This window comes from Nocardia sp. NPDC055002 (genome assembly GCF_053608825.1).
Genome location: NZ_JBSGWE010000002.1, coordinates 746,338 through 976,224, shown reverse-complemented (window position 1 = coordinate 976,224; position 229,887 = coordinate 746,338). Strand labels below are relative to the sequence as shown.

At 66.3% G+C, this 229,887-nt stretch carries 220 protein-coding genes, 1 tRNA gene and 2 pseudogenes (2 of these 223 cut by a window edge); 127 read left to right on the top strand and 96 right to left on the bottom strand.

Features of this window, described 5'->3' with window-relative positions; translation table 11 throughout:
- Positions 1–342 carry the end of a DUF4185 domain-containing protein gene (locus tag ACWF99_RS11775; protein ID WP_452535829.1) on the top strand. Its footprint begins 3,009 nt before the window's first position, so only the last 342 of its 3,351 coding nucleotides appear in the window; its start codon lies beyond the left edge, outside the window; its stop codon occupies positions 340–342.
- Positions 343–394: 52 nt separating this feature from the next.
- On the opposite strand, the gene ACWF99_RS11770 is transcribed toward ACWF99_RS11775, so the two are convergent.
- The 3 genes from ACWF99_RS11770 to ACWF99_RS11760 form a co-directional block, all read right to left on the bottom strand.
- Positions 395–1,543 carry a peptidoglycan-binding protein gene (locus tag ACWF99_RS11770; protein ID WP_452535828.1) on the bottom strand — a complete coding sequence of 383 codons (1,149 nt, stop codon included), beginning with the start codon at positions 1,541–1,543 and terminating at the stop codon, positions 395–397.
- Positions 1,544–2,273: 730 nt separating this feature from the next.
- Complete coding sequence (gene proS / locus ACWF99_RS11765; RefSeq protein ID WP_378628363.1) at positions 2,274–3,713, bottom strand: proline--tRNA ligase; 1,440 nt, start codon at positions 3,711–3,713, stop codon at positions 2,274–2,276.
- Between the two features lie 359 nt (positions 3,714–4,072).
- Positions 4,073–4,687, bottom strand: coding sequence for a TetR/AcrR family transcriptional regulator (locus ACWF99_RS11760; protein ID WP_452535827.1), 615 nt, complete (start codon positions 4,685–4,687; stop codon positions 4,073–4,075).
- 169 nt (positions 4,688–4,856) lie between these two features.
- On the opposite strand from ACWF99_RS11760, the gene ACWF99_RS11755 reads away from it, so the two are divergent.
- The 3 genes from ACWF99_RS11755 to ACWF99_RS11745 all read left to right on the top strand — a co-directional run bounded on the left by ACWF99_RS11755 (position 4,857) and on the right by ACWF99_RS11745 (position 8,148).
- Positions 4,857–6,638: an acyl-CoA dehydrogenase gene (locus ACWF99_RS11755; RefSeq protein ID WP_378627991.1), complete on the top strand. Its 1,782-nt coding sequence runs from the start codon at positions 4,857–4,859 to the stop codon at positions 6,636–6,638.
- 44 nt (positions 6,639–6,682) lie between these two features.
- Positions 6,683–7,444: an SDR family NAD(P)-dependent oxidoreductase gene (locus ACWF99_RS11750; protein ID WP_378627990.1), complete on the top strand. Its 762-nt coding sequence runs from the start codon at positions 6,683–6,685 to the stop codon at positions 7,442–7,444.
- 293 nt (positions 7,445–7,737) lie between these two features.
- Positions 7,738–8,148 (top strand): DUF4189 domain-containing protein, encoded by a 411-nt coding sequence (locus ACWF99_RS11745; RefSeq protein ID WP_452535826.1) that lies wholly within the window; start codon positions 7,738–7,740, stop codon positions 8,146–8,148.
- A gap of 885 nt (positions 8,149–9,033) precedes the next feature.
- On the opposite strand, the gene ACWF99_RS11740 is transcribed toward ACWF99_RS11745, so the two are convergent.
- Positions 9,034–9,699, bottom strand: a complete 666-nt coding sequence (locus tag ACWF99_RS11740) for a TetR/AcrR family transcriptional regulator (protein ID WP_452535825.1) — start codon at positions 9,697–9,699, stop codon at positions 9,034–9,036.
- A gap of 150 nt (positions 9,700–9,849) precedes the next feature.
- On the opposite strand from ACWF99_RS11740, the gene ACWF99_RS11735 reads away from it, so the two are divergent.
- Genes ACWF99_RS11735 through ACWF99_RS11715 form a run of 5 tightly spaced genes read left to right on the top strand, consistent with a single transcriptional unit; the run spans position 9,850 to position 15,489 of the window.
- Positions 9,850–10,986 carry a VOC family protein gene (locus tag ACWF99_RS11735; RefSeq protein ID WP_452535824.1) on the top strand — a complete coding sequence of 379 codons (1,137 nt, stop codon included), beginning with the start codon at positions 9,850–9,852 and terminating at the stop codon, positions 10,984–10,986.
- Entirely contained in the window at positions 10,983–11,921 is a 939-nt protein-coding gene (locus ACWF99_RS11730) for a fumarylacetoacetate hydrolase family protein (RefSeq protein WP_452535823.1), read from the top strand. Before ACWF99_RS11735 ends, ACWF99_RS11730 begins: the two co-directional genes overlap by 4 nt.
- Positions 11,911–13,479 carry a bifunctional 3-(3-hydroxy-phenyl)propionate/3-hydroxycinnamic acid hydroxylase MhpA gene (gene mhpA / locus ACWF99_RS11725; RefSeq protein ID WP_452535822.1) on the top strand — a complete coding sequence of 523 codons (1,569 nt, stop codon included), beginning with the start codon at positions 11,911–11,913 and terminating at the stop codon, positions 13,477–13,479. Before ACWF99_RS11730 ends, mhpA (ACWF99_RS11725) begins: the two co-directional genes overlap by 11 nt.
- Entirely contained in the window at positions 13,469–14,671 is a 1,203-nt protein-coding gene (locus tag ACWF99_RS11720) for a cytochrome P450 (protein WP_452535821.1), read from the top strand. The genes mhpA (ACWF99_RS11725) and ACWF99_RS11720 overlap by 11 nt, the downstream gene beginning before the upstream one ends.
- Positions 14,668–15,489: an SDR family oxidoreductase gene (locus ACWF99_RS11715; protein WP_378654239.1), complete on the top strand. Its 822-nt coding sequence runs from the start codon at positions 14,668–14,670 to the stop codon at positions 15,487–15,489. The genes ACWF99_RS11720 and ACWF99_RS11715 overlap by 4 nt, the downstream gene beginning before the upstream one ends.
- A 72-nt stretch (positions 15,490–15,561) precedes the next feature.
- Here the strand turns inward: ACWF99_RS11715 and ACWF99_RS11710 are convergent, their stop codons facing one another.
- The 3 genes from ACWF99_RS11710 to ACWF99_RS11700 are packed head-to-tail and all read right to left on the bottom strand — an operon-like array spanning position 15,562 to position 18,972.
- Positions 15,562–17,391: an FAD-dependent monooxygenase gene (locus ACWF99_RS11710; protein WP_452535820.1), complete on the bottom strand. Its 1,830-nt coding sequence runs from the start codon at positions 17,389–17,391 to the stop codon at positions 15,562–15,564.
- Positions 17,388–18,311: a fumarylacetoacetate hydrolase family protein gene (locus ACWF99_RS11705; protein ID WP_452535819.1), complete on the bottom strand. Its 924-nt coding sequence runs from the start codon at positions 18,309–18,311 to the stop codon at positions 17,388–17,390. Before ACWF99_RS11705 ends, ACWF99_RS11710 begins: the two co-directional genes overlap by 4 nt.
- A 22-nt stretch (positions 18,312–18,333) precedes the next feature.
- Entirely contained in the window at positions 18,334–18,972 is a 639-nt protein-coding gene (locus ACWF99_RS11700) for a VOC family protein (RefSeq protein ID WP_452535818.1), read from the bottom strand.
- A gap of 128 nt (positions 18,973–19,100) precedes the next feature.
- Here ACWF99_RS11700 and ACWF99_RS11695 point away from each other — a divergent pair, with 128 nt between their 5' ends.
- Both ACWF99_RS11695 and ACWF99_RS11690 read left to right on the top strand, forming a co-directional pair.
- Entirely contained in the window at positions 19,101–19,727 is a 627-nt protein-coding gene (locus ACWF99_RS11695) for a TetR/AcrR family transcriptional regulator (protein WP_452535817.1), read from the top strand.
- Between the two features lie 205 nt (positions 19,728–19,932).
- Positions 19,933–21,027 carry an MCE family protein gene (locus tag ACWF99_RS11690; RefSeq protein ID WP_452535816.1) on the top strand — a complete coding sequence of 365 codons (1,095 nt, stop codon included), beginning with the start codon at positions 19,933–19,935 and terminating at the stop codon, positions 21,025–21,027.
- Between the two features lie 332 nt (positions 21,028–21,359).
- On the opposite strand, the gene ACWF99_RS11685 is transcribed toward ACWF99_RS11690, so the two are convergent.
- From ACWF99_RS11685 to ACWF99_RS11665, 5 genes are all read right to left on the bottom strand, one after another.
- Positions 21,360–22,841: an amidase gene (locus ACWF99_RS11685; protein ID WP_452535815.1), complete on the bottom strand. Its 1,482-nt coding sequence runs from the start codon at positions 22,839–22,841 to the stop codon at positions 21,360–21,362.
- 89 nt (positions 22,842–22,930) lie between these two features.
- Entirely contained in the window at positions 22,931–23,533 is a 603-nt protein-coding gene (locus ACWF99_RS11680; RefSeq protein ID WP_452535814.1) for a TetR/AcrR family transcriptional regulator, read from the bottom strand.
- Between the two features lie 189 nt (positions 23,534–23,722).
- Positions 23,723–24,916: a condensation domain-containing protein gene (locus tag ACWF99_RS11675; protein WP_452535972.1), complete on the bottom strand. Its 1,194-nt coding sequence runs from the start codon at positions 24,914–24,916 to the stop codon at positions 23,723–23,725.
- 109 nt (positions 24,917–25,025) lie between these two features.
- Entirely contained in the window at positions 25,026–26,480 is a 1,455-nt protein-coding gene (locus ACWF99_RS11670; protein ID WP_452535813.1) for a condensation domain-containing protein, read from the bottom strand.
- A gap of 7 nt (positions 26,481–26,487) precedes the next feature.
- A complete protein-coding gene (locus tag ACWF99_RS11665; protein ID WP_452535812.1) occupies positions 26,488–27,933 on the bottom strand; it encodes a condensation domain-containing protein in 1,446 nt (481 codons plus the stop codon).
- Between the two features lie 428 nt (positions 27,934–28,361).
- On the opposite strand from ACWF99_RS11665, the gene ACWF99_RS11660 reads away from it, so the two are divergent.
- A complete protein-coding gene (locus ACWF99_RS11660; protein ID WP_452535811.1) occupies positions 28,362–29,327 on the top strand; it encodes an ATP-binding cassette domain-containing protein in 966 nt (321 codons plus the stop codon).
- The gene (locus ACWF99_RS11655; protein WP_452535810.1) at positions 29,324–30,127 is read left to right on the top strand and encodes an ABC transporter permease; all 804 of its coding nucleotides are present in this window, start codon (positions 29,324–29,326) and stop codon (positions 30,125–30,127) included. The genes ACWF99_RS11660 and ACWF99_RS11655 overlap by 4 nt, the downstream gene beginning before the upstream one ends.
- Positions 30,128–30,133: 6 nt before the next feature.
- Here the strand turns inward: ACWF99_RS11655 and ACWF99_RS11650 are convergent, their stop codons facing one another.
- Together ACWF99_RS11650 and ACWF99_RS11645 are read right to left on the bottom strand one after the other, a co-directional pair.
- Positions 30,134–30,994: a glycosyltransferase gene (locus ACWF99_RS11650; RefSeq protein WP_452535809.1), complete on the bottom strand. Its 861-nt coding sequence runs from the start codon at positions 30,992–30,994 to the stop codon at positions 30,134–30,136.
- A complete protein-coding gene (locus ACWF99_RS11645) occupies positions 30,991–32,289 on the bottom strand; it encodes a glycosyltransferase (RefSeq protein WP_452535808.1) in 1,299 nt (432 codons plus the stop codon). Before ACWF99_RS11645 ends, ACWF99_RS11650 begins: the two co-directional genes overlap by 4 nt.
- A 153-nt stretch (positions 32,290–32,442) precedes the next feature.
- On the opposite strand from ACWF99_RS11645, the gene ACWF99_RS11640 reads away from it, so the two are divergent.
- Genes ACWF99_RS11640 through ACWF99_RS11630 form a run of 3 tightly spaced genes read left to right on the top strand, consistent with a single transcriptional unit; the run spans position 32,443 to position 36,571 of the window.
- Positions 32,443–33,720, top strand: coding sequence for a glycosyltransferase (locus tag ACWF99_RS11640; RefSeq protein WP_452535807.1), 1,278 nt, complete (start codon positions 32,443–32,445; stop codon positions 33,718–33,720).
- Positions 33,720–35,189, top strand: coding sequence for a hypothetical protein (locus ACWF99_RS11635; protein WP_452535806.1), 1,470 nt, complete (start codon positions 33,720–33,722; stop codon positions 35,187–35,189). Before ACWF99_RS11640 ends, ACWF99_RS11635 begins: the two co-directional genes overlap by 1 nt.
- 59 nt (positions 35,190–35,248) lie before the next feature.
- Positions 35,249–36,571, top strand: coding sequence for a hypothetical protein (locus ACWF99_RS11630; RefSeq protein WP_452535805.1), 1,323 nt, complete (start codon positions 35,249–35,251; stop codon positions 36,569–36,571).
- Positions 36,572–36,748: 177 nt separating this feature from the next.
- Here ACWF99_RS11630 and ACWF99_RS11625 read toward each other — a convergent pair whose 3' ends face one another.
- A complete protein-coding gene (locus tag ACWF99_RS11625) occupies positions 36,749–37,417 on the bottom strand; it encodes a hypothetical protein (protein WP_452535804.1) in 669 nt (222 codons plus the stop codon).
- A 356-nt stretch (positions 37,418–37,773) separates the two neighbouring features.
- On the opposite strand from ACWF99_RS11625, the gene ACWF99_RS11620 reads away from it, so the two are divergent.
- Both ACWF99_RS11620 and ACWF99_RS11615 read left to right on the top strand, forming a co-directional pair.
- The gene (locus ACWF99_RS11620) at positions 37,774–39,699 is read left to right on the top strand and encodes an N-acetylmuramoyl-L-alanine amidase (RefSeq protein WP_452535803.1); all 1,926 of its coding nucleotides are present in this window, start codon (positions 37,774–37,776) and stop codon (positions 39,697–39,699) included.
- A gap of 142 nt (positions 39,700–39,841) precedes the next feature.
- On the top strand, positions 39,842–40,132 hold the full coding sequence (locus tag ACWF99_RS11615; RefSeq protein ID WP_452535802.1) for a hypothetical protein: 291 nt from the start codon (positions 39,842–39,844) through the stop codon (positions 40,130–40,132).
- A gap of 231 nt (positions 40,133–40,363) precedes the next feature.
- Here the strand turns inward: ACWF99_RS11615 and ACWF99_RS11610 are convergent, their stop codons facing one another.
- From ACWF99_RS11610 to ACWF99_RS11600, 3 genes are all read right to left on the bottom strand, one after another.
- A complete protein-coding gene (locus tag ACWF99_RS11610) occupies positions 40,364–40,645 on the bottom strand; it encodes a hypothetical protein (protein ID WP_452535801.1) in 282 nt (93 codons plus the stop codon).
- Positions 40,645–41,178: an AMP-binding protein gene (locus ACWF99_RS11605; RefSeq protein WP_452535800.1), complete on the bottom strand. Its 534-nt coding sequence runs from the start codon at positions 41,176–41,178 to the stop codon at positions 40,645–40,647. Before ACWF99_RS11605 ends, ACWF99_RS11610 begins: the two co-directional genes overlap by 1 nt.
- Positions 41,179–41,729: 551 nt before the next feature.
- Positions 41,730–42,479 carry a metal-dependent hydrolase gene (locus ACWF99_RS11600; protein ID WP_452535799.1) on the bottom strand — a complete coding sequence of 250 codons (750 nt, stop codon included), beginning with the start codon at positions 42,477–42,479 and terminating at the stop codon, positions 41,730–41,732.
- Positions 42,480–42,707: 228 nt separating this feature from the next.
- Between ACWF99_RS11600 and ACWF99_RS11595 the strand changes: the two genes are divergently transcribed.
- Positions 42,708–43,313 (top strand): TetR/AcrR family transcriptional regulator, encoded by a 606-nt coding sequence (locus tag ACWF99_RS11595; RefSeq protein WP_452535971.1) that lies wholly within the window; start codon positions 42,708–42,710, stop codon positions 43,311–43,313.
- 1,465 nt (positions 43,314–44,778) lie between these two features.
- Here ACWF99_RS11595 and ACWF99_RS11590 read toward each other — a convergent pair.
- Positions 44,779–45,276 carry an alpha/beta hydrolase-fold protein gene (locus ACWF99_RS11590; protein WP_452535798.1) on the bottom strand — a complete coding sequence of 166 codons (498 nt, stop codon included), beginning with the start codon at positions 45,274–45,276 and terminating at the stop codon, positions 44,779–44,781.
- 11 nt (positions 45,277–45,287) lie between these two features.
- On the opposite strand from ACWF99_RS11590, the gene ACWF99_RS11585 reads away from it, so the two are divergent.
- The gene (locus ACWF99_RS11585) at positions 45,288–45,626 is read left to right on the top strand and encodes a hypothetical protein (RefSeq protein WP_452535797.1); all 339 of its coding nucleotides are present in this window, start codon (positions 45,288–45,290) and stop codon (positions 45,624–45,626) included.
- A 304-nt stretch (positions 45,627–45,930) separates the two neighbouring features.
- On the opposite strand, the gene ACWF99_RS11580 is transcribed toward ACWF99_RS11585, so the two are convergent.
- The 4 genes from ACWF99_RS11580 to ACWF99_RS11565 all read right to left on the bottom strand — a co-directional run bounded on the left by ACWF99_RS11580 (position 45,931) and on the right by ACWF99_RS11565 (position 50,301).
- A complete protein-coding gene (locus tag ACWF99_RS11580) occupies positions 45,931–47,256 on the bottom strand; it encodes a PucR family transcriptional regulator (protein WP_452535796.1) in 1,326 nt (441 codons plus the stop codon).
- A 163-nt stretch (positions 47,257–47,419) separates the two neighbouring features.
- Complete coding sequence (locus tag ACWF99_RS11575) at positions 47,420–47,872, bottom strand: MarR family winged helix-turn-helix transcriptional regulator (protein WP_452535795.1); 453 nt, start codon at positions 47,870–47,872, stop codon at positions 47,420–47,422.
- 186 nt (positions 47,873–48,058) lie between these two features.
- Positions 48,059–48,550: a hypothetical protein gene (locus ACWF99_RS11570; protein ID WP_452535794.1), complete on the bottom strand. Its 492-nt coding sequence runs from the start codon at positions 48,548–48,550 to the stop codon at positions 48,059–48,061.
- Positions 48,550–50,301 (bottom strand): GMC oxidoreductase, encoded by a 1,752-nt coding sequence (locus tag ACWF99_RS11565; protein ID WP_452535793.1) that lies wholly within the window; start codon positions 50,299–50,301, stop codon positions 48,550–48,552. The genes ACWF99_RS11570 and ACWF99_RS11565 overlap by 1 nt, the downstream gene beginning before the upstream one ends.
- Before the next feature lie 124 nt (positions 50,302–50,425).
- Between ACWF99_RS11565 and ACWF99_RS11560 the strand changes: the two genes are divergently transcribed.
- Positions 50,426–51,466: an AraC family transcriptional regulator gene (locus ACWF99_RS11560; RefSeq protein WP_452535792.1), complete on the top strand. Its 1,041-nt coding sequence runs from the start codon at positions 50,426–50,428 to the stop codon at positions 51,464–51,466.
- 1,517 nt (positions 51,467–52,983) lie between these two features.
- Positions 52,984–53,352, top strand: coding sequence for a nuclear transport factor 2 family protein (locus ACWF99_RS11555; protein WP_378654278.1), 369 nt, complete (start codon positions 52,984–52,986; stop codon positions 53,350–53,352).
- A gap of 21 nt (positions 53,353–53,373) precedes the next feature.
- On the opposite strand, the gene ACWF99_RS11550 is transcribed toward ACWF99_RS11555, so the two are convergent.
- Both ACWF99_RS11550 and ACWF99_RS11545 read right to left on the bottom strand, forming a co-directional pair.
- Positions 53,374–53,652: a hypothetical protein gene (locus tag ACWF99_RS11550; RefSeq protein WP_452535791.1), complete on the bottom strand. Its 279-nt coding sequence runs from the start codon at positions 53,650–53,652 to the stop codon at positions 53,374–53,376.
- A 659-nt stretch (positions 53,653–54,311) separates the two neighbouring features.
- A complete protein-coding gene (locus ACWF99_RS11545; protein ID WP_452535790.1) occupies positions 54,312–55,277 on the bottom strand; it encodes a ferritin-like domain-containing protein in 966 nt (321 codons plus the stop codon).
- 505 nt (positions 55,278–55,782) lie between these two features.
- On the opposite strand from ACWF99_RS11545, the gene ACWF99_RS11540 reads away from it, so the two are divergent.
- A complete protein-coding gene (locus ACWF99_RS11540; RefSeq protein ID WP_452535789.1) occupies positions 55,783–56,895 on the top strand; it encodes a hypothetical protein in 1,113 nt (370 codons plus the stop codon).
- 48 nt (positions 56,896–56,943) lie between these two features.
- Positions 56,944–57,927, top strand: a complete 984-nt coding sequence (locus tag ACWF99_RS11535) for a TauD/TfdA family dioxygenase (RefSeq protein ID WP_452535788.1) — start codon at positions 56,944–56,946, stop codon at positions 57,925–57,927.
- An 82-nt stretch (positions 57,928–58,009) separates the two neighbouring features.
- On the opposite strand, the gene ACWF99_RS11530 is transcribed toward ACWF99_RS11535, so the two are convergent.
- From ACWF99_RS11530 to ACWF99_RS11520, 3 genes are all read right to left on the bottom strand, one after another.
- A complete protein-coding gene (locus ACWF99_RS11530) occupies positions 58,010–58,372 on the bottom strand; it encodes a VOC family protein (protein ID WP_452535787.1) in 363 nt (120 codons plus the stop codon).
- Positions 58,373–58,750: 378 nt separating this feature from the next.
- Positions 58,751–59,191, bottom strand: a complete 441-nt coding sequence (locus tag ACWF99_RS11525; protein ID WP_378654301.1) for a hypothetical protein — start codon at positions 59,189–59,191, stop codon at positions 58,751–58,753.
- A gap of 9 nt (positions 59,192–59,200) precedes the next feature.
- The gene (locus ACWF99_RS11520; protein ID WP_452535786.1) at positions 59,201–59,512 is read right to left on the bottom strand and encodes a hypothetical protein; all 312 of its coding nucleotides are present in this window, start codon (positions 59,510–59,512) and stop codon (positions 59,201–59,203) included.
- 365 nt (positions 59,513–59,877) lie between these two features.
- Here ACWF99_RS11520 and ACWF99_RS11515 point away from each other — a divergent pair, with 365 nt between their 5' ends.
- From ACWF99_RS11515 to ACWF99_RS11460, 12 genes are all read left to right on the top strand, one after another.
- A complete protein-coding gene (locus tag ACWF99_RS11515) occupies positions 59,878–60,735 on the top strand; it encodes an MlaE family ABC transporter permease (RefSeq protein ID WP_452535785.1) in 858 nt (285 codons plus the stop codon).
- Between the two features lies 1 nt (position 60,736).
- Positions 60,737–61,597 carry an ABC transporter permease gene (locus ACWF99_RS11510; protein ID WP_452535784.1) on the top strand — a complete coding sequence of 287 codons (861 nt, stop codon included), beginning with the start codon at positions 60,737–60,739 and terminating at the stop codon, positions 61,595–61,597.
- A gap of 10 nt (positions 61,598–61,607) precedes the next feature.
- The gene (locus ACWF99_RS11505) at positions 61,608–63,026 is read left to right on the top strand and encodes an MCE family protein (RefSeq protein WP_452535783.1); all 1,419 of its coding nucleotides are present in this window, start codon (positions 61,608–61,610) and stop codon (positions 63,024–63,026) included.
- Position 63,027: 1 nt separating this feature from the next.
- Positions 63,028–64,050: an MlaD family protein gene (locus tag ACWF99_RS11500; RefSeq protein WP_452535782.1), complete on the top strand. Its 1,023-nt coding sequence runs from the start codon at positions 63,028–63,030 to the stop codon at positions 64,048–64,050.
- Positions 64,047–65,078, top strand: a complete 1,032-nt coding sequence (locus ACWF99_RS11495) for an MlaD family protein (RefSeq protein ID WP_378627927.1) — start codon at positions 64,047–64,049, stop codon at positions 65,076–65,078. The genes ACWF99_RS11500 and ACWF99_RS11495 overlap by 4 nt, the downstream gene beginning before the upstream one ends.
- Positions 65,078–66,151: an MCE family protein gene (locus ACWF99_RS11490; protein WP_452535781.1), complete on the top strand. Its 1,074-nt coding sequence runs from the start codon at positions 65,078–65,080 to the stop codon at positions 66,149–66,151. Before ACWF99_RS11495 ends, ACWF99_RS11490 begins: the two co-directional genes overlap by 1 nt.
- Positions 66,148–67,227, top strand: coding sequence for an MCE family protein (locus ACWF99_RS11485; protein ID WP_452535780.1), 1,080 nt, complete (start codon positions 66,148–66,150; stop codon positions 67,225–67,227). The genes ACWF99_RS11490 and ACWF99_RS11485 overlap by 4 nt, the downstream gene beginning before the upstream one ends.
- Positions 67,224–68,420, top strand: coding sequence for an MCE family protein (locus ACWF99_RS11480; RefSeq protein WP_452535779.1), 1,197 nt, complete (start codon positions 67,224–67,226; stop codon positions 68,418–68,420). Before ACWF99_RS11485 ends, ACWF99_RS11480 begins: the two co-directional genes overlap by 4 nt.
- Positions 68,421–68,444: 24 nt before the next feature.
- Positions 68,445–69,023 (top strand): hypothetical protein, encoded by a 579-nt coding sequence (locus ACWF99_RS11475; protein WP_452535778.1) that lies wholly within the window; start codon positions 68,445–68,447, stop codon positions 69,021–69,023.
- 15 nt (positions 69,024–69,038) lie between these two features.
- Positions 69,039–69,389 carry a hypothetical protein gene (locus ACWF99_RS11470; protein WP_452535777.1) on the top strand — a complete coding sequence of 117 codons (351 nt, stop codon included), beginning with the start codon at positions 69,039–69,041 and terminating at the stop codon, positions 69,387–69,389.
- A gap of 194 nt (positions 69,390–69,583) precedes the next feature.
- A complete protein-coding gene (locus tag ACWF99_RS11465; protein WP_452535776.1) occupies positions 69,584–70,657 on the top strand; it encodes an oxygenase MpaB family protein in 1,074 nt (357 codons plus the stop codon).
- A gap of 33 nt (positions 70,658–70,690) precedes the next feature.
- A complete protein-coding gene (locus ACWF99_RS11460) occupies positions 70,691–70,891 on the top strand; it encodes a hypothetical protein (RefSeq protein WP_378627919.1) in 201 nt (66 codons plus the stop codon).
- A 47-nt stretch (positions 70,892–70,938) separates the two neighbouring features.
- On the opposite strand, the gene ACWF99_RS11455 is transcribed toward ACWF99_RS11460, so the two are convergent.
- Positions 70,939–71,688, bottom strand: a complete 750-nt coding sequence (locus ACWF99_RS11455; protein WP_452535775.1) for a TetR/AcrR family transcriptional regulator — start codon at positions 71,686–71,688, stop codon at positions 70,939–70,941.
- 418 nt (positions 71,689–72,106) lie between these two features.
- Between ACWF99_RS11455 and ACWF99_RS11450 the strand changes: the two genes are divergently transcribed.
- Positions 72,107–73,387, top strand: coding sequence for a cytochrome P450 (locus ACWF99_RS11450; RefSeq protein ID WP_378627918.1), 1,281 nt, complete (start codon positions 72,107–72,109; stop codon positions 73,385–73,387).
- 15 nt (positions 73,388–73,402) lie between these two features.
- Here the strand turns inward: ACWF99_RS11450 and ACWF99_RS11445 are convergent, their stop codons facing one another.
- From ACWF99_RS11445 to ACWF99_RS11420, 6 genes are all read right to left on the bottom strand, one after another.
- Positions 73,403–73,795, bottom strand: coding sequence for a nuclear transport factor 2 family protein (locus ACWF99_RS11445; protein WP_452535774.1), 393 nt, complete (start codon positions 73,793–73,795; stop codon positions 73,403–73,405).
- 107 nt (positions 73,796–73,902) lie between these two features.
- A tRNA-OTHER gene (locus tag ACWF99_RS11440) sits at positions 73,903–73,975 on the bottom strand.
- Positions 73,976–74,044: 69 nt separating this feature from the next.
- Positions 74,045–75,748 (bottom strand): CocE/NonD family hydrolase, encoded by a 1,704-nt coding sequence (locus ACWF99_RS11435; RefSeq protein ID WP_452535773.1) that lies wholly within the window; start codon positions 75,746–75,748, stop codon positions 74,045–74,047.
- A gap of 101 nt (positions 75,749–75,849) precedes the next feature.
- Positions 75,850–76,473, bottom strand: coding sequence for a TetR/AcrR family transcriptional regulator (locus ACWF99_RS11430; protein ID WP_452535772.1), 624 nt, complete (start codon positions 76,471–76,473; stop codon positions 75,850–75,852).
- 284 nt (positions 76,474–76,757) lie between these two features.
- Positions 76,758–78,545, bottom strand: coding sequence for an AMP-dependent synthetase/ligase (locus ACWF99_RS11425; protein ID WP_452535771.1), 1,788 nt, complete (start codon positions 78,543–78,545; stop codon positions 76,758–76,760).
- Between the two features lie 111 nt (positions 78,546–78,656).
- Positions 78,657–80,105, bottom strand: coding sequence for a lipase family protein (locus ACWF99_RS11420; protein WP_452535770.1), 1,449 nt, complete (start codon positions 80,103–80,105; stop codon positions 78,657–78,659).
- A gap of 330 nt (positions 80,106–80,435) precedes the next feature.
- Between ACWF99_RS11420 and ACWF99_RS11415 the strand changes: the two genes are divergently transcribed.
- Together ACWF99_RS11415 and ACWF99_RS11410 are read left to right on the top strand one after the other, a co-directional pair.
- Positions 80,436–81,827 carry a lipase family protein gene (locus ACWF99_RS11415; protein ID WP_452535769.1) on the top strand — a complete coding sequence of 464 codons (1,392 nt, stop codon included), beginning with the start codon at positions 80,436–80,438 and terminating at the stop codon, positions 81,825–81,827.
- Positions 81,828–82,021: 194 nt separating this feature from the next.
- Positions 82,022–82,645 carry a TetR/AcrR family transcriptional regulator gene (locus ACWF99_RS11410; RefSeq protein WP_452535768.1) on the top strand — a complete coding sequence of 208 codons (624 nt, stop codon included), beginning with the start codon at positions 82,022–82,024 and terminating at the stop codon, positions 82,643–82,645.
- A gap of 201 nt (positions 82,646–82,846) precedes the next feature.
- On the opposite strand, the gene ACWF99_RS11405 is transcribed toward ACWF99_RS11410, so the two are convergent.
- A complete protein-coding gene (locus ACWF99_RS11405; RefSeq protein ID WP_378627907.1) occupies positions 82,847–84,487 on the bottom strand; it encodes a CocE/NonD family hydrolase in 1,641 nt (546 codons plus the stop codon).
- Positions 84,488–84,915: 428 nt separating this feature from the next.
- On the opposite strand from ACWF99_RS11405, the gene ACWF99_RS11400 reads away from it, so the two are divergent.
- The 4 genes and pseudogenes from ACWF99_RS11400 to ACWF99_RS11385 all read left to right on the top strand — a co-directional run bounded on the left by ACWF99_RS11400 (position 84,916) and on the right by ACWF99_RS11385 (position 88,821).
- The gene (locus ACWF99_RS11400; protein WP_452535767.1) at positions 84,916–85,413 is read left to right on the top strand and encodes a MarR family winged helix-turn-helix transcriptional regulator; all 498 of its coding nucleotides are present in this window, start codon (positions 84,916–84,918) and stop codon (positions 85,411–85,413) included.
- Positions 85,414–85,450: 37 nt separating this feature from the next.
- A pseudogene (locus ACWF99_RS11395) lies at positions 85,451–86,962 on the top strand (MDR family MFS transporter); the annotation flags it as partial.
- Between the two features lie 48 nt (positions 86,963–87,010).
- Positions 87,011–88,000, top strand: coding sequence for an MSCRAMM family protein (locus ACWF99_RS11390; protein WP_452535970.1), 990 nt, complete (start codon positions 87,011–87,013; stop codon positions 87,998–88,000).
- A complete protein-coding gene (locus ACWF99_RS11385; RefSeq protein WP_452535766.1) occupies positions 88,000–88,821 on the top strand; it encodes a YceI family protein in 822 nt (273 codons plus the stop codon). Before ACWF99_RS11390 ends, ACWF99_RS11385 begins: the two co-directional genes overlap by 1 nt.
- 58 nt (positions 88,822–88,879) lie before the next feature.
- On the opposite strand, the gene ACWF99_RS11380 is transcribed toward ACWF99_RS11385, so the two are convergent.
- From ACWF99_RS11380 to ACWF99_RS11340, 9 genes are all read right to left on the bottom strand, one after another.
- Entirely contained in the window at positions 88,880–89,980 is a 1,101-nt protein-coding gene (locus tag ACWF99_RS11380; RefSeq protein WP_452535765.1) for a methyltransferase, read from the bottom strand.
- 83 nt (positions 89,981–90,063) lie between these two features.
- On the bottom strand, positions 90,064–90,771 hold the full coding sequence (locus ACWF99_RS11375) for a class II aldolase/adducin family protein (protein WP_452535764.1): 708 nt from the start codon (positions 90,769–90,771) through the stop codon (positions 90,064–90,066).
- Between the two features lie 17 nt (positions 90,772–90,788).
- Positions 90,789–91,439: an MBL fold metallo-hydrolase gene (locus tag ACWF99_RS11370; RefSeq protein ID WP_452535763.1), complete on the bottom strand. Its 651-nt coding sequence runs from the start codon at positions 91,437–91,439 to the stop codon at positions 90,789–90,791.
- A gap of 20 nt (positions 91,440–91,459) precedes the next feature.
- Positions 91,460–92,560, bottom strand: a complete 1,101-nt coding sequence (locus ACWF99_RS11365; RefSeq protein WP_452535762.1) for an alcohol dehydrogenase catalytic domain-containing protein — start codon at positions 92,558–92,560, stop codon at positions 91,460–91,462.
- Positions 92,557–93,543, bottom strand: coding sequence for a cupin domain-containing protein (locus tag ACWF99_RS11360; RefSeq protein WP_378627892.1), 987 nt, complete (start codon positions 93,541–93,543; stop codon positions 92,557–92,559). Before ACWF99_RS11360 ends, ACWF99_RS11365 begins: the two co-directional genes overlap by 4 nt.
- A 37-nt stretch (positions 93,544–93,580) precedes the next feature.
- Positions 93,581–94,543, bottom strand: coding sequence for a TAXI family TRAP transporter solute-binding subunit (locus ACWF99_RS11355; RefSeq protein WP_452535761.1), 963 nt, complete (start codon positions 94,541–94,543; stop codon positions 93,581–93,583).
- Positions 94,540–95,391 (bottom strand): fumarylacetoacetate hydrolase family protein, encoded by an 852-nt coding sequence (locus ACWF99_RS11350; RefSeq protein ID WP_378627887.1) that lies wholly within the window; start codon positions 95,389–95,391, stop codon positions 94,540–94,542. Before ACWF99_RS11350 ends, ACWF99_RS11355 begins: the two co-directional genes overlap by 4 nt.
- Before the next feature lie 3 nt (positions 95,392–95,394).
- Positions 95,395–96,324: a VOC family protein gene (locus ACWF99_RS11345; RefSeq protein WP_452535760.1), complete on the bottom strand. Its 930-nt coding sequence runs from the start codon at positions 96,322–96,324 to the stop codon at positions 95,395–95,397.
- Positions 96,317–97,945, bottom strand: a complete 1,629-nt coding sequence (locus tag ACWF99_RS11340) for an FAD-dependent monooxygenase (RefSeq protein WP_452535759.1) — start codon at positions 97,943–97,945, stop codon at positions 96,317–96,319. Before ACWF99_RS11340 ends, ACWF99_RS11345 begins: the two co-directional genes overlap by 8 nt.
- A 113-nt stretch (positions 97,946–98,058) precedes the next feature.
- Between ACWF99_RS11340 and ACWF99_RS11335 the strand changes: the two genes are divergently transcribed.
- The 7 genes from ACWF99_RS11335 (at position 98,059) to ACWF99_RS11305 (ending at position 105,913) form a co-directional block, all read left to right on the top strand.
- A complete protein-coding gene (locus ACWF99_RS11335) occupies positions 98,059–98,847 on the top strand; it encodes an IclR family transcriptional regulator (protein ID WP_378627880.1) in 789 nt (262 codons plus the stop codon).
- A gap of 128 nt (positions 98,848–98,975) precedes the next feature.
- Positions 98,976–100,547, top strand: a complete 1,572-nt coding sequence (mhpA, locus tag ACWF99_RS11330) for a bifunctional 3-(3-hydroxy-phenyl)propionate/3-hydroxycinnamic acid hydroxylase MhpA (RefSeq protein WP_378627878.1) — start codon at positions 98,976–98,978, stop codon at positions 100,545–100,547.
- A 31-nt stretch (positions 100,548–100,578) separates the two neighbouring features.
- Positions 100,579–101,451, top strand: a complete 873-nt coding sequence (locus ACWF99_RS11325) for a fumarylacetoacetate hydrolase family protein (RefSeq protein WP_452535758.1) — start codon at positions 100,579–100,581, stop codon at positions 101,449–101,451.
- A gap of 8 nt (positions 101,452–101,459) precedes the next feature.
- Positions 101,460–102,386 carry a VOC family protein gene (locus ACWF99_RS11320; RefSeq protein ID WP_452535757.1) on the top strand — a complete coding sequence of 309 codons (927 nt, stop codon included), beginning with the start codon at positions 101,460–101,462 and terminating at the stop codon, positions 102,384–102,386.
- Between the two features lie 78 nt (positions 102,387–102,464).
- Positions 102,465–103,163, top strand: coding sequence for a hypothetical protein (locus ACWF99_RS11315; protein WP_378627872.1), 699 nt, complete (start codon positions 102,465–102,467; stop codon positions 103,161–103,163).
- Positions 103,160–104,677 carry an FAD-dependent monooxygenase gene (locus ACWF99_RS11310; protein ID WP_378627870.1) on the top strand — a complete coding sequence of 506 codons (1,518 nt, stop codon included), beginning with the start codon at positions 103,160–103,162 and terminating at the stop codon, positions 104,675–104,677. The genes ACWF99_RS11315 and ACWF99_RS11310 overlap by 4 nt, the downstream gene beginning before the upstream one ends.
- A 12-nt stretch (positions 104,678–104,689) precedes the next feature.
- Entirely contained in the window at positions 104,690–105,913 is a 1,224-nt protein-coding gene (locus ACWF99_RS11305) for an MFS transporter (RefSeq protein WP_378627869.1), read from the top strand.
- A 293-nt stretch (positions 105,914–106,206) separates the two neighbouring features.
- Here ACWF99_RS11305 and ACWF99_RS11300 read toward each other — a convergent pair whose 3' ends face one another.
- Complete coding sequence (locus ACWF99_RS11300; protein ID WP_378627866.1) at positions 106,207–106,977, bottom strand: SDR family oxidoreductase; 771 nt, start codon at positions 106,975–106,977, stop codon at positions 106,207–106,209.
- 411 nt (positions 106,978–107,388) lie between these two features.
- Here ACWF99_RS11300 and ACWF99_RS11295 point away from each other — a divergent pair, with 411 nt between their 5' ends.
- On the top strand, positions 107,389–107,901 hold the full coding sequence (locus ACWF99_RS11295; RefSeq protein WP_452535756.1) for a helix-turn-helix domain-containing protein: 513 nt from the start codon (positions 107,389–107,391) through the stop codon (positions 107,899–107,901).
- A 1-nt stretch (position 107,902) separates the two neighbouring features.
- Here the strand turns inward: ACWF99_RS11295 and ACWF99_RS11290 are convergent, their stop codons facing one another.
- The 3 genes from ACWF99_RS11290 to ACWF99_RS11280 form a co-directional block, all read right to left on the bottom strand.
- Positions 107,903–108,280: a phosphatase PAP2 family protein gene (locus tag ACWF99_RS11290; protein WP_452535755.1), complete on the bottom strand. Its 378-nt coding sequence runs from the start codon at positions 108,278–108,280 to the stop codon at positions 107,903–107,905.
- Between the two features lie 206 nt (positions 108,281–108,486).
- Positions 108,487–109,566, bottom strand: coding sequence for a hypothetical protein (locus ACWF99_RS11285; RefSeq protein WP_452535754.1), 1,080 nt, complete (start codon positions 109,564–109,566; stop codon positions 108,487–108,489).
- Entirely contained in the window at positions 109,563–110,402 is an 840-nt protein-coding gene (locus ACWF99_RS11280; RefSeq protein WP_452535753.1) for a hypothetical protein, read from the bottom strand. Before ACWF99_RS11280 ends, ACWF99_RS11285 begins: the two co-directional genes overlap by 4 nt.
- 353 nt (positions 110,403–110,755) lie before the next feature.
- Between ACWF99_RS11280 and ACWF99_RS11275 the strand changes: the two genes are divergently transcribed.
- Both ACWF99_RS11275 and ACWF99_RS11270 read left to right on the top strand, forming a co-directional pair.
- Positions 110,756–110,974, top strand: coding sequence for a hypothetical protein (locus ACWF99_RS11275; RefSeq protein WP_452535752.1), 219 nt, complete (start codon positions 110,756–110,758; stop codon positions 110,972–110,974).
- 28 nt (positions 110,975–111,002) lie between these two features.
- Complete coding sequence (locus ACWF99_RS11270; RefSeq protein ID WP_452535751.1) at positions 111,003–111,800, top strand: SigB/SigF/SigG family RNA polymerase sigma factor; 798 nt, start codon at positions 111,003–111,005, stop codon at positions 111,798–111,800.
- 449 nt (positions 111,801–112,249) lie between these two features.
- Here the strand turns inward: ACWF99_RS11270 and ACWF99_RS11265 are convergent, their stop codons facing one another.
- Complete coding sequence (locus ACWF99_RS11265) at positions 112,250–113,089, bottom strand: glucose 1-dehydrogenase (protein WP_452535750.1); 840 nt, start codon at positions 113,087–113,089, stop codon at positions 112,250–112,252.
- Between the two features lie 205 nt (positions 113,090–113,294).
- Here ACWF99_RS11265 and ACWF99_RS11260 point away from each other — a divergent pair, with 205 nt between their 5' ends.
- The 4 genes from ACWF99_RS11260 to ACWF99_RS11245 all read left to right on the top strand — a co-directional run bounded on the left by ACWF99_RS11260 (position 113,295) and on the right by ACWF99_RS11245 (position 116,509).
- Positions 113,295–113,570 (top strand): GlsB/YeaQ/YmgE family stress response membrane protein, encoded by a 276-nt coding sequence (locus ACWF99_RS11260; RefSeq protein WP_378627834.1) that lies wholly within the window; start codon positions 113,295–113,297, stop codon positions 113,568–113,570.
- Positions 113,571–113,975: 405 nt separating this feature from the next.
- Positions 113,976–114,206, top strand: coding sequence for a hypothetical protein (locus ACWF99_RS11255; protein ID WP_452535749.1), 231 nt, complete (start codon positions 113,976–113,978; stop codon positions 114,204–114,206).
- 120 nt (positions 114,207–114,326) lie between these two features.
- Positions 114,327–116,123, top strand: coding sequence for a thiamine pyrophosphate-requiring protein (locus ACWF99_RS11250; protein ID WP_452535748.1), 1,797 nt, complete (start codon positions 114,327–114,329; stop codon positions 116,121–116,123).
- 53 nt (positions 116,124–116,176) lie between these two features.
- The gene (locus tag ACWF99_RS11245) at positions 116,177–116,509 is read left to right on the top strand and encodes a hypothetical protein (protein WP_452535747.1); all 333 of its coding nucleotides are present in this window, start codon (positions 116,177–116,179) and stop codon (positions 116,507–116,509) included.
- 177 nt (positions 116,510–116,686) lie between these two features.
- Here the strand turns inward: ACWF99_RS11245 and ACWF99_RS11240 are convergent, their stop codons facing one another.
- The 5 genes from ACWF99_RS11240 to ACWF99_RS11220 form a co-directional block, all read right to left on the bottom strand.
- Entirely contained in the window at positions 116,687–117,295 is a 609-nt protein-coding gene (locus ACWF99_RS11240) for a class I SAM-dependent DNA methyltransferase (protein WP_452535746.1), read from the bottom strand.
- Positions 117,296–117,306: 11 nt separating this feature from the next.
- On the bottom strand, positions 117,307–118,059 hold the full coding sequence (locus ACWF99_RS11235; protein ID WP_452535745.1) for a PIG-L deacetylase family protein: 753 nt from the start codon (positions 118,057–118,059) through the stop codon (positions 117,307–117,309).
- Positions 118,041–119,048: an acyl-CoA dehydrogenase gene (locus ACWF99_RS11230; RefSeq protein ID WP_452535969.1), complete on the bottom strand. Its 1,008-nt coding sequence runs from the start codon at positions 119,046–119,048 to the stop codon at positions 118,041–118,043. The genes ACWF99_RS11235 and ACWF99_RS11230 overlap by 19 nt, the downstream gene beginning before the upstream one ends.
- Positions 119,049–119,110: 62 nt before the next feature.
- Positions 119,111–119,806, bottom strand: coding sequence for a glycosyltransferase (locus tag ACWF99_RS11225; protein WP_378627821.1), 696 nt, complete (start codon positions 119,804–119,806; stop codon positions 119,111–119,113).
- A 289-nt stretch (positions 119,807–120,095) separates the two neighbouring features.
- Complete coding sequence (locus tag ACWF99_RS11220; protein WP_378627819.1) at positions 120,096–120,557, bottom strand: MarR family winged helix-turn-helix transcriptional regulator; 462 nt, start codon at positions 120,555–120,557, stop codon at positions 120,096–120,098.
- Between the two features lie 90 nt (positions 120,558–120,647).
- On the opposite strand from ACWF99_RS11220, the gene ACWF99_RS11215 reads away from it, so the two are divergent.
- Complete coding sequence (locus ACWF99_RS11215; protein ID WP_452535744.1) at positions 120,648–121,103, top strand: SgcJ/EcaC family oxidoreductase; 456 nt, start codon at positions 120,648–120,650, stop codon at positions 121,101–121,103.
- Positions 121,104–121,411: 308 nt separating this feature from the next.
- Here ACWF99_RS11215 and ACWF99_RS11210 read toward each other — a convergent pair whose 3' ends face one another.
- The 4 genes from ACWF99_RS11210 to ACWF99_RS11195 form a co-directional block, all read right to left on the bottom strand.
- A complete protein-coding gene (locus ACWF99_RS11210) occupies positions 121,412–122,620 on the bottom strand; it encodes an alkane 1-monooxygenase (protein ID WP_452535743.1) in 1,209 nt (402 codons plus the stop codon).
- Positions 122,621–122,645: 25 nt separating this feature from the next.
- Positions 122,646–123,911 carry a lipase family protein gene (locus ACWF99_RS11205; protein WP_452535742.1) on the bottom strand — a complete coding sequence of 422 codons (1,266 nt, stop codon included), beginning with the start codon at positions 123,909–123,911 and terminating at the stop codon, positions 122,646–122,648.
- 370 nt (positions 123,912–124,281) lie between these two features.
- The gene (locus ACWF99_RS11200; RefSeq protein ID WP_452535741.1) at positions 124,282–125,049 is read right to left on the bottom strand and encodes a MerR family transcriptional regulator; all 768 of its coding nucleotides are present in this window, start codon (positions 125,047–125,049) and stop codon (positions 124,282–124,284) included.
- Between the two features lie 29 nt (positions 125,050–125,078).
- A complete protein-coding gene (locus ACWF99_RS11195) occupies positions 125,079–125,990 on the bottom strand; it encodes a DUF2268 domain-containing protein (protein ID WP_452535740.1) in 912 nt (303 codons plus the stop codon).
- Positions 125,991–126,191: 201 nt separating this feature from the next.
- Between ACWF99_RS11195 and ACWF99_RS11190 the strand changes: the two genes are divergently transcribed.
- Together ACWF99_RS11190 and ACWF99_RS11185 are read left to right on the top strand one after the other, a co-directional pair.
- On the top strand, positions 126,192–128,075 hold the full coding sequence (locus tag ACWF99_RS11190; protein ID WP_452535968.1) for a potassium transporter Kup: 1,884 nt from the start codon (positions 126,192–126,194) through the stop codon (positions 128,073–128,075).
- 94 nt (positions 128,076–128,169) lie between these two features.
- Complete coding sequence (locus ACWF99_RS11185) at positions 128,170–128,541, top strand: hypothetical protein (RefSeq protein WP_452535739.1); 372 nt, start codon at positions 128,170–128,172, stop codon at positions 128,539–128,541.
- A 27-nt stretch (positions 128,542–128,568) separates the two neighbouring features.
- Here ACWF99_RS11185 and ACWF99_RS11180 read toward each other — a convergent pair whose 3' ends face one another.
- From ACWF99_RS11180 to ACWF99_RS11170, 3 genes are all read right to left on the bottom strand, one after another.
- On the bottom strand, positions 128,569–128,892 hold the full coding sequence (locus ACWF99_RS11180; protein ID WP_452535738.1) for a hypothetical protein: 324 nt from the start codon (positions 128,890–128,892) through the stop codon (positions 128,569–128,571).
- Entirely contained in the window at positions 128,874–129,338 is a 465-nt protein-coding gene (locus ACWF99_RS11175; protein WP_452535737.1) for a DUF998 domain-containing protein, read from the bottom strand. Before ACWF99_RS11175 ends, ACWF99_RS11180 begins: the two co-directional genes overlap by 19 nt.
- Before the next feature lie 126 nt (positions 129,339–129,464).
- Positions 129,465–129,638, bottom strand: coding sequence for a CsbD family protein (locus ACWF99_RS11170; RefSeq protein WP_378627806.1), 174 nt, complete (start codon positions 129,636–129,638; stop codon positions 129,465–129,467).
- 405 nt (positions 129,639–130,043) lie between these two features.
- Between ACWF99_RS11170 and ACWF99_RS11165 the strand changes: the two are divergent.
- From ACWF99_RS11165 to ACWF99_RS11130, 8 genes and pseudogenes are all read left to right on the top strand, one after another.
- Positions 130,044–130,277, top strand: a pseudogene (locus tag ACWF99_RS11165) (MmyB family transcriptional regulator); the annotation flags it as partial.
- Positions 130,278–130,354: 77 nt separating this feature from the next.
- Positions 130,355–130,747 carry a DUF3224 domain-containing protein gene (locus ACWF99_RS11160; RefSeq protein WP_378627804.1) on the top strand — a complete coding sequence of 131 codons (393 nt, stop codon included), beginning with the start codon at positions 130,355–130,357 and terminating at the stop codon, positions 130,745–130,747.
- Between the two features lie 585 nt (positions 130,748–131,332).
- A complete protein-coding gene (locus tag ACWF99_RS11155) occupies positions 131,333–131,467 on the top strand; it encodes a hypothetical protein (protein WP_452535736.1) in 135 nt (44 codons plus the stop codon).
- A 7-nt stretch (positions 131,468–131,474) separates the two neighbouring features.
- Complete coding sequence (locus ACWF99_RS11150) at positions 131,475–132,593, top strand: PucR family transcriptional regulator (protein WP_452535735.1); 1,119 nt, start codon at positions 131,475–131,477, stop codon at positions 132,591–132,593.
- Between the two features lie 903 nt (positions 132,594–133,496).
- A complete protein-coding gene (locus tag ACWF99_RS11145) occupies positions 133,497–134,450 on the top strand; it encodes a hypothetical protein (RefSeq protein WP_378627799.1) in 954 nt (317 codons plus the stop codon).
- A 135-nt stretch (positions 134,451–134,585) separates the two neighbouring features.
- A complete protein-coding gene (locus ACWF99_RS11140) occupies positions 134,586–135,050 on the top strand; it encodes a pyridoxamine 5'-phosphate oxidase family protein (protein WP_378654473.1) in 465 nt (154 codons plus the stop codon).
- Between the two features lie 180 nt (positions 135,051–135,230).
- Positions 135,231–135,662, top strand: coding sequence for a hypothetical protein (locus ACWF99_RS11135; protein ID WP_452535734.1), 432 nt, complete (start codon positions 135,231–135,233; stop codon positions 135,660–135,662).
- Positions 135,663–135,734: 72 nt separating this feature from the next.
- The gene (locus ACWF99_RS11130) at positions 135,735–136,196 is read left to right on the top strand and encodes an NUDIX hydrolase (protein ID WP_452535733.1); all 462 of its coding nucleotides are present in this window, start codon (positions 135,735–135,737) and stop codon (positions 136,194–136,196) included.
- Positions 136,197–136,439: 243 nt separating this feature from the next.
- On the opposite strand, the gene ACWF99_RS11125 is transcribed toward ACWF99_RS11130, so the two are convergent.
- Positions 136,440–137,747: a DUF1254 domain-containing protein gene (locus ACWF99_RS11125; RefSeq protein ID WP_452535732.1), complete on the bottom strand. Its 1,308-nt coding sequence runs from the start codon at positions 137,745–137,747 to the stop codon at positions 136,440–136,442.
- A gap of 358 nt (positions 137,748–138,105) precedes the next feature.
- On the opposite strand from ACWF99_RS11125, the gene ACWF99_RS11120 reads away from it, so the two are divergent.
- Both ACWF99_RS11120 and ACWF99_RS11115 read left to right on the top strand, forming a co-directional pair.
- Positions 138,106–138,852, top strand: coding sequence for an MspA family porin (locus ACWF99_RS11120; protein WP_452535731.1), 747 nt, complete (start codon positions 138,106–138,108; stop codon positions 138,850–138,852).
- A 272-nt stretch (positions 138,853–139,124) separates the two neighbouring features.
- A complete protein-coding gene (locus tag ACWF99_RS11115; RefSeq protein ID WP_378627791.1) occupies positions 139,125–139,586 on the top strand; it encodes a cupin domain-containing protein in 462 nt (153 codons plus the stop codon).
- Between the two features lie 78 nt (positions 139,587–139,664).
- Here the strand turns inward: ACWF99_RS11115 and ACWF99_RS11110 are convergent, their stop codons facing one another.
- Complete coding sequence (locus tag ACWF99_RS11110; protein WP_452535730.1) at positions 139,665–140,615, bottom strand: TIGR03560 family F420-dependent LLM class oxidoreductase; 951 nt, start codon at positions 140,613–140,615, stop codon at positions 139,665–139,667.
- Positions 140,616–140,664: 49 nt separating this feature from the next.
- Between ACWF99_RS11110 and ACWF99_RS11105 the strand changes: the two genes are divergently transcribed.
- Positions 140,665–141,192, top strand: a complete 528-nt coding sequence (locus ACWF99_RS11105) for a DoxX family protein (RefSeq protein ID WP_452535729.1) — start codon at positions 140,665–140,667, stop codon at positions 141,190–141,192.
- 84 nt (positions 141,193–141,276) lie between these two features.
- Positions 141,277–142,356 carry an alkaline phosphatase family protein gene (locus ACWF99_RS11100; protein WP_452535728.1) on the top strand — a complete coding sequence of 360 codons (1,080 nt, stop codon included), beginning with the start codon at positions 141,277–141,279 and terminating at the stop codon, positions 142,354–142,356.
- Positions 142,357–142,366: 10 nt separating this feature from the next.
- Here ACWF99_RS11100 and ACWF99_RS11095 read toward each other — a convergent pair whose 3' ends face one another.
- Complete coding sequence (locus ACWF99_RS11095) at positions 142,367–143,788, bottom strand: hypothetical protein (protein ID WP_452535967.1); 1,422 nt, start codon at positions 143,786–143,788, stop codon at positions 142,367–142,369.
- 566 nt (positions 143,789–144,354) lie between these two features.
- On the opposite strand from ACWF99_RS11095, the gene ACWF99_RS11090 reads away from it, so the two are divergent.
- The 3 genes from ACWF99_RS11090 to ACWF99_RS11080 all read left to right on the top strand — a co-directional run bounded on the left by ACWF99_RS11090 (position 144,355) and on the right by ACWF99_RS11080 (position 147,650).
- Positions 144,355–144,783: a cupin domain-containing protein gene (locus ACWF99_RS11090; RefSeq protein WP_452535966.1), complete on the top strand. Its 429-nt coding sequence runs from the start codon at positions 144,355–144,357 to the stop codon at positions 144,781–144,783.
- A gap of 172 nt (positions 144,784–144,955) precedes the next feature.
- Positions 144,956–146,245: a serine hydrolase domain-containing protein gene (locus tag ACWF99_RS11085; protein ID WP_452535727.1), complete on the top strand. Its 1,290-nt coding sequence runs from the start codon at positions 144,956–144,958 to the stop codon at positions 146,243–146,245.
- A gap of 133 nt (positions 146,246–146,378) precedes the next feature.
- Positions 146,379–147,650, top strand: coding sequence for a diguanylate cyclase domain-containing protein (locus ACWF99_RS11080; protein ID WP_452535726.1), 1,272 nt, complete (start codon positions 146,379–146,381; stop codon positions 147,648–147,650).
- A 30-nt stretch (positions 147,651–147,680) separates the two neighbouring features.
- Here ACWF99_RS11080 and ACWF99_RS11075 read toward each other — a convergent pair whose 3' ends face one another.
- Positions 147,681–148,301, bottom strand: coding sequence for a TetR/AcrR family transcriptional regulator (locus ACWF99_RS11075; RefSeq protein WP_378627775.1), 621 nt, complete (start codon positions 148,299–148,301; stop codon positions 147,681–147,683).
- Between the two features lie 152 nt (positions 148,302–148,453).
- On the opposite strand from ACWF99_RS11075, the gene ACWF99_RS11070 reads away from it, so the two are divergent.
- The 12 genes from ACWF99_RS11070 (at position 148,454) to ACWF99_RS11015 (ending at position 161,673) form a co-directional block, all read left to right on the top strand.
- Entirely contained in the window at positions 148,454–149,920 is a 1,467-nt protein-coding gene (locus ACWF99_RS11070) for a flavin-containing monooxygenase (RefSeq protein ID WP_452535725.1), read from the top strand.
- Positions 149,917–151,401, top strand: coding sequence for a flavin-containing monooxygenase (locus ACWF99_RS11065; protein WP_378627771.1), 1,485 nt, complete (start codon positions 149,917–149,919; stop codon positions 151,399–151,401). The genes ACWF99_RS11070 and ACWF99_RS11065 overlap by 4 nt, the downstream gene beginning before the upstream one ends.
- A gap of 97 nt (positions 151,402–151,498) precedes the next feature.
- Positions 151,499–152,536 carry a lipase family protein gene (locus tag ACWF99_RS11060; RefSeq protein WP_452535724.1) on the top strand — a complete coding sequence of 346 codons (1,038 nt, stop codon included), beginning with the start codon at positions 151,499–151,501 and terminating at the stop codon, positions 152,534–152,536.
- A 134-nt stretch (positions 152,537–152,670) separates the two neighbouring features.
- Positions 152,671–153,129 (top strand): DUF1905 domain-containing protein, encoded by a 459-nt coding sequence (locus tag ACWF99_RS11055; protein ID WP_452535723.1) that lies wholly within the window; start codon positions 152,671–152,673, stop codon positions 153,127–153,129.
- 360 nt (positions 153,130–153,489) lie between these two features.
- Entirely contained in the window at positions 153,490–154,860 is a 1,371-nt protein-coding gene (locus ACWF99_RS11050) for an MFS transporter (RefSeq protein WP_452535722.1), read from the top strand.
- 46 nt (positions 154,861–154,906) lie between these two features.
- A complete protein-coding gene (locus ACWF99_RS11045) occupies positions 154,907–155,566 on the top strand; it encodes a response regulator transcription factor (RefSeq protein ID WP_452535721.1) in 660 nt (219 codons plus the stop codon).
- Positions 155,567–155,582: 16 nt separating this feature from the next.
- The gene (locus ACWF99_RS11040) at positions 155,583–157,031 is read left to right on the top strand and encodes a sensor histidine kinase (RefSeq protein WP_452535720.1); all 1,449 of its coding nucleotides are present in this window, start codon (positions 155,583–155,585) and stop codon (positions 157,029–157,031) included.
- Positions 157,028–157,954 (top strand): TAXI family TRAP transporter solute-binding subunit, encoded by a 927-nt coding sequence (locus ACWF99_RS11035; protein WP_452535719.1) that lies wholly within the window; start codon positions 157,028–157,030, stop codon positions 157,952–157,954. Before ACWF99_RS11040 ends, ACWF99_RS11035 begins: the two co-directional genes overlap by 4 nt.
- Before the next feature lie 81 nt (positions 157,955–158,035).
- Positions 158,036–159,052 (top strand): ABC transporter substrate-binding protein, encoded by a 1,017-nt coding sequence (locus ACWF99_RS11030; RefSeq protein ID WP_452535718.1) that lies wholly within the window; start codon positions 158,036–158,038, stop codon positions 159,050–159,052.
- Positions 159,053–159,171: 119 nt separating this feature from the next.
- A complete protein-coding gene (locus tag ACWF99_RS11025; RefSeq protein ID WP_378627756.1) occupies positions 159,172–159,672 on the top strand; it encodes a DinB family protein in 501 nt (166 codons plus the stop codon).
- A 22-nt stretch (positions 159,673–159,694) separates the two neighbouring features.
- A complete protein-coding gene (locus ACWF99_RS11020) occupies positions 159,695–160,711 on the top strand; it encodes an alpha/beta fold hydrolase (RefSeq protein ID WP_452535717.1) in 1,017 nt (338 codons plus the stop codon).
- A 77-nt stretch (positions 160,712–160,788) separates the two neighbouring features.
- Positions 160,789–161,673 carry an alpha/beta fold hydrolase gene (locus tag ACWF99_RS11015; RefSeq protein WP_452535716.1) on the top strand — a complete coding sequence of 295 codons (885 nt, stop codon included), beginning with the start codon at positions 160,789–160,791 and terminating at the stop codon, positions 161,671–161,673.
- A 55-nt stretch (positions 161,674–161,728) separates the two neighbouring features.
- On the opposite strand, the gene ACWF99_RS11010 is transcribed toward ACWF99_RS11015, so the two are convergent.
- Together ACWF99_RS11010 and ACWF99_RS11005 are read right to left on the bottom strand one after the other, a co-directional pair.
- Positions 161,729–163,108 (bottom strand): WS/DGAT/MGAT family O-acyltransferase, encoded by a 1,380-nt coding sequence (locus ACWF99_RS11010; protein ID WP_452535715.1) that lies wholly within the window; start codon positions 163,106–163,108, stop codon positions 161,729–161,731.
- A 142-nt stretch (positions 163,109–163,250) separates the two neighbouring features.
- A complete protein-coding gene (locus ACWF99_RS11005; RefSeq protein WP_378654536.1) occupies positions 163,251–164,012 on the bottom strand; it encodes a 3-hydroxyacyl-CoA dehydrogenase in 762 nt (253 codons plus the stop codon).
- Between the two features lie 71 nt (positions 164,013–164,083).
- On the opposite strand from ACWF99_RS11005, the gene ACWF99_RS11000 reads away from it, so the two are divergent.
- Positions 164,084–164,710, top strand: coding sequence for a TetR/AcrR family transcriptional regulator (locus tag ACWF99_RS11000; protein WP_452535714.1), 627 nt, complete (start codon positions 164,084–164,086; stop codon positions 164,708–164,710).
- Here ACWF99_RS11000 and ACWF99_RS10995 read toward each other — a convergent pair.
- A complete protein-coding gene (locus ACWF99_RS10995; protein WP_452535713.1) occupies positions 164,707–165,669 on the bottom strand; it encodes an oxygenase MpaB family protein in 963 nt (320 codons plus the stop codon). The two genes, ACWF99_RS11000 and ACWF99_RS10995, sit on opposite strands and share 4 nt — an antisense overlap.
- A 142-nt stretch (positions 165,670–165,811) precedes the next feature.
- On the opposite strand from ACWF99_RS10995, the gene ACWF99_RS10990 reads away from it, so the two are divergent.
- Complete coding sequence (locus tag ACWF99_RS10990; RefSeq protein ID WP_452535712.1) at positions 165,812–166,471, top strand: TetR/AcrR family transcriptional regulator; 660 nt, start codon at positions 165,812–165,814, stop codon at positions 166,469–166,471.
- A gap of 110 nt (positions 166,472–166,581) precedes the next feature.
- Positions 166,582–167,115, top strand: a complete 534-nt coding sequence (locus ACWF99_RS10985; protein ID WP_378627741.1) for a VOC family protein — start codon at positions 166,582–166,584, stop codon at positions 167,113–167,115.
- Between the two features lie 23 nt (positions 167,116–167,138).
- Here the strand turns inward: ACWF99_RS10985 and ACWF99_RS10980 are convergent, their stop codons facing one another.
- Together ACWF99_RS10980 and ACWF99_RS10975 are read right to left on the bottom strand one after the other, a co-directional pair.
- The gene (locus ACWF99_RS10980) at positions 167,139–167,996 is read right to left on the bottom strand and encodes a DNA/RNA non-specific endonuclease (protein WP_378627739.1); all 858 of its coding nucleotides are present in this window, start codon (positions 167,994–167,996) and stop codon (positions 167,139–167,141) included.
- Between the two features lie 137 nt (positions 167,997–168,133).
- Positions 168,134–168,739, bottom strand: a complete 606-nt coding sequence (locus tag ACWF99_RS10975; RefSeq protein WP_378627738.1) for a hotdog family protein — start codon at positions 168,737–168,739, stop codon at positions 168,134–168,136.
- Positions 168,740–168,942: 203 nt separating this feature from the next.
- Here ACWF99_RS10975 and ACWF99_RS10970 point away from each other — a divergent pair, with 203 nt between their 5' ends.
- The 4 genes from ACWF99_RS10970 (at position 168,943) to ACWF99_RS10955 (ending at position 173,294) form a co-directional block, all read left to right on the top strand.
- A complete protein-coding gene (locus tag ACWF99_RS10970; protein WP_378627736.1) occupies positions 168,943–170,118 on the top strand; it encodes a Rieske 2Fe-2S domain-containing protein in 1,176 nt (391 codons plus the stop codon).
- Between the two features lie 37 nt (positions 170,119–170,155).
- Entirely contained in the window at positions 170,156–171,334 is a 1,179-nt protein-coding gene (locus ACWF99_RS10965) for an acyl-CoA dehydrogenase family protein (protein ID WP_056809617.1), read from the top strand.
- A gap of 26 nt (positions 171,335–171,360) precedes the next feature.
- Positions 171,361–172,266, top strand: a complete 906-nt coding sequence (bphC, locus tag ACWF99_RS10960; RefSeq protein ID WP_452535711.1) for a biphenyl-2,3-diol 1,2-dioxygenase — start codon at positions 171,361–171,363, stop codon at positions 172,264–172,266.
- A 179-nt stretch (positions 172,267–172,445) separates the two neighbouring features.
- On the top strand, positions 172,446–173,294 hold the full coding sequence (locus tag ACWF99_RS10955) for an IclR family transcriptional regulator (protein ID WP_378627732.1): 849 nt from the start codon (positions 172,446–172,448) through the stop codon (positions 173,292–173,294).
- A 113-nt stretch (positions 173,295–173,407) separates the two neighbouring features.
- Here ACWF99_RS10955 and ACWF99_RS10950 read toward each other — a convergent pair whose 3' ends face one another.
- Together ACWF99_RS10950 and ACWF99_RS10945 are read right to left on the bottom strand one after the other, a co-directional pair.
- Positions 173,408–174,040 carry a Dabb family protein gene (locus tag ACWF99_RS10950; protein WP_378627730.1) on the bottom strand — a complete coding sequence of 211 codons (633 nt, stop codon included), beginning with the start codon at positions 174,038–174,040 and terminating at the stop codon, positions 173,408–173,410.
- Entirely contained in the window at positions 174,033–174,380 is a 348-nt protein-coding gene (locus ACWF99_RS10945; protein ID WP_452535710.1) for a hypothetical protein, read from the bottom strand. Before ACWF99_RS10945 ends, ACWF99_RS10950 begins: the two co-directional genes overlap by 8 nt.
- A gap of 139 nt (positions 174,381–174,519) precedes the next feature.
- On the opposite strand from ACWF99_RS10945, the gene ACWF99_RS10940 reads away from it, so the two are divergent.
- A complete protein-coding gene (locus ACWF99_RS10940) occupies positions 174,520–175,494 on the top strand; it encodes an alpha/beta hydrolase (RefSeq protein WP_452535709.1) in 975 nt (324 codons plus the stop codon).
- Between the two features lie 63 nt (positions 175,495–175,557).
- Here ACWF99_RS10940 and ACWF99_RS10935 read toward each other — a convergent pair whose 3' ends face one another.
- Together ACWF99_RS10935 and ACWF99_RS10930 are read right to left on the bottom strand one after the other, a co-directional pair.
- Positions 175,558–175,845: a putative quinol monooxygenase gene (locus ACWF99_RS10935; protein WP_378627723.1), complete on the bottom strand. Its 288-nt coding sequence runs from the start codon at positions 175,843–175,845 to the stop codon at positions 175,558–175,560.
- A 59-nt stretch (positions 175,846–175,904) separates the two neighbouring features.
- Positions 175,905–176,603: a PadR family transcriptional regulator gene (locus tag ACWF99_RS10930; protein WP_378627720.1), complete on the bottom strand. Its 699-nt coding sequence runs from the start codon at positions 176,601–176,603 to the stop codon at positions 175,905–175,907.
- A gap of 129 nt (positions 176,604–176,732) precedes the next feature.
- On the opposite strand from ACWF99_RS10930, the gene ACWF99_RS10925 reads away from it, so the two are divergent.
- On the top strand, positions 176,733–177,239 hold the full coding sequence (locus ACWF99_RS10925) for a flavin reductase family protein (protein ID WP_378654568.1): 507 nt from the start codon (positions 176,733–176,735) through the stop codon (positions 177,237–177,239).
- Between the two features lie 45 nt (positions 177,240–177,284).
- Here ACWF99_RS10925 and ACWF99_RS10920 read toward each other — a convergent pair whose 3' ends face one another.
- The gene (locus ACWF99_RS10920; protein ID WP_452535708.1) at positions 177,285–178,916 is read right to left on the bottom strand and encodes a flavin-containing monooxygenase; all 1,632 of its coding nucleotides are present in this window, start codon (positions 178,914–178,916) and stop codon (positions 177,285–177,287) included.
- Between the two features lie 196 nt (positions 178,917–179,112).
- Here ACWF99_RS10920 and ACWF99_RS10915 point away from each other — a divergent pair, with 196 nt between their 5' ends.
- From ACWF99_RS10915 to ACWF99_RS10885, 7 genes are all read left to right on the top strand, one after another.
- Complete coding sequence (locus tag ACWF99_RS10915) at positions 179,113–180,648, top strand: FAD-binding protein (protein WP_452535707.1); 1,536 nt, start codon at positions 179,113–179,115, stop codon at positions 180,646–180,648.
- Between the two features lie 106 nt (positions 180,649–180,754).
- Complete coding sequence (locus ACWF99_RS10910) at positions 180,755–181,126, top strand: nuclear transport factor 2 family protein (RefSeq protein ID WP_378627711.1); 372 nt, start codon at positions 180,755–180,757, stop codon at positions 181,124–181,126.
- Positions 181,127–181,137: 11 nt separating this feature from the next.
- Positions 181,138–182,799 carry an FAD-binding protein gene (locus tag ACWF99_RS10905; protein WP_378627709.1) on the top strand — a complete coding sequence of 554 codons (1,662 nt, stop codon included), beginning with the start codon at positions 181,138–181,140 and terminating at the stop codon, positions 182,797–182,799.
- Positions 182,800–182,809: 10 nt separating this feature from the next.
- A complete protein-coding gene (locus tag ACWF99_RS10900) occupies positions 182,810–183,067 on the top strand; it encodes a hypothetical protein (RefSeq protein WP_378627708.1) in 258 nt (85 codons plus the stop codon).
- Between the two features lie 24 nt (positions 183,068–183,091).
- On the top strand, positions 183,092–183,883 hold the full coding sequence (locus ACWF99_RS10895; RefSeq protein WP_378627705.1) for an SDR family NAD(P)-dependent oxidoreductase: 792 nt from the start codon (positions 183,092–183,094) through the stop codon (positions 183,881–183,883).
- Positions 183,880–184,749: an alpha/beta fold hydrolase gene (locus tag ACWF99_RS10890; RefSeq protein WP_378627704.1), complete on the top strand. Its 870-nt coding sequence runs from the start codon at positions 183,880–183,882 to the stop codon at positions 184,747–184,749. Before ACWF99_RS10895 ends, ACWF99_RS10890 begins: the two co-directional genes overlap by 4 nt.
- Positions 184,750–184,833: 84 nt before the next feature.
- Positions 184,834–185,862: a hypothetical protein gene (locus ACWF99_RS10885; protein ID WP_452535706.1), complete on the top strand. Its 1,029-nt coding sequence runs from the start codon at positions 184,834–184,836 to the stop codon at positions 185,860–185,862.
- Between the two features lie 4 nt (positions 185,863–185,866).
- Here the strand turns inward: ACWF99_RS10885 and ACWF99_RS10880 are convergent, their stop codons facing one another.
- Positions 185,867–186,694: a mycofactocin-coupled SDR family oxidoreductase gene (locus ACWF99_RS10880; RefSeq protein ID WP_452535705.1), complete on the bottom strand. Its 828-nt coding sequence runs from the start codon at positions 186,692–186,694 to the stop codon at positions 185,867–185,869.
- A gap of 1 nt (position 186,695) precedes the next feature.
- On the bottom strand, positions 186,696–187,493 hold the full coding sequence (locus ACWF99_RS10875) for a mycofactocin-coupled SDR family oxidoreductase (RefSeq protein WP_452535704.1): 798 nt from the start codon (positions 187,491–187,493) through the stop codon (positions 186,696–186,698).
- Positions 187,494–187,686: 193 nt separating this feature from the next.
- Between ACWF99_RS10875 and ACWF99_RS10870 the strand changes: the two genes are divergently transcribed.
- The 6 genes from ACWF99_RS10870 (at position 187,687) to ACWF99_RS10845 (ending at position 193,805) form a co-directional block, all read left to right on the top strand.
- Complete coding sequence (locus ACWF99_RS10870) at positions 187,687–188,742, top strand: 2Fe-2S iron-sulfur cluster-binding protein (RefSeq protein ID WP_452535703.1); 1,056 nt, start codon at positions 187,687–187,689, stop codon at positions 188,740–188,742.
- A gap of 14 nt (positions 188,743–188,756) precedes the next feature.
- Entirely contained in the window at positions 188,757–190,259 is a 1,503-nt protein-coding gene (locus tag ACWF99_RS10865) for an MDR family MFS transporter (RefSeq protein WP_452535702.1), read from the top strand.
- Complete coding sequence (locus ACWF99_RS10860; protein WP_378627695.1) at positions 190,253–191,038, top strand: 2-keto-4-pentenoate hydratase; 786 nt, start codon at positions 190,253–190,255, stop codon at positions 191,036–191,038. Before ACWF99_RS10865 ends, ACWF99_RS10860 begins: the two co-directional genes overlap by 7 nt.
- A 52-nt stretch (positions 191,039–191,090) precedes the next feature.
- Positions 191,091–191,999: an acetaldehyde dehydrogenase (acetylating) gene (locus tag ACWF99_RS10855; protein WP_452535701.1), complete on the top strand. Its 909-nt coding sequence runs from the start codon at positions 191,091–191,093 to the stop codon at positions 191,997–191,999.
- A 15-nt stretch (positions 192,000–192,014) separates the two neighbouring features.
- Positions 192,015–193,049 (top strand): 4-hydroxy-2-oxovalerate aldolase, encoded by a 1,035-nt coding sequence (gene dmpG, locus ACWF99_RS10850; RefSeq protein WP_378627691.1) that lies wholly within the window; start codon positions 192,015–192,017, stop codon positions 193,047–193,049.
- A gap of 210 nt (positions 193,050–193,259) precedes the next feature.
- The gene (locus tag ACWF99_RS10845; protein ID WP_452535700.1) at positions 193,260–193,805 is read left to right on the top strand and encodes an SRPBCC family protein; all 546 of its coding nucleotides are present in this window, start codon (positions 193,260–193,262) and stop codon (positions 193,803–193,805) included.
- A 21-nt stretch (positions 193,806–193,826) separates the two neighbouring features.
- On the opposite strand, the gene ACWF99_RS10840 is transcribed toward ACWF99_RS10845, so the two are convergent.
- Positions 193,827–195,098 carry a glycosyltransferase 87 family protein gene (locus ACWF99_RS10840; RefSeq protein ID WP_378627686.1) on the bottom strand — a complete coding sequence of 424 codons (1,272 nt, stop codon included), beginning with the start codon at positions 195,096–195,098 and terminating at the stop codon, positions 193,827–193,829.
- A gap of 119 nt (positions 195,099–195,217) precedes the next feature.
- The gene (locus ACWF99_RS10835; protein ID WP_378627684.1) at positions 195,218–195,649 is read right to left on the bottom strand and encodes a MarR family winged helix-turn-helix transcriptional regulator; all 432 of its coding nucleotides are present in this window, start codon (positions 195,647–195,649) and stop codon (positions 195,218–195,220) included.
- Positions 195,650–195,707: 58 nt separating this feature from the next.
- Here ACWF99_RS10835 and ACWF99_RS10830 point away from each other — a divergent pair, with 58 nt between their 5' ends.
- Positions 195,708–196,727 carry an ABC-2 transporter permease gene (locus ACWF99_RS10830; protein ID WP_378654604.1) on the top strand — a complete coding sequence of 340 codons (1,020 nt, stop codon included), beginning with the start codon at positions 195,708–195,710 and terminating at the stop codon, positions 196,725–196,727.
- 237 nt (positions 196,728–196,964) lie between these two features.
- Positions 196,965–197,888: a hypothetical protein gene (locus tag ACWF99_RS10825; RefSeq protein ID WP_452535699.1), complete on the top strand. Its 924-nt coding sequence runs from the start codon at positions 196,965–196,967 to the stop codon at positions 197,886–197,888.
- Between the two features lie 58 nt (positions 197,889–197,946).
- Here the strand turns inward: ACWF99_RS10825 and thpD are convergent, their stop codons facing one another.
- The 5 genes from thpD to ACWF99_RS10800 all read right to left on the bottom strand — a co-directional run bounded on the left by thpD (position 197,947) and on the right by ACWF99_RS10800 (position 201,859).
- The gene (gene thpD / locus ACWF99_RS10820) at positions 197,947–198,873 is read right to left on the bottom strand and encodes an ectoine hydroxylase (protein ID WP_378627678.1); all 927 of its coding nucleotides are present in this window, start codon (positions 198,871–198,873) and stop codon (positions 197,947–197,949) included.
- Positions 198,857–199,261, bottom strand: a complete 405-nt coding sequence (locus ACWF99_RS10815; RefSeq protein WP_378627675.1) for an ectoine synthase — start codon at positions 199,259–199,261, stop codon at positions 198,857–198,859. Before ACWF99_RS10815 ends, thpD begins: the two co-directional genes overlap by 17 nt.
- Complete coding sequence (gene ectB, locus ACWF99_RS10810; protein ID WP_449966211.1) at positions 199,258–200,526, bottom strand: diaminobutyrate--2-oxoglutarate transaminase; 1,269 nt, start codon at positions 200,524–200,526, stop codon at positions 199,258–199,260. Before ectB ends, ACWF99_RS10815 begins: the two co-directional genes overlap by 4 nt.
- Positions 200,526–201,077, bottom strand: coding sequence for a diaminobutyrate acetyltransferase (ectA, locus tag ACWF99_RS10805; RefSeq protein ID WP_378627670.1), 552 nt, complete (start codon positions 201,075–201,077; stop codon positions 200,526–200,528). Before ectA ends, ectB begins: the two co-directional genes overlap by 1 nt.
- A 71-nt stretch (positions 201,078–201,148) precedes the next feature.
- The gene (locus ACWF99_RS10800; RefSeq protein ID WP_357369059.1) at positions 201,149–201,859 is read right to left on the bottom strand and encodes a response regulator transcription factor; all 711 of its coding nucleotides are present in this window, start codon (positions 201,857–201,859) and stop codon (positions 201,149–201,151) included.
- Positions 201,860–202,063: 204 nt separating this feature from the next.
- Between ACWF99_RS10800 and ACWF99_RS10795 the strand changes: the two genes are divergently transcribed.
- Positions 202,064–203,008, top strand: a complete 945-nt coding sequence (locus ACWF99_RS10795) for a threonine/serine dehydratase (RefSeq protein ID WP_452535698.1) — start codon at positions 202,064–202,066, stop codon at positions 203,006–203,008.
- Here the strand turns inward: ACWF99_RS10795 and ACWF99_RS10790 are convergent.
- Genes ACWF99_RS10790 through ACWF99_RS10755 form a run of 8 tightly spaced genes read right to left on the bottom strand, consistent with a single transcriptional unit; the run spans position 203,005 to position 212,795 of the window.
- A complete protein-coding gene (locus ACWF99_RS10790) occupies positions 203,005–203,859 on the bottom strand; it encodes an SDR family oxidoreductase (RefSeq protein ID WP_452535697.1) in 855 nt (284 codons plus the stop codon). The genes ACWF99_RS10795 and ACWF99_RS10790 overlap by 4 nt on opposite strands.
- 33 nt (positions 203,860–203,892) lie before the next feature.
- Positions 203,893–204,666, bottom strand: a complete 774-nt coding sequence (locus ACWF99_RS10785; RefSeq protein WP_452535696.1) for an FHA domain-containing protein — start codon at positions 204,664–204,666, stop codon at positions 203,893–203,895.
- Between the two features lies 1 nt (position 204,667).
- On the bottom strand, positions 204,668–205,957 hold the full coding sequence (locus ACWF99_RS10780) for a VWA domain-containing protein (protein WP_378627661.1): 1,290 nt from the start codon (positions 205,955–205,957) through the stop codon (positions 204,668–204,670).
- Complete coding sequence (locus tag ACWF99_RS10775; RefSeq protein ID WP_452535695.1) at positions 205,954–206,964, bottom strand: PP2C family protein-serine/threonine phosphatase; 1,011 nt, start codon at positions 206,962–206,964, stop codon at positions 205,954–205,956. The genes ACWF99_RS10780 and ACWF99_RS10775 overlap by 4 nt, the downstream gene beginning before the upstream one ends.
- The gene (locus ACWF99_RS10770; RefSeq protein ID WP_452535694.1) at positions 206,961–209,396 is read right to left on the bottom strand and encodes a tetratricopeptide repeat protein; all 2,436 of its coding nucleotides are present in this window, start codon (positions 209,394–209,396) and stop codon (positions 206,961–206,963) included. Before ACWF99_RS10770 ends, ACWF99_RS10775 begins: the two co-directional genes overlap by 4 nt.
- A complete protein-coding gene (locus tag ACWF99_RS10765; RefSeq protein ID WP_452535693.1) occupies positions 209,393–210,565 on the bottom strand; it encodes a hypothetical protein in 1,173 nt (390 codons plus the stop codon). Before ACWF99_RS10765 ends, ACWF99_RS10770 begins: the two co-directional genes overlap by 4 nt.
- Positions 210,562–211,527, bottom strand: a complete 966-nt coding sequence (locus ACWF99_RS10760) for a glutamate ABC transporter substrate-binding protein (RefSeq protein WP_452535692.1) — start codon at positions 211,525–211,527, stop codon at positions 210,562–210,564. Before ACWF99_RS10760 ends, ACWF99_RS10765 begins: the two co-directional genes overlap by 4 nt.
- A complete protein-coding gene (locus ACWF99_RS10755) occupies positions 211,524–212,795 on the bottom strand; it encodes a hypothetical protein (RefSeq protein WP_378627647.1) in 1,272 nt (423 codons plus the stop codon). Before ACWF99_RS10755 ends, ACWF99_RS10760 begins: the two co-directional genes overlap by 4 nt.
- A gap of 276 nt (positions 212,796–213,071) precedes the next feature.
- On the opposite strand from ACWF99_RS10755, the gene ACWF99_RS10750 reads away from it, so the two are divergent.
- A complete protein-coding gene (locus ACWF99_RS10750) occupies positions 213,072–213,581 on the top strand; it encodes a hypothetical protein (protein ID WP_452535691.1) in 510 nt (169 codons plus the stop codon).
- 5 nt (positions 213,582–213,586) lie between these two features.
- Here the strand turns inward: ACWF99_RS10750 and ACWF99_RS10745 are convergent, their stop codons facing one another.
- The gene (locus ACWF99_RS10745) at positions 213,587–215,086 is read right to left on the bottom strand and encodes a flavin-containing monooxygenase (RefSeq protein ID WP_452535690.1); all 1,500 of its coding nucleotides are present in this window, start codon (positions 215,084–215,086) and stop codon (positions 213,587–213,589) included.
- Between the two features lie 179 nt (positions 215,087–215,265).
- Between ACWF99_RS10745 and ACWF99_RS10740 the strand changes: the two genes are divergently transcribed.
- From ACWF99_RS10740 to ACWF99_RS10715, 6 genes are all read left to right on the top strand, one after another.
- Positions 215,266–216,420 carry an LLM class flavin-dependent oxidoreductase gene (locus tag ACWF99_RS10740; protein ID WP_452535689.1) on the top strand — a complete coding sequence of 385 codons (1,155 nt, stop codon included), beginning with the start codon at positions 215,266–215,268 and terminating at the stop codon, positions 216,418–216,420.
- Between the two features lie 323 nt (positions 216,421–216,743).
- Positions 216,744–217,355, top strand: a complete 612-nt coding sequence (locus ACWF99_RS10735) for an HAD family hydrolase (protein ID WP_378627635.1) — start codon at positions 216,744–216,746, stop codon at positions 217,353–217,355.
- A gap of 67 nt (positions 217,356–217,422) precedes the next feature.
- Positions 217,423–218,004: a class I SAM-dependent methyltransferase gene (locus ACWF99_RS10730; protein ID WP_378627633.1), complete on the top strand. Its 582-nt coding sequence runs from the start codon at positions 217,423–217,425 to the stop codon at positions 218,002–218,004.
- Positions 218,005–218,183: 179 nt separating this feature from the next.
- The gene (locus ACWF99_RS10725; RefSeq protein ID WP_452535688.1) at positions 218,184–218,621 is read left to right on the top strand and encodes a DUF4247 domain-containing protein; all 438 of its coding nucleotides are present in this window, start codon (positions 218,184–218,186) and stop codon (positions 218,619–218,621) included.
- Between the two features lie 42 nt (positions 218,622–218,663).
- Positions 218,664–219,089 (top strand): DUF350 domain-containing protein, encoded by a 426-nt coding sequence (locus ACWF99_RS10720; protein ID WP_378654643.1) that lies wholly within the window; start codon positions 218,664–218,666, stop codon positions 219,087–219,089.
- Positions 219,089–220,618, top strand: a complete 1,530-nt coding sequence (locus ACWF99_RS10715) for a polyamine aminopropyltransferase (protein WP_378654646.1) — start codon at positions 219,089–219,091, stop codon at positions 220,616–220,618. The genes ACWF99_RS10720 and ACWF99_RS10715 overlap by 1 nt, the downstream gene beginning before the upstream one ends.
- 2 nt (positions 220,619–220,620) lie before the next feature.
- Here the strand turns inward: ACWF99_RS10715 and ACWF99_RS10710 are convergent, their stop codons facing one another.
- Together ACWF99_RS10710 and ACWF99_RS10705 are read right to left on the bottom strand one after the other, a co-directional pair.
- On the bottom strand, positions 220,621–220,863 hold the full coding sequence (locus ACWF99_RS10710) for a hypothetical protein (protein ID WP_452535687.1): 243 nt from the start codon (positions 220,861–220,863) through the stop codon (positions 220,621–220,623).
- A gap of 16 nt (positions 220,864–220,879) precedes the next feature.
- Positions 220,880–221,947 (bottom strand): NAD-dependent epimerase/dehydratase family protein, encoded by a 1,068-nt coding sequence (locus tag ACWF99_RS10705; RefSeq protein ID WP_452535686.1) that lies wholly within the window; start codon positions 221,945–221,947, stop codon positions 220,880–220,882.
- A 123-nt stretch (positions 221,948–222,070) separates the two neighbouring features.
- Here ACWF99_RS10705 and ACWF99_RS10700 point away from each other — a divergent pair, with 123 nt between their 5' ends.
- From ACWF99_RS10700 to ACWF99_RS10665, 8 genes are all read left to right on the top strand, one after another.
- Positions 222,071–222,694, top strand: coding sequence for a TetR/AcrR family transcriptional regulator (locus ACWF99_RS10700; protein ID WP_378627623.1), 624 nt, complete (start codon positions 222,071–222,073; stop codon positions 222,692–222,694).
- Between the two features lie 96 nt (positions 222,695–222,790).
- On the top strand, positions 222,791–223,111 hold the full coding sequence (locus tag ACWF99_RS10695; RefSeq protein WP_301900910.1) for a nuclear transport factor 2 family protein: 321 nt from the start codon (positions 222,791–222,793) through the stop codon (positions 223,109–223,111).
- A complete protein-coding gene (locus tag ACWF99_RS10690; RefSeq protein ID WP_452535685.1) occupies positions 223,108–224,256 on the top strand; it encodes an alkaline phosphatase family protein in 1,149 nt (382 codons plus the stop codon). Before ACWF99_RS10695 ends, ACWF99_RS10690 begins: the two co-directional genes overlap by 4 nt.
- 63 nt (positions 224,257–224,319) lie before the next feature.
- The gene (locus ACWF99_RS10685; protein ID WP_378627619.1) at positions 224,320–224,640 is read left to right on the top strand and encodes a hypothetical protein; all 321 of its coding nucleotides are present in this window, start codon (positions 224,320–224,322) and stop codon (positions 224,638–224,640) included.
- Between the two features lie 154 nt (positions 224,641–224,794).
- Positions 224,795–226,066: a transcriptional regulator gene (locus ACWF99_RS10680; RefSeq protein ID WP_378627617.1), complete on the top strand. Its 1,272-nt coding sequence runs from the start codon at positions 224,795–224,797 to the stop codon at positions 226,064–226,066.
- A gap of 87 nt (positions 226,067–226,153) precedes the next feature.
- Positions 226,154–227,671 (top strand): acetaldehyde dehydrogenase ExaC, encoded by a 1,518-nt coding sequence (gene exaC, locus ACWF99_RS10675; protein WP_378627615.1) that lies wholly within the window; start codon positions 226,154–226,156, stop codon positions 227,669–227,671.
- Entirely contained in the window at positions 227,671–228,078 is a 408-nt protein-coding gene (locus tag ACWF99_RS10670) for a DUF779 domain-containing protein (RefSeq protein ID WP_378627614.1), read from the top strand. The genes exaC and ACWF99_RS10670 overlap by 1 nt, the downstream gene beginning before the upstream one ends.
- Before the next feature lie 219 nt (positions 228,079–228,297).
- Positions 228,298–229,887, top strand: the 5' portion of a protein-coding gene (locus ACWF99_RS10665; protein ID WP_378627612.1) for a sensor histidine kinase. Its footprint extends 756 nt past the window's final position; the window shows 1,590 of its 2,346 coding nt (coding positions 1–1,590); it begins with the start codon at positions 228,298–228,300; its stop codon lies off the right edge, out of view.

The window sequence follows — 229,887 nt, the reverse complement described above, 5'->3', positions numbered from 1 at the left end:
GAAAGCCAGCCCTCCGCGGAAAAGTTCGGCGAGATGTGCCTGCGCAAAATTCAGAACAAATGGGCTCTGGTCAACTTCGACGCCTCCACCACCGGTGGCTACGATATCGACCTGCGTCTGCTCGACACTCCCACCGACAACCTCTACCTGGTGCCGAAGACGACACCCATTCGCGGGTCGGCATGGGGAGAAGAGGGCAATGACAGGGTCGCGCAACTCTACGGCCCGTGCATCATCCCCGGATCCACCCTCGACGCCGGCCTACACCTGTTGGTGTCGCAGTGGAAGACCACCGAAGGATGGCCTTACCGCGCAATGCACTTCAAGATTCCCGTCCGATAGCTGGCGGGATCGGCGAGTATTTCCACCAGGTTATGAGCAGGTCCGACTTCAGCTAGTCGGGCGACGTGATGTCGCGGAGGACTTGCTTGGCGCGCTCGATTCCGGTGTGGCCGTCGAAGTCCGGCCAATCGTGATAGTGAACATGCGGATTACGGATCAGGAACTCGGAGACGACCTGCATGGTTCGGACGGCCTTGACGAAGTCGACGCCACCGAGTCCCGTCGGCACGGTCATTCGGCCGACATTGCCGAGCGGGCCACCGAGACCACCACCGAGGATGTTCGATTGCAGGAACTGCAACACCGCAACCGCAAACGGCACCGTCAGCTCCGCGTGGACGAGTAGGTCGTAGAACTGCTCGAGCAGCGTGTCGTTAGTCGTCGTCGCATACATGTCACCGTCGAGCACGAAATCGAAGGTGCGGTCGCGGAATTCCTGGGGCGTGTAGTCGCCGGAGATTCCGGCCCCCGGCGGGTTGTTACCCAGCAGCGTGCGTCCCGGCGGACGGCACGGCGACCCGAAGGTGATCACGCGCCGCAGATCGTCCGCTCGGTGCGCGAGCGGCCCGCCGTCCGTCATGAGCATCATCAGCCGCACCACAACTTCCGCGCCTTGGCTGTATCCCGCGAGGATGAAAGGGCCGGGATTCAGCAGGATCAGCCTGATCCCCTCCCCGACGCCGAGCGCGACCGACTCCCGGTAGCTGGTGTGCGGGTCCGGATTGAGAAATCCACTGGCGGGGTACGCGACCGGTTGATTGCGGACCCGGCGCTCGCCTTCGAGCGCCGAGCCGACGTCGAACGGTGGTCCCTGACTCCAATGGCCCCACGTGCCGGCGAAACTGTAGTACAACGGCAGGGTCCCGGCTGGTGGAAGCCGGTCGAAGTTCAGTCCGAGCTTGCGCAATGTCGTTGTGTCGGCCGTGCCGGGTTCGGCCACATCGAGTCCCGCCCGGCGCTGAAACTCCGCGACGACCGTGGCCGTGGCTGGGCCGTATTCCCCGTCTACGACCAATCTGGAGTAGAGGGGGTAGTCACGGTTCAGCGTCGCCTGGAGCACCCCGACGAGGTCTCCACGATCTCCGGGCCTGAGTACCACGGTCATCGGACCAGCCCGCCGACTCTCAATGGCAACACCCCGCCGTTGTTGCGCTCGAGACCTGTCACCCTGATCTCCTTCATCATGGCGCACGCCCCACACAGCCGGATCAGATCGTGCAGATCTCCGGAGAACTTGTCGACGCAGCACATTTCCTGTGTGCGCAGCGGTCCGGTCACGACCTTTCGCCATCGCTTGATCGCCACGATCGGAGACCTTTCCAACCTGATGTCGCAATGAGGCCGACTCGGGAACCTGATCGGCTCACGCGCAGAACTCACGAAATCGAACGAAGGAATGTGACCGGCACGCCCTCTGTAAGGGCAGTCCGCACCTAAGGGGAGGGACCAGAAAAGTTGGGCGGAGATCGAGAGCTAGCCTCTCGGCCATCATCCACCCAAGTTCGACTGATGGATAGAGGTCGAGACCGATTTGTTGCTATGAACTAACTTGCCTGCGGCACAGTGTGATCAACGTTGCCGCTGACATGTGAACTCGCGACACTCACGCCTAGGACCAGTGGATCTTCTCCGATCAGCCCAGCGGACGCTCCGATCATCGGGTCGGAGGCACCGGATGGGACTTCGACACAGGCCTAGGGTGCCGAGCAGGCGGCAGCATCCAAGGCGCGGGAGCCTGCGTGGTAGCGGTCGTCCATCAGGGCTTGGTTGAGGGCGATGGCGATGCCGCGGCCTGTCGTGGGGACTACGCCGTCGCAGGTCACTGTGCCCGAGGTGATTCGTGCCAGGCCGAGGCCGTATGCCCATGTATATCGAACCGCTCTCGTCACACGCGCTGGCCGTGTAAGGCGGGGGTGGCCGCCCTAGTGGGTTCAGTAGGCCCGGGAGAAGATCACCCGTTTGCCGTAGGACGCCGGTGCGTCACAACGAACGCACTGGCCGCTTTCGGCGTCTCCGGCCAGCGGCACACACCGCGGCGTCGCCGCCGTGAGGGCCTTGATGTCAATCTCACACTGTGGTTTACCGCAGTGCAGGGCCAACGCCCAACCCGTCGCGACGGCCGCCTCGAACGCCGCCCAATCGTCGACAGCGATGGTGTTTTCCTCGCGGAACGCGGTCGCGCGAGCGAGTAGATACGCCTGGAAATCGTCGAGGATCCCAGGCATGAGGTCAGGCAGGGTCACCAAGTCGACCGACTGCTTTCCCTCCTCCCCCAAGCGCCGAACCATCACCGCTGTCCCGGCAGCGAGATCGCGCGGGCCGAGCTCGACGCGCACAGGGACACCGCGCATCTCCCACTCGTTGAACTTCCAGCCCGGCGTCTGGTCCCGATCATCGACGTACACGCGGACCCCAGCGGACCGAAGCTTGCCTGCCAGTTCATCGGCGGCCGCGACGACAGCGGCCGCGGTATCACCGCGCATGATCGGCACGATGACGACCTGGTGCGGCGCCAGGCGCGGCGGCAGCACCAGGCCGCGGTCATCGCCGTGGGTCATCACGACGCCGCCGAGCATCCGGGTGCTCATTCCCCAGGATGTCGTGTGGCAGAATGTGTCTCGCCCATCGGAGGCGGCGTACCGGATTCCGAATGCTTGCGCGAAGTTGGTGCCCATGTAGTGCGAGGTCCCGGCCTGCAACGCCTTGCCGTCCCGCATCATCGACTCGATCGTGATCGTCTCGACAGCGCCCGCGAAGCGTTCACCGGGGGTCTTCTCACCCGGCACGACCGGCATCGCCGCCAGCTCCCGGGCAACGGTCTCGTAGATCCCGAGCGCCAACTCCATCTCGACACGAGCCTGCGCCTCGTCAGCGTGCGCGGTATGGCCTTCCTGCCACAGGAATTCCGTCGTGCGCAGAAACATTCGCGGGCGCATCTCCCATCGAACAACATTGGCCCACTGATTGAGCAACAACGGCAGATCGCGATGGGAGCTGATCCACTTCGCCATCATCTCGCCGATGATCGTCTCGCTAGTAGGTCGCACGACAAGTGGTTCTTCGAGCTCCTTGCCGCCCGCGTGCGTGACCACCGCGAGTTCAGGCGAGAATCCCTCGACGTGGTCGGCTTCACGTTCGAGGTAGGACTGGGGAATCAAGAGCGGAAAGTAGGCGTTCTCGTGACCGGTCTGTTTGATACGCCGATCGAGCTCGGCCTGTAGCAGTTCCCAGATCCTGTACCCGTACGGTCGAATGACCATGGTGCCTTTGGCCGGTCCGCGGTCGACAAGGGCAGCCTTCAAGACAACGTCGTTGTACCAGATGGAGAAATCTTCGCTCTGGGCGGTAACTCCGCGCTCATCCCGTGCCATACCGACAAGGCTAACGCCCCCCACCAGCGAATTTACTGGTCCCGGTTCACCAGCGGACCTGCGGATTTCGCGCCAAGCGAGTACGGCCGCGCGAGGGATAGAAGGGGTCGCGACGATCGAGCGTCTGCTCGACGCCGGAGCCGACATCGACGCGGTGACCGAGAAAGGGATGCCAGCGACCTACTGGGCAGCTACGGCCACCAGCGGCGACCCAGTAGGGGCGATTCGCCTGCTACGCGCGCGAGGTGCTGACCCGCGGCGCGAGACGATCCAAACCTACTTCAACGAGTGCCCTGGCATCCGGCATCTCCCGGACCGCTACCGGGATGGACCCGCTCGGGCAAACGCCTGGAGCGGAGTCAAGACCTCCGCGCTCCGACCATGCGGAGGGCGAGTTCGACATATCCCGCAGCGATGACATCCGCGTCGGAGTAGGTCTTGGAAGGAAACCATCGGCTGACATCGACTCCGAGTGAGGTGATTGCCAGCGTTGCAACCCCAACATCGACGGGATCGAACTCACCTGCCGCAGCGCCGGTTTCGATGATCTCGGAGAATACGCGAGACGTCGACCGGCGGATTTCAGCGATGACGGCGAAGTGCTCGGGCGACAGCGAGCGTAGTTCGTATTGTGCAACGCGCGCGCCGGTGTGGTTGTCGGCGTGCCACATGACGTAAGCGTTCACCGTCGATATCAGCCGCTCAGTTGCCGAAGCCCCGGCGTGTGCGGCGGCGGTGACCACGTCCAGAACAGAACTGTGCCCTTCCAGACTGATGGCGTAGAGAAGCGCTTCTTTGGTCTTGTAGTGCGGGTACACCGCTCCGGGACTCAAGCCGATACTGGCGGCGATCTCGCGCGTACCGGCCGCACCGTATCCCTTGGCAGCGAAGACCTCGATGGCCGCGGCGCGTATCCGCGCGGACGCCTTGGAGGTACCTAGTTCATCGCGCACCGCTGATCGTGATACGTCCACAGGACTCCGCCTCTCGGTCCATGGGGTTGACATGTCGCCCTCCTCCACGCAGGATATGCGATCGTATAGAAACTATGCAATCGCATAGCCATTCGTTTGCTTCATCGCACAGCACCGCGACCAAGTGACCTCACCCTGTCCCGTCCGGCACACACCCTGAGGAAATGTCATGTCCACACCGATGTCCCGCCGCGATCTGGAGTTCCTGCTCTACGAGTGGCTCGAGGTCGACTCACTGACTACTCGCGAACGCTTCGCCGACCACTCACGTGAGACGTTCGACGCGGTACTGGATTTGAGCGCGAACATCGCCCAGAAGTGCTTCGCGCCGGTCAACAAAAAGGGCGACAGGAACGCGCCGTACATCGGTGCAGCGGGCCAGGTGGTACTGCCGAGCGAGATCAGCGACGGCCTCGACCAGTTCCGCAGCGCAGGGCTCATTGCCGGGTCGTTCGACGAAGCTTTGGGGGGCATGCAGTTGCCGACTGTCGTCAACCGCGCGTCGATGACCTGGTTCCAAGCCGCCAACGCGGCGATGTCCTCCTACTATTTCCTCACTGCCGCCAATGCAAGTCTGTTGGCGGAGTACGGCACCGCCGAGCAAATCGATACCTGGGTCCGGCCGATGCTCGACGGTCGTTTCACCGGCACGATGTGCCTGTCCGAGCCCCAGGCCGGGTCGTCACTGGCCGACATCACCACCAAAGCCGTCGCGGTGCCGGACGGCACCTACCGGATCACCGGCACCAAGATGTGGATCTCCGGGGGTGACCACGAGCTGACCGACAACATCGTTCACCTGGTGCTGGCCAAAGTTCCCGGTGGCGGAACAGGGGTGAAGGGCATTTCGCTGTTCATCGTGCCCAAGTATCTCGCCGACGGAACGCGCAACGACGTCGCACTGGTCGGCCTCAACCACAAGATGGGCAACCGCGCCACCACGAACGCACTGCTCAACTTCGGAGACGGAACCTTCGACCCCACTCCGGAATCCGGCGCGGTCGGCTACCTCGTCGGCACCGAGCACCGCGGGTTGTCCTACATGTTCCACATGATGAACGAAGCCCGCATCGGTGTGGGCCTACTGGCCACCGCGCTGGGGTACGCCGGCTACCTCGCCTCCCTGGAGTACGCGCGCACTCGCGTCCAGGGCCGAGCGATCGATGACGCTGCCTCGGCCGCGGACAGCAAGCCCGTCGCCATCATCGAACACGCCGACGTCAAACGGATGCTCTTGGCCCAGAAGTCCTACGTCGAAGGCGCGCTGGCTCTCGGGCTCTACTGCAGCAAACTCGTCGACGAAGCCGCTACAACGACCGGGCCCGAGCGCGATCGAGCGAACCTTCTCCTCGATGTCCTCACTCCCATCGCGAAGAGCTGGCCGTCACAGTGGTGTCTGGAAGCGAACAGTCTCGCGATCCAGGTCCACGGCGGTTATGGCTACACCACAGAGTTCGATGTCGAGCAGTACTACCGCGACAACCGGCTGAATCCCATTCACGAAGGGACGCACGGTATCCAGGGCTTGGATCTGCTGGGCCGCAAGGTCACGATGCACGACGGTGCGGGCCTGGCCCTGCTCGCCGACACCATCAGCGACACCATCGACCGCGCCTCCACCGCGCCGGCGCTGTCCACCTATGCCGATGATCTGGGCAAGGCGCTGAATCAATTGGTCGCGGTCACCGCACGGATCTGGTCTGTCGACGACCGTGCCGCCTCGCTGGCCAACGCGAGCATCTACCTCGAAGCCGCCGGGCACATCGTGATCGCCTGGATATGGCTCGACCAGCTGCTCGCTGTCGGCGACCTGGACGGGGCCTTCTACGACGGCAAACGCGTCGCGACGCAGTACTTCTTCCGGTATGAACTGCCCAAGGTCGCCGCGCAGCTGACACTGCTGGCGCAGCTCGACCGAACCACCCTCGATACCGACCCGACCTGGCTGTGAGCCTCGTTCACCGCACCACCTCGACTACGTCCCAGGAGAATTCGATGTCCCTACTCGAAATGTTCGACATGACCGGCAAGGTCGTCATCGTCACGGGCGCATCGTCCGGACTCGGAGTGTCATTCGCTCAGGGGTTCGCCGAGGCAGGCGCCGACCTCGTTCTCGCGGCCCGCCGTGCCGACAAGCTCACCGAGACAGCGGAATCCGTGCGTGCAGCCGGTCGACGAGCTGTCGTCGTTCCCGCCGACGTCTCGGCACCCGAACAGTGCCAGGCTGTCGTCGACGCGGCCATCTCGGAGTTCGGTCGCGTCGATGTCCTGATCAACAACGCCGGCGTCGCCTCCGCCCACCCGGCGACCCGGGAGACCCCCGACCAGTTCCGCGCGGTCATCGACGTCAACCTCCACGGCTCCTACTGGATGGCGCAAGCCTGCGGCCGCGTCATGCCGGCCGGCGGCTCGATCATCAATATCTCGAGCATTCTCGGACTCACCACCGCGGGCTTGCCACAGGCCGCCTACAGCGCCAGCAAGGCCGCCATCATCGGACTGACACGGGATCTGGCCCAGCAATGGGGATCCCGCAAGGGAATTCGCGTCAATGCGCTGGCCCCCGGGTTCTTCCGTAGCGAGATGACCGACACCTACGACGAGGGCTACGCCGCGTCCCTGATGCCCCGGGTCGTTCTCGGGCGGTACGGCCACGGCGAGGAAATCGCGGCAACCGCGGTATGGCTCGCCTCTGCCGCCGGCGGCTACGTGACGGGGCAGACCATCGCTGTCGACGGCGGCGTCACCATCACCTGAGCTCGCCGACCCCGAGCATCGCACTCTCTCCCCTGGCAGATCGCTGCGCGGCGGCAGGCAACAACCCATCCTCTCCACTTCCTGCCATTGGCAGGTCGACCCGGCAGAAGGGCCATGCTCCCCGAGGAACAAGGACTGATCGATCGGTTTCGGCAGATCCGTCACGAACGGCGTAGTTCGTGACGGTCTTTGCCGTGACCCCAAGACTTTTGGGGCGACCTCGCGTCCATGCGCTGCGGTATCTTCCATGCGATCGCCGCACCTGGTCGGCGCGCAGAGGAAGCACACACCACATGTTCAACAAGTCCATTGCGGTCGCCGCGCTCTCGGTGAGCGCCGCTGCCGTCCTCGCGGCACCGCCCGCCGTCGCCGACCCGGTCACCTGGGGCGCCGTTTCCCTCAGCGTGTGGGGCAATGTCTACGCGTTTTCGGTCAACCACCCGACGGAAGCCGACGCCATTCAAGCCGCCGACCGAGCGTGCAAGGGTCAAGGCATCATCGACTGCCGGATGATAGTGACATTCGCGAACGGCTGCGGTGCAGTCGTGACGAGTCCGCTCGCGATCGTCGCAGGGTTCCCGATCGTAGGCTTCGGTAAAGGGGCGACCCCAGGGGAGGCATACGCAGACGCCACCCGCAACCTCCCCACCGGCACCGGAAGCGCCGGCTCGTTCAATCGCGACCACGCCTGCACCCGGCCTTGATCTAGTTCCCGCACGGTCCTCGACAAAATGTCGGGCTGACACCCCCTTAGCTCAGAGGTAGCGCACTCGCCTTGTGGCGAAAGGTCCAGATCGTCATCGAACAGATCGGCGTAGATGACCCGCCCAAGGCGCCACCACAGACTTCCTCATCTGGTGGACGGACGAGCGGCCCCAAATACGCCTGCTCGCATAGTCGGCTTGTCCCGCTACCACCCGGAGCATCGTGGTCGTGCTGAGCAGAACGTGATCGTCACGCGGCGGAACTCAGGCCGGCGGCGCTACTGACCTGTCCGGCCGTCGATCGGTGACCTAGTCGCTCACGAAACCTCGAGACGTGCTGGATCGAGCAGGTTGCTCGGCGACCGGACCGGCCGGCTCGCCAACGACCTACTGGGTGTGGACAACCGAAACCACTGCTTTCCGCTTATACGCGAGCGCGGCTGCTGCGGGTCGAAGCCATCGCGGAACTGATCAGCGAGGGCGTAGAGCCGTCCGTGGAACTGTCCTCCATCCTCAACGAACTCTTAGTCGCACAAGCCCGCCACCGGGCAGCGGCGACACAGCAAGCGCAGTGCCCCGACCAGGTCCAGATCGCAGCAGCACATCCGCCGGACCGGTCGCATCAAAGCCACCGATACCGGTCGACTCCACGCCAGCCCACCTGCGGCGTCTGACCGTCATTCGGCCTGCGCGGTCGACGGTATTTCGCCCGCAACCCCAATATCATGTTCACAACGAGGATGCCCGCGCCGCTGCTGTTGACCTCGGGTCACCTCCGCCTGTCCCGGTCCTGAAGCAGGAATCTGTGCGAGGCCACCGCGTTCTAGCCTGACCCCGCCGAGGCCCTGTCAGCGGTCACCCGTCGGCCGCGCCCGGCATTCGATGTCATTGCCGTGTCGCAGTATCAGCTCGGAACGTCGGCCCGGTCTCGCCATCCAATGACACTGGTCTACTGCATAATTCTTGGGCATCGTCGCGCGAGAGACCAAGTGCGACAAGTATTCCGACGGTCATCTCGTCCACGGTCACAGCACAATCGCGGTCGGGTTGCTGCAGCAGCAGGCGTCCGAGGCCGAGCAGCGATCCGGCCACCAGCGCCATCGCCAGATCGGTGTCTTCGACGGTGAAGCGTCCCGCGCGTGTCGCGGCGGCGATGTCTCGTGCGGCGCGAGGCGCGAGGCCGTGCTCGGATTCGATCAGCGAGGCGCCGGAGTTGACCAGGACCCGGCTGAGATCAGGCTGTAGCCGAAACAGTCGGCCGACGATCCGGAAGGACGTGGCGAAGATCTCCGCGGGATCGGCGAGGTCGGTCGTGAGTGAGTCGAGGTAGTCGCCCAGCGACTCCAACGCGCTGTCGACCGCCGCGACGAACAGTTCTTCCTTGCTGTCGAAGTGGTTGTAGAACGAGCCCATTCCCACGTCCGCGGCCTGCGTTATCTCGAGGATGGGCGCGTTGAGCCTGCCCTCGGCGATGAAGCGTTGCCCAGCGGCGATCAGAGCCGAGCGGGTGCGAGCTTTGCGGCGTTCGAGCCTGTTCGCTATGGCGGACATTTTCGTTAGTCACCTTCTGGCAGTGGTTTCAGCTGCCGCGATCTTAATCGCCTTCAAATCTGACGACTCCCTCAGAACCCTTGACTGACCATATGGTCATAGGTGACGATATCGTCAGAAAGTCGCCGCGCACGAAAAAGGAGTCGAGAGATGTCGGAGGTCCGCAGCGACGCACATCGCGACCTGCACGTCGATCAGGGTGCCCTGCCGGGCGAACACCCCGGCCGTTTCAGCAACCCGATCATCAAGGTCGCCGACCTCGCCTGGCTCGAGTTCCGCAAGCCCGATCTGTTGAAGGCCGAGGCTTTCGCGCTGGCCTTCGGGTTCTCTGTCGCCTACCGCACCTCGGAGGAGATCCACCTGCGTGGCACACAGACGGGCACGGCGTGCGTGATCATCCGCAAGGGAGATCGCACCCGGTTCGTCGGCGCCGCCTTCCTGGCCGCCGACGAGTCCGACGTATTCAGGCTCGCCGAGGTGACGGGTCATCGCGTGGAGCGCCTGCCCGAAAGTATCGGCGGCATCGGCGTCACCTTGCACGATCCGGGCAGCAAGACCGTGCGCGTGGTGGCCGGCGCGCGCCCGCTGCCGCAGCTGCCGGGCCAGCGCGCGCATCCGTTCAACATCGGCGAGTCCGCCGCCCGGATCAATGCGACGCGGCGGCCACCGCGCGTGCCTGCCGGGGTGCAGCGGCTCGGCCATGTGGTGCTCTCTCGTACCCGCTACCTGGAGAACCTGAACTGGTATCTCGAGCATCTCGGACTCATCGTCAGCGACTTCCTGTATTACGACGGGCAGCGCGAACGCGGGCCGGTGATGGCCTTCATCCGCTGCGATCGCGGAAACACACCCACCGACCATCACACCCTCGCTATGACACTCGGCCCCTCGGACCAGTACGTGCACTCGGCGTATCAGGTGTGCGACCTGGACGCGCTCGCAGCCGGCGGCGAGTTCCTGGCCGAACGCGGCTATCGCCGGTCCTGGGGCATCGGACGACACATCCAGGGCAGTCAGATCTTCGACTACTGGCGCGATCCCGACGGTTTCCTCGTCGAGCACTTCAGCGACGGCGACCTGTTCGACAGCTCCCTGGAACCGGGCTGGGCGCCGATGACGGCCTCGGGCCTGGCGCAGTGGGGCCCACCGGCGACCAAGGACTTCCTCGGCACAGCACCGGGCCGCCGATCGCTGCGGGAACTCGGGTCCATCTTCTCTTCACTGCACCGAGACAACGAATTCGACGCCCAGCGCTTGCGGGGCCTGCTGAAAGTAGCCAACTCATGAGCATTTCCGTGCTGCGTACCGCCGACGCGTGGTGGGTCCTGACCCCGGACGGCGCTGTCCGAATCGACACCGCCGCCACGACCACGGGCGAACTCCTGGCCGACCGAGCCGCGATCGACGCGGCGCGCGGCGGCAGCGACACTACGCCCGTGGAGACCTTGGCGCTCGTCTCCCCGGTGACAGCGCCGTGTCGGGTTGTCGCGCAGATGACCAATTATGTGTCGCACGTGCAGGATTCGGGGATGAACCCGGCGACTGTGCCGCTGACGTTTTTTCGCAAGTCTTCCGGGTCCATCAGCGGTCCCGAGGACGACATCGTCAAACCGGCGCACGTGCGATTGCTGGACTACGAGATCGAGATCGGGCTCGTCTTCGGTGCGACGCTGCCCGTTGGCACCGAACTCGACGAGTCGAACATCGGCGACTTCATCGCCGGACTGACCATCACCGACGATGTGTCCGCCCGCGACATCCAACTGCCCAAAACCCAGTTCTACGAGGGCAAGTCGTATCCGACATTTACACCGGTCGGCCCGTTGTTGCTGCTGCTGGAGACGGGCGAGCTCGACAGATTCCGCGACCTCTGCCTGACACTGCGTGTCAACGGCGAAGTGCGCCAGAACAGCACGGTGGCGGACATGATCTACGGCCCACTCGAAACCCTGCGCGCTCTCACCGGATTCCAGCGCATGGACGCGGGCGACCTACTACTGACGGGCACTCCTGGCGGAACGGCCTTGAAGGCTCCCGCCAAACCCATCGAGATCCTCGGGTCGCTGATACCGCCCGCGCTCAAGTGGAAGATCTTCTTCAACAAGCAGGCGTCGAACCCGCGCTATCTACAAGACGGCGATGTGGTGGAGCTGACCGCCTCGACACCCGACGGCGCACTCGACCTCGGCATTCAGCGCACGACGGTGCGGTATGGGCGCTGAGAGAGGCCGGGTCGAGCACTACCCGGTCGTGATCGTCGGGGCGGGCCCGACCGGTATGACCGCGGCGTTGCTGTTGGCACGGTACGACATCGAGTGCCTGATCGTCGATCGCTGGGACGAGGTGTACCCGCAGCCGCGAGCGGTGCATCTCGACGACGAGGTGTACCGCATTCTGGCCGATCTCGGACTCAGCGACGAGTTCGCGGGAATCTCCCGGCCAGGCCGCGGCCTTCGGCTGGTCGACTCCGCGATCGCCACGCTCGCGGAGTTCGACCGCGACCCCGACCGGATGCCGCACGGGTTCCCGCTGGCCAACATGTTCGACCAGCCGGATCTCGAGCGGGTGCTGCGGTCCAGGCTGGCGTCGGCGCAGGGCGTGCGGATACGCGGTGGGTGCGAAGTGCTCGATGTGGCGAACCTGCGTGATCGCGCTCGCGTGACCTACCGATATGCCGTTACAGGTGAACGACGCGCTGTCACAGCGGATTTCGTCCTCGGCTGCGATGGCGCCAACAGTGTCGTGCGCGCGTCGATCGGTTCGCGAATGCGCGACCGGGGTTTCGAACAGCGGTGGCTGGTGGTCGACATCGCCACCGACGCCGATCTCGGGCAGTGGGAGGGCGTGCACCAGGTATGCGATGCCGAACGCGCCGCGACGTACATGCGCATCGGCGCATCACGCTACCGCTGGGAGTTCCGCCTCCGCGACGACGAAGCCGCGGACCAGTTCGCCACGCTCGACACCATCGAGCCGCTCCTGTCCCCCTGGCTGCGCGAGGTAAGAAGTCCCGAACTGACGCTGATCCGGTCCACCGCGTACACCTTTCGCGCCCAGGTAGTCGACCGATGGCGGGACCGCAGGATCTTTTTACTCGGTGACGCCGCGCACCTCACCCCGCCGTTCATCGGGCAGGGCATGGGCGCCGGTCTTCGTGACGCCCAGAACCTGATCTGGAAACTGGTCGCCGTCATGAGCGCGGAACTGCCGGACGACGCACTCGACACCTATCAATCCGAACGTAAACCGCACGTCGCATCGATGATCGGCCTGGCCGTCGCTGTCGGATGGGCGATGACGAGTGCCGCGGCGGCGGGCGAGGTGATCCGTAAGCGGGTGTGGCCACTCCTCGGCCACGTTCCGGTCGTCAGATCCAAGGTGACCGACAGCGCCACACCGCGCCTTTCCCAGTCGATGTTCGTTGCGCGACAGACTTTTCGGCCGCTCGACCTAGCCGGCTCGCTGTGTCCGAACTGCGTTGTCGAAGACGGCACGCGAGTCGACGAGATCGCCAACGGGCGCTTTCTCTTCCTCGCGGCCACCCCGCTCACCCGCGAACAGCGGACCGAACTCGACCGGCGCGGCGCCGCGATCCTGGCGGTACCGGCATCCTCCGAACTCGGCGAATGGCTGCGCCGCGGACGCGCGACGGCTGCGATCGTGCGACCGGACAAAACCGTGCTGGCGACCTCCCGATCAGTCCCCTCCCTACACACCCGTGTACCGAGCTGCCCCGCTCTGACCACCGATTCCACGCACAGGAGATCCCATGGCGGTTGACATTTCCATCCCGCGATATCGCGAGAACCTCTTCGATACCGAGGCGATCCTCGATCCCTACCCGCACTATGCGGCATTACGCGCGGCCGGCCCAGTGGTGTGGCTACCGCGCCAACGCGTCTTCGCGATCTCCCGATACGCCGAGTGCAAGGCCGTGCTCCGCGACGACGCGACTTTTGTCTCGGGTAACGGGGTGTCGCTGAACCGCGTTGCCAACCGCCTCGGCCGGGGTACCACGCTCAACAGCGACGCAGAAGAGCACGCCACCAAACGGTCCGTTCTCGCGCACCGACTGACGCCGAGGGCGCTTCGGGAAATGACAGATACCGTCGAGCGCTTCGCCGACAGCGTCGTGGACACGGCGTTGACGAACAACCGCATCGACGGGGTCGACGATCTCGCGACCGCACTGCCACTTTCGGTGGTCCCGGACCTCATCGGCTGGCCACACGACGGGCGCGCGGACCTGCTGCGCTGGGCCAGTGCGACGTTCGACTCGATGGGGCCGATCAACCGGCACTCCGTCCGTGCGGCGAAGGCTGCCGCCGAAATGCTGGCCTTCGCCCGCCGTGTCGCGCGCGATCGATCGGTTCTCGACGACAGCATGGGTAGTGACGTCTTCCACGCCGCCGACGAGGGCAGGATCGACAAGAAGTCGTGCCCGGCGCTCATGATCGACTACCTGGCCCCGTCGCTGGACACCACCATCGGCGCGATCTCGAGTGCGCTCTACCTGTTTTCACAGCACCCCAGGCAGTGGCAGGCCTTGCGGTCGAATCCGGAACTGATACCCCATGCCGTCAACGAGGTCGTGCGGATCGAATCGCCGTTGCGCGCGTTCTCCCGCACGGCCGCACGCGATGCCGACATCGGTGGGGTGAAGATCCCGGGTGGAAGCCGCGTACTGGTGCTCTTCGCTTCCGCCAACCGGGACCCGGCCGAATGGGATCACCCCGAGTCCTTCGACATCACCCGCGACGCGAGCCGCCAGCTCGGCTTCGGCTGGGGTGTGCACGGTTGCGCGGGCCGGACGTTGGCACGGCTCGAAACCGTTTCGATTCTGCGGGCACTGGCCGATCGTGTCGAACGTATCGAGCTGGTCGGCACACCGAAGTGGGCCGTCAACAACATCATTCGCAGACTGGAACAGCTTCCTCTCGAGCTCGTCCCAGCAGACAGGAAGTCGGCATGAAGACAGCGATCGTCACCGGGGCGTCCTCCGGAATAGGACGGGCTGTCGCCACCGCCTTGGTCGCTCGCGGCTACCGCGTGCTCGGGACAAGCCGCGACAGTTCGACCGTGGCCGATCCCGTGCCGGGCGTCGACTACCGCGACCTGGATCTCACCGATCGTGGCTCGATCGCCCGGTTCATCGACGCGCTCGACGACCTGGCTGTCGATGTCCTGGTGAACAACGCCGGTGAGAGCCAATGCGGACCGCTCGAAGAGCTACCGATGGATGCGGTGCGGAGGTTGTTCCAGCTCAACGTTTTCGGTGCCATCGAACTGACTCAGTCGCTATTGCCCGGGATGCGACAGCAGCGTCGTGGCAGGATCATCAACATCGGTTCGATGCTCGCGAGCTTCCCCCTCGCCTACCGATCGTCCTATGTCGCAACCAAGGCGGCCCTCAAAGGCTTCGCGACCGCCGCACGGTATGAACTGAAGCCGTACGGAATCGACATCACCACCGTCGAACCAGGTTCCATCGCGACCGGACTGTCCGGACGCCGCACCAAATACATCAGCAGCGACTCCCCCTACGTCGAACAGTTCACCTCGGCGATCGCCGTCCTCGACGCGAAGGAAGCTCAGGGAATTACGGCGGACGAGGTCGCCCGCACTGTGCTCGAAGCTGTCGAAGCCGAGCAGACGTTGCCTCTCTATGCCGTCGGCAGCAAGGCATCGGCAGTGTTCCTGGCCCGCAGATTGTTGCCGCGCAGAGCAATCGAGGCCGTCATGGCCAAGACATACGGCGTCGGGTCCGTGCGAACCCGACGTGCGCCATAGGCGTTCCCTGCCGAGGCAGATCCCATCCAGCCGCGACCTGAGCGGGACTCCCGCCCTGCTCGGGTCGAGCGCTCAGCGAACCGCGGAGCCCGCCGACCGCCCGGTCGGTCGGCTGTCGTAGTACGCTCCCCACCGCGCGTCGATCAGCGAAGCGAGATAGGGTGCGGCGTCGGCCGCGGTCCGCGTCGTCCGCCAGAACACGTGACCATCTGGCCGGACGACCACGGCACCGTCGGTACCGACTTCGTAGAGATCTATCAGCCGTTCCCGCTGCGAGCCGTCGCCCGGAACGAGCGCGACCACGCTGATGCCGGACGGGACGGCGGCGCGCCACTGGTCCTCGGCGAAGGTGAACACCGTCAGGCCGGTGCGATCCAGCGCGTCGTGGGCAGGCCTCACCCGCCCGTCGGCGAGCAGATCGGCGTGTGGCAGCCTCGCGCCGGGACGCGTTGTCGGTTTGTACAGCACAACCTCCGCAGTCGGCTCACCCGTGTCGACAGGCGTCTGACCGCTCGCCTCGCTGATGACGAGTGGGCCGTTGTACACATAGCCGAACTGCAGACCCATGGACACGAAATGTTCGATTTGACCGGGTATTTCCGCGGCGACGCGTTCGCGAAGCACACTCGCTTTGCGATGATTCGGTGTCAGCCGACCGGTACGCCGGGTCTGGAGCCGGGTCGCGCTATCGAGAAGCGGAGCCAGCACCCGACCTGGCAGCAACGACAGCGGCCGTCGACGCATCGCTTCAGTTGCCGAGTGCAGCATCGCGTTGGTGACACCGACGTGTCGCGTCACGTTGTCGAGGCGGAAGTGATTTGTGACGCTCTGGTCGGCGAATCGTTCCACCACGGGCCGTCGTTCGACCTCGTAGGTGTCGAGCAGCTCATCGCGAGCCCCGTCACTCAGGATCGCTTCGAGCTTCCATGCCAAGTTGTGCGCGTCCTGTACACCGGAATTGAGTCCGAACCCACCGGTATGTGGGAACCGATGGGCCGCATCGCCAAGCAGCAGAAGACGACCGGCCCGAAAGGTCTCGGCGGTCTGCGAGGTCATCACCCAGGTGCCCGTCGATTCGATTTCGAAATCGTCGGTGCCCAAGACTCCGGGCAATGTTTGCTTCCAGTAGTCGCGACTGGTGCGCGCGATCTTCTGCGCGGGATGCAGGTAGGCGGTGATGAAGATGTAGTGGTGGGCCGCATGGGCGATGAGCACGCCACACAGTTCGGGTGTGTAGACCCAGCTCAGCAGGGGTCGGGCAGCATCGCGAAACAGGGTACGGGAACAGAAGAACGCGCTGCCCATATTGGCAAGCACCGGACCGCGCAGGTCGATGCCTGCGTTATCGCGCAGCGTGCTGTTGGCGCCGTCGCAGGCCAAAACGTACTCGCCGCGTTCCGTCGAGCGCGAGTTCGGCGCGTCGGCCGACGCGACAGTGACCCTGGCGCCGCGCGCATCCGAGGTGAGCGCGGTGACCTCGACGCCTCGCCGGAACTCGATCAGCGGCTGGTCGTCCAATGCTTCCCACAGCACGGGCATCAGCAGATGCTGGCCGATGTGGGAGACCATGTAGGGGCTGTAGCTTTCCACCTCGGCGAGCAATTCCGGAACGGATAGCAGGTCCAGCGACCCGATCGGCGGGTCCGTCAGGCTGCCGTACCAACTGATGAGTTTGACGGTTTCGCGCGGCGGCGACATGGCCGCGATGCGATCAGCCAGATCCGGGGAGTACTCACGCCAAATCTCCAACGTGCGGGCACTGATGACGTGCGCCGCCGGATGCATCAGGGGCGCGGTGCGGCGCTCCAACACCACTGACCGAATCCCTCGTGCCGCGAGCAACAATGCGGCGGTGGCTCCCGACGGGCCTGCTCCGACAATGACAACGCGTGTCCCCGTCACCGAACCGCCATGCGCTGAGTTCCGAGGTCGATCGACCCGTCAGGGGTAGCGATCATCGCGGTCACCACGTCGTCGACCGAGAGGTACCTGCTGTTGCGGGCCTGCCGTGCGAAGAAGATCTTCCACTTCCACGCAGGGGGCAGCAGTTCCCCGATCTTCTGCACGATCTTCGGCGGCGCCGAGATCGCGGTGCCGATGGGTGTGCCGGTCAGCAACAGGTCGCCAGGGGCCATGTTCTGAAACCTGGCCAGGCGCGTCAGCGCCTGCGCCGGCGGGGTGATGAGGTCGTCGCCGATGATCTGGTCCTGACGGACTTCGTTGTTGACACGCAACGTCATGCGCAGCTGCGGTATACGGGTGAGCTCCTCGCGGTCGAGCAGGACCAGCCGCGGTCCGACCGGAGTGAACGTCGGATACGACTTGCTCTCGTACACCTGCGTTCTCGTGAGCTGCACTTCCCGCGCCGAGATATCGTTGACCACCACGAGGCCGGCGACGAACTCCCCCAGGTTCTCGTCGGTCACCACCGTCCCGAGGGGTATGTCGGCGCCGATCACGGCACCGAGTTCGATCTCGTAGTCCACGAATGCGACATCGGCGGGCGGGGTGATCGGATCGTGTGGACCGCTGATCGAGGCCGATGACTTGCGAAAGAATGTGGGCTGCAACGTTTTCGGATCTTCTCCGACGTCCCGGGCATGAGAACGGTAGTTCAGCAGCTGGGCTACGACGCGACACGGCGCGGTGACCGGTGACAGTGGGGTGAGCGTCGCCGCGTCCGTATCCGCGGCGGCCGCGGTGATCGCCGAACGATCGGCGAGAAGCTGCGCTGTCGTGACCGCGGGGGTGTCGATACGGGCGGCGCGGTCGCCGTCGAGACGCCACCAGCCCTCAGTGGTGCGGATGACAGTAGTGCTCATCTGTTTCTCTTCCTGAATCGGATCAGAGGGTGCGGAGGTTGATGGTCTTGCGGTTGGCGACGATCGGCCGCCCGGGCCGCACACCGGCTTCCCGAGGGCGCAGCTGCGCATGTGGCACACCCCTGCGCAGCTGACTCAGCAGGTACTCGGGATCGACGTCGACTCCGATGGGGTTGTCCGCGAAGTCGGCGGTGCGGAAGTACGCCGACGTTTCCTCGGGGCTGAAGTTCTCGACTTGGAACTCGAGCCGCGTCCCGTCCGGATCCTCGTAGTACAGGGAGATGGTCGGCCCGTGATTGATGCTCCACACCGGTGTGACGCCGACCCTCTTCAATCGGATGTAGTTCTCGAGCAGCCGTTCGAGCGAGACGAACGTGAACGCGATGTGGTCGACGCCGTAGACCTTGCGCCGGAACCTCGCGAGCGGGAACAGGAACTTCACCGGCGCGGGCACGGCGACGATCGCCAAGCGGTGCGATTCCTCGTCCCATGTCAGAAATGAGATCTGCTCGTCCTGATACATGATCTCGGCGCCGAACACGAGGCCGTACCAGGCAACCAGCTCGTCCCGCCGCGCGGATTTCACCACCCAGTGCGCGATGCGGTCCGGCGCGACCCGGGAGATCTTATGTGACGCACCGTCATTCGCCTCGTCGGTCACGCTCGTACCTCGTCTCGTCGGGCGGCTGTGCGTCGAGGCTAAACGCAGTTTGACTCTCAGTCAATATTTTGACTTGTAGTCAAAAGGTCGGCCGAGGCGATTCCACGAGTCGGCTATTCTCATCTCCCATGCCGACGAACGAGGAATCCGGAGCGAAGCCTTCGCGCCGGGCGAGTGCTCGTCCGCGGCGCGATCGTCGGCAGGCGCTCATCGACGCAGCGATCGAAGTCTTCGGCGAAGTGGGTGATGACGCCGACATCAGCGCCGCGTCGATCTCCAAACGCGCAGGCGTGGCCCACGGGCTGTTGTTCTACTACTTCACCGACAAACAGGGCCTCGTCGCCGCCGCGCTCGCCGACATCCTCGGCAAGCTGGCAACGTTTCAAAGTCCGCGACCGGAGGAAACGACGGCCCGGGCGCGAATGGAAGGCTTCGTGCGACGACACATCGAGTTTCTGGACCGCTATCGCACGGCCTATGTGAAAGTCATGCGCGAGGGCGTGCTCGCAGACCCCGAGATCGAGCGCGCGGTCCGGGAAGCACGCGCTCACGGCGTGCTACAGGTCGCCCAACTCGCCGGACTGCCTACACCGATGACCACCCTGACCCGAGCGGCCGTCATCGGATGGGTAGGTTTCCTCGACCGCCTCGCCGACGAGTATTTCGATGACTCCGACCTGGATCTGAACAGCACGGTCACCTTGGCGGCCGATGCCTTCACTGCCGTGGTCGAGGCAGCGGCGCGTCAGCGCTAGCTCCCGTTCCCCGCAGCGAAATCGTCCCAGTCCTGTGGGGATTCGCCGACATCACAAGCCAAAGCCCTCGCGGTTGTGAGGATTCCCCCGGCTCCTTGACTGATGAAATAGTCATCTGTGACTATTTCATCAGTTTTGTATTCGAGGACGCGGCTGTCGAGGTGTGCGTGTCTTCAACGCCCGGAAGGAACACACCGTGGGGCTTGTGCGCAACACCGTGAACAGACCATTCCGCATTGTCGCGGCGGCCGCCGCCGCGACAATGACGCTGAGCTGTTCCCCGCTTACCGCCCATGACGGGCTCGGCCGCTCGACCGAGATCACCGCCGACTTCGAGAACATCGCGGGCATGTACGAGGGCAACGAGGTCATGGTCCTCGGCCTCGCGGTGGGCAAGGTCGACAAGATCGTGCCCAAGGGCACCTACGTCGAGGTCCACATGAGCATCGATGCCGGCGTCAAGATCCCGAAAGACGCGATCGCGGCGATCATCTCGCCCTCGATCGTCACCGACCGCCACATCGAGGTGAGCCCGCCGTTCACCGGCGGTGAAGCGCTGAAGTCCGGTGATCACCTGCCCAAGGCGCGCACCAGGACCCCGGTCGAGCTGGACACGATGATCAAGACCATCGACCAGTTCGCCGCCGCCCTCAAGCCCGAACCCGGCCAGGAGGGTCTCGGCCCGCTGTCGGGCCGGGTGCTCTACCCGGTGCTCAACGGCAACGGCCAGAAGATCCGCGAAACCCTCGACGCGCTCTCGGGTGCGTTGAAGGTCGGTGTCGACAACAAGGACGCCATCACCAACATCATCATCAAGCTCAACGAGCTCACGACGATGCTGGCCGACAACGACCAGTCCGTGCGCGACTTCAGCGACCGGATGACCGCCATGTCGGGGCTGCTCGCCGAACAAGCTCCTGGCCTGCAGGCCACCCTCGACCAGCTCAACGCGTTCCTGTCCAACACCTCGACGACCTTCGCCGGACACCAGGACGAACTGGCCGCCTCGCTGACCGGCCTGACCACCGTCACCAACCAATTGCGCGCCAACTCGGGCGCGATGGTCGAGATCGTCGACATCGTGCCGCTGCTCATGCAGAACATCGACGGTGCGATGGACAAGGAAAAGGGCTTCATGCGCAATCAGGCGCTGGTCGGTACGGCCCTGTCAGGCGAGACCGTCAGCGTGTTCTGTGAGCGGATCCAGATGCGTCCCGATGGTTGCCGCACCACCGGCAACGTCCAGGACTTCGGCCCCGACTACGGGCTCACCGCCGCACTGCTCGGACTGACGAAGTAGCGAAGCGGCTCCAGCCGACCGAGTACGCACTGCCTTGATACTGGCCTAGGGACCCACAGCATCTGCGTGCCCGGTCTGTACAACAATTTCGGCGGGCCGCTGGTTCGACGCGGGGCGACTGGGCCTGGCGTCGCCGGTGTCGGCGTAGGTGTCTCGCCGGCGTTCCTGCTACGGCCAGATACCCGCACCGGGTTCGGCGGCCGGGGCACGGGCTCCCCCGTCTCCAACACCCGTACTTGCCTCTGTGAGTCGAAGGAGAAACGGAAACTCGATCAGGAGACATGGCCCAGCGCGCTTACCCGCGCGTGCAGGATGTCGAATGTGCTCACCGGCTACATTATCGGGCGTCGGTTGATCCACGGCATAGCCTCTTCGAGTTGCGCTGCCAATCGCAGCAGCATCGCTTCACCTCCCAGTTGCGCGGTGAATTGCACACCCATCGGAATGTTGTCGGGGGTCCAGTGCAGTGGCAGCGACAGGGCTGGTCGTCCCGTCACGTTGGCCAACTGTGTGTATGGAGTCCAACTCAGGTTGTTATGAATGAGCCGATCGGTCAGCGCGGAGTGTCGCAGGAAGCCCGCAGTCCCCGTCTTCAAAAGCAGCTCCCCGGCCAGACGCAGCGACCGCTGTGTGTCGAGTGAGCCGATTCGGGGTGGAAGATCTGCCAGTGTCGGTGTCAGCAGCAGGTCATAGCTGTCGAAGTAGCTCGACAGCTGCCGCGCGTGATCATGGCGACGCATGACGGCATCGACGTATTCGACACTGCTGTAGGCCCGCCCCAGCGCAGCCATCAGGCGGGTGTCGAATTCGAAACCTTCTTCGCCGCAACCAGATCGGCGCTTGGCATCGGCGACTTCCCACGCCAGGTAGGTGAACCAGGTCAACAAAAAATCCTGGGCCAGCCCTCGATCGTCGACCGGTGGATTGTCCAGGATCTCGACTCTGTGATGTAAGTCGGTGAGCACCTGGATCGTAGCGTCGACCGCCGCTAGAGCCTCGGAATGTGGCGAGGAATTGATGGCCGAGGAGACACAGACTCCGATCCGCAGTCGCCCCGGGTCGGCACCGACCTGCGAGAGGAACGTCTCGGCCGGGACGGCGGGAAGATAGGGGCCGCTGAGTTCTCCGCCTTTGAGAACGTCGAGCATCGCGGCCGTGTCACGCACCGACCGGGACACGACTCCCTGGACCGCGGCCCCGTGCATGGCTTCGCCGACATCGGGCCCCGACGGAAGCAGCCCTCGCCCCGGCTTGAGGCCGACGAGTCCGCAACAGGCCGCCGGGATCCGAATGGAACCGCCACCATCGTTGGCTCCGGCCACTGGAACGATTCCGGCGGCCACCGCCGCGGCCGAACCCCCGGACGAGCCGCCAGGCGTTCGATGGAGATTCCACGGGTTGCGGGTGGGACCGAACAGTTCGGGCTCGCTGACGCCTTTGGCGCCGAATTCGGGAGTGTTGGTTTTTCCGAAGATGACCAGGCCCGCATCGATCCATCTCTGCACCACCGTCGAGTGCTCGAGGGCTGGGATCCGCGCCAACGAGCGAGACCCGCTGCTGCTGGGCAAGCCGGCGTAGTCCTGCGCGATGTCCTTGATCAGAAACGGAACACCGGCGAAGGGCCCGACCAATTCCTGGGTGACGCGACGATCCGCCTCGGCGTCCATGAACCGGATGATCGCGTTGAGGCGACCGTTCGCCGTCTCGGCCTGCCGGCGGGCGACGTCGAGTAGTTCGCTGGACGTCACCTCGCCGGCTTTGACAAGTTCAGCTAGTCCGAGCGCGTCGAAGCTCCGGTATTCGTCGGTCCGCATACCGCGCGATCATAGCCGTACCAATCGGTTTGGCAAACCGATTGGTACGGCATTCGTGCCATCGTCGACGTGAGATCGAGTCCAGTGCGTCAGGGCCTTCGAGGTCGGTGCATCATCGCGATCGCCGCGTCGAACGCCGTATCGACCCGAGCGCGGTCTCCGGTCAGAAGTAAGTCCAACTGCAATCCACGTATCTGCCCCAAGACGAGAGTGGCGAGGCTGCGCGCCTCATCCTCGGGCCAACCATCGGCACACAGGCGTTCCTCGATCGGAGTGAGCCAATCGTCGACGATCGACGGCGCCAGCGCTTCCGCATCCGCAGGAACGCGCGCCACGCGACCGACCAATTGGAACAACAGAATGAACTGGCGTTGTTCCCTGGGCTCGCACAACCTCGTCCACACCATGCGCACCAGTTCGGCGGCAGACGTCGCGGTGCTGAAGTGCTCGTCATGCGCCCATGACCGCACGAAATCGCTGCGGATCTTCTCCCCCACGTGCAGCAGAAGCTCGTTTTTCGAGTTGAAGTGACGCAGCAGTGTCGCGTGCGATACCCCGAGCGCGGCGGCGACGGGCCGCAAGGACACGTCATCGATGCCGTGATCGAGCACGTACTCCGTGGCCGCGGCCAGCAATTCGGGTCGGCGATGCCGATACCGCAGTGTGCGCCCGTCCACTTGGCCGTCAGTCATCGGTGTTGATGGTAGAGCTCACCGAGTCCGGCGTGTCAAGCGGGCCGCGCGGGTTGGCCGAGACGACCTCGACTAGCGAGTCTGCGTGTTGTCGACCCCGCGGGCGAGAACGTCCTGTTCGCAGGGTGTCACACTGCGTCGAGCTGTAGCCGCGTCTTCGCAGCGGTCCTTCGCCACCCGCCCACAACCTCAGATCCTCGCCAAGTGCGCGGCACGCAGAATCTGTTCGACATCGTCGAGGAAAGCACGCACGACGGCGTGTGCCTGCGGGGTGGCCGGGTAGCGGGCACGCAAGGCCAAACCTTTGTCGCTGCGTGAGAACCAGAGCTGGACGTCGTCGGCGGAGCCGGTATTGGAGATGTGGGTCGCGTTGATAAAGCGGTGGATCGCGGCGCCGGGCAGCCGCCGATAGTCAACGTAGGACACCATGAAGATGTCGGCTCGCGAAGGTCGCAATCCGCCCAGCTCGTGGAGAGTTTCGGCGAGGGGGACGGTACCGAGTCCGAGCGCTGCGCGCACCGATTCCCGCGCGCTGCGAACGGTGTCGGCAAAGTCGTGTGTCGCGTCCACTGTGACCGGCGCATTGGTAGTGAACCAGCCGACTGCGTTGCGCCACTGAGGGTCGTGCCGTGTGTGTAGCGGAAACACCATGCGTAGACGACTCCCACCCCCAGCCCTGCGAATGCTGTGGGCCAGCGCCGCGAGCGCTCCGGCGAACAGTCCCGCATCGCTTGTACGACAGAGACTTTCGAATCTCTCTGTGGCATCGGCCGAGAGTACTTCGCGCAAATCGATGGCCTGGGGTGCGCGCTGTCCTGGTTCGAGGCCGAGATCGAGCGGGAACGACGGAGGGATCACGCCTTGGTCGCCGAAGAAGTCGCGCCAACCGTCCACCCGTGGGTCGTCGGGCCTGAACTCGACCGGGGTGGCACAGTAATCGACGAAATCGCCGGTAGCAGGCAATGTTTCGGGGTCGGCGCCATAGTAGAGCAGCCGCAGATCCTCGATGATGATGGCAATCGAATACGCGTCGACGTGGGCGTGATCGAAGGCGCACACGATAGTGGAGGTGTGCGGCCGATCGATCGCCGCGAGCAGATACGCCCGTTCGGCGAACGGCGCGCACCTGATGTTACCGTGGCGGCGCAGCGTTTCGCGCAGTGTGGTGGCCGATCCGTGTGCGATATCCGGCTGGGGCTCGAGCCGATTCGGTGTCGGCCGCAGTATCCGGAGCGGGCCCGATGGGGTCGCGGTGAACGAACTTCGCAAGGTGCCGTGGCGGGCGATCAACCCTCGATAAGCGTCGGCGAGCCGATCGCGATTCACGTGTCCTGGAATATCGAACGCTGCTGCCAGCCATATGCTTCCGCTCTCAGCCTGCATGAGATGCACGAGTTGGTTGAACGACGGCGGGATCGGCGACTCGATCGCCGCGGACTCGTCGGCCGGGACGGTCCAGTGCAGGAATGTGCCCGGTTCAGGCGTGTAGCGATCAACTGTGGTGACGTGCAAGCGCCACCTCCCGGTCGGTGGATATCGAATAGTCCCCGTCCGCGACGACGGCGGCGAACACGGTGCGCAAGTGGGAGTGGTAGCGCGCGAGTTGCCGCTGAGCGAAGGGTGTAGCCGGGCTCTGGCAGCCCAAATACAGATGGTGGGAGTCGCGGTTGAACCACATCGACGCGTTGGCCGTTTCACCCTCGCCGGTGAACAGCATTCCACGCTCGTACGGCGCGGTGCCCGCGCCCGGGAATCGCCGGAAATCCATGTATGACAACATATTTGGGCTTGCCATCACAGCGCGGGGATCCGCGCCCGAGGCGAGCAGGGCGGTCAGCACCGTGGACAGTGGTGCGCCAGACAGCTTGATTGCGCGATCGTAGGCGTCATTGGCACGCGCGACCAGATCGGTGAACGCACCGCAGCCCTCGACGACGAAACTCAGTGGCGCGAAATTGCACAACCACCCCTGGGACAGGAGGAAATCGCCGAGCCCCCTGGTGCTCACCACCGTCATGCCGTAATACTCACGGCAGCCGGCCATTTCGAAATCGGTGATGGCGACTGCAGCTAGCACGCCGGCCAGATACCGACCGCCCGCGACCCGGCAGATCTCGGCGAAGGCGGCCGACCCCGTGGCGTCGAGCAGATCGAACTCGATGCCGTACATCGGCGCGGTGGCCCCCGGCGCCAGTCCGAGGTCGAGGGGAAAGCGCGGCATCGTATTGCCTTGGTGTCGAAAGGTTTCGACCCATTCGACGATCTCCGGTCTGGATTGGTCGAACGAGCGCGCCAGATCGTGTTCGATCCCCGCATAGTCGCAGAATCCGCCGGTCGGAGCGCTCGTCCAGGGACTCAGTGTCCGCCCTGATGATTCGTTGCCATAGAGGTCGAGGATCTCGGTGAGAACGAGAGCCTGCGAGGCGCCGTCGCTGAGCGCGTGATCACAGCCGTAGTAGAGCGTGAACGAATCATCTCTCGCGATGGCGCCGAGGGCGAATCCAGGCCATGAGGTCGCCAGCGCCTCCGCGGATAGCCTGGCTATCGCGTACTCCCGGAATGACTTGTTGCCCACGGTGTTACCGACTGTCCGAGATTCGAAAGCGACATCTTCTGGCCCGATGCTACTGCGAGTCACCGTCGTGCCGTCGGTCGCGAACCAGGTCCTCAGTCCATCGTGGCGACGCACGAACCGTTGCAGGGCGCGACTCATCGCCCCGGTGTCGAGAACACCATCGACCTCGGTGGTGACAGCGAGGTACGCCGTATGCGGCGAAGCGGTCCGGCTTTTGGCCCATATCCCCCGGATGTGGTTGTCCTGCAGGAACGTGCCGGAATCAGCATCGGGCTCGGTGGCGCGAGTAACAGCTATCGCTTCCTCGGTCGGGTGCCATTCCACCAGCTCGCCTGCCGCGGGCCGCCAATTGCGAAGAGCGGTGATGATCATCGATACCTCACCCGGCCGCAGGGGCGACGTCGGGGCGACGATCGAATAGCGTGCCGTCGGCGGTCACCGTAGACAGCATCATCGTGAACGTGTTGATGAAGCGGTGCACATTCGCGGTGGCAACCTCGTTGCTAGGGAACCGGGCCGACACGGCGATCCCGCCGGTCGAGCGCGCGATCCACAGGTAGACCTCGTCGTCGGACAGCTCGCTACTGCGCAACGGGCGCACACCCCACTGCTGCCATTGCTCGGCATCGGGTACGAACCGGACATCGACGTAGGACACGACGAACCGCGGCATCTCGGTGCTGCCGAGCAACGATGCGATGCGTGGAAACGGGTAGCGGGCCAGGGATTTGGTCGAATCGATGGCCGCAGTGGTGCGCGCGAGCAACTCGTTGAAGGTGTCTGCCTCGGTGTGGTCGATCTCGAGGGGTAGCAGCCCGACATACCAGCCCATGGCGTGCGTGTGTTCGGGCGCGTAGCGGGTGTGGACCGGCATTGCGCAGCGCAACGGTTGCGCGCCGACCAGGACCTGATGGGTCGCCGCGAGTGCGGCGAAGACCGCCGACTGTGTGGAGTGGCCCGCCGCGCGGCTGCGTGACTGCAGCCGTTCAGCCTGCGGGGCGGTGAGTACCCAGGATGACAGACTGCTCTGATGCAGCGCGCTTTCCTGGAATGTGCCGGCAACCTCGGTGACTCGCGGTGCGATCGGCAGCGGGAAGGCAGGAAACCGCCCGCCCCCGCTGCGCAGATATCGACCCCAGTGCTGGACCGCAGGATGGTCCACCGTCATCGTCACGCCCATCGCGCGGTCGTCGGCGCCGAACTCGATATAGCTGCCGACCTCGGGCAATTCGGCGCCTGCGCCGGTGAGCACGCTGCGATAGATGCGCTGAATCTCGCTGATGGCCAACATCATCGAGTACGCGTCCATCACTGAGTGATCCGCACCGAACACGAGCAGGAAGCTGGGCCTATCGGTCGAGGCCGTGTCGCTGACGGTGGCCATCAGGCAGTGCGGCCACTCGGTGGGCGAGAGCCGGGTCGCGAAATAGTCGGACAGGTGCTGAAACACCCGGATACCGCTGCGCAGGTGCCCGACGCGGCGAGCCTCGATCTGCATGTCTTCGGCACGGCAGGTGTAGCGCACGAACCCCTGGGCTACCGTCTCGTCGGCGGCCACCGTCGTCCGGAAGGCGTCGTGGCGCGCCATCCACTGCCGCAGCGTCGTGCGCACAGCCGTTTCGTCGAACGGCAGCGGGATCTCGAAGATCGTTCCGAGCCAGGAAGTCTCGCCGGCGGATCTGCGCGAGCGCGCACAGTGGTCCTCGTGCAGATGGCTCAAACCACGGTCGTCCGGCACCCAGGTGTTTGCCGCCCTGGTGACCGGAATCCATTCGGTGACACTGCCCGCGGGAAGCGGATAATCGGCTAGCTCTGTGAATTCCATTCGAATGCGCCCCAACCATGTAGCTGATCAAAAGCTGAAAACACCGTGAATCCCCATGCTCGCCTGATGACAAAACAACATCGACGTTGCTCGCACCGACGGCGTGCGCCCATTACAGGCACGAACTGAGCGTAGGTCGAGCCGGGAGATAGTTCCTCCCGAGCCGTCGTGTCGTTCGTCACTATTGATTCCATGTGGATATATCAGGTGGATGTTGCGGAATTCTTACAGCGCCGATGGATTCCATTGTTTCCATCCGGTGAGCCACATATGAACAGGAGGTTTCGGAGCCTCGAGGGTTGCGGTCGAGCCAGTCGTCGCCGGTATGCCCGAAGCGTCGCGGGGTTGCCGCGTACTTCGTGGAGAACATAAGCTGCCAGCAATTCGCAGTGGTGCGACCGCACTCCCATACCGATGAGGAGATGACGATGGCAGCATCGGATTCGGCGATCGAAACCAAGGAATTGACCAAATCATTCGGCGCATTTCGCGCGGTCGACGGTGTCGACCTGACGGTGCGGGCGGGCACGGTCTGTGCGGTGCTCGGACCCAACGGGGCAGGGAAGACGACCACGGTTCGGATGATCGCCACGTTGTCGCGTCCGGACTCGGGTAGCGCCCGAGTATTCGGTTATGACGTGGTGCGTGACGCGGCCACCGTTCGCTCACTGATCGGGGTCACCGGCCAGTACGCCTCGGTCGACGAAGACCTCACGGCGCGGGAGAATTTGACGATCTTCGCCCGCTTGCTCGGGCTGTCGGGATCGGAAGCCGGATACCGGGCCGACGAACTGCTCGATGAGTTCGGACTGCGGGATTCGGCACGACGACCATTACGCCACTTCTCGGGCGGTATGCGGCGCAGGCTCGATCTCGCGGCCAGCCTGATCGCCCGTCCCCCGCTGCTGTTCCTCGACGAGCCGACGACCGGGCTCGATCCGCGGACACGAGCGCAGATGTGGCAGACGGTGCGCGACCTCGTCGCCAAAGGGACCACCGTGCTGTTGACCACCCAGTATCTCGACGAGGCGGACGCGCTCGCCGATCACGTGGTCGTGATCGACCACGGACGGGTCGTCGCCGACGGCACCGCCGACGAGCTCAAGACCGCAGTCGGCACCGCGACGCTGACCCTGAGAGTCGATCGCGCTGACCTGGCCTCCGCGACCACGATCATGCACCGATTCAGCGGCGCCGACTCGATCGTCGCTGCCGAGGAGGGACGCATCCGCGCGAGTTCCACCGACACCCAGGCACTTCCGGAGCTGCTGATCGCGCTGCGCGAGGCCGGAATCGAGGTGCGTGAGCTCGCCATCGCGCAACCGAGCCTGGACGAGGTGTTCTTCGCGATCACCGGTGCGACCGGGCCACACCGCGTGCCGGAGCCGGCATGACGACCGTCGATCGGATCAGCTCACCGCCGCGGGCCCGTCCGATCTCGGTCTCGCTGTCGATAGCTCAGGCGGCGACGATGGCGCGGCGAGGTCTGCTCAAGATCAGGCACAACCCCCAGGAATTGTTCGACGTGATCGCGCTGCCGGTGGTGTTCACGGTGATGTTCTCGAGCATCTTCGGTGGCGCCATCGCCGGCACCGTCTCCGGCTACCTGCCCACACTCGTTCCCGGAGTACTCGTGCAGGTCGCGGTGGCCGCCTCGGTCAACACCGGGGTGAAGTTGCGCGAGGACATGAACAAGGGGGTCTTCGACCGCTTCCGCACGTTGCCGATCGCGAGAGTCGCGCCGCTGGCAGGCTCGTTGCTCGCGGACATGGTGCGCTACGCCGTCGCGACCACGATGACGGTGCTGGTCGGGCTGGCGATGGGATACCGACCCGCCAGTTTCGTGGGAATCGCCGTCGCCTGCTTGCTGGTGATGGTGGTGGCGTTCGCGCTGAGCTGGATTTTCGCGCTGATGGGAGTGCTGATGGACAAGCCCTCGACGGTGCAGGGCGTATCCATGCTGGTGTTGATGCCATTGACGTTCGTGTCCAATGCGCTGGTGCCGGTGTCGACGATGCCGGGATGGATGCAGGCGTTCGCCCAGGTGAATCCGGTGTCACACCTGGTGACGGCCGTGCGGGAACTGGCCGACGGCACCTTCGGCGCGCAGATCGGGATCTCCCTGCTCGGTGCGGCGGTGGTGATCGTTGTGCTGGCGCCGCTCACCGTCCGCGTGTACATGCGGCTGGCCTGAACTCCCTTACGGGGTCATGCGATCCACGGTCGTGCGGAACACAGTGGTCGGATCGAACCGGCGCGTCTTCGGGTCGTAGGTGCGCAGCAGCACCAGGCGTGCGGCGTGAACCAGGAAAATCGGCGGCAGATAGAGCACCACCACGCCCAGGGCGAGGCCGAAGCGTCGATGCAGCATCAGCGTGCGCGGCAAGCAGGACATGTATCGCACGAACGACGCCATACCAGTCGCCATGCGGCGCGGCGCCACTCCGACGGTGATCGTCGGCAGGAAGGCGTTGCGTCCGCCGATCTCGGTGACACACAGGCCAGTATCAACGTCTTCGAAGACGTCGCGACGCATGGCCACCTTGTCCCGGATCGCCACCCACGTGTCGTGGCGCAGAATCATATTCGAGCCGTACAGCACGGGGACCTGCTTGACCTGGTTCTTCTTCCTGGTTCGCCAGCGTTGCCGCAGCGTGCCGACGGCGTCACCGTAGGGCAGATCGTAGGCCTGTCCGCGACCACAGGCCGCGGCCCAGTAACCGTCCTGATCTGCGGAGAAGAAGTCGAGGATGCGCTGTGCCCAGTCCGGCGGAACCAAGGTGTCGGCGTCGATGCGGGCGACCAAATCGCCGCGCGCACTGTCGAGACCTCGGTTGCGGGCGTAGACCAATCCCTGCTCGACCTCGTCGATCAAGCGAATCGCGGGCCAGTCCACGGCGTGCGCGGCGACGATCGCGCGCGTGCCGTCCGTGGAATTGTTGTCCACGACGAGGATTTCGGCGATGTGCTCACGCTGTGGCGCCAGACACCGCAGGCACTCGCCGATGATCTGCTCCTCGTTGTAAGCGGGGATCACCACGGACAGCGACAGCGTGTTCATCGGATTCCTCCACGGGATGTGCCTGTGTCGACGGGAGTACGGAGCGAGTTTTCGACGATGGTCGCGGCCGCGTCCACGGCGGCCGACGGTGTCACCATCGCCGAACCGAGTTCGGTTGCAGCAGCGGAGCATTCGGGGCGAAGGAGGCAATGTAGGGCGCGGGTGAGCGAGTCGCGGTCCACCCGTGCCGAGGCAAGGGACGTGCCGACGCCGAGCGCGCGTAGCCTGCGGCCCCACATCGGCTGGTCCGCACCGAGCCAGCACGCCAGGGCGGGGATTCCCGCGCGTAGTGCCGCCGCGGTGGAACCCGCACCACCGTGGTGGACAGCCGCGACACAGCGAGGAAGCACAGCGGCATGGTCGACAGTGCGCACCACCCGGACTGTGTCGCCGGTCATGCCCGCCATGAACTCACTCCACCCCGCAGCAACGAGCAGACGCAGACCCAGCTCATCGGCAACCTCGGTGAATGTCTGCGCGAGGCGCTCCGGTTCGGCGACCGACATGCTGCCGAAACCGACGTAGAGCGGCGGGTCTCCTGCGGCAAGCCAGTCGTCGAGCCCGGCGCTGTCCTCGGCGTCACCGACCGCGCAGCGCATGTGCGCCGCGAGATCGAGGAAGCCGACCAGGGGTCGGCGGTGCCCCCATTCCTCGCTCAGGCCAGGAAAGAGCAGGGGGTCGTAGGCCTGGATCTCGGGAGTGCTGCGAGTGGAGATCCGGCCCGCGGGTGGACTCGACGGGACTGCGAGGCCGAGGTCGGCAGCAAGTTCGCGCTCCGCCGAGCGGGTCGCGAGCCAGGTCACCTGCTCGAGCGCAGCCCAGCTGAGCCGGTGCGCGCCACGGGGTGCGCGGTCGAGAGGCAGCAGCGAGGCAACCCCGTTGCGACGCATCGGGCAGTAGTGCACCGCGACATAGGGAATTGCGCGTGCGGTGGACACGTTCAGCAGCCGTTCCTGCCCGACACTGCCACCGATCACCGCGTCGGCGCCGACGGTGAGATCCATGAGTTCGGATTGGACGCGACGGCCGTCACGCACGGTGATATCGGCGATCGCCCGCAGTCGGGTCAGCGGATTCACCGATTTCAACCTGGTAGACACCACATCGGAGTCGAGCAATTCCTTGGTGTCCGTCCCAAATTCCACTGTCGGCATTGCCGCGCGACGACAGAATTCGGCGAGATTCGGCGGAACCGCCATTGTCACCTCGTGACCACGGAACCGCAATTCCATCCCGAGCGCAAGGCCCGGTTGCACGTCACCGCGGCTACCGGTGAACGCGAGAACATATTTCATCGAACTCCTCGCAATACGGCTACCAGAGTCGAGAATTCCACAATAACCAGTGCGTCGATGGGTTCGCGCAGTGAAGCCTGGGTCGGGTGCTTCATCTCACATGGAGCACCCGAATGCTGGCCCATTGCTGTCGGACTCGCCTACCGTGCTGCTATGTCGAGGTTTCTACTTGCGTTCAACGGAACACGGGGAGATATCCAGCCTGCGGTTGTCATCGGAACCGAGTTGGCGCGTCGTGGTCACGACGTGGTCGTCGGAGCGCCGCCGAATCTGTGCGGGTTCGTGGCGGCCGCGGGGTTGTCGGCCGAGCCGTTCGGTTACGACACCCACGCCCACATGAACTCCGAAGTGGTGCGCACGAAACTGCGCACCGGCGGACCGTGCCAGCGATGGCAGGCCCTCACCGAGATCCGCGATCTCGGCTGGTCGCAGGCGGTCTCGGACATGGGGGGATTGGGTGCGGGCGCCGACGCGATCCTCACCGGCATCATCACCGAGCAGATTGCCGCTCCTTACGCCGAATCCATTGGTGCGGCGTGTATCTCGGTGCACCACGCGCCGATTCGACCCAACAGCACAGTTTCGCCGATACCCGCTGGACTGTCGGGACTGCCGCCCGCGCTCAACCGGGCGACGTGGTGGCTCACCGATACCGCGATGTGGCTGCTGACCCGAGACCGCCAGAACGCCTTGCGCCGCAACCTCGGCATCGAGGGCACAGTCGCTCGCTCGCCGCGGGATCGTCTCGAGATCCAGGCCTACGATCCGCTGCTGTGCCCGGAACTGGTGGCGGAGTGGTCCGAAAACCGCCCGTTCGTCGGGTTCCTCGGACTGTCCAAGGAGCAACGTCGTCGAATCGGTACCGACACCGGCGACAACGCACTGTTGGATTGGATCCGAACAGGCACGGCGCCAGTCTATTTCGGGTTCGGCAGCATGCCAGTACCTGACGCCGCAGCGGTAGTCGGTGCCATCGTGGCCGCCTGCGAGCGGCTCGGCGTACGCGCGTTGATCAGCACCGGCTGGTCCGATCTCACACCGCCTGACAACGAGAACGTGCAGGTGGTCGGAGCCCTCGATCACGAACAGGTCCTGCCGCTGTGCCGGGCCGCGGTGCATCATGGTGGCGCCGGAACCACGGCCGCGGCTCTGCGCGCGGGGATCCCGAACCTGGTGTGTTGGGTCGGCTCAGATCAGCCGTACTGGGGCGCGCAATGCGTACGGCACGGTGTCGGAGCGTCGACGCGTTTGAAGGGCTTGACCACCGACACGCTGGTGGCCGAGCTGACCACTGTGCTGGCGCCGGAGTGTGCGCGCCGAGCCGAACAGGTCGCGGGAAAACTGATCACGCCCGAACAAGCAGTCGGCCGATGTGCTGACCTGATAGAAGAACACACCCGAGCGAACCTCCGCTCGCGAGCGCGGCGCTGATGCCGGCCACGCTGCGAATGCAGCCGGAGGACAGCACCTATTGGCTGGTGCGAGAGGCGTTCGGATGGTCCGTCGTGCTGCAGATCCTGTGGCGGTTCCCCGCCTACCCGAATCGAGCCGACCTGGACGCTTTCAACGAAAGATTGCGCGACAGCGTGCTCAACCGGCGTCTGGTCAGGGCAGGCGTGCCCGTTGCCAGACACCGCTGGGTACATGCGGACCTCGCGCCCGAGTTGCAGATCGATGCGACGCCGATTGCAGCCGACGGCATCGAACTCTGGTCCGGGACAGAGCTTTACAGCTCGCCGCTCGACCCGGAAGATGGCCCCGCGTGGCGGCTTCGCGGTGTCGCGGTCGACGACGGTGGTTTCCTGTTGTCGCTGACCGCTCTGCACCTTGTCGCCGACGGCCGAACCATGGTCAACGCAGCGATGGACGCCATGACCGGTACTGCGGCTGACCCTCTTTCGCGCCCCCGCTCGGTGGGTTCGCCCGCGAGGATCGCCGCGGACCGCGAGGGAACCCTGTTCCATTCGATCGGCATGGGTCTGCGGGACATACTCGACGGCGTGGGTCAGGTCGTTGCGGCGGGACGCGGCATCGCTTTGGCGACAACAACACTCATCCGCAACCGCGCGCCGCTCCCCCACCGCGGTCGCCCCAGCGGCCGATCCACGACCACGACCGGGACCGCGCCATCCTCGATCACCATCACAGATGGACAGCCGTCGAGTGCACCGACCGAGGGGCATCCGTCGAAGCTCCCGGCGCACCGGCGATCTCCGCGAGCGCAGTGTTCGTGGGCGCGGGCCAGTGTTGATATCGGCCACTGGGAGTCGGTCGCACGCCAGCACGGCGGCACCGCCAACACACTGTTCATCGCCGTGCTGGCGGGTACACTGCGCGCCTCGGGTTACCTCGACGGCGGACCGCTGAAGCTCGGTATCCCGGTGAGTACGCGCACCGGGGACGATGAACGCGGCAACGCGACCGCGGGTGTGTCGGTGCTGCTCACCGATGAGCTGGTCACCGGCGGAGACCTCGGACCGTTGCGAAGGCTGTGCAAGGAGGCGTTCGCGCGGTTGTCGACGGGACAGCGAGCCGCCCACGTTCATCTGCTGCCGCTGGTGTCGCTGTTGCCGACGTGGCTGGTGGTCCGTGCCGCCACCGCGGGCTCGGGGATGCCGGACGCGGTGGCATCCAACCTCGGCGACTTCGCCGGCGAACTGCACCAGATCGGCGGCATCTCGGCCACCGCCGTCGCCTTCCGCGGTATCGCGCAAGGGGTCGATCCCGACCTGACGTATCGGTTCGGTGACGGCCTTCAATCTTGGGCGATCCGTTCGGGGGGCACGCTGACGTTCTCGGTCGCGGCCTTCGACGAGGAGCGCTTCCCCAATGCCGAAGAGCTGCGCAGGCTACTGTCCGGCGAACTCGACGGCTGGGGCCTCCAGTACCGGATGTGGTGAATGTCGCTCTCGCGCTTTGCCGGGATGCGGGACCGCAACCACGCGTTTAGCCTGACGAGATGAACCGTGTTGCAGGGGCAGACGAGTCATATCTTCTGGCGCAAGACCTATTCGGCTGGTCGGCGCCCATTCAATACGCCTGGGTCTTCGCCGACGAGCCCGAGCTCGCGGAGCTCGAACGCTTCGGCGATCAGCTGGCCGCGGGATCGCTGAGCCGCAAGGTGATTCGCGCCGTCGTACCTGTCGCACGACACCGGTGGGTGCGGTCCCCCCATCCGCCCCTGCTGCGTATCCGGCCGGTCCCGATCACCGACGCCGAGATCGGCGAGTGGGCCGACCACACCCTGCGTACCGCCGACCTCGACCCCGTCGGCGGTCGGGGATGGCAGCTGATCGGGGTGCGCACCACCTCGGGCAAGTTCGTGCTCTCGCTGCTGATCTCGCACATGGTCGCCGACGGCCAGGGCCTCTACAACGCACTGGCCGCCGCGCATGCGGGCAGCTCGGCGAGCACGCTGCCCACCGAAGCCGAGGTGCTGGGCACACCACGGTGGTGGGCCGACGCGAAGGACGCGCTCGACCAACTCCGCGAAGCGGCATCGGCCGCCCGGGTGATCGGCACCGAGCTGTGGCGCACCCGCAACAACCGTCCTGTCACCGTTGCCCACACACCGCGCACCATCGACGTGGCCGAGGGCGCCGATACCACCCTGGCGATCGTCGATATCGACCGGGCACGCTGGGCCGAGCAAGCTCGGAAATTCGACGGCACCGGCAACACGCTGTTCACCGCCCTACTCGGCGGCCTCGTGCAACGATCCGGCTATCCCATCGGATCTGACGGACTGCGCGTCTGTATCGCCGTCAGCAACCGGGAAGCGGGCGACGAGCGAGCCAACGCATCTGGTGGTGTGTGGATCCGGGTGCCCGATCCGATCTCACCGACGACGGGCCTGCAGCGAATCAGAGCGCTGAGCAAAGAGGCGTTCACTCGCTACGCGACTTCGGGTCAGGACAAGCTGACCGACAATCTCCAGCCGGTGGTGCGACTGCTGCCCGACGCCATGATCAAGAAGATGATGCGCTCGATCACCGGCCCGGACACCACCGTGTCCAACCTAGGCGCCGCCCCCGACAGCGCCATCGAGATCGGCGGTCAGCGCGCGGAGTCATTCGCCATCCGCGCAATCATGCAGGGTCGCGACGCGGGCGAGCGTCGTCGCCAAGGTCCCGCCGTCGCCGCTTGGGCCGTCGAATACGACGACAAGCTCACCATCACATTCTTCGGTATCCACCCCGAGTACTTCGGCGACGAAGCGAAAATGCGCAGCCATATCACGGCCGAACTCGAAGCGTGGGGCCTAGCGGCCACCACATGGTGACGGCAGGGCAAGCGACGATCAGATCGAGAAGGTCGCGACCCCGGCAACACCGGAAACAGCCAGTCGCGGGCACTCGACGTCGACATCTGGACGATGTCGGGTACGGGTTGGTCGAAGCCGACGGATCACGCACTACACGCCGCAGCACCATGGGAAAGTCAAGCGCTACAACCGATCCTAGCCGAGGAGTGCCTTTACGCCCGTGACTGCACAAGTCGAACGGCACCTTCTGCGGCGCAGGGCCTTTGCAAACATGTAGGCCGAGGCGAGGATCAAAGCTGTCAGGGTCCCGCTCCCGATCACCGCCATACGCGCCCAACGCGCGTGGCATCCGCCGCCGTGGGCGCATGCGCACGCGTCGGAGACCGCACCGCGAAACTCGACATCCTCGCAACCGCGCCGGGACATCAACCCGAGCATGGTCGGATCCACCTCCCGATCTTCGAACTGCCGGCGCCCAGCGGTCATTCGCCGATCACAGCCGTGACAGCCGAGAAATCGATCGACGAACCCGACCAAGGTTCCGAGCACCGAGTCAACAAGTCCGACGGAATCCAGATCATCGCGTGCACCGGCATGAATCGCCTCTTCACGGCCGGCCCCTTGAAGCGCCTCGCGCAGCCTCTGATCACCATCGCCGTACGGCAGCGACTCGGCGAGCGCGTGGAACAAACCCGACTCACTTTCGGGCAATACCAGATCCTTGACGTCGATGACAGGCGTGGCGAACCTCTCGCCCGGGATGCGCAGGGGCGCATCGTCGAAGTCGAAGCGCAGGTCCCGCGCGTGGATCACGTGGGCTTCCTCACGGTGTCGACGCTTCCTCGCGTCGGCTGACTGAGCCATGCCCAAATGTTACGATGCAACATAGTAGATTGCAATGTTGCGCAGAGTTGCGAGATGTCGCATGATCAATGGCTCCCGCCCACGACTACGACACATGCTCACGCCGCAGTGCACCCGAAGATGACGACGCATGGACGACGGGATCGGTTGCGACGCAGCGGTACCCAGTACGAGCGGACCGATAGAGGGCTGTTCATTTGCCGGACGACCCGGTGTTACAGCTAGTTACCACCCAGCTATAGTCTCAAGTGGCACTTCAGAGTGCGGGGTGGTTGTGGTTGATGTGATCGGTGGTACAGGTTCGGCGATGGTTTGAGCCTGCCATCGACGCTGTGTCTATCGAATCAGGAGTACTGGTGCCGAACTATGCGCGCAAACGGTCCTATGCGCTCCCTCTGGTCGCGGTGGCTGTGGTCGCGGCGCCGGTCGCGGCCGCTTTTCTCGGCGGTGCAGGACCGTACCGATTCTCCAACGACAGTGATACCGAAGGTCTTTCACCGATTGCGACCGACCAGGTCGGTTTGTCGGAAGTTCCGACAGTGGTGTTGCCGCTACGCGAACTCGCAGGCATGCACCTACCGGACCTGCGGCTCGCTGATCTGCGGCTGGTGCCTGGTGCGGCGCCGCCGCCCGCTGGCTCAGAGGTCAGTCCGATCGGGTTCATCGCCGCAGAGGGGACCGCGCCGGTCTCGGCCCGGACCCCGGCGTTGGACCCCGGCGTGGTGCCCGAGCAGTTGGCTGATCGAGTCGGCGCCCAAGTAAAGGAGCTCACCCACCAGAGCCGTTTCAGCATGATCGGGTTGACCTCGCCGGATATCGAGGGCACAACCATAATGGTGCGGGCCCGCCAACTCGACGGCTCCTGGAGCCCGTGGTTCGAGGCCGGAGCCGACGACAGCGTCGCAGCCCGTCCCCCGGGCCAAGGCCGAATGCAGGCTAGTGAACCGGTCTATGTCGGTAACACCGACACAGTGCAAATCCTGAGCACCCACGAATTCGACGCCACGGACCAACCCGGACCGCAGGGACCGAACCCAGTCGCCGGCGCGGACCATCTCGATCCCGCGACCCCGGACCTGACTGCGGTATTGCTCGATCCCGGGCATCACGAGCAGAACCTGTCGGCCAACGCGGCAGCGCTCGCCGGTGGTGGGCCCGCAGTGATCAGCCGTGCCCAGTGGGGCGCCGACGAATCGATGCGATGCGAGGATCCGACATACGACGACGGCCTCAGTGGTGTGGTCGTGCATCACACCGCGGGCCGCAACGACTACAGCCCGGCCGAGTCCGTCGCGATCGTGCGAGGTATCTACGCCTACCACGCCGAAACCTTGGGGTGGTGCGACATCGGATACAACGCGCTCGTCGACAAATACGGTCAGATCTTCGAGGGTCACTTCGGTGGTTTGGACCGGCCCGTGCAGGGCGCGCACACCGGTGGATTCAACGAAAACACCGCCGGGGTGGCGTTCATAGGAAATCACGAATCCGAAGAACCGACGCAGGCCGCGGTCACCGCGATAAGCGAGTTCATCGGGTGGCGCACCCGCATCGCGGGATTGGATCCTCTGGGCACCACCACAATGATCTCCGAAGGCACCGAATTCACTCCCTTCAGCAAGGGCGAACAAGTCCAGTTGCCGGTGGTGTTCTCCCACCGCGATGTCGGTAATACCGCCTGCGCCGGAGACGCCGCTTATGCCCTCATGGACCGTATTCGCGGTCTCGCGGCGGATGTGAATCAGGGTGCGCCGCCGAGACAGACATTGGACGGACAGGATTCGACACCGATGCCCGCGCAGCCTGATCCCGATATCGATGTGTCGGCGTTGACGGGCAAAATGCTGGATCTGGTCGACCACAACGTATTGGCCCGGCATTGGGTCGATGCCGGTGGTCCGCAGGGGCGGCTGGGGTCGGCGGCCTCGGACCCGGTTCCCACTGCCGAGGGTGGACAGTACATCGAGTTCGTCAACGGTTACCTGTTCCAAGCCCCTGGAGGTCAGGTTTATGAAGTGGCTGGGCGGATCGGGCAGCGGTTCGCCCAACTCGGCGGGTACAGCGGTGTGCTGGGCGCGCCTCGGAGCAACGAGTATTCGGTTCCAGGTGGTACACGTGTCGACTTCGGTCACGGGTCGCTGATGTTCGACCGAGAGACCGGGATCGTCACGACACTCGGTCTGCCCCAACCGGGCCCCGATCACCCGACGCCGGCTGCTCCCAGGACTACACCGCGAGACGCCGCACACGCGACAGACAGTGAGCAGCCTGGAGGGCAGTGACGCAACCAGCCGCCGCACCACGCAATCAAGTCAGGTCGGTCGGACATGGCCGCCATCCCCTCTCCCGAATCTCGGGAAAGTCCGCAGTGTCGCCATCTCAGGTTCCACTTCCCACCATCATGGAATGCAAAGGATCATGCAAATGGCCGCCACAATCTTGGCATTTGCCATATGGACTGCAGTGTCGATCGTCACCACCGGCCTGCTGGTGCTCCTGATCTGCCGAAGCAAACGAAATCAGCAAGAAGATCTCAAGAATCCCCATATCTGGCACACCCAACATCAAGAAGCTCACCATCGCCTTCGCCGACTCGATGACCGAGCAACGAGGCCGCGGGCCAAGCAGGCGAGTCAGTCCGCCGAACAATCGCCCACTTCCCACTCGAGCTACGCAGCCACTGCCAAACCTTCAGATGTCGATGACAATCAATGAACGCGCATTCGGCACGCCGGCTCCCACGCCACGAGGAGCAGCGACTCCCACCCGGGCTGAACCACTACGAGAAGATTCACCGTGCGACTGCGGATCCATCCGGGCCACTTCGTCCCCGACTCGGACACCGCTACGCGGACTGAGGGACGACCGTCGAGATCGTGGAGGCGGCAGATCGCCTCGGTTCACTGGCAAGCGTCCGCACCCCAGTACCTGTTGCGCAGTTCGCGCTCATGTCCTGGATGGTTCGACGACGAACAGGTAGCCATTGTCGTCGACGTATCCGGCGTCGCCAGTCAGCCGTCGCGGAGCACTCCCGCCGTCTCGCTCGGGCAGTTCCAGTAGCGCTGCGCCCGCGGGTGATCGTCCCGATCCACGACCTGATGCGGCGGCTGGGCTACCTGCGAGGTGAAACATCGGAGCGGCGTGCAGAAACCGCGCACCCGGTGTGGACCGGTAGGCGCCGGCCAGCGCGCCCAAGGTGGAGGTGATCGAGTTCGTGTGGCTGAGCATCACTCCCTTGGGAATGCCGGTGGCGCCGCCGGTATAGAACGGCCGGCGAGTTGGTCTCCGCCGCGGCGAGCATCAGCGATGGGGGCGCTGGTTGCGATGAGTTCTTCATAGGAAAGGGCACCGTCGGGTCCGGGGCGCTCGCCATAGTGGATGACGGTTGTCAGTGCGGGATAGCCCGCGCGTAGAGCGGGGAGCATCGACGCGAAGGCGTCGTCGATGAACAGCACAGAAGTTTGGAATCTGCCAAGGCAGTAGAACATTTCTGCGGGCCTGCGGCCGATGTTCACCGGATCGACTACGGCATCCGCCCATGGCACCGCAAGCAGGTATTCGACGTATCGGTTCGAATTCAGGCCCAGAATTGCCTCCCGATCACCCTGCGCCACAACGAGATTGCGAAGCGCACCGGCCAATCGCGCCACCCGGCCGGCAGCCTCGCCGAAGGTGGTAGTCCGGTCGCCGTAGATCATCATGACGCCGTCAGAATTCTGCTGAACCGCGCGGTGCAGTCGTTGGGTGAGGTGCAGGGTCACTGTAACCACCCGCAGGACAGGCTGTTCGGAGGAAGCGCTTGCGAACGCTCAGGCCGGTCAGCCCCCCGATTGTAGATGTCGAACGTCGCGGCCGACCGCCCAACCAACGCATCAGTCCATCGAGTCATCGCTGCTCCTCGGTCAATTTTGATAAGTTCATGGCGCGCGGTTATCCACTCGCCGAATCGGGCGATGTGTTTCTGGGATCGAGATCCTATCGATACGTCCACATCGTGAATCGATGACGACGTCGCCGCGCTAGGAGCCCAGCGACGTCCGGTCGCGGTGGCCGACCCGCCCGCGCGAAGACCGCGGTCCTGCGCATGCAGCAGAAGCCCCGCCTGCACGAATAGGCCGCACCCGGCTCGCACTCACGACACCCTCGGCATCCACCGTCAGGTACACATCGAACCCTCTGCGGCACAATGAATTCGACACAGTGATCCCGGAAAGCTGTTTCGCCGGTGAGGACTCTTGGTCGGCATCCATCGTCCTGCCGCGCCGCAGGGGGCGGTGACGGCCTGTTCCCGTGTCCGTGGTTGCCGTTGCCATCAGTGCATCGTCGCCCGCGATGCCGACGAGTGTGCCTGGAAATGCAGGGCGGTGTCCATCGACCCCAGCTGTGGGGGATGAAATCCGCGGCGCAGGTACCGGAGAAATTCAGTGAACAACACCGTGAAGCTCGGAATGACTCCGTGCACCGTCGCGTTCACGAACTTCAATGGCCAGAAACGCCCACTGTCGTGTGAGGGGTCCGCGCGGAATATGCAAATCGTGGACACGGCGAACAACGGCAGAAGAGCAGTACCGGCCAGGACCGCGGTCCGCGCCTTGCGCGCATAGCCGCCGTCGACATACATGAAGACGTCATAGGCCACGCTTCGTTGCTCGACCTCCCGGGCGTCGTGCCAGCGGACCAGGTCCAGCACTGTCGGATGGATGCCCTTCTGCTCGAGGATGTCGACGTGGAGCTGCCAATCCTCTATGACTACGGTGTAGTGCCTCATACCCGCGAACAAGCCGAGCCGTTCCTTGAGCCACTCCTGTTCGGCTAGACCGGCCAGGCTGCCATCGCCCAGGACAAGGCCCGCCAGCCGAGATATCCCGAGGCGATAACGCGCGACGTCGAGCCCCATCGACTGCCGACGCTTGCGTGCCCGTTCGCGACTGCTGGCGTACACCGGCTCGTGGCCGATGACCCCGACGATTTCCTCGCGCAATCGCTCGTCATCGATCAGCGGCAACGCTTCGGCCAGGCAGTTCGCCATCGCCCGCCCACCCTCGGGAAGCACCAGGTTCATCGTGTCGACGAAACGGGTAGCCAGCGCTTCACCAGGAGGTGATACACAGGGACCGACCCGACGCCGAATCGAAGATCGGGAGCGTAAATCGTATGCGCTTCACCGCAGCAGGTCCCAACCATAGACGTACCGTACAGTGCAACAAACTTCATTGCAATGTTACAGCAACAGAGCTGCACGGAATGTTTCACTGGACAAGCGACCTGCTAACGTGAGGGCGTGACCCCAATGCCCTTGACCTCCACGGATACGTCCGAGCATCCCGATTCGGTCGAGTCGCGCATCCTCGATGCCGCCCTGGTCCAGTTCGAACTGTTCGGGGTCAAGAAGACCACCATCGAAGACATAGCGCGGCGCGCCGGCGTCGATCGTGTCACCGTCTATCGCCGCCTCGGCTCCCGAGACGATGTGGTGCGCCTGGTTACCGCTCGCGAGGTTGGGAGCGCTCTTGCCGAACTGGCCGAGATCCCCGGTCGCCACGACAACCTCGACGACCTTGTCGCTGACATCTTCGTCACCGTCGTCACCCGATGGCGCACCCACACGCTGGCCAACCGGATGCTCACCCTAGAACCCGGACGGGTCCTGCCTCAACTCACCACCGACGGCGCGGTCACTTTTTCCGCATCGGTTGCCGCCACCGTCGCGGTATTACGACAAGCTGTCGAGAGCAACCTACTTCCGGACTCCTCCGACTTGCCCGTACGTGCTGAGATTATCTGCCGGTTCGTGCACTCACTTATCCTTCAGCCCGTTGGCACCGTTCAGCTCGAGACCACGGAAGAGCTCGACGCATTTGCGCGAAAGTACTTGGTGCCGATCATCTCCGAATGAACACAGCCTGCCCGAAACGGGGCAACGAGATCTTGCACTCGCGGCCAGATGGAGACCGCCGTACCGGTCTGCTGCGGCCCGACTTTGATGTGTCGTTCTCGCTGGCCGAATCCGCGCACGATGGCCGCGATCCGGTGGTTGATCGAGGCATTCGAAAGTACTCGAGATGTTGGTGCGGCCGATCAGGGCAGGAGATACAGGCGTTCGTTGGGCAGCCTGGGGAGCCCAGCACAGTGCCCGGAATTGACGGCGACTGCACGAGGGCGCCGGGCACCCATGTCGCAGACGAATACCAGCGCAGCAGTCAGACACGCAACGAAATCTATTCGCACACTGGAGAATTCGACCGTGACACGAACGTCGGGTTCGTGCGGACACGGCGAGCTACCGGCGGGGCTCATCTGTGGTGCCACCTCCAGAGGCCAGCGCGGGCATGCTCGACCACAACCGAACCCGACTGCCCGGCCGCAGTGGGGACCGAGGGTATCCCGGCGCGGAGTGCCTTCTTGGGCGACGCAGGCGGGGGCATCGCGATGCCGCTGTCACAGACACCGCGCAGAGGCCCAGGAACGTCGTCGATACCGAGGAGACAGCCCGCCGGCGTCATCGGAGCTGCTTCGGACGACCACGCACCAGGTGGTGGGATGCCTGCGGTAACAGGAAACGTCGACCAGCGACCAGGCCGGCAAGTAGCCAGGACAGGGCTACTCATGCCCGTAGGCAATGCCGCCGGGACGTGTCATCGAGGACATAACCCAACCCGCTGCCCTCATCGCTTCGAGAATCTCGACCAGGTTCGCATGTGAGGGATCGCACTGGCGGGTTCGAACCTCGGCAATACACGGTTTCAGCTCGGTACACGGACTACCCGGCATCGGATCCTCCCGATCGGTGACGTTGGCCCCGCCCGAGATCGATCGACCGGACGGTTGGCTAAGCGACTTCACTGACTGACTGACTCGGCTCGCTAACAGTGCCCTGCCCGGCAAACTGCCCCGAAGACCATCTATGAGTCCGGGCGCAGTTGCGGGCGATCAGACGCCGGACACGTCCAACAGACCAGCCCGATCGGCAAATTTGCGATCACCGCAATCGTACAATGCAACAGATTGAGTTGCAACGTAGCACGTAGCTCGGGTGCATGCTGGATGAAGTCTCGAACAATCGCGACGCGGCGGCAGGGTTGCACAAGACGCACATCATCTCCATCGGCGCCTCGGCCATGTCAGTGGCCGGCCGTCGACCTCGCCGACCCCGGCCTCACCTACCAGCTCTCGCGCCGTAGGCATTCCCGAGTGTGAAGCACCTCGATTCCGTGCGGTCGGACTTCGGGGGCCAGACGTGAGAGGCAGGGCGGTTGGTCTAGAGCCGTGGGGCGGGCGCCCCGGCCGCAACTTGCCGACCCCACCAGCGGGGATCACGGAAGTAGGGCGAAAGCGGTTGTACACAGCGGCGACGTTCGCCCTTACAGGGAACGGCAGGTCCTGAGGTAGCTGAGGAACGATGCCTGCAGGCCAGTCACATGCGTTTCGTGCAGGATCTCGCTGGTGACGGCTCGGCTGCGTGCGGTGAGGCGATGAAGGACCGTAGCCGTGTTCTTCGCGAGGTTTTGGTAGATGGCCAGATCTCCGAGAAGCTCTCGCTCATTGACGGTCACATGAAGCTTGCCGGGATGCCGACAGTCGCCCAGCGCTTGGAGCTGGGCGAAGACCTGACTGTCGTCGGCGACGACGCCGGGGCTGCCCGCTCCGACGCTCTCGAAGAGCGTTGCGCCGGTGAGCCAGGCGTAGAGGCTGAAAAGTCCGCCGTAAGAGTAGCCGAAGAGGCCGTGACCGCTCGCGGCTGTGAGGTCGTCGCGTTCGACCCGCGGGCGTAGTTCCGCGGTAAGGACACTCAGGAATGCATCGGCGTGCCGCCCGGGCCGAGACCAGCCACGCCCCTCTGCGGTACCACTTCGGGTCACTCTCGGGCGTCTTGGCGGCCACGCTCAGGGTGCAGCGAGCTCGCGACAACGAGGTGCTGTTCAAGACCCGCGGCTTCTTTCACGTCGTAGGACTCGCCGCGTACAGCCCAGGGGACTTTCGTGAGTTCATCGACTCGCTCGATGACCTGACCACGACGCCGGCCTCGCTCGCGAAAAGCGAAGGGCACGACACCATGGAGGCGCTGAGCGCCACCGTCGCCATTGCAGCGATTCGTGGCCTGCTCTTGCAAGAACTTCTGACTCCAGCAGGCCACACGCAGGACGCGGTCGCCATGATCCTGCGCATAAGTAAAGGCGGATGCGCTCCACGCACATATCCGGGGCTTTGAGCAAGTAACCGCCTTTGGCCACCACACCAGCTTCGAGGACACTCTCTAGGAGACACTGGCCTTTCACCTGCGAGAAGATGCGGGCCTCCCGAACCCTGCCGCAGCATCCACCGCCCAACGAGTAGGCCCGCGAAGGCGTCGTTCATCGAGAACATCGATCGCAACGGCCGCGATCACCTGCCGCCGCTGAACCTCAGAGAGTTTGTCCGTGGCCTTTTTGGATGCAACAGTTCCATACTGACATCAAGGTGAAACCCCGAACTCATGGCACGACAGCGCGACACGACCCGAGATCCGCAAGCCCTCAGTAATCTCGCATAGGTGTTCGGGTGAGTCCCTTTACGGCGGGTGGGATCTTAGACCGAATAACGGTCCCTGGCGGAACCTGCACGTGCTCTGAAACAAAGGCATAGGCAATGAGCGCAGACCGCACATACCATACTCCTGCGTGGAGGGTTAGATCGAGTCCGGTCAGCTGCCCAACGCGCCTGATCCGATAATCGATCGTGTTCGTATGAACTCCCAGTTCGCTAGCTGTCTTCTTACGATTGAGGTCGTTTCCGATATAGCAACACAGGGTTTCCCATAACTCTGGGTGCGCGGCCAGCGGCTCGAGCAATGACGCTAACGCCACACGGCCAGGACCAGGACGGGTGATCTGAAACTCCAGCGCCAGGGAATCGAAAAAGTGTAAACCGGACTCGAGCCCGAGCCTCTCGATCATCTCCAACAGCTCGTGGGCCTGAGTAACCGCGAGAGGAATTTCATCTCGCGCAGATCGCACTACGGCCGCGATCAACGGAACGTTCGCTGCGGCGGAGAGCGCGGCGACAACCTTCGCGAGCCGGTCATCATCGTACACCGATTGCGGGAGAAGAATCGTTCCACCGCCGACATTCAGTACCGACATTGCGGTGTCGCAACATTGACGGGCGAGTTCAGCTTGAACCAGACTCAGCCGACGTGCCACCTCGATCCCTTGCCCAATTTCCTCGCGGTGGATGGGTAGCGCGATAGCGAGCACTACATATACGTCGGCGACATCGATCCCGAATTCGCGAGCCGATCTGAAGTCCCCGCGCCCGCTCAGCATCGCCGACGCCAGAGCATTTTCAGCAGAATGATTTTCGATACCTTCTGTAGCCTCTTGATCGAGATATGCTACGGCGATAGCTGAAGTGGTCATCGCAAGCACCTCGAGCATCCACTCGACCCCGCTCGTCAGGTTCGAGCTGTCGCCGTTCGTCCAACCGCCGATGATTACGCTCGCGCCGGATTCGAATCCTTCGTGCACAGCGGCCAGGACATTGTCGATCGGTACGCCTTTTCGCGCCCAGTCCAAAGCTGCCCTGCGAATTCGCTGCGTCACTTCCGCAGCATCCCCGCCTTCGATCACGCCCGTGACCAGCTCGCGGCAGATGTTGGCAATGTCAACCGGGTCGCTAGGTGGACGAGTGGGAAGAGATCCGAATGGAGCAGTGTTCCGAACCGATCGTTTGAGGCGTTGCTCAGCAATGCTGAGCACATTTTCCCTCGGGTCCGACTTCGCGCCAACAGATACCGTCAGCGTCGGTCCGACCCGTTCGAGGTCTGCCGCCGGACCATTGCGTACTTCTTCGGTGTTCACCATGTAGGACGACTCATTTCAAAAATTTCCAGGTCTGATCAGCTGGCCGGTCTCGGCCAGTGGCAGGACTTCGATGCCGTCAACGCCGACGCTACGGCTTGGCCATCACCGGAAATCGGAGCCCTCGAAGCACGAAAGGTGTCCGATCCGCGCCCGCTCGGTGTCCTCAACTCGGGTTGCGCGATTTGAGGTGGCGTGCGAGGTCAGCGGTCATAGCCGCGAACTGGCGCGTGAGTTCAGGTGTCGACCAGGCATCGAGGAGCAGCTGACGCACAACACTGATGTAATGCGGTACCGCGTCGGTAAATGCGTCGAGACCGGCGTCGGTAAGCTCGACGTACCTGCCGGTATCGTTGCCGCGGGTGACCAGTCCAGCACGCTCGAGTTTGGAGACGACGTGCGACATTCGCGAGATCGACGCCTCAGTTGCTTCTGCTAACAGGATCATGCGCAGGCGTCGTCCAGGTCGGGCGTACAGCAGTTCCAGAACGCGGTATTGGATGTGGTTGAGCCCGCACTTTCGTCGCAGCCGCGTTCCGAGCTCAGGTGCCATCAACTCCACTACGCTGGCCAAGGAATTCCAGGCGTCGACTTCGTCGTCTGTCAGGTGCTGGCTCATCGCGGCGCGGTCTCAAAATGAATAACCCTGTCCAACATGTCTTTCGCTCCAGTCGAACTGCGACGCTGCCCGGATCCGCGATACCCATTGAGGTGACGCCGGGCGTGCCGAGTGGATGCCCGACGCCGATTCCCTGCAGGTTCGACGAGCATCACGAGAGCACCTGGCACCATTGCACGGAAACCGTCATGAATCAGCGGATTCGCGACGGTGGAGGACAAACGGCGCGCCGCTGGACGGGCCGCCCGGGATTCCGAATGTCAGACCCAGCAAACTGCGGGAGCTGATAGGACGGAGTTCGTCGGTGACGCGGTTCCAGGGAAACCGTGCGGTCGCGGGGTAGCTGACGATCAACGCCGGCTCGCCGTCGACACGTGAGGGCCCGATCTGCGCGGTGATCGGGATCGATGGCTCGATGGTGCCGCGACGGCGTAGCAGGTTTACGCCGCGCAGGTAGGCGTCGGAATCGTCCGGTTCGGTGAACGACTTGCCGCACCAGCCTCGCATTCCTGTCGCCGCTACGGTCAACGGTCCGCATGCGCGCAACCAGAGCGGTCCGGCGAATTGTCCTTCGTGATCGCCGACAAGGTCGGACAGCCTTGGTGCTGGGGCGGCGCGGAACGCGGCGTACACAGTGTGCAGTTTGGCGCGGGCGTTCACATCGGGGGACGTGGACATCAGTTCTGCTCCTGGTGACAAGGGGATTTGCCGCCGACCGCGGTGATGGGCAGGCGCAGCGCGGCGGACGAATGCGTCGGCACGGTCGCGGCGGTGGGGGTCACCGCGGCGAGCCGCTGGTAGGGCGAGCCGAGGTGCGGGCGGCTGTCGGTCTCGCCTTTGTTGGGCCACAACGACATCGCGCGTTCGGCCTGTGCGGTGATGGTCAATGACGGATTGACGCCGATGTTCGCCGAGACCGCCGCGCCGTCCACCACATGCAGACCGGGATGGCCGTACACGCGGTGGTAGGGGTCGATAACGCCGGCTTCGGGAGACTCGCCGATGACACAACCGCCGAGAAAATGGGCCGTGAGTGGAACGTCGAAGATCTCACCGACCGTGCCCATCGGAAACCCGTCGATCTTTTCGGCCGCGCGTCGCATCACTTCGTTGGCGACCGGAATCCAGGTCGGGTTCGGTTCGCCGTGGCCCTGTCGCGACGTCACCCGGGTCCGCCCACAACGCTTTTTGGTGTAGAGCGTCAGGGAGTTGTCGTGGGTCTGCATGACCAGCGCGATGATCGAACGTTCCGACATGTGGCGGATCCCGAGATAGAGCGAAGCGAGGTGGCCGGGGTGACGCAGTACCTGTCCGATCCAGGTCACCCAGCGAGGGAATCGGCCCCCTCCGTCGGTCATCACCGTCGCCATCAATCCCATGGCGTTGGAGCCTTTGGCGTAGCGATTGGGCTCGATGTGGGTGTGCTCGTCCGGGTGGATGGACGAGGTGATCGTCACGCCTTGGGTGAAGTCGTACTTCTTGCGATTGCGCATTTTGGTCGTCACACCGACGAGCGCTTCGGAATTGGTACGGGTCAGAGTACCCAGACGATCCGAGATGCCCGGCAGCGTTCCATCGGCCTTGAGTCTGTGCAGCAGTTGTTGTGTGCCCCAGGTGCCCGCGGCGAAGATCACCTGATCCGCGGTGAAGGTGACGGCAGTGCGACTGGGGAACCACGCACCGGTTTGTACGGCGGTCACTTCGTAGCCGCCCTGGGCCAAGGGCTTTACCCGGGTCACCGTCCGCTCGGCGTGCACGGCGGTCCCGGCCTGCTCGGCGAGGTAGAGATAGTTCTTGACGAGGGTGTTCTTGGCGCCGTAGCGGCACCCGGTGAGGCAGCCTCCGCATTCGATACAGCCGGTTCGAGCGGGTCCGGTGCCGCCGAAATACGGATCCGCGACCGTCACCGATGGTTCTTTCGCATCACCGCGACCGAAGAACACGCCGAGCGGCGCCATGGAGAAAGTCTCGCCAACCCCCATGTCGTCGGCGACCTCTCGCATCAGCTCGTCGGCGGGTGTGAGCGTGGGATTCGGCCGGACGCCGAGCATGCGCTTGGCCTGGTCGTAATAGGGGGCGAGCTCCGCGCGCCAGTCGGTGATGTGCGCCCACTGGAGGTCATCGTAAAAGTTGCTCGACTTGGGCTCGTAGAGGGTGTTCGCATAGACGAGCGAACCACCACCGACACCGGATCCCGCCAGGACGACGACATCGGGCAGCACATGAACACGTTGGATTCCCTTACACCCGAACTTGGGCGCCCACAGAAATTTGCGGATATCCCACGATGTCCGAGGGAAATCCTCATCGGCAAATCGGCGTCCTGCCTCGATTACCGCGACCCGGTATCCCTTCTCGGTCAGCCTCAGTGCCGAGACGCTGCCACCGAAACCACTGCCGATGACAACGACGTCGTAGTCGGAACTCATGTGATGGAAGGCTCCTGCCGTGATATGCGCGAGCCCACCACGTTACGAAGGCGGGGGCGTCGACGACAGCGCTATCGCCGCCACGTGGTTGTCATTTTCTGCCACCCATGGGTATGTTCGCCGCGTGGCGAGTTTCGAGTCCCATCAGCACCTGCCGATCAGTGCGGTCAGTGTCCAGCTCATGGTCCAACTCGCCGCTCGTCGTGGATGGTCCGCGGACGAGTGCCTCGCCGGTTCGGGCATCGACCCTGGTGTGCTCGATGATCCGTTCGCTGAGATCACCGCATGTCAAGAATTCGAAGTGATGCGTAATCTCGACAAGTTGCGGTGCGGCGAGCCCGGATTCTGGGTCGAGGTAGGGACGAACTATCACGCCGGGATGCACGGCTCGTGGGGAATGGCACTGCTCACCAGCCGGACGTTGCGAGACGCCATCGAGCTGACCGCCGAGTTCGTCGAACTCGCCTGGGTGTTCACCACGATCACCGTCACCGAATATCTGGACACCGACGAGGTCGGCATTGCCATCGACAGCAGCGACCTACCACCAGATGTCGCTTCGATTCTGGTGGAACGCATTTCGGCGGCGGTCACGTCGATCCTGCGCGACCTGACCAATACCGGCGTGCCGGCGTCCTCGGTGCGCTTCCGGCACTCTGGGCCATCGGACACCAGCCGCTATGTCGACACGTTCGGAACAGAACCGTCTTTCAATGCCGATCGCAACGAGATGGTCGGCGACTCGTCCTGGCTCGACACTCCCCTGCCACAGGCCAATGACCTGGTCCGGCGTGGCTATGAGGCCGCGTGTCGCGACCTGCTCGGTAAGCGCCGTGCCCGAACCGGTTTCGCTGGTGCGGTGCGCGATGCCCTGACGCGCGAACCCGGCCGGATCCCACCACTCGCCGAGGTGGCCGATGTACTGAACGTGAGTCCACGCACGCTGGCACGGCGCCTCTCCGACGAAGGTGCGTCCTATCGCGCGCTGGTCGATGAGCTGCGCCAAGCGCTGGCCGAGGAAATGCTGCGGAACTCACCGCTGACCACAGCCCAGATCGCGAATCGTCTCGGGTACACGGATTCGGCGAACTTCATCCGGGCGTTCAAGCGATGGCGAGATATGACACCGCGATCGTTTCGGTCGACGTCCGCTACGCAATGCTGAAAACCGAGCAGCCCTACCGAATCCCTGAACCGGTTGCTGCTCGAGGATCGGCGCGCACGAGGTCATAAACATAGGACTGTTCGCCCTTGCGGCTCACCCACACGCCCTCGGGAGGGAGCTCGCCTTGCCCTGGCTCGTCGAACGGACGGCTCGACACCAGACCGGCCGCATCGCACACTACCCATCCGAAATCAGGCAGTCGGCGACACCAAATATCGAGGTCGACCCGCCTATACGAGGGGAAGCCATGCGCATCCCCGTCGCGGACGAACTCGTAGGACAACCCATCGACGCGCCGCACGAACCTCACACCCGACATCGGACCATCCTCACCGAGGGCCCTGGACCCGATCAACCAGGTCCCCGCTCAGGTTGACGAACCCCGTAGGGCCACCCCCGAAAAGGCGGGGGTGGCCGCGGGGATCGACCCGACAAAACAGGTCAGGTCCGGCCTAAGACCCGGACATGACCACCGTTGCCACAGAATTGTCGACAGCCCAGTACAGCCTCAAGCTGACCACGACGAAGATCGCGGCCCAGATCCGCCACTGCTAGCCGTTGCCGACGCCGGGAGACTGCCTACCAGAGAAGCAGGACACCGCGATGACGCACGCCCGAGCCGCGTCAATCCACGGTTGATCGGCGTGACCCAGAACAAGCCAACTGAGTCCGATGAGCACCTCGACGAGTGCCCCTTGGAAACAGGCCCCGCGTTGCGCATGCGCGGCGCTCCCGTGGAGGCTGGAATCGGCCATACAGGCTCGGCATCAGGTCGCAGTGAGGGTCCTGTAATGCGGTTCGGGAGATTCAGCCCCGGCTTCGGGCGAGACAAGTCGATCTACTCGGCCGATCGGACCGTCCACCTCAAAGGCGTTCGAGCGGCGACGTGTTCGGTGTCGATTTTTCGGCCCAGCCCCACGCGTATGCCCGATCGCAGGTCCCCCGATTCGTAATCGGCTGTTGTGCATGAGATTTGGCCGCTGCCGCAAAACCGTTCCCGAGTTCGAACTGTCGATGGCGTGCCACCCGGGGGTACACCAACTCAGCCTCCGAATTTTGTGCCATCTCACCGAACACGGTTTGGGCAGGTTGCGCGAGCAACACTCCGACTATCCTCAACAGATGTTGAGAGGTCTCAGGCGTTCGACACGCGAGGCGATGACGCTTGTCGGCCACGGCCGACGATTCGTCGACAACCTGATCCATTCACCTACACGTTCGATGCACTGTCACTGATGTCGCTCTGCCACAGGACTTTCCGCGCTTCGCGTTCGATAGCGGAACCGTTTCGTCGACCGAGATAGCGATGAACGAAAGGACCACGTGATTCCGATGGTCGATCCGATACAGCGAGACGATGCAACACGGTCTGCAACTCGGCCACTATCCGCTGTGCCCCGTCCCCCGGTGCGGAGCACCCAAGAGCCTCGGCGGGACGTGCCGAGGGCGCGCCTTTGGTGCCCCACGCTGCCATTGCCGCGCGACCCCTGATGCGTTCGTTGCCTGAAGGAGTAGTCATGCCCGAGTCCACCGCCGCGGTGCAGACAGCCCTGCACTACTTCACCGCGTTGACCGCCGGCAACCTCAGCAAAGCCATGAGCTATGTCGCTGATGACATCGTCTGTGACACACAAGGCAGGCGTGTAAGCGGCTCGAGGGCGTACCGGCAGTTCATCTCGCAGTGCCTGCCCGCGATACGAGGGGCGACGCTGGTCGCATCCTGCGGGAATGACACCACAGCAGTGCTCATTTACGACCTCACATCACCTGCTCGTCTACGCTGTCGAGGCGCGGACCGTCTCGTGGTCGACAGGAACAAGATCGTCAACATCGTGACCGTTGTCGACAGGGTTCCGTATCAGCCTTACGCGATGCCGAATTCCTAGATCACTGAATCCGGAAGAATTTCATTGGGTCGCCATGGGAATCTGCGGGGTGCTGATCAGGTCGGCGAAATGAGTGGCGGCGACGACCCCGTCGCGGGCGAACAGCTCGTCCAGCGCCAAACGGACCAGGTGCGCCCGGGTGGGGGCGTGATAGTTCACCGCGCCGGCGATCACCTGCCGCCGTGCAACCTTGGTGCCGGTGTCGGTGGCCTTGATTCGCCATGGGACCACACAGTAGCGGCACCTGCCATCGACGCGCACCACCCAGCCCAGCGCCGGCAGCAGGCGGCGGATTCCCATCAGCTGGTGATGTGGTGTTCGACCTCGCCGATATCGTCGAGAGTCGAAGTGAGACACCTCCCGGCTCGAACCACCTGCCGGTTTCCATACCACCTCAGCATTGCGTACTTACTGCGAGAATCCGGGCGTTTTCAGCGGGAAACCCGGATTCGCTACCCGTTGTCGGGGTATTTGCCTCTACAGGTCGGGGATACCGCTGTCGAAGGAGATGAGCGCGATGATGACCTGCGACCAGATCATGACCATGGTGCGCGACTGGTGGAACCGTATGTTCCCGGGGATGCCCATGATGATGTAACCCGATAGAGAAATCTGCCGTGGCGCGGGCTGCGAATACCGGCTGACCTGGTCTTCGAGCGATCGCTACATCATCGAGTGCCGCCCCGGCGAATCACCAGGCCGCCTCTGATCGGCGTCGGGGCGGACGACCGATGCCCGGCTCACGCCGGTGCTCGATGTCGGTGGGCCAGGGCCGCACCTCAGGGGTTCACCGGCCGCTACGGCGGCGGGTGCGGAAAGCCGGACTGCGCCGCGCCGGCGGGGCCGCCGATGACGTGGCCGCTGCGGACCAATGCCTCCCGTCGTGGCAGTCCGACGGCTCAACCGGCCGTCGGCGCCACGGCTGTCGTCGGCACCGACGGTGGCTGTCAGGGGACTTCTCAGTTCAGCCCACTCACTTCTCGGGCGATCGACGAGATACGGCTCTGCGCGGCCGAAACGACACCCTGCCGCGCCTTGTGCGCCTCCTCGTAGGCGAGGATCGTCCGGACTGCGGCGGGATCGGCGAGTTCCTTGATCGCTGCCACCGCCTGGGCGACATTCAAGTCGTCATAGCCACTGACGGGCAGCTCTCTGGGATCGAGAAGGCCGGTGGTGGTGCGCAGTGAATGCATTGCCTCGGCGGTGGAATCCGCGCCTTCACGCCGCGAGACCTGCTCAGTGGTTTCGAGAACAGCATCGCGCGAGGCCGCGAGCGTCTTCACGGCGACATCGCCCGCGTGCGCACCCCTGGCGAGCAACTCGCCCAGTGCGGGCGGGGCAGCACGGAATGTGTCCAACGCGCGGTCGATGCTGCGAGCAGACCACGTAACAGGGATATTGATCAGCTTCACCGCGGTCCCCGTAACGGCCTGAATCGGTGTTCGGCGCAAAGCCGCAGGTCCGCCGAGCGCGTCCTCGGCGAGTACGGTCGTCAACCATGTGACGGTGGCCGTATGGGCGGTGATCAACCGCTGCGCTACTGCTACTACATCGGCGTTCTGAACGGTGGTCGCGAGTGCTTTGACGTAACGGGCACGGTCGAGCAGCTGATGTTCGAGGACGAGGTCTCCGAGCAAAGCTTCGTCGAACGGTTGGGCCTGTTCGCCGATCGCCTTGACCGCGGCGGCAGCCCTTCCGATGAACGGGCCGATCCGCTCCGGCGCGCCACCCAGCTCACGGATCGCGGCCTCGATGGCTTCCGCGCGGGCGCGGGCGTTGTGGGCGTTCTCAGCCAGTTCGCGGCGTACAGCCTCAGTGCGAGCCTGTGCGATTCGAGTCTCGGCGATTCGGATTTCGGTCTCCGTCAACTCACGGATAACGCGCAGTTGCGCGAGCAAGGTCGTAGCGGTGTTGCGTGTGCTCATGAAGTCTTCCTTCGATGTCGACGTCAGGGAGGCGCAACGCTGCACCACTATGTCGACTACCCCGCACTCATGATTCAAACATTGCGCCGCAACAGTTGTCGATCATGTCCCGGGTGAGATATTGCGGAATTCGGTGTGAGGCCGGTGGGTAGCGCCGACAAGGTGTGAACCAGCGATCGCGGCGATCCGCACCGCCGGCGTCGACGCCGAGAGGTCCTTGCGCACGGCGCCGAGGGCGATATACCGCTCGACGGCGACCGGGTCCGCCGGGAGCGACGCCAGATCCACTGTGCCGCAAAAGGTATGAAAAGCCTCCCATGCTTCGGAGTAGGTGCGGGTCGTGGTGTCGGGGGTCGTGGCGTAATGGGTGCGCGGCGTCGGCGGCGATCAAGCCGGGGTGATCGCCGCCAGTCGCGACCGTGCGAGCCGAAACATACTTAGAGTCAACATGATTCAGTTCTTCGAATGCTGACCGAACGGGTAAGACCGCGGATATTCTCGACAGATGGATACCCCGGTTGTCATCCAGCGCCCGCCAGTAGCTGTGTTCCGGAGGGTGCCCGAGGGGGGAACCATCGCGTGCCTGAGCGCTGTGGTCCGGTCCGCGGCGACGCGGGCCGCGGCCGTGCTGGCACAGGTACCGACCCACTCCGGGCCGGTCGAGCGCACCGCAGCGTTGCGGCAAGGGGTGGCCGCTGTCGGCGAGCTGATCGAGGCTCTGACCTCGCAGGCCCCGCCGATCGTTGGTGAGGATCTGCCCGCGGAGTCGGTGAGCCAGTCGTTCTTCCGGGTCCGTGAGGTGGAGTTGTCTGATCAACAGGCGGCGCTGCACGGTGTTCTGGTCATCCATCGCGGTGTGGCGGACCTGTGCAGGGCCCCGCTGTCGGGTGCGGACTTGGCGGTGGAAGTCGCGGGGATGCGACAGGCTGTGCTAGACCTGACCGGCGCCGCGGAGACCGACGAGGTGACCGAGCAGTCCCCCGTTCCCGTTGTGGCTGAGAATATTTCGTCGGAGAGCGAGTGGACGGCGCGGTGGCTCGTCGGGCACCAGGTCCACGTCCTGTTCAATATCTGCGCGGCGGTCGCGGTGACCGATGCCGCCCACCACCTCCGCCACGGCGCGGCCGACGCCGCACTGGAGCGGCTCGAACACGCGACCACGTACGTGCGTGGCTTCCCAGCGGCGATGATCCACGCCAGCACGATCCCGGTGGACTACTACATGGCCGCGGTTCGCCCCAGCATGCAGCCCCCGGAGGTGTCGACCCCATTGAGTGGCCGACAGCATCGCGGCTACAAGACTTTCCGCAGCGCGATGAAGGATCTACTCACCGTGGTTCCGGATTCCTACGATGCGCTCGCTGCCCGCGATCCCGAGCTCGCTGCCGCCCGTGATGCCCTGCTCGAAGCCGACCTCGTCGACAGCGAACGTCACGTCACGCTCGCCTATTCGATGGTGCGCCTTCGCCGTTCCATCGCGCAGTTGCCCACCGGCCCCGACAACGCCGTCGGCGAGCTCCGGTTGATGCGCCATCGGCGGGCCGCCCAGTACGCACCGCTGATCCGGTTCGGCGATCACTACATCGCCAACGCCGTGTCAGCCCTGCGGAATGGCTGAGCAGACGAACAATTGCCCTGCTACTGACGTACTGAACGGAGAGCGTCGATGCATGAAATCGCGGAGACCGTCGATATCGCAGACCTGGAGTTGCCCCCGACGGAGACCACGGAGATCGACCACCTCGCTCAGGCACTGTGCGGGGGCGAGCAGGACCGGGTGGACGACCCGACCTGGGTCGCGCGCGCCCGGGACTCCTGGGATGCGCTACCGCTGTCGCTGCGGCGCGGCGTTCGGCAGTTCCGGCGGCACTCCGGGTTGCGCGGATCGTTGGTCATCCACGGCCTGCCGGTCGACCAGATGAGACTGCCCGATACTCCGTCGACAGCGGATTCCGTGCAGCGCGCGGCAGTCGTCTCCGCTGCTGTCCTCACCATGATCGCCTGCGGGCTCGGCGACCCGACCGCGTATCTGGCTGAGAAGTCCGGCGCCCTCGTCCAGGACGTCGTACCCGTGCGGGGCAGGGAATCCTTCTCCGGAAACGCCGGTTCGGTGTTGCTGACCTTCCACAACGAGAACGCCTTCCACCTGCACGAACCCGACTACGTGCTGCTGCTGTGCCTCCGCGGCGACCACGACCGGATCGCAGGTCTGCGGACCGCTTGTCTGCGTCAAGCGCTGCCCTTGCTCAGCCGAGCGGCCAGGGAAACGCTGTTCGCACCAGAATTCGTCACCGCGCCACCACCGTCGTTCCCGACCGACAACGCCGTGCGCCCACCGCAACCATTGTTGTCGGGTGCGGTCGACGATCCCGACATCAGGATGGCCACGATCGCGACCACCGCGCTGACGCCGCGCGCCGAGGCGGCGCTGATCGAATTCGGCCGAGCTTGCGATGCTGTCGCCCGCACCACGGTGCTCACCCCGGGCGACCTGGCCATTATCGACAATCGGGTCACTGTCCACGGCCGCACCGCCTTCCGACCTCGCTACGACGGCACGGACCGCTGGGTACAACGCACATTCGCCGTCGCCGACTTGCGCCGCTCCCGTGACCACCGACCAGACGACGGGTACGTCCTCACCCGATGATCCGGGATCCCCGCGGGTCACCGCCGGATCTCGCAGGCTTGGAACCCCGCAGGCCGGACAGGTCCGCGGCGGACTCCAACGGTCAGCCGGCGAGCAAGCAGAACGGGTGACCGGCCGGATCCAGCAGCACCCGCCACCGGTCGCCGCCGGGCTGATGGTCCGGCCTGACCGCGCCGAATCCCAGCGCCGACTTCTCCGCCGCGTCGAGGTCTTCGACCCTGAGGTCCAGGTGGAGCTGCTGCGGCACGTCCTGACCGGGCCACTGCGGGGCCCGGTATCCGTCGACCCGCTGGAAGCCCAGGTCGCAGCCCGTACCATCGGTCAGGCCGACGAACTCGTCAGCGGCATAGCCGAGCTGCATGCCCGTCAGCTCTTGGTAAAACCGGGCCAGAGCCCTGGGATCGGCGCAGTCGAGGGTAACGCCTCGCAGCGTGGCGATCGGCATCGTCCACTCCTCTGTCATCCAATGTTCGCGGGCCGCGCGGCGGCCCCCGCAGGTAGTCATCCAACCGCACTGTGGTGTGACGGCTCCACTCCTTTTCGGGCGGCGGACAGCGCACGTCTCGGGCTCGGTCGTGTGCGCCGTCGCACCAGCACTCCGGCGGGACCGATTCTGGCCGGTTCGCGGCGACGGCGAGCGGGACGCGCGTGGCGCAAGTTCTCGGCGATTGACGTCTCGGCGAGGCATCCTCGGCGACCGGGCGAGTGCGGTGCCTTCGTCGAGGACGGCGGTGGTACTCGACGGGTTCGCAAACCCGCGCAAAATACCAAAGCAGAAAAGCTACGACCAGGCCGCGCAAACCTGGCACGGAGAACCTCCGGACTAGCTGCCCGGTCCGGCCTCGTGCCCAGGACGACCATGGGAGCGGCGGGCTTCTTTCATCTCCGCCTCATACACATGCGTACGGCCGTCGACCAGTTCGTCGCGGATCTCGCGCTCGATCTGGCGGAACTGCGCGTAGTAGCCCTCGTCGTATTCCTCTACGATCTGGAACGTCCACCGGTCGGGCAGCACGTTGCGGCCGACCAGCTCGGCGGCCAGCTTCTCGGCGAGCTGATGATGACCCGCGGCGCGCAACATGTCGACCGCCTCACCGAGAGCGAGATCGGCACCACCGGTGAGCTGGTGGAAGCTGTACAGGTGCCCGCGAGCACGTTCGGTCGTCTCCAACGCCTCCGACAGTTTGCCGACCGCTGCCACTGTCGAAGAGTTGACGCCGGCGGGCCGCCGATGCCTCTCGGCAGGCCGATCGTTATCAGTCATACTCCGAGGCTATCGCCAATTCTTCGGGCTGCGCGTGATCTGAGGTGTCGGCGGCTGCTTCGTCGCGGTAGTACTCGCAGCCACGGGACCGGGACCCGCGAGCAACAGCGGGGTGATCCCGAGGTCAGCGTGGCGTAGGTGGCGATGGGCAGAGGCGGGAGCCGTACCCGGGCTCAACGGGCTCGCGGTCAGTTCGCTCGTCGGCAGGAATTGCAGGATCCGCTCGTCGTCCTGTGCCCGATCGACCGGGATCTTCTCCAGCACACACGAGTTGTATTGCTGGGCAGCGGTTTCGATCGTGTCCGCATTGAGGATCACCATGGCCCCAGGTCCTCGCCCATTCGGCCGCCGACGACGTTCGCCCACTTCGCCGCGACGTGTAACCAAGACGCCTTCCGGGTTCGGACGTGTGGCGATCAGAAGCGTTGCAGTACAGCATGTTGGTCGACCCCAGCACTGACCCAGACAGATGGTGGGACCGAGCAGGCGACAAAATACCAACCTGCGACCATCTGGCGCACCTATCGACCGATCATGCACCAATCGACGACGTGCGACGCAACTCCTTGCTACAGTCCCAGACAGCTGACTACGGGTGCGTAGATATGAGGTATCCATCCGTGTAGATCAGAGGTCAGATTCGGTCGAGCAACTCGGCGACCGGCATTGAACACGGGGTGATCGCCATGACGTTGATAGACAACAAGATATATGCACCAACCGATTTCGAACTCGTAGTCAGCTTCTGCCTCGACTGGTGGCGCGATCATCCGCGACAGTCGGTGGAGACGGCGGGTCGACAGGTCACCATGGCGTGGCAGGCCATGGCCGAGTTGGTGCGTTCCGTAGTCCGACGCCGCTTTCCACTGACGGAATTCCTTCGCCAAGCCTCATTCATGGCAGGTGTCTCAGTCACTCCAACGCTGCTTGTCGCCATCCCGATCGCCGCCATTGTCTCGATCCAGATCGGATCACTGGTCAGCCAGGTCGGCGCAACCACCTTCATCGGCGCGGTCAACGGCCTCGGCATCATCCGCCAGGGAGCTCCACTGGTCACCTGCCTGATGATCGCCGGCGCGGTCGGCTCGTCGATCTGCGCCGATCTGGGGTCGCGGACCATCCGCGAGGAGATCGACGCGATGCGGGTGATGGGAGTGGATCCGGTGCGCAGGCTGGTCGCTCCGCGGCTGCTCGCCGCGGTGCTGGTGAGCATTCTGCTCTGCGGGTTCGTGGTGTTCGTCGGATTCGCCACCGGCTACATGTTCAACATCTTCGTCCAGGACGGCACACCGGGCTCGTACATCAGCACCTTCGCCTCGTTCGCGGTCGCGAGCGATCTGGTGGTCGCGCTGGTGAAGGCCGCCGTGTTCGGCGCGCTCACCGCGATCATCGCGTGCGACTGCGGCCTGAACACCAAGGGCGGCCCGGGCGGCGTCGCCAACTCGGTGAACTCCGCGGTGGTCAGCTCGGCGATCGTGCTGTTCGCGGCCAATATCGCGCTGACCCAGATCTACAACACTCTGTTCCCGTCCAAGGTGGTCTGAGATGTCGAACTATCTGCCACCAGCGCTGCGCCCGTTTCGCGCCGTCAAGGCCGCGACCGACCCGCTCACCGAGGCGAACGCGAGACTGGGACATCAGGGCGTCGTCTTCATCGAAGCGTTGCTGGCGATCCCGTTCGTTCTGCGGCACTACCGCAAAGAGCTGGCCCGGCTGATCGTCGATGTCACCTGGGGCAACGGCGCGCTGATCGTCGGCGGCGGCACCGTCGGCGTCGTGCTGATCCTGTGCGGATTCGGCGGCATCACCGTCGGCATGGAATCACATACCGCGCTGGATCTGCTCACGATGAGCCCGCTCACCGGCGCGATCTCCGGCTTCGCCACCACCCGCGAGCTGGCGCCACTGCTCACCACGATCGCCTTCGCGGCGCAGGCCGGATGCCGGTTCACCGCCCAGATCGGATCGATGCGGATCGCCGAGGAGATCGACGCACTCGAGTCGATGGCGATCCGGCCACTCCCCTATCTGATCACCACCCGCATGCTCGCCGCGGCCGTCGCGATTCTGCCGCTCTACAGCATCGGCATGGCCAGTGCCTACCTGTCCACCAAGATCACCGCACTCTTCCTGAGTGGCAACGGAATCGGTACCTACGACCACTATTTCCATCAGTTTCTCGACCCGGGCGACATCGTCTATTCGGTAGTCAAGGCGGTCGCGTTCGTGCTCGTCGCCACCTTCATCCAGTGTCATTTCGGCTATATCGCCGCGGGCGGCCCGGAGGGTGTCGGGGTCGCCGCCGGTAGAGCCATCAAGATGACGATCATTGTCGTCGTCTTTCTCAATCTGCTTCTCACACTTGCGATCTGGGGCGTGGACTCCGGCATCCGGATATCGGGATAGGAGGGCCGGCATGTATCCGGATCCCAGTGGGCGCGGCTGGTCGCGCGGACGACTCAATCTGGCCGGGGTGGCCATGACGATGAGCCTGTCAGGCGTCGTCGCCTTGCTCGGCCTGCGTTATGCGGGGCATTTCGAAGACACCGTGCCGGTGACCGCGCTCATGACGAGCACGGGTGACGGGCTACCTGCCCGCGCCGATGTGCGCTTTCGCGGACTGCTGGTCGGTGCGGTCTCGGCGGTGGAAATCGCCGAGCAGGGCTTGCGCCAGCGCGTGGAACTCGAGCTGAAACCCGATGCCGCGGCCGAGATTCCGGCGTCGGTGACCGCGCGCGTCGTCCCGGCCAACATCTTCGGTGTCGCCGGGATCGAGCTCGTGGACAACGGTTCGGCCGCGACATCATTGCGGCCGAACGCGGTGATCGAACAGGATCACAGCCGCGCCACCGTTGCCTTGCAGACAACGCTGACCACCCTGCGCGATGTTCTCGACCGCATCCAGCCCGCCAAACTCGCTCGCGTGCTGGCCACCCTCGCCGAGGCGCTCGATGGCGACGCCCGGCTCCCCGGTTCGACGATCGAACGCCTGGACCAGTGGATCACCGAGGTCCGCGCACTACCAGGGGTCGGCGACCTGCTCGGCGATCTCGGCGCGGCTACCGCGGCAGTCAATCAATCGGCGCCCGAACTGGCCGACGCCCTGGGCAGATCAGTACAGACGGCGCGCACTATTACCGAGCGCCGGGCCCAGGTGATCGAACTGCTGACTTCGGCGGGAACCGCCACCGACGCGACCCAAGCCCTCTTCGCCCGGAACCCGGATGCGGGAAAGGAGCTGGTGGTCGGACTGGACGAGACATTCGGTGCGCTCGCGGCAGATCCTTCCGCACTGAGCGACACCGTTATCGGGCTCGGCGAATCGCTGAGTCGCCTTGCCACCGTGTTCAATTGGGGGTCCAGCAAACAGATGCAATGGGATGTCACTGTCTCGTTCACGCCGTTCCGCCAGTACACAGCGGCCGACTGCCCGCACTACGGCGGCCAGGCCGGTCCACGCTGCGGCACCGCCAGCGTCCCGGATTCGCCCGCACCACAGTCGTATCCGACGCAGCTGATACCCGGCTGGTTGTCCGCCGCGGGCCCGAGTCCCGTACCTACCCTGCCTGGCCTGCCCGCCCTGCCAGGTATTCCGTCGTTGCCGAATATTCCCGGGCTGTCCCTACCAGGCTTGGTCATTCCCGGCATCACCCTCCCCGCGCGTTCCACTCCGCAACAGACTGTTCCCCAAGCAGGACCGATCGCGCTGACCGGCCCGGCCGCGGTGGCGGCCTTCCTGGGCACCCGCCCGAACACCTCCCAGCTGCTGCTGCTCGGCGCCGCACTCACCGGCGCAACCGTGACCACAGAGCCTGCTCGGACAGGAGCCAACTGAGATGCGCTCGCGCACTGTCTATTTCGGCCTCACAGTCTTTGTCGTGCTCGCCCTGATCGCGACATACACGATCTGGTCGACCCTGCAACGCTCAGTTCCCGGTGACACTCACCGCTACAGTGCGACCTTCACCGATGTACTCGGCTTGCGCACAGGAGACGACGTGCGGATCGCCGGGGTGCGCGTGGGCCGGGTCGACGCGATCGAACTGGTCGACCGGCGGCACGCCGAAGTGACCCTGTCTGTGCAGTCCCGGCAGCACCTGAGCACCACCACGAAAGCACTGATCCGGTATCAGAATCTGATCGGCCAGCGCTACGTCGCACTGGCGCTGGGTGACTCGGTGGGTGAACCCCTGCCCGCCGGCGGCTCGATTCCCCTCGAGCGCACCGAATCATCGTTCGATGTCTCGACGATGCTGTCGGGGTTCGAGCCGCTGTTCAGCCTGCTCCAACCCGACGAGGTGAATTCACTGTCGGAAACCCTGGTGCAGGCGCTCCAGGGCGACGGTGTGTCGCTGTCGGCCTTGGTCACCCAGGCCGCCGCACTGGCCACGACCTTCTCCGAACGCGACGAGATCCTGGGCGCGGTGATCAGCAATCTCAGCGACGTCATCGCGAGCTTGGCTCATCGCAGCGGCGAGCTGGAGACCCTGATCACCCAGTCCCGCGCCCTGGTGAGCGGCCTGTACGAACAGGGCGCGGTGCTGCAGGGCGCCGTCACCGGGATCGCCGAGTCCACAACGAAACTCACCGACCTGATCGCCGAGGTCGCGCCGGGAATGGCCCAGGCACAACAGCAGGCCGGCCAAGGGGTCGAATTGTTGCTGTCGAACGGGGAGCGCCTGGACCGGTCAGCGATCGAACTGCCCCTGATACTTTCCGGACTGGCCAGGATCAGCGGCAACGGCACCTACGTCAACACCTATGTCTGCAGCCTGGACATCTCGTTGTGGGGCGTGATCTTCCCCCGCGACGTGTTCTCACAGGTCGGCGGCAACGCGCACTCGGAGGTCTGCCGATGATCAAGTTCCTGTTCTCCCTTGTCCGCACGACTCTGGGCGATGCGTTCCGCAACCGAAACTTCGCCCTCGGCATCGCGGCAGGTGTCACTGTGCTGGTGCTGGTCGTCGGATCGGGGGTGCTTTCCCGAGTACATCTCGGCGAGGACACCATCCACGCGGAGTTCGCCCAGGCGGCAGGACTGCGAACCGGCAACAGTGTGGACGTGGCCGGGATCGAAGTCGGCACAGTCACCTCGGTGCGGCTCGAACGGGACCGTGTCCTGGTCACGATGAGTGTGCGGCCCGACCTCAACGTGGGGCACGACGCGAAAGCGGCGATCAAGATGTCGACCATCCTCGGCAAGATGCACGTCGAACTCGATCCCGGCAGCGACGGCGAGCCGCCCGGTGGCCGAATCCCGTTGACAGCCACCACTGTTCCCTACAACCTCGCCAAGGTCGTCAACGATCCGAAGTACCGCAATTCCTTCGAGCACCTCGAACGGCTCGATCCGAACGCGCTCCGCGCGAGCCTGGACGCGGTCAGCACTCAGCTCGGTGATTCACCGCAGCTCACCGCCCAGGCGCTCGACAGCGTCGGCGCATTGGCCGGAGTGATCGCGTCCCGGCGTGACGAGGTCGACCAGCTGCTCGGCAGCATGGATCAGGTGTCGGGATTGATCTCCGACAACCAGAACAGCGTGCTGGTCCTGCTGACCAGGGGCGAAGCGATCGGCGACGCCGTCGTCAAGCGTCGCGACTTGATCAGGGAACTGCTCGACAATATCGCGGCCGCCTCGAAGATCCTGCAGGACATGGGCATCGACGACGGCGGCAGGCTGGGCCCGCTCATCCAGAACCTGAACACGATGTCGCAGGGTCTCGAGAAGAACCGCGAACACCTCGATGCCTTGTATCAGGTGATGCCGGTGGCCGTGCGCCAATTCAACAACTCGTTCGCGCAGGGGCCCTACGGCGACATCTATATGCCGTGGCTGTTCCCGGACAACTGGCTGTGCCTGGCGAACGCGGTAGAAGGGTGCAAATGATGCGCAGATTGCTCCAGTGTTTCGCACTGGTGATCATCACCGGCATCGGCGCGGGCTGCTCCTCGATCCCGGTATCCCTGCGACCCGATGCCATTCACCTCTCCGCCGACTTCGAAGGCGCTGCGGGCCTGTTCGTCGGCAACGACGTCGCGGTCCTCGGAGTCCCGGTCGGCCGGGTTGACGCCATCGAACCCAAGGGTGCGTTCGTCGAGGTCAGGATGACCATCGAGCCGGGTATCGAACTGCCGGCCGACGTGATGGCGGCACTGGTCTCCCCGCAGCTCATCACCAACCGCCACGTCGAATTGACCCCCACCTACACCGGAGAGGGGCCAACCCTCACCGACGGCGCTCACATTCCGCTGGCCCGCACCAGAACCCCTGTCGAACTCGACCGCATCCTGCGCAATTTCGAACAACTCGGTGAAGCGTTGAAGGGCGACAACGCGAACGGCCCGATGGCCAGCCGGGTGCTGTTCCCGATGCTCGACGGCAACGGCGACCGAATTCGCGAGACTCTCGCCGCGCTCTCCACCACGCTCGAGGTGTCGCTGGCCAATCGTGACCAGATCTCGCGCACCATCATCGAACTCAACGACCTCACCACGATGATCGCCGGAAACGACCGAACCGTCCGAGATTTCAGCGGACGGCTGACCGAGCTCGTCGCCCTGCTCGGCGAACAGGCCCCAGGCTTGGCCGCGGTACTCACCCAGGTGAACGACTTCATCGCCAACACCTCCACGGTGCTGGACGAGAACCGTGCACCACTCACCGACGCGGTGAACCGTCTGGTCACCATTACCGGCCAGATGCGCGACAACGCACGCGGCCTCACCGAGATCGTCGACGTGACACCGCTGCTGGGCGACAACTTTGCCCGCGCGGTCAACACCGACCAGCGGGTCCTACGACTGCATCTGCTGACCGACAAATCGTTGCTCGACAACGAAACTCTGTCGTTGCTGTGTTCGCGGCTGGCGTTGCGCGCCGATGGCTGCCGGACGGGAAAACTGATGGACTTCGGTCCGGACTTCGGTCTGACCGCCGCACTGCTGGGACTCACCGAATGAAACGGACCACCCAATTCACCGTCACCGCACTGACCGCGCTCAGCATCAGTTCGTGCACGGTGACCGTCGACAATGTCCCGCTGCCCCGCCCCGGCGTCGACGGGCCGACCTACCGGTTGCGCGCGGTATTCGACGACGCGCTCAACCTGCCCGAGCGAGCCCGAGTCAAGATCGGCGGCACCGATGTCGGGGTCGTCACCGGTATCGATACGACGAACTTCCTCGCCGATGTCGAGCTGGAGGTGAGCCGCGATATCTCGCTACCCCGAGGCACCCGAACCGAACTGCGACAGCCGACCCCGTTGGGCGACATTCACGTTGCGATCATTCTGCCCGAGCACCGTCCCGGCACGCCGCTGCTCGCCGACGGCGATGTCATCGACCGCGAACACACCTCGGCGGGTGCCTCGGTGGAGGAGCTCATGACGGCCATGTCGATGCTGCTCGACGGCGGTGCGATGAACCAAGTCGCTCGCATCACCTCGGAATTGAACGCGATCGTCGGCGGACGAGGACCGCAGCTGTCGCACCTGCTGACCGAACTCACCGCGGCCCTCAGCGCATTGAATCAGCGCACAGGGCAGATAGATTCGGTCCTGCACGGGCTCGACGGACTCACCGCGACGCTGCGCGCCCGCAAGGCCGAACTCGGACAGGCCGCCGACACCTTCCCTGATCTGATCGCGGTGATCGCCGAAAACAATCGTTCCATCACCGATCTCACCACCAAGGTGTCCACAGTGACCGCAGCGCTCGGCGACTTCACATCGACCACCGGTCCCGAGTTTCTCAGCCTCTTCGACAGCGTGCAGGGCCTGATGACCGGATTCACTCGGATGGGCGACAATCTGGGCACCACCCTGGATCGGCTCAACACCTTGAGCCCGACGGTTCGGGCGACCATGGAGGGCTCGAGTCTCGCAGTCGCGGCGCGGATCTCGTATCTGGATATCGGTGCACTCTCCGATGCGCAGGGCAGCAGATTGCCCGACGGCACAGATGGCACCGCGTTCATCGGCAGTCTGGCCCAGGTGCTGGCCAGGGTCCTCGGCCGGCTCCAGGGAGGGCACCGATGATCGGGCGCGCCGCCACTCTCATCGTCCGGCTGGCACGCTGGGCGTACGGCCACCGCACCTTCGGGGCCATGCTCGGCATGGTCGGGATGCTGGTCATCGGAGCCGGCTACATCGCCGTCGACGTCGTCGGAGTACGACCACTGCGCACGACCTACACGGTGCAGGTCCAGCTGAACAGCTCCGGCGGGTTGCTGCCGCACAGCAACGTCACCGTGCGCGGCGTGCGGGTAGGCAAGGTTCGCGCCATCACGCTCAACAGCACGGGCATCCTCGCCGACGTCGAGATCGACAGCTCCACGAGAATCCCCCTCGGCACGCCGATCGCGGTGGGGCGCCTGTCCGCCGCGGGCGAGCAGTATCTGGACTTTCGGCCGACCGGCCACGAGGGCCCCTACCTCGCGGCCGGGGCGACCGTGCCCGCCGATCAGGTGAGCACGCCCGTGACGATCAACTCGTTCTTGGACAACACCGGCGCACTGATCGCCGGCATGAACCCGGATCGGCTCACCGTGATCGTCGACGAACTCGACCGTGCCCTCGCCGGCGGCCCCGAGGTGCTGCGGAATGTGATCAGCGGTCTGAGCCAGGCGATGACCGGACTCACCGGGCTGCTCCCGCAGACCACAGAGCTGATTCGCAATCTGCGGGTCATCGCCGACACCACCTCGCACGCCCAACCCGACCTCACCACCCTCGTGCGCGGGTCGAGCGCGCTGTTCGATCAGATGAACGCTGCCGATCACGAGGTCCGTGAACTTCTCGACCTCGGACCGGGTCGGCTCGCCACCCTCGGTGGAGTACTCACCGAGACCAGCGATCCGCTCACGAACCTGGTGACCAATTTCGTCGCCATCACCCGCGCGGCCCGTTTGCGGACTCCGGCCATGTCAGCCCTGTTTCCGGCCTTGCGCGCAGGCGTGGTCGCGCTCGGGATTCCCGCCCACGACAACGCCTTCCACACCATGGCCGACATCTGGCCACGCCCCACCTGCGAGTACGAGACCATCCCGGTTTCTCCCGCCCAGGTCTCCGACGGCCGCAACCGCCTCTACAACTACTGCGTCACCAGCCATCCGGAGCTTCAGATCCGCGGATCCGCCAACGCACCACGCCCAGCGGGTCCAGACAACGGATCAGGTCCGCCGCCCGGCGTCACCGGCGACGAGCTCTCAGTTCCGTTGCCCGCCAACTAACTCGAACCCACCCAGGAGACACCGATGAGCACCGAACTCGAACCACCGCACGCCGACTCCGACGACGCCAGGACGGAAACCGCCGAATCTGCGATCGCGGTGACACGACTCCCACTGCGCCGCATCACGATTCCAGCGGCGGTCGTGATCACCATCATCGCCGTGGTCACTGCGAGCCTTCTCGCCGTGGACAACCACCGGATCCGGTCCCGCGAGCAGGCGCGCGACGCCGCGCACCAGGCCGCGTGCGCCTACGCCCCGACTCTGGCTCGCTACGACGCCAAGGATCTGGACACCTATTTCGCCGCGGTGCTGGCGGGCGCCACCGGTGAATGGAAGACCGAGTTCGACGCCACCAGCGGGGATCTGCGCGACGTACTCACACAGGGGCAGGTGGTCTCCACCGTCGGCAATGTCAGTTGCGCCATCGAGTCAGCCGACGAGACCACCGCACGGGCGGTGGCCGTCATCAATCAGACCATTACCAGCCTCGGCACCAAGGGCGCCCCGGCGCCCGGACAACTCTCGGTGAGCATGTCGCTGCGCAAGGACGCCGACCGCTGGCTGGTCAGCGAGGTCAGCACCCCGTCACTTTCCCACTGATCGGCAGGATGCCCGATGACCGACCAGACTACGTTCCCCCACAACAACTCCGAATCGCTGCTGGTCGGCGCGCTGCACAGCTCCGCCGCGCGCCGAGGCCGACGCCGGGCCGCCCGTCTCGCGACCGCGCTCGCAGGACGGCTGCGACTCGCTGTCGCGGCCGGGCTCGCTGTGACCATAGCGGCCGTGACCTCCACTCTCGGTGGAGTATTCGCCCTGGCGGCTCTGGTCCGCGGGCTCGAACAGCTGCTGCCCGTCTGGGCCGCCTACGCCGTAACTGCCGCGCTCTTACTGACCTGTGCGGCGATAGGGCTCGCGACCTGCGTGTGGTTGCTCGCCCGCGCAGTACGCACTGTCCGTTCCTAGCACGCCCCGAGAATAGTGGGTCGCGCAATTCATCGGGCATTTTCTATCGTTCGGATTCCGGCCGCAATACCGCGATAGCCGTAGCGGTTCCGGATAGGCACTGCTAATATCTTACTCAATATCTACACACGCGTAGTAATCAACAACACGGATCGTCACAGCGACCCGACAGCAGATATTTTGGGGAGAAGCGCATGGCAGCATTACGCACCTGGTTGTCGCTACCGGAGGTGGCGCCCGCCGAGGACTACGGGTTCTTCGGACCCGATTCCGTCGCGTGGCGGGTATGGAGTTATCCGACCGGGCTGACCATCGGTTTCCAGCGTGCGGTCGTCATCGAGGAACTCGACCCCGCGTTGATCGCGGCGGTGGACACCACGAGTGCGATCTACAGCCGGCCCCGCACTCGCTACGACCGCACGTTGCGATACTTCGCGATGGTGATGTTCGCCGACAGTCGGTCGACGGCGAGCGTGGCCGACATCCTGGTCAAGATCCATTCCAAGGCCGTGGGAATCGATCCAGTGACCGGCGGCTACTACGACGCAAATGATCCGCAGTCACAGCTGTGGATCCACCTCACCGCGTGGCATTCCTTGCTGGTCGCCTACGAGAAGTTCGGACCCGGGCGACTCAGCCCGGACGAAGAATCGCAGTACTGGCACGAATGCGCCCGCGCCGCCGAGCTCCAAACCTGCGACCCTGCCGATGTTCCCCGTACCCGCGAGGGTATCGCGCAGTACTTCGAACGCATGCGGCCACAACTCATCGGATCCGATATCGCCAAGAAGGCGATGAATCATCTTCTCGACGCCGAAGTGATGCTGCCGCCGATGCCCCTCGTGCTTCGACCACTGTTCAAATTGGTCGCGGCGTTCCTTCGGCGCGGAACTTTGGCCACGATGCCGCGCTGGATGCGGGAAATGGCCGGGTTGCCGACCGGGCGGGCGCTGGACCTCCTCGTGATCCCCTGGCTGAGCGCGGCGATGACGTTGGTCAGCTTGAACACCCGGCTGCAATTGCTACTACTGCAACTGATCTCCCCCACCACGGTACCGGTAGCGGCGCCTGTGTTGCTCGGAGTAGTGCCGAAGAACCCGGTGACGACGACACCCCGGCAGGCACAGAAAACATATGGATACGACATCCCTTCGCAAGCCCATCACGCACTCCGCCAGAAACAACGCAACCGCGTTTTGGGCGAAGGCTTACCCCCTTCGGACGAGGGGCTCATCGAGTCGCAGCAAATCCTCGGCGGCATCGCCTGAACAGAATAGAGAGCAAGAATGTTGACAAAGCTCATGGAACGACAGATCAGCATCCGTCAGATGGTGTATCTGGCAATCGCCGGTGGGGTCCCCTATTTTGCGATCGGTGTGATCTGGCTGATCACCCACGACAGCCATTTGGGCGAATTGCACGGACTCGACCGGTTGTTCTCCACCATCGGCGAGGTGATCGCCTGGCCTGTGTTGATTATTGCCGATATCGATCTCCGGTAAACGACCGGCACGATCCGCTCACCGTATGCGGTGAGCGGATCGTGCCGTCAGCTGTCGATATGCAGCCCAGCTGGGCCGAACACCGTTCTCTCCATCCCAGCAGTTGCGGCGCCCGGCTCGTTGGGCAAGGTCCGGACCATGGATCGGACGGTGGGGCGCAACCTTTCGGGCGGAAAGCGTTGCGGATCCGACAACACCATCCGTCCCAGCACTTCGGTGAATCCGAGCATGACGTGGGCGATCAGTTCGATGTCGGCCTCATGCGGGCCGCCGCGTACAGCGAAACCGGCGGCCAACAGCTCGACACACTGATCGAGGAGCTTGTCGCGGGCAGCGCCGAGCAATTCGCGATAGTCGGACGGCGCACCGTCGCTGTGCAGCAGGATCAGACGCCAGCGGGTCGGAGCCGCGGCGACAGATTCGAGAAAGGCCATCACCGCCGCGACGTACTCGCGATCAGGGTCAGATTCGTGCAGGTCACGCGGCATAGCCGCGAAGACCTGCCCCATTCCGCGTGAATGTTCCCGGTGCAGCAGGTGCGCCACCAGCTCCGGTGCTGTGGGATACATCGCATAGAGCACCGGTTTTGCCACGCCGGCTTCCTTGGCGACTGCCTGCATTGTCAAGTTCGCGAGCCCGGCATCCCCGACAACACGGAGCGCGGCGTCGAGCAGCTGCGTTCTACGCTCGTCCGGCGGTAGTCGGGGTCCGTTGCGGCGCTTGGGGCGAACGTTCGCCGACATGCTTTCGGTACTCACCACTACATCATCTCCCATTCCGGCAGCGGTCGTCAGCAATCCCCTGCAAAAAATTCTCCGATGCTCGCCGCCGCAAATGGTTCATCAGTGAGCCTAGAATTCGAATCGCAACCCGGCCCGGACGTTGTCAGCGCGCAATACCTGATTCGGTTCCGCGCAGTACGGACTCAGCGGATTCAAGGGACGAATCATGAGCCAAGATATTCTCGTAAAAACGGAGCAGCGGACGCCGGGGACCACACCCAATTCATCGCTGCTTTTTCGTGCGGTGGAACTGGTGCAGCGCATCCGACTGACGGCCGGATCGATAGAGGGCATCAGCAGCTCGCACAGGCGTTCCCGAGTCGGATGCGCGGCCATCAACGCTGCAACTCCGGCGATCGTCACACCGTCCATGTCACCGGCGCCACCGCCCGGGGTTACCGTGGAGTGAAGTATCCATGAGAGGACCGTCGCCATGTACCCGCCCGGCCCCCGACTACCCGCGATCGCGCAGACGATCCGGTATGTGCAAGCGCGGGAGCGGTTCATGACCGCCACCGCTCGCCGTTACGGCGACACCTTCACTCTGCGTTTGGTGCCGCCCTACGCCCGTCATCTGGTCGTGTTCACCCGCCCCGAACACGTCCGCGAGATCTTCGCCGCCTCCCCCACCGACCTGCACGCCGGCGAGAGCAACGGCATCCTGCGTCCGCTGCTCGGCGATCACTCGGTGCTCATCACCGACGAAGCCGAGCACGCTCGTGCCCGCCGCCTGCTGATGCCCGCCTTCACCGGGCCCGCTATGACCGGTTATCGCAAGATGATCGAGCAGATCGCCGCCACCCACGTGGAGACCTGGCGGGCTGGGTCGACGGTCCGCAGCCTGGACGCGATGACCGGGATCACCCTCGATGTCATCGGCGAGGTAGTGCTCGGTGTCGCCGATCCGCGCCGCCGCGACCTACTCGGTCCACCTATGCGCCGGATCACCGACATCGCACCGCTCACCCTGCTCGGTTCCCGCTACCCGGCCCTGCAAAAACGCGGACCCTGGAAGCGGTTCCACGACGATCGGGCCAGTCTGGACGCCCACCTCTACGCCGAGATCGAGCAGCGCCGCACCGGCAGCAACGCCACGGGCGCAGATGTGCTGTCGCGGCTGATGGCAGCGGGCAGCGGCAACGACACCCCGCTCACCCCAGACGAACTCCGCGATCAGTTGGTCACCCTGCTCGCCGCCGGGCACGAGACGACCTCGGCCGCACTGTCATGGGCGCTACGCGAGCTGGCCGCCAACCCCGCCCAGCAGGACCTCGCCCGCCAGGCCGCGCTCGACGGCGACACCGTTTACCTCGAAGCGGTGATGAAGGAAGCACTGCGCTACCACTGGGTCATCGGAGGGGTCGTGCGAAAGCTCACCCGCGACATGACGATCGGCGGCTACGACCTGCCCGCTGACACCGTCGTCGCGACCTCGATCCTGCTCGCCCACAAGCGGCCAGAGGCCTTCCCGGACGCGGTGTTCCGGCCCGACCGCTTCCTCGACGGCAGCGTGGCGCCGAATACCTGGCTGCCGTTCGGCGGTGGGGTGCGCCGGTGCATCGGAGCGGGTTTCGCGCTGATGGAGGGCGCGGCGGTGCTCCAAGAGATCCTGCGCCGCCACGTCCTGTCCCTGCCCGCGGCCGCGACGACGCGGGGCCGGGTCCGCAATATCACGAATGTGCCGTCCGACGGGGCGCCGATTCTGGTCAACTGAACAGCGCACCGACCATCAATCCGTCGTGCTGGCATGTGCTGCGATGATCCGCCAGCCATAGACATCGTCGTGCAACCAGGAACGCGTGTAACGCATCCTGGCCCCGAAAGGCTCGCCGTTGACGGTCCCCTCGACGGTCCCGAGAAACCAGGTCACCCTGGCACGCCCGTCGGTGAGTACGCTCAGTTCTTCCTCGACCAAGGCTGTCACCACCTGCGTCCGGGTGCGGTGAACCTCCAGGTCATCGGCCTTGGTGTAGACGTCCGCGCCGAAGGTGAAGATCAATCGGTCATCCAGCAGACGATCCAGCGCCTGCACATCCCCAGCAAGTTGCGCGGCCTGCAACCGCCGCTCAGCGTCCCGCAAGTTCTCCATGCGCCCCACCCTGCCAGCCGATGTCGCACTCACGCCACGATGTTCGCGTTCGGCTGAGACTGTCAGGTGATGCCGACCGGCGCGCGAAGGGGGTTGTGGCCACACGTGTTCCATGGAACGCCCTGGGAAGAAGGACAGTGAGGTCCCAACAGGATTTGAACCTGCGACCCTCTGGCGCGCGTTTCAGTTGTCCAGACCTTACCCATAGAGACCCAATAGTGTTCAGCACCAACTCTTTTAGCGACATGGACTGGCGTGCAACGGCCACGGGCTCGCCAGCGCCTATTTCCCCGCAGCGACCGGCAGGCTGAGATCGGTGACGGCGACCGTGACCTCGCGTGGCACCAATCCATGACGGAACCCTCGAGCGGCCCCAGCTACCTCGACTCGCACGCGGTGGCCCGGCTCGAAACGGTGCACGGCAGCGGGCACCGTCACCTCCACGGTGGCGTCGGAGCTGATCCGCGTGGGAACGGTGTTGCCGATGACCGTTGCGGTGCCGTCAGGGGCGAGGTCGTACACGGTCACGAACAGCACTGGAGCTTCGGCAGCGGTCGCTGCCGCGGCACCGGACACATTCAGGGTTACTCGTGGCGCCCCTACCTGCACGAGGGTGTCGGTGAGCGGCTCGCCGGTCCAGGACGCCGCAGCCTCGGGCGAGGCACCGGGGCCTGAACGTAGGGGCAGGACACCGGCGCTGAGCGGAAGATCGATGGGAGTGGCCGCCTCGTCGAGACTGGGTGCGGTGGCGTACGCGGGTTCGGCGTTGCCCTCGTAGGAAACCCAGTCACGGAACCAGGAGAACTCGGGAGCCGGTGCAACGGGTTCATCTTTGAGGTGGCGGTCGAACCAGTCCAGGTAGCGCGAGACCAGGTAGTCGGAGTCGCGGTTCGGCGCCAGTTCGTTCAGCTCGCCCGGAATCGGGTCGGCGCCGTGTCCACGGTGATGCCAGATCATGCTCACCTCGACGCCGCGCTGTTTCAACCCGTCGTAGGTGGCGGTGGCCTCTTGCAGATCGAACAGGGAATCGCGTTGTGCCTGCATGAGCAGCACCGGTACCCGCACCTTGTCGATGTAGTCAGCGACCGAGGTCGACTGCAGATATTCAGCTTCTTCGGCCCCGGCATAACCCTGGGCGAGCGATACACCCAGTGCCGGACATACCGAGTCGGAGAAATTGGGGCACGGGAATATCCGCGACGGGTCAGCGAGGTAGCCCTCGACACCGGGAGACAACACCCCGATGGCCGCAAGGCCGGTCACCCACGCGGACTTGGTGGCGCCGGTTCCGCCACCGCCATGTCCGGCGGGGCCGACAGCGCCGTCGGGTGACAGCGCATAACTCAGATCGTTCCAGGTGATCATCGGCACGATCGTGTCGATGCGTGGATCGGTCGCAGCCGCGGCGAACTGCACTGCGCCACCGTACGATCCGCCCAACATCCCCACCCGCGGGTCGTGAGCGAGCGTTTCGCCCGACGCGCCGCGCTCGTCGGTCTGAATGAAGTCGACAGGTGCTGCCGAATTCTTCAGCGCCGGATCGGTATACGCGATCCCCGCCGCGCCACCCAGGAAACTCACCAATTGCTGCGCGGCGCGGCCGTCCCACTCACGATTGTCGAGACCGACTTTGCAGGTCGAATCACCGAATCCCAGACCCGAATACATCAATGCCGCGTATCCCTGCTCAGCGAGCATCGCCCCGGTTCCCGACAGACCTTCCTTGGATAGACCGAAGCCGTTGGTCGAGAGAACGGCCGGGACCCGCGTGGCGGTCGACGCACTGGCCGGCCGGTAGAGATCACCCTCGATCGTGCACCGCTGGGCACCGTCGGGACCGGTCGCGATGTCGAACCACAGCGGGGTGACGCTGATATCGCCGGGCGCAGCGACCGCGGCCCCCGGAACCGCCGCAGCGGACAAGGCCAACACCGATACCGCGACCGCGCTCAGCGCCCTCGCAAACCGAACCCGCTCGAATTCCACGTCCCATTCCCGCCTCTGCTCACAACAAGATCCGATCGAGTGTGACATAGGCGCCGATGCAACGCAAAGCTGGCTTAAATACCGTTAAGTAAGCTCGTGGTTCAGGCTGGTGGCATCGCAAGACCGAATTGGTTGGCGAGCAGGCTGGTGAATGTCCGCATGCCCGCGACCATGTCGAAGTTCTCGTCCAACAGCCACAGATGTTCCAGCCCGACGAGAGTCGCGATGATCAGATCGGCCATTCTCGTGATGTCGGCCGGCTCGACTGCCGCCACCTCGCCGTTGCGCAATGAACGCTCGGCCACGACCTCCGAAGCGCTGCGTAGTCGGTCCAGCCGCAAGCGCGACCATTGCGCGGCCATCTCCGAACTGTCGCCGGGAGCGAGCGCGCACAGATGCTCCAAGCGGATGACTGCGCGGTCGTGCACGTTTTCCTCAACGGTGCGCACCATGAGCTCGAGTGCGTCGGTCAGGGTGAGGTCCTCATAGCTGATGTCTTGCTCGTCCGCCACCAGCCTGCCCCGATCTTCCAATACCGCCATCAGTAACGTCTGCTTGTCCGGGAAGTGGTGCAGGACACCGGGTGCGGAAAGTCCAGCCGCCTTCGCGACCGCGGTGATCGAGGTCCCCGCGTAGCCCCGCTCGGAGAACAGCTCGAGCGCTGCCTTCAGGATCCGTGCGCGAGTCTCGCGGCCGGCTTGATCGGAGACCAAGGTACGCGCCATCTCACGCCCCCTTTCTCGTTGTCGTGGCCGCACAATCGTACTGGCGGCCGAATACCCCGTCACCAGCCTGTCGAGCGGTCGGTAGGCAGGCCGGATATGGACCTTGACGTTCGCGCCGCCTCCCCGATCCGGGGCATCTCGCGCCACCCGGACATCGAACCCCACACCCGATGTCACCTCGGATGATTGGGAACTTCAGAAAGCTACGGCGCGCCGTCACCCACCACCATTCAGCACGTCGATCCGTGGAGGCGTTGTCACGTAGTGGGCCGGTACGAACTTGCTCAGATATAGAGCGTGGCGATGTCCTTGGCGTGCCGTGCCATGACAACATTCCGTTTCAGCGACAGCTTCGGCGTGAGGTGCCCCGCTTCCTGCGTCCATTCGTCGGGCAAGATCCGAATCTTCTTGATTCCCTCGGCCTTGGACACCTTGGCATTGGCCGCACCGATTGCGCTGTCGATCTCGTCTACGACCGCAGGCGCGTGCACCAGTACCTCGATCGGGGTATCTGTCGCCAGACCCTTTCTGGCCAGCCATCCCGGCAACGCTTCACGGTCCAGAGTGATCAGTGCGGCGATGAACGGCTGCCCGTCGCCGACGACCATCGCCTGGCTGATGAGCGGATGCGCCCGCAGCGAATCCTCGAGTGGCGCCGGGGAGACATTCTTGCCGGCCGCGGTCACCAGGATCTCCTTCTTGCGGCCCGTGATGGTGACATAGCCCGCGACGTCGACCGTGCCGAGATCGCCGGTGCGCAACCAGCCGTCGTCGAATGCGTCGGCGGTCGCTTCTGGATTGTTCCAGTAACCGTCGAACACGACCGGCCCGCGTACCAGCAATTCGCTGTCTTCGGCGACACGTACAGAGTGGCCGGGGAGTGGCCTGCCCACCGACCCCACCTGCGAGTGCGTGGCGGTGTTCAGCGTGATCGCCGCTGTGGTCTCGGTCAGACCGTAGCCCTCGTATACGGGAAGGCCGATCCCGCGATAGAAGTGGCCGAGTCGTGCCCCGAGTGGGCCGCCCCCGGAGACCGCGCTACGGCATTCTCCACCCAGCGCGGCCCGCAGTTTCGCGTACACCAGGCGCTCGAAGCAGAAGTGGCGTGCGCGCAACGACAGCCCCGGGCCACCCGTGTCGATCGCCTTGCTCCACTCGACGGCGGTGGCGGCGGCGTAGTCGAACACGACGCCCCGACCCGTGTCATGCGCCCTCTGCTCGGCGGAATTGAACACCTTCTCGAATACGCGCGGCACCGACAGCAGGAAAGTCGGCTTGAACGCGGCGAATTGGTCGACCAGCGTGGACCAATTCGAGGTGTGAGCGACTGTAGCCTTGGCTTCTACCGCACCGATCGAGATCACCCGGGCGAACACGTGTGCCAGCGGCAGGAACATCAGCGTTCTGTCGCCGTCCGACATCGTGTCCGCCAGTGCCGAGCGTGTGGCCGCCGATTCGGCGCGCAGGTTGCCATGGGTGAGCATGACGCCCTTGGGCCTGCCCGTGGTTCCCGAGGTGTAGATCAACGTCGCCGGCGTACTCGCGGTGGTGGTCGCCACCAGATCGGCGACGACATCGTTGTCGAGTCCCGCACCGCGCCCGGTCAGCGTCGCGATCGCTGCGTCGTCGATCCTCAGCACCTCCTTCAATCCTGGTGCCGCCTCGGCGACTTCGCGCACGGTCATGTCGTGTTCGGCGGTTTCGACGATCAGCAGCGCGGCGCCGGAATCTTCGAGAATCCACTGGGCCTGTTCGGCCGCCGAAGTCTCGTAGATGGCAACGGTGCAGGCTCCGGCTGCCCAGATCGCATAGTCCAGCAGCACCCATTCGTAGCGGGTGGCCGACATGATCGCCACCCGATCACCCATTTCGATCCCCGAGGCGATCAGACCTTTCGCCACTGCGGTCACCTGGGCGGCGAACTCGCCGATGCCGATGTCGGACCACGCGCCGCGACCATCGGGAACCTGGAACGGCACGTATCCAGGTTCGGTGCGGGCAAACTCGTACACCACCGAGGCAAGGCCCGCGTCGCTGGGAACGGTCTCGGTAGCGGGCGCCGTGAACTGCACGGTGCGACCTCCTCAATCATCTTGGACTATCACGTCTAACATTGAACGATCACGAAGCCCGGCGCACAAAGTCGCCTGGTCGCGATCCGCGAGCCGACCCGACCGAGAGCGTCAGCGGGTGCCGATGGGCTGACCGAAGAAGGCCGCCAGTTCACCGCCGATGATCGAGACCCACTCCCCCCACGTGCGCGAATCCAACGCCATGGAGCCGACTTCATCGAGTTGACAACCGCTCTCGACCGGCACCCCAGCGAAGCGATCACGCATCCACATCATGGCGCTCGGCAGGCCGATACCCTCCAGGCTCAGATGCTCGCTGAAGTGATCACGGGTGTAGGTCACTCGCGCGTTCGGATCCTGACAGTAGGTGCCGTAGAGCTTGTTGACCGGCCCGACGGGCACCAGCCAATCCATGTTCGCCTGGTACAGGAACACCGGCATGTCCGGCACACTCTTACCCATCCGGGTGCGCTCGATCACCGCCTGGGCAGCCGGTGTCGCGAGGGGATCTCCGGGCGTATCGAACAGTCCTTTGATGTTCATGAACGGGAACAGTGCGGCCTGGAAACCGACGCACAGCTGGTCTTTTCCGGTCAGCAGTGCCTGCCCCAGCGGATTGTTCGTTTCGCGCAGGAAGGCGGCGAACTCCGGCTCTTCATGCGCCAGGCCGATGATGCCCGCGTACACCAGACCGGAGGCCGCGTTGTTGTTCGCCAGATTCACCAACTCCCCCAGGTCGGCATCTGTTCCGCCGGAGACCGCGCCGACGATATTCAGTTCCGGCGCATAGGTTTTGCGCATCTCGGCCGCCCACATCGTGGGGACCGAACCACCGGAGTAGCCCATCATCCCGACCTTGGTCGCCGCCCCGTCCAGACCCATCGGCGTGAAGTTCTCGGCCGCGCGAATGCCGTCGAGCGCGATCCGCCCGGCCAATGGGCCGTGCGCGAAGGCCGCGTTCGGCCCCTGATGATCGGGCACCACCACGGCCCAGCCCTGTTGCAACGCCACCTGGACCTCGAGGAAACCGATCGGCGCGACCAGTTGACCGGTCACGAAGCCGGGCAGCGCCCACTGCTGGATCGAATACGACGAGGCGCAGTACTTACCCGTCGAGTCCTCGGCCATGTGGTACGAGAGCAAGTTGCGCGACCCGCGTGGCACTTCTCCGCGCGGCTTCAGCACGGTCGCGACAGCACCGATCGGTTCGTCGCGACTGTTGTTCGACCGATACGACAGCTGCCAGGCATCGACATTGAGCGGCAGCACGTTATAGGTCGCGACGTTGACCTGCCGCGCGGCGATGATCTCGCCGGGCTGCTTGGCTGCGACGACGTCCGCGGGCGGACGGTAGAAGGAATCGAACTCCGGTATCGCCGGTGAACTCACGAACGGCGGCGCGGGCTGCACGACTCCGTCGAACGGCACCGCCGACGCTGGAGCGACGACGACCGTAGCGGTCCCCGCGACCATCATCACGGCGAACGCGAGCGAACGGGCCCGCGACTTGGTTCGGCCGTGACGGTCTCTCACCGGCGCGCGCCAGTTCACTGCGGCCATATCGAGCACTCCCAGCATCATTGTTGGACGCGAATATCTAAGATGTGGGGCACACTACCCATCCGGCGAGAGATGAGGCAAGTCACAGCTGAGTCGACAACGAAGGACATCTGTCCCAGACGCTCAATCCCATAGGCTTCGCCCCCCGAGCGCGTTGAGTGCACGCATGCCGACCTCAAACGATCCTGCTACAAGGCACGGCAAGCAGCCAGGCCACGAGCGGCGATCGAGATTGGACATACATAGACAATGACGTCTAATGTTTCGCTGCGACTTGGAGCACGCAGCGTCTGGGTCAGTGCAGTGGCGCACACTCGAGAGGTTGGGTAGATGAACTTTCGTCCAGGGGCGGCTGGCCGCCGTCTGATGGGGCTGGCGGCGGGGGCGATGGCAATCGCGATGATCGCCGGCGCTGCCCCCAGCACGGCCGAGCCGACTGTGGTTCAGCCCGCTGCTCCGATTCCGGCCCCGCCGGAGCTCGATCCCGCCTTCTACCGACCTGCCGCCGACATCGTCGCGGCGAAAGCACCCGGTGAGATCATCGCCGCGCGCCAGGTGAACGTCGCCAACGTGGGGGTCATCCCGCTCAACGTCGATGCATGGCAGGTGTCCTACCGGTCCAACAACAGCCGCGACGAGGCCATCCCGGCCGTCGCGACGGTACTCAAGCCGCGGAATTCGACACCGTCGAAGCTGGTGTCAATGCAGATCGCCGAGGATTCGCTGGCCGGATACTGCGCGCCGTCCTATGCCGTACAGCAATGGTCACCCGCCATCCTCGCCGGCCAGATCGTCGCTCCGGCAGAGTTCGTGATCGCACAAGCGGCAGTGCAGCAGGGCTGGGCCGTCGTGATCCCCGACCATCAGGGGCCCGACAGCGCCTACGCGGCTGGGCCACTGGCCGGCCGGATCACCCTCGACGGCATTCGGGCCGCCCGGAGTTTCGAGCCGCTACGAGTCACGCCGGACGCGCGCATCGGCATGTACGGATACTCCGGCGGCGCGATCGCCACTGGCCACGCGGCCGAGCTGAAACAAAGCTACGCACCCGAGCTCAATATCGTGGGTGCCGCCGAGGGCGGTGTTCCCGCCGATCTCGGCGCAGTGCTCAGCAACGGCAACAACGGGGCGTGGTCCGGGATCATCTACGCTGCGGTCCTCGGCCTTTCGCGTGAATATCCGGATTTCACGGAGATGTTGAACCGAGACCTCGACCCACTGGGCAAAGGTCTGGCTACGGTCAAGGGTGGGCTATGCGTGCAGTACAACACCGCGCTGGTGCCCTTCCTGAACATCTCGGGCATGCTGCGGACTCCCGGCGGTGACCCGCTGCGCGACCCCGTCGTGATGGCGACCATGGACAAGACCCGCATGGGTAAGTCTGTTCCCGACATGCCGATGTATATCTGGAACGCCAACCCGGACGAACTCATCCCGGTCGGTCCGGTGAACACGTTGGTACACACCTACTGCGAACGCCCCACGGCGACAGTGCAATACACGCGCGAGCACTTTGCCGAGCACATCACAACGGAGATCTCCGGGGCCGCGCCGGCGCTGCTGTGGTTGAAGGATCGACTCGACGGAGTTCCCGCACAGCCCGGGTGCAACATCACCGATGCGGGCTGGCTAGCCCTGAATCCGGACGGAATGACCTTGTTCGCGTCCATCTTCGGCGAGACGATCGCGTCGTTCTTCGGCAAACCGATCGGAGCGAAATAGTCGAGCGAACTCGGAGTGGACCGCCGAATCATCGGCTTGCTCCGAACTGTCCATCGGCTGCCGCTGACAGCGTTTTCCGCTGGTCAGCGAGCGTGCCGACCTGATCTGCGGTCACCCGGGCCACTGCGTTCGGGTGACCGTGGCCGAACGGCCCATTATCAACCGACCGCGCTCGGGCCACTAGAGTTGACGGCGTGATTGCGAGCGGGTCCCCACGTGTCTACGACGGTCGCCCGGTCGAGGATCGCCGGGCCGAACGGCGAGAGCAGTTCATCACAGCTGGTCTCGCCGTGTTCGGCGAGCAGGGCTATCAAGGCACATCCATCACGATGGTGTGCAAAGCCGCCGGGTTGGCCCGCGCGCAATTCTATGAGCATTTCGGCAACCGCGAGCAACTACTGCTGGCGGTATACGACCTGATTCAGGCTGATGCGCGTCGGGCGGTGGTCGAGGCGCTGAGCGAGGCCGGCGATGTGGACGCGCCCACGCGGGCGCGTATCGCTGTGCGTGCCTACGCCGAATCGATCGGGATAAACCCCCATCGTGCACGTGTATCTTTCGTCGAGATCGTCGGCGTGAGTGCCGATGTCGAGAAACACCGGGTCGACCAGCGTGAGATCTGGGTACAGTTCTTCACGGCAGAACTGAAGCAGGCGCGAGACCCGGACTTCGTTCCCGCAGGCGGTTTCCGCGCCGCAGCAACGGGTTTCATCGGAGCGCTCATGGCGCTGGTTCATCAGTGGAGCATCGGTGGAACGTCCGCCGAGCTCGAGGATCTGGTCGAGGTTCTGACGCGCTTCCTCATCAGCGTGATGTGAAACCCTCTGCCGACCGCGCAGGCCGATTCACTAGCAACGGCGCTTCATGCCGTCGTTCGAGTCGATGCCGAGCACGCCTTGCGGTTGCGGTGTTGCGGCAAGTACCCGAGTTCCCCATCGACGACAACTCATGGCCACACATGCTTCGGGCGACTGATTGCCGGAGACCGCGCTGTCCAGGGCAATCAGTCGCCGGTGGTATCAGTCAGCCACAGGGATATCGATACCCGCGGCGCCGTGGAAGGCGGACAGCGTCACCACGGTGCCAGGTTCGGTTTCGCCGGCGTACAAGGGGTCCTCGGTGGCGAGGATGACGGCAAGCCGGTGGCCGGCGGGGACTCGATAGTCGGTGGCCTGCAAGCGCAGTTCGACTGCGGTGGGGTGTTCCGGTACGGCGTTGCTCACCGTGGTCGCGGCATGGGTGATGATCTTCAGGTTGCCGGTGACCACGTCCAGGTCGAAGAGATAGGCGACGACGGTGGCGGCCTTGGTGGTGGGCGTCACCGTCACACGAATTCGCGGGATGCCCGCGATGTGGTGCGGCGACGGGAGCGGAGCGCTCGTCCACACCGCTGCGGCGGAACGGTCGACCTCGGCGAGCTTGTGCCGCACGGGCATGAGCAGCCGCTCACGGAAGCCGTCCATGACCAGTTGATTCACGGCGCGGACATTCGGGTCCCCGGAACGGATGTTCCGACTGAACTCCGATGGCGGGTCGAGAACCAGCGCGCCATCGCCGGATCCACTCGCGGGCGCGGCGAGATAGTAGGTGCGGATCGGGTTGGACGACCAGCCTTCCACACCGACGAAGGAGGAGACGGTGAAGCTGTGCATAGTCTCGGTGTGCACGGCACCGTCGTCATCGATGCCGTTGTCGACACCGTTGAGATAGTGGTCGAGCCAGTCGTATGCGGCCTCGGTGGTGCGGGTGTACACACCGAGCAGCAAGCCCGGGATCTCCACTGCCCCATGATCTCCGATTGCCAGATCCAGGCGCTTGGGGCCGGGGAACTCGGCGAAGTAGCTCAGCAGCTGGTTCTGGGGAAAAATGGTCTCGTGCCAGTAGCTGGTGAAGAAGGTCGGCACGGGGCGGCGCGGATCCGGCATGTGGGCGGGTGACCGTCGTCGCGCGTACTTCAGCACACCTTCGATGTCGGTGTTCGTCCGGAAGTCCTCGAGCACCTTCACCAGTTCGGCGCTGGGCTTCTCACTGATCGCAGCCAGCGCTTCAGCGGCGAGGATGTGGCGGGTCCCGTTGTCGTACAACGCTTCACCGAGGTCAGCCCATGTACTCAGGGCGACAACCGCTTTCACGCGCGGATCGGACTGGGCGACGAGCTGGCCGATGCCTGAGCCGTAGGAGATGCCGGCCATGCCGATACGCTCCGGGTCTACCTCGATTTCCGGGTGATCGAGCGCCCAGCTGATCACCAGCGACCCATCCGCGACGTCTTCGGGACCGGCCACTGTCAGCTCACCACCGGAACCGGGCAAGCCGCGCTCGGTATAGGCAACGACGGCGTAGCCGCGCATGAGCAGCCTGATCAGCGCTCCGGAGTACATTTTCCAGCCCGCCGGGTCCAAACCGGCGGGAAGCACGACAAGCGCATGGGGGCCACCGCTGGTCGGCCAGGCGGCCATCGCGTCGAGCAGATCGCCGTCGTAGCCGGGAATCTGGACCTGAGCGAACCGGCACCGCCCGCGGACGGCGGCGATGTCATCGACCAAGTAGTCGGGGACGCCGGCCGCGTTCCCGGTGAGCAGATCGGCAACGACGGCGAACGCGGCGGCTTCCTGATCGGGGGCGAGTAGACGCAGGCGGTCCGGGCGAGCTTCTGGCATGGCGATCTCCTGTCGAATTGGTGTATTTCACGGCAGCAGAACAGTTTCGCGACAAGCAAGGGAGCCACTGCGGGTTCAGATCCGAGCCCCCCGCTCACCAGTTATGCTACATCGACATCAATCATCTGCGTGTTCTGTTGCCACAGTTGATATCCGGATTCCCCGCCCGGCACTCGTTGACTGATCATGTTCTGCCCCAACGCTTCACGGCGTCGAGCGGCCGGATACGGGTGAACTACGCGACCTCTCGAAGTTCCCGGCAAACAGCGCTCACCCCCTCGGTCGTCGAATATCCGAGGAAGTCTCCTTCACGTCCGACACCGGCCGACTTCTCACAGAAGAGCCCGCAGAGCCAGCTAGTTGATTAGCACAAGTAATCTAATGTATAGTTGCATTCTGCAAGTAAATATTCTCGTCTGGGAGTAGTCATGGCAGTGTCACCCGATACGGCTCAGAGCCTGATCAGAGAGCTCTATTTCATGGGCCGGACCATCCGCGCTGCCCTCTCCCATCCCGACGAAGGCGACCTGCTTCCAGGCGGTATCGGCGTGCTGGGCTCGCTCGAGGCCAGGGGTCCGTGCCGGCAGGTGGATCTCGCGGTGGACTTGTGTATCAGCCCGTCGACACTGAGCAGGCATGTTGCCGAGCTGGTGCGCTCAGGCAACATTGCCCGCCACGCCGATCCCGACGACGGCCGGGCCACTCTCATCCAGATCACCGACGAAGGACGCGATCTGCTGGGGCGCGTCCGACTATCGCGGGCACAGGGATTGCAGACCGCTCTCACCCATTGGAGCGAGGAAGAAGCCGAACAGGCCACCTCGGTTGTTCGCAAGCTCAGGAATTCACTGGCCACGGTCGCGCCCCACACCGCGGTGGGCGCGCGCCGGCCGGTTTCGACAGAAAGTCAGGAAGCGGATGTCTGATCCAGTCGAGGCGGGGACGCGGCGGGCCCCGGTCGCGATGACCCATCGTCAAATCCTGGAAGCCATGACCGGGCTGCTGGCGGCGCTGTTCACAGCACTGCTCAGCACCACGATCGTGGCGACCGCGCTGCCCACGATCATCGGCGACCTGGAGGGGTCGCAGACCGCATACGCCTGGGTCATCACCACAGCACTGCTGGCCAACGCCGCGTCCACCCCGATCTGGGGCAAGTTCGCCGATCTGTTCAACAAGAAGCTGTTGGTCCAGTCGGCCATCGTCATCTTCGTCATCGGTTCGGTGATCGCGGGCGTCGCGGGCACTGTGCCCATGCTGCTGGCGGCACGAGTCATCCAGGGCATCGGCATGGGCGGCTTGACCGCGCTCGTCGTCGCGATCATCGGTTCCATCGTCTCGCCGCGTGAACGCGGACGCTATTCCGGCTACATGGGTGCTGTGATGGCGGTGTCGATGTCGGGTGGACCCATCCTCGGCGGTGTCATCGTCGACAGTCCGCTCGGCTGGCGATGGTGCTTCTTCGTCTGTGTGCCCTTGGCCGTGATCGCCCTGGTGCTGCTGCAGCGGACCCTGCGGCTGCCGACCGAACGCAAGGCCGGGGTGTCGATCGACTGGCTCGGTGCCGCCCTGATGACGGCCGGTGTGTCGGTGCTGCTCATCTGGGTGTCGTTCGCGGGGAAGGCGGACTACTACGCGTGGTTCTCCCGCGAATCGGCCCTGTACGTCGGCGTGGGCGTTGTGCTGCTGCTCGCGACCCTGCTGGTCGAATCCCGAGCCAAGTCACCGATCATCCCGCTCTCGATCGTCACCGAGCGCACCACCGGTCTGGCGATCATCGCCTCGATCGCGGTCGGAATCGGCATGTTCGGAGCGACCACCTTCCTCGGCCAGTACTTCCAGACCGCGCGCGGATACTCACCGACGGTGGCCGGCGTGCTGACCATCCCGATGGTCGCGGGCATGCTCGTCGCCTCGACCGGTTCGGGACAGCTGATCACCCGGTTCGGGAAGTGGAAGGCGTTCGTCGTCACCGGCGGTGCGCTGCTGGTGGTCGGGTTCGGGCTGCTCTCGACGATCGATCACGCCACCAACCTGTGGCTGGTCGGCACCTACATCGCCGTTGTCGGGCTCGGTGTCGGCATGATGATGCAGAACCTGGTGCTGGCCGTGCAGAACACCGTGAGCGTGCACAATATCGGCGCCGCATCGAGCAGCGTCGCGTTCTTCCGCACGTTCGGTGGCGCGATCGGTGTCTCGGTGCTGGGATCGGTCCTGGCTACCCGGGTGAGCGAGCTGTCGACAGAAGGTTTCGCGAAGATCGGTGTGACAACCAGTTCCTCCGGCGGCAGCAATCTGAACCTGCACGGCCTACCCGCACCGATAGCGACGATCGTGCGCGCCGCCTACGGTGACGCGACCGGCCGGATCTTCCTCATCGCCACGGGGGCGGCGGTCGTCGCCCTCCTGGCGACCGCGTGGCTTCCCAACCGTCCGCTGCGCAGCACGATCGATATCGATCCGGCCCTCGACCCGACCGCGAAAGAGTCTGCCTCGCAGGACAATCCGACCGAAGCCGACCGAATGGCAGCGCTGGATGCCGAATTGGCCGTACTCGCGGAGTCGAGGTGGGAAGAAGACCCGGTCTGGGAAGGCGCTGAGCGAGTGTTGTCCGAATCAGAGCTGGTGCCGACTGCTTCGGCCGGACGGCATGCGCCGGTAGATCAGAACGGTCATCGGGCCTACCAGGTCGACGCGTCGTCGCAATCCGCTCCGTCCACCGGCGACTTGTCCGGCTCGGACATCGGCGGTGGAGCGGTGGACGGACACGTCCGCCGCGAGAACGGTCAGCCGTTGCCGGGTGCGGTGTTGACGTTGATCGATCAGGCCGGCCGTCAGGTTGCGCGGGCGTGCAGTGCCGCTGATGGTGGCTATGCGATCAGTGCGCCGGAGCCGGGTGGTCATGTGTTGATCGTGTCGGCGATGGGGCACCAGCCGGCCGCGGTCAATGTCTCGGTCGGTCAGCGCACCCAGCGGATGGATCTGACCCTGGTCGGTTCCGGTGAGCTGTCGGGTGTCGTCCGTACCGCTGCCCACGGCTCGCCGTTGTCGGGTGCCACCGTCACCTTGACCGATATGCGCGGTGAGGTGGTCGGGGCCGCCGTCACGGGCGGTGACGGCACCTACCTGTGCCATGGCGTGGTGTCGGGTGTCTACACCTTGGTCGCGGCGGCTGAGCACATGCGTCCCAGCGCAACCACATTGACGGTGCCCGACAGTGGCGTAATGCGTCACGACATCGAGTTGACCGCGATGGCGGTGCTCGCCGGATCGGCGCGGGCCGACGGCGATCGGGCGGTGCCGGACGTGCTGGTCACGGTGCTCGACGCCGCGGGTGAGGTAACCGCATCGGCGCGCACCGACGAGAACGGCCGCTATGTCGTGACCGATCTCGCCGAAGGGCAATACACCGTTGTTGCCCGTGGTTATCCGCCGGTGACCGGGCAGGTCACCGTGACCGGTGGCGAAGCCGCCTACGACGTGCGGCTCGGCTACGGGCTCGGGGATCGTTGATGAGCGGGTTGACCGGTCGGGTTCGCACCGCGGAGGGGTGGCCGGTGCCGGACGCGGTGTTGACGGTGACGGATATGACGGGCAGCCAGATCGCCCGTGCGGTAGCCGACGAAACCGGAGCGGTGAGCACCGGCCCGCTGCCCGCGGGTGTCCACACCGCGGTGCTCACCGCTGTCGGGTTCGAGCCGGTGGCACGGATCGCGCAGATCGCTTCCACGGGGACGGGCGTACTCGGCGAGGTGGTGCTGGTGCCGGCGGTGGGGGCAGTTGCGTTGCCCCCGCCGGGGCCGTGGACGATCGATCCGGCACATTCGACGGTGATCGCCACCGCGCGTCATCTGGGAATCGCGAGTATCAAAGCCCGATTCGCCGAGGTGAGTGGGCGACTCGATATCGCTGAGTCGTTCGAGCGATCCACCGGGCACGCGGAGATCAAGGCAGCGGGTATCGATACCGGAATATCGATGCGTGACAATCACCTGCGCTCGCCGGAGTTCTTGGACGTCGACAGGTATCCGCTGATCACTTTCACCGGTCACGGGCTGCGCCGTACCGGGGGTGACACCTGGGTGATGCCGGGTGAGCTGACCATGCACGGGCAGCGCCGCTCGGTCGACCTCGAGGTGGCCTTCGGCGGGTTCGGGCCCGATCCGTGGGGTGGCGTACGCGCCGCGTTCCACGCCGAAACACTCTTGCACCGCAACGATTTCGCGATCGACTACAACGCGATCGTGCGCACGGGCGTGGCCGCCGTCGGCACCACCGTCAAAATCGAACTCGACATCGAAGTCGTACAGGGCGAGCAGCTACCCGCAATCTAGCGGAGCACTCACACCTTGTCGCCGCGGCTTGTCGAGCCAGAAAGCGAGTCCGGCGCGATCAGCGCGGGCGGGCATCGAGCACACAGTCCGGCGCGGCCGTGGGCACCGTCCGCAGCAGCGTGAAACCGCCGCGCGCGAGCAGCTCGCGGAACTGCGCCTCGGTGCGTTCGTGGCCGCCGTCGGTGTTGACCAGCATCTCCAGGTCGATGAACTTACCCGGGTGCGGACGCTGATGATCGGGCAGCACCAGTTCGATCACCAGCAGCCGGGCGGACGGATCCATCGCGGCGTGGATCGTGCGCAGGATCTGCTCGGCCTTGGCGTCGGACCAGTCGTGCAGGATGTGTTTGAGCAGGTAGACGTCACCACCTGCCGGAACCTCGTCGAAGAACGACCCCTCCCGCGCCGCGCAGCGCCCCGCCAGCCCGTGCGCCGCGAGTTCGCTGTCCAGGTTCGCGACCACGTCGGGCAGGTCGAACACGATGCCCTCCGCGTCCGGGTAGCGATCGAGGATCTCCACCAGCAGGCTGCCGCGCCCGCCACCGACATCCACCAAGGTGCCGAACTGGCCGAAATCGTAAGCCGCCAGCAGTGGTTCGATGGACAGCGTGGAGATGCTGGTCATCGCGCGGTCGAACAGGTCGCCGATCTCGCGGTGCGTCGCGGCGTACTCGAAGAAGCTCGCACCGTCGAGAGCGGGGCCGACGGCTTCGCCGGTGCGTACCGCGTCGGTCAGGTGGGTCCAGTGGTTGCGGTGATACGGCGAACCGAAGAACAAGGACGTATCGCGCAGCGTCACCTCGCCGTCGGAGCACAGCGACTCACCCATCCTGGTGAGGCCATAGGAACCGTCGCGATGCTGGGCGAACACCCCGAAACTCACCAGCAGACGCATCAGCCTGCGCACGCCGTCCTCGTCGGCGCCCACCGCCGCGGCCAGCTCGGCCGCCCCGCGCCGCCCACGGGCCAGTTCGTCGGCGATACCCAGCTCGGCCGCGGCGCTGATCGACTGCGAGAGGAATCCGGCGATCTGTAGTTCCAGTAGCGCGATATGGCCGGGAACCAGTCGGCGATGCAGCGCCGAGAGCGCGTCGCGCACTCGCTCGATGGCTCGCAGAACCGGTGTGGGTGGTGGCTTCTTCAGTGCTGTGGACGTCATGAGACTCCATCGTCGGCCGGTTGACCTGCACGTACGCGAGGGAGTTTACGGGAACCGCCCGCGTCGGGATACAGGAATCGGGGTCAGGTCGAAGTCTGGTCCGAGCCATTTTCGGCACGGCGCAGCAGGTAATTCCATCCGGCCAGCACTTGGGTCCGATCCCAGACCTGGCCGCGTTTGAAGTCCGTCTCGGACTCACTGGACCAGGTCTTGGGACCACCCGCCGACAGCGACATGAGTTGGGTTCGGCAGGCGCGTTCGAGCAGGACGGCATACATGACGGCGGTGGCTACGTCGGGGCCGACGGTCACCGCGCCGTGGTTGGGGATGAGGACCGCATCGGCGTCACCGAGCGTGCACGCCAACGCGTGACCCAGTCGAGTCGAGTCGATGAGCGCGCCGGTCTCGGTGAAGCGTGGCAGCCGCGAGTTGGCGAACAGGACGCCGTCGTGGGAGATCGGACGCAGCTCACAGTTGAGTGAGGCGAACGCCGACAGCGTCGGCGCGTGGGTGTGGACGACACTGCCGACGTCGGGGCGTGCCGCCATGATGGCGGTGTGGATGGGGTATTCGAGGTGGCGTCGACCGGTGCCGTCGAGCACCTCGCCTTCGGGCGAGACCAACACGACTTTGTCGGTGTCGATCTCCTCGAATCCCCACCCGGAGGCTTTCATCCACACGCCCCGACCGCCGGGGTCACGCACCGACGCGTGTCCCCAGACCATGTCGCCGAGACCGGCAACGGCGAGAACACGGCTCGCCTGCACGACGTGTGTTCGAGGGTCGGTCACGAAATCTCCTGACGGTTCTACAGGGCGCGGGCGGCGGCGGGCACGAGGACGACGACCTCGGTGTCGACGGGGGCCAGCGTTGCCAGCAGGTGGTGGTGCATGTTCTGGTGGGCGAGAGCCAGTCCCGCCTGATGGATGGGTACGGCGACGCGAGGCGCGACGGCCCTGAGAAAGTCGATACCTTCTTGCAGTTTCATCCACGGGCCTCCGGCAGGCACGAACAAGGTGTCCACCGGGGCAGGCGGCAGATCGAACGCGTCGCCGGGATGGAAGACCGCGCCTTCGACGAGATAGCCGTTGTTGCGTGAGGTCGGTAGCTCAGGGTGGATACAGGCATGCTCGCCACCGGTTACCTGAAGTTCGACTCCCCCGACCGTCAACGCGTCTCCGGGTTCGGCGATCACACGGACAGCGGCGTAGCCATCGAGCGCCTCGGCCGCGTCCGCGCCGACAACGATGCGCGCCTGGGGGTTTCGGTCCAGCAGGGCTGTGGTCCTTGCGATGTCGAAATGGTCGGGGTGCGCGTGGGTGATCAGGACCAGGTCCAGGTCGCGCAGTTCTTCGAATCCGTTCGAGTAGGTGCCGGGGTCGATGAGCACGCGGCGGTCGTGCGTGGTGCCCGCGATCTCGATCAGGACGCAGGCGTGCCCGTAGTGGGTGATGTTCACAGCAGATCCTTGGCGGCTGGTCATGGCTTGACGACGCTCATCCACATCGAGTGATTGCGGCGTTGCATCGCCTCGATCGCGGTGAGTGTGTCCGACAGGGCGAATCGGTCGGTGATCAACTCTTCGGCGGCCAGACGCCCGGCGGCCAGGAGCGACAGCACCTGCTGTGCGTCGTTGCGGGTGCAGGCACGGGTGCCGACGAACTTCCAGCAATTGATCATCATCGCGGCCGGGCTCAACGGCAGTGGGGCGGGGTTGGCGCCCATGTGCACGAGGGCGGCGCCGGTGGCCAGTGCAAGCATGGCTTGTCCGGTCGCGGGCCCGGAGGGAATGTAGTCGATCACCGCGTCGGCTCCGCGGGGTGCGAGTTCGCGGAGCCGACGGGTCAGTTGGCCGGTCTCGGCCCAGTCCGCGTCGAGTTCTTCCAGTGCGACCGTCTCGGTCGGCACGTCGCCGGCGAGCCCGCGCACCTCGCTGACCCGTTCCGCGCTGCGACCGACGAGGATCAGTCGCGAAATACCCAGATGCTCGGCGAGTTTGATCGTGGCGGTGCCCATGGTTCCGGTCGCCGCGGTGACGACGACGGTGGCGCCCATCGGTAGATCAGCGCATTTCAAGGCCCGCATCGCGTTGGCCAGATCGTGGACCTTGGCGCCCACATCGAAGCTCACGTTGTCGGGCAGCGGATCGATCAGCCAGTGCGGGACCCGCACGAACTCCGCGAGGCCGCCGTCGTGGTATTCGTCGTAGAGCGGCATCGGCACGTCGGCGAAGGCGGCATGGCCGATCATGGCCTGCTGGGCGCACATCATGTCGCGATCGGTCCGGCAGTACACACAGTTTCGGCAGTTGAGATTCGGGTGTATCCGCACTCGGTCACCTACCGCGACAGTGCTGACAGAGGATCCGACCGCGGCGATCGTGCCAGCGGCTTCGTGGCCGAGGGTGGTCGGCAGGTGCTTGAATGCTCCCCGCGCCAGCAGGTGCATCATGCCGGGTGCGAGCCCGGCGGCGGCGACAGCGACGACGACGTCCCAGGGCCCGGGTTCGGGGACGGGGATGCGTTCGAGCGCGAGTCCGCGATCACCGGCGAGAGCACGGGCGGCGAGCATGGTGGTCATCGGTGGTCCTTCGCGGTGGCCGGTTGTCCGGTGGTGAGGGGTTGTGCGGTTCGATCGGTCTGCGCGACCTGGGGCAGTTCGGTGCTCGACAGCAGCGAGATGTACTCCCCCGCCCCGGTGCTGACCGTCGTGTACGCGATTCCGAGCGGAATTCTGACGAAATCGCCAGGCCCCAGCTCGACCGTTCCGCGTTGCGAGATGAGAGTGCGGGTACCGCTGATCTGGTAGTGGATCTCGTCTGCGTCGAGGTTGCGCCGGTACCGACGCGCCTCGCCCTCGGTGCCGAAGGCAACGACCCCGAGCCTGAACCGATCGTTGCCGTAGAGCCAGTCCACCCCGGATCCGGATCCTCGAAGGACCTGCATGCGATCGGTTTCCTCGTGCACCCGATCGAGCAGGAGTTGCTCGTCGATCGGAAACACGGTGACATCGTGGCCGCGCGCGCCCATACACTGCGTGATCGCCTCGTTCCACGGACTCGGCGACCAACCGGGAAACGGCGGAAACAGCGGTTGCGACTGCCGGATTCCGGCGGTGAGTTCCCGAACCGGGGCCGGGACATAGAACAGCAGATGACTTTCGCCGCGCCCATAATTGTCGTGGGCGACGCCGCGCGGAATCCGCGAGAATTCGCCCGGACGGTGTTCGATGACGCCCTGTTCGGTCATCAGGGTTCGTTCGCCACCGACCTGATAGGAGATCTCGTCGACATCGCAGTTGCGGTGATAGAAGGGCTGACGGTTGTCCATCGTCTGCCACTCCACGCGCAGGTGATCGCTTTCGTAGACCGCGCGCGGCGGCGCGAACGGTTGTGCTCGGTACTCCTGCGGGAAGTGCACCACAGTCAGCGCAGGATGCTCGCTCCACAGCTTGAGCGCGACCTTGGCCGGGTGCGGCGGCGCGAGCAGAAGCTGTTCGTCGCGGCGAACGCTACGCAGGGGTTGTGCTGCGCCCATGATCATGATGTCTTCGATGACATGCATGCGGACTCCTCGGTTTCCGGGGTGGGGAACGGTGCGGTCAGCTCGTCGGCAGCGCGTCGTAGTAGCGCGCCGCGCCGCGGTGCAGGGGAATGGGTGTGCGCCCCATGACCACCGGGTCGAGGGGGTAGGTGATGGGGCTGCGTTCGGGTGCCAGGTGGGCGTACTGCCTCTCGATCACCTCGCGGGTCTCACCCAGGATCCAGGCGATCGCGTAGGCGATGTCGTCGGGCAGCTCGGTCGAGGTGACCATCAGGAAATCCGAGAAGTCGAGAGTGCGGAACGACGGTGCGCCGGGAAACCAGCCTTCCTCGACCGTCGCCGACGGCCAGCCCAGGTCGTTGTCCAGCGAAGCGAGCACTTCCGGTTCCACCTCGAGGAAGTGGTAGTCGCCGCCGAACTCTTGCCACGGCCCGACCATGACGGCTTCCTGCACGATCGCGTTCGCCCGACCTGCCAGCACATGATCGAAAGCGGGAAAGGGCTGTTCGGCGTAGAGGAAGCTGCCGCCCCAGCCGACGATGTCGACCTTGGATCGTTCCAGTAGCGCGTGTGCGGCGATGCCCACGTGATTGACCCCGTCATCGGGTGCGGTCGCCACGGTCAACTGCGGTGCGGCGGCACGCAACTGTTCGAAGGTGGTGATCCCCAGTGAGCGGTGTACGCCGAAGACCAGCCGGTCGCGCTGGGGCACCGTGCCCAGCGCCCGCAACTGCGGATGCGCCTCGCCCTCGTATACCCCACGTCCGTCCAGCGCCGCGGTCACGAAGGCTGCCGGCGTCACCATCGCGACATCGACTTCTCCCCGTACCACCGCATGGACACCGTCGACGAAACCGCGTCCGTTCCAGATGGCGAACCGCGTTCCCGGTCCGCTGCGGGCGGTGAGTTCCTGGCCTACCCACCCGCAGACCCGGTGCAGATTGGCCGCACCCCAGTCGCCTTGCATGCGCAGGGTGTGAGTGCGGGCGATCGAGGGTTGCGCGGGCCGTGCAGTGGTCATCGGTGTTGCTCCTGGTTCGAATCGGCCGCGGCATCGCGGACTACGTTGTGCACGGCGCCGACGCCGTCGATCTCCACGCTGATCCGGTCGCCGTCGCGCAGGAATACCTGGGGGTCGCGTCGATAGCCGACACCGCCCGGTGTGCCGGTGAGGATCACGTCACCGGGATCGAGCCTGGTGAAGGTGGAGATCGTGGCGATCAGCCGGGGGATCGAGAAGATCAATTTCGACAGATCCGATTCCTGCACCGTCTCGCCGTTGAGGATTGTCCGGATCCCCGCGGTGGAGATATCGACTTCCTCGGGTGTGACGAGGTAGGGGCCGAGCGGCGTGCTCGCGTCCCAGGCCTTTCCCTGAACCCACTGATGGGTTTTGTACTGGTAATCGCGCATAGTGATGTCGTTGGCCACTGTATAGCCGAGGACATGGTCGAGGGCCCGGCTCTCCGGGATCCGGCGTCCTGACCGGCCGATGACGACGGCGAGCTCTCCTTCGTAGTCCACCTGCGTCGCTTCCGGGGGCAAGACGATGTCGTCGTAGGCACCGAGCAAGCTGTCGGCGTATTTGGGAAACAGGACCGGATAGGTCGGTAGTTCGCGGTGAGTCTCGGTGACGTGCGCGTGGTAGTTCAGCCCTACGCAGAACACCTTGGCGGGCCTGGGGACCACGGGCAGCAGCCGTACCTCGCGGAGCGGGACTTTCGCTTCGGTGACGCGCGCCGCGCCGCGCAGGTCGTCGACGGTGGTGGTAGCACCGAGTTCGGTGAACCCGGCCAACGGCACGACGGCGGTTCCCTCGATTTCGCCGACGCGCACGATGCCGTCGTGGACGTAGGTGGTGTAGGCCATCGGTCAGTTCCCTTCGCTGGACTTGCGCCAGGAGGCGAGCTGGCCGCCCCACAGGTTCACGGTGTTGGGGATCGGGCGCCACCGGCGCGGTACATAGGTCACGCGGTCGTCGTGGAATTTCTCCATCTCCGCCGACAGCTCGATGTGGTTTCCCGCCGGGTCGTCGAAGAAGACGAACAGGTTGTTTCCGGGGCCGTGTCGGCCGGGCCCCCAGGTCACCTCGACGTTCTCGTCGGTGAGCCGGTCGCACCAGGCTTTGAAGTCCTCCCACTCGGCGAGGTCGTAGGAGTAGTGGTCGATGTCGCCGCCGCGCCCGACATCGACCACCGCGAGGGTGTGGTGATCGCGGTCGGAGCGCAGCCAGGCGAAGCGCCCGTCCTCGAGCTGATCGGAGATGCGGAACCCGACGGTATCGACGAAGAACGCGACCATGGCCTCCACGCTGTCGGTGCCCAGGGTGATGTGCTGATACTTGATCGGCCGTCGGCCGGTGTCCGCGGCGTTCTCACCCTGTCGCTGCACCGCGCCGTGGAAGTGGACCTCGGTGCCGTGCGGATCGGTGGTCGTGATGGCACGACAGTCACCGACCGCGGAATCGACATACGAGGCGTCGAGCAGACCGACGGTGTGTCCGGCGGCGGCGAGCCGTTCGGCGATGCCATCCACCCCGCCGTCGTCGCGGACCTCGAATCCGTAGTGGCGCAGACCTTTCGCGCCTTCTATCAGATCGAGCACATGGTGGCCGGTGCCCCAGCCGAGACGAAGGCCGCCGTCTGGCAGCTCGTCGTGGACGACCAGACCGAGGACTCTGCCGTAGAACTGTGCCGCGGCGGCGACGTCGGGGACGGCGAAGCCGATGTGCGACACCGCTGTTCGGGTCAGCGTCCCGGCGGCATCTCGCTCCTGCAGAACGATCCGTTGCGGTTTATCCATGGCTGACTGCTCCTTGTCGAGGCGTGGTGTGGACGACTGCGCCGGGTGTCCAGGACAGGACCCGGTCGATGACGTCTTCGGTATGGTCGGGCGTCCATGCGCCGGCGACGAAGTGATCTGGTCGCAACAGCACGAATCGGCCTGTGTAGGCGATGAACTCACTGTTCAGCGCATGATCGACATCGATGAGGGCGCGGCGTCCGCTCCCGGGCATGTGGTCTGCCAGCATGAGCTGAGCGGCTGTCGCGTCGAAGGCAGTGAGGATCGTTTCCACGCCCTGCCAGTGCTCGTCGCCGACATCGATGCCGATCAGCGACCACCCGGTACCGAGTGCTCGGTCCAATCGGCACACCGAGTGGGTGGCGGTATCGAAAACGAGTGGTTGACCGAGAGGAACACCGACGTGGGCGGGCAGGTCACCGGGAACGACGAGCCCGTCGGTGTAGTGCTGGGGCGGGCGGTATCGCATCTGTTCCAGATACGCGCGTCCGTCCTCGGTGGCCAACGCGGCGGCGACCCGGCGATCGCGACGCGCCGCCATGCTCGGCGAGGTGGTCATGACGACACGGCCCAGTCGTTCCGACATCCGAACCGTGGCCAGCGCATGCGGAAACCGCTCGCGCTGATAGCTGGCGAGAACGTCGGCGTCGAGAATTCCGGCGAGGACATCAGCGATCTTCCAGCACAGATTGGCTGCGTCACGGATGCCCGAGTTCAGGCCCTGCCCGGCGAACGGCGGCATCATATGGGCGGCGTCGCCGAGTAAGAAGCTGCGCCCGATCATCCATTCGTCGGCGACCACGGCGTTGAACCGGTAGTTGACCGCCCGTTCGACCTGGTGCGGTTCGAGGACCCGATAGCGCGAGACGAGCTTGCGGATCAGCTCGAAGTCGGGCGGTTGCTGGGGGTCACCCTCACCGTCGAAGAGGCGGAACTCGTAGCGGCAGCGACCGTGCAGGCCTGGCACGATCACGTGCGGTCGGTCCGGGTCACCGTGATGCATCGCGAAGCGCTCGGTGTGCGGATCCTCGACGGTGTCGGCGACCAGCCACACCTGGTCGTGACTACGACCGGTCATGTCGATGTCCTGCAGCAGCCGAGTTGCCGAGCGTCCGCCATCGCAGCCCAGGACATACCGGGCCGTGACGGTCGAGGCACCCGTCGCGGTCTCGACGTGCACGCTCACATGGTCGGGATGCTGGTCGAAACCGCTGACTCGGTTCCCGAAGCGCACCGTGACATTCGGCGCCCGCGTCACGGCATCGGCGAGCACGCGCTCGAGGTCCGGCTGCGCGAAGGGGTTCTTGAAGGGAAACCCCAGCCGGAAGGGTTGGGGACCTTTGGCGTGGAACAGCGGCGTGCCCGCGCGGTCGTAGTAGCGGGTTCCGGTGCCGGGCACGAGAACCGGCATGATCTGATCGACGATGCCCGCCTGCTGGAATACCCGCAGGGCTTCGTCGTCGATGCTGATCGCCTTCGGCTCGTCACTGGTCGAGGCGTTCTGCTCCAGGACCACGACTTCGATACCTCGAGCCGCAAGCAACGCAGCGGCGGTCAAGCCCACCGGACCGGCTCCGCAGACCACGACTTCGACGTCGCAGTGCGGCTTGATCGGCGTCATCGTGTGAGCCTCATCGACGGTGATGTCATGCTCGCCACAGTAGGAGCGTTGTCCTGCTTTTCGTAAGCACTGTCCTGATTTACAGGACTCGATCGGCGTTCTACTGTGTGTTCATGACTGGACGAACCCGCGCCCCGGGCGCATATCGCGAGCGCAATTCCACTGCCGACCGCGCGCTGGACATCTTGTTGCTGTTCACCGCCGACAAGCCGGTGTGGACCGGCGCCGAGATCGGCGAGCAACTGGGCGTGGCCCGATCGACCGGCTACCGCTACATCCAGAGCCTGGTCAATACCGGATTCATCGAGGAAGCGACCAACGGCTTCCGCCTCGGTCCCCGAATCTTCGAACTCTCGCGCCTGGCCCGCGCCGGTCTCGGGCTCACCGATGTCGCGATGCCGCCGATGCGCGCGCTGGCGGCCACGGTCAACGAGACAGTGCTGCTGACGCGGCGCTCCGGACGTTCGGTTGTCTGCCTCGATCTGGTCGAGCCGCAACACACGGTGCGGCTTTCCTACGAACGCGGTCACGTTCTGCCGATCAACGCCGGCGCTGCCGCGGAGGTCCTGTTGGCCTGGGCCGATCCCGCCGAGGTCAACTCCGTCCTCAACCAAGCTCCGCTCGAGCGATTCACCGCCAAGACCCTGACCGATCCCGACGCCCTGCGCGCGCGCCTGGTGCACATCCGCAGGCGCGGCGTGGCGATCTCCCAAGGAGAACTCGACGACCACATCCTCGGCGTGGCCGCCCCTATCCGCGACGCGTCCGGTTCGGTGTGCGCGGCGATCAGCATCGCCGCCCTCGCCACCAGGGTCCCCCGCGCGGAATTGAAGAACGTCGAGGCCGCCGTCCGCGACGCGGCCGCGGCGATCTCTCACCAGCTCGAACTCCGCGACGCCTGACCTCGCCCGAGTAAACTCCCTGCTCAGCCTGATATCTGTCTCGATATACAGGACATTGCTTTTGCGATGTAGGACACCTCCCTACTGTGACTGTGATCCATACCTCAGTCAGGGAGTAGGTGCAGGCAATGGGGCCGAATCAAGAGCCCACCCACGACGTCGTGATTGTGGGCGCTGGGCCGGTGGGCTTGGCAGCAGCCCGAATGCTCGGCCGCTACGGCCACAACGTGCTGGTCATCGAGCGATGGACACAGCCGTATCCGCTGCCCCGGGCAGTCCATTTCGACGACGAGATCGGCCGAGTGTTCCAGTCCATGGGGCTCACCGACGCCGTGCGAGCGATCTCGGAACCGGTGCCCGATTGCTATGAGTGGCGTAACCGCGCCGATGACGTACTCGTGAGCATCGACTGGTCCGGACTCGGTCCCAACGGATGGCCGGTCGCGAACTTCTTCTCCCAGCCACAGCTGGAACACGTCCTCGCCACCGCGGTCGAGACGATGGACGAGGTCACGATTCGGCGCGGCGCCGAAGTCCTCGAAATCGTTCAACACGACGTCGGTGCGACTGTCGCCCTCGACGACGGGACGTCGATCACCACTCGATTCGTCCTCGGCTGCGACGGCGCCAACAGCACGGTCCGCGGACATCTCGATACCGAGGTCGTCGATCTCGGGTTCTACTTCGACTGGCTCATCGTCGATACGGTGCCACTCGACGATCGGGATTGGTCACCGCAGAACTGGCAGTTGTGCGATCCGGCCCGGCCGACGACCATCGTGTCCGGTGGGCCCGGCCGACGACGGTGGGAATTCATGCGGTTGCCCGGCGAACCCACCGAACAACTCGATACCACCGAATCCGTGTGGCGACTGCTGCGACCGTGGGGCCGCACACCGGCGAACACCGAACTCGAACGCCACTGCGTCTACACCTTCAGCGCCAGGTGGGCGCAGCGGTGGTCGCGGGGACAAGTCCTCATCGCCGGCGACGCCGCCCACCTGATGCCGCCGTTCGCGGGCCAGGGCATGTGTTCGGGAATCCGCGACGCGGCCAATCTGAGCTGGAAACTCGACCGGGTACTGCGCGGTGTCTCCGAGCTGTCGTTGCTCGACACCTACACAGACGAACGCAAAACCCATCTGCAACACGCGATCTCGATGTCGGTGGAGCTGGGCAAGGTGATCTGCGTGCTCGATGAGAGCCATGCCGAGGAGCGTGACGCGCGGATGATCGCCGGCCTCGCGAATCCCGCCGTCGTGCTGCCGGTAACCGCGCAGCCGATCCTCGGTCCCGGAGTCATCGCGCAAACGCTGGATCCCGCGGGACTGCGTGGGACGTTGCTTCCTCAACTGGCGATCGAACACGATTGCCTGCCACAGCTTCTCGACGACGCCACCGGTTCCGGCGCGGTCCTGCTGATTCACGGTGACGCTTCCGCTCACGATCTGCTCGGAGCCGAGTCGACGCGTCAGCTCGCCGACAGCGAGACACGAGCTTTCAGTATCGGTGCCGGCGCCACCGCTGATCTGCGCGACTTCGACGGCGGGTGGGCCCGATGGTTCTCCGATCACCACATCAGGGCTGTGCTGGCCCGCCCCGACCACTACATCTTCGCCACCGTCACCGATCTCGACGAGATCGCACAGATGGTGTCGCACTACCGCACGAGCCTGCGTGTCACCGCGCACGTCGGCTGACCGAACCCAACACAGAGGAGACACACCCCTTATGCGTATCGCCAATTATCGAAACCGGGCGGCGCTCATCGTCGGCACCGAAGGCTACGAGCAGGCCGTCGACATCGCGACCGCGTCCCAGGGCCACTTCGGCCCCGCCCTTCCGGCCGTCTACGAGCAGTGGGACGCGTTCACCGACTGGGCGCGTGGCCGCGTCGAACTCTCGTCCGACGCGGTCGGAGTCCAGCGCGAACACCTCGGCGCCCCCTCCCCCTGCCCACGTCAGGTCTTCGCCGTCGGCCTCAACTACCGGGCACACGCGGCCGAGTCCGGGTTCGAGGCACCGACCGATCTGCCTCCGGTGTTCACCAAGTACTCCTCGAGCTTCACCGGCCCCGACTCCACCGTCACGCTGCCCGCCGGCGGAAATATCGACTGGGAGATCGAACTCGTCATCGTCATCGGCCGGTCGGCCCATCACATCGACGCGGCGGCAGCGTGGGAGCACATCGCGGGCCTCACCGCCGGACAGGACATCTCCGAGCGCGTTTCCCAGTTGCGCGGCCCCGCACCGCAGTTCGGGCTCGCAAAGTCGTTCCCCGGGTTCTCCCCGCAGGGCCCGTGGCTGGTGACCCCCGACGAGTTCGACAACCCCGACGACCTCGAACTGCAGTGCTGTCTCGACGGCGAGGAACTGCAGAAGGGCCGTACCCGCGACCTGATCTTCAGCGTCTCCGATCTCGTCGCGACCCTGTCGCGCACAGTGACGCTGTTCCCCGGCGATGTCATCTTCACCGGCACCCCGGCCGGAGTCGGCGTCGGCCGCGATCCGCAGCGCTTCATCCAGCCGGGTCAACGGCTCGACAGCCGCATCGAAGGCATCGGCGAACTGCACCAGCTCTTCCAGAACAGCGCGTCGGAGTAGGAGCACCCATGGCACTGCACGGTCTCGCCGCAGCGAGCATCGGCGTTCCCAATGTCGCCGAAACCATCTCCTACTACACCGAATTCGGTTTGGAACACCTCGGCCACGGCCGATTCGCCACCCGCAACGGCGGTGAACAACTCCGTATCTCCCACGCGCCCACCAGACGGCTACTCGAACTGACCGTCGCCGCGGACGATCCTGACGACATCGCCGCCACCGCACAGCGCTTGACCGCGCACGGAGTGCCGAATCAGGCAACCGCCGAATCGGTGCGCGCCATCGAACCTGTCACCGGAACCCCGGTCATCGTTTCCGTGCGCCCCCGCATCCGCATCGAGCCTGCGGTAGCCAGAACGGCGTACAACGGCCCGGATCGCATCGACCGCTGGGGCAGAGCACCTTTCCTCGAACGCGGCGGCCGGGTTCGACCGCGCAAGCTCGGACATGTCGTCATCGGCAGTACGGATCTGCACACCACCCGCGGCTTCTTCACCGAAGGCCTCGGGTTCAAGATCAGTGACTACATGGGCGACAAGGCGGCGTTCCTGCGCTGCTCGGTCGAACACCACAACGTGCTGGTGATGGCCGCGCCGGTCAACTTCATGCACCACACCAGCTGGCAAGTCGACGATGTCGACGAGGTCGGCCGTGGCGCGCACCGCATGCTCGAAGACCATCCGGAACGGCACACCTGGGGACTCGGACGCCATTTCGCCGGCGCGAACTTCTTCTGGTACCTGCGTGATCCGGCCGGAAACTTCTCCGAGTACTACTCCGACATGGACACCATCCCCGAGGACGACCTGTGGTCGCCCCAGGTCCTCGAAGGATTGCAGGGCCTGTACGCCTGGGGCCCACCGCCACCGGCATCGTTTCTCGAACCCGATGACCTGGCCGCACTCATGACCGGCGCGCATTCGACCGGCGCCTGAGCGTCGCGGCCAGCTGTCAACTTCCGATCCCTTGCGGCGCAATGATGCACCGCGATCATCCCACCCCGAAGGAACCCCATGAGGAAGACCATCGCCGCCTCCACACTCGCGGCCACCGCGTTGCTGACAGTGATCGCCCCATCGGCGCACGCCGCGCCCGAGGACAACGGTGTCGGATTCACCGCCCGCACCGACGAGCACTCCACCACGATCAGCACCGATGCCGGTTCCATGGCGGTCGACAACGGCGTCTTCACCCTCCGCGCCGCCAACGGCACAGTCGTGGCAGGCACCGAACTGTCCTTCCGCGTCGATGATTTCGTCTTCCCGATCGCCGCGCAGGTGCACGATCGAACCGCAACACTGACCCCTCAGTTCGATCGGGCTCACGCCGTGTACAAGCCGGTCGCCCTCCCGTACGAGGACCAAGCCCCGTGGCGCACCCAGTACGAGCGCGAACAAGCCGCATGGTCGCGGCTCACCAGCACGATCACCCTCGGTGCCAGCGTCGGCACGGTCGTCGGTGGAATCGGCGGGGCCGCAGTGGGTTGCGTGCTCGGCGGGATCGCCGGCGCCACCATCGCCTCGGCCACCATCATCGGGTTGTTCGGTCCGTTCATTCCCGCGGCTGCCGTGGGCTGCATCGGCGGCGTCCTCGCGGTCGGCGCGCTGGGCACCGTGGCCGGTCAGCTGTTGATCACCGCACCGGTCGCGGTCATGGCGGCAGTCCAGTACTTCACCACCATCAACCAGCCCGCACCCAGTCCGGCGAAATGACGAACTACGTTCCCGTACTCATCTGCGGTGGCGGACCCGTCGGGCTCGCCACCAGTCTGGAACTCGCGCATCACGGGGTGCGCTCGGTGATCGTCGAACCGCGCAGCGAGGTGTCGTGGCTGCGGCCGCGAGCCAAGACGACATCGGCTCGCACGATGGAACTGTTCCGCCGCTGGGGACTGGCCGACACCATCCGCGACCGCGCCGGGCTGCCCGTCGACTGGTCGGATCAAGCCGTCTTCGCCACAGCGTTGCTGGGCAAGGAGATCACCCGGTTCGACAAATGCTTCGGCCTCGAACTCGGTGGCTCTGATCGCGCGGCCGAACCGGGCCAGCAGATACCCCAGCCCGCCGTCGAACAAGTGCTGCGGGCTGCGGTCGCCACCTCGGAATACGCCGAGTTGCGGACCGGTCGATCACTGCATTCCTTCGTCGAACGCCCGGATGGCATCGATGCTCAGATCATCGATGGCGACGGAAGCCTCACCAGGATCACCTGCGACTTCCTCGTCGGCGCCGACGGTGCCCACAGCACCGTCCGCGAGGCCATCGGCGCTCGATACGACGGATCCGCCGATGAACGACCGAATTTCAACATCGTCTTCCGCGCACCGGATCTCGCCGACCGCGTCCCGCACGGCCCCGCGGTGCACTACTGGATCGTGCGACCGGACCGGCCCGGAGTGATGGGGCGACTCGATTTGCGGGACACCTGGTGGTGCATCGCGCAAGGCGTCGACCAGAAGGCCGGTGAAGCGGATCCACGCGCCCTCGTGCACGCGCTGGTGGGTGAGGCCATCGATGCCGAGATCGTCGCGACCGATCCGTGGAAAGCGAAAATGCTGCTGGCCGACCGGTATTGCACCGATCGGGTGTTCCTCGCCGGTGACGCGGCCCACCTCAACCCGCCCTGGGGCGGACACGGATTCAACACCGGGGTCGGCGACGCGATCAACCTCGGCTGGAAACTCGCGGCGGTGGTCGCCGGCTGGGCGCCACGGTCGCTGTTGGCCAGCTACGAGAGCGAACGCCGACCGATCGCCGCACGCACCATCGACGAGGCCGCCACCAACATGGCGACATTGCCGTCGCAACTGGCCGACCAGCGCCTCGTCGATGATCAGTTCGACACGATCCGGCCCGACATCGCCGAGCAGATCCAGCGCACGAAGGACGGGGAATTCCACAGCCTCGGACTGGTTCTCGACTACACCTACGACGGGTCACCGGTCGTCGCCGCAGGCACCGGCGGCCGCCTCACCCATCGCTGGCTCTCGCCGGGCGAGTCGCTCTACGACCGTCTCGGGCACGGCTTCACTCTCGTCGGAGACCTCACCGATCCTCGCGTCACCGAATTCGCCGCCGCGGCCACCGCAGCCTCAGTCCCACTGGAACTGCTGTCCCATCCCATCGAGTTGAGTCTGGTTCGACCGGATCAGCACGTCGCCTGGGTCGCCGGAGCACCCGGAACCGCAGCACAAGCCCTGCGCCGGGCAATCGGCCACACCAATTAGTTAGGAACCACCATGGCCACTACCACCAAGCTGCCCACCCAGCGTAGTGCGGGCGTGCTGGTGCTCGCATGTCTGATCCTGTTCATCGACGGATACGACCTGTTCGCCCTCGGCACCATCGGGCCCAGCCTGCTGCACGACCCGACCTGGCATGCCGGCCCGGCAACGCTGGGCACCCTCGGCAGCATCACCGCGGTCGGCATGCCCTTCGGGTCCATCCTGGCCGGCTGGTGCGCCGACCGATGGGGTCGCCGCGGCCCCCTGACCATCGCGGTCGCGTGGATCTCCGTGTCCATGCTGGCCGCCGCCTTCGCACCGACCATGGCGCTACTCGGCGCGGCACGATTCGCCACCGGCATCGGTGTCGGCGCCCTCGCACCACTCGTCGGAGCCCTGGTCGGCGACAACGCCCCCACACGTCGACGAACACTGCACCTGGCCGTCGCCATGGGCTCCATCGGTGTCGGTGGTACCGCCTCGGCACTCCTCGGACGATTCCTGTTGCCCCAGCACGACTTCCAGGTGATCTTCCTCATCGGCGCTCTCCCGATTCTGCTGGCACCGTTGATCTGGCGCACGCTGCCTGCCACGCCGAGATTGCGTGCCGTCCCGAAATCCGGTCGTGAACAGGTCGGTCACCTGCTTGCTCCCGGTCGCCGTACCGGCACGATCCTGCTGTGGACAGCGACCTTCGCCAGCATGGCTCTCGTCTACAGCACGACCGCCTGGCTCCCGACGGTGATGATGCGCAACGGCTACAACCTCAGTTCCTCCCTCGAATTCTCTATTGCCTTCACCTTCGGCGCTGCGGTGGGCGGGGTTGCGCTGGCGGTCTATGCCGACCGCGGCCACCTGAAGGTCGTCACCTCGCTGACGTTCCTTCTCGCGGCACTGGCACTGTTGGTCCTGAGCACCAACCAGCCGCGACCGCTGCTGCTTGTGGCCTCCGCACTGGCGGGAGTGGGCGCGTTGGGCTGCCAGAACATGATCATCGCGTGCATGTCGGCCTTCTACCCGCAACACCTGCGCGGCGCCGCGCTCGGCTACGGGTTGGGAATCGGCAGGCTGGGCGCCATCGCAGGACCCAGCTACCTGTCGCTGGCCACGGCCATGTTCACCTCGCCACGAGTGGGGTTCTTCGCCTTCATGGTTCCCGCGATCATCGGATCGGTTGCCGTCGCGATGCTCCCCCGAACCTTCGCATCGACACCCCTGGAAGAACAGCCGCAGGATTGACGGACAGCGGCAATGGGAAACAGGCAGCCGTATCGTCACAGTGGCGATACGGCTGCCTGACCGGTGAAAGTTGCCCGTGCGCTGAAGCACTCGGCGCAGCGACGGTAGCGCCGCCGGCATCCACCTTCACCAGCACATCTTCACCCGACCCGCTGGTACCGCACGAGATGTGCCCTGGCACAGCGCCGATTCTCCCGACGCGCCCCGAATCCCCGCATCTGCCCTCGAGGCACTGTGCAGCGAGCTCGCCGCAGCGTTTTCGAACTGAGAGCGGCACGGCCGCCCTCACCCGCTCAGAGGGCGGTACCGCCGCTGGCGTCGAGGGTTTGGCCGGTGATCCATCGGGCGTCGTCGCTGACGAGGTAAGAGACGATGTCGGCAATGTCAGCGGGACGCCCGACGCGACCGAGGGCGACGTTGGACGCGGCTTCGCGCTGGCCATCGGGATTGTCGATGAGCCAGGCGTTCATATCCGTGAGTACATAGCCGGGGGCGACAGCGTTGACGGTGATGCCGCGCGGGCCGAGAGCTTGGGCCAGGACGCGGGTGAAGCTGTCGATAGCGCCTTTGGTCATGGTGTAGGCCAGGATGTCGGGGATCGCCATCCGCGTGACGGCCGAGGACAGATTCACGACACGACCGCCGTCACGAAGCCGGTCGAGAATGCCTTGCACCAGGAAGAACGGGGCTCGGACATTGGTAGCGAAGAGGGTGTCGAATTCGGCGGGAGTCATGGTGTCGACGCCCTTCATGACGGTCATGCCCGCGTTGTTGACCAGGATGTCCAGGCCGACTGGGACGCCGAGGGCGGCGAAGCCCGCGTCCATGTCCTCCAGGAAGGTGGCGAAGTCGGTGGAGCCGAGGTCGCCACGAACTGCGAAAGCTCGGCCACCGTCGGCCTCGATCCCGGCGACTACGTCCTTGGCCGCAGCGTCGTTCTGACCGAAATGTACTGCTACCAGTACACCGTCTCGGGCCAGCCGCTCAGCGATGGCACGGCCGATGCCCCGGCTCGCACCGGTTACCAGAGCTGTTTTGGTTGTGAGGTTTTCGGTTTCGCTCATGCAAGCTATTCAACGGACATGACCGGTCGATGTCCGGCTGGATTCGGACATGGCATTCGGGTCCTCCGAACCCAGTGGAATCGGCCATCTGGCCAACCGCTCCCGACGTACAAGCGGCTCGACCTCGGCACGTTGCAGCACTGGACCGGACAATCGCAGTAGCGGCGCCCGGTCACGCGATTGTCAGAATTCTCGGTAGAGATCAACCAGGGTCGTCGGGGCAGCTACCGCAGGACGCACGCCATTGTGCATCCTGCGGTCTCTGCGAACCTCGGGCGGTTCGCTTGCCCCCTCCGCGAGCGAACCGGGGCTCGCCGAACTGGCCGGGCCCGTACCCAACCGACCGCTCAGGACGGCTATCGTGAGCCTAAGACGGCCAGCTTGCTAGTGCAAGTTGCAGAAGCAAGTTTTGTGATGGTGGATAAGGTAGCTAGAAGTTGTGCCGGACGGGTGCGCCGACCGACGACGGAGAAGGAGGCCGGGGCCATGTCGAACCTCGAAAATGAGTACACGCCAACAGAATCCGAAGGCGGTCCGACGTTTGCTGATCGCCTGCGGTTTCTCTTCGAGACGGTGTATCCGCGCGGTCGTGGTCCCTACAGTCAGACCGAAGTGGTCGACATGATCAGAGCCAACGGGGGCGGGATGACCACCGGCTACATGTCGCAGCTGTTGTCAGGCAAACGCCGTTCACCCACGTTGCCGACCGTGACCGACATCGCTACCGTATTCCGCGTCCCGATCGACTATTTCGGGTCGCCGGAGTCCTATGCGGAGATCCGACGCCACATCGCGTGGATCAGCACGATCCGTGATTCGGGTGCCGAACAGGTCGCCGCCCGCACCTACAACCCCGCCAAGGTGTTCGAAGTCGGGTTCCGGGAGCTGCGCCGCAGCAGCGACGAAGGCGACGCGGACAACTGATTCAGGATGCGAGCAGATAGGCGCCGGCCGCGAGCGCCGCTCCCACGATCGAGCCGACGACGACCTGGCCGCGGGTGTGATCGCCCAGCCACACACGCGACCAGCCATTGACGACGGTCAGTGGCAGCGCGGCAAGAAACCATGGTGAGGCGATCAGCGCCAGCAGGACCGTTGTTCCCGCACTCACCGCGGTATGGACACTCACCTTCCATTTGCCGATCACGGTCACGATGCCGATGCCGAACAGGACAACCAGCCCGGCCACCGTCCACGCGATCAGAGCGCGCGGGGCGCCCTGCACGATCTCGACGATCAGGCCCACGCCCACGATGCCCAAAATCGCCGGAATCACCCAGCGCCGACCGTCGATATCGGTCACATGGTGATCGCTGGCGATACCGCGTCGCACACCTGCCAAGATGATGACCATCGGAATGCCGCCTGTGATCGCGGCGACGAAAAGCCCCCACCCTGGCGCACCCACAGCGAACCCGGCGATCGTCCCGGTCACGATATTGATCACCCAGGGAGCCCCGAGCTCAGTGATCACCCGAGCCGCGCGCGCTTGCGGCACCATCGTTTCCGTCACGCCGAAACCTCTCGCTGTTCATCCCGATATTTCCGTGCCAAAGTCAATGCCCACGTGCGGTCGAGCTCGGCCTCGAGGACCGCCGACCGGATACCGGCACTGCTGAACGCCGACGATGCTCGCCCCCGCAGCAGCCATCCCGCCACTGCCGCAGCCACTTCCGTCATATCCGCCACGCAAGCGTCAGGTTGCGTGGTGCTCTCGGCTTCCATACTCAAGGCGTCGAGCAATTCGGTGACCCGGTCGTCGGCTCGCTCATCGGTGCTGCTGCCCCGCCGCGACGCCCGGCGAACACCGGGCCAGCGCGCCGTCAACTCTCGATGCAGCGGACCGATCGCCCACAGGATCCGCTTGGCACGCACCCACGACACGACCGGCGACAACATCATGCCCACGAAGATCACCAGAACACCCACGGCGGACACCGCCCGGGTGACTTCGAAGACCACGGGCAGCTGAGGCGCACCCAGATAGCGCGCCGCCACGAAGTAGCTCAACCGAGTCCACGCCCACACCGTCGCGGCGGCCAGCCCCACCGACAGCAGAGTCAAACTCCAGCCGGTCAAGCTGCGCACATCCGCGGCACGAGCGGTCATCACCATCAGCGCCGGGCACAGCAACGCCGGGAACAGCGCACCGGCGATGCCTGCCTCGGCGTATCCGGGCAGGTGGCTATAGGAGATGTCGAACTCGAACCCACCTGCCGCCTGTGGCACCGTCGGCGCGCAGGCGAAGATCGCCATCGCCACCACCGAACCGACCACCGCGATCAGGCCCAATACCCGAGCCCCGCGCGCCACTCTCTCCGGATCGGTCGTGACAGCCAAGGCCAGCACACCCGAGGAGGCCGCCATCAGGTTGAACAGCACCATGCGCAATCCGGTCGAGAAATTGGCAATCGGCACGACAGCCTGCACCACCGTCTCCACCGCCGGGATGTTCAAACTCAGGTGCACGGCGACGACACCCAACGCCACCACCATGCTGCCCAGCACCCAGCTGCGCGACCACCACCACCGCCACGCCCGGCTCACCACAGCGATCCACATCAGCGGCGCCAACACGATGGCGTTCACCCCAGGGCCTCGCCCCAGCGAGACCGCAACCGCGGCTCTTTGCGACCGATGCGCTGCAAGCGGTTCAACAGCACGCTCGCGAACTGCTCGGCGGCCAATTCCTCGGCGGCCGCGCCTGCGTTGCCGCACTCTCGACGCAACATCAGCGCGGCCAACTCGTGTACCCCTGTCGGCAGCACCGCCTGCGCCAGCTCGAGCACCGGCCGTCCCTGATGCCCCAGCACGATATGACCCAGTTCGTGGGCAAGAGTCCGGTCTCGAGTCTGCACCCAGGAGGCAACGCTGACCTCATCGTGATCGCGGTAATGAACCCACTGCCCGAACACCCCGGTCGGCAGTGCCGAATTCTCGATCACCTGCAAAGGCCGCCCCCGGAACCGGGAAACCGCCTCCACCAACCCATCCAATGACTGGGACTCCTCCACCGTCGCCATGGTGAAGATACGATCGACCGCCGAATTGACCGCCGGACCGCTGAACACGCCATCATCCAACCACACCCGACTTCGACTGGCCGATCGCCGGCCGCCGTTGACGATTGCCGAGCCGACTTCGCCGAAGAGGTTCCACGGTCGCGGCTCGACTACACAGCGTCCCAGTGCAGGCACGTTCGCAAGCCGGCTCCAGTGTGAAGTATCGGGGTTTGAATTCGGTTGCAGTGCTGTGGAATTCGTCACGATCAGATCGGTGCGCCCTGGTGGCGCGAGGTCTTCACCGCCGCGCCGTTGGCAACGAACACCCCGCCAAGCCCTTTCCACGACGAACTGCGAAGGCTCTTCGAGTTTCGCCAGATCGAGCGCGAGATCCGCGACGAACTCGTCGATGGCCGCACCCACCTGTACGAGGCCGCAACGGACAGCTAGTCCGCAACTTGCTGTCCTGCAGCGAAGTAGCCCGCCCCCACGACCCGCACAGGCTGGTACAGATTGTCGGTCCGACGCAGCGTTTCGGCGCAGCGCCGATACGCAGCAGGCCTATTCGCCGCACTCGATGCTTGTCCGGATGAGGGTTGCTTCGAAGAGACCGTGCGGGGAGTCGCGTTGAGCACGATCTACGCCCTCAGCCTTCATTTGGTCGAGTCGTCATGGCCGCGCACGAGATCTCAACCCTGAAGTCCGAAACTGTCGCTATATCAACATCATCGACCGGTTCCGGTTTATTCGCCTCCGCCACGGTCAACCCTCCGCTCATGACCACCTCACGTAATCGGGTACCGAGTACGCCGAGCATGGATCTGACCAGCACCACCATCGTGTTGGCGACCAGCGTGTTCTTCCTGTTGGGTCTGACCGCCCTGACAGGGTCGCTGACCATCGCCTTCTTCGGCGCCCTCAGCCTGAGTGCGGCGATGACGATGTCCTCCAAAATGCTAGGCCTCAACGGCCTTCAAATCACCTCCCCCCGTTGAGCATTACGAACGCCAGGAGCTGATCCGCATGCCCACCACCACCACCCGCCCCACCTACGAACACGCCGAACCATTGTTCGCGCACCTGGCGCTGACCGACCCGCGCAGCCCCGAGCACGATGCTCTGCGCGAGGAGATCATCGAAGTCTGCCTCCCGCTCGCCGAGCACATCGCCCGCAAATACGCCGGCCGCGGTGAAGTGTTCGACGATCTGCTCCAGACCGCGCGCGTCGGCGTGGTCATGGCAGTCGACCGCTACGACGTGACCACCGGATCACCGTTCCTGGGTTTCGCGGTCCCCACCATCATGGGTGAAGTGCGCAGACACTTTCGCGACCACATCTGGCCGCTGCATGTGCCGCGTCGCGAAAAGGAGCTACAGGGCAAAGTCAGGGTGGCGACCGACGAGTTGACCCGTCGACTCCACCGCTCCCCCACCGCGCAAGAACTCGCGACCGAACTCGATGTTCCGGTTACCGATATCGCCCGTACTCTGGTGGCGGCCAACGCGTTCCAGACGCGCAGCCTCGACACCCCCGCACGTGATACCGACGGCGATCCCAGCATGACCATCGCCGACACCTTCGGCGATGAAGACCCTCGTTACCAACTGGCTGAAGACACGATCACCGTCGCGCCCTTGCTGGCACAGCTGCCGCCGGAAGATCGCCAGCTGCTGATCTGGCGGTTCTACGACACACTCACCCAAGGTGAGATCGCCGAACGCCTCGGTGTCTCCCAGATGAGCGTGTCTCGCAAGCTCACCAGACTGCTGGGCGATCTGCGTGCGCAGACCACTGACGACCAAGTACCGCTCGCGGTCTGAACTCCTGGTTCGCCTGCGCCCTCTCCCCGCTCGCAGCCACCTTGCACTGTTCCTCAGATCGACGCCCGACCAACCGGGCAGGCGGGGTCATCCAAATAGGTCCGGCCGTCGAATTCCTGGGTGAAGGGTCGGTTTCCGTAGCGCTCACAACCTGCGACGACCCTTCAGAGGAAGGCAACGCTCGGTCGCTGATCGGATCGATCAGCGACCGAGCGTTCCTCTACCCAGTGCTGGCGATCGTGCTGCTGGTGAAGCGGCGCAGTATCGAGCCCGCCTCGGCGACGGAGGACCGGTAGCCACGTTCATCGTGACGTAGCGGCCCATTTCGGTGAGGAAAGGGCCCAGGTCGCGATTCCGAGCCGGTGATCCGCTGACCTAACCCGTCGACGCGCAACCCTTTGTCCAGGGGCGGTGCAGGCCATATCGTCCCCGCCCTGCCAGCGACCAACTCAGAGAATGGGCCTGCCGCCGGTCACCGCGAGCCTCGCACCGGAAATGTAGCTACCGTCGTCGCTGGCGAGCAGGACATAAGCCGCTGCGAGTTCCGCGGGCTGTCCCGCCCGGCCCAGAGGGGTGTCGTCGCCGAACTTGCCGACCTTCTCCGGTGGCATGGTGGAAGGAATCAGCGGCGTCCAGATCGGGCCGGGCGCCACACTGTTCACCCGGATGCCCTTGTCGCCCAGCAACTGAGCCAAACTCGCCGATAGATTCGAGATCGCTGCCTTGGTCGCAGCATACGGCGCCAAGGTCGGATTGGGCATGTCGGAGTTCACCGACGAACTGCCGATGATCGAAGAACCCGGCCGCATATGCGGCACCGCTGCCTGGACCAGATGGAAATAGGCTCCCACATTCAACGCAAAGGTATAGGCGAATTCCTCGTCGGTGATTTCAGCCAGGTCCGTGTGCGTCATCTGGTACGCAGCGTTGCTCACCAGCACATCGATCGTGCCGAATTCGGCTACAGCTCGTTCGATGACCGCACGACAGTGCGCCGGGTCCGAAAGGTCACCCGGAACCAGAACCGCCCGCTGTCCCGCCTCGATCACCAAGTCGGCGACGTCCTGGGCGTCTTGATCCTCGTCCAGATACGAGATCAACACGTCAGCGCCCTCGCGGGCGAACGCGATCGCGACAGCTCTGCCGATCCCGCTGTCGGCGCCAGTGATCACCGCTGCCTTTCCGGTCAGCTTTCCCGAGCCGCGATAGGTCTTCTCCCCACAATCGGGGACAGGCGACATCTGCGCCTGGATGCCGGGTACCTTTTGCTGCTGTTCGGGAAAGCCCATGATCGAATCCCTTCGCTCGCAGATCGCCGTCTCCGGGTGATTACCGCGATACCCGCGCGGCAAACAGCATGGTTTTGCTTCACCCGGAAAAGGCGCCGCACGTCGACTTCGGCGATGCCTGATTGCTTACGCAGCGGCGGGGTATGCCGCTGCCGAGCGACTGAACCGGGAGCTCGCCAGCGCATTCGGATGATGGGAGTAGACCATGCTCGGTCTCGGAATAATCGGATGGATCATCATCGGCGGACTCGCCGGATGGATCGCCAGCAAGATCATGAAGACCGATGCCCAGCAAGGGATCCTGCTCAACATCGTCGTCGGCGTCGTCGGCGGCCTGCTCGGTGGATTCGTGCTCAAACTGTTCGGTGTCGATGTCAACGGCGGCGGACTGTGGTTCAGCTTCTTCACCTGCATCGCCGGCGCGGTCATTCTCTTGTTCCTCGTCGGGTTGGTCACCGGGCGTCGCGGCGCATCGCGTTAGCCGCCACCGGACTGGGACAACCGCAGTGCACGGCCCGAAGCCTTCACGGCTTCGGGCCGCCCCTGTCTCCACACAGTGCCCAGCACCCCGCAACTCTCCAGCGGATGCCTGTAATCGCCGTCACAGCAAGGTGTTTCGCAGTGCGGTAATCGATTCGTCTCCGAAGATGCGGGCATTCGAACAGTGAAACCGTCATGTTCCCGTTCGAAGGAGAACTCCCTGTTCATGAGACGAACGCGCCGTCACGTCCACCTCCTAGGCCGCCTCGCATTGTTGGGTGCTCTCGTCTCGGCGGGGGTTATCGCCTGCGCGACGACTACCGAATCGCGAGGCCCTGGCGGAGGCCCGGCCTCTGCCGACGCACCGGCCATCGGTCCAGCCGCGGGTGCGCAGCTGTGCGACACGATGTGGGCCGATCTCGCCGGCTGGCGCCAACAGGGCAGCGCCATCGCTCGCGTGAAATTCAACGGCGTCGTACACACCTGGGCGCTGCGAAACGGTGCGATCAATATCGCCGTTGCCCGCCATCGCGACGCGATCGACGTGGTCACGCGCGACCAGTGCCCCAACGCACGTCAGCAGGTCACACAGATCATCAACACCGTGGATCTGGCGTCGGGGCTCGTCGGCTTCTGATTCCGCGCCCGGGCTGTTTAGGAACAGGTGTGCGCGGTACGACCACAGAAATAATTGTCCCGGCGCAGAAGAAGGACCGATACCCGGCACACCGACCAGCTCGGCCCGGAAGGGAGAACCATGTCGATGCAGGTAGCGGATTACGTCCTCGCGCGGCTGCGGGAATGGGGTGTCGGGCAGGTCTTCGCCTACCCCGGTGACGGCATCAACGGCCTCGTCGCCGCATTCGGGCGAGCCGAGAACTCGCCGCGGTTCGTGCAGAGCAGGCACGAAGAGATGTCGGCCTTCCAGGCCACCGGATACGCGAAGTTCAGCGGCAACGTCGGCGTGTGCATGGCCACCTCGGGACCGGGCGCGATTCACCTGCTCAACGGCCTCTACGACGCCAAGCTCGATCATGTGCCGGTGGTCGCCATCGTCGGTCAGACCGCACGCAGCGCGATGGGCGGCAGCTACCGGCAGGAGGTAGACCTGCAGTCGCTGTTCAAGGACGTGGCTTCGGACTACCTTGTCGAGGTCAATGTCGCCAACCAGCTGCCCAACGCGCTCGATCGTGCGATCCGCACCGCCCTGACGTGCCGCGCGCCGACCGCGGTGATCATTCCGGCCGATCTGCAGGAGGAGCGCTACGAGCCACCGACGCATGCCTTCAAAGAGGTGCCGTCGAGCCCGCCGAGCATTTCATGGAGCACCTCGGTCGCGGCGCGCGCGGAGATCGAGCGGGCGGCGGAGGTGATCAACGCCGGAACCAAGGTCGCTGTGCTCATCGGCCAAGGCGCGCGCGGTGCGGCCGAGGAGGTGCTCGAGGTCGCCGAATTGACCGGGGCGGGCATCGCCAAGGCACTGCTGGGCAAAGACGTGCTCTCCGATGACCTACCCTTCGTCACCGGCTCGATCGGCCTACTAGGCACCCGCGCGAGCTATGAGCTGATGCGCGACTGCGACACCCTGCTGATTGTCGGCTCGAACTTCCCCTACAGCCAGTTCCTGCCCGAACTGGATCAAGCCCGGGCCGTGCAGATCGACCGGGACGGCGCGTCGATCGGCATGCGCTACCCCACCGAGGTGAACCTGGTCGGCGACGCGAAAGCCACACTGCGTGCACTGATCCCGCTGCTCGAACACCGAGACGACCGATCCTGGCGCGAAATTGTCGAACAGAACGTGCGGCACTGGTGGCAGACACTGGAGCGCCAAAGCATGCTCGGCGCGGACCCGGCCAACCCGATGCGGGTGGTGTGGGAACTGTCGCAGCGCGTTCCGGACAACGCGGTCATCACCGCGGATTCGGGCTCGTCCACCAACTGGTACGCCCGCTGCCTACGCATGCGCGCCACCATGCGCGGCTCGTTGTCGGGCACGCTGGCCAGCATGGGCGCCGCGGTGCCCTATGCCATCGGCGCGAAGTTCGCGCACCCCGACCGCCCGGTGATCGCACTGGTCGGCGACGGCGCGATGCAGATGAACGGCCTCAACGAGCTGATCACGATCCACCGCTACCAGCACCTGTGGGCCGATCGGCGACTGATCGTCTGCGTCTTCCACAACAATGACCTCAATCAGGTCACCTGGGAGTTGCGCGGCATGGGCGGCGCACCGAAATTCGAAGAGTCGCAGACACTTCCGGATGTCTCCTACGCCGATATCGCTCGGTGCACGGGCATCGAGGCGATCACCGTCGACAACTCCGACGACATCGGGCCCGCCTGGGATCGCGCGCTGGCCGCGGACCGCCCGATACTGCTCGACATCCGCTGCGATCCCGAGGTGCCGCCCATCCCGCCCCACGCCACTACCGAGCAGATCAAGGACATGGGTCGCGCCGTACTCGCGGGCGATCCGGGCGCATGGCATCTGCTGGTCCAAGGTGTGAAGAGCAAGGCCCAGGAACTTCGGCCTCGAGGTCGGGCCGATTGAGGCACGACGCAGTGGGTATAGCCGAGCAATACCCACTCGGAGGGAGCTATCCAATGGCATATTCGGATCGACAGCGTGGTGCCGTGCAGCGTCAACCCGACCAGGCCAGCGGTGAATTTCCCGATCACTCGCGAACGACGCGCAGTCACGCGGGCGAAGGCCTCGAGGACGGATACAACTTTCCCGGAATCGTCCTGTGCGCCATGGGAATCATCGCGCTGGGCCTGTTTCTGACCGCCACCGGCTACGGATTCGGCGGCTGGGCGGTGATCGCCGGCATCGCGGCGGTCGTGCTGGCAGGTACCGGTGTCGCCTGGCTCCTGCTCGAACATCGTCGCGTGAAAGCGAAGGAAGGGCTGAAGCTCACCGATCAGCGCGGACACTGAGCCGGCGGCACCGTTTGCTCTTCGCACGTTCGGGTCGGGCACCGACATGACCCACCGCAACGAAACCGTCCAGACCGCCTACGACATGACACCGGCCGCCCCAGTCGACGCATGAGATTGCGTCACCGGCCATGCCCGCGCGCGATTCGCGCGACCGGCATCGGTAATTCGGCTGGATCAGACGAGACCCTCGACCTCGGCCACCGAGGGTGGAATCCCGGTCGACGCCGCGAACACGTCGATGAGCAGGTCCTCGTCGTCGTAATGAGCCGATGCTGACAGGCCTGCGGTTTGTCGGGCGATCGCGTGAACCTCGTCGCCGGTCAGCGGGTAATCCGCCACGACGTGGCGCCAGTGCGCGCACAGCAGGGTGCCCCCCGGCTCGAGGTGAGCCACGGCTTGCTCGAAGACGTCGCGCAGGCTCGCGGTGTCGAGGTAGTAGCAGACTTCACTGAAGACGATCAGATCGAAATCCTCTGTCTCCCAGGGCTGTCCCAGACCCCACAGCCTGAACTCCACCGGCGTGCGGTTGGGGCGCGACAGTCGCGACCGCGCAGCGTCGAGCGCGCGCTCAGCGATATCGGTACTCACCACATGATCGCAACGTCCGGCGAGTTCATCGGTGAGCACACCGATGGAACAGCCGGGCTCGAACCCTCTTCGATAACGCGCCCTGGGCAACATCGCCATCGTCAATGCGCGTTTGCGCCGCTCGTACCAGCGGGTGGTGAAGCGCCACGGGTCGACGTCGCGAGCATACATCCGATCGAAATAGCCTGGTGGCATGGGTGTTTCGTTCACTGGAAGAAGACCTCGTCCGGTGCGGTGAACCGCTGGAGGATATGCGCGGGCAGGACAGGACGGTCGGCCCGATGATCCGACAGCGGGCGGATCTGGGTGCGATGCTGGGCCATCGCCCGCGCCTTGGCCGCAACCGCCGACGGCAGCAGTGGCAGTGCGTAAGCACTCTCCGAAGCCACTCGCGGATGCTGCGGAGCGCCCCAATGCCACATCCATACCGGGTACTCGAGCAGCTCGGTCGCGGTGTTCCCACAGGCCGTGGCGGCGGCGCGGCCGACTGCTTCGTGGTCGGGGTGACCGTCGTGGCGCCAGGTTGCCGCGCATCGCACTCCTGGTCCACCGAGGCGGGACAAGACATAGCCGAGCAGATCGGCGAGCTCGGTCTCCTGCTCAGCGATACCGCCGTCAGGCATGCCGAGGCGCATCGGCGCTCCGGTACCGAGTTCGTAGGCCGCGTTCTGCGATTCCTCGATACGCAGCGCGGCCAGCTCAGCAGGAGCGTAGGTGGGTGAGCCCGGATGCGATGCTTCACCGTCGGTGACCGCGATCAGCGTGACCGGGATGTCGGCGGACCGCAACAGCGCGATGAGCCCGCCCGCTCCGAGCACCTCGTCATCGGGATGCGGCGCGACGACCACGAGATGGCGCCAATCCTGGATCCGAAGTTCGGGTCGACTCGCCCGCCACTGCGCCCAGACACCCTCGCATGCGCCGGGAGCCTCGGTATCGATCAGCGGCTGAGCAACCACGTGAACTCCTTTTCCGCCTGGTCGCGGCCGAGGTCGGCCAGATCGCGTTCGGCATGGCTCTGGCGCAGGTACACGGTCAGGTCCGCGACCCTGCGGGCATGGGGTCTGTCACCGCACAGCGGTCCGGCCCCGAGCGCGCGCCCGACACGGTCCAAGGTCTCGGTGGCCGCGGTTTCGACAACCGCACGGACGGTGCGGGCACGGATTCGCCCGTACCCGGCGGTGTCTCGCGGATCGTCGTCGATCGCGTGGGCGGCGGTGGAAAGGCTGGCGCGGGCGGTGGACAGCGCTGCGGTCACCGCGCCCAGGTGGGCGAGCGCGTGGTCGTCGGCGCGCCCGGCGGCCGCGTACCGATGCAGCGCTTCGGCGACCGCGCACGCGCTGCCGTACCAGCAAGCGGCCACGCCGATGGCACCGTGCCAAAATCCGGGGCGGCTCAGATACTCACCGGGGGCACCGACCATTCTCGCTGCGGCGTGGTCGAAATCGACAGCACCGGAGTCGGATTCGCCCATACCGACCGCATGCCAGGTCCCGGGCACCGGCTGGGCGACAGCACGGTCGAGCGGCACCGCGAACAGTGCTGTCTGCTCGTCCGCGACCGCCGTGACCAGTGCATGCGTACACATACTCGCACCTGAGCACCACAGTTTGCGCCCGTCCAGCACCCAACCATCGGAGACCCTGTGTGCTCGCAACACCGGAGAAGGCGGTTCCGCGGCCCACACTCCCCAGATCTCGCCGGGCGCTGCCGCGCGACATTCAGTCTCAGATCGCGGACCAGCGGCGCCGGCGACGGTAGAACGGTGCACCGGATCGCCACGACCGAGCTCGGCCATGATCGCTACGGCGTCTGTGTGCGCCTCCGCCAGGCGGCCGAGAACTGTGTCCTCGTACGCTATTTCGGCCAGGGTGCGCCACCGCGCGAGTGTGCGTCCCGAGCCCGGCAACGGGAGATCCAGCCTCGCCGATCTCGCCAGCGACTTCATCGCAGCTGAGGTCCGTAGCTCGGTTGCTGCGGGTGGACCGACGGAGCGGCTGTCCACCGACGTCATGAGACCTCCTGCGGCTCGTCACGGCCGAGCCCGCGCAGATGCTCGGCGAAACCGTGCGGCGCGCGGCCCCTCCGCCGGGCAGAGGTCGTGACGCGCACGTCTTCTGCCCAGGCGATCCTGGCCCCCGCGGCGAGCAGGCGCCCGGCCAGGTCCACGTCCTCGCCGGTGCGAAGCGCGCGGAAGCCGCCGATTCCCCAGTACGCGTCGGCCCGGAAGCCGAGCGCAGCGCCGTGGAGATGGCCGTGACCGTCCGGCCCGTGGTTGCGGTATTCGCGCTCGTAGACCCGTCGGGCCTGCGCGGAGTGCGCGCCCCACTGCCGCACCGCCACTACGCCCGCCACCAACTCGAAACCTCGCCGCGCGTACTCGAGCTGGGAAGACAACCAGGAGTCTTCGACTTCGGAGTCGGCGTCGGTGGTCGCAAACCAGGTTCGGCCGTCACACCCCGCACCCGCGTGCTCGAATCCTCGCCGCCGCGCGGCGCCGACATTGCGCTCGCTTACTGTCAGCACCTCGGCCGCCGACGCAATCCGTGCCGAGCCATCGGTGCAGGCGTCGAGCACGAGCTGGACACGAACCGGAATGTCTATTCGGCTCACGGCACGTTCCAGAGCCGTAAGACATCGAGGCAGCAGCCGTTCCTCGTTCCGGGCCGGAACCACCACGACGACCCTGTCGATCTCACCGATCATGACCTGCACTGCACATCGCGACCAACGACTGATTTCATGAGGTACGCCTACCCGCCTTTACAGAGGGCAAACAGCCACGACCCCTTCCCGACCTGGAGGTTCACCACCGCGCCACCGAATGCGGTGCCCCACAAGCTCACCGCGGCTACACAGTTCGATTGCGCCAGAACATTTCCCGGAACGCTGGTCGTCGTCAGTGTGGACACGGAAGAGCCTCCTGTCCCACCGTTGGGGTCGGTTCACGAGTATCCGCCCGTCTACCTGCGTGACGAGCTGGATCTCCCGCTCCTCATGGCCTGCCTGCCCGGATCTCTTCGGTTGCCGCGCGGAAGGCGGGTGCGGCATGGGCGAAGTAGTCGAAGAGCAGCGCACGCTGTTCCGGTGTGTAGCGGTCGAGGACCTGGGCGATTCTGCGGCGGGCCGGCGCTACCAGCTCGCCGATTCCCGCGAGGGCCTCGGTCACCGGTTCAACGACTACCTTGCGGCGGTCGGACGGGTCGCCTATTCGACGGGCGTATCCGGCCCGTTCCAGCCGGTCGATGAGGCGGGTGGTCGCGCCGGTGGTCAGGCCGGTCCGCTCTGACAACTGTCCCGAGGTCAATGTGCCGGCCAATGCGAGCTGACTGAGCGCGTACCACTCCGAAGCTTGCAGTCCTGCCGCTGCCGCGCCGGCCATGCCGTGCAACCCGACGGCATCGAGGTAGGCGCGAAAGACCTCCTCTTCGGAATTCTGCTGCGCGGTAGTTGCCATGGTGCTCGATGTCTCCTACTCTGATAGTTGCACGCATGCAGATACTGACTACATGCAGGTATCTCGCATACTACCCACACGGAGGAAATCGTGGCTACCAACACCCAAGCTGATCAGCAGGCGGTTACCGAGGTGATCGCCGGACTCGTCGATGCCTGGCGTCGTCACGATGCCGATGCCTACGGGGCAGCATTCACCGAGGACGCCACATACATCACCTTTGTCGGCACCTACTACCGCGGGCGCAGCGACATCATCGAAAGCCACCGCACGCTGTTCGCCAAGTACCTCAAGGGCACCCAATTGGCCGACGAAATCCTCGACGTCCGATTCCCCGGGCCGGACACGGCCGTGGTCACCGGGCGCGGCGAATCCTACAAAGGCGACCGCCCCAAGAAGCTGACCAAGGTGCAGACCTACACGCTGGTCCGCGAGCCATCCGGACAGTGGCGCGTCGCGGCGTTTCAGAACACCAAACGCAAGCCGATCATGGAGGCGATCTCGTTCAAAACCGCTCCCAGCCTGATTCCGGCAGCCCAGCGGTAAGAGCTTGTCGTGCAGCTGGAGCCCGATGAACGGTGAGATCGTCGACGACTTCCAGGAGGGCAACCTCGTGACCGTGGATGATCGTACTGGTTCCGCGGACTGCCCCTTCGAACCATGCGATCACGACGATTCTGTTGCCCGCCTGGAAGGTTCGCTCGATAGTCAGGTTGGGTGTCGAGTCGAGTGTGCCGAAGTCATGATTCCCGCTTGGCTGCTTTTCGGCCACGGCCCCGCGGCTGCATCGGCCAGCGCTTCGCCACGCTCGAAACAACGCTCATCCTCGGTCGACATCGCTCGTCCTCGCACCTCTATCGTCCCGCGAGACGACTGCCCAGCTTTCCTCGCAATCGCTTCGACCTGCGACCCGCACGCCGAACTCGGCGGGGCATCGTGTTGACGCGGGTGAGGTCGCCGTCGTAATGCGCCAGGACTCGATGATCCATAGTGCGCCGCCACAGCACCGGCACCGACGCGACGACGATCATGGTGGCATAGCCTGCGGGCAGCTGCGGTGCCTCGGACGCGGTGCGCAGGGTCTGGTACCGGCGCCCGGGATTGGTGTGATGATCGCTGTGCCGCTGCAGGTGAAACAGGAAGATGTTGGTGACGAGGCGGTCGGAGTTCCAGCTGTCGGCCGGCGAGCAGCGCGCCCAGCGACCGTTGGGCAATCGACGTCGCAGCAGGCCGTAGTGCTCGACATAGTTCACCGTCTCGAGCAGCCAGACGCCGATCACCGCCTGAACGGCGAGATAAGGCAGGACACCGGGCCCGAACGTCGCGACGAGCCCGCCGAACAACACCACCGTCATCGCCCACGACTGCAGAATGTTGTTGCGCGGGCACCACCACGAGCGTTGCTGGCGTCGCAGCCGGTCCCGCTCCAGTTCGAGCGCTGACCGAAATCCCCCGATCACGCTGCGGGGCAAGAATTTCCACAACGACTCACCGAACCGCGCGCTGGCCGGGTCCTGCGGCGTGGCGACCCGAGCATGATGGCCTCGATTGTGCTCGACGTAGAAATGCCCGTACCCGGATTGCGCCAGCGCCGCCTTCGCCAGCCACCGCTCGAGCCGCTCGACCCGGTGACCGAGTTCGTGCGCGGCGTTGATCCCGATCCCCGCCAAGAAGCCGACAGTCACGGCCAACCCCAGCTTGTCGACGAATCGAAGTTGCGGATCGACCCACAGGTAGCACGCGATCACCAGGGCAGCGACCTGCACCGGGAGGAACAGGTAGGTACACCACCGGTAATAACGGTTGGCACCGAGTTCTTCGTAATCCTCGTCGCTGGGATTGTGGCCGTCTTCACCGACAAGGCGATCCAGCACCGGAATCGCGAACAGCACGATAATCGGTTCGATCCACCAGAAGACCGCGAGTCCGGTTCGCATCACCAGCTGTGAGGGCAGCAACGCGCAAACCGGCGCCACCAATCCGAATGCCCAGAGATATCGCTTCGGATCCGCCGTCGGCACCAAGTAGCGATCGAGCAGGTGCCGCGGCCGCGGCACCCGCATCGACATCCTCATCGAAACGTTGGGGTCAAGGCAGCCTCGCGCAGTTCGTCGGTGCGGGCTGACCCGCGAGCCTGTCGGTCATCCACCGCTGCGACGCGTCCAACGCCGGGAAGAACGACACCACGTGGTCAGGCGCGGTGCCCGCGATCGCAGGCATTTGGAGGTCGGCGTCGAGTTCGACGGCCGCACCACCGGCGCACCACTGCGCCACGGTCGATCGGACGGTGCCGAACGGCGGCACGTCGTCGTTGCGGCTCGACGCTACGAGCATCGGCACAGCCGGAGTCTGGTTCCCGAGCTGCTGATCGGCGACGGCTTGCGACACCACCGGCAACCGCTCGATGACCGCGCGCAGCGGTTCACCACTGGTTGTCCACTGCGCGGTGCTCGGGAACTTCTGCGCGATCCCGCTGAGCACAGCGCATTTGCCCTGGGCTTCCGCCAGGATCGCCTTGCCGGTGTCGTTGAGTTCGGCGTCCAGTTCCACCCGGGCATCGGGGTAATCGGCGGCGATACCGTTCAACAGCCAGGCGTAGGCGGGTGCCAGATGCGCCTTGCCGTCGCTGTGCGCGACGAAGGCCATGACATCGACCACCGGGGCCCCTACGTACGCGCCGCGCACGTTCAGCTCGGGAGCGTACGACGGCTGCAGTTCCGCGGCAGCACCCGTGGCCGAACCGCCCTGGGAATACCCGTACAGCATGACCGGAGCACCGGCGCCGAGGCCGTTGCCCGGCAGCGCCAACGCCGCCCGCGCGGCGTCGAGCACGGCATATCCCTGCGACTTCCGGTTGAGGAAATCGTGCACGGCGGGCGTGCCGAGGCCTTGGTAATCGGTCATCACGACCGCCATTCCGCGGGCCAGCAGCGCATACAACGCCAGCACGTCGAACTCGACCATCACGTCCATCGGCGGCTCGACGTCGACGAGCTTCGCGAGCAATTTCGACGGAGCACACTGATCGCCCTGCCCTTTCGAACCACCCGCGAAAGCGACCAGGGGTCGCTCGCCCGGTCCGGTCCATGGCGCTGCGGGCTCCATGTACGTCCCGACCACCGCGGTCGGCTCGTCATGGGTGTCGCTGCTGCGATACATGATTCGAGTCGCCGATGCGGGGATCATTTCCGGCTGCCCCGGCGCAGACAGGGCCAGATGCGCGGGCTCCGTCCGGATGATCGCCCCCGCCGCCACATCGGGCAGCGGCATCGGCGTGCTGTAGAAGTCGCCGACGGCTACCTCAGCGGTCGGCACCGACGATGCCACCGGCGCCGATACCAGGCCGGCGCTCACCGCGACGACCGCTCCTGACAGAACCGCCGACCATTTGCATACACGCCTCCTCAAAACTAAACCTCCCTGTGATGTGTGACACCCTGCTGCTGAATGGGGTAGACCGTACACACAGGGTTCAGCGCAGGAGATCTCAGGTATCCGCAGGCACGATGAGCTGGTATTTCATCCTAAATATCCCATTTCTGGATGCTTACACCGAAGCGCCTCGCATCTGCGACAGGCACGCCACAGAGCCGCTTTTATATAGCCTTCAGCTATGAATTCTTCGTAGATGGCAGCCGTCTTCGATAAGAGCGTGCCTGATGTCGACAGTCGGCCCATCACCACGCCGCGCCACGCCCACCCGCCCGGGCGGCCGATCGCACTGTCAAGCCGGGTGCTGCACATGGATGCGCAGGGCGTTCGCGGCGAACTCCGCGGCCTCTGGGCTGCCGAAGGTCTGGTGGAAGTCGGGGTCGGTCTCGTAGAGATCGGCCATGCCTCGCACCATCGCGGCGGATAGTTCGGCATCGCCGGCGTGGGTGGGTGTCCCGGGGATGTCGGCGAACCACGCCAGATGGACAGCGGCATGCTGTTGGGCAACGGTTGAGCCGGGCATGTGGCCCGCTTCGTGGATCTCTGCCCAGCTGTCGAGCAGGGCCTGCGCGCCGGTTTGCCAGTCACGTTGCTGTTCAATGGATTTAGCATGCCACCATCGGTTCGATGCGTCGAAGGCTTCGCGCCCCCACCGTCGCACGACCTCGGTTTCGTAGCGATCGTTGAAGCCTTCGAGCATGACGTCCATGCGAGGTTCGCGACCCTGTCGACGCATCTGCAGGGTGTGCTCGACCGCGCTGATGCGCCGGTCCAGTGCCTGGCGGTCCTCAGTGAGTTGCGTCAGGTGCGCGAGGAGCGCCTCGATCTCGGCGGCCGGTGTCTCGGGTGCGTCGAGGACAGCGGCGATGTCGGCCAGTGCCATACCCGTGTCGCGGAGCAGGAGGATGCGTTGCAGGCGCGCGACCGCGTCGGGACCGTAGTAGCGGTAGCCGTTGGACCCGACGCGATCGGGTTCGAGCAGCCCGATGCGGTGATAGTGACGCAGTGTGCGGCCGCTGATGCCTGCGCGTTCCGCGAGCTCGTGCACCGTCCATTCCATTGCCGGGCTCCTGCCGTTCGACATTCTGCTCAGTGTGCCGCGTCCGCTGTCAGGCCCAGCCGTGGCAGCGCGATGCGCAGGATGTCGGCGGCCGGAGTGTGGATGCTTTGGGCAGCCGTGGTGCCCGTGGCGTCGAGGTAAGCGCGGACGAGCCGGACGCCGGCCGCATAGCCGGCCCCGGTCGGCAGGCCGACAGGCTCGGTACCGAACAGTTGTGCGCTGGAGTCGCCGAGGACCCAGGCGGCGAAGTCCGCCATACCGGTGACGCCCAGCCCGCCGGCCACCTTGGCCAGAACCTCGTCGTCGAAGCGGGTTTCGTCGCGCACGAAGTGGGTGTAGCCGACGTCGCCGTACAGCTCGGACGCGAAAACGTCGGCGAGTCCTTCGGCAACCACGTGCTCGCCGACCGTCACCGTCTGTGGGTTCCACACGATCCCGCCGGGTGAGTAGCGCACGTTATGGTGCAGTTCGTGCACCGCGATCGCCTCCAGGCGGTCGAGGACACAAGCGGACGGCCAGACAGTGATCGCGATGTATCCGCTGATACCGCCGAACCCCGAGATCCCCTGCACCTCGTCGACGAAGTGCGTGCTGGTCGGATCACCCAGGACGAGCAGCACATTCAAGTCCGGGATCGTCACGCCTGGATCGGCAGACGCCAACGCTGTGGCGCCGTCCTCGAGAGCCTTCTCGACGCGGGTCCACGCATCGGCCGCGACAAGGGTCTCCAGTCCTTCGCGGACCTGCTCGATCGCGCCGGAGTCCGGACGGAAGCCGAAGTTCTGCTGGTGCACGGTGGCCATGTCCACGCCGCCGGGGATGAAGTGGTACATCCCCGCCATCGGAGCCCAGATCTCACGGATGAGGTCGGCGCGATCCTGCTGCTCCGCCGTCAGGACGCGGGTCATGCCCGAGGCACTGTCAATCATTGAAATGGTCATGTCAAGCGACCATAAACATTTCCGCTACGTCAAGGTCAACCGATTCCTCGATCAAAGTCCGCACGATCCGACCACGGTCACGGGCGATATCGTCACGGCAGCACCGCCCATCAGGTGCTCGCCACGGAAGGACAACCTGTGACCGAAACACCCACCCACGCCGCCTCGGCCCCGGTCGGACAGGGGGCAGGTCGCGAGGTCGTGCGACTTGCCGCGATCGTCGCGGCCCTGGGTGTGGTGTTCGGCGATATCGGCACCAGCCCGATCTACACCCTGCAGACGGTGTTCGATCCGGCCGACCCGCATCCGGTGCCGGTGAGCCAGGACAACGTGTTCGGGATCGTCTCGCTGATCTTCTGGTCGGTCACGGTGATCGTGACGATCACCTATGTGACGCTCGCGATGCGCGCCGACAACGACGGCGAGGGCGGCATCATGGCGCTCATCACGCTGCTGCGGCGCTGGAGCGCGCCGGGCGGCAAACGGACGGCGGCTTTCCTTGCGGCACTGGGGATCTTCGGTGCTTCGTTGTTCTTCGGCGACTCGATGATCACCCCGGCGATCTCGGTTCTCTCGGCTGTCGAGGGATTGAAGATCGTCGAGCCGTCGCTCGAGGAGTTCATCATCCCGATCACCGCGGTGATCATCGTGGTCCTGTTCCTGGTGCAGCGCAAGGGAACCGCGGTCGTCGGGCGCGTATTCGGGCCGGTGATGATCGCGTGGTTCACCGCGATCGGGGTGGCCGGGATCGCGGGCATCAGCGACAACCCGGAAATCCTGAAGGCGATCTCACCGACCTACGCGCTGGGATTCCTGTTCGGCCACTTCCACATCGCGTTCTTCGCGCTTGCCGCCGTGGTCCTCGCGGTGACCGGCGCCGAAGCCCTCTACGCCGACATGGGTCACTTCGGGCGACGTCCGATCGCCCGAGGCTGGCTGCTTCTGGTGTTCCCGGCATGCATGCTCAGCTACATGGGCCAGGGCGCGCTGATCCTGTCCGACCCGGCCAACATCACCAGCCCGTTCTTCCTGCTCGTCCCCGGCTGGGGTCGGCTCCCGATGGTGCTGCTGGCCACCGCCGCGACGGTGATCGCCGCTCAGGCCGTGATCACCGGCGCGTTCTCCGTCGCCTCCCAAGCCGCTCAGCTCGGCTACCTGCCGCGACTGCGGATCGTGCACACCTCCGAATCCACTATCGGTCAGATCTATGTCCCGTGGATCAACTGGCTGCTCATGGTCTCGGTGCTGACCTTGGTCTTCGCGTTCCGCAGCTCCCACGCCCTCGCCTACGCGTTCGGGATGGCGGTCACGGGCACCATCACCATCACCACGCTGCTGTTCTTCTACGTCGCCCGCGCCCGGTGGCGTACCCCGTTCTGGCTGCTCGCGCTCGGTGCGGTGCCGCTGCTCGGTATCGATCTGCTGTTCCTCGGGGCCAACCTCACCAAAATCGTGCACGGTGCGTGGCTACCGTTGCTGATCGGCGTCATCGCGTTCACGGTCATGACCACCTGGGAACGCGGTCGCGACATCGTCACCGCAGCGCGCGAACAGCGTGAAGGCCCACTGCAGGAATTCGTCGACGAACTCGGCGAAGGGCGACCGAAAACCTTCGAGGTCCCCGGCACGGCGATCTTCCTCAATCGGGGCAAGAGAACGACTCCGCTGGCCATGCGCGCCAATGTCGAGAACAACCACGTCCGGCACCAGCACGTCGCGATCGTGAGCATCGCCACCGACCCGGTGCCCCGTGTGCCGTTCGCGGAACGGCTCACCGTCGACCATCTAGGCCACGGCGACGACGGCATCATCCACGTCACCGCCCGCTACGGCTACGCCGAACGTCCCGATATCCCCGCGGCGTTGCGGCATCTCGATGCCACGGCGACAGAGGGAAGGCTCGACCTCGACCGTGCCTCCTACTTCGTCTCCAAGATCGAACTCCGCCGCGGTGACCAGCCGACCATGGCGACGTGGCGCAAACGATTGTTCATCGCCACCTCCCACATCACCGCCGACGCCGCCGACTACTTCGGCCTGCCCCGCGACCGCACCGTCATCATGGGCTCCCACATCGACGTCTGAATCTCTGATCATCGGGCCCGAGAGGACGCTTCACCGGCCCGAATTCGGGACTGTCGGTGGCGTTAGAATCGAGGGGGGTGCGAGGAGTAGAACGATGAGTACCACCAGTGTGATTGTGATCATCGTCGTCGCGGTCGTCGTCGTTGTCGCGCTCGTGGCCGGCGCCTTGATGTTGATGCGTAAACAGCGTGCACGCCAGCGGGCCGAGGCCGAGGACATCCGCGCCCACGCGACGGAACAGGAGTTCGAGGTCGGTCAGCGAGAGGCGCGGGCCGACGAGATCGCCGCCCGCAGCCGCGCCGCGAAGGCCGAAGCCGAGGCCAAGTCCGCGCAGGCCGAGCAGCTTGCCCAGCAGGCACATGTGCATCGCGGTGATGCCGCGGATTCGCGAGCCGACCTGGACAAGGAATGGGAGCGTGCGGACGAGGTCGATCCGGACACGAAGTCGGGTCACGCATCCGAGTGATCCGGACCGGCCGACCCGGGGCCGCCTTTATCGGCCTTCGCCAACAGTCTCATATCGAGGACGACCGATCCACCGCAAGGTGCGTCGCCACGGCATCGCGGTGCGAGCGGTCGTGAGCACGATGGCAGTCCCGGTAACAGCCATCCACGCCGGGAGTGGGTAGAACACGAGTCGTTCGGTCACGCCGACCTGAAGTCCGATCATCAGCAACACCGTCCCGGTCAACCCGGCTGTCGCGCAGAGCCCCGACCAGATCGCGGCCATACGCCAGTTTCTCCACAGCCAGATGGTCAGCAAGATCAGCACGATGTGGCGGGATACGAAGGCCGGCATCACCGCCAGTGCGTGCACGACAATGCCGTCATCGGAGGAAACACCCCGGTTGCCGCGGTGCTCGCACCGATAACGACGGCGAGGACCACGATCGACCATTGGCGCGGTCCGTGGGGGATGTAGTCGAGCAGTCCGATCGCTCCGACGACGGTGAGCGATCCGAGCGCGACGAACGTCGCGTTCATGACCAGATGCAGGGGTGAACACGCGTTCGGGGTGCAGGTGGTGACGCCGAGATCGCTGATGGTGTCGTGGCGGAAACTATAGGCCGTTTTCGATGCGGTAGCGGTAACGCGCTCGGCGAGCAGATAGGCGAACACCAGGGTCCACGCGAGTCCCGCACAAATATGCCGAGTACGGCCGACCGCGTCCGGTAGCGGCAGGATGTACCGGACCGAGCTGTTTCTGGTCCGGCCGGCAATGGAACCGACGTGTAGTCGAGACGGAAGGCGAACTGATGACATCGGACGCCTACATCCTGGTGTGCCGAATTGTCGTAGGCCGAGAACGCGGTATTTCAGGCATGGCGGTCGCTCCGCTGGTGGTGGAACCGGTTGGAATGGTCCGCGACGGTTGGTCGCACCCGGGAGCTAGCGCTTGAAGGCGTCTTTGACCTTGGCGCCGGACTGTTTCAGGTTTCCTTTGGCTTGACCGGCGCGGCCTTCGATCTCGAGGGTCCGGTTACGGCTGACTCGACCGAATACCTTCTTCATCCTGCCCTTGGTGGCCTCGGCGGAATGAGCGATCTTCTTGCTGATACTCATGACACTTCTTCCTCGAGCCTTCAGTCGCCGACGACCGGGCAACACATCCGAAATCATGGGTCGTGACAGCCGACGACGGCCGCTGTGTGACTTCAAGTCAACGCCCCGAAACTGCCGGGGTCAACGGTGCATGTCTACGGCAGAGAGCTGTGCACCACTCCCAGCCCTCTCGCGCCCGAACTAGTCGACTCCCAGCTTGCCGTCGACCAGGGATCCTTACCGGTGGCCGGGCCGCCGCCCGCCGACAGCTCCAGTTTCTGGTCTCGCCCATCTGTCATAGCGTCGAACGTGCCTGCAAGAGTTCGGGGCGTTCGTGACTGGGCAATTCACCTAGCGCAGGCCGATGCCAGCTTTGGTTGACGTTTCGCGGCATCGATGCGGCGGTGACGAAAGAGTCGCAGTGACGCCTTCCGCCGCCGCTGGTCGGCCCACAACGTCCGCTTCCACCGCACCGGCATCAAGCGAATTCATCACCCCGACGTCGGCGACCTCGAATTCGCCTACGAAGCAATGGAACTGCCCGACACTCCGGGCTGGACCATGTTCGGATTCACCACCGAACCCGGCTCCCCCAGCGAAGAACGCGTGAAACTGCTCGGCAGCCTCGCCGCCACCAACACGAGCCAGGATTCGTCATAGTCACCGAAGTGGCCAGCTGGTCGACCACGATGTTGTCGATGCTTCTGCCGGATAACCGATCAAATAGGCTCGGCGACATGACCGAACAGCAGGCCCGTACCGCCGAAGCGCACTTTCAGATCATCGACTTCAACGAGACGGTCTACGACCAGCCGGAAGCGGGTCCGAAGCTGACACGGGTGCAGATTCGTAAACACTATGCCGGGGTGATCGAAGGTTCGGGAGTGGTCGAAGTCCTGACAGCCCAGGGAGATTCCGGTGCCGGGTTTGTTGCCTCAGAGCGGATCGAGGGCGTACTCGACGGGCGACGGGGAACCTTCGTAATCCAGCACGGTGGTGTGGCACACGGAGATAGTCAGACTACGTACGGGACAATCGTGCCTGGATCGGGTACCGAAGAACTTTCCGGTATCGCGGGCCAGGCGACGGAGGCACAGCAGGAAGTACTGACACTCGTCTACACGCTCTGAGCGCAACTGCGCCCAGAGCCTGTGGCTGTTCGCAGGCCGTCGGCGGCAACCGCGGCAATGAACAACGTGGTCCGCTACGGCGATTAGCAATCACGCGAGATTCCCTAATAGTTTGGCTCAAAAGACGAATGCGGGTTGCTGCGAGCGGTGGAGCCGCAGGTACTCGAAGGTAGAGCGGCTGACATGGGTTGATCGGTCCCGGGGCGGTCGATCGGGCAACGGCGCGCCGGTAGCTGATCAGAGTTTGGCGCCGAGGACAAATTCACCTCTATCTACTCTGGACCTCAGTGCAGTGACGGCACATACCGATAGGTACAGACTTTGCTTGCCGCCACAACGAAGCGACTCGCATCAATATCATCGCTCGATTCTGGTTCTAGTCACCCGCATTCGTGGTGCGCGGTCGATCAGATAGGAACTGTAGGAAATGGTTGCAATGAAGCAGCACATGCGCCGGTCCGCCGCGCACATCGTAGGAGTTGCCGTCGAGCACGGACCCAGGGCCGCTATGACTGGACGTTCCTGCGCCCCGGACAATGCGCGACCGTTCGCAACATCACGGTGCGGGAAGGGTGTGAACAGGACATGTCCGATCACCTGACCCACATGCGCTCATCTCGCGCGGCCTCGATCGCCCTCGAGGCCTTCGATCCCATCAACCACACGGCCCTGAACTGCGCGTTCAACTCGTGGTTGATCGGTGGCGGTGGCACACTGTGAGCCCCCGATGACCAGCCACATCGAACTCGGCTCGCCCGCGCAACTCTCGCCGGCGACCGACCGGATCGCGCACAAGATCCTCGAAACCATCCCCCGCCGTAGCCGACGCGGAAACGTTCTGCGCGAGGAGATCAGCGCCATCGTCGCCGACTGTCTGGTACTGGTGTCCGACACAGCGCGCACACACCACGGCCTCGGGATGCCGCGTCTTCGTCCGGTTGTCGCGCGGTGGGCGAGCATCGGCGTACCGATCGACACTGTGCAGCAACATGTTCACGCAGGGTTCCGGCTGCACATGGACGATCTCGAAGCCCGCTGCGCGCCCTTCGACGAAGTTCGCCGACTGATGGATGCGCTGAGCTCGGTGACCGCCGCGATATCGACGATCTATCTGGAGGTCGCTCCGCCCAGCGGCGATCGCGGTGGGTATGTGGCGCGCACTCTGCTCAGGGGCCGGCATACGACGAGAGCTACTCGTGAGCACGGGGCTCCACCCGATGAGCGGTACACCGTGCTCGCGGTGGCGGCGGATCGGTCCGCGCGCGACGCGGTATCCCCGCGCGACTTCCGGGCGATGCTGTCGACAAGCTTCGGGCAGCCTGTGCCGGGTTTGGAGTCCCGGTTCGGCGCGACAATTCTGGTGCCGGAATCATTTCCCGCCGCGAAGGTCCGCAGCACGGTCGGACTGACCTCGCTCACCGTAGTGGGGATCGACGCCGACCGAGACCGGATTCCCTCGGCCGCCGAGGAGGCGCACGAACTCTTGGATGTGGCGACACGACTCCATCGCCCGCCGGGCATGTACGAGATCGGAGACCTCGCTGTCGAGTACCAGCTGACTCGGCCAGGGCCTGGACGGGATCGTCTCGCATCGTTTCTCGACCCGGTTGCCGAGTTTCCGGACCTGATCAGCACGCTGCGCGCACATCTCAACAACGGCCTCAACCGCCGACTCACCTCACGCGAAACCCATATTCATATGAACACCGTCGACTACAGGCTTCGACGTATCTACGACCTCGTGGGGCTCAGCGCCCACGATCCAAAACTCATCTGGTTGCTTCAGTCCGCCCTTGTCGTGCGCGACTACCAGTCGGTGGAACAGTCCGACACGGTCGTCCAGTAACTGGCTTCGCGATCTGCCTGACGGGCCCCGGACGCAGCCGACCAAGGTGGGCACCGCTCCATCCTGAGTGGTCGTGCCGAGCATGGGATGACAAGCCCGAAGGTCAGGATGGCGATGACGAAGCTCGAAAACTCGGGTAGTGCACTACGCATGCTCCGGCCCAGCCGACCTCAGAGAATCGGAGCATGAGCAGAGTCATCCGCGACCGGTGCATAGTGGCCTGTGTGGCCGCGGTCCTGATAGCAGGAGGCTGCGCGACCTCGATACCCGAGGGGAACGACAACGCCACCCCGCCTGGTGGCGGCTCGACCGCTGACGCAGCTGTACCTTCGACCGCTGACGCCGAGGCGCCCTCGACCACTGCCGCAGCAGGGCCTCAGGGACCGCCGGGGCTGCCCGGAAAAACCGATGCCGATCAGGTGCGGGGGGCACCGTTCAAGATTCCGGCGATCACCCTCAACACCGGCGCGTCGATTGTCACGATGGAACGCAAGGTGAAGGCCGATATCGCGGCCGTGTGTCCTGGCTGTGCGACCGTGGTGGTACGTGAGGGTACCGATACGACAAGAAGTCGGTGCCAACTCTCCGGATACGCCGGCGGGAAGCCAGATCCTGACGACCCAGAAAGTGCCACCCCGTCGGTCCTCGTGGAGCCGGGTGCGCAGATCATCCTCTACACCGGCACCCTGGATCCGATCCAGATGCCGTGCGATGAAGACCCCGGGCACTTCTATCCCGCAACGACACCTTCCGAACCAGGCCCGACAGAGCCGGGCACAACCACGACAGATCCCGTCCCGACAGATCCAGGCACAACCACAACAGAGCCCGGCACAACAGAGCCCACCGTTTCCGGTCCGTCGACGGCACCGCTGCCAGTGCCGCCGACCGAGGGTAGCCCTGGTGTCACACCCACCGAATGAGTCCGGCTCGACCCGTGCGGTGACCGGTTCGCCGTTCGACGGTTTCGGGGCTGTCGCACGCACCATCGGGCAGTTCGTCGCGCCGGCGACATTGCTGGTAGCGGTGCTGTTCTATTTCGGGTGGGCGCACGTCTACTGGTTCTTCCACTACTTCGGGGTCGACTCCACCACCCTCGACCCCAGCATCCGCGAATACCTGATGCGCACCGTCGATGCCTTGTTCGTCCCGTTGACCGTGGTCGCGGTCGTCGGAATGACCTTGCTATGGGGGTATCTGGCCTTGCCGGACTCGGTCCGCAGCCGCGAACCAGGCCGGTGGGTGAAGGCAACCATCGTGTTGGTGGCCGCGGCCGTGCTCGTCAACGGCCTCAGCCGCATCTACGTGGTGACACCGTTCAATCGCGGGCTGTGTGTGGCGCCCATGTCGATCATCGCCGGAACGCTCATCATGTGGCTGATGGTGGTGCGACGCCGCGCCCGCAGGCCGCGCCCGCTAGTCGACGACGCGGCCGCACAATCACGAGCCTTCGCGGCGGCGGCCGCGGAATGGTCGGTGCTGTTCGTCATCATCGGGCTGAGCCTGTTCTGGATCGCCACCGACTACTCGGTGGCCGTCGGGCAGACCCGGGCACGCCAGTGGGCCGCGCAGTTGGCCGACCAGCCCGGAGTGGTCATCTACAGCGAAAAGGATCTGCACCTCTCGCGTACCGAGGTCCGCACTGTCGACTGTCACCCCGATCCGGCGGTTCCCGCTGCATACCGGTTCCGATATGACGGCCTGGTCCCGCTGACCCGTATCGGCGATCATTACGTCCTGGTCCCCCGCACCTGGACCCCTGACCACGGTGCGGCCATCGCACTACCCGCCGCTCCGCCCGGCGCGATCAGATTCGAATTCCGTGGCGCGAATGAACCTGCCCCGCCGAACTGCTGACCAGAGGCCAGTTCTGAACTGACCTCTCGGGTTTTGCAAGCAGCGAGGTTTCTGCTGCCAAAAAGGATCAGGAGATGATGGTTCCGCCGGTACCAGGCGTTTAGATTTGGAGGAATACGACAGGAAGGCAACGAGATGGGAAGCGATGACCCGAGTGTCAAGGAGCTTGCTGTCAATGAAAGCTGGGCGCTACTCCGTACCGAGGAAATAGGCCGCCTCGCCGTTTGGGTGGATGACCATCCGGATATTTTCCCCCTCAACTACGCGGTCGATCACGGAACCATTGTGTTTCGATCCGCGCGGGGTACGAAGGTGTCCGCCGCATTGTCCGATGCACGCGTCGCCTTGGAAGTCGACGGTTACCTCCCTGAATCTCACGAAGCCTGGAGCGTGGTGATCAAGGGGCGAGCCGAAGGGATCCGTGAGATCGGTGACCTGATGGACACCGTGGATCTGCCCCTCTCTCCGTGGCAGCCCGGGGCGAAGAACTTCTTCATCCGACTCGTACCCACCCTGGTGACCGGTCGCCGGTTTCCTGTTGCCGACCCCGAAGCTTGGCAGACACCATTCTCCAGCGTGCGGCGGTCTCCTTCGGAGTGAGGAGTTTTTGGGACGGCTTCGCGGCACCGCATGATCCTCGACGCCGCGGCCCGCCTCACTCCCGAGCCGGCGGTGGCACTGAGCGCCGCACCCGACGGCTCGGTGGAGTTCCTGTGGAGCTCGGCAGGAGATCCGGTGTAGCGTGCGCCCCCGCCGTCGGTCGGCAGTTAGCGTCGGTACGTGACTGCGAGTGACCGTGCACATCGACTTCGAAGACTGGCGAGTCTCGGCCTCGCCGCGATGTGGAGTCTGGTAATGCTCGGGCTGTTGTCCGGGGCGTCGTCTGACCCGCGCGACGATCTCGAAGCCGGCGGCGGCCTCGCTGTCGGCCTTGTCGTCTACCTCCCCGCGCTCGCGCTGACCCCCTACGTGGCGCTGATCGTCGGCCTCGGTCTGCGGTCGCGGTCACCTCTGTGCTGGGAGATACTCCTGGCCGTCGCCATCGCGGAGGGATTCGTGATCTGGCTGTTCACATCGGCCGAACTCCTGGCCCACCTGGCGTGGCTCGGTGTATTCCTCGGGCTAGGCTTCGCGGTCGGCGTGGCAGCGGGCGTCGGCGCGTTCCTGGGTGGTCTCCAGGAGCGTGCGCTACCGCCGCCGTCACACCGCTGATCTGTGTGAGAGTTCGCCCCTGACATAGAGATTCATGACGTGCGCACCGCTGGTGGCCAGTAGGCTCGCCCAGTGAGAAAAGAGCTCCGAGTCGCCGCCTACGCCGTGTGCGTTCAGGAGTCGGCCGGAGCGATCGAGATCCTGCTCGCCAGATGGGTATCACCCGACGGTGACAGGCAGTGGACGCTTCCGGGTGGCGGAATGGAACACGGCGAGGATCCGATCGCGACGGCTGTCCGCGAGGTCACCGAGGAGACCGGGTACACCGTCGAACTCGTCGAACTCCTCGGGATCGACTCGATCAACCGCCGATACCCGCGTCCGCATGGTGAATTCGCCGACTTCCACGGCTTGCGAATCGTGTACGAAGGCCACATCCGGGCAGGCGAACTCCGCAACGAAACCAACGGCTCGACCGACCTCGCCGCCTGGCATCCGCTCACCGACATCGAGTACCTGGACCGAGTCGACCTCGTCGACATCGGAATCGAGCTGTGGCGAACCAAACCAGCCACCGGCCGCGCGCGCGATTGACCACGATCGTCGAGTCGGTGCGCGAGGACTCGCGCGGCGAGAAGCTCTACCGCGTCCTCGACCGCACCTACCTGCGTCCGGCACCCACCCAGGAGCGGGGCCGCCGAACTGCTCGGGCTGCCGTTCTCGACCTACCGACGCCACCTCACCCAGGGCATCGAGCGGGTGATCGCCAAGATGTGGCAGATCGAGCTCTACGGAACCAGCTGATCAGCCTGTGTGAAGGTCCACTCGTCCTCGTGTTCAGGCCCTGCGGACCGGCGGAGGCGTCCAGGTGCCGTTGAGCGCTTCCGTGCGAGGGGCATACAGCCGCATGGTGATACCGAGCGGCCCGCTCGGCGCGGGCAGCCAGTTCGATTCACGCTCTGGTCCCGGGTTGGTGTGGGAGATGTAGATGTCGAGCGAGCCGTCGGAATTCTTCACCAGTGCGTCGCGGTCGCCGATGGCGAAGCGGTCGAGTTCGTTCGGCGTCTGGAACCCCTCGTCGTCGTACATGGTGACCGACCAGAACGCCGCCACCGGCGGCAGCTCGCCCGCGTCGAAGTGGATCACGTAGTCGGTATCGCCGTTGAGCGGCTTGCCGTCGGCGTCGGCGGCCAGCAACGGGTAGATCGCGTCTTCGGGCGGGTTGGCGCCCAAGCCCGCCAACGTGATGGCCGAGCGCCGGAAATAGTCGTTGCCGTACACCCCGATGTTGGCGAGCACGCTGATCCACCCGTTGACCGGGGGCGCCAGCTCTTTCGGTGCCGCCATCACCGCCGCTCGCGCGGCCTTCACACCGGCTTCGATGTCGGCGAGCTCGTCGGTGGAGAATCGGGTGGCGTCGAAGTCTCGACCGGGAACGATACCCAGCCGGGCGATGCGCGCGAGCTGGGAGAAGTCGGTTCCGTGTGGCGGGTCGACCTTCAACGCCGCCGCGGCACGGACGAAGAACTCCGTCGCCGACATCGCGTTGACCTGGCGAAGCGGTTCGGTCTCGCTCGCCGAGCTCGGATCGGCCTCGAACGGTCCCGGGGCGGCCAACTCGGTGATCTCGAGTCCGGCCTGGAATTTGTTGACCGCCACGTAGTCGGCGGGCCCGTTGGTCTGGGTGCGGCCGATCACCCACACATGTTGAGTCGGCGCGTGGATCACGGGCAGGTCAGCGGGAAGATCACCGGTGTAGCCCGGGCCGACGACGACGAAGTCCAGTTCGCCGGTGCCGGTGGTGCGTTTGCCTGGATTGGCGAAAACATCCGTCCACGCGTCCAACATCGGGAGCATGTAATAGCGGTCGCCACTGTCTGGAACATGGATCTGCACAGGACCACGGGTCAGATCGAGCCAGGCCGAGGAGTAGAGCGTGTCGAAATTCGGGCGAACCACCGCCCGAAAATGGACATCAGGGAACTCGTGGATGTGGTGGAACTGGTTCGGTGGCCCGAACCCCGGAGTCGAGTCCGCCGGGGAGTTGGTTTGCTGCTCACGAGTGACGTCCATCGTGACGAGGGAGTACAGGTAGACATACGCTTCGTAGCTCAAGGTTTTCAGATCGCTGGACAATACGCTCACAACGCCTCCATCGCATCGATCGACAACGGGACAACGCCTGTCGGACACCAGCGCAGAGGGAATAGTCCGGACCAGCGGCAAGCAGTCAGAACTCCGATGGCATCGCTTGGCAAATTCCTATCCTGCACCTGCCGGTGCACGGTGGAAAAGATCCGACCCATATCGAAATCTTCTTGTGTCGCCGGGTTCGGGCCGTTTCGTCGCCCTACTCGAGCGTGAATACAGTGGCGAACCGGTGTGGCGCCGGATGAACGAGCGAACAAGAAGCCGCATCGGTCGGGACACGCGCCCGCGTGACGACAGGGAAACGGCGGCTGATTCACTAGTGTCAGGGGTCATGTTGCGAATCATCCGGAGAGTGAGTTACGCCGTCTCAGCGCTGGCCATTCTGTCGCAGCCGACCGCGCACGCCGATGTCGTCAATCTGCCGCCGCACGAGAAGACTTTCGAGTCGGGTATGGGCAGTTTCACGGTCGGCACCCACGATGAAGTCATCAATCGAATCGCGCCGTTGAACAGCACCCCCACCAGCCGTGAAGCGTTGGTCTCCACGGTCGCGTACGGACGGCTCGACGGGCAGGCCGAGGGCGTGCTCAAGACCGGATACTCCGTGGGCTGTCCGGCCAGGATCGGTGCTGTGCTTCCCGGCATCGATCCCACCACAGAATTCGGGCTCGAGGGGCCGCAGCAGAACTACGCGACGGAGCAGGTACAGCGGCAGGCGACGGAGCAAGCGCAGTCGCAGACTGTCGAGCAGTCGAGTTCGGGCGAATCGGTGCAGTCCCAGACGCAGGAGTCCGGGCAGGTACAAGAGTTCGAATCGGGACAGGTGCAGGAGTTCAACGGCATCCTCCCCTCCATCGCGATAGACCCGGGTCTCTTCCTGGAATTGGACCTGCAACCCGGCGACATCACCAATGTCGACATCGGGGACGGCAAGCCACTCATCCCGGGCAAGACCGTGCAGATCGTGACCCGCGACTTCCACATCAAAGTCGACAACTGCATCGGCCCGGCCACCATCCGCCAATACACCTACGTGCTGACCAAAACACCCGAAGTCGACGACAGCGGAGCGGTGTTCGGCGAGCCCACCACGCTGTAATGAGCCCCGCACCGCGCGGCGATGCACGCGTGGCGATCGTGCACAGAGTGCCATGCGCGCCGCGGTGACCGACGACGAGTCCAGCTACTGCTCCGGCCTCGTCGATGAGCCGCTGGTGCGGTAGTCGGGCGGTCATCTTTCGATCCCACCGAGCGAAAACGTCTACCGGGCACACGAATCATGATTGCGTTGTCTCAACCGAGCGCGACGGTCCACCGACCTGCCCGCATTCGGCGATTCAGCTCGACCGATCGACGTGGAGGAGCGCACCCATGACTGCCGAGGACTGGCGGCACAACGGTGTCCGGGTGATCAAGGCCGATCAGCTCGATTCGAATACCGCGCAGACACCCGGAATGGAGCGGGCGGCCGCGATCGATTTTGCCCGTGTCGGAGCGCAGAAGATCTGGGCCGGGACCGTCACGATCCATCCGGACGCCAAGACCGGCGCACACCATCACGGCGCACTCGAAAGTGTCATCTATGTGATCCGCGGCCGCGCCCGGATGCGATGGGGCGAGCGGCTGGAATTCGTCGCAGAGGCCGGGCCCGGCGACTTCATCTTCGTGCCACCCTATGTCCCGCACCAGGAAATCAACGCCAGCACTCACGAACCCTTGGAATGTGTGCTGGTGCGCAGCGACAGCGAAGCCGTCGTCGTCAATCTCGACATCGAGCCGATCGAGAAGCCCGACGCCGTCCATTGGATAGACCCCATCCACCACCAGCCGTAGTCCTTGATTCCGGCGAAAATCGGTGCGGTGATTCACTGTCGCCGAAGTCAGCAGGCCACAATCGCGGACAGTCGCGACTCAGTTGTGCACCAGCGGACTCAGAGCCTTGCCTGCCAGCTCGAGGATGCCCGGCTCGTGACCGTTGGCGACCATGTTCACGATGATGCCGTCGACCCCGTGATCCAGGATGCGGCGCTGGATCTGCTCGGCCACATCGTCGGGGGCTCCGGCGAACACGCTGTCCGCCGAGATCACCACCACGAGATCGCGCTGCATGAACTCCTGCGCCAGTTCGCGGGCTCGGTCGCCGTTCTCGTCGATGACGACGACGGCGCGGAAGCTGGTCTCCAGGGTCTGTGGGTCACGCCCGGCCTCCTCGCAGCGCTGCCGCAGGGTGGCCAATTTCTGGGGCAGGTCGCTGGTGTGGCAGAGGATGTTCAGGTGGTCGGCGTACCGCGCGGCCAGGCCGAAGGTCTTCTTCTCACCGCCGCCACCGAGCAGGATCGGCAGGTCGTCGCGTACCTGCGGCTCGTTGATCGCGTTCTCGGCGCGATACCACTTGCCCTGGAAGGTGGGCCGCTGCCCGCGCAGCATCGGCGAGATGATCTGCAGTGCCTCGTCCAGCCGCTGGAACCGCTCGGTGAAGCTGCCGTATTCGAAGCCGTAGCCGCGGTGCTCGAGCTCGAACCAGCCCGCGCCGATGCCGAGGGCCGCGCGGCCGCCGCTGATCACGTCCAGCGTCGTGACGATCTTGGCCAGCAGCGCCGGATTGCGGTAGGTGTTGCAGGTCATCAGGGTGGCCAGCTGGATTCGCTCGGTGACGGTGGCCAGCCCGGCCAGGGCGGTGTAGGCCTCCAGCATCCAATCCTCGGGCTGTCCGTAGACCTGATAGAAGTGGTCCATGAAGAGCACGGCATCGAATCCGGCTGCCTCCGCCTCCTGCGCCTGCGCGATGACCTTCGGGAACAGTTCGCGCGGAGAGCCCGCGTAGCCGAAGTAGGGCATCTGGTATCCGAGACGAATGCTCATGTTCGACGACCCTACGGTCGTTTCCCGCGTCGACCCGCAGCGATAATCCATGGCAATCAACCGGGCGTCACACGGTAATGGCCGCCAGTTCACCGATTGCCGCCCCGTGTCGCAGTACGATGAGTGCGCGAACCTGATACTCGATCAGGTCGAGGCCTGGGTCGGCGCCCCGCTGCCCTCGCACAACCGGAGTCGCGGCATGAATATCGTCGTCTGGATCGTTTCCGGCCTACTGGCCGCGATGTTTCTCCTGGCCGGTTCGATGAAACTCGCCAAATCCAAAGAACAGCTCGTCGCTGACCCGAAAATGGGCTGGGCCGAGCCCTTTCCGGAAGGCCTGATCAAGTTCATCGGCGCGGCCGAAGTCGCCGGCGCAGTCGGCCTGATCCTGCCCGGCGTGTTCGACATCGCCACCTGGCTGGTGCCCGCGGCCGCCATCGGCCTCGCGGTGATCATGGCCGGCGCGGCCGTCACGCACGGGCGCCGCGGCGAATGGTCGAATGTCGTGATGACCGTGGTGCTGCTGGCATTGGCGGTGTTCGTCGCGGTGGAACGGATCGGCCCGCACGCGTTCTGACGTCGGTCCCAGTGGGCGGGACTGTACCGGTCAATTGTCCAATTCGCTGGTTGTCGTCGGCGCTCGGCAACTACGGTGCCGCGCATGTCTCGCACTCACCGCATCCTCGTAGCCGCGGCCCTGGCCGCTGTCCCCTTCGCCACGGCAGCGCCGGCCCCCGCGGCTCCGGTCGTGAACAAGGTCGTGGTCATCGGCATCGACGGCACCCTGTGGAGTGAGGTGTCGGCGGCCGATGCCCCCAACCTCGACCGCCTGGCCGCGCAGGGCACCCTGGCACGCACCTCCATCGCCCCGCACACCACCATGTCGTGCGTTTCGTGGGCAACGGCGCTGACCGGCGTATGGGATACCAAGCACGGAATTCAGGACAATGGATCCACCTGCAACGCAGGACCTTTCGCACAATATCCGACGGTGTTCACGCAGGTGGAGCGGGAGCGGCCGGCGCTGTCGACGGCCTCCATCGGGACCTGGGACAAGATCGGCATGATCGCGCGCACCGGCAGCCCGCAGGCCGACCGGGTGGCCGTCACGCAGATCGATCCCACCGGCGCGGGCGTCTGTGAGACCACCGCCGATTCCGAGGCCACCGCGCAGGTTGTCTCGGCCATCACCGAGCAGGGAACCGATCTGCTGTTCACGCACCTCGATCAGGTGGACATCGTCGGGCACACGCTGCGCGGAATCTGGCCGCAGGCCTATCGCGATGCCATCGGCCGCGTGGACAACCTGGTCGGGCAGATCACCGCTGCGGTGGACGCGCGGGCGGCGTCGCATTCGAACGAGCGGTGGACGATTCTGGTCACCACCGACCACGGACACAAGCCGGACGGGGGGCACGGCGGTCAGAGCGCCCACGAGACAGCCAGTTTCGTGCTCGCGCGGGGAGCGGGGTTCGCGGCGGGAACAGAGAACAACGGCTACACCCTCGCCGACATCACGCCGACCGTGCTGGATCTGCTCGATGTCTCGGCTCCCGCGAATCTCGACGGCGCGTCGATGTTGACGGGCGGTTCGGGCAACCCGGCACTACCCGCACCGAACACGCCGCCGGTCGACTCCGGGATCACCGGTTCGTCGTCCGGTTCGGCGCAGGCGGCGATGGTGGCGAATCCGTTGTGCATCCTGGGAAGTGGATCGGCGAGCGGTTCGTCCGAGCGATAGTCCCGGCCGCTCAGCGGGGTGCGATCCGGAACAGCCCGCTCATCGTGCCCTGATAGAGGGTGCGGTCAGGGGCGATGGTGCCGACCATCTGCAGGGTGTTGTGCACGGCGGTGGCCCCGATGACCTTCTCCGTGTCGACGCGTCCGGTAGCGGCGTCGATCACGGTGTAGCGGAAGGTATCGGTCAGCCCGGCGCTGCCGGTCGAAATGATGCTGTGGCGCGCGACGGTGTAGATCTTGCCGTCGGCCACCGACAGACGTGGAACCGCCGCGGACAGAACATCATTGGCCCACTTCACCTGACAGCCGGAACCGCTGACGTCTACGCGGACCATGCCCCCGGTGAACGAAGCATGCGCCGGGTCACTGTCGCCCGCCCCCTCCGGCACCGCGGGATACGGGTACCCGTAGGTGCTGGCGACGAAAAGGCTGTTGCCGGAACCGATCGGCGAGTTCTCGGTGCCCTTGACCGTCGGCACCGAGCACACCGGATTGCCGCCGGCAGTGTCGAACACGAGCAGATTTTCCTTCGGCACGGCATTGTCGGTGATCGCCACGTACTCGGTGCCGCTACCGGGGCCGAAGAAGGTGGGAGTGGCGCCGGTCCCCCAGGAGAGCTGACCGGGCTTGCGGGCCGGACCGCGGTCATAGGCCTGGCGCCACACGATGCGGGGACCGCCGGTGTCGTCGACATCCACCAGGTACAGCGCATGGGTGGTGGCGATCGAGACGCCCTCGGGTGCGGTGGAAATGCTGTTGGCGACCTTCTCCCCCGGGCCGAGCACGATCGAGCGGGCCGCGCCGGTCGCCGGATCAGAGTAACCCGCCGCCGCGTTGTCGGTGGCGAACCACACCCGGCCGTCGAAGTCGGGCATCACCGAACTCACGGCGTCGCAGCCGCTACCACCGCAATGGCCCGTGACGGCTTGCGCTATATCGGTTCTCGTCTCGATGAACAGCTTCCAGCCGTCGCCGTCCTTGCGGTGGCCGATCCGTAGCAGCTGACCGCTGCCGTCGACGGTGACCATGCGGTCGTCGCTGTCGAGAAAGGCGTACACACCACCGAGGAGGCTGCCCTTGGCCAAGTCGAGGGAGGCGAGGGGCTGCCCGCTACCGGGGTCGAGCAGGAACACCTTCGGGGCCCGGTCGATGATCTTGGTACACAGCGCCTGCGGAATCCCGTCCGCGCCTTGCAGAATGGTCGGACACGCAGCAGCGAGTTCGCGGAAGTCGCTGTCGACGCTTCCGGTTCCGGGACCCGCGAAAGGCGTGGCGTCGGAAGACTCGGCGTCCCCGTGCATCGTCGCGGTTCCCGGCGGGCCCAGGTGCGGATTCGCGGGCGGTAGCGAACCGAACTCCGCGGCGGCGGTTCCGGTGGTGACCATGAGCGATACGGTCAGACACAGCGCGGCGGTCGCGGCGATGCGACCCATTCTTGCGAACACGGGCGACTCCCTGATTCCTGCCATCGACGCGCTCGCTCGTCGGAGAGAACCCGCCTCGAAACAAATACTCGAACTCAGCCTTTCGAATATTCGTACAGCTCGCAGAGTAGGGGACCACAGTCGCGACGGCAAGGTCCCGTCGGCGACCTTCGGGCGCACCGGTCGGCGCCGATGATTCCGGGGTTGCGGGTACCTCGGCTCTGATCCGCGACCGCCGACTCGAGCGACGCCGGCACCGTGCGCACAACGTCATTCCACGATCTTGGTGAACACTCGATGCCATGGAACCCCTCGTGCCTGACGCTACCGACACCGAACCGATGCTGGTTACCACGCTCGATGCCTGGCGGTCGGGAGGTGATCAGCTGCCCGTCGACGACGACCGGACCGCCTGGGCAGCAGACGACGATTCGGCGCTCCTGGTTGCCGATGCGCTGCCGCCGACCGCACAGATCCTCGTCGTCACCCCGCGCGAGGCATCGCCGACCGCGGGACACCTGCCCGTCGGGAAGGTGCGGTGGGCCCGGCGCGGCCCGGCAGGCCGCCATACCGAACTGCTGCACCGGCCACCGACCGCGGAGACCCTCGACCTCCTGCCGCATCCCGAAGGCGGCTGGTTTCGCGAAACTTGGCGCAGTGCACATACTTTCGCGCCCACCGACTATCCGGGCCCACGCGCCGCGGCGACCGGAATCCTGTTCCTGCTCCCCGAACACGAACGGTCGATCTGGCATGCGGTGCGCTCCGACGAACTGTGGATGTGGCACCGAGGCGGACCACTGGAACTCGTGCTGGGCGGCGACGGCGACACTCCCACCACAACCGAATCCGTGATCCTCGGCCCAGCCATCGAATCGGGGCACCGCGTGCAGCAACTCGTACCGGCGGGCAATTGGCAGGCGGCCCGGCCGTGCGGTGGCGAGGAGGTACTGGTGAGCTGCGTCGTCGCGCCGGGCTTCGATTTCGAGGACTTCCGGAGCTGAACCCCCACTCGATCGCTGGAAATGGCGAGCTCGCGGTTCGCCATTCCACTGTTACCGGGTTGCTGATTGATTCCTCGGCGCGCAGGGAGCAGAGTTGCGTTACACAGCGCGACATCACCCCTCCTGAGCACACGCTGATCGGAGAATCATGGGACACCGGACGAGTTTCGCAGTGTTTGTCGCGACCGCGAGTTTGTTCGTTGCCACCGGCTGCGCGACATCGTCGGATTCCGGCAGCGATGCCACCAGCACATCGGCCGGCTCACAGGCCGAGCCCGCCTACGCCACCACCCTCAGGCCGGTGATCACCCAGCTCATGAAGGACAACGTCATTCCCGGTGCTGTCGTGGTCGTCAAATCGCCGAAGCAGGGGGATTGGACCGAGACATTCGGCACCCGGGTCATCGGGGCCGACGACCCCATGTCGGTGGACGACTACTTCCGCATCGCCAGCAACACCAAAACCATGACGTCGACGGTCATTCTGCAGTTGGTACAGGAGGGAAAACTCGCACTCGAGGACCCGATTGCCAAATACTGGCCCGATGTGCCGAACGGCGATGAGATCACCATCGCCCAGCTCTCCGAAATGCGAAGCGGGCTCTACAGTTACACGTTCGACCCACAGTTCAATGCCATGCTCGACAGTGACCCGAACAAGGTGTGGACGCCCGAGGAGTTGCTCGCTATCGCCTTCTCCCACCCGGTCAATTTCGCACCGGGAGAGAAATTCGATTACAGCAATACCAACATCATCCTGCTCGGCCTGGTCATCGAGAAGATCACGAAGATGTCGGCCGCCGAGAATTTCCAGCAGCGGATCTTCGGACCACTCGGCCTGAAGCACACCTCGCTGCCCGCGGCGGCGGACCACTCGATCCCCGATCCGCACCCGCAGGGGTACGCCTTCGGCACCAATGTCTCCACCATCGACACCTTCGCCCTGCCGCCCGAGCAGCAGGCCGCCGCGCTCGCGGGCACGCTGCAACCCAACAACGCGACCGACGAGAGCCCGTCGTGGACGTGGACCGCGGGTGCCGCGATCTCGACGGTCGGTGATGTGGCCACGTACGTGCGGGCACTCGTCGAGGGCGACCTGCTGGACGAGCAGATGCAGCGAGTGCGGATGGACAGCATCCAGCCGATCGATCCGGCCGCCCCCGATGTCGCCGGATACGGTCTCGGCATCGTCCGATTCGGGTTGCATCTGTTCGGGCACGACGGTCAGATTCCGGGGTACATGACCTTCATGGGCCATGACCCGGAGTCCGACCTCACGATCGTGGTCGCCACGAACCTCGCGACGGTGCCGTCGGGCGAAGGGTCGGCACTGGTGCTGGTCAAGGGCATGCTGCCGACCTTCTACGGGAGCGAGGCGGTGCCGGGCAGCCCGGCCGCGACGAACACCGGCGCGACGACCGCGCCCACCAGCCCTGCTCCACCGACCACCACCGGCCGGTGACGCGGGCCGGCCACCCGAACGGATGTCCGCTTCACACGATGACGCCCGGCTGATCCGATGTTCGCATGTGGTGAGGTGATCCTTGCTTTACTGCTCGAAGGAGATATCGGAGTCTACGGAGGTGTCATCGACGGTGCCCGCTCGACGATTCGCCCGACAATGGGCCGCGCACCTGGCTGCGGTGACCACTCCGGTACGCGGCGAAGACGACCTCGTCGACGTCCTCGAAGATCTCCTGGACCGGGTGCTGATCGCGCTGGCCAACCCCGCTTGGGATCCCACCATCGGCGAGAACCTCGGGATCGCCGTCGCCGATCTCGGTTTCCGCTCCCCCGCTGTCATCGACGCCTCGCTGCCGACCCTGCGTGAGGTCTGCCGGCACGCCGGAACGACACCCGAGGTTCTGACGAGCCTGGCCTCGCGATTCGGCTTCGGCGTCGGGCGCAGTCTCACCTCCGAGTCGGTGACCCCGCATGCCGCCGACGGCTTCGAGATCGCGTTTCGCCACGCGTCGGTGGCGATGTCCATCGGCGACGCCCGAGGCCGCATCATCGACGCCAATCCGGCTTTCGAACGCCTGGTGGGGTACCCGCTCGACCAGCTGCGGGGACTCGACGGCTTCGACCTGGCCGGCGACACCGCCGACGTCGAGCGCCGGCGCATTTTCGACGAACTCGCCGGCAACGACTCGGACGCCGTGCGGTTCGAAAGCGAACAGCCTCGCCCGGACGGGACCACGAGGTGGGTCGGCTGGACGATTACCCAGTGCGTCTCGGCCGACGGCGAACGGGCTTATCTGCTCGGCTTCGGCCAGGACCTCACCGAGCAGCACACCGCCGCGCAACGGCTGCACTGGCAGGCCCACCACGACCCGCTCACCGGCCTGACCAACCGGCGTGGCCTGCACACCGAGCTGCACTCGCTCGTCGGCGACGCCCACCCCGGCCAGTGCGCGGCGGTGTGCGCACTCGACGTCGACGGGTTCAAAGCGGTCAACGACACCTACGGACATGCCGTGGGCGATCAGATCCTCGTCGAGCTCGCCGAACGCCTGCGGCGATGCTTGAGCACCGATCAGGAGCTGCTGGCTCGCCTCGGCGGGGATGAGTTCATCGTCGTGCTCCCCCCGTCCGCGGTCGATCGAGCGCGCAAGACCATCGATCTGCTCCACGCCGCGGTGGTCGATCCGTTCGCCCTGCCCGACGGACCGATATCGGTCTCGGTCAGCATCGGCGCGGTCGTGACGCCCTTGACCGGCAGACGCGTTCCCGAACTGCTCGCCGAGGCCGATGACTGCCTCTACCAGGCCAAAGCGCTGGGCAAGAATCGATGGATCCTGCGCACCGACGCGCAATCCGGTACCGACTCGACCGATTCGCGGGGCAGGCCCGAGATACCCCGCTGAGATTCCATCAGCTCCCGCGCGCGCGGCGAGTCAGAGGGCGATTCCGTCGAACATCAGCCGCTGTATCGCGATACTGAGCTCTCGTTGCTGTTCGGGCGGCCCACTGCCGTCCGTGATGGCCCGTTCCCCGGCGTCCCTGGCGCAGGCGATGACCCCGGCCAGGAGCATGCCCATCACAGCCTGCGCCGTGTGGTCGACATCGAGATCGGCGCGCAGGTACCCGCGTTCGATCCCGTGTTCGAGATAGCCGGCCGTGAGCGCGTTGGCCGAGTCGAGCACGCTGAACATTCGTTTGTTCAATTCGGCGTCGACACCGACCGTCCCGGTGAACAGGAACCGGGGAATGCGCGGGTCGGAGTACAGGATGTCGGTCAGTCCGTCGGCGATGCGGCCGACCTGGGCGCGGTAGTCGTCGAGGGTTTCCGCGGCGGCGGGGGCGTTGTCGGTCGCCAAGGCTTCCAGCACGCGACCGAACAGGTCGTCCACGACGTGGTCGATGATGTCGCGCTTGTTCTGGAAATACCGGTAGAAGGTGCCGTGGCCGATCCCCAGTCGCGCGGCGATGTCGGCGATCGAGGTGTCGTGGTAGCCGCTCGTCGCGAAGCAGTCGAAGGCGGCGTCGATGATGTCGCGGCGTGTTTCCTCGCGCATGCGTTCCGCTCGCTGAGCGCGTCTGTCTCCGAGTGCCTCTGGTCCGACCACGCCTGTGATGATAGCCTCTGTCAAAGTTGAGTGACACTTCATTCCGTAGTTAGAATGACATGTCAGTCCATGCGTGTGGAGACAGAACAAAGGAGTTCGTCATGCGTGACCCGAAGATCGTCATCATCGGCGCCGGCGTCGCCGGGATCACCGCCGGCGTGATCTTCAAGCAGGCCGGCTTCGAGAACTTCGTGATCGTGGAGAAGGGCTCCGATGTCGGCGGGGTCTGGCATTGGAACCGCTACCCCGGACTGACCTGCGATGTTCCGTCGCAGATTTATCAGTTCGGCTTCGCACCCAAGCCCGACTGGTCACAGATCTGGGCCACCGGTGACGAGATCCAGCGCTACCACCGCGATGTGGTCGAGCAGTTCGGTCTGACCGATCATCTCGCGCTGAACAGTGAGGTCACCGAGGCCGTTCACGGCGCCGACGGGTGGACCGTCACCCTCGCGGGCGGCCGAGAGATCAAGGCGGACTTCGTCATCGCCGCCACCGGCGTGCTGCACCACCCCTTCACCCCCGATATCGCGGGAATCGACCGGTTCACCGGTGCGGTGGTCCATACCGCCCGCTGGGACGACGCGATCGAGACCGTCGGCAAGCGCATCGCGGTGATCGGCAGCGGGTCCACCGGCGTTCAGGTGGTCTCCGCGCTGCAACCGCGAGCCGCGAAGTTGACCCAGTTCGCCCGCACCCCCCAGTGGGTGCTCTGGGCTCCGATGGGTCTGCCCCAGCCGCGGCTGCTGGCCAGGCTGCTCGCCGCCGCGCCCGCCGCGCACCAGCGCCTCTACTCCACGCTGTTGTGGAGCTCGGGCATCCTCGCCGATATCGCGTTGAAACCGACGTGGCGGCGCCGCGCCGCGCAGCAGCTCGCCCGGTGGTCGCTGACCACCCAGGTGCGCGATCGGCGGCTACGAGCGGCGCTGACTCCCGATTACGAGCCGTTCTGCAAACGGCAGGTCCTCTCCGGCACCTATCACCGCGCGATCGGCGCCCACAACGCGGCGTTGGTGAGCGACGCGATCAGCGAGATCACCGCGACCGGGATCCGCACCGCCGACGGCACCCACCACGACCTCGACGTGATCGTCTTCGCGACCGGCTTCCACCCCCACAACTACATGCGCCCGATGAATCTGCGCGGCCGCGACGGCCTGAGCATCGACGAGGCCTGGGCGAAGGGGCCACGCGCCTACCGGATGACCGCGATCCCCGGTTTCCCGAACTTGTTCACCGTGCTCGGCCCGAACTCGCCCACCGGGTCGATCTCGCTGCAGTACTCCGCGGAACTGACTGCCCGCTACATCACGCGGTGGCTGAAACGCTTCCGCGACAACGAGTTCGACACCGTGGAGGTGACCGAGGAGGCCACCGTCCGGTTCAACGACTCGGTCGCCGACGCCATGGGCCCGACCGTGTGGAACACCGGTTGCAACTCCTGGTACTTCACCGAGGAAAACACCATCGACCTGTGGCCTTTCGACCGCAAGACGATGGACACCCTGCTCACCGAACCCGACGACCGCGACTACCTGATCACTCACCAGGATGGAACTCTGTCATGACGACACGACACGTCGATGTACTGATCATCGGCGCCGGCCTCTCCGGCATCGGCACTGCCTGTCAGCTCGTTCGCGAGCAGACCGGCCGTAGCTTCGCGATCATCGAACGTCGCGACAACGTCGGCGGCACCTGGGATCTGTTCAAGTATCCGGGCATCCGGTCCGACTCGGACATGCTGACCTTCGGTTTCGGGTTCCGCCCGTGGATCGGCACCAAGATCCTGGCCGACGGGCCGAGCATCCGGAACTACATCGAGGACACCGCCCGCGAATACGGCGTCCTCGATCACATCCACTTCGGCCGCAGGGGAATTCGCGCCTCCTTCGACAGCACCACCGGACTGTGGACGGGCGAAGTCCTCGACGAGCGCACTGGCGAGATCGAGACCTGGTCGGCGAATTTCCTCGTCGGCGCCACCGGCTACTACGACTACGACAGGGGATATCAGCCGACGTTCCCCGGCGCCGGGGACTTCACCGGCCAGGTCGTGCACCCGCAGCATTGGCCCGAGGACCTCGATTACCAGGGCAAGAAGGTCGTGGTGATCGGTTCGGGCGCCACCGCGATCACGCTGATCCCCGCGATGGCCGACGCCGTCGAGCACATCACCATGCTGCAGCGCTCGCCCACCTACATCCAGACGCTGCCCTCGAATGATCCCGTCGCGATCACGATGCGCAAAGCGCGTGTGCCGGAGAAGATCGCTTATCGGATCGGCCGTGCCCGTAATATCGCCTTGCAGCGCGCCAGTTTCCAGCTCTCGCGCACCAATCCCGAGCTGGCCAAGAAGGTGTTCTTGAACCAGGTCAGACTGCAAGTGGGCGACAAGATCGACATGCGGCACTTCACGCCCGGTTACAACCCGTGGGATCAGCGTCTGTGCGTGGTGCCCAACGGTGACCTGTTCAAGGCGCTGAAAAGCGGCAAGGCCGACATCGTCACCGACCGCATCGCGAAGTTCACCGAGAAGGGCGTGCTGACCGAGTCGGGCCAGGAGCTCGAGGCCGACATCATCGTCACCGCCACGGGTCTGAACGTACAGATCGTCGGCGGCGCCGAACTCGTGGTCGACGGTGTCCCGGTGGACCCGCGCGGTTCGGTGCTCTACAAGGGTGTCCTGATCTCCGGAGTCCCCAATGCCATGATCATCCTCGGCTACACCAACGCGTCATGGACGCTCAAGGCCGACCTCGCCGCCACCTATTTCTGCCGGGTCCTCAACGCCATGCGCGACGGCGGATACTCCCGATTCTCGGTGCGGGCGGGTGCCGACGACATCGCCGAAGAGTCCGTGATGGGTGGTGATTTGACCTCCGGCTACATCAAGCGCGGCGACGGTGTCATGCCGCGACAGGGGCGGCGCTCCCCCTGGAAGGTGGTCAACAACTACTACCGCGATCGCGCCCTACTCGGCAAAGGCGAACTCCTCGACGGCGTACTGACGTTCGACCGTGTCGCCGCGCCCACGTCGCGGGGTTGATCCGATGATGTCGTGCCGGCGCACACAGTTCTATCAGCCCCTCCCGGAATCGACCGTCGGCAGCGCGGCCGCCGGGGAAATCCTGCGAATCAGATCGATGACCGCACGGATCGCCCCGGGAATCACGGTGCGGGCCGACGCGTATCGCGTGTTGTACCGTTCCACCGACCTTGCCGGAAAGCCGATCACGGTCTCGGGAGCAATTCTGATTCCCCGCGATATCTCGGGACCGCTGCCACTGGTCGGGTTCGCTCCGGGCACCCAGGGAATGGCGCGTTCGGCAGCGGTGTCGCGGCTGCTCGAGCGCGGGCTGGAATACGAAGGAGTGTTCATCGCCGCCGCGTTGGCCCGCGGCTGGGCGGTGGCGGTCACGGACTACCCCGGGCTGGGAACCGAGGGAACCCATCCCTATGTGATCGGTCCGGCCAACAGCCGCGCGTTGCTCGACGTCATGCGTGCCGCGCGGTATCTGCTCACCACCCGATCCGCGCAGATCAGCCAGTACGGGATCTACGGCTACTCCGAGGGCGGGAACACCGCCGCCTGGGCCGCGCAGATCCAGTCGCTCTACGCTCCAGATCTGCCGTTGGCCGGTGTCGCCATCGGCGCGCCACCGGCCGACCTCGCCGAAATGGGTGCGAGCCTCGATCGCACCGCGGGCTTGTTCTTGCTGATGTACTCGGCGTTGGGACTGGAAGCCAGTTTCGACAACCTGAATCTGCGCCGAAATCTCAACGCCGCGGGCAAGTTGACGCTGCCGGTGATTCGTCGACTGCATCCGCTGGCGCTCGCCGCGGTCGGGTTCGTCATCCCGAAGTCGCGGACCGTCTATCTGAGCACCGACCCGTTCGAGGATCCGGTGTGGATCGAGCGAATGCGTGAGGTCAGCCTCGGGTACCTACCGCCGACAGCGCCGGTGCTCGTCGGGCACGGCCCCCGCGACCGGGTGGTCCCCTACCGCCAGACCGAGCTGCTCACCCAGCGGTGGCGCGAACTCGGCGTCGAGGTCAGCGAACATCGGATCCGATTCGGTGGCCATTTCACCGCGGCACCGCAATTCGCCCGGGCCGGCTTCGCTTTCCTCGCCGACCGCTTCGCCGAGCAAGACCGGACAGCGACCCCGACCGCCTCCTGAGCGATGCCGCCGGAGTTCGTCCGACGTTGCGCCGCGCAGTACAGCCGGTGCCGACCCCGACGATGAAGAGCTGATGAGGACAGCAGGGCCATCCTGCGACCGACACGCCGTCCACAGTCGAGCCGGAGGCAGCAGTGACGTCACATCACTTCACCACCCAGATCGAACTCGGCGGAAAGACCGCTACCGGATTCCGGGTACCCGCCGACGTCGTCGAAGCGCTCGGCGGCGGGAAACGGCCGAGGGTCGTCGTGACCATCGGGCCCCACACGTTCCGAAGCACGGTGGCCGTGTACGGCGGTGAGTTCATGGTGCCCCTCAACGCGTCGAACCGCGAAGCCGCGGGTGTCAGCGCCGGAGACACCGCGGAGGTCACCGTCGAACTCGATCGCGAGGACCGCACCGTCGAGGTTCCCGACGATCTCGCACAGGCATTGGAGCAACGTCCCGGCTCGACAGCGGCATTCGCCGCGCTGTCCTACAGCAAGCAGCGCGAACGCGTGCAGTCCGTCACCGAGGCCAAGCGTGCCGGCACCCGCGCCACCCGGATCGCCAAGATCGTCACCGAGCTCACCGGCGACGCCAAGATGTAACGAATTCAGTTCTGGCACCACGGAAACGCGGTGCCGGATGACCCCGATAGACCGCGGACCCGTTCCGCTGCAACAGAATCCGCCAGCATCCTCGGCCCTGTGGCCGTTCGTCCCGATACCCCCGTCGCCCCGGTTCCCGCCGCCTGACGCCACGCCTGCCACAGCGCGTTCATCTCGTCCTCCATCGTGTGCGCCGCCTCGCCCAGCACCCGGGCCTGCGCACCGGCTCCGGCGAGAGCGGTCGCGAGGATCGTCCTAAGGGAAGGTTAGGAACCGCCCGTGCCGCTTCCTTTCGGCATGTGAGCGCCGACACAGTGGTCTCCGACGGCGCAATGCCGCGCCGATAGAGGAGGGTCCAAGGTGACAACGACACAGGCCGGTGGTGAACGGCGAGTCGTGGCCAACGTGCTGCGCGGCTCGATCGGCAACCTCGTCGAGTGGTACGACTGGTACGTCTACGCCGCGTTCAGCGTGTACTTCGCGAAGGCGTTCTTCCCCGACGGCGACCCCACGGCGCAACTGCTGTCGACGGCGGCGGTGTTCGCGGTCGGGTTCATCATGCGCCCGATCGGCGGCTGGGCGCTCGGGCGCTACGCCGACCGGTTCGGCCGACGCGCCGCCCTCACCCTGTCGGTGACGGTGATGGCCGCGGGTTCGCTGATGATCGCGGTGACGCCCGGATTCCAGACCATCGGCATCGCGGCGCCGGTCTTGCTGCTCATGGCGCGACTGCTGCAAGGACTGTCGGTCGGCGGCGAATACGCCACCAGCGCAACGTATCTGTCCGAGGTCGCCTCCCCGGGCCGGCGCGGGTTCTACTCGAGCTTCCAGTACGTGACACTGGTCGCGGGCCAGCTGGTCGCGCTGGGCGTGCAGATCATCCTGCAGCAGATGCTCTCGTCCGAGCAGATGTACAGCTGGGGCTGGCGCATCCCGTTCCTGATCGGTTCCGGTGGCGCGATCGTGGTGATGCTGCTGCGACGTGGCATGGACGAGTCCGACTCGTTCAAGGCCATGGAGAAGACGTCCGAGTCCGGCGAGGCGGCCGCGAGCAGCTCGCGCGGTTCGCTGCGGGTCCTGCTGCAGTACCCCCGCGAGTGCCTGCTGGTAGTCGGCCTGACACTGGGCGGCACGGTGGCGTTCTACACCTACACGACCTATATGCAGAAGTTCATGATCAATACCTCGGGCATCTCCAAGGACACCGTGGCCTGGATCAACTTCGTCGCGCTACTGGTCTTCGTGGTGCTCCAGCCGATCGCGGGCGGTCTGTCCGACCGGATCGGCCGCCGCAAACTGCTCATCTTCTTCGGAATCGCCGGCACCGTGCTGACGGTGCCGATCATGACGGCGCTCGCGCACACCTCCAACGCACTCGCGGCCTTCGGCCTGATGATGACCGCGCTGGTGATCGTCACCGGCTACACCTCGATCAACTCGATCGTGAAGGCCGAGCTGTTCCCCACCAAGATCCGCGCGCTCGGCGTCGGGCTGCCGTACGCGCTGACCGTCGCGATCTTCGGTGGTACCGCCGAGATGATCGCGCTGGCGTTGAAGAAGGCCGGCCTCGAGTCGCTCTACTTCTTCTACGTCGCCGGATGTATCGCGATCTCGCTGATCACCTACTACTTCATGCGGGAGACGTCGGCCGAGTCGACCATCGACGCCGACGACGTCGTCGATGCCGATGCGGTCGAGGCGGAACGGGCGATGGCCGCCGTGCGTGGCTGACCGTCCGGAACACGCGCCGGTCCTGCCGCTATGGGAGGATCGGCGCGTGCGGCTTGCGGTGGTCGAGGACGACGACGGAGTGGGCGACGCCCTGGTAGAGGCACTCACCGCGCGCGGCTACCGGGCCGAGCGCATGCGCCGTGGCGCCGACCTGCTCATCGCCCACCGCGACTTCGACGCCGTGCTCCTCGACCTCGGGCTGCCCGATGCCGACGGGTTGCAGGTCCTGCGTCAGCTGCGTGAGGTCAGCACGATCCCGGTGTTGATCCTGACCGCCCGCAGCGACGAACGCTCCATCGTGCGCGGCTTGCGCGGCGGAGCGGACGACTATGTGGTCAAGCCCCCGCGGATCGCCGAGCTGATGGCGCGGCTCGAGACCGTCCTGCGCCGGGCCGCGGCCGTCGCCACGCGGGCCAGGACCGAAGTCGTCACCGGTGATGTCCGAGTGGATCTGCGTGCGCGGGTCGTCGAGGTGGCCGGTGCTCCGATCGCGCTCACCCAGAAGGAATTCGAGCTCGTCGAGGTCCTGGTGGAACGGCCGGGCGCCGCGGTGAGCAGGCAGCAGCTGATGGACCGCATCTGGGGCGATGCGTTCGTCGCGGTCTCGCGCTCGCTCGATGTCCACATGACCGGGCTGCGCGCCAAACTGAACCGGCCCGGGCTGATCACCACCATTCGTGGCTACGGGTATCGGTGGGGCGAGTGAGTGCCCGAGGACCGGCATGCGCCGCAGACTGCTGATCGCGCTCACCGTCTTCGCGGCGCTCGCGGTGCTGGCCTTCGCGATTCCGCTGTCGCTGACCGCCGCCACCAGCCGAACCCAGGAGCTGGTGCTCGGCCGGTCCGGTGACGCCGACCGCTTCGCGACCCTCGCCGACGCGGCGGGGTCGGCCGGCGGGGTGCGGGCACTCGCCGACGAGGTCGGCCGCTATCACGAGCTGTACGGGGAGAACGTGCTGGTCGTGGATGCTCGCGGGGCACCGATCGTCAACGCCGGGGTCGAGGTGAGCGATCCGCGGATCCGGGCCGCGGTGGCCGCGGCTCGCCGCAACCAGCGACCGCAGCAGGTGGATCGGCTGACGCCGTGGAGCGCTCCGGTCATGCTCATCGCCCGGCCCGTCGGCACCGGCGTGCAGGTCAACGGTGCCGTCGTGATCGAGGCGTCGACCGCCGCGGCGCGCGCGACGATCGCCCGGGTGTGGGCGGTGATCGCGGTGGGCGCGCTCGGCGCGATGGTGGTCTTCGTGCTGTTGGCACTGGTCCTGAGCCGATGGGTGCTGCGCCCGCTGGCCGCGATGTCGGACGCGGTCGCCGAACTCACCGCGACACTGCCGAAACCACGCGGTCGCGCCCCGATCACCAGAAATTACGGTGGCCCACCGGAGGTCCGTGACCTCGCCGAATCCGTCGACGCCATGGCCACCGCCGTCGCCGATTCCGCCGACGCGCAACACCAGCTCGTCGCCGATACCGCGCATGCCATGCGAAACCCGCTCGCCGCGTTGATGATTCGTCTCGACTCGCTGGAGTACGCGGTCCCTGGCCAGGCGTCGGCGACTTTCCGCGGTGCGACCGCGGAAGTGGAACGGCTGACCGCGCTTCTCGACGATCTGCTGGAGCTGGCCGTGGCGCAAGCACCCGCGTCCTTCGGCACCGCGGCATCCACCGACGAGCGATGCGATCCGGCACAGGTCGTGGCCGACCGAATCGACGCATGGGGGTCGGCGTTCGACGACGCGGGGATGCGGTTGAGCACGGCACGCCGACCCGGCGGATCGGTCAGCGCTGCGCCGCCGGACGGCGGTGAGGATTCCGGCAGCCACAGCGCGGCGGCGATCAGCTCGGCGGCCCTGGCCCAGATTCTCGATGTGGCACTGAGCAATTCGTGCCGGTACGCGGGATCCGGCGCGCACACAGTCGTCGGGGTGAGCGACGAACCGGGCTGGGTGAGGGTCCAGGTCGCCGACGACGGGCCGGGCGTCGCGCCGGACGAACTCGACAAACTCACGGCGCGATTCTTCCGCGGTTCCGCCGCGGCCGCGGGCGGAACGGGGCTGGGCCTGTCGATCGCGCAGGCACTGGCCACGGCGTGGGGCGCGAGCTTGACGGTCGAGGCGGTGCGCCCGCACGGGCTCGCCGTGACGGTTCGGATACCCGCGGTGGCGCGATGAGTGGTGGATCGCCGATGTCACGTCGCCGGATGCTGGCCTTGGCCGCACTCGTGTCGGCGGGCGTGGCCGGGTGCGGCACGAACGACCGAACAACGGTGCGGCTGGCCTCGGGCGAGGACGGGGGCTTCTACTACGCGTTCGCGCGACTGCTGGCCGCCGCGGCCGCTGACGACACCGACACCCTCCGCATCGAACCGGTGGAAACCGCTGGGTCGCAACAGAATCTGCGGATGGTCGCCGACGGCGACGTCGACACCGCACTGGCGCTGGCGGATTCGGCGAGCGATTTCGGCGGCCGTGTGCTGGCGCTCGGTCGCGTCTACGAGAACTATCTCCAGCTGGCGGTCCGTACCGGCGATCCGATCAACGAGGCCGCCGACCTGCGTGGACGCCGGGTCAATCTCGGCGCCGCGGGCTCGGGCGCCGCGGTCACCGGTCAGCGACTGCTGACAACGGCCGGGCTGGATCCGAGCGTCGACGTCGTGGTCGAGCATCGACCGCTGCGCGAGGCCGCGCAACGATTGACCGACGGCGCCATCGACGCGTTGCTGTGGGCCGGTGGCGTGCCCACCGCGGCACTCGCCGTGCCCGATCCCCTGCGGCTGATCGACCTCGGCGCCCTCGCCGCTCCCCTGCGAGAACGATACGGCCCTGTCTACGACCGGGTCGCTATTCCCGCCGATGCCTATCCGGGCAGCCCGGCGATACACACGATCGGCGTCGCCAACCTTCTCCTCGCCGCCGCGACCCTGCCCGACGAGACAGCGGCCGCCATCGTCGACCTGCTGGTCCGCCACGCGGACGCGCTCGTCCCCGCCGAGGCCGCGGGCACACAGTTCCTCGACGGCCGCTTCCTGATCGGCACCGGGACCGTCCCGCTGCACCCCGGCGCCGCCGAGGTGTACCGCCGCTGGCACGGCTGAATCCGACCCAGTTAGGTTTGCCTTGCCTTAGTGAATATGGTCTAGTGATCGCGAACCGATAGCCACGTGCGGAGGAGAATCGTGATCGCGAACCAGGACCGACAGGACCGCGCCCTCACCCGGCGCCGATTCTTCGCGGTAGCGGGGGCGGTCGGGGTGAGTGCGAGTCTTACAGCCTGCGGCGCCGGCGCCGACAACGGAGGAGACAACACCGGGAGCTGGCAGTTTCCCGATGGTCGTGGCGGCACCGTGCGGACGGAGGGGACGCCGCGCCGGGTGGTCGCGTTCACGGGTTCGGCGGGCGCGCTGGTCGATTACGGGGTGCGCGAGCCCATCGTGGGCATTTTCGGCGAAGCGCATGACCGAGATATGCTCGGCGACCTCGATCCGGACTCGGTGACCGTCGTCGGTGACGCCTGGGGGCAGTTCGACATCGAGAAGTACGCGACGCTCGAGCCCGATCTGCTCGTCACCGATTCCTATGTGCCGGGCCGACTCTGGTATGTCCCCGACGACAATCTGTCCAAGATCGAGTCGGCGAACCCGAACGTGGTCGCCGTGCGGATCGCCGGTCAGCGGCTCCCCGACATCATCGCGCGCTATCGCGCCCTGGCCGCGGCGCTCGGCGCCGAGACCGCCACCCCGGCGGTCGCGGCCGCGGAGCAGCGCTTCGCCGCCGCGTCCCAGGCGGTGCGAGACGCCGTGGCGGCGCGCCCCGGCCTGCGCGTGCTCGCCGCCTCGGCGACCCCGGAACTCTTCTACGCCTCCGACCCGCGCGCCTCGGCCGATCTGAGCTACTTCACCGAACTCGGCGTCGAATTCGTCGTCCCCGACCAGGTGGACCCCGGCGGCTACTTCCAATCGCTGAGCTGGGAGACAGCAGACCGGTATCCGGCCGACGTGATCCTGCTCGACGACCGATCCTCGGGCCTGCAGCCGGCCGCGCTCGCCGACCGGCCGGTCTGGCGCAGCCTGCCCGCGGTGGTAGCCGGCCAGGTCGCGCCCTGGTCGCCGATCTTCCGCTTCTCCCATGCCGCCACCGCTCCCCTGCTGGAACGCCTGGCGACCACGATCCGGGACGCGAAGCGAGTCCGCTGACCGACCTTTTTGCCGAACCCGCAATTTCGCGTGCCAGATCGTGGTGGCCTCAGCGAAACTGGGCGCGCCTGCTCATCCACCGCAGCGCCTGACGTTCGCGACGAAGGAAGGTGACCACCGTGCCCAGCACAACGCGTCACGCCCGCCGCCGAGACACCCCGCCCCCGCGGACGGGAGGCGAGGAGATCGAGGTCCTGCGCGGATTCCTCGATTATCTGCGGACTTCGATCGTCGCGAAGGTGGACGGCGCGCCCGAACCTCGCGTACGCACGGCCGCGGTGGCTTCGGGCACCAACCTGCTCGGCCTGCTCGAGCACCTGACCTTCGTCGAACGCTCGATGTTCCTCGGGGACACCGTGACCGACTGGCAGGCGACATTCCACGCCCCGGCGTCTGCCACCGTGGCCGACGTCGTCGCCCGCTACCGGGCCGCGGTCGAGCAAGCGAACGAGATACTCGACAGCTGCACCGATCTCGGTGCGCCGCTGCCTAGACCGCGACCGGGCCGCCGCGCTCCCAGTGTGCGCTGGGCACTCACCCACATGATCGAGGAAACCGGCCGCCACGCAGGCCACGCCGACATCCTCCGCGAACTGATCGACGGCGCCACCGGCCGCTGATCTCATCCCCGACGAGGAACAGATGATCTCCACCTCCCGACCGCACAGCGTCGGTCGATCCGCCCGCGCGGCAGTGGCCTTCGTACTCGCCTTCCTGCTCACGATGTGTGCCGCAGCCTGTTCCCCGGCCGCCTCCGGCATCGCACCCCACGCCGCCGCGACGGCGGGTGACCCCGTGTTCGACAAGGCATTCCGGCACGAGTTCGCCGACATCGACGGTGTCCGGATGCATTATGTGACCGGCGGCAGCGGCACACCGGTGGTGCTGATCCACGGTTGGCCACAGACCTGGTACGGCTGGTGGCCGATCATGCCCGCCCTCGCCGAGAACCACACCGTCTACGCCGTCGACCTGCCCGGACTCGGTGACAGCACCGGTTCACCGACCGCCTACGACAAGGCCACGTTGGCGCGGTACGTGCACACCCTCATCGCCGACCGGCTCGGCGTGCGGGATGCGCGCGTGGTCGGACACGACTTCGGCGCCGCCGTCGCCTTCGCGTACGCTGCCCAGTTTCCCGCCGACACCGACCGCCTCGGCTACCTCGATCTCCCGCTGCCCGGGCCCGCGATCGACGCAGCGACCTACCGCACACTGAGCTGGCACATCGCGTTGCACTCCCAGCGGCGAGTCCCCGAAGCTGTTGTCGGCGACGACGTTCGCGAGTATTTGGCGCTGTTCTACCCGCAGGTCTCCTTCGGCGGCACGGCGTTCGGCGGCACCTCGGATCGGTCCCCGTTCACCGACGCCGAGGTCGACGAGTTCGCCCGCACCTACCGCAAGCCCGAGGCCCTCGCGGGCGGCTTCGAGCTCTACCGCGCCCTCGACCAGGACGTCCGCGACACTGTGGCGACCGCGCCGACACCTGTCCCGACTCTGCTCATGACCGCCGAGGGGCAGCTCGAGGCGATCCGCGCCACCGTTTCCCCGCGCCTGAGCAACATCGTGCGGGCGGTCGACGTGCCGCGCGCCGGACATTGGCTCGTCGAGGAGAACCCTCGATTCGTCACCGAGGAACTCCAGCGCTTCCTCGCCTGACGCTGCCGCGCCGACACTGTCGCGCCGATATGCCATCATGAACTGTAACGAGTTCTAGAAATGCCCGAGGAGGCCCCGTGGGTGCTGCGCGATCGGTGCGGACAGGGCCGTTCGTCGTGCCCGCCGTGGACGAGATTCCCGGTGGGCGGATGCTCGGCCTTCCCGGACGTGGCCGGACCTATGTCGTCGACCTCCCCGGACCACCCGGCGCACCCGTGCTGATCCTGCTGCACGGCACCGCGTGCACGGCGGCACTGAACTGGTTTCCCGCGCTGGAGTCGCTGAGCGCCCGGTATCGCGTGGTGCTGTTCGATCAACGCTGGCACGGGCGCGGGATCCAGTCGGCGCGGTTCCGGCTCGACGACTGCGCCGACGACGTGGTCGCGGTCGCCGATGCGCTGAACGTGGACCGCTTTGTCTGCGTAGGCTATTCGCTCGGCGGTATCGTGTCGCTGCTCACGGCCCGCCGGCACCCGGACCGGGTCGCGGGGCTGGTGTTGTGCGCGACTCCGTATCGCTTCCAGGAGAAATGGCGCGAGCGGGCGTTCCATCGCGGTTTCGCCTCCGTCGCCGAAGCCCTGGGAGAATATCCCTATCGCCGCGCCCGGCGGTTGACGCGGTCCCTGCCGGATCTGCCGCCCGCCCTGGTGCCGGGACAGCTGCGCCGCTGGGCGGTGGGCGAATTCCGCAGCACCAGCGGATGGGCGCTGGCACCCGTGCTGGCCGAGATCGGGACGTTCGATGCCACCGACTGGCTATCGGAGCTGCGGATGCCGACCGCAGTGGTCATCACGACCAGAGACCGGGCGATCCCGGTGTACCGCCAGATCGAACTCGCGGCTGCGGTCCCGGGGTCGAGTATTCATCCGGTCGCGGCGGGTCACGCGGCGTGCGCCGTCGCGCCGGACCGGTTCGTGCCGGCGTTGACCGACGCGTGCCGGGCAGTGGCGGCTCGGCTGTAGGTGACGACCCTGTTCGACGCCGGTGGCGAACAGGGCGATCGGCCCGGGCAGGTGGTCAGCCCTCGGCCCGCGCCGCGGCGAGCAGGTCATCGACCACGGCGGGCACCGCCTCGGCCAGCGCTTCGACATCGGGAACCAGGTCGCGGCAGGCGATGAAGCCGAAATCCAGATCGCCGCAGTTCGACAGCACGGTGACGGTGAGCCCGGCCCCGTGGAAGACCGGACCGAACGGAAACATCCCGTCCACCCGGACGCCGAGGAAGTACAGCGGCATCGGCGGGCCCGGCACATTCGAGACCACCAGGTTGTGCACCACCGGGTGCCGTTCGGCCAGTTTCAGCGACGAGTAGACGCGCGAGGCGAGCCGAAAGGTGTTGGGCGGGGCGTACTTCGACCAGTCCTGCAGGAAGTCGGCGCCGATCATGTCGTGTTCGGCCTTGGCTTCGCGGTTCGCGACGGCCAGCACCCGCAGCCGCTCGACCGGATCGGCGACATCGGTGCCCAGACGGCAGAACAGCGTCGAGACCTTGTTGATCCCCTCGGTGTGCCGGGTGGATTCGTGCACCGAGACCGGCACCGAGGCGATGAGGGAGCGGTCGGGCAGCTCGCCTCGTTCGTCCAGGTAGCGGCGCAGCACGCCGCCGACGACGGCCAGCACCACATCGTTGACCGTCACCCCGAACGCGGCCTTGATCTCCTTGATCGCGCCGAGGTCGGTCTTGGTGAACGAGACCGACCGCGCCGCGGTGACGGCCTGGTTGAACGGCGTACGTGGCGCGGAGAACGGAAGCTCCATCCCCGCTTGATTGTTGCGGCGCCGCCGCGCGAAGCCCGCGACCATCCCGAGGGTCTTGGGGACCATGCCGAGCATGCCTGCCCTGGCGGGCAGGCGGACCGCGGCCCGCGCGGCCAGTTCCAGATCGCCGGGCACCGGTTCCGGTTGCCACGGCTCGGGTTCCGGGCGACTGGTCCCCGGCTCCAGATCGCACAGGTGCATCATCATGTTCGTGCCGGTGATGCCGTCGACGGCCGAGTGATGGTACTTACAGACGACGGCTACCTTGCCGTCGTCGAGACCTTCCACCACCGACATCTCCCACAGCGGCCGATTCCGGTCCATCGGGAGACTGGCGATAGCGCCGATCAGCGCGGCCAGACCACCCGTCTCCGGCAATTCCACCCGCCGGATGTGGTTGTCGATGTCGAAGTCGGCGTCGTCTACCCACAGCGGATGGTCGAGGTTGAACGGCACCGGGTGGATTCGGCGGCGCATATGCGGGATGAGGGGCAACCGCTTGCGGAGCTCGTCGCGGAGGTTGCCGAAGGAGTAGTGACCGTCGGCCGGGTCGAGGATCAGCAGTGCGCAGACGTGGAGATGCTGGGTGTCGGTCTCCAGATAGAGGAAACTGGCATCCAGTCCGGTGAGTTGTTCCATAGCAGAAGCCTACTAGAACACGTTCTAGTTTTGCTGTCACCCGTGCCGAACTTTGACGACGATCACAAGTGGTACGCCGGTGCCGACAAACACCTCCGGCCGGGCAGCGGGCCCGGCCGGAGGTGGTGTCGCACAGATCAACTCAGCGCGGCGCCATCCGGATGGCGCCGTCGAGACGAATGGTCTCGCCGTTGAGCATCGGGTTCTCCACGATGTGGCGGGCCAACGCGGCGAACTCGGTGGGCTGCCCCAGGCGCGAGGGGTGCGGCACCTGCGCGCCGAGGGACTGCAGCGCCTCCTCGGGCAGCGTCTCGAACAGCGGCGTACGGAACAGGCCGGGCGCGATCGTGACGACGCGGATCTTGAAGCTCGCCAGGTCACGCGCGATCGGCAGGGTCAGGCCGACGATGCCACCCTTGGACGCGGCGTAGGCGGCCTGGCCGATCTGGCCGTCGTAAGCGGCGACGGAGGCAGTGTTGATGATGACGCCGCGCTCCTCACCGACCGGGTCGGTGCCCGACATGCGCTCGGCGGCCAGCCGGATCACGTTGAACGTGCCGACGAGGTTGACGTTGATCACCTTGGTGAAGTCGGCGAGCGGGAACGCGCCCTTCTTGCCGACCGTCTTGATCGCGTTGCCGATGCCGGCGCAGTTCACCGCGATCCGCAGCGGCGCCAGCGATTCGGCGGCGTCGAGTGCCGCGGCCACCGCCGACTCGTCGGTCACGTCCGCGGCCGCGAACGCCGCGCCCTCACCCAGCTCCTTGGCGATGGCAGCGCCGTTGGACGAGGGGAGGTCGACGATGACGACCTTGGCGCCCTTGGCGTGCAGTTCCTGCACGGTCGCCAAGCCGAGACCCGACGCACCGCCGGTGACGATCGCGGACGAGTTGACGAAATCCATACTGTTCTCCTGTTTTCGGTGAGGTCTCACTGAATATTGACACACTTCGCCAAAACTGTTTGGCTTTCGCGGTGACCCAGCCAGCTCCCCGCCGTCCCGGCCGCCCCTCCGTGCTGGACACCAGGGCTGTGTCGGCCGGCGCGCTGCGCTTGTGGACCGACCGCGGTTTCGCCACCACCAGCTGGAGCGATCTCGCCGAGGCCACCGGAATCAGCACGCGAACCCTGCTGCGACACTTCTCGTCCCGATCCGAGATCGCCTGGATCGGCGTCGCGCCCGCGACGGAGCGGCTCCGAGACGCGCTCGCCGGCGCCGCACCCGAGGAGCCGCCCGCGGTGGTCGTGCGGTCCGCGATCGTCGAGTCGGTATCGCGCGATCCGCAGATCCAGGAGCTGGCGCCGGACTGGCTGCGGCTGATCTCCTCCGAACCCGAGCTGGCCGCGACGGCTCCCCGGGTCTACCGCCCGTGGATCGATACGTTGTCGGGCTACCTCGCCGGTCGACTGCCCGCCTCCCCCGCTCCCATCTGCCGGGCCATCGCCACCGCGTACCAGTCCGCCACCTTCGCCGCGCTGATCGAATGGGCCGAGTCCGGCGCGCAGGGCGACTGCGCGGATTCGGTCGACCGGATGCTGCGCTGGATGGATCCGCACCTGCCTGGCTCCGCGCCGGACCGAGCTCCACTCGACCGTGGCTAGGCTCGCACGCGCCGCCGCGATCGGGCCTCGCCGGTCTCCGGTGCGAACGAGGTGAGGCCGACCTCACGGTATCGCTCGACCAGTTGTTCGTACTTGCGCCGGTTACGGGCCATCGGGGAGTCGGTGACCGCGGCCGGGAGCCGGGTGTAGGCGACGCGCAGGGCGGTCGTGAGGACTCGGAAGTGCCGGTCGTGGCGAGCGTTCCAGGTGATCGGCATCTTGGCTCGCACCTCGGGGTGCATGATGCCGCAGCCCAGAACCATCGCGATATAGCCGAACGCGGGCGCGCCCACCCACCACAGCGGGGCGGTGACGGCGGGCAGGAAGTCAGGGCGCGGTGCACGGCGAACCGTCGTGGTGGCCGCTTCCAGTGCCGGGGTCGCGCGCAGTTCGGTGATCATGTGGTCGTAGTGGACGGCCAGGTCGGCGTAGTTCGCGATCGGCTGCGAGTTGCCGGGCAGGTGCAGACCGCGCGTCTTGGTGCGGTAGTGGTCCCAGATGGCCTGGTCGGCGGCCGGTGACGGGGTGTCGCCGGTCAATGCGAGGTAGGCGCCGCGCTGGACGAAGAAGGTCGAGTAGAGGATCCAGTTCCAGGCGTGCGGGTTGAGCGCCGAATAGCGTTCACCGTCCGGGCCCACGCCTTTGACGTCGCGATGCAGGAGCATCAGCCGCTGCGACTCGGCGTCGCGGTCGGCGTCTTCGCCGTGATAGATCAGCTGGTCGGCCGCCGCGGTGCGCACTGCGCGCCCCCACGGCTGGTATCGCGACCGCCCGGTGGCTTCGAGCGCGGCCGACACGGGCGGCAGCATCGGCTGGTCGAACAGGCCGACCCCGAACAAGCCGAACAGAACCGATCCGCCGACACGTTCGAATCGTGCGACGGCGCTGTGGGATTCGCGCGAGGACGCCGGGGCGACGTCGGCCGAGCGGGTTTCCTGATGTGGCACAGGACAGGTCATCGGTGAACTCCTTTGTTCCGCCGACAGTTCTGGTGCTGGACGACACCACAAACTAGTCTGGTGTCAGAGTGCACCACAATTGCGGGAGGGTCAAGAGTTCCGGGTGGACTATTCTGGCGCCCGGAGAAGAGGAAAGGCGGCCATGCGCAACGACACCGACGACGCGGCGACATCACGCGTCTACGGCGGTGTAGCCGCGGACGAACGCCGATCCCGCCGTCGCGGCGCGCTGTTCGACGCCGCGCTCGACCTGCTCGCCGAGGGCGGAGCTCCGGCGGTCACCAAACGGGCCGTCTGTGTGAGAGCCCGCCTCAACGATCGCTACTTCTACGAGCAGTTCGCCGACCGCGACGCCCTGCTCACCGCCCTGGTCGAGGAGCACACCGGCCTCGGCATCGCCGCGGTGGTCACCGCCACCCACGACGCCGACCCCGACGTCCACAGCCAGGTGCGCGCGGCGGCGGACGCCGCGCTGGGCTTCCTGCTCGCCGACCCCCGCCGATCGGCCCTGCTGCTGAACGCGCAGAGCACCGAGGCACTGCAGGCAGCGCGACTGAGCACCCAGCACGCGATCGCCCGCGCGATGTCGGCGGTGGGTCGCGAGATCCTCGCCGAACCCGCCGATCCGCTCGACGCCGATATGACCGCCTACAGCGTGGTCAGCGGCGCACTGGAGTTGGTCGCGGCCTGGATGCGCGGCGAATTCGACACCACCCGGGAGCATCTCACCGACCTCATCGCCCGGCTGCTGCTCAGCTCCGACAGCACGCAGCACGTCACCACGACGAAGTCGACGCAATAGCGCGAGCCGCCCGGGCCGAAGTCTCCCACTCCCCGGTCGTCCGGTGGTCTCGCCGGGGGTCGGCGTGGGACGCTCGGAGATCGAGAACTGCCGATCGAGGAGGCCGCCAGATGCGGGGAATCAACCACATCGTTCTGTTCGTCGCGGATCTGCCGCGCAGCATCGCGTTCTACGAGGACGTGCTCGGTTTCGAGCGGCTCGCCGAAGGATTCCCCGGCGGCGCGTTTCTGCGCTACCCCGGCTCGGCCAACGATCACGACCTCGGGCTCTTCCAGGCCAGGACATCCGCGCCGGGCCCGGCGGGCTCGGTCGGGCTCTATCACGTCGCCTGGGAAGTGGACACGTTGTCCGAGCTCGTCGCGGTCCGAGACCGCTTGACGGCGGCGCGCGCACTGACCGGTGCCGGCGATCACGGGTCGACCAAGGCGCTCTACGCCCGCGACCCCGACGGCATCGAGTTCGAGGTGTGCTGGCTGGTGCCCGATGAGCAGGTGGAGGACGCGCTCGCTCCCGGCACCTCACTGACCGCGCCACTCGACATCGACGCCCAGATCCGGCGGTACGGCGCGACCACCGAGGGCGGCCCACGCACCGATCCTCAGGTATGGGCGCGCGTGGCGGCACGTCGGGCGGCGACGTCGTGACCCGCGCCGGTGTCGGCTAGCGGTTACCAGCTGATGTCGGCCGTCGACTCGAGCGGGCTGCGCTGGGCCACCGACTCCTGGGTCACGAAAGTGTCGGCGATGTGGAGTGCGGCCGGGAACCGGCAGTGCACTCGCTGTTCGATCTCGGCCACGGCGACCTGGAACACGCGGAACTCGTCGAGGGCGAGCGCTTCGAGCTCGTCGAGGTTCTGGGTCAGCAGAAACGCCTTGCACCGCAGTCGATTTCCCTCGACGAAGCAGATCACCTTCCAGTACTCCCGCGGCAGGGCCACGCCACGATGCACCTGGTCGTCCGCGCGGAAGGCGGGCCCGCCGAGCACGCTCACCTTCAGGTTGTCGACCTCGACGTCGGCGAAGACCGCGTCTTCGAGCTGACCCCACACCCCGGCGCGGCTGCTCTGGTTGAAGTCGTCCATCTGCGGGGTGATGTTGGTGTAGAAGAACGAGTCGACATTGGCCTGCTCGGCTTCGGCTTCACTGCCCCACAGCAGATCCGCGCGCCGTGCCAGGTGCCCGCGATCGAGCCGATTCCGCTGGTAGAGTTCGTTTCCCACCTGCGCTTCGGCGGGCAGGCGTGGGTCTTTGACGAAGTCGATGCCGGTGCGGGAAAGTTTGCGCATCGCGGCGCCGTCGATGTTCCAGGCCACCCAGAACGCGAACCGCCGTGGCCGGCTCAGCGCCAACGAGAAGTGGGTGTAGCTGATGACATCGGAGCCGTCGAGGCGAACCGCGTCGCCGCGCACGGCCGCATCCAGTTCCGGAATCTCGACCCTCGACCCGAGAAAGTCCGGGTCGTACCCGGTCCGCGGCGCGTCGCTCTCGATACCGGTTGTCGACGGAGAATCCACGTGGACGGTCATCGCAGGCCCCTTCCCGAAGGGTAGACAAGGTGTGTCGGCAGTTGCGTACACACGATCGTCGCCGCCACCGCGGACATCCTCACGAGTAGTCGACTACCCGTTGTCCGCGCCCGAGGGCCGAGGTGAGGTCCGCTCCCCTATCGCGGGTCCGGTGTCCCGTCGCCGGTCACGGCGAAGGTGGCCCACGCACGTACTACCACAGTGCCCGCGGCGTCGGCGCCGCACAGGCTCACATCGACCCGGGATTCGCCGTCCTGCACGTAGCTCTGGGTCACCCGTCCCGAACACGACATGACATCGCCGGGCGGCAGTGGTCGCACCGACCTGGTGCGGAAGCGGCGGATCGCCTCGGCCCCGAGCCAGTCGGTGGCGTAGGTCGCCAGCAGCGCCGCCGCCTGCGGTGACACCTGCTCGCCCGCGAAGGATTCTGCCGCCGCCCACGACTCGGCGACCAGACCGCCCGTGCGGTCGAAATATCGGGTGAGCGACTCGGCGGCGCCGACGGCGGGTTGGCCGGGGGCACCCGCGCGAATCGCGGTCAGCTGGTCACCCGCGCGCGGCGGCGGACCGAAGAACCGGTGATCGGTCTCGACCCGCTCCCCTGCGATGGATCCGTCGGCGGGCAGGAAGGTCGGCGGCACCACGGGCCGATCGGCGAGCCGGTAGGCCGGGTTGTCCGAACGCGCCGCTCGCGCGAACAGCCGGATGGCATCGGTGTCCAGTACCACCGCGACGTTACCCATGATTCACTCCTGCTCGTCGAAACCGATGCCGTCACGGTAGGGCGGTCCGCACGCTGTGATCGGTTCCTCTCCCGGTCATCGGGACAGCGGCCGACCGGGACGAAAACATGTCCGCTGACCGGGAACACCACGACCCGCCGACCCTCGCGCGGCGCGACCATCGGCGCAGCTCATCCCCACTCCGTCCGAACATGGAGGTTTCGATGCCGGAGAACTCGCCGAACGGCCGATCGCAGGACACCACCGCCGACTACCGGCAGATCGAGGCCGCCGCGGCGCCGACTCGGTTCGCCCGCGGCTGGCACTGCCTCGGCCTGCTCTCGTCGTTCCGCGACGGCAACCCGCACGAGGTGAAGGCCTTCGGCACCATGCTCGTGGTGTTCCAGTCCGAATCCGACGGCGCGCTGCACGTGCTCGACGGCTACTGCCGCCACATGGGCGGCAACCTCGCGCGCGGCACCATCAAGGGCGACTCGATCGCCTGCCCGTTCCACGACTGGCGCTGGGGCGGTAACGGCAAGTGCACGGCCATTCCGTACGCGCGCCGGGTGCCGCCGCTGGCCAAGACCCGCACCTGGCCGACGCTGGAGCGCAACGGCCAGCTCTACGTCTGGCACGACCCGCAGGGCAGCAAGCCCACCGATGACGTGACCATTCCCGAGATCGAGGGGTACGGCACGCCGGAGTGGACCGACCTGACCTGGAATTCGATTCTGATCGAGGGCTCGCACTGTCGCGAGATCGTCGACAACGTCGTCGACATGGCGCATTTCTTCTACGTGCACTACTCGTTCCCGCGCTACTTCAAGAACGTCTTCGAGGGCCACGTCGCCACCCAGTACATGCGCTCGACCCCGCGCCACGACGTCACTGTCGGCACCAGCTACGACGACCCGGATTCCGCATTGCGTTCGGACGCCTCGTATTTCGGTCCGTCGTACATGCTCGATTGGCTGTGGAGCGAATCGAACGGGATGACAATCGAGACGGTGCTCGTCAACTGCCACTACCCGGTCGACGAGAACTCGTTCGTGCTGCAGTACGGCGCGATGGTCAAGAAGCCCGAGGGCATGTCCGACGAGGACGCCAACGCGATGGCGGCGCAGTTCGCGCAGGGCGTGGAGTACGGCTTCGAGCAGGACGTCGAGATCTGGAAGAACAAGGCGCCCATCGACAATCCGCTGCTCTCGGAGGAGGACGGCCCGGTGTACCAGCTACGCCGTTGGTACAAGCAGTTCTACGTCGACGTCGACGACGTCACCGAGGACATGACCAAGCGGTTCGAGTTCGAGATCGATACCGATCGCGCGGTGACGAGCTGGGAGGCCGAGGTGGCCGACAACATCGCCCGCGGCGCCGTCATCGACACCATGTCCTGATCCCCCACCCCACCACGAACAGAAAGCATCACCGGAGATGACCAGAGTTCTCGACAATATCGCCGCCATCGCGGACCAGCTGCGCGAGCAGGCACCGGAGGCGGAGCGTCTCGGGCAGCTGCCCGATGCCACGGCCCAGCTGCTGAAGACGGCGGGCCCGATCCGCCTGCTGCAGCCCAAGAAGTACAGCGGCTACGAGGCGCACCCGCGCGAGTTCGCCGAGACGGTGATGGCCACCGCCGCACTCGACCCGGCCAGCGGCTGGATCGCCGGCATCGTCGGGGTGCACCCGTGGCAGCTGGCCTTCGCCGATCCGAAGGTGCAGGACGAGGTGTGGGCCGACGACCACGACACCTGGATGGCCTCGCCCTACGCGCCGACCGGCATCGCCCGTCCGGTCGACGGCGGCTACATCTTCAACGGCCGCTGGCAGTTCAGTTCCGGCACCGACCACTGTGACTGGATCTTCCTGGGCGCCATGCTCGGTGACGCCGAGGGCAAGATGGCCATGCCGCCGACGATGCTGCACATGATCCTGCCGCGCCAGGATTATCAGATCGTCGAGGACTCGTGGAATGTGGTGGGCCTCAAGGGCACCGGGTCCAAGGACATCATCGTCAAGGACGCGTTCGTGCCCGACTACCGAGTGATGAACGGCGACCACGTCATCGACGGCACCGCGCAGAAGGAGTACGGGGTCACCGAGACGCTGTACAAGATGCCGTGGTCGACGATGTTCCCGCTGGGCATCAGCTCCGCCGTGGTCGGCATCGCCGAGGGCGCGCTGGCCGCGCACCTGGACTACCAGCGCGACCGGGTCGGCGCCCAGGGCACCGCGGTCAAGGACGATCCGTACGTGCTGTTCGCCATCGGCGAGGCCGCCGCCGACATCAACGCCGCCCGCCAGGAACTCCTCGCCAACGCCGACAAGATCTTCGACGCCGTCGACGCGGGCAAGGAGATCGGCTTCGCCGAACGGGCCGCGGTCCGGCGCACCCAGGTCCGCGCGGCCTGGCGCGCGGTCACCGCCGTGGACCAGATCTTCGCCCGCTCCGGCGGCAACGCCATGCGGATCGACAAGCCGCTGCAGCGCTACTGGCGCGACGCCCACGTCGGCCTCGCCCACGCCATCCACGTGCCGAGCACGGTGTACCACGCCTCGGCCGTCAGCTCCCTCGGTCTCGAGCCCGCGGACAACCTGCGCTCGATGATCTGACCCGAATACCACGAAGGACAACGGAAATGACAGACATCAAAGGCCTCGGCTACGTCAAGATCCAGACCGCCGACATGGACCGGTGGCGCAAGTTCGCGTTCGAGGTGCTCGGCTTCGCCCAGGGCAGCGGGCCCGACGAGGACGCGCTGTACCTGCGGATGGACGAGCGCGCGGCGCGGATCACGATCGTGTCGGGCGACAGCGACGCCATCGTCACCATCGGCTGGGAAGTCCGCGACCACGCGGCCCTGGTCCGCGTGCAGGAAGCCGTGACGGCGGCCGGGATCGCGGTGAAACCGCTGTCGGTCGAAGAGGCCGACGCGCGCCGGGTCGAGGAGGTCATCACCTTCCAGGACCCGACCGGCGCCACCCTCGAGATCTTCCACGGCGCGGTGCTCGACCACAGCCCGGTGATCACCCCGTTCGGCGCGAAGTTCGTCACCGGCGCACAGGGTCTGGGCCATGTCGTGCTGCCGACCATGGACCCCAACGGCGCGTTCGGCTTCTACACCGACGTGCTCGGGTTCCTGCCGCGCGGCGCGTTCCGGATCCCGGCGCCGCCGGAGTACGGCCCGATGCGGGTGCGGTTCCTCGGTGTCAACGAACGCCATCACAGCCTGGCACTGTGCCCGGCTCCGCACGGTGGCGCGCCGGGCCTGGTGCACATCATGGTGGAGGTCGACTCCCTCGACGCCGTCGGCCAGGCTCTCGATCGGGTGACCAAGGACGGCTTCTCGGTGTCCTCGACGCTGGGCAGGCACACCAACGACAAGATGGTGTCGTTCTATGTCCGCGCGCCCGGCGGCTGGGATATCGAGTTCGGCACCGAAGGCATGCGGGTCGACGAGACGTACTACAGCGCCGAGGAGATCACCGCGGACAGCTACTGGGGCCACGACTGGTCCGGAAGCGAGCCGCTCGCGGCGATGTAATTCCGCAGGTAGTCCCACGACGGCCCCTGGCCCGAGCTTCTCGCTCGGGCCAGGGGCCGTCTTTTTCATATTGGCCTGCCGATTCATGTGACAACGACCACAACGGATGGTATGAATAGGTATATGCCTAATCGAAATATGCGACTGGGCATCAGCTCGTAGATCCGAATGGAGAGCTCATGGTCATCCAGGCCGAGGCCACCACCCCGAGCGCGATCCTCGATCGCGCGTCCCTGCTGCTCGACGCCTTCGACGGCCCGGGCAGGCTCACGCTCGCCCAGATCGTCCGGCGCACCGGTCTACCCCGGTCCTCGGCGCATCGCATGCTCGATCGGCTGGTGCAGTTGCGCTGGCTACGTCGCGAGGGGCGCGACTACGAGCTCGGCATCCGGCTGATGGAGCTCGGCTCGCTGGCGGTGCACCAGGACCGGCTGCACCGCGCGGCGATGCCGTTCCTGCACGAACTGCACCGGGTCACCGGGTTCGTGGTGCATCTGGCCGTGCTGGACGGTCCCGACGTCGTGTACCTCGACAAGGTCGGCGGCGAGCTGTCGGCGGTGGTGCCCACCCGCGTCGGCGGCAGGCGGCCCGCTGCCTGTACCGCGGTCGGCAAGGCGATCCTGGCCTACTCCGACGAGCGCCGCATCGCCGACGCCCTCGCAGGCCAGGCCGGCGCACGCACCCGCTACTCGATCACCACCAAGGCCCAGCTCGACACCGAACTGGACAAGGTGCGCGCGCACGGGATCGCCGTCGAACGCGAGGAGTCGCTGCCCGGCTTCGGCTGTATCGCGGCGCCCATCGGCGATCTCGGCGAGGCCGCCGTGGCGGCGGTGTCGGTGTGTGGACCGGTGGATCGGATGCTGTTCGATCACCGGCTCAGCGCGCCGGTGCGCACGACCGCGCTCAATATCTGGCGCCATGTCGACGACGGCCGGGTCCGGGTGCATCCGACGTTGCAGCAGCATCCTCGTCCACTGGGCGTGAGCCGTTCGTACGCCGACCACCGCGGGCCGCGTACGGCGTGATCCCACGTCGCGCCGTGTGCCGCCCGAACGCGGGCGGCGTACGGCGCGACGGATGAGACCCCGGTTGCGCACGCGACGACGAGGTCAGAACCGTTCGCGGACAATCACTTCCGTCAGAGCGGGCGGTTCACGCAAAAACTGTGGCAGATCCGGTCGCGGACGATCATGTCCGGGCATTCGGGGTCGAACCAGCGGTCGACGTGCGCCCAGTGGACCGGGTGCATCAAATAGGGGCCTACGAGAGCGTCGAGGTCGGCGAACTCCTGCTCCCAGACATGCGTCCACGCCGCGAGTCCGGTGCCACGGGTGACCCGGCTCAACTGCCAGGACCGGATACCCGGCAGGTAGCGGGGCATCCGCAGCAGATCTGCCTCGAAGCGCTCGACCGTCGCGCACGGGGTGTCCTGCTCTACTCGCAGCAGCAGTACCCGGTATACCGACCCGGTGGCGTCCGGCTCGGCGGTACCCGCTGTGCCGCCTTGATATTCGGCGCCGTCGACGTGGGCGACCAGACTTTCGCTCAGCAGGGAATCCACCTCGGTGGTGGTCCCTGTCCAGTCCGCGGACTCGTCGAAGCGCAAGTGCACCAGGACATCACCACCGTTGCGCACGCCCGGCAATGTGGGCTCGACCAGCACGCGGCGTGCGGCCGGGGCGGCGATTTCGCGCACCCCGGTCATCAGCCGGTCGCGCACCACGGCATCGGTGCCGGGCGAGAGATGCACCAGCCGAGTCACTTCAAACATCGCCGAGCCTGTCGATGTCGGTGGCGTGCGCCCCGGTCGAGCGGGTCCGTTCGACGATCAGCTCCTGCGCCGAGGCCCACCACTGCCGCACCGACTCATCCGAACGTCCCTGCCAGGTCATCTCCCACCAGCCCTGTGCGCCGTCGAGTACCCAGCTCGCGATGATCGTGTTCGACTCGTCCGGGAACCACACGGGCGGACTCACCACGATCCGCTCCAGCGTCATGCCGCGTTCGCGCGCACCCGGGACGTAGTCGCGCAGATAGGCGTCGACGAATTCCCTGGCCCGCCCCGGCTTGGTCACTACGGTGTCGATCACGTAGACCTTCGTGGCTTCCATGCACCGACCGTAGGCAGCCGCCGAAGGGCATCGACCTGGTGTTTCCGCCCAGTGGGAGAACGCGGTACGGATCGCGCGGCACCGACCCTACGGTGAGGCCGACGACGTCCGATTCCGTCGCCGAAATTCAGGAGGACCAGTGACTGTGCGAACGTTCCCGACCACCGGGCCCGGTGCGGTTCCCGATCCGGAAGTCGCGGCCGTGCTCGCCACGCTCGACGCCGGATTCCCCGATGTCGCCACGATGGCCGCGAGCGAGGCGCGTGCCGCGATCCGCGCCAGACGCGCTCCGCTGCAACGACTTCCCGATATGGCACTGGCGCGTGACCTCACGATCGACGGACCCGGCGGCCCACTACCGCTGCGGGTGTTCCGGCCGCATCACGACGGCGAACCGCTGCCGGTGATCGTGTTCGCGCACGGCGGCGGCTTCGTGTTCTGCGACCTCGACAGTCACGACGAGTTCTGCCGCTCGATGGCGGCGGGTGTCGGTGCGCTGGTGGTCTCGGTCGACTACCGGCTCGCGCCCGAGCACGCGGGCCCCGCGGCCCATGACGACATGTTCGCGGCACTGCGCTGGGCCGCCGCCAACGCCGGCGACTACGGCGGCGACCCGTCGAGGATCGCGGTGGCCGGTGACAGCGCGGGCGGCAATCTCGCCGCCACCGTGGCCATCGCGGCCAGGGACGCGGGCGGGCCGAGGATCGCGGCCCAGATTCTGATCTATCCGGTGATCGACGACGATTTCGAGACCGAGTCCTACCGGCGATTCGGCACGGGCCACTACAACACGACCAGCGCCATGCGGTGGTACTGGGCGAACTACGCACCGCACGGCACCGACGACGTGCGTCTCGTGCCGACCAGGGCGGACTCGCTGGCCGGTCTACCGCCCGCGGTGGTGATCACCGCCGAACTCGACCCACCGTGTTCGGCCGGGGACGCCTACGCCCAGCGCCTGGCAGCCGACGGTGTCGCGATCCGCTATCGCCGCTACACCGGGCTGTTCCACGGATTCCTCAGCATCCCGTCCCTCGCCGCCACCGTCGCCGCGCGCACCGAGATCTGGGCTATGGTGCGCGAGATGCTCGATCCCCCTCGAGATCCACGGTGATCGGCACCGGTAGCGCACCTGCCGAGATCTTTCCGGCCCGCGTTCCGAGTAGGCGGTTCAGGTTCAGACCGCGGTGAAGTACTCGATCTTCGGCGCGGCCGCCAGCAAGGGAGCCATCAGCTTGCCTGCCGCGCGGAAGTGCTCCGACCGGCCGTGGGCTTCGACAGCAGCGTCGTCGGAATACAGTTCGAAGAACCGGTAGTGCTCGGCGTCGGTCTTCGAACGCACCAGCTGGTAGGTCAGATTGCCCGGCTCATTGGCCTTGATCTGCTCGACGAGATCGGCGACGACGGATTCGAACTCCGCACCCGCACCGGCTTTGACGGTCACTTCGGCGATGACTGCGATCATGATTTCTCTCCTTTTCCGTGCGACAGTACCGGCGTTCACCCACAGTGGAAGAACACGGCCTAGTCTGTTGCCGGGTCGTGGTCCTCGAGCTCCTCCGCGCGCACCCGCTGCTCGATCTCGCGCCAGCGGCCCGGCGTCGGATGGGGGTAGTCGGCGCGGTCGTCGTGTTCGGCGCCTGCCAACACGGTGGCCGCGTTGTCGATGTCATCGATCAACTGCTGCGCGAGGTCGCGTTCGGTCGCGTAGTGGCGCTGCGCCCATTGCAGCACGAGCTGCGAATAGGCCCAGCCCGGTTCGGATTTCGCGGCTTCGGCATCGATCGCGGCGCGTTGGGCGAGTTTGTCGACGTCGGCGATGTGGTCGTGCAGGATCTGCTTGAGCCGATCCGGGGACCCGAGATGGCCGAACATCACGCGTAGCAGCACGTGGTGTTTGAGCACCGACGGATCGACCGGCGCCTTGTTCCACCACGTGGTCACCGCGGCCCGGCCCGCCGCGGTGATCTGGTACAGCCGTCTGGCGCGCATGGTGTTGTCGGGATCGAGCCGCGAACTCGCGAAGCCGTGCTGTTCGAGCTTCTTCAGCTCGGCGTAGATCTGGCTGTAGGACGGAGTCCAGTAGACATAGCGCAGACTCCAGTCCGCCCATTTCTTCAGGTCGTAGCCGGAGATCTCCTCCTCGTACGAGAGCATGGCGAGCACCGCCCAGCTGGTCGGCGGCAGGTTGGGCACGCCGGAGTCGGGGTCGGGGGTAGCCATGGCTGAATGCTAGCAACCGGTCTTCCCGGAATTCACCCATCAGCAACCGCTGACCGGGAGGCCGTCTTGAGGCGCCGCCCGATCTTCCCGGATTCTGAGAAGTATCGAATTCCGTTCGGAAGGACCTCTATGAATGCGGACAACGTCGTCGTCGACGCAGGTATCCCGGCCCCCGCGGACCTGCGCAGAGTGCTCGGGCACTTCGCGACGGGCGTCGCGGTGATCGCCGCCCACGACGGGACGCGACCGCTCGGCTTCACCTGTCAGTCGGTGGTGTCGGTGTCGCTGGACCCGCCGTATGTGTCGTTCTGCCCGGCCAAGAGTTCCACCAGCTGGCCGCTGCTGCGTGCGGCGGGGGCGTTGTGCATCAACATCCTGGCGCAGGAGCAGAGCGCGCTGTGCCGCCAGTTCGCGGTGAGCGGGGCCGACAAGTTCGCCGGCGTCGCGTGGGGCAGGGCGGGCAACGGCGCGCCCGCGCTGGCCGGGGCGCTGGCCCAGATCGAGGTGACGGTCGAGCTCGAGCACGACGCGGGCGACCACACCGTGGTGCTCGCCCGTATCGGTGCCCTGCGGGCCACCGAGGGCGCCGAGCCGCTGCTGTTCTACAAGGGCGGGTTCGGCGGCTTCACGGCCTGACACGACGACGGGGTGGTCCGGTGCGGACCACCCCGTCGTCGCCGCTCACGCCTCGATGATGTCGAAACCCTTGTACCCGGCGGCCGCGACCTCGGCGATGATCTCGCCGTAGACGCCGAAGCCGCCGACGAAGGGCATGAACACCCGTGGCCTGCCTTCGATGTTCGCACCCAGATACCACGAATTCGCCTGTGTCATCAGCGTTCCCGCGGCCCGGTTCACGCATTCGAGCACCCACTCCGCTACCGCGTCCCGGCGTGCCTCCAGGGCCACCGCTCCCCTGCCGTCGAGGAAGCCGATCGCCTCGGCCACCCAGTCGACGTGCAGTTCCGAGTGCAGCACCATGTTGGCCAGCACCGACGGACTGCCGGGGCCGGTGAGGTTGAACAGGTTCGGAAACCCTGCCATCCCCAGTCCCAGATAGGTTTTCGGCCCTTCACGCCATGCGTGGTTGAGCGTCTCGCCGTCCCGGCCGACGATGTTCATCCGCGACACCGAGCCGGTCATGGCGTCGAAGCCGGTCGCGAGTACGAGGGTGTCGAGGGGGTAGTGCGTGCCGGTGGTGTGCACGCCCGCGGCGTCGATCCGGGTGATCGGTGTCGCCTTGAGGTCGACCAGCTCGACATTGGCGCGGTTGAAGGTCTGGTAGTAGTTCGTGTCGGTGCAGATCCGCTTGGTGCCGATGGGGTGATCGTGCGGGACGAGCAGATCGGCGACCCGGGGGTCCTCGATCACGGCCCGCACCTTCTCCTCCCAGAACTCGCGGGCGGTGTCGTTGGCGGCGAGGGTGGTGAGCTGGTCGGGGAAGGTCTTGCTGAACAGCACACCGCCCAGCGCCCAGCGCTTCTCGTAGGCCTCGCGCCGTTCCCGCTCGCTCACCGCGACCGCGGATTCCGGATGCGCCTGGTGCGGTGAACCGCCGCCGCTGGCCATCGACAGCCGCCTGCGCTCGGGATAGTTCGCCTTCTGCGCGGCCCGGTCCTGTTCGGTCAGCGGCGTATTACCCGCGGGCACACTGTAATTGGCGGTGCGCTGGAACACGTGCAACCGCTCGGCCTGCTCGGCCACGCACGGGATCGTCTGGATGCCGGAGGAACCGGTGCCGATCACGCCGACCCGTCGGCCGGTGAGATCGACCCCTTCGTGCGGCCAGTGCGAGGTGTGCAGGATCTGTCCGGCGAAGGTGTCGAGTCCGTCGATGGCCGGGGTGTTGGCGTTGGACAGCGGGCCGGTGGCCAGCACGACGAACCGCGCCGAGACCGCCCGGCCGGTGTCGGTGTCGACCTGCCAGCGCAGGGTCGCCTCGTCGAGCACGACATCGGTGACGCGCGTGCCGAACTCGATGTCGCGGCGCAGGTCGTAGCGGTCGGCGACGTGCTCGAGGTAGGACAGGATCTCGGGCTGGGTGGCGTACTTCTCGCTCCAGTTCCACTCCTGCTGTAGCGCGTCGTCGAAGGAGTACGAGTAGTCGACGCTCTCGACATCGCAGCGTGCGCCCGGGTAGCGGTTCCAGTACCAGACGCCGCCCACGCCGTCGCCGGCTTCGAACACCCGCACGGTGAGGCCGCTGCCGCGGAAGCGGTGCAGCGCGTAGAGGCCGGCGATGCCCGCACCGACGACGACCACGTCGACGTCGGCCGGGCCTTTCGCTGGTGCCGATGGGGTCTCGGGGTTCACAGTGCCTACCTTTCGATGGAGACCGGTTTCTCTGCGGGCGACGCTAAGGACGCGCACCGCGTTCGAGCAGGTCCCCTTCCCGCTGACCGGCACATTCGCGCATCGATGCTCTCCCGGTGATCGGGAGAGCCGCCCCACGACCACCGGCGCCGGGCCTACCGTCGAGCGCAATTCGAGGTGGTACCAGGAGGAAACAGTGGTGGACTGGAACGACGAGGTGGATGTGCTGGTCGCGGGGTCGGGCGGTGGCCTGGCCGGCGCGTACACCGCCGCCCGCGAGGGACTCAGCGTCGCGGTGGTCGAGGCGACCGACAAGTTCGGCGGGACGACGGCGTATTCGGGCGGTGGCGGGGTGTGGTTCCCCTGCAACCCCGTGCTGAAGCGCGCGGGTACCGACGACACCCTCGACGACGCAGTGACCTATTACCGCGCGGTGGTCGGTGACCGCACCCCCGACGAACTACAGCAGACCTACGTGCGGCGAGGTCGCGATCTCATCGAATACCTCGAAGCCGACGACCATTTCGCGTTCATGGTGCTGCCGTGGCCGGACTACTTCGGGAAGGCGCCCAAGGCCCGGCTCGACGGCCAGCGCCACATCATGCCGACACCGCTGCCTGCCGCGGAGATGGGCTCGCTGCGCGAATCGTTGCGCGGAACGCTGGACACCGACCGGCTCGGCGCTCCCCCGCAGGACCTGCTGATCGGCGGTCAGGCGCTGATCGGGCGGATGCTGCGCGCGATCTCGAGCTACCCGCACGCACAGCTGCACCTGGATTCGCCGCTGGTGGAACTGGTGGTCGAGGACGGTGTGGTGACCGGCGCGATCGTCGAACGCGACGGCGCCCGCGTCGCGATCCGCGCGCGACGCGGCGTGATCCTGGCGGCAGGCGGTTTCGAGCAGAACGCCGAGCTGCGCAAGCACTACGGTGTGCCCGGCGAGGCGCGAGACACCATGGGGCCCTGGGGAAATCAGGGCAGGGCGCATCAGGCGGGCATCGCGGCGGGCGCCGACACCGATCTGATGGATCAGGCGTGGTGGTCGCCCGGACTGACCCATCCGGACGGCCGCTCCGCGTTCGCCCTGTGGTTCACCGGCGGCATCTTCGTCGATCAGGACGGCAAGCGGTTCGTCAACGAATCGGCCCCCTACGACCGGCTCGGCCGCGAGGTGATCCGCCAGATGAACGACCGCGGGCTCACCCTGCCGTTCTGGATGATCTACGACGACAAGGAGGGCGAGGTGCCGCCGATCAAGGCCACCAATGTCTCCATGGTCGAGACCGAGAAGTACGTCGAGGCCGGTCTGTGGCACACCGCCGACACCCTCGCCGAGCTGGCCGCGAAGATCGGCGTGCCCGCGGCGAACCTGGAGGCCACCGTGGAGCGGTTCAACGCGAGCGTCGCCACCGGTGTCGACCCCGATTTCGGGCGCGGCGACGAGGCCTATGATCGGGCCTTCTCCAACGGCGAACCGCCGCTGGTGACCATCGACAAGGGGCCGTACCACGCGGCGGCGTTCGGCATCTCCGATCTGGGCACCAAGGGCGGGCTGCGCACCGACAGCGCGGCACGGGTCCTCGGCCGCGACGGCGAGCCGATCCCCGGCCTCTACGCCGCGGGCAACACCATGGCTGCCGTGAGCGGCGAGGTCTACCCCGGCGGCGGTAATCCGATCGGCGCGTCCATGCTGTTCAGCCACCTCGCCGTCCGCCACATCCTCGGCGAATGATCCACCCCCGGTCTTTCCCGCTGGACGGGAGAGACCGGGGCATCCGAGCCACCGGATGTGGTTCGGTTCACAGACACATCCCTTTCGACATTTCAGGAGCGACACGATGGCTTCAGCGGACGACATTCGCGCAACGGTGCGCAAATATGTGGAGGCCGTCGGCAGCGGTACTGCCGCCGACGTCGTCGCCCTCTACCGCGAGGACGCGACGGTCGAGGACCCGGTCGGCACCGAACCGCATGTCGGGCACGCGGCGATCACGAAGTTCTACGAGAACATCGAGCCGCTGGAGCGTTCGACCGAACTGTTCTCCGTCCGCGTCGCCGGTCACAGCGCCGCGTTCAGCTTCCGGGTGGTCACCAAGTTCGGTGAGCAGACCTTCACCCTCGATCCGATCGATGTCATGACCTTCGACGAGGACGCCCGCATCGTGAGCATGCGCGCGTTCTGGTCCCAGGACGACATGGTCGTCGGCTGAGCGAGGCGAAGATGACTGCGACCGAACAACACTGGGATCACGAGGTCGGCTTCCTCGTCGTCGGCAGCGGCGCGGGCGGGCTCACCGCCGCGCTGGCCGCCGCCGACCGCGGCCTGGACACCCTGGTCATCGAGAAGGCCGCCGTCTACGGCGGCAGCACCGCGCTCTCGGGCGGCGGCATCTGGGTGCCCAACAACCCGGCGCTGCTGCGCGAGGGCCTCGGCGACTCCCGCGCCGACGTGCGCGCCTACCTCGACGCCGTGGTCGGCGATCGGGTGCCGTCGGCCAACCTCGACGCGTTCATCGACGAGGGCCCGCGCATGCTGGCCTTCCTCGAGACCAGCCCGCACCTGCGTTTCCAGTGGTGCGCCGGCTATTCCGACTATCACCCCGAAGCACCGGGCGGACGGCCCGCGGGCCGCTCCATCGAGCCGCTGCCGGTCGATCTCAAACAGCTCGGCGCCGATGAGGACCTGCTGCGTCCGGCCGCGCTCGCGACACCGCCGGGGCTGTTCATCACCTCCAAGGACTTCGTCCAGCTCAATATGGTGACGCGCACCTGGAAGGCACGCTGGACCGCGCTGCTGACCGGCCTGCGGGCGATCAAGGCGATCGTGTTGCGCAGACACATGGACACGCTCGGCCGGGCCCTGATCGCCCGGCTGCGCCTGGCCGTGCGCGATGCGGGAGTGCCGCTGTGGCTCGACACTCCGTTGCGCTCGCTGATCACCGACGACACGGGCGCGGTGCTCGGCGTGCTCGCCGAGCGCGAGGGCCGCGAGATCCGGATCAGGGCGCGTGACGGTGTGCTGCTGGCCACCGGCGGGTTCGAGTACAACCAGGCCATGCGCAAGGACCACCTGCCCGAGGGCGGGCGCGACAACTTCAGCGCGGCGTCGGCGGACAACACCGGCGACGGCATCATCGCGGGCGAAAAGGTCGGCGCGGCAGTCGATCTCATGGACGACGCGTGGTGGATGCCGTCGTTCCAGCGACCGGACGGCATCAACCAGGTGCTGGTGTCGGAGCGCTCGATCCCGCGCTCGATCATCGTCGACAGCACGGGCAAGCGGTTCACCAACGAGGCATCGCCGTATGTGACGTTCGTGCACGCCCAGCTGAAGGGCGGCCACGATCCGGCCTGGCTGGTCTTCGACGCGAAAGCCAAGAGCCGCTACCCGATCGGCGGCATCGTGCCCGGCCAGAAATTCCCGGCCTCGTGGTCGGGGGCAGGCCTGATCCAGTCCGCGCCCGATATCGAGGGACTCGCCGCCGCGATCGGCGTTCCCGCCGATGCGTTGCGCGACACCGTCGGACGTTTCAACGGTTTCGCCCGCGACGGACACGACGCGGACTTCGGCCGCGGTGTCAGCGCCTACGACAACTACTACGGTGATCCGACGCTGGCCACGCCCGCACTCGATGTGCTGGACAAGGGCCCGTTCTACGCGCTGCGGGTGCGGATCGGCGACCTCGGTACCAAGGGCGGCCTGGTCTACAACGCCGACGCCCAGGTGCTGCGCGCCGACGGGTCCCCCATCCCCGGCCTCTACGCCGTGGGCAACACCTCCGCCGCGGTGATGGGCAACGACTACGCCGGTGCGGGCGCGACGATCGGCCCGGCCATGGTGTTCGGCTACATCGGCGCTCGCCATGCCGCCGGCGAGCGATGAGGGGGCGGCCATGCAACCCGTCGAATGCGCTTCCTGCGGAAACAAGGTGCTGGCAGAGAAGTTCAGTCCGAGCCACACCAGTATCCAGTGGCTCGACGACGCCGAGTCCGCGTGCCCCGAGTTCGCTCGGCGCGCGGCCCTCGGTGAGCACAGCAGCTGGATCCCCACCTGCCCCGCCCTGCGCGACTCCATCGAGGACGCCGTCCGCGTCGGCGCGCTGGCGACCGATCAGCTCCGCCACGAACCGGTTCCCGGCCGACTCGGCTGACACCCAAGACCAGGAGAGAACCCCATGAACAGACTCGACAACCACCGGACGCTGGTCACCGGCGCCGCCTCGGGCATCGGCGCGGCCACCGCGCTCCGGCTGCTCGACGAGGGCGCCACGGTGGTCGCCGCCGACGTGTCGGCCGACGGCCTCGCCGCGACCAGCGCGCAAGCCGCCGAACGCGGCACCGCCGACCGGCTCACCACCCTCACCCTCGACATCGGCGACGAACAGTCGGTGATCGCGGGCGTCCGGTCCTCGATCGACACCCTCGGCGGCCTGGACTCGCTGGTGAACGCGGCGGGTATCTTGCGGGCCTCGCACACCGAGCAGACCTCCCTCGACCTGTGGGACCTCATCATCCGGGTGAACCTCACCGGCACGTTCCTGGTGGTGCGCGAGGCGCTGCCCGCGCTGCTGGCCAACCCACGCGCCACCGTGGTGAACTTCAGCTCGACGTCGGCGGCCTTCGCGCACCCGTACATGGCGGCCTACGCGGCGAGCAAGGGCGGCATCCAGTCCTTCACCCACGCCATCGCCCTCGAGTACGGCGGCAAGGGCCTGCGCGCGGTCTGTGTCGCGCCCGGCAGCATCAAGTCCGGAATCACCGACGCCACACCGGGATACGTGCCCGCCGACGCCGACTGGGCCCTGTTCGGCAAGCTGTCGCCCGTCCTGCCGACCGACCGTGAATCCGGCGGCGCGGGCATGGGTGACCCCACCGCGGTGGCGGGTGTGATCGCGATGCTCGTCTCCGAGGACGGCGCCTTCATCACCGGCACCGAGATCCGCATCGACGGCGGTACCCACGCATGACCGACCTGAGCTACGAGGGCACGCTGCGCGAGATCACCACCGACGCGGGTGTGTTGCGCTACCACGAGGCCGGCGAGGGACCGCCCCTGCTACTGCTGCACGGATCAGGGCCCGGCGTGACCGGGTGGCGCAACTTCCGCGGCAATCTCGCGGTCTTCGCACAACGATTCCGTTGCCTCGTCCTGGAATTCCCCGGTTTCGGGGTGAGCGACGATTTCGGCGGGCACCCGATGGTCACCGCGCTCGACGCGGTGGTCCGTTTCGTCGACGCGCTCGGCCTGGACAGCGTCGACATCATCGGCAACTCGATGGGTGGCGGCGTAGCGCTCAACTACGCCATCGCCCATCCGGAGCGGGTCGGCAAGCTGGTGACGATCGGCGGCATCGGCCGCAACCTGTTCAGCCCCGGCCCCGGTGAGGGCATCAAGCTGCTGCAGGAGTTCACCGAGGAACCCACCCGCGAGCGGTTGATCCAGTGGCTGCATTCGATGGTCTACGACCCGGCGATGGTCACCGAGGAACTGATCGAGGAGCGCTGGACGCAGGCCACCGATCCCGCGACGCTGGACAGCGCTCGCCGGATGTACAGCAAGGCCGCGTTCGCGATGATGGTGCGGGCCATGGAGGCCTCCGACGCACCGCCACCGTGGGCCATGCTGCACAAGGTGGCTGCACCCACGCTGATCACCTGGGGCCGCGACGACCGGGTGAGCCCCCTCGATATGGCACTCATCCCGATGCGCACCATCCCGCGCGCCGAACTGCACGTGTTCCCCCACTGTGGGCACTGGGCGATGATCGAACGCAAGGACGAATTCGAGTCGGCCGTACTGGCTTTCCTCACCCGCAAGGACACCGCACACTGAACCAGCGCGATGCGCGGGCCGCCATGAGGCAGCCCGCGCATTGCAGTTTTCGCGGCTGACCCCATGCTGGCAGGATGAACTGCTATGCGCTTCACCGTGCCGACCATCGTGTCGATGATGGCGGCAGTCCTGCTCACCGGATGTTCGCTCTTTCCGCAAGGGCCCGATCAGGCCGAGCGTAACCGCTGGTCGCGGGTGATCGAGACGGCCATCGAGGCCCTTCCCGGAGTGGCCGACGCGTCACATGCGTTCCAGTACCACCCGTACGGCCCCAACTCCTACTACACATCCCGGCTCGAGGTGCGGCTCGAGGACGGCGTCACACCCGCCGAGACCGCGTCGGTCGTGCGTGTCATGGGCGCTCAGCAGCTGCCGTCGCACTATCAAGGCGACTCGACCTCGGTCAAGATCCGCCGGATGACGGACTCCTATTCCGGGAGCTGGAGGTTCGGGCAAGACGTGGACGCGGAAGCGAACGCGGCAAACACCTGGACCCGAGTGTCATCGGCCGATACCGGTGCGGAGATACACTGGGCCAGCCACGGCGTCAAGACCACCGGTGACCCGGACGGACACGCCGAATCCATCAGTGTCCGAGCGGGCTCCGAGGCCGAACCCCAGCGTGCCACCGCGGCGATGCGCCGAATCATCCAGGACTTCCCGGAACTGGCATCCAACGACTGGACGGTGTCGCCCGTGCACGGGGAGGGCATGTCCGAGCAGTACTCGAGACTGGAACCCAGTCTCACCCACTCGGACCGCCGCCCCCGTTTCCCCTCCGACGGCGAACTCGAATTGTGGGAGTGGTTCCTGACCGATCAACCCACTCCGTTCCTCGCCGAGGTGTCGGTGCTCGACCCGCCCGACGCAGCGGGCCGCACCCTGGACATCACGGTATTCCCGCCCGTCGGAGAGAAATTGAGCACCGCGCAAGCGACGCAACTCGCCGACCGGCACCTTCGTTACCTGGCCCGGCCTGGTGCTGTCGCCGACTACACGATCGTGACGCGCGACGGCCCCAGGGTCGCTGTCCTTGTCGGCGGCTGCCCCGTATCCGAGCGCGAGGTCGCACCGGAGTGGGAGCACTTCGCGCGTCAGTACGAACGTTGCTAGCGCACTAGCGCTGGGTGCTGCCCGCGTCGATGGGCAACGTCACCGCGGTGATGTAGCGGCCCTCGTCCGAGGCGAGGAACAGGGCGGCATTGGCGATGTCGACCGGGTCGACCCACGGGATGGGCAGCATGTTCATCGTCACGGCCGCTTCGGCGAATTCCTCGCGGGTGGGGTTCTCCCGGTCGGGCCGGAACACCTTGCGCACCATGTCGTTCTGGATCATCGGGGTGTCGACATTGGTCGGATGCACCGAGTTCACCCGGACATGGTGCGGGGCCAGCTCTTTCGCGAGCGAGCGCATCAACCCCACCACCCCGTGTTTGGCGGCGGTGTAGTGCGCCACGCCCACCAAGCCGCGTAGTCCGGCGATCGAGCTGGTCAGGATCATCGCGCCGCCGCCGCGCGCGATCAGGTGCGGGGTGGCGGCCTTGCACGTCTGCCACACCCCGGTCAGATTGACGTCGATCATCGTCTGCCACTGCTGTTCGGTCAGTTCCAGTGCGCCGCCGCTGGAACTGATTCCGGCGGTGGCGCACACGATGTCGAGGCCGCCCAGCTGCTCGACGGCGGCATCGACCGCGGCCCGCAGCGCCGCGCCGTCGCGGACGTCGACGGCCGCGGCGACGACCCGCGCGCCGGTCGCCTCGACCGAGCGCACGGTCTCGGCGAGGTCGTCGTGGGTCGCTCCCGGCGACACCACGGTCTCGACCGGCCCGCAGATGTCGACGGCGACGATGTCGGCGCCTTCCTCGGCCAGCCGGATCGCCTGTGCGCGGCCGATACCGCGCGCCGCGCCGGTGATCAGCGCGATCTTGCCCGAAACCCGTCCCATGTCACACCTTCTGAGTAAGTCCGGCATCCACCACGAGCTGGATTCCCGTCACGTAACGGGACTCGTCGGATGCGAGGAAGAGCACGGCATTGCTGATGTCGACCGGGTCCACCCACGGAACGGGCAGAATCGTGCGCCGGGCCAGCGCCTCCGCCGCGTCCTGCTGCGTCGGATTCGTCAGGTCGGGGCGCAGTTTCGCGTACACCGCGTCGTTGAGGATCATCGGCGTGGCGACCGAGCCGGGATGCACCGTGTTCACCCGGATCCCGCGCGGGCCGAGCTCGTTGGCCAAGGTGCGGGCGAGGCCCACCACGGCGTGCTTGCTCGCCGAGTAGTGCGCGGCGGCGGCCGCGCCGACGATGCCGTTGGTGGAGCTCACGATCACGACCGAGCCGCCGTCGGACAGGGCGGGAACGGCCGCGCGCACGGTGTGCCACATGCCGGTGAGGTTGATGTCGATGGTGCGCTGCCAGGCCATATCCGACAGTTCCCAGGACAGGCCGAGGTCGGTGTAGATGCCGGCGTTGGCCACGATCACGTCGAGGCGGCCCAGTGCTGCGACGCCGTCGGCGACCGCCACGTCAAGGGCTGCCTGATCGCGTACGTCGGCGACGCCGGTGACGCACTGGCGACCCGTTGCCTCGACTTCGCGTGCGGTCTCGGCCAGCTCGGGCGCGGCGGCCTCGATGTCGAGGGCGATGATGTCGGCGCCTTCCTCGGCCAGCCGACGGCAATGGGCGCGGCCCATTCCCCCGGCCGCGCCGGTCACCAGCGCGACGGTGTGCTGCATGCGGTTCATCGGGTGCCCCCGGAGAATCTGGTGTCCACGAGCCCGACGCTAGGGTCGCCGCCCACCGCATCCGCCCTGGTCTTCCCGGTCAGCGGGCAGTGCGCCGCGATCTCCCGGCCACCGGGAGCCACGGGCTCCGCCACGTAGGCGCACCTGCGACGGTTGCTCGGCAAGACCGGTTCCGAGATCGAGGAGAACACCAGTGACGAGGGCGACTGTCGACGTTCCGCGGAGGTCGCGGGCGGTGACGCTGCGCGTATCCGCGGTGATCGAGGAGACCGCGGACGCGCGGACGCTGGTGTTCGAGGTGCCCGAAGCGGTCGCCGACCGCTTCGCCTTCCGTCCGGGCCAGTTCCTCACGCTGCGGATCCCGAGTGAGCGGCCCGAACCGGTGGCGCGCTGCTATTCACTGGCGAGTTCGCCGTTCACGGGCGATCCGCCGCAGGTCACGGTCAAGCGCACACCCGGGGGCTACGGCTCGAACTGGTTGTGCGACAACATCGCTGTCGGCGACACCCTCGATGTGCTGCCGCCGCAGGGCGCCTTCACCCCGGCCTCGCTCGACACCGATCTGCTGTTGTGGGCAGCGGGCAGCGGCATCACACCGGTGATGTCGATCCTGCGTTCGGTCCTGGCCCGCGGCACGGGCAAGGTGGTGTTGTTCTACGCCAATCGCGAGCAGGAATCGGTGATCTTCGCCGACGCCCTGCGCGATCTCGTCGCGCGGTACCCGGGCCGGATCACTGTGGCGCACTGGCTCGAATCGCTGCAGGGCTTGCCGACCGCGGCCCAGCTGGCCGACTTCGCCGCGCCGTATTCGTCCTTCGCGGCGTTCGTGTGCGGGCCCGGCCCGTTCATGTCGGCGGTGACCGAGGCGCTCTCGGGCGCCGGGTGGCCGCGCGAACGCGTCACCACCGAGGTGTTCGTCTCGCTGTCCGGTGATCCGTTCGCCGAACCCGAGCCGCTCGACCCCGTCGACGACGCGGATGCCGCGCGCGTGGAGGTGGAGCTCGACGGGACGGTGCACGCGCTGAGCTGGCCGCGCTCGCGCACCCTCGTCGACGTCATGCTCGCCGACGGGCTCGATGTCCCCTACTCGTGCCGCGAGGGCGAGTGCGGATCGTGCGCGTGCACCGTCGTCGACGGCGAGGTCACCATGGCCGACTCGGCGATCCTCGATCAGGACGACATCGACGCCGGGTACACCCTGGCCTGCCAGGCCCGCCCGCGCACCGATCGGGTCCGTATCCGCTTCTGAGCGAGAGGTGTTCTGTGGCAACCGATACCGCGCGGCCCGATGTCGGCTTCGGCTCGGACCGTGGGCCGGTGCTCGCGTCGCTGATGCTCGCCACCGGACTCGTCGCGCTCGATTCGACGATCCTGGCGACCGCGGTGCTGTCGATCACCGACAGTCTCGGCGACTTCACGCTGTTCCCGTGGCTGTTCACGAGCTATCTGCTCGCCCAGGCCGTCACCGTGCCGATCTACGGCGCGCTCGCCGACACCTTCGGGCGCAAGCCGGTGATGCTGTTCGGCATCGTGGTGTTCGCGCTGGGCTCGCTGCTGTGCGGGCTGGCGAGCAGCATGCTCGCCCTGATCGTGTTCCGCGCCGTCCAGGGCATCGGCGCCGGCGCCATCCAACCCACCACCATGGTCATCGCGGGTGATCTGTACACGTTGGCCGAACGTGCCACGGTCCAGGGCTATCTGGCCGGGGTGTGGGCGGTGGCATCGGTGACGGGCCCGCTGCTCGGTGGCATCTGCGCCGACTATCTCGGGTGGCGGTGGATCTTCCTCGTCAACCTGCCGCTGGCCGCGCTCGCCGCCTGGATGCTGATCCGCAACTTCCACGAGTCCGTACCGCGGCGCCGGCGCAGCATCGACTACGCCGGGGCGGTGCTGTTGACGCTCGGTGCGGGGTCACTGGTGCTCGGACTGCTCGAGGGCGGTCACGCGTGGACGTGGGGATCGCCGGTCGGTATCGCGGTCTTCGGGTGTGCCGGACTGTCGCTCACGCTGTTCGTCGTCGTCGAAGCGCGTGCCACGCAACCGATTCTGCCGCTGTGGGTGTTCACCCGGCGGGTGGTGATCGCCGGCAGTGTCGCGGCAATGCTGGGCGGGGCGCTGCTGTTCGGGTTCACGACGTATGTGCCGATGTTCAATCAGGGCGTGCTCGGGTCGAGCGCCTTGGTCGCGGGCCTCGTCACCGGAGCGCTCACCCTCGGCTGGCCGTTGGCCGCGGCCAGAGCCGGAAAGGTGTATCTGCGCTTCGGGTTTCGCACGTGCGCGGTCCTCGGCAGTACCGTCGCGGCGCTCGGCGTGGTGACGACCCTGCTGCTCGACGACGATTCGGCGCTGTGGCAGGTCGCCGCGTCGTGTTTCGTGGTGGGCGCGGGCATGGGCTTGGTGGCCACACCCACGCTCATCGCGGCGCAGACGAGCGCGCGCTGGGCCGAACGCGGGGTCGTCACCTCCGCCACCATGTTCGCGCGATCGCTGGGCAGCGCGGTGGGAGTCGCGGTCTTCGGTGCGATCGTCAACGCGCGCCTGGCCGGCGACGGTGCGCCGACCCCGCAATCACTTTCCGCCGCAATACATCTCGTGTTCGTGTCCATCGCGGTCATGACCGTTGTGCTGGTGGCCGCGTGCGCGGCGATCCCGCGCCGGGCCGGGGAATTTCCTGTCCATCCAGCGGGAGAGCCCGGCCCGGTGAGCCGTCTGGACCACGAGCATGGGGTGGCATCACCAGACGAGAAGAGGGAGCCAGGATGCTGACAACCGGCATGCGCACCGAGCTCGCCGCCGAACTGGCGCGGGCGGAGCTGGATCGGGTGGCCGTGTCCCCCGTCGTCGACCGGTATCCGGGCATCGATGTGGTGGACGCGTACGAGGTCCAGCTGCTCAATATCCGGCGCAGGCTGGACGACGGCGGGAAGGTCGTCGGGCACAAGGTGGGGCTGTCGTCGAAGGCGATGCAGCAGATGATGGGCGTCGACGAGCCCGATTACGGTCACCTGCTCGCCGACATGGAGGTCTTCGAGGACGTCCCCGTCGACAGCACCAAGTTCCTGCTGCCCCGGGTGGAGGTCGAGGTCGGGTTCGTTCTCGGCGCCGATCTGCCCGGCGAGGACTGCACCGAAGCAGACGTGCTGGCCGCGACCGTCGCCTACGCGCCGTCGATCGAGCTGATCGACTCGCGGATCACCGACTGGAAGATCGGGCTCGCCGACACCATCTCCGACAATGCTTCGTCGGCCGGGTTCGTCCTCGGCAAGGAACGCGTAGCCCCGGGCGATATCGATATCACCGCCATCGACGCCGTGCTCACCCGCAACGGTGAGATCGTCGCCGAAGGCCGCAGCGACGCGGTCCTCGGGGATCCGGCGATCGCGGTCGCCTGGCTGGCCCGCAAGGTCGCGACCTTCGGGGTCCGGCTGAAAGCGGGCGACATCGTGCTGCCCGGTTCCTGTACCCGCGCCATCGACGCCCGACCCGGCGACGATTTCCGCGCCGACTTCACCGGACTCGGCTCCGTCCGCTTGTCGTTCACCTGAGCCGATCCCACCCGCGGCCTGTCCGGGCCGCCATTCCTCGAGGAGGCCAACCGTGTCCCACGGTTCCGTCACCGCCGCGATCGTAGGATCCGGCAACATCAGCACCGACCTGCTCTACAAACTGCTGCGCTCGGAGTCCATCGAGCCCCGCTGGGTGATCGGCATCGACCCCGACAGCGAGGGGCTCAAACGCGCTCGCGGGCTCGGCCTGGAAACCTCCGCCGAGGGCGTGGACTGGTTGCTGGCCCAGGACGAGAAGCCGGACATGGTCTTCGAGGCGACCTCGGCCTACGTCCACCGCGCCGCCGCGCCCCGCTACGCCGAACTCGGCATTCGCGCCGTCGACCTCACCCCCGCCGCGGTGGGTCCGGCCGTGGTGCCACCGGTGAACCTGGCCTCGCTGCTGGAAGCACCGAACGTCAACATGATCACCTGCGGTGGCCAGGCGACGATCCCGATCGTCGCGGCCGTCTCTCGCGTCGTGCCGGTGCCCTACGCCGAGATCGTCGCCTCCGTGTCGTCGGTCTCCGCCGGACCCGGCACCCGCGCCAACATCGACGAGTTCACCAAGACCACCAGCCGTGGCGTCGAAACGATCGGCGGCGCCCAGCGCGGCAAGGCGATCATCATCTTGAACCCCGCCGAACCGCCGATGATCATGCGCGACACCATCTTCTGCGCCATCCCCGACGACGCCGACCACGACGCGATCACCGCCTCCATCCACCAGATGGTCGCCGATATCCAGCAATACGTGCCCGGCTACCGCCTGCTCAACGAACCCCAGTTCGACGAACCGTCGGTCGTTTCCGGTGGACTGGCGAAGGTTTCGGTATTCGTCGAGGTCGAAGGCGCCGGCGATTTCCTGCCCCCGTACGCGGGCAACCTCGACATCATGACCGCCGCCGCGACCGAGGTCGGCGAGGTCATCGCCGGTCAGATCCTCTCGGCCCGGGTGTAAGGAGCTTGTGAAACCATGGTCTATTCAGCAGAACTCGACATCCGGATCACCGACACCTCCCTGCGTGACGGCTCCCACCACAAACGCCACCAATTCACCGCCACCGAAGTCCGCGACATCGTCGCCGCCCTCGACGGCGCCGGCGTCCCCGTCATCGAAGTCACCCACGGCGACGGTCTGGGTGGCTCCTCGTTCAACTACGGATTCTCCAAAACCCCCGAACAACAACTCATCACCATCGCCGCCGAAACAGCCAAGAACGCCAAGATCGCGTTCCTGATGCTGCCCGGCGTCGGCGTCAAAGAAGACATCAAGATCTCCCAGGACAACGGCGCCTCGATCTGCCGCATCGCCACCCACTGCACCGAAGCCGACGTCTCCATCCAGCACTTCGGCTACGCCCGCGACCTCGGCCTGGAAACCGTCGGCTTCCTCATGATGTCGCACACCCAACCCCCCGAAGCCCTCGCCGAACAGGCTCGGATCATGGCCGACGCCGGCTGCCAGTGCGTCTACATCGTCGACTCCGCCGGCGCGCTGGTCCTCGAACAAGTCTCCGACCGCGTCGCCGCCGTCGTCGCCGAACTCGGCACCGACGCCCAGGTCGGGTTCCACGGCCACGAAAACCTCGGCCTCGCCGTGGCCAACTCCGTCTACGCGGTGCGCGCCGGAGCCACCCAGATCGACGGCTCCACGCGCCGCTTCGGCGCCGGCGCGGGCAACACCCCCGTCGAAGCCTTCGTCGGCGTCTCCGACAAACTCGGCATCACAACCGGTGTCGACTTCTTCGCCATCGCCGATGCCGCCGAAGACGTCGTCCGCCCCGCCATGCCCCAAGAATGCCTGCTCGACCGGCAGTCACTGATGATGGGCTACGCGGGCGTCTACTCCAGCTTCCTCAAGCACGCCGAACGCCAAGCCGAACGCTACGGCGTCTCCGCCGCCGAAATGCTCGTCCGCGCGGGCAAACGCAAACTCGTCGGCGGCCAGGAAGACCAACTCATCGACATCGCCCTGGAACTCCAGCGCGAAGCCGCCGTCACGGTCTGAAGCACCCGAGTCGGTCACCATCGCCCCGCGTGGATCGCACGTGGGGCGATGGTGACTTTCCACGAAGAACACGGTGCGGATATGGTCTCGTCGGCGAAATCCACTGTCCGAATGGACATTTCGAGTGGGTCGGCTATCGTCTGTCGCACGCCGTTCGGGACCGGTCGACGTGCGACCACCGCACGCCGGGTCCCGATGAAGTGGGGGATCATGGCCCAGCGGAGTCATCGCAAGCAGACCGGTCAGCTGATCACGCCTGACGGCGCGCCCGGCGACGGCGTGGACCAGGTGCACGTCAGCGGTGCGATCTCCCTGCCCGTCTCCCCGGATGCGCTGTGGGACCTGCTGTCGGAACCGGACAGTATCGCCGCGTGGATGTCCGAACTCCACGCCTGGAGCGGCCCGGGACCGGATCGAGTCGGTGCCGATCTCGAACTCGCCGCACAGGTCCAGATGTTCGACATGCGCCACGACGTGCGGCTGGTCGTCACCGAATACAGCCCGACCCGCAGTTGGACGATGACGTGCGGCGGGGTAACCGGCATCGCGGTCACCTTCGCGGTCGAACTCGATCACTCACGCGCCACTCTTCGCACCGGCCTGCACGGCCAGGTGCTACGAGACGCCGACGCGGTCGTGCTTCGCGACGCCCTCCAACGCGGGCTCGACGCGAACCTCCGGAACCTGGCCGACATCGCCGACGCCGACGGAATCACTGTCCGGCCCCCGGTCGCCGTCGTGCACCACCCGGGATGAGGCGCCGGGTTCACCGGCATTTCAAGCGACGCGCGCGTGTTCCTCGACCGCCGCGGGCTCCTGCACCGGCTGCGCCGGCCGACGTCCGGTGACGAGGAACAAGACAACCAGCCCGACCGCCAGCCACACATACGTGTCGCCGATGATGTGCTGATCCCACGTCCATGAGGTCTCACGGTGTTCGCCGTCGGGCAGGAAACTGTGCGGCGCGATCACGAAGACCGCGGCGACGACGACGGTCGTGGCGTACCAGCCGCGAGCGCTGCTGAGCGGCAGGGTGCGGGCGTGGCAGACCATCGCCAGCAACGCGGGCGCGATCCAGACCCAGTGGTGCGACCACGAGATCGGCGACAGCAGCAGCGTGAAGACCGCGTTGAGCGACAGCGCGATCGCGGGGGCGTCGGCGGCCTTGCGCATCGCGGCGACGACCAGGACCAGCAGCAGGGCGCCCAGCACGAGCCACAGCGCGTCGAACGGCAGGCCGGTGATGTGCAGGCGGGCCATGACCGCCTGGATCGACTGATTGGTGTGGAAGGCCGAGCCGCTCAGGCCCGAGACGTTGCCGAGGCCGCCGAACCAGTAGCGGGTGGATTCGGTGGGCAGGAACGCGAAGGACGCGATGGTGGCGATCGCACCGGTGCCCGCGGCGGTCGCGGCGGCCTTGTAGTCCTTGCGGACCAGGAAGTAGAGAACGAAGGCGGCGGGCGTGAGTTTGATGGCGGCGGCCAGGCCGATCAGCATGCCGCGCGGGTAGCGGGTCTTCGGCAGCAGGCAGTCGGTGGCGACCAGCACCATCAGCAACAGATTGACCTGACCGAAGTCGATGGTCGAGCGAACCGGTTCCAGCAGCATCGCCAGCGGAACCGCGCAGGCGGTGACGAGCAGGGCGACCTGCTTGCGGTCCGGGTGGTAGCGGCGGGCGACCAGATACAGCGTCCAGGCGACCGCGGCGATCGACACCACGACGTAGAGGATCTTCGCCGTGCCCCACGGCAGCAGCGCGAACGGCGCGAGCGCGATGGCCGCGAACGGCGGGTAGATGAAGGGCAGACCGATGCCGATCGTGGTCTTGGGCAGCTGACCGTACATATCGGCGCCGTCGCGCATCGCCTCGATGCCGAGGCGGTAGACCTGGAGATCGATGAACCCGTCGGAATAGCGTTCGAAGGGCCAGATCGGCGTCCTGACACAGACCACCGACACAATGGTGAGCAACACCGGCACCAGCCACCATGCTCGATTGATCGGGCGTGGGGAACGCTCTTGCTCGGGGTGGGTGGTGTCACTACTCATCCGCGGCGACTATACCGACTCGCCCGCGCTACTGGGGCACCGCCCATCGGCGGCGGTGACGTGCGCAATAGCCAGGCGGATGCCCGCCCACGAACCGAACGCGCTGAATGCAGGGCTGGTCAGTCACCGCGGTTGTAGCGGGTCAGGTAACCGGCCATGGCCGCGACATCCTCGTCTGTCCAGTCGGCGAAACGCGCCTGGAAGGCCTCCCGGCGCCGGCGTTCTGCCTCGCCGGCGACGGCTCGGCCCTCGGGGGTGGCGCGCAGGACGTGATTGCGCCGATTGCCGGGATCGACCGCGCGTTCGAGGTAGCCGAGCTTCTCGAGTGCGCCGACCTGCCTGCTGACGGTCGACTTGTCGAGCAGGAACTGCTCGGCCAGGTCGGTGGCCAGGCAACCGTCGCGTTCGAGGATCAGGTCGAGAATGCTGTAGGCGACCAGGCTCAGCTCGGGATGTAGTTCGGCGGCGCGGCCGCGGGCACGGCGGGCGAAGGCGGTGAGTTCCCGCTGGATGGTGTCGACAGCCTGGGTTCTTGTGCTCCGCGCGTTCATGGTTGTATCCTACAACCATACATAGTTGCATTTACCAACTGTTTGGAGATCTGTCCCGATGACTCGCACCCAGTTCCGGCACGTCGCCGGACATCTGCTGACGCCGCTGCTGATGTGTCTCGGCATGGCTTTGGCCTACCTCGGCGCGTTCCATCAGCCCGAGCCGAACAATCTCGCGCTCGCCGTGGTCGGCGACTCCCCGCAGACGATGGTGCTGGCACAGACGATGAAAGACAAGGGCGGCGCCGGGCTCGACATGGTCACCGTGCCCGATCGCGACGCGGCCATCGACGCGCTGCGCAATCGCGAGCTCGTCGGCGCCTATGTGCCCGACGGCACCAGGCCGGAGCTGCTGGTCGCCACCGCGAGCTCCGATACCGGCGCGATGGCTGCGGAGGTGGCGTTCCGGTCGGTGTCGGATCATCAGGGCGTGCCGCTGGTGGTCACCGATGTGACGACCAAGGCGGGCGGTGACCCGACCGGGCAGGGCATCTTCTTCCTGCTGGTCGCGTTGAGCGTGGGCGCGTACGGCAGTGTCGCGGTGATCGGCGCGGCGGGCGCGCTGCTGCGGATGCGGGTGCGCGCCGCGATCGGTGTGGTGACCGCGCTGATCGTCAGCCTCATCGGCGTTGTGGTGGCGGGTCCGGTGTTCGGCGTGATCGACACCGATCTCGCGAGCGTGTTCGCCATCGCCTGGGTCTACGCCTCGGGCATCATCCTGATCGGCATCGGCCTGCACACGTTCTTGAAGCGCTGGACCACCCTCGCCCTGATCACCCTGTTCGTGATGCTGAACTTCACCACCTCCGGCGGCGTCTACGGGCCCGAACTCCAGAACGGGTTCTTCGGTGCGCTGCACTCGTTCTGGAACGGCGCCGACTTCGTCGAAGGCCTGCGCAGTCTGCTCTACTTCGACGGTGGCGCCGGGTTCGGCTCCCGCCTGTTCGGGTTGTTCGCCTGGCTGGTCGTGGGTGTGGCGCTGGTCGTGGTGGCCGGTCGGTACGAGGCACGCCACGCTCCCCAGCCGGTCGCACCTGCCGCGGTCGAGGAAGAGATCGGCGAATCGGTCGCCGTCTGAGCCGTCGCTACCACGCCTGATCAGTCAGGTCAGGCCCCGGCGAATCCCGTTGCCCGACATCCGGACACACTGTTGCGGACCTCATCGACCGGGGTCGCCGGGGCACTGTCGTTTTCAGTGGCAGTCTTGTCGTGAATCGACCACGACTCCACGTAGACACGAGTACGGTGTAGCGCGCAACCGCGGACAGTCTGGCGCCGCGAGGGGGTGTAACAGCGGAAAGGGCGGGTGCCACCGATGAACGATCCCGACGCGCAACGCCCTGGCGACCCGCTCCCCCTCGATCAGCGCTACGACGGCGCCGATCCGATCGAATGGTGCGGTGCGGCGGTCTATCCCATGTACACCGAGGCGCTGCCCGCCGGAACGACGGCGGTACATCTGCGCGCGCTGTCGGTGATGGCACCCGAGGACGTGTCGGGTCTCGGCCTCGGCCTCTCCGTCCACGACGGGCACGTGAATCTGAACGGGAAATCGCTGGCGGGCGTCGACATCTGGTACGAAGCCCTCGCCGACGGCATCGACATCTCGGTGACCGCGGACGCACCCGACGCGCTGTTCACCCTCACACCCGTCTGGGTGGCCGAATCGGGCACACACCAATCCTGGACCGGCAACTACGGCATGGTCGTCGACCTGCTCCCCGACGGGGCCTCGACCCTGTGGTGCAGCACCGGTCCCGGCACACCCGATTTCAACGAACTGGTCGTCGAACTCAGCACCGGCCCGGCCGAACCGGCACGCCCCGAACCACCCCTCGATACGGCCGACCCGGCGACGACACCGCTCAGCCCGGCCCCTTCGACTCCCCCCGTCGAACCGAGTCCCCCAGCCGCTTCCACCGAACCGACACCATCGGCTCCCCTACCGAAAATCTCGATCGCACCGGCCGACCCGCCGCAGCCCCCACGAACCAGCCAGGGCGTCGGCGGCGCCCTCCACGAACTGGGAACCGCCATGCACGAACGCGGCGAACACGACTCGGCCCGCGCCCTCTGGACCCAAGCCGCACAGGCCGGCCACAGCGGCGCCGCCTACGACCTGGGCACCCTGCTCCTCCAGCAAGGCGAACGCGCCGCCGCCGAACAATGGTGGAAGGCCGCCGCCCACGACGACCCACGCGCCGCGGCCTCCCTCTCCGCCCTGTCCGACCAGCCTTAGGACGAGAAAAACCGCCACCCGCGGTGATCCGCGGGCGGCGGCTTCGTGGCCGACCTGTCTAGGGCGCCTGGTCCGCCAGCACCGCACCGGCTTCGGCCGAGACCTCACGCAAAGGCGTGAAATCGCGGGCGGCGATGTGTTGCGGGCGGCGCTGGGGAGCCGCGAAAGGCTCCACCAGGGCGTTTTCCACGCTGTTGAACACCAGGAAGATGTTCGAGCGCGGGAACGGGGTGATGTTGTTCGACGAACCGTGCATCATGTTGGAGTCGAACAACAGCGCCGAACCGGCCCGCCCGGTGAACTGGGTGATGCCGTAGCGGGCGGCCAGGAACGTGACGTCGTCCGTCGTCGGGACCCCGATTCGCTGCTCGCGCAACGACTCCCGATAGTGACCGCTCGGCGTTTCGCCCAGGCACGGCACGAAGGTGCGGTGTGAACCGGGCATCAGCATCAGGCTGCCGTTGAACGGGTAGTTGTCGGTCAACGCGATCGACAGACTCACCGCACGAGGGGTGGGCATGCCGTCCTCGGCGTGCCAGGTCTCGAAATCGGAATGCCAGCCGAAACCGCTACCACCGAAACCGGGCATGTAGTTCACCCGGGTCTGATGCAGGTACACCGGCGAACCGAGGATCTGCTCGGCGAGCCCGGCGATCCGCGACTCGGCGACCAGCTCCGCGATCGGTTTGCTGAGCTGATGCACCTGGAACACCGAACGGACTTGCCCCGCAACGGGTTCCACGATCACCCGTTCGTCGCCGTAGAGCACGGGGTCGGCCGCGAGGTGGCCGACCTCGGCGCCGAAGGCGGCCACCTCGTCGGGGGTGAGCAGGTCGGGGATCGTCGCGAAACCGTTCGCGTCGAACCCGATCAGCTCCGGCGAGGTGACCTGGCCCCACACCGTGGGATCGGTGCGTTCGATATGCGGGGCCGGCTCGGACAACCGGGTCGGGTAGCGGTCGAGCTGATCAGACACTGGCGCCATCCTCCTCGATAATCAGCGGATACACCCCGTTCTCATCGTGTACCTCGCGGCCGGTGACCGGCGGATTGAAAACACACAACATGCGCAGCTGGGTGCGGGCGGTGACCTGGTGACGTTCGTGGCCGTCGAGCAGGTACATCGAGCCCGGGCCCAGCTCGTACGTTGTCTGGTTGTCGAGATCGAGCAGGCTGCCCTCGCCCTCGACCAGCCACACCGCTTCGACGTGATTCTGGTAGTGGAACCGGTGGACGGTGCCTGCCTCGATTGTAGTCTCGTGGAAGGAGAAACCGACCTTGTCGCCGCCGAGCACGATGCGCTTGCTGCGCCAGCCCGGCCCTGCCACATCGCGTTCGGTGCCGGTGATCTCTTCGGTGGTGCGCACGATCATGCGGCACCGCCACAAACGGTGTCGATCGAGGAGACCAGCACCGACAGGCCCTGATCGAGTTCGTCGCTGCCCAGCGTCAACGGCGGCAGCAGTTTCACGACCTCGTCCATCGACCCCGAGGTCTCCACCAGCAGACCCTGTTCGAACGCGGTGCGGCACACCTTGCCCGCCTGCGACGGGTCGTCGAAGACGATGCCGTGCACCATGCCGCGTCCACGAGTGGACACTCCGGCATGCCGCTGCGCGACCGCGTCGAGCGTGCGGCCCACGTAGGCGCCGTTCTCGGCGGTGCGCTGGGCGAGTTTGTCATCGGACCAGTACTCGCGCAGAGCGGCGGTCGCGGTGACGAAGGCGGGGTTGTTGCCACGGAAGGTGCCGTTGTGCTCACCGGGCGCCCACTGGTCGTGCTCGGGCTTGAGCAGCACCAGCGCCATCGGCAGACCGTAGCCGCCGATCGACTTGGACAGCGTCACGATGTCGGGGGTGATGCCGGCGATCTCGAAGGAGAAGAACGGCCCGGTGCGCCCGCAGCCCATCTGCACGTCGTCGACGATGAGCAGGATGTCGCGCGCGGCGCACAGTCCGGCCAGGTGACGCAGCCATTCGGCGCGGGCCAGGTTGACGCCGCCCTCACCCTGCACGGTCTCCACGATCACCGCGGCGGGGCGATCGAAGCCCGAGGAGCTGTCGTCGAGGACGCGCTGCATCCAGCCGAAGTCCTCGATGGTGTTGTCGAAGTAGCCGTCGTAGGGCATCGGGGTGGAGTGCTCGAGCGGCACCCCGGCACCGGCCCGCTTGGCGGCGTTGCCGGTCACCGACAGCGCACCGAGGGTCATGCCGTGGAAGGCGTTGGTGAAGCTCAGGATGGTCTTGCGGCCGGTGACCTTGCGGGCCAGCTTGAGCGCGGCTTCGACGGCGTTCGCGCCGGTCGGGCCAGGGAACTGGACCTTGTAGTCGAGGCCACGCGGCGAGAGCAGATTGTCGCGGATGGTCTCGAGCAGTTCACGCTTGGCCACGGTCGACATGTCCAGGCCGTGGGTGATGCCGTTGCTGCCGATGTATTCCAGCAGCGCCTTTTTCAGAATCGGGTTGTTGTGTCCGTAGTTCAACGCGCCGGCGCCTGCGAAGAAGTCGAGGTATTCGCGGCCCTGCTCGTCGCGCAACCAGGCGCCTTCGGCGGTGCTGAAGATGGCCGGCCAGTCACGGCAGTATCCGCGCACGTTCGATTCCATGGCCTCGAAAATGCTGGTGTCGGTGGTCGTGATCATCGTCGTTCCTCCTGGCGCTGAGCCGGTGAAATCACATACAGCAGCTCTGCCTCGTGTGAATCGGGGAAATCGTTTTCTTCGAACAGGTCCTCGGTGCGCAAATCGGCACCGCGTTCCCGGGCCACCGCGGAGAACAGCGCATGCGAGGCGGTGTTTCCGGGTGAGATCGTGGTTTCCAAGGTGGTGATGCCCGCGCCGGCAACCGAATCGAGCAGCGCGTGCAGCATGGCGGCGGCCAGGCCACGGCCACGAGCTTGCGCGTCGACGGCGATCTGCCAGACGAACAGCGTGTCCGGAGCTTCCGGACGCACATATCCGATGACGAATCCGACGGGCTGACCGTCACTTTCGGCAACCAGCGAGGTTGCGGCGAAATCGCGACACCACAGCAGGTACGCGTAGCTGGAATTGACGTCGAGTACCTGCGAATCGCGGGCGATTCGCCACAGCTGGGCACCGTCGCCCAGCCGTGGATGACGCAATCTCGGTTCCGAACCAGGGGCCGCCGCGCTGGCGGCCGGCTCGATGGACATGGTGGACGTTGTCATATATCTAACGTGCCCAGCCGACTTTGCGGTCTTTGTGTCGAGCTCTTTGCGGTTGTATGACGAATCGTTTACTACGACTGCACGTCGAGGCGATACCCGAGACCGCGCACGGTAACCACGATGCGCGGGTCGGACGGGTCGCGTTCGATCTTGGTACGCAGGCGCCGCACGTGGACGTCGACGATGCGCTCGTCACCGAAAAAGCCCTGATCCCACACTCTTTCGAGCAGTACGGATCGACTCAGCACGCGACCGGGGGTCTCCGCCAGTTCACACAGCAACCGGAATTCGGTGACCGTGAGGTGGATCTCCTCGGCGCCGCGGCGCACCGCGCCCGCGTCGGCCGCCAGCACCAGTGGCGCGTGCGGATCGGCGTCGAGCACGGCCTCGGGGGTCGTGTCGCGATCGGCGGTGATGCGGGCGCGGCGGCGGAGCGCGCGCATCCTGGCGGTGATCTCCTTGATTTCGAACGGCTTGCTCACGAAGTCGTCGGCCCCCGCCTCCAGGGCCGCGACCACGTCGTGGGTGTCGTACCGGGTGCTGATCACGATGATCGGCACGTCGTGGTCACGACGGATCTCCCGGATGCAGTCGAAGCCGTCGGCTTCGCCGCGCATCAGATCGACGATCATCAGATCGGGTGGCCCGTCGTTCCGCAGCCGATCGAGGGCGTCGGAAGGGACGCCTGCCTCGGCTACGGCATACCCTTCGTCTTCCATCGCGCGACGCAGGTCGCCGCGCATCTGGACATCGTCGTCCACGATCATCAGGTTCGCGCTCATGTGTGTGCACATCCTTTGCTGACACGCCGGGCGTGCGCCGGTGCACTGGGGGGTTTCGCGTCCCCAGACCGACACGACTACCCGCCTTCGAGCTTGTTACCGATCTGTTATGTACCCAGACTCGCCCCGGCGTAAACCCGTCGTAACAATTCGCCCGGTCAATCGGCGGTTCAGCGGTGCCGATCCGATGGCATAGTCGTGGGCGTGACCCCGACTTTTGCTGACATCGAAGCCGCCGCGGCGCGGATCGACGGGCTGGTTCGCCCACTCACCGTCGCACCTGCCGGACCAGGGCCCGACCCGCTGTGGTTCGCGCTGGAGTTCTTGCAGTTCACCGGCACTTTCAAGGCGCGTGGGGCGCAGAACTTCGTCCGTGCGCATGCCGCCGCGGGAACGTTGCCGGACGCGGGTGTGACGATCGCCTCAGGTGGCAATGCCGGGCTGGCGTGTGCGTGGGCGGCGCGCGAGGCAGGGGTGCCCGCGACGGTGTTTCTGCCCGAGACCGCTCCCCCGGTCAAAATTGGTCGACTTCGTGACTACGGCGCCGAGGTTCGACTGATCGGTCCGGAGTACAAGCAGGCGCTGGCTGCGTGCCGGGAGTTCGCCGAGACCAGCGGCGCGCTGGCCGCCCACGCCTACGACCATCCGCTCGTCGCGGCGGGTGCGGGCACGCTGATGCGCGAGATCCACGCGCGAATCCCTGACCTGGATACGGTGCTCGTCGCTGTCGGTGGTGGCGGGTTGTTCACCGGAACAGCGGTCGCCGCACAGCATTTCGGGATTCGCACGGTGGCCGTCGAACCACAGGGCTGTCGATCGCTGAATGCCGCGCTCGAAGCCGGTCACCCGGTGGATGTCACCGTCGACTCGATCGCCGCGGATTCCCTCGGCGCCCCGAATGTGTCGGCGATGGCCCTGGCCGCCGCCCAGCATCCGAGTGTGCGGTCGGTGTTGGTGGCCGACGAGGCGATCCGCGCGGCCAGGCAGCAGCTGTGGGATTCCCATCGCATCGTCGTGGAGAACGGCGCGGCCACCGCGATGGCGGCGCTGCTCGACACCGGTTCGGGCCCTGCCTATCGGCCCGAACCCGGCGAACGGGTGTGCGTGATCCTGTGTGGGGCCAATACCGACCCCAGCGACCTCGTCTAGCGGACCAGGGCGTTCTTGTCGACGTAGTTGGTCATCGCGGAGTTCAGGCCGCGCATGGCCAAGGTGTAGCCGTAAGGGAAGTACCGCTGACCCCAGTGGGCCAACTGGATGTCGCGGGAGGTGTAGACCCAGTAGCGGTTGCGCTCGACACCCTTGATCACCGACGAGGCCGCCTGCTCCGGGGTGACGGCGTGGCGCATGAACAGCCTGATCGCCTTGTTCAGCGCCGCGTTGTCGCGGTCGACGCCCGCGATGTCGACGCTGTCGACCATCGGGGTGGCCATCGCGCCGGGGCAGACCAGGCTGACGCCGATCTTGTGGCGGCGCAGGTCGAACCGCAGCACCTCCGAGACACCGCGCAGGCCGAACTTGGTGGCGCTGTAGGGCGCGTGCCACGGTAGACCGAAGATGCCCGCCGCCGAGGACACGTTCACCAGGTGACCGCCGCGACCGGCGGTGATCATCGGGCGCACGAACTCCTCGATGATGTGAATGGGGCCCATCAGGTTGATGTCGACGGTGCGGCGCCACTGCTGGGGCGTGAGCTTGTCGACGGTGCCCCAGGTGGCGATGCCCGCGACGTTCATGACGATGTCGACATGGCTCACGGCCTCGAAGGTATGGGCGGCGAGACCGACGACCGCGGAATGGTCGCTGACGTCGGCCGCGTGCGCGAGATGCACCGTCGCCCCGGCCGCGCGCAGTTCCTCGGCGGTGGTGGTGAGCGCGTCGGCCGTGATGTCGGTGAGGACGAGCGAGGCCCCCTTCGCGGCGGCCGCGAACGCCGTGGCGCGGCCGAGGCCGCTGGCGGCACCGGTGATCAGGCAGGTCTTCCCGTCGAACTTCGTCATGGTCCCGACCCTACGTTTGGTGAACAGATGCGTCTACGGTTCCGCGGTGATCGCGATGGTGGTCCAGCCGCCGACATGGATCCGGCTGCCTTCGCGCAGTGCGACCGCCTGCTGCGGTGTGATCGGTGATTCGGCGCCGTCCAAGCTGGTTCCGTTGGTGGAACCGAGGTCGGTGATGGTGAGCGCGCCGCTCTGATCGACCTGGATCATCGCATGGGCGCGGGAGACGCCGATATCCGCCGGGGCGATGCCGAGGTCGATCTCGGGCACGATCCCTTGCGAGGCCGATCGTTTTCCGATCAGGAACTGGCTGCCACGCAAGATGATTCGACGTTCGGGGTAGAAATCCGGGAATTCGACACGTTCGGCATCGGGTCCGTTGCGGGCTTGGACGCGCGTGTAGAACTCGCGGTCGGCGAAGATCCGCGCGACCCACACCCTGGATCGGCCGGACTCGGGCGGCGCGCCGGTAGCGATCATGGTGGGGTCGAACCCGCTCCGATGATCGGAATGCGCACCCGCACGTGACGATTCGAGCCGCCCCCCGGCCGAGGGATCGCCGAAGTCGGCCCGGGAGCGGTCGGCCGAGTCCGGCAGGTCACCGGGACGCGGCGACCTCACGGCCGGCGGCGGCAGGGCGCTGTCGTGGCCGCATCCTTCACAGAAGCGTCCGCTGGTCGGCGCGTGGCAGTTCGGGCACAGGCGCAGAGCCGCCGGGTCGGGCGCGGGCGCCGCGCCCAGAGCCGATCCGCACACATCGCAGTAGTCCGTCGACCGCGACTGGTGTCCGTCCGCGCACATCGGCATGTCAGCCGCCCTCCGGCCGCACCCGGGCGGTCTTGGTGGAGCGGATGTCGAGGGCGAGTTCGTCGGCCGCGGCGACCTGGCCGCGCAGCTTCACGGTGCCGTCGTGCTCGACCTCGACGACACCGCGCAGCAGTTTGGCGGTGGACTCGTGGCCGGAGGCGGCGGCCAGTTCCACCGCGCGCCGCAGCTTCGCGGTCGCGGTGGTGACATCGCCGTTGCGGCGCGCCGCCAGACCTTCCTGAACGGCCTGGGCCAGTTCGACCTGGCCGGTGTAGTGGGCCACGCGGGTACTGATGCGGGTCGACAGGGTCGAATCGGTGGTCCAGACCGCGCGCACCAGGCCCTGGCCCAGAACCTCGTCACCGGCCAGCACACTCAGCCGCGCGGCCAGCTTCTCCCGGCCCGGCGCGGCCGGTTCCAGTTCGATCTGCACGTGATATTCGCGTTCCTCGGCGGCCCACGACGACAGTGGGTAGTCCCCCACCTGCGCGCCCACGTCGGTCCGGCGCCCGGTCAGATCCTCGAGCACCGGCGAGACCTGTTTGACCATCCGCACCCGCGCACCAGCCGGAGTCCACACCTTCAGCGTCAGTTCCGGGATCACGCGCGCGGCCGAGGATCGCATCATCGCGGCGAAATCACGGGCCAGATCCTTCGGATCGGCGACGATGTTCGCGTCACCGGACAGTTTCGAGGCGATCTTGCGCAGCTCCTCGGCGACCCAGTCGTCGCCGACACCACGGCAGTCGCAGACGAAAAGCCCTTCGGCACGGTCGAGTTCGGTCGCGAGCTCCTGCGGAGTCTCGTGTTCGTTCTTGCCGTCGGTGAGCAGAATCGCGTGCGCCTGCGCGCCGGGGTGCGCGGCGGCGACCTCGCGGGCCAGCGCCAGCCACGAACCCATCGCGGTGCCGCCGTCGGGCCGCAACCGATCCAGGGCCCGCCGGGCCGAGGCGCGGTGTGCGCGGTCGGCGGGGGCGGACAGGGTGTTGTCGCTCGGGTAGATCATCCGCGCCGACTCGGTGCCCTCGATGATGGCGAACGCGGTGCCGTCGGGGATCTCGTCGAGCGCGGTGCGGGTGGCGTTGCGCGCGTTCTCGAATTTGCGCTTGTTGCCCATCGACCCGGAGCAGTCGATGATCAGGATCTCGAGCCGCGGCGGCGGTGTCGCGACGGCGGCGAGTTCGGGGCCGGTGGTCACCGTCAGCACCGCGTCCACCACGCTCGCGCCTTCGGCGAGGAATTCGTTCTGGTCGACGGCGATCGAGATACCGGCTGTCTCAGGGGAACTCATGACACTCCTGGTTCGGGCGATACGGCAACGGGCACCGGAGCCAGGGCGACCGTGATGTTGTCACTGCCCCCGCTGTTGAGGGCGAAGTCGGCGAGCGCGCGAGCGGCGGCCTGCGGCGAGGTCTCGACGGTGAAGCCGGCGAGCGCGACCGCCTCGGGCAGGTAGTTCCACAGGCCGTCGCTGCACAGCAGCAGCGTGCCGGGTTCGGTGGCGAGCATGCGTTGCAGGCAGTTCGCCGACCACGGCGCTTCGCCACCGTCGGCGCCGAGCCAGCGCAGCAGGGTGTGGGCGCGCGGGTCGTTCATCGCCGCGGTCTCGTCGAGGGCGCCCGCGTCGACGAGAGCCTGGGCCCAGGAATCGTCGACGCTGAGCCGGCGCGACGCGGTCGGATCGCCCGCCGCCAGCCAGAATGCCCTGCTGTCACCGACATTGGCGACGGTGATGTCGGTGCCCAGGCTCGTCTCGCGCACGATCGCGGACACGTAGGTGCACGACGGCGCGTACTCGGGGGTGCGTGACATGCCGCGCACCGCGGCGGTCGCCGCCGCCAGGCCCGCCATCGCGGCATCGGAGTCGGCCCTGCCCTCGGCCAGGGCGGCCAGAGCGGCATCGACACCGGTGCGGGCGGCATTGCCGGAGGCCGCTTGCGGATCCTGGGAAGTGGAGACGCCGTCGCTGACCACGATCACCCGGATGCCGTCGCCCTCGCGTACCGCGGCCGCGACCGCGTCTTCGTTGCGGGAGTGGCTGATTCCGCGGTCGGTGAGGACATACACCGCGCCGAGGTCTTCCTCGAAACGGTCGGGGACCGGCTTGGGGCTGCCGCACTTGACGCAGTAGCCGCCCTCGTAGCGGCGTTCACCGCAAGTCGAGCACTGCGGCACCGCGACCGGATCATGCACGGGCAGTGCGACTTTGCGCACGCCGAGTTCGCGACCGCAGCCTTCGCAGAAGCGGTATCCCGCCCGCGCCGAGCCCGCGCAGTCGGCACAGCCCGGCGCCGTCACAGGGTGGTCCTGGGGCGCACCGAGTTCGCCTGGTCCACCAGGACGAATCGGGTCCACATGTCGTCGGCCTCGCGCGCCAGTGTCCGCAAGCATCGTTCCAATCCCGTCCGCACGCCCTGCTCGGTGAATTCCACGTCCAACAGCTTGCCTGGTGTACTCGGCAGCTGTCCCGACCGGATCCAGTTCAGTGCCGCCTCGAGGACGAACATCCGCACCTGTGCGGTGCGTTTGCGCGAGTCGAGGCGCAAGTGGTCGACCCGCTCGCCGGTCCGGCGGAGCAGATCTTCGTCGAGGTCGGCCGGATCCCGGTGCGTCAGCAGCGTTTCGACGGCGGAGACCCGAGCCTCGGTGAACATCGAGGAGGTGCGGTCGACCTGATCGAGGACCGCCACCGCGCCCGTGCGGTCACCGCCGGCGCGGCGCAGTCGCGCGGCGCCGAAGGCGGCGGACAGGTAGGTGTGGTCGGTGCGCCAGACCATTTCGTAGAGCGCCAGCGCGCGGCCGAGCTCGAAGGTTGCGGTGTCGGGCTGCTCGCCGCGGGCGGCGGCACCGAGCTCCAGTGCGGCCGCCAGCGCGAGTTTGGGAGCGGGTTCACCGGGCAGTGCCGCGTAGACCGACTCGAAATCCGCGGCCGCATCGGCATAGTCGCCGGTGAGCAGGGCGGCCTGGGCTCGATACCAGACGGGCCGCCAGTCGAATTCGAGCTCGGCGTCCAAGGCGGCCAGGCGGGTCAGCGCCGCAGCCGCGTCACCCGCTTCGAGCTCGGCGCGCACCAGTCGCAGCGGGATCTCGACCGACTCGCCCGATCCGGTCACCACCGCGCGCAATCCGGCGGTGAGTGCCCGCTCGAGTTCGGCCGGGGTCGCGGCATCGGTGGTCGCCAGCAGGGCGGCACCACTGTCGCCGGGGTCGACCAGCGGGGCGGGCAGGCCGGCGATGAGGGCGCCCGGTTCGGGTGTGACGCTGTCGATGCCGAAGACGGCACGGGCGGGACCGAACTGGCTCGACATGCCGGGACGTGGAATGCCGTCGCCGGTCGCCAGCACCTCCCGCAGCACACCGGTGAGCTGGTCGGCCATTTCGCTCGTCGAAGCGAAACGCGCCAGTGGGTCGGGGTCGGTGGACCGCCGCAGGAATCGGTACAGCGAATCGTGCTCGGCCAGTAGCGGTTCGCTCTCGGGACCGGGGATCGGGCCGAGCTTGCCGTCGACGGAGGGCACTCGCATCATCAGCACAGCCAGTGTGCGGCCCGCGGTGTAGATCTCGGTGGCCACGGTCGGCCCGGTTTCGGCGATCTCGGGCGCCTGGTAGCCGAGGGTGCCGTAGATGGGGCTGGTGCGGTCGTCCATCGCGATGACCGCACCGAGGTCGATCAGTTCGAGGCGTTCCTCGGTCTGCATCACGTTGTCGGGTTTGAAATCGCAGTAGGCCCAGCCGCGAGCGTGCAGATAACCGAGCGCGGGCAGCATTTCCAGCACGTAGGCGATCGCCTGCGCGGGCGGCAGGTAGCGCTGGGTTTCGGCGCGGTGGGCGCGCAAAATCTGCTTGAGCGAGGTACCGCCGACATAGGCCATGACGATGTAGCCGACGGGTTCGCCGTCGGCGTCGGCGTGTTCGGTGAAGTTGTGGATCTTGACGATGTTGGGGTGGTCGACCTCGGCGAGGAAACGCCGTTCGGCCAGGGCGGCGGCCAGGGCGTCGGCGTCGCCGGTGTCGATGAGGCCTTTGAGGACCACCCAGCGTTTGTTGACGGCGCGGTCGGTGGCCAGATAGATCCAGCCGAGACCACCGTGGGCCAGCGCCCCCGCCACTTCGTACTGGCCGCCGACGAGATCGCCTGCCCGCAGCCGGGGCACGAACGAGTAGCGGGTGCCACAGTGCGGGCAGAACCCGGAGGTACGGCCGGGAACACCGGCCTGGCCGCGACCGACAGGCTTGTCACACTTGCCGCAGAAGCGGTCGGATTCGGGCACCTGGGGGTCGGTGAGCACTGCCGTGGCCGGGTCCACGCGGGGGACCGGCGGCACTTCGACGAGCCCGGCGCCGAGCCTGCCGCGCGCGGCCGAACGCGCCGAGCCCGACCGGGTTCGGACCGAGCGACTCGAGGTGCGCCCGCTCGCGCTGACCGTCGACGCGGACGGGCTGTGCATCGGCCCCGTCACCGTGGCCGGCGCGGTACCGCAGGTGTCGCAGTAGCCGTCGGCGATCGTGCCGTCGCACTCGGGTTCGCCACAGGCGCCGGGAACCGGCACGGCTATCGGTGGCGGCTGCGGTTTCGCACTGCGCGGCTGCGCTGTCGTGCGTCCCGATCGGCCGTTGCCCGCGTGGCCTGCCTGCGGTACCGGTGGCGCGCTCGCGACGGGCGCGGTACCGCACAGTGCGCAGTAGCCGTCCTCGATCGTGCCGTCGCACCCCGGTTCACTACACCTCATGCTGTCCGCCCCGCTTTCTCCCCGATGATCGAACGATAGTCCGCGACGGCCCGGGTGACCGCGGCCAGATCGCACGGTGTGCGGGTGAGCAGACCGGCCGCGATCCGGTCGGCGGCGAGCACATCCCGGTCCTCGCTCACCCCGAGCCGCGAGGCCTTGGCGCGGTAAGCGGTGAGTCTGCCGCGCAGTTCGGCGCGCCGATCGAGCAGACCACGCGCCAATTCCTCACGCCGTGTGGCCTTTTCGGCAGCGTCGCCTGCCCGCACGCGCAGCGCGAGCAGATGTTCCACTGTCGGCCGATCGGGTGTACCGCCGAGAGTGTCGAGTTCGGTGCGCAGTCTCGTGGCCGGTTCGCCGCCGTCGGGTAGCTCGCCGGTCGCGACCTTGTGCTGAGCCTGGGCGACAGTGTCGTCGGCGCGATCTTGCCGTTCGCCGAGATCGGCCAGCTGTGCGCGCAGGGCGGCGACAGCGCCGGGCAGATCGGCGGCAGCGGCGAGATAGCCGCTGTGGCGGGCGGATTCGGTGTCGATCAGCGCCGTGAGCGACGCGAGGGCGGTGTCGATCTCGCCCGGCCCGAAACCGAGCGGATCGGTGCCCGCGCGACGCAAGAGCGTCGACAGTGGTTCGGTGGCCGCGTCCAGCGCGCCACGAGCTTGCTCGACGCGCTGTTGCAGCGGGGCGAGTGCACCGAGCACCTGTTCATCGACGGCCGCGACCTCGTCGGCGAACGGGGCGACGAAGGCGAACGCGGCGCGCATCCGGTCCAGGCAATCGGCGATGCCGACTGTCACGACGGTCTCACTGGGACCGGTCAGACCGCGCTGCGCCAAGGGGATCGGGATCCTCGCCACCTCGTGCGGGCGACCGCGCAGCAGTTCGGTGAGCCGCCCCCGCGACCGGTCGTCGACCCTGCCGCGACCGGCACGCACCGTCTGCGCCTCGCCGAGGATGGCGCGCACCCGCCCCAGGTCCTCCCAGAGTTCGCCCAATGCCTTCTCCACCGGCGCCCACCGACGCGCGGTCTCCCCTGTCGGCGGATAGCGGCGGACCAGGGCCAGGCCGGGGTGGCGGTCCAGTTCCAGCAGGGTCGTGGTCACCGTCGCCAATTCCGCTGTGCGCCCCGCCAGTTCACGATCGATCTCGAGCACGCCGAGCATCGGCCAGCTCATCCGACGTACCGGGGCACCGGCGGGCCTTGCGAGGGGCCCAGAGTCGACAGGTGCTGGGCGTAGATCCGCTGCCAGGTGCCGTCGGTACGGGCGCGGTCGAGCACGCCGTTGACGAATCGCACCAGCTCGTCGCTGCCGCGCGGCACCCCCACCGCGTAGGCGCCCGCGCCGATCGGGTCGCCGACGACCTCGAGGTTGTGGTCCTGGGCGACCAGCCCCGCCAGGATCGGCTCGTCCCCGCTGATCGCGTCGACGGTGCCCTGCTGCAGCGCCACCAGGCAGTCGGTCCAATTGGTCACGCCGAGCACGGTGGGTGGGGTCGGCAGTGTGAACAACGGCGCGGCGGCGGTGGTGCCCTTCGCGACGCAGACCCGCTTGCCCGCGAGCCCGGCGCCGTTGATGATGCCCGCGCCGTGCGGGGCCGCGATGCGCTGCGCCGCACGGTAGTACACGCTCGAGAAGTCGACCTCACGGCGGCGTTCGCAGGTCGCCGAGAAGGTGCGCACGATCATGTCGACCTTCTTCTCCTGCAACAGCGGGATCCGGTCGGCCGCGGTGACCGAGCGCAGTTCGATCTTGTCCGGGTCACCGAACAGATCGCGCGCGATCTCCCTGGCCAGGTCGATGTCGAAACCCTCGAGCTTGCCGGTCGACGGGTTGCGGAACCCGAACATGTAGGTGTTCTGATCGACGCCGACCCGCAGCCTGCCGTTGGCGATGATGGCGGCCATCGCCGACCCCGCGGGCATCGCACCCGGTCGCGGCTGGGTGGTCGGTGCCAATGTCGCTTCGGTATCGCAGGTTCCGGTGCCCTCGGCCGTCGGTGCCGAGGTGATCGCTTCGGCGCCGGGCAACGGCGGGGCGACGGCGGTGGCGGCGATGGTCGACGGTTCGGGGGCGCCGGCACAGCCCGCGACCAGCGTGACGGCCGCGGCGAGCACGACCAGCAGTGGACGCCTCACAAGAACTCCTTGAGTCGTGGCCAGAGTCCGGAGATCACCGCGCCGGCCGCGGCCAGCAGCAGGAGCAGGGTGCCGAAGGGGCTGAGGGTCAACGATGTTCCGGCGGCGGCGACACCGTCGCGCAGGTCGTCGCGGGCCTGGGCGAGGTCGTCGCGCAGTTCCTGGTCGAGGCGGGCGAAGCTGGTGGCCGAGCTGTCGGGGCCGGTGCCGATCGCCTGGGTCACCGCGCCGGGATAGTCGGCCTTCTCGTAGGCGGTGCGCTGGGCATTGTGCCCCGCGTTCCAATTCGTCAGCGCGCGTTCGGCATCGGAGTCGCCGCCACCGGCCGCGGTGAGACGCCCACGCAGGTCGCCGCTGTGGGTTTGGAAGGCCTTCTCCGTGGCGGTGATGTCGCCACGGGTGATCAGGGCCAGGGTTTCGTCGGTGCGAGCCTGCTGGGCCAGGATGCGGGCCCCTGCCAGGTTCTCCACGCGCGCTCCGGCGCCGGAACTGCCGTCCTCGAGCAATTGCGCGGCGGTCAGGGTGGCGCCCGCGGTCCACAGCAGCGCCACCAGGGCGGCCAGCGCCGCCATCGCCATGCCGGTATTGACCAGGCGGTTCGTCCGGCGCAGCAACACGATCGACCCGGCCAGGCACACCACGAGGACCAGCAACAGGAGCACGATGCTCGTCCACGGCAACGCGCCGATGCGCTGCTGATCCTCGCGCACCGCGGCGAAGCGTGCCTTGCTGAGTTGTTCGGCATTGGGCAGAAGTGATGTCTGCATCAGGTCCGAGGCCTGACGCAGGTATGCCGACCCCACCGGGAAGCCCTGACGGTTGTTGGCGCGCGCGGTCTCCACCAAGCCCGTGTAAGTCGGCAGGTCGGCGGCGATGCGGGCGACGATCGCCCTGGTCTGCGCGTCGGTGGCGCCGGCGGTCGCCTCAGCCAGCGCGGCGGCGGCCTCGGCGAGCGCCTGCTCGTAGGTGTCTCGTACCTGCGGTGATTCGATGCCGCCGGACAGGAACGCCGTCGCGGCGCCCGCGTCGGCGGCCGAGAGCGACACATACAGACTCTGCGCGGCGAAGGCCAGCGGCTCGGTCCGCTCCAGCACCTGTTCGGTGCGCACGATCTTGGCATCGAGCTGTCGGCCCGCCGTCGATCCGGCAACCAGACAGGCCACCGTGGTCACGACGAGGACCACCCCGATCGCACCTGGTGTCGTCGCGGCGAATCGCCGCAGCCACGTCCCCGCGTCACGGATGGTCGCCGGTAGGCGAGATCCCACACCGTCCTCCTTCATCTCCCCGGGCGGTGTCTTCGACCGCGATAGTACGGGAGCCGCTGAAAGTTCGCCCGGGTGAAGGAAATCGGCCGAAACGAGACAGCGAGAAGGGCCACCTCGCGACCCAACGGCCACGGTGTGGACACGCAAGAATCCGATGCGGCCGATTCCTGACCGCGACATCCCCCGAATTCGTTGCAAAAAATCGTCGACAGTGACCGCTAACGGGTAGGACTAGACTCTTTTCCTACGGTGACCCTCGGGTAGATCGGAGTTGACATGTCGAAATTGCTGAACTCCTTGTCCGAAGACGAGTACGTCCTGATTCGCGGCACAAAGAAAGCGCAGATGGCCGACCTCGACGAAGAGGCGCTGATCCGGCTGCACACCCGTGTGCGGCGGGCACGCAACAAATTCGTCAAGTTGTATCGCCGCGCCGGCGCGGCCAAGGTGGAAGCCAAAGGCGCGCGCGGCGCCGGAAAGTCGGCGAACACCCACAACGCGGGCAAAGCGGAAGTCTTCGAAAGTGCGCTCAGCAGGGTGAGCCGCCAGTTGGCCACGGCCTCGAAGCGCAATGCCCGCAAGTTGAAAGCCGAGAGGCTAGCCCGCGCCCGCAAGGACGCGCCATCGTTCAGCGAGATCGGCACCGGTGACGGCAAGGTGCGCTCCGCGGGGAAAGCGCGCACCGATGCCACCCGCGAGTCCTCCGGTCGAAAGAAGTTCGAGGCCTCCAGTATCGCCGCGGGGGCACGGCGCCAAGCCGAGAAGGACGAGCGCCATCGTCAGTAGCGCACCTAGGCGCCGATGCGCTCCTCGCCCGGCTGCACGGTGGTGCCGGTCTTGCTGAACCGCAGCACACCGTCCTCGATCGGGGCCTTGTGCATCAGGGTGCGGTCCCGGTAGTAGTTGTTGACCAGTTTCCAGGCACCGCGCGCGCCCTGGCGGGGCATGGCGTCGTTGCCGCGCTGGATGTAGCCCGAGGTGAGAGCGCCACCCATGAGCGACTCGTCGGCGATGTCGTCGGGGTTGGCGTGCACCTCGAAGGTGGTGTAGCCGCGGTCGCGCATGATGTTGAGCACGCGGCACAGGTACGCGGCGGCGAGGTCGGCCTTCAGGGTCCAGGAGGCGTTGGTGTAGCCGATGATCATCAGGAAGTTCGGGATGTCGGAGTACAGGACGCTCTTGTAGGCGACCGTCTCGTTGAACTTCACCGGGGCGCCGTCGATGGTGAGCGTGATGCCGCCGAGCATCTGCACGTTCAGGCCGGTGGCGGTGACGATGATGTCGGCCTCGAGCTCCTGGCCCGACTCGGTCAGGATGCCCTTCTCGGTGAACTTCGCGATGCGGTCGGTGACGATGTCGGCCTTGCCGCTCTTGAGCACCTTGAACAGGTCGCCGTTGGGCACCACGCACAGGCGCTGATCCCACGGGTTGTAGCTGGGGGTGAAGTGGCGCAGGTCCACCTTCTTGCCGAGCTGCAGGCGCACCTGAGCCAGCATCAGCTTCTTGGCCAGCTCGGGGTTGGTGCGCGAGAGCTGGAAGCTGGCGCGCTGCAGAGCGATGTTGCGGGCGCGACCGATCTTGTAAGCGATGGCGTCGGGCACGCGCGACTTCTTGAATCCGATCGCGACCGGGTCGTCCGAGGGCAGTGCCTGGATCCAGGTGGGCGAACGCTGCAGCATGGTGACGTGCGCGGCGGTGTCGGCCATCGACGGGATCAGCGTGATCGCGGTGGCACCGGAACCGATGACGACGACCTTCTTACCCGCGTAATCCAGATCCTCGGGCCAGTGCTGGGGATGCACGATCTGACCCTTGAAGTCGTCCTGACCGGGGAACTCGGGCTGGTAGCCCTTGTCGTAGTCGTAGTAGCCGCTCGCGCCGACGACGAAGTTCGCGGTCCAGGTCTCGGTCTCGCCGGTCGCCTCGATCACGGCCTGCACGGTCCACAGCGCAGTGCCACGATCGAAATCGGCGGTGACGACCTTGCGGCCGAAACTGATGTGGTCGGTGACGCCGTATTCCTTGGCGGTGTCCTCGACGTACTGCCGGATGCTGGCGCCGTCGGCGAGCACCTTGGTGCCGATCCAGGGCCGGAAACCGAAGCCGAAGGTGAGCATGTCCGAATCCGAGCGGATGCCGGGGTACTTGAACAGGTCCCAGGTACCACCGATGTTCTCGCGGCGCTCGAGGATCGCGTAGCTGCGTCCGGTCTGCTCGCGAGTCAGGTGACAGGCCGTACCGATTCCGGAGAGGCCAGCGCCGATGATCAGTACGTCGACATGCCGCGTCATTGAGGAAACTCGTTTCGTAGGGTCGCCGGCCCGAGCACCGTCGCCCGAGCTTTCCAAGAGGTTACGTGTTTCGCATAGTTACGTCTAGTTCGGTGTGGCTGCGCCGCGGCGTGTCGGGGGTTGCGCGCACGGTGATCGGAATCCGTGACGAGGGCGGGCGCACCGGTCAGCATCGAGGGATGACCGATCACCGACTGTCGTTTCACTGGTTCCTGCCCACCTACGGCGACTCACGCGGCCTGATGGCGGGCGGACACGGCAGCTTCATGTCCGGTGATCGCCCCGCGACGCTGCGCTATCTCAACCAGCTCACCGCCGCGGCCGAGGACAACGGCTTCGAAGGTGTACTGACCCCGACCGGCGCCTGGTGCGAGGACGCGTGGCTGACCACCGCCATGCTCGTGCAGACCAGCGAGACGCTGAAGTTCCTGGTCGCGCTGCGTCCCGGCCTGACCAGCCCCACCCTGGCCGCCCAGATGGCGGCGACGTTCCAGCGGCATTCCGCCGGGCGTCTGCTGCTCAATGTCGTCACCGGTGGCGAGCAGCGCGAGCAGGAGGCCTACGGCGACTTCCTGGACAAGACCGAGCGCTACGCGCGCACCGGCGAGTTCTTGCACATCGTGCGCGAGCTGTGGTCGTCGACCGAGCCGTTCAGCTTCACCGGCGAACATCTGCGGGTCAAGGACGCGATCCTCAGCGCCCGCCCCGATCCGATTCCGCCGGTGTTCTTCGGCGGTTCGTCAGGGCCTGCCGGGCCGATCGCCGCCCGCTACGCCGACACCTACCTCACCTGGGGCGAACCGGTGGACGCGGTCGCGAAGAAGCTGGACTGGATTCGCGGGCTGGCCGCGATCGAGGGCCGCAGCGTCGACTTCGGCCTGCGCATCCACGTGATCAGCCGCGATACCGCCGCCGAGGCGTGGACCGAGGCCGACCGGCTCCTCGACGGCATCTCCCCCGGTGAGATCGAACGGGTGCAGGCGAACCTGGCCAAGAGCGACTCCGAGGGGCAGCGCCGGATGGCGCGTCTGCACAACGGGCGCACCGACGGGCTCGAGATCGCCCCGAATCTGTGGGCGGGCGTCGGCCTGGTGCGCGGGGGCGCGGGCACGGCGCTGGTCGGGTCGCACGCCGAGGTGGCCGATCGACTGCTCGAGTACGCCGCCATCGGGATCGACCACTTCATCCTGTCCGGGTATCCGCATCTGGAGGAGGCGTACTGGTTCGGCGAGGGCGTGCTGCCGATCCTGGAGCGCAAGGGTGTGTGGACTCATCCCTCGCGGCCGGTGTCGGTGCCCACCGTCGCGCCGTTCACCGCGGCCGCCAGTAGCTGACGCCCCGGGGCGCACCCCGGTTCAGGGTCGCGCCCCGAGGTTCGAGCCCTTGGAATGGCAGTCTCTGCACCCTTGCCCTTGCTGCCGTTCACCGGGTGGCGCGCTGGCCCAACATCTTTCGATGAGGGTGTGACCTGCGGATTTTCCGGTTACCAGGCGGTAGGACTCAAATGCCATGACGCACACCGTGCTTGGCTGCACCGCACTCCCCCAACCGTTTTCGGCATCGAGTGCAGCCGGGGTTCCACGTGAATCAGTGCAGTTCGGGGCGGGTCGGGCAGTGATCGACAAGGTCGGCGGCCCGCGGCGATAGGCTCGACAGCGTGACTCTCACCGTCGGCTTCGACCTGGACATGACTCTCATCGATTCACGTCCGGGCGTCGCCCTGGCGATCGACACCCTCGCGCGCGAGTTCGATCTCCCGATGGACGGCTCACACTTCGCCGAGCACCTCGGCCCGCCACTGGCCACGCTGCTCGGCGACGCGGGCGCGCCCGACGATCTGATCCCCCACCTGGTCACCCGGTACCGCGAGCTGTATCCGGACGTCATCGGCCACATCGGCGCCCTCCCCGGCGCCGACGACGCCCTGGCCGCCGTGCGGGCGGGCGGCGGTCGGACGCTGGTCGTCACCGGGAAATTCGAGCCGCACGCGCGCCTGCACGTCGATCATCTCGGCTGGCAGGTCGATCGCCTCGCCGGTGACCTGTGGGCGACCGGAAAGGCCGATGTGTTGCGCGAGGAGTCGGCCCACATCTTCGTCGGCGACCACGCGGGCGATATGCGCGGCGCCAAGGCGGCGGGCGTGGTGGCCGTCGGCGTCACGACCGGACCCTACGACGCCGACGGATTGTGGACCGCGGGCGCCGACGTGGTCCTGGACGATCTCACCCGGTTCGGCGAATGGCTGTCCGATCACGCCTCCGGGCGATAGTCCTCGAAACAGCTTGTGACGCACACCAGTTCCGGAACCCATCCGCGGCCCGGCGCGTTCACCGGTCATGCCGACCGACCCCTACTGGAACCACAACACGCACTACCACCCCTGGGTACTCGATCAGGTGCCCGACACTGCCCGCACGGCATTGGACATCGGCTGCGGTGACGGGTTACTCGCCCGCAAATTAGCGACCCGCTGTGACGCGGTGCTCGGCGTCGACATCGACGACCGGGTCATCGCCAACGCACCCGCCGCCCCCAACGTCCACCTCGAACACGCCGACTTCCGCGACCTCGACCAAACCTTCGACGTGGTCACCGCCGTCGCCACCTTGCACCATGTCCCGGTACGGGAGGGCGTCACCGCCCTGCGCCATCTCGTCGCCCCCGGCGGCACCCTCGCGGTGGTCGGCCTCTGGAAGATGCACCCGGTCAGCGACTTCCACTATCTCCCCCTCCTGCCCGCGATCTGGGGCCTGGATCGGTGGCGGCGCCGGTCGCGCGGCGGCCCCGATGTCGCGCTGGCCGATCCACGCGAAACCCTCGCCGAAATCCGTTCCGCCGCCGCCGAACACCTGCCCGGTGCCGAGATCCACCGCCGCCTGATGTGGCGCTACACGCTGCGCTGGCAGCGCCCACGCTGAGCTGTCACCGCGACACCGCTGGCGGACCTGACCCCCTCCGTCGGTCCGTATTGTCCGAATCGATGCGGGAGGTCCGCCCACCCGGTGATACAGTCCGGCAGGATTTTTCGATGGGGAGGGTCAGTCATCAAGGCAACACGGACAGTTGGGTGGCGCACCGGGTTCGGGGGGTCGGCCCGATGAATCGCACCAGGTGGATCATCGCGAGCCTGGTGGCGGTGGTCGCGGTCGTCGTGGCGGTGGTCGTCGTCGTGGTGGTCACCCGCCACGAGGATCCACGTGAATTCGTCGCGGAGAAGTACCGGCGAGCGCAACAACTCGATCAGGCGAACAACGGCCTGGCCTTCCTCGCCACCGCCGCACCGGCCGCGGTGGCCGCCACGATCGCGAAAGCCACCGACCCACGCGGCCGGCGCAATACCGGCGACAACCACTATCTGCGCTTCGACCACGATCTCGTCGCGGTGTCACCGCATGCCGGCGGCTCCCTGATCCTCGTCGACAGCTATGCCAACGGCACGCGCCGCCATCACGCCCACACCAGCGGTTACGGCTGGACCAGCGGCTCCGCGGCGGGCGACTACCGCGGCGGCGGCAGCGACAACGGCGGCAAGTAGTTCATTCGGGGCATCTCGCCCGCACAGCACAGGAGGACACTCATGCTCGCCGACCTGGCGGCGGACGCGGGCGCCGCGCTCGCCTATTCCGCGGTGGGAATCGTGTTGATGGCCGTCGGTTTCGGCGTCGTCGACCTGCTCACCCCGGGCGACCTGCGCGCCCAGATCTGGATCGAACGCAACCGCAATGCCGCGATCCTGCTCGCCTCGAACCTGTTCGGGGTCGGGATCATCGTGGCCGTGGCCATCTGGACCTCGGAAGGCAAGATCGCCGAGGCGCTGCTGTCCAGCGCGATCTACGGCGTGATCGGGCTGGCCGCGATGACGGTGGCGTTCGTGCTGCTCGACGCGCTCACCCCCGGTGACTTCCGGGCCGTCGTCGCCGACGCCGAACCGCATCCGGCGGTGTGGGTCACGGCGTCGGCGCATGTCGCGGTCGCGCTGGTGGTGGCCGCGGGCCTGACCTGATGCCCCGGCACCGCCTGGCCAGGGCGGCGCTGCTGGCGACCGTGTTCGTCTGCGCGGCATGCGGTTTGGTGTACGAGCTGTCGCTGGTCACCCTGGGCAGTTATCTGATCGGTGACACCGCCGCGCAGGCGTCGATCACGTTGAGCGTGATGGTCTGTTCGATGGGTGTCGGCGCGCTGCTGGCGAAACCGCTCCGGTCGCGTGCCGCCGCGGCTTTCGTGGCCGTGGAACTGGCATTGGCCGTCGTCGGCGGCCTGTCGGTGGCTGCCCTGTACGCCAGTTACGCGTGGCTCAATATCTATACCGGCACGCTGGTGCTGGCGTCGGCTGTGATCGGGATGCTCGTCGGTGCGGAGATTCCGTTGCTGATGGAGTTGCTCCAGGACATCCGCGAGCAGGAGGCCGGCAGCGCGGTCGCCGACCTGTTCGCGGCCGACTACGTGGGTGCGCTGCTGGGTGGCCTGGCGTTTCCGTTCCTGCTGCTGCCGGTGTTCGGGCAGATCCGCGGCAGCCTGGTGGTCGGGGTCGTGAACGCGATCGCCGGACTCGCGTTGGCGTTCTTCTTCTTTCGCGACACGATGACGCGCGGCGCCCGCCACACCCTGATCGCCGCGACCGTCGTGGTGGCTTGCGGACTGACCGGAAGTTACCTCTACGCGGACCGTTTCGAGGCGACCGCGCAGCAGGCGCTGTTCGCCCACCCGATCGTGTGGCAGACGCGCACGCCCTATCAGCAGATCGTGCTCACCGAATCGTTCTCCCCGTTCGCCACCACCGACACCCGCCTCTATCTCAACGGCGGACTCCAGTTCTCCTCGGTCGACGAATACCGCTATCACGAGGCGCTGGTGCATCCGGTGCTGGCGGGCCCGCACCGTTCGGTGCTGGTGCTGGGCGGCGGCGACGGCCTCGCGCTGCGTGAGATCCTGCGCTATCGCGACATCGCCGAGGTGACCCTGGTCGAACTCGATCCGGCGATGATCGAGCTGGCCCGCACCGACGACCGGCTCACCGATCTCAACCGCCGCGCGTTCGACGACCGACGCGTTACCGTGGTCAACGCCGATGCCTTCACCTGGTTACGCAGTGCCCCAGGGCTTTTCGACGCGGTGATCGTCGACCTGCCCGACCCCGACCAGACCTCGGTGGCCAAGCTGTACTCGCAGGAGTTCTACGCGATGACCGCCAACGTGCTGGCCCCCGGCGCCCGCATGGTCGTCCAATCGGGCTCGCCCTTCTTCGCCCCGCGCTCCTTCTGGACCATCGACGCCACCGTGCGCTCCGCGGGCCTGCACACCACCCCGTATCACGTGGACGTCCCGAGCTTCGGCGACTGGGGCTTCGTACTGGCCTCGGCCGGCGCGGCGCCGGCTCCGTCCCTGCGCAGCCCCGGCCCCCTGCGTTCCCTGGACGAGACCACCCTCACCGCGGCCACCGTCTTCCCACCGGACCGCCGAGCGGTCGACCCCGAGGTCTCGACGTTGATGCGGCCGGTGATCCTGGATCTGCAACGCCAAGAATGGCGTTGAGCTCAGACCTGCCCCGAACAAGCCAGGTGCGTACCGACGACGACTAGCCCGAGGAGGGCGACCGCCGCCGACAACGCCGGGGCCGGTTCTCGCACCAACCGGGTCGCGCCGCCCCGCACTGCGACACCTGCCCGCCCGAGCCTGGTTCCGAGGGCTGGACGCCCCGTGGTCTCGTTGTCCGCGCGGCCGCGCAGCTTCCGGCGGACGACGCCGAGCAGAGCGAGGACGAGTGCGGTGATCAACATCGTCTTGCCTTCCCGCTCAACGAGTTCCGACAGCAGCACGCGACGACTTCGCGGGCCGTCCGGGGGCGGTGACGATGCCGAACGCGATCAGACTGTCGGCGGTGTCGCGCACGGTGTCCTCGATCGGGCGCATGGTCCAGCCCAGTTCGCGGCGGGCCTTGTCGGCGCTGACGTGTTCGGTGCGGCCCAGGACCGGCACGGTCAGGCGCACACCTTTGTCGAAGACGGCGACCAGGCGGATCACCCAGTTCGGCAGGACCCGGGTGGGGACACGGAAGCCCTCGGCGGCGTAGTCGCGGGCCAGCAGGCCGGCCAGCTCCCCCATCCAGAGCGGATCGGCCGCGCAGATGTATCGATTGCCCGCGGCCTCGGGGACTTCCATCGCCAGCCGGTGCGCCACGGCGAGGTCGCGCACGTCGACGGGGGTCCAGCCGGTTTTCACCGAACCGGGGACGTCGCGGGCCAGCAGTCTGCGGACCGGCTCGTGGGAGGTACTGGTCCTGGCCTCGAGCAGCGGGCCCAGGATCATGCCGGGATTGACCACCACCAGTTCCAGATCCGATGCGGCGGGCAGGGATTCGACGAAGTCCCAGGCCGCGCGCTCGGCGAGGGTCTTGCTCTTCTGATACGCGGGAATGCGCTCGACCACCGACCAGTCGTCCTCGGTGCGCACTTCGTCGGTGTCGTGGCCGTAGGCGACGGCGGCGACCGAGGAGGTCAGCACGACGCGGCGGACACCGGCGGCCGCTGCGGCGCGCAGCACTCGCAGGGTGCCCTGCACCGCGGGCTCGATCAGGTCCTGCTCGTTCTCGGGCGGTGTCGCGGGGAACGGCGAGGCGACGTGCAGCACGGTGTCGCAGCCGGTGACCGCCGCGGCCCAGCCCGCGTCGTCGTCGAGGGAGGCGGCGACGAATTCCAGCTCACCCCCGGTGCGGCGGGCGAGTTCGGTCAGGTGGGCGCGGGTGGCGTGCGCGGCGAGGTCGCGCACGGTGGCGCGGACGGCGTAGCCGTGGTCGAGGAGTTCGGCGATGCAGTGGCCGGCGACGAAACCTGTCGCGCCGGTGACGAGTACCCGGGTGGTCATGGTGATCATCCATTCCGTCGATTCGGTGGAGCACACATCTAAGCGATGCTCAATTAATCTAAACACTGCATAGATTTGCTGTCCAGTGCCAATTCCGGCGGCGGTCTCGCATACGCTCGGAGGGTGAAGCGCACCAGTTACCACCACGGCGATCTGCGCGCCACGCTGATGGATGCCTGCCTGCGCCTGATCGAGAGCGAGGGCCTGGCCGCGGTGAGTCTGCGCCGGGTCGCCAGGGAGGCCGGAGTCAGCAGCGGCGCGCCCTATCACCATTTCGCCGACCGCGCCGCGCTGCTCTCCGCCCTCTCGATCGACGGCTTCCAGCAATTGGCGGCCTATCTGACCGCCGCCAGGGCCACGACCACCGACCCGCTGGCGGCCCTCACCGAACTCGGCGAGGCCTACGTGCGGTTCTCCCGCGAACACCCGGCCCAGTTCCGGCTCATGTTCCGGCCCGAACTGTCCCAGCCGGAAAAACACCCCGACGCCCACGCCGCCGGCGACGCCGCCTTCGACGTGCTGGTCCGGACGGTCGCCGACTGTGTCGCCGTCGGGGCGCTGCCCGCCGATCGCGCCGAAACCCTCGCCGTCGCCTGGTGGGGACTGGGACACGGGCTGGCATCGCTGTGGCTCGACGGACATCTCGAAAAGCGCAGTGAACAGATGGGCACGCACGCGCCCGAACTCGTCGACACGATCATGCGCACCTTCACCGCGCTGATCGCGCCGGGCCCGGCCACCGACTGACGCGCCGCCGATATTCCGGCGTCCCGGTGCGTGCACTCACCTAGAGTGGGTACGACCGTCTTTGTCCTCGCGTACCCGTTTCGAGCAGGAGGCCCGATGTCCGGCACCGCGAAACTCGATCCCGTGGTCGAAGCGTTTGTCGACGCGCTCAACGCGCAGGACACCGACCAGTTCTACGGTGTGCTCACCGAGGACGCGACGATGTCCGATGACGGTGTCGAACGCAATCTCGCCCAGTGGACCGAGGCCGAGATCTTCAGCAGCAACGGACATCTGGTCGTGGACACGGTCGACTCCGACGACGGCCTCGCCCTCACCGCCGACTACACCAACAGCCGGTGGGGTTCGATGCGTACCACCTGGCAGTTCGTCCTGCGCGACGGGCTGATCAGCCGATTCGAAACAGGACAGGCGTGAGCGACGATCTTCTGCTGACCCCGCGTTACGGCACAGCCGCACTCTCCGATCTCCTCCCGTCGGTACTCAGCTGCCTCGGCGTCCCCGGCGAGACCGACCGGCTCGGCCTCGATCTCGATGTCGACCGGGTCTGCGTACTGCTCGTCGACGGGCTCGGCGCACAAGCCCTGGCGGCCGAATCCGCAGCGGCTCCGTTCCTGACGAGCCTGCCCGAGACGAGCATCGACGCCGGGTTCCCGAGCACCACCGCGACGAGCCTGACCACCCTCGGCACCGGCCTGCCCGCCGGCGAGCACGGCATCGTCGGCTACTGCATGCGCCTGCCCGGCGAGGAACGCCTGTTCAATTCGCTCAGATGGCAACTCATGGGCGACGGACCGAAGGTCGACGCACGCGCCACGCTCCCACCGGACCGGATCCAGCCGCATCGCACCGTCTTCGAGCGCGCCACCGAGGCGGGCATCGCCGCCGTGCAGGTCGCACCGAGCTACCAGGACGGTTCCGGCCTCACCTTGGCCGGCTGGCGCGGCGGCAAATTCCGCACGGCCTACTCGGTCGGCGATCTCGTCGACGGAGTTCTCAACGCCCTTACCTCGGCACCGAAAACCCTGGTCTACACCTATCATTCGGAACTCGACACCACCGGCCACGCCCGCGGGCCCGCCAGCCGGGCATGGCGGTTCGAACTCGCCAATGTCGACCGGATCGCCGCCGAGATCGCCGCGCGCCTGCCCGCTCGCTCGGCGCTGATCGTCACCGCCGATCACGGCATGATCGAACTGCGCGAGCGCGTCGACTTCGACACCCACCCGCACCTGTCGGACAATGTCGCGGCACTCGGCGGTGAACCACGCGCCCGCCACGTCTACACCGACGACCCCGCCGCGGTCGCCGGCACCTGGCGCGGCGTTCTCGGGAGCGGATTCCTGGTGCGCACCCGAGACGAGGCGATCGAGGCAGGTTGGTTCGGCCCGGTCGTCACCCGCGACGCCGCCGCGCGCATCGGCGATCTCGTCGTGATCGCGAGCGGCGACGGCGGTGTCGTGCGGTCGGGTGCAGAACCACTGCAATCGATGATGCTCGGCCACCACGGCTCGCTCACCGCCGCCGAGCTGCGGGTTCCCCTGCGAATCCACCGCGCCTGAGCACCACCGCATAAGCTGGCGTCGACGCGCAACCGCGCGCAGCGAACCATTCCAGGAGGAATCATGCACGCCAACACCCGAACCGGCGCCGTCGCGGTGGGCGTCGCGGTGCTGGCGGCACTGGCCACCGGATGCGCCGAGGTCGAGCGAGTGCTCAACCAGGGCGGTGACACGAGCTGTCGCGACTACGTCAACCAGGACGCGAACACCAAGCGGATCACCATCACCAAGGCGATCAAGCAGCAGACCGGCAACGACAACGAACCGGCGGGCACCGTCGTCGACTCGATGATCGTGCAGGTCGATTTGCTGTGCGCGACTCAGCGCAATGTCGACACCCCGATCAAGAACGCCGATATCGCCGGGATCTTCCTGAACAAGTAGTCAGCGACGTCAAGGCGACGCGACAGCCCGGCGACCGGTGACCGGTCGTCCTCGGCACAAACGTTCCCGCGGCGGTGGCACAGCTGATAGACAGTAAGCGCCACACCCGTTCTCGTCGCTGGAACGGTGCGTCACCGACGAGCAGGGAGTGAACGTGGGCGAGGAACTGGGAAGGGCACCAGGCGCCCACAACGACCCGATCGCCGGACCGCACCGGCCCGAACGGCTCTCGGACTACCGGGTCGAACTCGAGAAGCAGTGGAACCGCCTCGCCGCACCCTCACGCCCGCTGACCCTGCCCCGCGACACCGGCGCCGTACGCAACGATGTCGCCAAGTCGTGGCAGCGTTCCCTGCACACCGTCGACCCCGCCACCGAGGTCGCTCCCGGATTCAACGACATCAGCGACCGCTGGTCGGAATCCCCGCTGCGCAGGCCGGTCACCGAACTCGCCGGTCAGCTGCGCGGAATGGCCGAGGAATCGGGCTACCTCGCAGTCGTCAGTGACGAATCGGGCACCATCCTGTGGACCGCGGGCGATCGCACGCTGCGCCGTCAAGGAGAAGCGGTGAACTTCGCGCCGGGTGGGGTCTGGGACGAAAGCCATATGGGCACCAACGGGTTATCGCTGGCCCTGCACGACGACAGGGCCGTCACCGTGTTCTCCGCCGAGCATCTCGTCGCCGCGCTGCACGGCTGGGTCTGCTACTCCGCGCCCATTCACGGCCCCGACGGCCGCACGGTGGGTGTGCTCGATCTGTCCTCGACCTGGGAACGTTCGCATCCGATGGTGATGACCTCGGTCCGCGCGCTGGTCACCGCCGTGGAGACGATGCTGCGCGCCGAGGCACCCACCCCGGCGCCGGGTGTTCGGCTCGAATGTCTCGGCGCCGCACGCCTTTTGCGCGACGGTAGACCGGTGCCGTTGCCGCCGCGCCAACTCGAGATCCTGGCACTGCTGGCGCTCGAGCCCGACGGGTACACCCCCGAACAGCTGCACGCCGCGGTCTACGGAGAGCGGTCGGTGTCGCTGAACACGCTCAAAGCCGATGTGTCGCACCTGCGCCGCGCCACCCGCGGCGAGATCACCAACCGGCGCTACATGCTCACCGGCGAGGTGTCCTGCGACGCGGTGGACCTGCTGGCCGCCATCGAGGGCGGCGACCTCACCTCGGCGCTGTGGCTGTATCGCGGACCGCTACTGCCCGGTTCGGATCTGCCCGGCGTCGAACAGTGGCGCGCCCACCTCGATGTCGGCATCCGCAACGCCGTGCTCGGTAGCGACCGGCCCGAGCACGCGGTCGCGTTCGGGCAGCGCTGCCCCGGCGATGTCGCCGTGCACGAGCACGCCCTGCGGCTACTGCCTCGCGACGATGTCCGCCGCGCCGTCGTGACGGCCCGGCTTTTCACCGCACGCCAGGGCTGACCTGCGCAGACGCCGTCACCAACCTCGTACCAACCTTCGCCGACCATAGTGTGGGGCACCACGCAGAGGTCGCGAGGAGCGAGGCGAATGATCTACGGCAAACCCGGATCGGATACCGGCATAGTCAGCTATGCCGCCCGATACGACAACTTCATCGGAGGTGACTGGTCGCCCCCTGTCGAAGGCCGTTATTTCGACAACACCTCACCGGTCGACGGTGAGACCTTCTGCGCGGTGGCCCGTTCCACCGCCGCCGACATCGACATGGCGCTCGAGGCGGCACACCGCGCCACCGAGCGCTGGGCAGCGACCTCGGTCACCGAGCGGGCCGACATCCTGCTCAAGATCGCCGACCGGATCGAGAACAGTCTCGAACCGCTGGCCGTGGCCGAGACCTGGGACAACGGCAAACCGGTGCGCGAAACCCTGGCGGCGGACCTCCCGCTGGCCGTCGATCACTTCCGGTATTTCGCGGGTGTGCTGCGCGCCCAAGAGGGATCGCTGTCCCAGATCGACGCCGACACGGTCGCCTATCACTTCCACGAACCGCTCGGTGTGGTCGGGCAGATCATTCCGTGGAACTTCCCGATCCTGATGGCCGCCTGGAAACTCGCGCCCGCGCTGGCGGCGGGCAACTGCGTGGTCATCAAACCGGCCGAACAGACACCGGCGTCACTGCTGCTCGTCGTCGAACTCATCGCGGATCTGTTGCCCGACGGAGTGCTCAACGTGGTCAACGGTTTCGGTGTCGAGGCGGGCAAACCGCTGGCACAGAGCCCGCGGGTGGCCAAGATCGCCTTCACCGGCGAGACCACCACCGGCCGGTTGATCATGCAGTACGCCAGCGAGAACATCATTCCGGTCACTCTCGAACTCGGCGGCAAGAGCCCCAACATCTTCCTGCCCGATGTGCTGGCCGCCGACGACGATTACCTCGACAAGGCCGTCGAGGGGTTCGTCATGTTCGCCCTGAACCAGGGTGAGGTGTGCACGTGCCCGTCGCGGGCGCTGATCCACTCGTCGATCTACGACGAATTCCTCGCCCGCGCCATCGCCCGCACCGAGGCCATCGTGTCCGGTCATCCACTCGACACCGAGACGATGATCGGCGCACAGGCCGGCAACGACCAGTACGAGAAGATTCTGTCCTATTTCGACATCGGCAGAGCCGAAGGCGCCCGCGTGCTCACTGGAGGGGAAGCACGCAAGGTCGACGGTCTACCGGGTGGGTACTACATCGAACCCACGGTCTTCTCCGGTGACAATACGATGCGGATCTTCCAGGAGGAGATCTTCGGCCCGGTCGTCGCGGTCACCCGCTTCGATACCGTCGACGAAGCGATCCGCATCGCCAACGACACCCTCTACGGTCTCGGTGCGGGCGTGTGGACCCGCGACATGAACACCGCCCACCGACTCGGCCGTGGCATCAAGGCAGGCCGGGTCTGGACCAACTGCTACCACGCCTACCCCGCCCATGCCGCGTTCGGCGGCTACAAGAAGTCGGGGTTCGGCAGGGAGAACCACGCGATGATGCTCGGGCACTACCAGCAGACCAAGAACCTGCTGGTCAGTTATTCGACGACGAAACTCGGGATGTTCTGATGCAGAATCGAATCCACCGTGTGGAGATCACCGAGCGCGCCCAGACCCTGCTCCGCCGCCTCATCGAGGACAACGGCCCGGTGCTGTTCCGCCAGGCGGGCGACGGCTGCGACGACGACGCCGCACCGGTGTGCCTGTCGGCCAAGCAGTTCCCGATCGAGAAGGCCGACATCCTGCTCGGCCGGCTCAGCTGGCACACCGAATTCTGGATCAGCGCGGCACAATTCGAATGCTGGAAAGATACCCACCTCACCGTCGATGTGACGCGCGGTGAGGCTGCCGAGGATTCGCTCGAGGCAGGCCAGGGCATGCGCTTCGTGTTGCGCGCCAGGCTGCTGACCGAGGCGGAGCACGCGGCACTGGCGGCCGGGCCGCCACCACGAACGGGCGCCGACCGCACACTGTAGCGGCGCCGCCGAAAACCTGACCTGGCAGCATCTTTCCCGGCGCTGCCAGGTCGCGGCGAGCCCCCGCCGACTGGGCCATCGCGGCTCAGCCGGCGGGGTGAGCTCGCCGTTTTTTCGTTTTCACCCCATATAGCAAATGTGTTCCCGCGCAAACCAAATCGCGTCTCGCTCAGCGAGACACACGCGACAACAGTGCAACGATTCCGTTACGTTATGGCGATGTTCTTAGCGAGACTCGGTGTGCGCACCCGGATTCTGGCGATTGCTCTCATCCCGAGTTTGACTCTGGTGGTGGTCGGCGTCGGTACGGCGGGCTACCTGGTCGAGCAGAGCAACAAGGCCAAGTCGTGGGCCGTGCAGTTGCAGGATGCCGCCGTACCGGCCCGTGAGCTGATCGAGGCGGTCCAATCCGAGCGCCACCTCACCCTGGCCCACATCGCGGGCGACGAGACCGCCGCACTCGGGCTCGCCGCCGCGCGCACGCGCATGGACAGCGCCTTTCGCGGCCTGATCGCCGCCGGTGAGAACCTGCGCGCGATCGACGACTCCAACATCGGCAGCGACAAGGCCGGCTTCGCCACTCTCGGCACCCATCTGGAGGGCGTGCGCAAGGGCGCCGACGCCCGGATGCTGCCGATCGCGGACGCCTACCTGTTCTACAACTCGCTGCTCAACGTGATCATCCAGGGCACCAAGGTCGCCGAGCGCGCGGCGCCCGACGCGGTCGTCGCGACCGGTGTGTCGGAGGGACTGCGCTTGCTCGGTGCCGCCGAGGCGATGTCGCGCAGCAACGCGGTCGCCGCCGCGATGGTGGCCTCGGACGGCGCCTCGACCATCCCACTCGACGAGTTCACCAACCAGAGCGGCCTCTACCACGGCGAAATCGCCAACCTGGCGGCCGGACTCGACGAGCCCGAGCGCGGCGCCGTCGTCGCGTTGACGGCCACCGGGCACTGGCAGCAGCTGAGCGCGATGGAATCCGCTCTCGTGCAGCGTTTCGCGGTGTCGGCGGCCGCCCAGGCGAGCACCTCGACCAGCAAGGCTCCCACCCCCGCCGCACTGCCGATGCCGATTCCCGAATGGCAGAACGCCGCGGCCGAGGTCAACCGGAGCCTGCTCGACTCCTACACCAGCTACAACGACCACGTGCAGAAGCTTGCCGAGGACTCCTCGCGCAAGGCCGAGACCAACGCCGCGCTGGCGGGCGGCGGCGTGCTCGCGCTCAGTGTGCTCGTCTTCCTCATCGCGGTGGTCCTGGCGAACCGGATCATCCGCCGGCTGCGCCGGTTGCGCACCGCGACACTGCAACTCGCCGACGAGCAGCTGCCCGCCACCATGCGCACCCTGCGCGACGGTGGCGAGGTCGACCCGGCCGACACCGCGCCCACCCTGGACTTCGGGCACGACGAGATCGGTCAGGTCGCCAAGGCCTTCGAACACGCCGCCGCCGCGGCGATCGGTGCCGCGGTCGACGAGGCCCGTACCCGCGAGGGCGTGCGCGCGGTGTTCCTCAACATCGCCCACCGCAGCCAGATCGTGGTGCACCGCCAGCTCGAGATCCTCGACGAAGCCGAACGCCGCCAAGAGGATCCAGCCCTGCTCGAGACGCTGTTCCGGCTCGATCACCTCGCTACCCGTGAACGTCGCAACGCCGAGAACCTGATCATCCTCGGCGGCGGCCGCCCGGGGCGGCAATGGCGTCAGCCCGTGCCGGTGATGGACGTGGTGCGCAGCGCCATCGGCGAAACGCTCGACTACGCGCGCGTGCGGGTCACCAAGCTGCCCGAGGTCAGCGTCGTCGGCACCGTC

Bases quoted from the DNA above. Each gene is read 5' to 3' on its own strand.
- ACWF99_RS10860 (WP_378627695.1), top strand. From the start codon at position 190,253: ATGCTGACAACCGGCATGCGCACCGAGCTCGCCGCCGAACTGGCGCGG.
- ACWF99_RS10790 (WP_452535697.1), bottom strand. From the start codon at position 203,859: ATGACGAAGTTCGACGGGAAGACCTGCCTGATCACCGGTGCCGCCAGC.
- ACWF99_RS11510 (WP_452535784.1), top strand. From the start codon at position 60,737: ATGTCGAACTATCTGCCACCAGCGCTGCGCCCGTTTCGCGCCGTCAAG.
- ACWF99_RS10715 (WP_378654646.1), top strand. From the start codon at position 219,089: ATGCCCCGGCACCGCCTGGCCAGGGCGGCGCTGCTGGCGACCGTGTTC.
- ACWF99_RS11705 (WP_452535819.1), bottom strand. From the start codon at position 18,311: ATGAGCACTACTGTCATCCGCACCACTGAGGGCTGGTGGCGTCTCGAC.
- ACWF99_RS11270 (WP_452535751.1), top strand. From the start codon at position 111,003: ATGCCCACCACCACCACCCGCCCCACCTACGAACACGCCGAACCATTG.
- ACWF99_RS11230 (WP_452535969.1), bottom strand. From the start codon at position 119,048: ATGAAGTCGCTGGCGAGATCGGCGAGGCTGGATCTCCCGTTGCCGGGC.
- bphC (WP_452535711.1), top strand. From the start codon at position 171,361: ATGACAGACATCAAAGGCCTCGGCTACGTCAAGATCCAGACCGCCGAC.
- ACWF99_RS11720 (WP_452535821.1), top strand. From the start codon at position 13,469: ATGGCGGTTGACATTTCCATCCCGCGATATCGCGAGAACCTCTTCGAT.
- ACWF99_RS10880 (WP_452535705.1), bottom strand. From the start codon at position 186,694: ATGGGACGGGTTTCGGGCAAGATCGCGCTGATCACCGGCGCGGCGCGC.
- ACWF99_RS11320 (WP_452535757.1), top strand. From the start codon at position 101,460: ATGGCACTGCACGGTCTCGCCGCAGCGAGCATCGGCGTTCCCAATGTC.
- ACWF99_RS11005 (WP_378654536.1), bottom strand. From the start codon at position 164,012: ATGGATTTCGTCAACTCGTCCGCGATCGTCACCGGCGGTGCGTCGGGT.
- ACWF99_RS11730 (WP_452535823.1), top strand. From the start codon at position 10,983: ATGAGCATTTCCGTGCTGCGTACCGCCGACGCGTGGTGGGTCCTGACC.
- ACWF99_RS10800 (WP_357369059.1), bottom strand. From the start codon at position 201,859: ATGAGCGCGAACCTGATGATCGTGGACGACGATGTCCAGATGCGCGGC.
- ACWF99_RS10930 (WP_378627720.1), bottom strand. From the start codon at position 176,603: ATGGCTACCCCCGACCCCGACTCCGGCGTGCCCAACCTGCCGCCGACC.
- ACWF99_RS11240 (WP_452535746.1), bottom strand. From the start codon at position 117,295: ATGCCACCAGGCTATTTCGATCGGATGTATGCTCGCGACGTCGACCCG.
- ACWF99_RS11060 (WP_452535724.1), top strand. From the start codon at position 151,499: ATGACCGCACGGATCGCCCCGGGAATCACGGTGCGGGCCGACGCGTAT.
- ACWF99_RS11470 (WP_452535777.1), top strand. From the start codon at position 69,039: ATGACCGACCAGACTACGTTCCCCCACAACAACTCCGAATCGCTGCTG.
- ACWF99_RS10975 (WP_378627738.1), bottom strand. From the start codon at position 168,739: ATGGGTAACGTCGCGGTGGTACTGGACACCGATGCCATCCGGCTGTTC.
- ACWF99_RS11095 (WP_452535967.1), bottom strand. From the start codon at position 143,788: ATGGGTCGCATCGCCGCGACCGCCGCGCTGTGTCTGACCGTATCGCTC.
- ACWF99_RS11660 (WP_452535811.1), top strand. From the start codon at position 28,362: ATGGCAGCATCGGATTCGGCGATCGAAACCAAGGAATTGACCAAATCA.
- ACWF99_RS11185 (WP_452535739.1), top strand. From the start codon at position 128,170: ATGAGTACCACCAGTGTGATTGTGATCATCGTCGTCGCGGTCGTCGTC.
- ACWF99_RS11390 (WP_452535970.1), top strand. From the start codon at position 87,011: ATGGCAGCGCTGGATGCCGAATTGGCCGTACTCGCGGAGTCGAGGTGG.
- ACWF99_RS11310 (WP_378627870.1), top strand. From the start codon at position 103,160: ATGACGAACTACGTTCCCGTACTCATCTGCGGTGGCGGACCCGTCGGG.
- ACWF99_RS10970 (WP_378627736.1), top strand. From the start codon at position 168,943: ATGCCGGAGAACTCGCCGAACGGCCGATCGCAGGACACCACCGCCGAC.
- ACWF99_RS10695 (WP_301900910.1), top strand. From the start codon at position 222,791: ATGTCCGGCACCGCGAAACTCGATCCCGTGGTCGAAGCGTTTGTCGAC.
- ACWF99_RS11170 (WP_378627806.1), bottom strand. From the start codon at position 129,638: ATGAGTATCAGCAAGAAGATCGCTCATTCCGCCGAGGCCACCAAGGGC.
- ACWF99_RS11110 (WP_452535730.1), bottom strand. From the start codon at position 140,615: ATGAGCATTCGTCTCGGATACCAGATGCCCTACTTCGGCTACGCGGGC.
- ACWF99_RS10745 (WP_452535690.1), bottom strand. From the start codon at position 215,086: ATGACGCGGCATGTCGACGTACTGATCATCGGCGCTGGCCTCTCCGGA.
- ACWF99_RS10955 (WP_378627732.1), top strand. From the start codon at position 172,446: ATGGTCATCCAGGCCGAGGCCACCACCCCGAGCGCGATCCTCGATCGC.
- ACWF99_RS11010 (WP_452535715.1), bottom strand. From the start codon at position 163,108: ATGGAACAACTCACCGGACTGGATGCCAGTTTCCTCTATCTGGAGACC.
- ACWF99_RS11535 (WP_452535788.1), top strand. From the start codon at position 56,944: ATGCATGAAATCGCGGAGACCGTCGATATCGCAGACCTGGAGTTGCCC.
- ACWF99_RS11075 (WP_378627775.1), bottom strand. From the start codon at position 148,301: ATGCGCGAGGAAACACGCCGCGACATCATCGACGCCGCCTTCGACTGC.
- ACWF99_RS10765 (WP_452535693.1), bottom strand. From the start codon at position 210,565: ATGAGCTGGCCGATGCTCGGCGTGCTCGAGATCGATCGTGAACTGGCG.
- ACWF99_RS10835 (WP_378627684.1), bottom strand. From the start codon at position 195,649: ATGAACGCGCGGAGCACAAGAACCCAGGCTGTCGACACCATCCAGCGG.
- ACWF99_RS11325 (WP_452535758.1), top strand. From the start codon at position 100,579: ATGCGTATCGCCAATTATCGAAACCGGGCGGCGCTCATCGTCGGCACC.
- ACWF99_RS11105 (WP_452535729.1), top strand. From the start codon at position 140,665: ATGGCAATCAACCGGGCGTCACACGGTAATGGCCGCCAGTTCACCGAT.
- ACWF99_RS10815 (WP_378627675.1), bottom strand. From the start codon at position 199,261: ATGATCGTGCGCACCACCGAAGAGATCACCGGCACCGAACGCGATGTG.
- ACWF99_RS11525 (WP_378654301.1), bottom strand. From the start codon at position 59,191: ATGACTGATAACGATCGGCCTGCCGAGAGGCATCGGCGGCCCGCCGGC.
- ACWF99_RS10785 (WP_452535696.1), bottom strand. From the start codon at position 204,666: ATGCCGATGTGCGCGGACGGACACCAGTCGCGGTCGACGGACTACTGC.
- ACWF99_RS11645 (WP_452535808.1), bottom strand. From the start codon at position 32,289: ATGAAATATGTTCTCGCGTTCACCGGTAGCCGCGGTGACGTGCAACCG.
- ACWF99_RS10740 (WP_452535689.1), top strand. From the start codon at position 215,266: ATGACCGATCACCGACTGTCGTTTCACTGGTTCCTGCCCACCTACGGC.
- proS (WP_378628363.1), bottom strand. From the start codon at position 3,713: ATGGCACGGGATGAGCGCGGAGTTACCGCCCAGAGCGAAGATTTCTCC.
- ACWF99_RS10705 (WP_452535686.1), bottom strand. From the start codon at position 221,947: ATGACCACCCGGGTACTCGTCACCGGCGCGACAGGTTTCGTCGCCGGC.
- ACWF99_RS10995 (WP_452535713.1), bottom strand. From the start codon at position 165,669: ATGACCTGTCCTGTGCCACATCAGGAAACCCGCTCGGCCGACGTCGCC.
- ACWF99_RS11610 (WP_452535801.1), bottom strand. From the start codon at position 40,645: ATGCTCAGCCACACGAACTCGATCACCTCCACCTTGGGCGCGCTGGCC.
- ACWF99_RS11225 (WP_378627821.1), bottom strand. From the start codon at position 119,806: ATGATCGGTGAGATCGACAGGGTCGTCGTGGTGGTTCCGGCCCGGAAC.
- ACWF99_RS11655 (WP_452535810.1), top strand. From the start codon at position 29,324: ATGACGACCGTCGATCGGATCAGCTCACCGCCGCGGGCCCGTCCGATC.
- ACWF99_RS10890 (WP_378627704.1), top strand. From the start codon at position 183,880: ATGACCGACCTGAGCTACGAGGGCACGCTGCGCGAGATCACCACCGAC.
- ACWF99_RS10935 (WP_378627723.1), bottom strand. From the start codon at position 175,845: ATGATCGCAGTCATCGCCGAAGTGACCGTCAAAGCCGGTGCGGGTGCG.
- ACWF99_RS10770 (WP_452535694.1), bottom strand. From the start codon at position 209,396: ATGAGGTGTAGTGAACCGGGGTGCGACGGCACGATCGAGGACGGCTAC.
- ACWF99_RS10845 (WP_452535700.1), top strand. From the start codon at position 193,260: ATGGCCCAGCGGAGTCATCGCAAGCAGACCGGTCAGCTGATCACGCCT.
- ACWF99_RS11550 (WP_452535791.1), bottom strand. From the start codon at position 53,652: ATGGGAATCCGCCGCCTGCTGCCGGCGCTGGGCTGGGTGGTGCGCGTC.
- ACWF99_RS11465 (WP_452535776.1), top strand. From the start codon at position 69,584: ATGGCAGCATTACGCACCTGGTTGTCGCTACCGGAGGTGGCGCCCGCC.
- ACWF99_RS10840 (WP_378627686.1), bottom strand. From the start codon at position 195,098: ATGAGTAGTGACACCACCCACCCCGAGCAAGAGCGTTCCCCACGCCCG.
- ACWF99_RS11670 (WP_452535813.1), bottom strand. From the start codon at position 26,480: ATGATCATCACCGCTCTTCGCAATTGGCGGCCCGCGGCAGGCGAGCTG.
- ACWF99_RS11745 (WP_452535826.1), top strand. From the start codon at position 7,738: ATGTTCAACAAGTCCATTGCGGTCGCCGCGCTCTCGGTGAGCGCCGCT.
- ACWF99_RS11155 (WP_452535736.1), top strand. From the start codon at position 131,333: ATGTCCGATCACCTGACCCACATGCGCTCATCTCGCGCGGCCTCGATC.
- ACWF99_RS11400 (WP_452535767.1), top strand. From the start codon at position 84,916: ATGGCAGTGTCACCCGATACGGCTCAGAGCCTGATCAGAGAGCTCTAT.
- ACWF99_RS11035 (WP_452535719.1), top strand. From the start codon at position 157,028: ATGAGTGGTGGATCGCCGATGTCACGTCGCCGGATGCTGGCCTTGGCC.
- ACWF99_RS11755 (WP_378627991.1), top strand. From the start codon at position 4,857: ATGTCCACACCGATGTCCCGCCGCGATCTGGAGTTCCTGCTCTACGAG.
- ACWF99_RS11420 (WP_452535770.1), bottom strand. From the start codon at position 80,105: ATGGCCGCAGTGAACTGGCGCGCGCCGGTGAGAGACCGTCACGGCCGA.
- ACWF99_RS11360 (WP_378627892.1), bottom strand. From the start codon at position 93,543: ATGCATGTCATCGAAGACATCATGATCATGGGCGCAGCACAACCCCTG.
- ACWF99_RS11565 (WP_452535793.1), bottom strand. From the start codon at position 50,301: ATGAGTTCCGACTACGACGTCGTTGTCATCGGCAGTGGTTTCGGTGGC.
- ACWF99_RS11220 (WP_378627819.1), bottom strand. From the start codon at position 120,557: ATGGCAACTACCGCGCAGCAGAATTCCGAAGAGGAGGTCTTTCGCGCC.
- ACWF99_RS10985 (WP_378627741.1), top strand. From the start codon at position 166,582: ATGCGGGGAATCAACCACATCGTTCTGTTCGTCGCGGATCTGCCGCGC.
- ACWF99_RS11735 (WP_452535824.1), top strand. From the start codon at position 9,850: ATGTCGGAGGTCCGCAGCGACGCACATCGCGACCTGCACGTCGATCAG.
- ACWF99_RS11260 (WP_378627834.1), top strand. From the start codon at position 113,295: ATGCTCGGTCTCGGAATAATCGGATGGATCATCATCGGCGGACTCGCC.
- ACWF99_RS11555 (WP_378654278.1), top strand. From the start codon at position 52,984: ATGCCCGAGTCCACCGCCGCGGTGCAGACAGCCCTGCACTACTTCACC.
- ACWF99_RS11365 (WP_452535762.1), bottom strand. From the start codon at position 92,560: ATGACCACCATGCTCGCCGCCCGTGCTCTCGCCGGTGATCGCGGACTC.
- dmpG (WP_378627691.1), top strand. From the start codon at position 192,015: ATGGTCTATTCAGCAGAACTCGACATCCGGATCACCGACACCTCCCTG.
- ACWF99_RS11070 (WP_452535725.1), top strand. From the start codon at position 148,454: ATGCGTGACCCGAAGATCGTCATCATCGGCGCCGGCGTCGCCGGGATC.
- ACWF99_RS11115 (WP_378627791.1), top strand. From the start codon at position 139,125: ATGACTGCCGAGGACTGGCGGCACAACGGTGTCCGGGTGATCAAGGCC.
- ACWF99_RS10980 (WP_378627739.1), bottom strand. From the start codon at position 167,996: ATGACCGTCCACGTGGATTCTCCGTCGACAACCGGTATCGAGAGCGAC.
- ACWF99_RS11600 (WP_452535799.1), bottom strand. From the start codon at position 42,479: ATGAACCTGGTGCTTCCCGAGGGTGGGCGGGCGATGGCGAACTGCCTG.
- ACWF99_RS11630 (WP_452535805.1), top strand. From the start codon at position 35,249: ATGAACCGTGTTGCAGGGGCAGACGAGTCATATCTTCTGGCGCAAGAC.
- ACWF99_RS11175 (WP_452535737.1), bottom strand. From the start codon at position 129,338: ATGTCATCAGTTCGCCTTCCGTCTCGACTACACGTCGGTTCCATTGCC.
- ACWF99_RS11255 (WP_452535749.1), top strand. From the start codon at position 113,976: ATGTGGGCCGATCTCGCCGGCTGGCGCCAACAGGGCAGCGCCATCGCT.
- ACWF99_RS10730 (WP_378627633.1), top strand. From the start codon at position 217,423: ATGCCGACCGACCCCTACTGGAACCACAACACGCACTACCACCCCTGG.
- ACWF99_RS11160 (WP_378627804.1), top strand. From the start codon at position 130,355: ATGACCGAACAGCAGGCCCGTACCGCCGAAGCGCACTTTCAGATCATC.
- ACWF99_RS10710 (WP_452535687.1), bottom strand. From the start codon at position 220,863: ATGTTGATCACCGCACTCGTCCTCGCTCTGCTCGGCGTCGTCCGCCGG.
- ACWF99_RS11675 (WP_452535972.1), bottom strand. From the start codon at position 24,916: ATGCAGGCTGAGAGCGGAAGCATATGGCTGGCAGCAGCGTTCGATATT.
- ACWF99_RS11065 (WP_378627771.1), top strand. From the start codon at position 149,917: ATGACGACACGACACGTCGATGTACTGATCATCGGCGCCGGCCTCTCC.
- ACWF99_RS11450 (WP_378627918.1), top strand. From the start codon at position 72,107: ATGTACCCGCCCGGCCCCCGACTACCCGCGATCGCGCAGACGATCCGG.
- ACWF99_RS11740 (WP_452535825.1), bottom strand. From the start codon at position 9,699: ATGTCCGCCATAGCGAACAGGCTCGAACGCCGCAAAGCTCGCACCCGC.
- ACWF99_RS10670 (WP_378627614.1), top strand. From the start codon at position 227,671: ATGCAGAATCGAATCCACCGTGTGGAGATCACCGAGCGCGCCCAGACC.
- ACWF99_RS11405 (WP_378627907.1), bottom strand. From the start codon at position 84,487: ATGCCAGAAGCTCGCCCGGACCGCCTGCGTCTACTCGCCCCCGATCAG.
- ACWF99_RS11715 (WP_378654239.1), top strand. From the start codon at position 14,668: ATGAAGACAGCGATCGTCACCGGGGCGTCCTCCGGAATAGGACGGGCT.
- ACWF99_RS11540 (WP_452535789.1), top strand. From the start codon at position 55,783: ATGGATACCCCGGTTGTCATCCAGCGCCCGCCAGTAGCTGTGTTCCGG.
- ACWF99_RS11150 (WP_452535735.1), top strand. From the start codon at position 131,475: ATGACCAGCCACATCGAACTCGGCTCGCCCGCGCAACTCTCGCCGGCG.
- ACWF99_RS10830 (WP_378654604.1), top strand. From the start codon at position 195,708: ATGACTCGCACCCAGTTCCGGCACGTCGCCGGACATCTGCTGACGCCG.
- ACWF99_RS11345 (WP_452535760.1), bottom strand. From the start codon at position 96,324: ATGGATAAACCGCAACGGATCGTTCTGCAGGAGCGAGATGCCGCCGGG.
- ACWF99_RS11490 (WP_452535781.1), top strand. From the start codon at position 65,078: ATGCGCAGATTGCTCCAGTGTTTCGCACTGGTGATCATCACCGGCATC.
- ACWF99_RS11680 (WP_452535814.1), bottom strand. From the start codon at position 23,533: ATGACTGACGGCCAAGTGGACGGGCGCACACTGCGGTATCGGCATCGC.
- ACWF99_RS11685 (WP_452535815.1), bottom strand. From the start codon at position 22,841: ATGCGGACCGACGAATACCGGAGCTTCGACGCGCTCGGACTAGCTGAA.
- ACWF99_RS11380 (WP_452535765.1), bottom strand. From the start codon at position 89,980: ATGACGTCCACAGCACTGAAGAAGCCACCACCCACACCGGTTCTGCGA.
- ACWF99_RS10945 (WP_452535710.1), bottom strand. From the start codon at position 174,380: ATGGAAGCCACGAAGGTCTACGTGATCGACACCGTAGTGACCAAGCCG.
- ACWF99_RS10685 (WP_378627619.1), top strand. From the start codon at position 224,320: ATGCACGCCAACACCCGAACCGGCGCCGTCGCGGTGGGCGTCGCGGTG.
- ACWF99_RS11485 (WP_452535780.1), top strand. From the start codon at position 66,148: ATGAAACGGACCACCCAATTCACCGTCACCGCACTGACCGCGCTCAGC.
- ACWF99_RS11265 (WP_452535750.1), bottom strand. From the start codon at position 113,089: ATGGGCTTTCCCGAACAGCAGCAAAAGGTACCCGGCATCCAGGCGCAG.
- ACWF99_RS10900 (WP_378627708.1), top strand. From the start codon at position 182,810: ATGCAACCCGTCGAATGCGCTTCCTGCGGAAACAAGGTGCTGGCAGAG.
- ACWF99_RS11580 (WP_452535796.1), bottom strand. From the start codon at position 47,256: ATGGTGAACACCGAAGAAGTACGCAATGGTCCGGCGGCAGACCTCGAA.
- ACWF99_RS11505 (WP_452535783.1), top strand. From the start codon at position 61,608: ATGTATCCGGATCCCAGTGGGCGCGGCTGGTCGCGCGGACGACTCAAT.
- ACWF99_RS11385 (WP_452535766.1), top strand. From the start codon at position 88,000: ATGAGCGGGTTGACCGGTCGGGTTCGCACCGCGGAGGGGTGGCCGGTG.
- ACWF99_RS11140 (WP_378654473.1), top strand. From the start codon at position 134,586: ATGGGAAGCGATGACCCGAGTGTCAAGGAGCTTGCTGTCAATGAAAGC.
- ACWF99_RS10885 (WP_452535706.1), top strand. From the start codon at position 184,834: ATGCGCTTCACCGTGCCGACCATCGTGTCGATGATGGCGGCAGTCCTG.
- ACWF99_RS11300 (WP_378627866.1), bottom strand. From the start codon at position 106,977: ATGAGCGAAACCGAAAACCTCACAACCAAAACAGCTCTGGTAACCGGT.
- ACWF99_RS11500 (WP_452535782.1), top strand. From the start codon at position 63,028: ATGCGCTCGCGCACTGTCTATTTCGGCCTCACAGTCTTTGTCGTGCTC.
- ACWF99_RS11350 (WP_378627887.1), bottom strand. From the start codon at position 95,391: ATGGCCTACACCACCTACGTCCACGACGGCATCGTGCGCGTCGGCGAA.
- ACWF99_RS11355 (WP_452535761.1), bottom strand. From the start codon at position 94,543: ATGACCACTGCACGGCCCGCGCAACCCTCGATCGCCCGCACTCACACC.
- ACWF99_RS11200 (WP_452535741.1), bottom strand. From the start codon at position 125,049: ATGGAATGGACGGTGCACGAGCTCGCGGAACGCGCAGGCATCAGCGGC.
- ACWF99_RS11020 (WP_452535717.1), top strand. From the start codon at position 159,695: ATGATCTCCACCTCCCGACCGCACAGCGTCGGTCGATCCGCCCGCGCG.
- ACWF99_RS10875 (WP_452535704.1), bottom strand. From the start codon at position 187,493: ATGAACCGCATGCAGCACACCGTCGCGCTGGTGACCGGCGCGGCCGGG.
- ACWF99_RS11615 (WP_452535802.1), top strand. From the start codon at position 39,842: ATGGCCGCCACAATCTTGGCATTTGCCATATGGACTGCAGTGTCGATC.
- ACWF99_RS11750 (WP_378627990.1), top strand. From the start codon at position 6,683: ATGTCCCTACTCGAAATGTTCGACATGACCGGCAAGGTCGTCATCGTC.
- ACWF99_RS11570 (WP_452535794.1), bottom strand. From the start codon at position 48,550: ATGTCCACGTCCCCCGATGTGAACGCCCGCGCCAAACTGCACACTGTG.
- ACWF99_RS11430 (WP_452535772.1), bottom strand. From the start codon at position 76,473: ATGGCGCGTACCTTGGTCTCCGATCAAGCCGGCCGCGAGACTCGCGCA.
- ACWF99_RS11520 (WP_452535786.1), bottom strand. From the start codon at position 59,512: ATGGTGATCCTCAATGCGGACACGATCGAAACCGCTGCCCAGCAATAC.
- thpD (WP_378627678.1), bottom strand. From the start codon at position 198,873: ATGGCGCCAGTGTCTGATCAGCTCGACCGCTACCCGACCCGGTTGTCC.
- ACWF99_RS11210 (WP_452535743.1), bottom strand. From the start codon at position 122,620: ATGCGGGTGCCGCGGCCGCGGCACCTGCTCGATCGCTACTTGGTGCCG.
- ACWF99_RS10780 (WP_378627661.1), bottom strand. From the start codon at position 205,957: ATGAGTTCCCCTGAGACAGCCGGTATCTCGATCGCCGTCGACCAGAAC.
- ACWF99_RS11635 (WP_452535806.1), top strand. From the start codon at position 33,720: ATGCCGGCCACGCTGCGAATGCAGCCGGAGGACAGCACCTATTGGCTG.
- ACWF99_RS10825 (WP_452535699.1), top strand. From the start codon at position 196,965: ATGAACGATCCCGACGCGCAACGCCCTGGCGACCCGCTCCCCCTCGAT.
- ACWF99_RS11595 (WP_452535971.1), top strand. From the start codon at position 42,708: ATGCCCTTGACCTCCACGGATACGTCCGAGCATCCCGATTCGGTCGAG.
- ACWF99_RS11415 (WP_452535769.1), top strand. From the start codon at position 80,436: ATGAACTTTCGTCCAGGGGCGGCTGGCCGCCGTCTGATGGGGCTGGCG.
- ACWF99_RS10925 (WP_378654568.1), top strand. From the start codon at position 176,733: ATGAATGCGGACAACGTCGTCGTCGACGCAGGTATCCCGGCCCCCGCG.
- mhpA (WP_378627878.1), top strand. From the start codon at position 98,976: ATGGGGCCGAATCAAGAGCCCACCCACGACGTCGTGATTGTGGGCGCT.
- ACWF99_RS10965 (WP_056809617.1), top strand. From the start codon at position 170,156: ATGACCAGAGTTCTCGACAATATCGCCGCCATCGCGGACCAGCTGCGC.
- ACWF99_RS11040 (WP_452535720.1), top strand. From the start codon at position 155,583: ATGCGCCGCAGACTGCTGATCGCGCTCACCGTCTTCGCGGCGCTCGCG.
- ACWF99_RS10910 (WP_378627711.1), top strand. From the start codon at position 180,755: ATGGCTTCAGCGGACGACATTCGCGCAACGGTGCGCAAATATGTGGAG.
- ACWF99_RS11480 (WP_452535779.1), top strand. From the start codon at position 67,224: ATGATCGGGCGCGCCGCCACTCTCATCGTCCGGCTGGCACGCTGGGCG.
- ACWF99_RS11640 (WP_452535807.1), top strand. From the start codon at position 32,443: ATGTCGAGGTTTCTACTTGCGTTCAACGGAACACGGGGAGATATCCAG.
- ACWF99_RS11335 (WP_378627880.1), top strand. From the start codon at position 98,059: ATGACTGGACGAACCCGCGCCCCGGGCGCATATCGCGAGCGCAATTCC.
- ACWF99_RS11475 (WP_452535778.1), top strand. From the start codon at position 68,445: ATGAGCACCGAACTCGAACCACCGCACGCCGACTCCGACGACGCCAGG.
- ACWF99_RS11695 (WP_452535817.1), top strand. From the start codon at position 19,101: ATGCCGACGAACGAGGAATCCGGAGCGAAGCCTTCGCGCCGGGCGAGT.
- ACWF99_RS10750 (WP_452535691.1), top strand. From the start codon at position 213,072: ATGTCGAAATTGCTGAACTCCTTGTCCGAAGACGAGTACGTCCTGATT.
- exaC (WP_378627615.1), top strand. From the start codon at position 226,154: ATGATCTACGGCAAACCCGGATCGGATACCGGCATAGTCAGCTATGCC.
- ACWF99_RS11100 (WP_452535728.1), top strand. From the start codon at position 141,277: ATGTCTCGCACTCACCGCATCCTCGTAGCCGCGGCCCTGGCCGCTGTC.
- ACWF99_RS10720 (WP_378654643.1), top strand. From the start codon at position 218,664: ATGCTCGCCGACCTGGCGGCGGACGCGGGCGCCGCGCTCGCCTATTCC.
- mhpA (WP_452535822.1), top strand. From the start codon at position 11,911: ATGGGCGCTGAGAGAGGCCGGGTCGAGCACTACCCGGTCGTGATCGTC.
- ACWF99_RS11275 (WP_452535752.1), top strand. From the start codon at position 110,756: ATGACCACCTCACGTAATCGGGTACCGAGTACGCCGAGCATGGATCTG.
- ectA (WP_378627670.1), bottom strand. From the start codon at position 201,077: ATGACAACGTCCACCATGTCCATCGAGCCGGCCGCCAGCGCGGCGGCC.
- ACWF99_RS11545 (WP_452535790.1), bottom strand. From the start codon at position 55,277: ATGAGCACACGCAACACCGCTACGACCTTGCTCGCGCAACTGCGCGTT.
- ACWF99_RS10950 (WP_378627730.1), bottom strand. From the start codon at position 174,040: ATGTTTGAAGTGACTCGGCTGGTGCATCTCTCGCCCGGCACCGATGCC.
- ACWF99_RS10725 (WP_452535688.1), top strand. From the start codon at position 218,184: ATGAATCGCACCAGGTGGATCATCGCGAGCCTGGTGGCGGTGGTCGCG.
- ACWF99_RS11315 (WP_378627872.1), top strand. From the start codon at position 102,465: ATGAGGAAGACCATCGCCGCCTCCACACTCGCGGCCACCGCGTTGCTG.
- ACWF99_RS11460 (WP_378627919.1), top strand. From the start codon at position 70,691: ATGGAACGACAGATCAGCATCCGTCAGATGGTGTATCTGGCAATCGCC.
- ACWF99_RS11515 (WP_452535785.1), top strand. From the start codon at position 59,878: ATGACGTTGATAGACAACAAGATATATGCACCAACCGATTTCGAACTC.
- ACWF99_RS11245 (WP_452535747.1), top strand. From the start codon at position 116,177: ATGGCATATTCGGATCGACAGCGTGGTGCCGTGCAGCGTCAACCCGAC.
- ACWF99_RS11250 (WP_452535748.1), top strand. From the start codon at position 114,327: ATGTCGATGCAGGTAGCGGATTACGTCCTCGCGCGGCTGCGGGAATGG.
- ACWF99_RS11575 (WP_452535795.1), bottom strand. From the start codon at position 47,872: ATGAGCCAGCACCTGACAGACGACGAAGTCGACGCCTGGAATTCCTTG.
- ACWF99_RS10990 (WP_452535712.1), top strand. From the start codon at position 165,812: ATGCGCAACGACACCGACGACGCGGCGACATCACGCGTCTACGGCGGT.
- ACWF99_RS11340 (WP_452535759.1), bottom strand. From the start codon at position 97,945: ATGACGCCGATCAAGCCGCACTGCGACGTCGAAGTCGTGGTCTGCGGA.
- ACWF99_RS11305 (WP_378627869.1), top strand. From the start codon at position 104,690: ATGGCCACTACCACCAAGCTGCCCACCCAGCGTAGTGCGGGCGTGCTG.
- ACWF99_RS10905 (WP_378627709.1), top strand. From the start codon at position 181,138: ATGACTGCGACCGAACAACACTGGGATCACGAGGTCGGCTTCCTCGTC.
- ACWF99_RS10895 (WP_378627705.1), top strand. From the start codon at position 183,092: ATGAACAGACTCGACAACCACCGGACGCTGGTCACCGGCGCCGCCTCG.
- ACWF99_RS11530 (WP_452535787.1), bottom strand. From the start codon at position 58,372: ATGCCGATCGCCACGCTGCGAGGCGTTACCCTCGACTGCGCCGATCCC.
- ACWF99_RS11625 (WP_452535804.1), bottom strand. From the start codon at position 37,417: ATGGCTCAGTCAGCCGACGCGAGGAAGCGTCGACACCGTGAGGAAGCC.
- ACWF99_RS11665 (WP_452535812.1), bottom strand. From the start codon at position 27,933: ATGGAATTCACAGAGCTAGCCGATTATCCGCTTCCCGCGGGCAGTGTC.
- ACWF99_RS11650 (WP_452535809.1), bottom strand. From the start codon at position 30,994: ATGAACACGCTGTCGCTGTCCGTGGTGATCCCCGCTTACAACGAGGAG.
- ACWF99_RS11195 (WP_452535740.1), bottom strand. From the start codon at position 125,990: ATGACCATTTCAATGATTGACAGTGCCTCGGGCATGACCCGCGTCCTG.
- ACWF99_RS11495 (WP_378627927.1), top strand. From the start codon at position 64,047: ATGATCAAGTTCCTGTTCTCCCTTGTCCGCACGACTCTGGGCGATGCG.